This is a genomic window from Tenacibaculum sp. SG-28 (assembly GCF_002954385.1).
GTDB lineage: Bacteria > Bacteroidota > Bacteroidia > Flavobacteriales > Flavobacteriaceae > Polaribacter.
In genome coordinates this window covers 1-223,565 of sequence record NZ_MQVY01000004.1, presented here as the reverse complement: position 1 = coordinate 223,565, position 223,565 = coordinate 1, and the positions used below count along the sequence as shown (strand labels likewise).

The 223,565-nt window shown below is 33.8% G+C and carries 218 protein-coding genes, 5 tRNA genes, 15 pseudogenes and 1 riboswitch; of the genes and pseudogenes, 81 read left to right on the top strand and 157 right to left on the bottom strand.

The window, feature by feature from the left end:
* Positions 1 to 483 precede the first annotated feature (483 nt).
* From BSU00_RS11005 to BSU00_RS10990, 4 genes are all read right to left on the bottom strand, one after another.
* Complete coding sequence (locus BSU00_RS11005) at positions 484 to 1,197, bottom strand: hypothetical protein (protein WP_105004424.1); 714 nt, start codon at positions 1,195 to 1,197, stop codon at positions 484 to 486.
* Positions 1,198 to 1,322: 125 nt separating this feature from the next.
* Entirely contained in the window at positions 1,323 to 1,832 is a 510-nt protein-coding gene (locus BSU00_RS11000) for a hypothetical protein (protein ID WP_105004423.1), read from the bottom strand.
* A gap of 155 nt (positions 1,833 to 1,987) precedes the next feature.
* Complete coding sequence (locus BSU00_RS10995; RefSeq protein ID WP_105004422.1) at positions 1,988 to 2,653, bottom strand: hypothetical protein; 666 nt, start codon at positions 2,651 to 2,653, stop codon at positions 1,988 to 1,990.
* A gap of 159 nt (positions 2,654 to 2,812) precedes the next feature.
* The gene (locus tag BSU00_RS10990) at positions 2,813 to 3,694 is read right to left on the bottom strand and encodes a tyrosine-type recombinase/integrase (RefSeq protein ID WP_105004421.1); all 882 of its coding nucleotides are present in this window, start codon (positions 3,692 to 3,694) and stop codon (positions 2,813 to 2,815) included.
* Positions 3,695 to 4,497: 803 nt separating this feature from the next.
* Between BSU00_RS10990 and BSU00_RS10980 the strand changes: the two genes are divergently transcribed.
* On the top strand, positions 4,498 to 4,902 hold the full coding sequence (locus BSU00_RS10980; protein ID WP_105004419.1) for a hypothetical protein: 405 nt from the start codon (positions 4,498 to 4,500) through the stop codon (positions 4,900 to 4,902).
* A gap of 5 nt (positions 4,903 to 4,907) precedes the next feature.
* Here BSU00_RS10980 and BSU00_RS10975 read toward each other — a convergent pair whose 3' ends face one another.
* The 5 genes and pseudogenes from BSU00_RS10975 to BSU00_RS10955 all read right to left on the bottom strand — a co-directional run bounded on the left by BSU00_RS10975 (position 4,908) and on the right by BSU00_RS10955 (position 9,042).
* Positions 4,908 to 6,383, bottom strand: a complete 1,476-nt coding sequence (locus BSU00_RS10975) for a site-specific integrase (RefSeq protein WP_105004418.1) — start codon at positions 6,381 to 6,383, stop codon at positions 4,908 to 4,910.
* Positions 6,384 to 6,624: 241 nt separating this feature from the next.
* Positions 6,625 to 6,698, bottom strand: a tRNA-Arg gene (locus BSU00_RS10970).
* An 8-nt stretch (positions 6,699 to 6,706) separates the two neighbouring features.
* Positions 6,707 to 6,781 (bottom strand) — tRNA-Pro (locus BSU00_RS10965).
* A 23-nt stretch (positions 6,782 to 6,804) separates the two neighbouring features.
* Positions 6,805 to 6,887, bottom strand: a tRNA-Ser gene (locus tag BSU00_RS10960).
* A gap of 93 nt (positions 6,888 to 6,980) precedes the next feature.
* A pseudogene (locus tag BSU00_RS10955) lies at positions 6,981 to 9,042 on the bottom strand (HD family phosphohydrolase).
* Positions 9,043 to 9,147: 105 nt separating this feature from the next.
* Here BSU00_RS10955 and BSU00_RS10950 point away from each other — a divergent pair.
* Positions 9,148 to 10,323 (top strand): acetyl-CoA C-acyltransferase, encoded by a 1,176-nt coding sequence (locus BSU00_RS10950; RefSeq protein ID WP_105004417.1) that lies wholly within the window; start codon positions 9,148 to 9,150, stop codon positions 10,321 to 10,323.
* Between the two features lie 21 nt (positions 10,324 to 10,344).
* Complete coding sequence (locus tag BSU00_RS10945; protein ID WP_105004416.1) at positions 10,345 to 11,112, top strand: C40 family peptidase; 768 nt, start codon at positions 10,345 to 10,347, stop codon at positions 11,110 to 11,112.
* Between the two features lie 46 nt (positions 11,113 to 11,158).
* Here the strand turns inward: BSU00_RS10945 and BSU00_RS10940 are convergent, their stop codons facing one another.
* Positions 11,159 to 13,711, bottom strand: coding sequence for an ATP-dependent Clp protease ATP-binding subunit (locus BSU00_RS10940; protein WP_105004415.1), 2,553 nt, complete (start codon positions 13,709 to 13,711; stop codon positions 11,159 to 11,161).
* 312 nt (positions 13,712 to 14,023) lie between these two features.
* On the opposite strand from BSU00_RS10940, the gene gyrA reads away from it, so the two are divergent.
* Genes gyrA through BSU00_RS13470 form a run of 3 tightly spaced genes read left to right on the top strand, consistent with a single transcriptional unit; the run spans position 14,024 to position 17,785 of the window.
* Complete coding sequence (gene gyrA, locus BSU00_RS10935; protein WP_105004414.1) at positions 14,024 to 16,525, top strand: DNA gyrase subunit A; 2,502 nt, start codon at positions 14,024 to 14,026, stop codon at positions 16,523 to 16,525.
* A gap of 16 nt (positions 16,526 to 16,541) precedes the next feature.
* Positions 16,542 to 17,534, top strand: coding sequence for a lipopolysaccharide assembly protein LapB (locus tag BSU00_RS10930; RefSeq protein ID WP_233188708.1), 993 nt, complete (start codon positions 16,542 to 16,544; stop codon positions 17,532 to 17,534).
* Between the two features lie 41 nt (positions 17,535 to 17,575).
* Positions 17,576 to 17,785, top strand: a complete 210-nt coding sequence (locus BSU00_RS13470) for a hypothetical protein (RefSeq protein ID WP_233188707.1) — start codon at positions 17,576 to 17,578, stop codon at positions 17,783 to 17,785.
* Between the two features lie 69 nt (positions 17,786 to 17,854).
* Here the strand turns inward: BSU00_RS13470 and folE are convergent, their stop codons facing one another.
* The 6 genes and pseudogenes from folE to nadC form a co-directional block, all read right to left on the bottom strand.
* Positions 17,855 to 18,523 carry a GTP cyclohydrolase I FolE gene (gene folE, locus BSU00_RS10925; protein ID WP_199176790.1) on the bottom strand — a complete coding sequence of 223 codons (669 nt, stop codon included), beginning with the start codon at positions 18,521 to 18,523 and terminating at the stop codon, positions 17,855 to 17,857.
* Between the two features lie 64 nt (positions 18,524 to 18,587).
* A pseudogene (hisS, locus tag BSU00_RS10920) lies at positions 18,588 to 19,953 on the bottom strand (histidine--tRNA ligase).
* 121 nt (positions 19,954 to 20,074) lie between these two features.
* On the bottom strand, positions 20,075 to 21,004 hold the full coding sequence (locus BSU00_RS10915; RefSeq protein WP_105004412.1) for a YihY/virulence factor BrkB family protein: 930 nt from the start codon (positions 21,002 to 21,004) through the stop codon (positions 20,075 to 20,077).
* A 22-nt stretch (positions 21,005 to 21,026) separates the two neighbouring features.
* Complete coding sequence (locus BSU00_RS10910) at positions 21,027 to 21,596, bottom strand: pentapeptide repeat-containing protein (RefSeq protein ID WP_105004411.1); 570 nt, start codon at positions 21,594 to 21,596, stop codon at positions 21,027 to 21,029.
* 14 nt (positions 21,597 to 21,610) lie between these two features.
* Positions 21,611 to 23,712: pseudogene (locus tag BSU00_RS10905) on the bottom strand (M3 family metallopeptidase).
* Between the two features lie 11 nt (positions 23,713 to 23,723).
* Positions 23,724 to 24,584, bottom strand: a complete 861-nt coding sequence (gene nadC / locus BSU00_RS10900; RefSeq protein ID WP_105004410.1) for a carboxylating nicotinate-nucleotide diphosphorylase — start codon at positions 24,582 to 24,584, stop codon at positions 23,724 to 23,726.
* 60 nt (positions 24,585 to 24,644) lie between these two features.
* On the opposite strand from nadC, the gene rlmH reads away from it, so the two are divergent.
* From rlmH to BSU00_RS10875, 5 genes and pseudogenes are all read left to right on the top strand, one after another.
* A complete protein-coding gene (gene rlmH / locus BSU00_RS10895) occupies positions 24,645 to 25,118 on the top strand; it encodes a 23S rRNA (pseudouridine(1915)-N(3))-methyltransferase RlmH (protein ID WP_105004409.1) in 474 nt (157 codons plus the stop codon).
* A gap of 353 nt (positions 25,119 to 25,471) precedes the next feature.
* Positions 25,472 to 26,047 carry a non-canonical purine NTP diphosphatase gene (locus BSU00_RS10890; protein WP_105004408.1) on the top strand — a complete coding sequence of 192 codons (576 nt, stop codon included), beginning with the start codon at positions 25,472 to 25,474 and terminating at the stop codon, positions 26,045 to 26,047.
* Positions 26,048 to 27,078, top strand: a pseudogene (locus tag BSU00_RS10885) (FecCD family ABC transporter permease). It abuts the gene before it with no gap.
* Positions 27,079 to 27,133: 55 nt separating this feature from the next.
* Positions 27,134 to 27,919, top strand: coding sequence for an ABC transporter ATP-binding protein (locus BSU00_RS10880; RefSeq protein ID WP_105004407.1), 786 nt, complete (start codon positions 27,134 to 27,136; stop codon positions 27,917 to 27,919).
* 44 nt (positions 27,920 to 27,963) lie between these two features.
* Positions 27,964 to 29,007, top strand: a complete 1,044-nt coding sequence (locus BSU00_RS10875) for a M28 family metallopeptidase (protein ID WP_105004406.1) — start codon at positions 27,964 to 27,966, stop codon at positions 29,005 to 29,007.
* A gap of 101 nt (positions 29,008 to 29,108) precedes the next feature.
* Here BSU00_RS10875 and BSU00_RS10870 read toward each other — a convergent pair whose 3' ends face one another.
* The 4 genes and pseudogenes from BSU00_RS10870 to holA form a co-directional block, all read right to left on the bottom strand.
* Positions 29,109 to 30,740, bottom strand: coding sequence for an ABC-F family ATP-binding cassette domain-containing protein (locus tag BSU00_RS10870; protein ID WP_105004466.1), 1,632 nt, complete (start codon positions 30,738 to 30,740; stop codon positions 29,109 to 29,111).
* 125 nt (positions 30,741 to 30,865) lie between these two features.
* Positions 30,866 to 33,582 (bottom strand): annotated as a pseudogene (locus tag BSU00_RS10865) (carboxypeptidase-like regulatory domain-containing protein).
* A 35-nt stretch (positions 33,583 to 33,617) separates the two neighbouring features.
* Positions 33,618 to 34,451, bottom strand: a complete 834-nt coding sequence (locus BSU00_RS10860; protein ID WP_105004405.1) for a GLPGLI family protein — start codon at positions 34,449 to 34,451, stop codon at positions 33,618 to 33,620.
* 258 nt (positions 34,452 to 34,709) lie between these two features.
* Complete coding sequence (gene holA / locus BSU00_RS10855; RefSeq protein WP_105004404.1) at positions 34,710 to 35,714, bottom strand: DNA polymerase III subunit delta; 1,005 nt, start codon at positions 35,712 to 35,714, stop codon at positions 34,710 to 34,712.
* Between the two features lie 54 nt (positions 35,715 to 35,768).
* Between holA and BSU00_RS10850 the strand changes: the two genes are divergently transcribed.
* Positions 35,769 to 36,215: a type I restriction enzyme HsdR N-terminal domain-containing protein gene (locus BSU00_RS10850; protein WP_105004403.1), complete on the top strand. Its 447-nt coding sequence runs from the start codon at positions 35,769 to 35,771 to the stop codon at positions 36,213 to 36,215.
* Positions 36,216 to 36,240: 25 nt separating this feature from the next.
* On the opposite strand, the gene BSU00_RS10845 is transcribed toward BSU00_RS10850, so the two are convergent.
* Positions 36,241 to 37,230 (bottom strand): NAD(P)-dependent alcohol dehydrogenase, encoded by a 990-nt coding sequence (locus tag BSU00_RS10845; RefSeq protein WP_105004402.1) that lies wholly within the window; start codon positions 37,228 to 37,230, stop codon positions 36,241 to 36,243.
* A gap of 368 nt (positions 37,231 to 37,598) precedes the next feature.
* Between BSU00_RS10845 and BSU00_RS10840 the strand changes: the two genes are divergently transcribed.
* Complete coding sequence (locus BSU00_RS10840) at positions 37,599 to 38,594, top strand: glycosyltransferase family 2 protein (protein ID WP_105004401.1); 996 nt, start codon at positions 37,599 to 37,601, stop codon at positions 38,592 to 38,594.
* Positions 38,595 to 38,617: 23 nt separating this feature from the next.
* Here BSU00_RS10840 and BSU00_RS10835 read toward each other — a convergent pair whose 3' ends face one another.
* Positions 38,618 to 39,238 carry an L-threonylcarbamoyladenylate synthase gene (locus tag BSU00_RS10835; RefSeq protein ID WP_105004400.1) on the bottom strand — a complete coding sequence of 207 codons (621 nt, stop codon included), beginning with the start codon at positions 39,236 to 39,238 and terminating at the stop codon, positions 38,618 to 38,620.
* 2 nt (positions 39,239 to 39,240) lie between these two features.
* Positions 39,241 to 39,738 carry a hypothetical protein gene (locus BSU00_RS10830; RefSeq protein ID WP_105004399.1) on the bottom strand — a complete coding sequence of 166 codons (498 nt, stop codon included), beginning with the start codon at positions 39,736 to 39,738 and terminating at the stop codon, positions 39,241 to 39,243.
* 55 nt (positions 39,739 to 39,793) lie between these two features.
* On the opposite strand from BSU00_RS10830, the gene BSU00_RS10825 reads away from it, so the two are divergent.
* From BSU00_RS10825 to BSU00_RS10810, 4 genes are all read left to right on the top strand, one after another.
* Positions 39,794 to 40,213 carry a PaaI family thioesterase gene (locus BSU00_RS10825; protein WP_105004398.1) on the top strand — a complete coding sequence of 140 codons (420 nt, stop codon included), beginning with the start codon at positions 39,794 to 39,796 and terminating at the stop codon, positions 40,211 to 40,213.
* A 35-nt stretch (positions 40,214 to 40,248) separates the two neighbouring features.
* Positions 40,249 to 40,704: an alpha/beta fold hydrolase gene (locus BSU00_RS10820; RefSeq protein ID WP_158254428.1), complete on the top strand. Its 456-nt coding sequence runs from the start codon at positions 40,249 to 40,251 to the stop codon at positions 40,702 to 40,704.
* Between the two features lie 122 nt (positions 40,705 to 40,826).
* Positions 40,827 to 41,063 (top strand): S9 family peptidase, encoded by a 237-nt coding sequence (locus tag BSU00_RS10815; RefSeq protein ID WP_105004396.1) that lies wholly within the window; start codon positions 40,827 to 40,829, stop codon positions 41,061 to 41,063.
* Complete coding sequence (locus BSU00_RS10810) at positions 41,060 to 42,097, top strand: isochorismate synthase (protein WP_105004395.1); 1,038 nt, start codon at positions 41,060 to 41,062, stop codon at positions 42,095 to 42,097. Before BSU00_RS10815 ends, BSU00_RS10810 begins: the two co-directional genes overlap by 4 nt.
* A 111-nt stretch (positions 42,098 to 42,208) precedes the next feature.
* On the opposite strand, the pseudogene BSU00_RS10805 reads toward BSU00_RS10810, so the two are convergent.
* Both BSU00_RS10805 and BSU00_RS10800 read right to left on the bottom strand, forming a co-directional pair.
* Positions 42,209 to 42,567 (bottom strand): annotated as a pseudogene (locus BSU00_RS10805) (PUR family DNA/RNA-binding protein).
* Positions 42,568 to 42,644: 77 nt separating this feature from the next.
* On the bottom strand, positions 42,645 to 44,399 hold the full coding sequence (locus tag BSU00_RS10800) for an ABC transporter ATP-binding protein (RefSeq protein ID WP_105004394.1): 1,755 nt from the start codon (positions 44,397 to 44,399) through the stop codon (positions 42,645 to 42,647).
* A 161-nt stretch (positions 44,400 to 44,560) separates the two neighbouring features.
* Between BSU00_RS10800 and BSU00_RS10795 the strand changes: the two genes are divergently transcribed.
* The 12 genes from BSU00_RS10795 (at position 44,561) to uvrB (ending at position 59,974) form a co-directional block, all read left to right on the top strand.
* Positions 44,561 to 45,661 carry a Glu/Leu/Phe/Val dehydrogenase gene (locus BSU00_RS10795; protein ID WP_105004393.1) on the top strand — a complete coding sequence of 367 codons (1,101 nt, stop codon included), beginning with the start codon at positions 44,561 to 44,563 and terminating at the stop codon, positions 45,659 to 45,661.
* 194 nt (positions 45,662 to 45,855) lie between these two features.
* Entirely contained in the window at positions 45,856 to 46,677 is an 822-nt protein-coding gene (gene nusB, locus BSU00_RS10790; RefSeq protein WP_369820323.1) for a transcription antitermination factor NusB, read from the top strand.
* 33 nt (positions 46,678 to 46,710) lie between these two features.
* The gene (locus BSU00_RS10785; RefSeq protein ID WP_105004392.1) at positions 46,711 to 47,178 is read left to right on the top strand and encodes a DUF1573 domain-containing protein; all 468 of its coding nucleotides are present in this window, start codon (positions 46,711 to 46,713) and stop codon (positions 47,176 to 47,178) included.
* A 12-nt stretch (positions 47,179 to 47,190) separates the two neighbouring features.
* Complete coding sequence (yajC, locus tag BSU00_RS10780; RefSeq protein WP_105004391.1) at positions 47,191 to 47,466, top strand: preprotein translocase subunit YajC; 276 nt, start codon at positions 47,191 to 47,193, stop codon at positions 47,464 to 47,466.
* A 94-nt stretch (positions 47,467 to 47,560) separates the two neighbouring features.
* Entirely contained in the window at positions 47,561 to 48,481 is a 921-nt protein-coding gene (locus BSU00_RS10775) for a YbbR-like domain-containing protein (protein ID WP_146104846.1), read from the top strand.
* Positions 48,481 to 49,071: a dephospho-CoA kinase gene (gene coaE / locus BSU00_RS10770; protein WP_105004389.1), complete on the top strand. Its 591-nt coding sequence runs from the start codon at positions 48,481 to 48,483 to the stop codon at positions 49,069 to 49,071. The genes BSU00_RS10775 and coaE overlap by 1 nt, the downstream gene beginning before the upstream one ends.
* A gap of 109 nt (positions 49,072 to 49,180) precedes the next feature.
* Positions 49,181 to 50,749, top strand: coding sequence for a sensor histidine kinase KdpD (locus tag BSU00_RS10765; RefSeq protein ID WP_105004388.1), 1,569 nt, complete (start codon positions 49,181 to 49,183; stop codon positions 50,747 to 50,749).
* A 12-nt stretch (positions 50,750 to 50,761) separates the two neighbouring features.
* On the top strand, positions 50,762 to 51,460 hold the full coding sequence (locus BSU00_RS10760; RefSeq protein ID WP_105004387.1) for a response regulator transcription factor: 699 nt from the start codon (positions 50,762 to 50,764) through the stop codon (positions 51,458 to 51,460).
* 108 nt (positions 51,461 to 51,568) lie between these two features.
* A complete protein-coding gene (locus BSU00_RS10755) occupies positions 51,569 to 52,465 on the top strand; it encodes an ABC transporter ATP-binding protein (protein WP_105004386.1) in 897 nt (298 codons plus the stop codon).
* A 14-nt stretch (positions 52,466 to 52,479) separates the two neighbouring features.
* A complete protein-coding gene (locus tag BSU00_RS10750) occupies positions 52,480 to 53,328 on the top strand; it encodes an ABC transporter permease (protein ID WP_105004385.1) in 849 nt (282 codons plus the stop codon).
* Positions 53,329 to 53,377: 49 nt separating this feature from the next.
* Entirely contained in the window at positions 53,378 to 57,922 is a 4,545-nt protein-coding gene (locus BSU00_RS10745; RefSeq protein WP_105004384.1) for a T9SS type B sorting domain-containing protein, read from the top strand.
* A 63-nt stretch (positions 57,923 to 57,985) separates the two neighbouring features.
* Positions 57,986 to 59,974 (top strand): excinuclease ABC subunit UvrB, encoded by a 1,989-nt coding sequence (uvrB, locus tag BSU00_RS10740; RefSeq protein WP_105004383.1) that lies wholly within the window; start codon positions 57,986 to 57,988, stop codon positions 59,972 to 59,974.
* 57 nt (positions 59,975 to 60,031) lie between these two features.
* On the opposite strand, the gene sucC is transcribed toward uvrB, so the two are convergent.
* On the bottom strand, positions 60,032 to 61,234 hold the full coding sequence (sucC, locus tag BSU00_RS10735) for an ADP-forming succinate--CoA ligase subunit beta (protein ID WP_105004382.1): 1,203 nt from the start codon (positions 61,232 to 61,234) through the stop codon (positions 60,032 to 60,034).
* 213 nt (positions 61,235 to 61,447) lie between these two features.
* On the opposite strand from sucC, the gene BSU00_RS10730 reads away from it, so the two are divergent.
* The 9 genes from BSU00_RS10730 to BSU00_RS10690 all read left to right on the top strand — a co-directional run bounded on the left by BSU00_RS10730 (position 61,448) and on the right by BSU00_RS10690 (position 70,537).
* Entirely contained in the window at positions 61,448 to 64,051 is a 2,604-nt protein-coding gene (locus BSU00_RS10730; protein ID WP_233188706.1) for a DUF5916 domain-containing protein, read from the top strand.
* Complete coding sequence (locus BSU00_RS10725) at positions 64,048 to 64,716, top strand: ABC transporter ATP-binding protein (protein ID WP_105004381.1); 669 nt, start codon at positions 64,048 to 64,050, stop codon at positions 64,714 to 64,716. The genes BSU00_RS10730 and BSU00_RS10725 overlap by 4 nt, the downstream gene beginning before the upstream one ends.
* Before the next feature lie 6 nt (positions 64,717 to 64,722).
* Positions 64,723 to 65,259, top strand: coding sequence for a CPBP family intramembrane glutamic endopeptidase (locus tag BSU00_RS10720; RefSeq protein WP_105004380.1), 537 nt, complete (start codon positions 64,723 to 64,725; stop codon positions 65,257 to 65,259).
* A gap of 10 nt (positions 65,260 to 65,269) precedes the next feature.
* The gene (locus tag BSU00_RS10715) at positions 65,270 to 66,034 is read left to right on the top strand and encodes a TIGR02757 family protein (protein ID WP_105004379.1); all 765 of its coding nucleotides are present in this window, start codon (positions 65,270 to 65,272) and stop codon (positions 66,032 to 66,034) included.
* A 48-nt stretch (positions 66,035 to 66,082) separates the two neighbouring features.
* A complete protein-coding gene (locus BSU00_RS10710) occupies positions 66,083 to 67,567 on the top strand; it encodes a S10 family peptidase (protein WP_105004378.1) in 1,485 nt (494 codons plus the stop codon).
* Positions 67,568 to 67,569: 2 nt separating this feature from the next.
* Positions 67,570 to 68,136, top strand: coding sequence for a PAS domain-containing protein (locus tag BSU00_RS10705; protein ID WP_105004377.1), 567 nt, complete (start codon positions 67,570 to 67,572; stop codon positions 68,134 to 68,136).
* Between the two features lie 147 nt (positions 68,137 to 68,283).
* Positions 68,284 to 69,381, top strand: coding sequence for an FIST signal transduction protein (locus tag BSU00_RS10700; protein ID WP_158254427.1), 1,098 nt, complete (start codon positions 68,284 to 68,286; stop codon positions 69,379 to 69,381).
* 5 nt (positions 69,382 to 69,386) lie between these two features.
* A complete protein-coding gene (locus BSU00_RS10695) occupies positions 69,387 to 69,608 on the top strand; it encodes a hypothetical protein (RefSeq protein WP_105004375.1) in 222 nt (73 codons plus the stop codon).
* A gap of 137 nt (positions 69,609 to 69,745) precedes the next feature.
* Complete coding sequence (locus BSU00_RS10690) at positions 69,746 to 70,537, top strand: ATP-binding protein (RefSeq protein ID WP_105004374.1); 792 nt, start codon at positions 69,746 to 69,748, stop codon at positions 70,535 to 70,537.
* A 24-nt stretch (positions 70,538 to 70,561) separates the two neighbouring features.
* On the opposite strand, the gene rimO is transcribed toward BSU00_RS10690, so the two are convergent.
* The 8 genes and pseudogenes from rimO to BSU00_RS10655 form a co-directional block, all read right to left on the bottom strand.
* The gene (rimO, locus tag BSU00_RS10685) at positions 70,562 to 71,881 is read right to left on the bottom strand and encodes a 30S ribosomal protein S12 methylthiotransferase RimO (protein ID WP_105004373.1); all 1,320 of its coding nucleotides are present in this window, start codon (positions 71,879 to 71,881) and stop codon (positions 70,562 to 70,564) included.
* A gap of 33 nt (positions 71,882 to 71,914) precedes the next feature.
* Positions 71,915 to 72,964, bottom strand: a complete 1,050-nt coding sequence (locus tag BSU00_RS10680) for an amidase family protein (protein ID WP_255402340.1) — start codon at positions 72,962 to 72,964, stop codon at positions 71,915 to 71,917.
* Complete coding sequence (locus BSU00_RS13725; protein WP_255402339.1) at positions 72,931 to 73,527, bottom strand: amidase family protein; 597 nt, start codon at positions 73,525 to 73,527, stop codon at positions 72,931 to 72,933. Before BSU00_RS13725 ends, BSU00_RS10680 begins: the two co-directional genes overlap by 34 nt.
* A gap of 139 nt (positions 73,528 to 73,666) precedes the next feature.
* Positions 73,667 to 74,619: pseudogene (ftsY, locus tag BSU00_RS10675) on the bottom strand (signal recognition particle-docking protein FtsY).
* Between the two features lie 216 nt (positions 74,620 to 74,835).
* Positions 74,836 to 74,988, bottom strand: coding sequence for a DUF4295 domain-containing protein (locus tag BSU00_RS10670; RefSeq protein WP_093868831.1), 153 nt, complete (start codon positions 74,986 to 74,988; stop codon positions 74,836 to 74,838).
* 27 nt (positions 74,989 to 75,015) lie between these two features.
* Positions 75,016 to 75,198: a 50S ribosomal protein L33 gene (rpmG, locus tag BSU00_RS10665; protein ID WP_105004372.1), complete on the bottom strand. Its 183-nt coding sequence runs from the start codon at positions 75,196 to 75,198 to the stop codon at positions 75,016 to 75,018.
* 27 nt (positions 75,199 to 75,225) lie between these two features.
* On the bottom strand, positions 75,226 to 75,465 hold the full coding sequence (gene rpmB, locus BSU00_RS10660) for a 50S ribosomal protein L28 (RefSeq protein ID WP_105004371.1): 240 nt from the start codon (positions 75,463 to 75,465) through the stop codon (positions 75,226 to 75,228).
* A gap of 80 nt (positions 75,466 to 75,545) precedes the next feature.
* Positions 75,546 to 76,792 (bottom strand): annotated as a pseudogene (locus BSU00_RS10655) (competence/damage-inducible protein A).
* A 101-nt stretch (positions 76,793 to 76,893) separates the two neighbouring features.
* Between BSU00_RS10655 and BSU00_RS10650 the strand changes: the two are divergent.
* Entirely contained in the window at positions 76,894 to 77,679 is a 786-nt protein-coding gene (locus BSU00_RS10650; RefSeq protein ID WP_105004370.1) for an SDR family oxidoreductase, read from the top strand.
* A complete protein-coding gene (locus BSU00_RS10645) occupies positions 77,679 to 78,653 on the top strand; it encodes an NAD-dependent epimerase/dehydratase family protein (RefSeq protein WP_105004369.1) in 975 nt (324 codons plus the stop codon). The genes BSU00_RS10650 and BSU00_RS10645 overlap by 1 nt, the downstream gene beginning before the upstream one ends.
* 15 nt (positions 78,654 to 78,668) lie before the next feature.
* Here BSU00_RS10645 and BSU00_RS10640 read toward each other — a convergent pair whose 3' ends face one another.
* Both BSU00_RS10640 and BSU00_RS10635 read right to left on the bottom strand, forming a co-directional pair.
* On the bottom strand, positions 78,669 to 79,277 hold the full coding sequence (locus BSU00_RS10640) for a fumarylacetoacetate hydrolase family protein (protein WP_105004368.1): 609 nt from the start codon (positions 79,275 to 79,277) through the stop codon (positions 78,669 to 78,671).
* A 64-nt stretch (positions 79,278 to 79,341) separates the two neighbouring features.
* On the bottom strand, positions 79,342 to 80,181 hold the full coding sequence (locus tag BSU00_RS10635; RefSeq protein WP_105004367.1) for a 1,4-dihydroxy-2-naphthoyl-CoA synthase: 840 nt from the start codon (positions 80,179 to 80,181) through the stop codon (positions 79,342 to 79,344).
* Between the two features lie 87 nt (positions 80,182 to 80,268).
* Here BSU00_RS10635 and BSU00_RS10630 point away from each other — a divergent pair, with 87 nt between their 5' ends.
* Both BSU00_RS10630 and BSU00_RS10625 read left to right on the top strand, forming a co-directional pair.
* The gene (locus BSU00_RS10630; RefSeq protein WP_105004366.1) at positions 80,269 to 80,862 is read left to right on the top strand and encodes a hypothetical protein; all 594 of its coding nucleotides are present in this window, start codon (positions 80,269 to 80,271) and stop codon (positions 80,860 to 80,862) included.
* A 166-nt stretch (positions 80,863 to 81,028) separates the two neighbouring features.
* Complete coding sequence (locus BSU00_RS10625) at positions 81,029 to 81,505, top strand: hypothetical protein (RefSeq protein WP_146104845.1); 477 nt, start codon at positions 81,029 to 81,031, stop codon at positions 81,503 to 81,505.
* A gap of 7 nt (positions 81,506 to 81,512) precedes the next feature.
* On the opposite strand, the gene BSU00_RS10620 is transcribed toward BSU00_RS10625, so the two are convergent.
* The 4 genes and pseudogenes from BSU00_RS10620 to BSU00_RS10605 all read right to left on the bottom strand — a co-directional run bounded on the left by BSU00_RS10620 (position 81,513) and on the right by BSU00_RS10605 (position 85,240).
* A complete protein-coding gene (locus BSU00_RS10620; RefSeq protein ID WP_105004364.1) occupies positions 81,513 to 81,926 on the bottom strand; it encodes a DNA-binding protein in 414 nt (137 codons plus the stop codon).
* Positions 81,926 to 83,599 (bottom strand): 2-succinyl-5-enolpyruvyl-6-hydroxy-3-cyclohexene-1-carboxylic-acid synthase, encoded by a 1,674-nt coding sequence (gene menD / locus BSU00_RS10615; RefSeq protein WP_105004363.1) that lies wholly within the window; start codon positions 83,597 to 83,599, stop codon positions 81,926 to 81,928. The genes BSU00_RS10620 and menD overlap by 1 nt, the downstream gene beginning before the upstream one ends.
* Positions 83,600 to 83,722: 123 nt before the next feature.
* Positions 83,723 to 84,376 carry a fructose-6-phosphate aldolase gene (gene fsa, locus BSU00_RS10610; RefSeq protein WP_105004362.1) on the bottom strand — a complete coding sequence of 218 codons (654 nt, stop codon included), beginning with the start codon at positions 84,374 to 84,376 and terminating at the stop codon, positions 83,723 to 83,725.
* A 64-nt stretch (positions 84,377 to 84,440) separates the two neighbouring features.
* Positions 84,441 to 85,240, bottom strand: a pseudogene (locus BSU00_RS10605) (SDR family oxidoreductase).
* Positions 85,241 to 85,404: 164 nt separating this feature from the next.
* Here BSU00_RS10605 and BSU00_RS10600 point away from each other — a divergent pair.
* The 8 genes from BSU00_RS10600 to BSU00_RS10565 all read left to right on the top strand — a co-directional run bounded on the left by BSU00_RS10600 (position 85,405) and on the right by BSU00_RS10565 (position 91,916).
* Positions 85,405 to 86,985, top strand: a complete 1,581-nt coding sequence (locus BSU00_RS10600; protein ID WP_369820322.1) for a M1 family metallopeptidase — start codon at positions 85,405 to 85,407, stop codon at positions 86,983 to 86,985.
* 7 nt (positions 86,986 to 86,992) lie between these two features.
* On the top strand, positions 86,993 to 87,511 hold the full coding sequence (locus BSU00_RS10595) for a Gfo/Idh/MocA family protein (protein ID WP_105004360.1): 519 nt from the start codon (positions 86,993 to 86,995) through the stop codon (positions 87,509 to 87,511).
* Positions 87,512 to 87,546: 35 nt separating this feature from the next.
* The gene (locus tag BSU00_RS10590) at positions 87,547 to 87,858 is read left to right on the top strand and encodes a hypothetical protein (protein WP_105004359.1); all 312 of its coding nucleotides are present in this window, start codon (positions 87,547 to 87,549) and stop codon (positions 87,856 to 87,858) included.
* Positions 87,855 to 88,382: a hypothetical protein gene (locus BSU00_RS10585; RefSeq protein ID WP_146104844.1), complete on the top strand. Its 528-nt coding sequence runs from the start codon at positions 87,855 to 87,857 to the stop codon at positions 88,380 to 88,382. Before BSU00_RS10590 ends, BSU00_RS10585 begins: the two co-directional genes overlap by 4 nt.
* A gap of 9 nt (positions 88,383 to 88,391) precedes the next feature.
* On the top strand, positions 88,392 to 89,303 hold the full coding sequence (locus tag BSU00_RS10580; RefSeq protein ID WP_146104843.1) for a sugar phosphate nucleotidyltransferase: 912 nt from the start codon (positions 88,392 to 88,394) through the stop codon (positions 89,301 to 89,303).
* On the top strand, positions 89,285 to 90,382 hold the full coding sequence (locus tag BSU00_RS10575) for a phosphotransferase enzyme family protein (RefSeq protein WP_105004356.1): 1,098 nt from the start codon (positions 89,285 to 89,287) through the stop codon (positions 90,380 to 90,382). Before BSU00_RS10580 ends, BSU00_RS10575 begins: the two co-directional genes overlap by 19 nt.
* 245 nt (positions 90,383 to 90,627) lie before the next feature.
* Positions 90,628 to 91,371: an NYN domain-containing protein gene (locus BSU00_RS10570; protein ID WP_105004355.1), complete on the top strand. Its 744-nt coding sequence runs from the start codon at positions 90,628 to 90,630 to the stop codon at positions 91,369 to 91,371.
* A gap of 101 nt (positions 91,372 to 91,472) precedes the next feature.
* Complete coding sequence (locus tag BSU00_RS10565) at positions 91,473 to 91,916, top strand: hypothetical protein (protein WP_105004354.1); 444 nt, start codon at positions 91,473 to 91,475, stop codon at positions 91,914 to 91,916.
* A 58-nt stretch (positions 91,917 to 91,974) separates the two neighbouring features.
* On the opposite strand, the gene BSU00_RS10560 is transcribed toward BSU00_RS10565, so the two are convergent.
* From BSU00_RS10560 to BSU00_RS10550, 3 genes are all read right to left on the bottom strand, one after another.
* On the bottom strand, positions 91,975 to 92,598 hold the full coding sequence (locus tag BSU00_RS10560) for a hypothetical protein (protein WP_105004353.1): 624 nt from the start codon (positions 92,596 to 92,598) through the stop codon (positions 91,975 to 91,977).
* A gap of 46 nt (positions 92,599 to 92,644) precedes the next feature.
* The gene (locus BSU00_RS10555; protein ID WP_233188704.1) at positions 92,645 to 93,031 is read right to left on the bottom strand and encodes a DUF2141 domain-containing protein; all 387 of its coding nucleotides are present in this window, start codon (positions 93,029 to 93,031) and stop codon (positions 92,645 to 92,647) included.
* 159 nt (positions 93,032 to 93,190) lie between these two features.
* Positions 93,191 to 95,350 carry a TonB-dependent receptor gene (locus tag BSU00_RS10550; protein ID WP_105004352.1) on the bottom strand — a complete coding sequence of 720 codons (2,160 nt, stop codon included), beginning with the start codon at positions 95,348 to 95,350 and terminating at the stop codon, positions 93,191 to 93,193.
* A gap of 213 nt (positions 95,351 to 95,563) precedes the next feature.
* Here BSU00_RS10550 and pdxH point away from each other — a divergent pair, with 213 nt between their 5' ends.
* From pdxH to BSU00_RS10535, 3 genes are read left to right on the top strand one after another with little or no spacing between them, the layout of a single operon-like run.
* On the top strand, positions 95,564 to 96,211 hold the full coding sequence (pdxH, locus tag BSU00_RS10545; RefSeq protein WP_105004351.1) for a pyridoxamine 5'-phosphate oxidase: 648 nt from the start codon (positions 95,564 to 95,566) through the stop codon (positions 96,209 to 96,211).
* A 27-nt stretch (positions 96,212 to 96,238) separates the two neighbouring features.
* Positions 96,239 to 96,727 carry a histidine phosphatase family protein gene (locus BSU00_RS10540; protein ID WP_105004350.1) on the top strand — a complete coding sequence of 163 codons (489 nt, stop codon included), beginning with the start codon at positions 96,239 to 96,241 and terminating at the stop codon, positions 96,725 to 96,727.
* A gap of 12 nt (positions 96,728 to 96,739) precedes the next feature.
* On the top strand, positions 96,740 to 97,633 hold the full coding sequence (locus tag BSU00_RS10535) for a Ppx/GppA phosphatase family protein (protein WP_105004349.1): 894 nt from the start codon (positions 96,740 to 96,742) through the stop codon (positions 97,631 to 97,633).
* 152 nt (positions 97,634 to 97,785) lie between these two features.
* On the opposite strand, the gene BSU00_RS10530 is transcribed toward BSU00_RS10535, so the two are convergent.
* The 6 genes from BSU00_RS10530 to BSU00_RS10505 all read right to left on the bottom strand — a co-directional run bounded on the left by BSU00_RS10530 (position 97,786) and on the right by BSU00_RS10505 (position 103,852).
* Entirely contained in the window at positions 97,786 to 99,240 is a 1,455-nt protein-coding gene (locus tag BSU00_RS10530) for a DUF389 domain-containing protein (protein ID WP_105004348.1), read from the bottom strand.
* Positions 99,241 to 99,412: 172 nt separating this feature from the next.
* On the bottom strand, positions 99,413 to 101,818 hold the full coding sequence (locus BSU00_RS10525; RefSeq protein ID WP_158254426.1) for a TonB-dependent receptor: 2,406 nt from the start codon (positions 101,816 to 101,818) through the stop codon (positions 99,413 to 99,415).
* Positions 101,819 to 102,009: 191 nt separating this feature from the next.
* Positions 102,010 to 102,092 (bottom strand) — tRNA-Tyr (locus tag BSU00_RS10520).
* Positions 102,093 to 102,138: 46 nt separating this feature from the next.
* Positions 102,139 to 102,211 (bottom strand) — tRNA-Lys (locus BSU00_RS10515).
* Positions 102,212 to 102,345: 134 nt separating this feature from the next.
* Positions 102,346 to 103,110, bottom strand: coding sequence for an ABC transporter ATP-binding protein (locus BSU00_RS10510; RefSeq protein ID WP_105004346.1), 765 nt, complete (start codon positions 103,108 to 103,110; stop codon positions 102,346 to 102,348).
* Between the two features lies 1 nt (position 103,111).
* Positions 103,112 to 103,852 (bottom strand): ABC transporter permease, encoded by a 741-nt coding sequence (locus BSU00_RS10505; protein ID WP_105004345.1) that lies wholly within the window; start codon positions 103,850 to 103,852, stop codon positions 103,112 to 103,114.
* Positions 103,853 to 103,969: 117 nt separating this feature from the next.
* Between BSU00_RS10505 and pafA the strand changes: the two genes are divergently transcribed.
* On the top strand, positions 103,970 to 105,610 hold the full coding sequence (gene pafA / locus BSU00_RS10500; RefSeq protein WP_105004344.1) for an alkaline phosphatase PafA: 1,641 nt from the start codon (positions 103,970 to 103,972) through the stop codon (positions 105,608 to 105,610).
* Between the two features lie 75 nt (positions 105,611 to 105,685).
* Here pafA and BSU00_RS10495 read toward each other — a convergent pair whose 3' ends face one another.
* Both BSU00_RS10495 and BSU00_RS10490 read right to left on the bottom strand, forming a co-directional pair.
* The gene (locus tag BSU00_RS10495) at positions 105,686 to 105,841 is read right to left on the bottom strand and encodes a YqaE/Pmp3 family membrane protein (RefSeq protein ID WP_105004343.1); all 156 of its coding nucleotides are present in this window, start codon (positions 105,839 to 105,841) and stop codon (positions 105,686 to 105,688) included.
* Between the two features lie 108 nt (positions 105,842 to 105,949).
* A pseudogene (locus BSU00_RS10490) lies at positions 105,950 to 108,447 on the bottom strand (M14 family metallopeptidase).
* 336 nt (positions 108,448 to 108,783) lie between these two features.
* Here BSU00_RS10490 and BSU00_RS14080 point away from each other — a divergent pair.
* Both BSU00_RS14080 and BSU00_RS10485 read left to right on the top strand, forming a co-directional pair.
* Positions 108,784 to 108,903 carry a bestrophin family ion channel gene (locus tag BSU00_RS14080; RefSeq protein WP_233188703.1) on the top strand — a complete coding sequence of 40 codons (120 nt, stop codon included), beginning with the start codon at positions 108,784 to 108,786 and terminating at the stop codon, positions 108,901 to 108,903.
* A complete protein-coding gene (locus BSU00_RS10485) occupies positions 108,857 to 109,750 on the top strand; it encodes a bestrophin family protein (protein ID WP_233188702.1) in 894 nt (297 codons plus the stop codon). The genes BSU00_RS14080 and BSU00_RS10485 overlap by 47 nt, the downstream gene beginning before the upstream one ends.
* A gap of 71 nt (positions 109,751 to 109,821) precedes the next feature.
* On the opposite strand, the gene BSU00_RS10480 is transcribed toward BSU00_RS10485, so the two are convergent.
* Positions 109,822 to 110,634: a DUF1338 domain-containing protein gene (locus tag BSU00_RS10480; RefSeq protein WP_105004342.1), complete on the bottom strand. Its 813-nt coding sequence runs from the start codon at positions 110,632 to 110,634 to the stop codon at positions 109,822 to 109,824.
* A gap of 154 nt (positions 110,635 to 110,788) precedes the next feature.
* Between BSU00_RS10480 and BSU00_RS10475 the strand changes: the two genes are divergently transcribed.
* From BSU00_RS10475 to BSU00_RS10465, 3 genes are all read left to right on the top strand, one after another.
* Entirely contained in the window at positions 110,789 to 111,247 is a 459-nt protein-coding gene (locus BSU00_RS10475) for an Lrp/AsnC family transcriptional regulator (protein ID WP_105004341.1), read from the top strand.
* Between the two features lie 2 nt (positions 111,248 to 111,249).
* Positions 111,250 to 114,147, top strand: a complete 2,898-nt coding sequence (locus BSU00_RS10470) for an FAD-binding and (Fe-S)-binding domain-containing protein (protein ID WP_105004340.1) — start codon at positions 111,250 to 111,252, stop codon at positions 114,145 to 114,147.
* Between the two features lie 160 nt (positions 114,148 to 114,307).
* Positions 114,308 to 114,760, top strand: coding sequence for a hypothetical protein (locus tag BSU00_RS10465; RefSeq protein ID WP_105004339.1), 453 nt, complete (start codon positions 114,308 to 114,310; stop codon positions 114,758 to 114,760).
* Positions 114,761 to 115,061: 301 nt separating this feature from the next.
* Here the strand turns inward: BSU00_RS10465 and ctlX are convergent, their stop codons facing one another.
* The 48 genes and pseudogenes from ctlX to rpsL form a co-directional block, all read right to left on the bottom strand.
* Entirely contained in the window at positions 115,062 to 116,021 is a 960-nt protein-coding gene (gene ctlX, locus BSU00_RS10460) for a citrulline utilization hydrolase CtlX (RefSeq protein ID WP_105004338.1), read from the bottom strand.
* Between the two features lie 57 nt (positions 116,022 to 116,078).
* Positions 116,079 to 116,297 (bottom strand): rhodanese-like domain-containing protein, encoded by a 219-nt coding sequence (locus tag BSU00_RS14075; protein WP_369820321.1) that lies wholly within the window; start codon positions 116,295 to 116,297, stop codon positions 116,079 to 116,081.
* Positions 116,298 to 116,353: 56 nt separating this feature from the next.
* Positions 116,354 to 117,142: a ThiF family adenylyltransferase gene (locus BSU00_RS10455; protein ID WP_369820320.1), complete on the bottom strand. Its 789-nt coding sequence runs from the start codon at positions 117,140 to 117,142 to the stop codon at positions 116,354 to 116,356.
* Between the two features lie 9 nt (positions 117,143 to 117,151).
* Positions 117,152 to 118,261, bottom strand: a complete 1,110-nt coding sequence (thiH, locus tag BSU00_RS10450; RefSeq protein WP_105004337.1) for a 2-iminoacetate synthase ThiH — start codon at positions 118,259 to 118,261, stop codon at positions 117,152 to 117,154.
* Positions 118,262 to 118,264: 3 nt separating this feature from the next.
* A pseudogene (locus BSU00_RS10445) lies at positions 118,265 to 119,034 on the bottom strand (thiazole synthase).
* Between the two features lie 25 nt (positions 119,035 to 119,059).
* Complete coding sequence (gene thiE / locus BSU00_RS10440) at positions 119,060 to 119,701, bottom strand: thiamine phosphate synthase (protein ID WP_105004336.1); 642 nt, start codon at positions 119,699 to 119,701, stop codon at positions 119,060 to 119,062.
* Positions 119,691 to 120,458 carry a hydroxymethylpyrimidine/phosphomethylpyrimidine kinase gene (locus tag BSU00_RS10435; protein ID WP_105004335.1) on the bottom strand — a complete coding sequence of 256 codons (768 nt, stop codon included), beginning with the start codon at positions 120,456 to 120,458 and terminating at the stop codon, positions 119,691 to 119,693. Before BSU00_RS10435 ends, thiE begins: the two co-directional genes overlap by 11 nt.
* Before the next feature lie 5 nt (positions 120,459 to 120,463).
* A complete protein-coding gene (locus BSU00_RS10430) occupies positions 120,464 to 121,060 on the bottom strand; it encodes a thiamine phosphate synthase (protein ID WP_105004334.1) in 597 nt (198 codons plus the stop codon).
* A 10-nt stretch (positions 121,061 to 121,070) separates the two neighbouring features.
* Positions 121,071 to 122,930 carry a phosphomethylpyrimidine synthase ThiC gene (gene thiC, locus BSU00_RS10425; protein WP_105004333.1) on the bottom strand — a complete coding sequence of 620 codons (1,860 nt, stop codon included), beginning with the start codon at positions 122,928 to 122,930 and terminating at the stop codon, positions 121,071 to 121,073.
* 45 nt (positions 122,931 to 122,975) lie between these two features.
* The gene (gene thiS / locus BSU00_RS10420) at positions 122,976 to 123,179 is read right to left on the bottom strand and encodes a sulfur carrier protein ThiS (RefSeq protein ID WP_105004332.1); all 204 of its coding nucleotides are present in this window, start codon (positions 123,177 to 123,179) and stop codon (positions 122,976 to 122,978) included.
* A gap of 62 nt (positions 123,180 to 123,241) precedes the next feature.
* Positions 123,242 to 123,336, bottom strand: a riboswitch (TPP riboswitch).
* Between the two features lie 547 nt (positions 123,337 to 123,883).
* Positions 123,884 to 124,840: an arginase gene (gene rocF / locus BSU00_RS10410; protein WP_105004330.1), complete on the bottom strand. Its 957-nt coding sequence runs from the start codon at positions 124,838 to 124,840 to the stop codon at positions 123,884 to 123,886.
* Positions 124,841 to 124,896: 56 nt separating this feature from the next.
* On the bottom strand, positions 124,897 to 126,183 hold the full coding sequence (locus tag BSU00_RS10405) for a citrate synthase (protein ID WP_105004329.1): 1,287 nt from the start codon (positions 126,181 to 126,183) through the stop codon (positions 124,897 to 124,899).
* 182 nt (positions 126,184 to 126,365) lie between these two features.
* Positions 126,366 to 127,655, bottom strand: a complete 1,290-nt coding sequence (gene eno, locus BSU00_RS10400; RefSeq protein WP_105004328.1) for a phosphopyruvate hydratase — start codon at positions 127,653 to 127,655, stop codon at positions 126,366 to 126,368.
* A 131-nt stretch (positions 127,656 to 127,786) separates the two neighbouring features.
* Positions 127,787 to 128,896, bottom strand: a complete 1,110-nt coding sequence (carA, locus tag BSU00_RS10395; protein ID WP_105004327.1) for a glutamine-hydrolyzing carbamoyl-phosphate synthase small subunit — start codon at positions 128,894 to 128,896, stop codon at positions 127,787 to 127,789.
* A gap of 93 nt (positions 128,897 to 128,989) precedes the next feature.
* Positions 128,990 to 129,469 carry a 50S ribosomal protein L17 gene (gene rplQ, locus BSU00_RS10390; protein ID WP_105004326.1) on the bottom strand — a complete coding sequence of 160 codons (480 nt, stop codon included), beginning with the start codon at positions 129,467 to 129,469 and terminating at the stop codon, positions 128,990 to 128,992.
* A 61-nt stretch (positions 129,470 to 129,530) separates the two neighbouring features.
* Complete coding sequence (locus tag BSU00_RS10385; protein ID WP_105004325.1) at positions 129,531 to 130,523, bottom strand: DNA-directed RNA polymerase subunit alpha; 993 nt, start codon at positions 130,521 to 130,523, stop codon at positions 129,531 to 129,533.
* A gap of 98 nt (positions 130,524 to 130,621) precedes the next feature.
* Positions 130,622 to 131,228: pseudogene (gene rpsD, locus BSU00_RS10380) on the bottom strand (30S ribosomal protein S4).
* Positions 131,229 to 131,346: 118 nt separating this feature from the next.
* Complete coding sequence (gene rpsK / locus BSU00_RS10375; protein ID WP_105004324.1) at positions 131,347 to 131,733, bottom strand: 30S ribosomal protein S11; 387 nt, start codon at positions 131,731 to 131,733, stop codon at positions 131,347 to 131,349.
* A gap of 32 nt (positions 131,734 to 131,765) precedes the next feature.
* Positions 131,766 to 132,131, bottom strand: coding sequence for a 30S ribosomal protein S13 (gene rpsM, locus BSU00_RS10370; protein ID WP_105004323.1), 366 nt, complete (start codon positions 132,129 to 132,131; stop codon positions 131,766 to 131,768).
* A gap of 2 nt (positions 132,132 to 132,133) precedes the next feature.
* A complete protein-coding gene (ykgO, locus tag BSU00_RS10365) occupies positions 132,134 to 132,250 on the bottom strand; it encodes a type B 50S ribosomal protein L36 (protein WP_010181906.1) in 117 nt (38 codons plus the stop codon).
* Positions 132,251 to 132,262: 12 nt separating this feature from the next.
* Complete coding sequence (gene infA, locus BSU00_RS10360) at positions 132,263 to 132,478, bottom strand: translation initiation factor IF-1 (protein ID WP_024740627.1); 216 nt, start codon at positions 132,476 to 132,478, stop codon at positions 132,263 to 132,265.
* 1 nt (position 132,479) lies between these two features.
* Positions 132,480 to 133,801 (bottom strand): annotated as a pseudogene (gene secY / locus BSU00_RS10355) (preprotein translocase subunit SecY).
* A 14-nt stretch (positions 133,802 to 133,815) separates the two neighbouring features.
* Complete coding sequence (gene rplO, locus BSU00_RS10350) at positions 133,816 to 134,265, bottom strand: 50S ribosomal protein L15 (protein ID WP_105004322.1); 450 nt, start codon at positions 134,263 to 134,265, stop codon at positions 133,816 to 133,818.
* Between the two features lie 11 nt (positions 134,266 to 134,276).
* Positions 134,277 to 134,459, bottom strand: coding sequence for a 50S ribosomal protein L30 (gene rpmD, locus BSU00_RS10345; RefSeq protein ID WP_105004321.1), 183 nt, complete (start codon positions 134,457 to 134,459; stop codon positions 134,277 to 134,279).
* A gap of 11 nt (positions 134,460 to 134,470) precedes the next feature.
* Positions 134,471 to 134,992, bottom strand: coding sequence for a 30S ribosomal protein S5 (gene rpsE / locus BSU00_RS10340; protein ID WP_199176788.1), 522 nt, complete (start codon positions 134,990 to 134,992; stop codon positions 134,471 to 134,473).
* A gap of 11 nt (positions 134,993 to 135,003) precedes the next feature.
* Complete coding sequence (gene rplR, locus BSU00_RS10335; RefSeq protein WP_105004319.1) at positions 135,004 to 135,354, bottom strand: 50S ribosomal protein L18; 351 nt, start codon at positions 135,352 to 135,354, stop codon at positions 135,004 to 135,006.
* Between the two features lie 19 nt (positions 135,355 to 135,373).
* On the bottom strand, positions 135,374 to 135,919 hold the full coding sequence (gene rplF / locus BSU00_RS10330) for a 50S ribosomal protein L6 (protein WP_105004318.1): 546 nt from the start codon (positions 135,917 to 135,919) through the stop codon (positions 135,374 to 135,376).
* Positions 135,920 to 135,934: 15 nt separating this feature from the next.
* Positions 135,935 to 136,333, bottom strand: coding sequence for a 30S ribosomal protein S8 (gene rpsH / locus BSU00_RS10325; protein WP_105004317.1), 399 nt, complete (start codon positions 136,331 to 136,333; stop codon positions 135,935 to 135,937).
* Positions 136,334 to 136,613: 280 nt separating this feature from the next.
* Positions 136,614 to 137,996, bottom strand: a complete 1,383-nt coding sequence (locus BSU00_RS10320) for a TonB-dependent receptor plug domain-containing protein (RefSeq protein WP_105004316.1) — start codon at positions 137,994 to 137,996, stop codon at positions 136,614 to 136,616.
* Between the two features lie 44 nt (positions 137,997 to 138,040).
* Positions 138,041 to 139,624, bottom strand: a complete 1,584-nt coding sequence (locus tag BSU00_RS10315) for a carboxypeptidase-like regulatory domain-containing protein (RefSeq protein ID WP_105004315.1) — start codon at positions 139,622 to 139,624, stop codon at positions 138,041 to 138,043.
* A 304-nt stretch (positions 139,625 to 139,928) separates the two neighbouring features.
* Complete coding sequence (rpsN, locus tag BSU00_RS10310) at positions 139,929 to 140,198, bottom strand: 30S ribosomal protein S14 (protein ID WP_105004314.1); 270 nt, start codon at positions 140,196 to 140,198, stop codon at positions 139,929 to 139,931.
* A 3-nt stretch (positions 140,199 to 140,201) separates the two neighbouring features.
* Positions 140,202 to 140,753 carry a 50S ribosomal protein L5 gene (rplE, locus tag BSU00_RS10305; RefSeq protein ID WP_105004313.1) on the bottom strand — a complete coding sequence of 184 codons (552 nt, stop codon included), beginning with the start codon at positions 140,751 to 140,753 and terminating at the stop codon, positions 140,202 to 140,204.
* A 2-nt stretch (positions 140,754 to 140,755) separates the two neighbouring features.
* Positions 140,756 to 141,064 carry a 50S ribosomal protein L24 gene (gene rplX, locus BSU00_RS10300; protein ID WP_105004312.1) on the bottom strand — a complete coding sequence of 103 codons (309 nt, stop codon included), beginning with the start codon at positions 141,062 to 141,064 and terminating at the stop codon, positions 140,756 to 140,758.
* Positions 141,065 to 141,077: 13 nt separating this feature from the next.
* Positions 141,078 to 141,446, bottom strand: coding sequence for a 50S ribosomal protein L14 (gene rplN / locus BSU00_RS10295; protein ID WP_093868908.1), 369 nt, complete (start codon positions 141,444 to 141,446; stop codon positions 141,078 to 141,080).
* Between the two features lies 1 nt (position 141,447).
* Complete coding sequence (gene rpsQ, locus BSU00_RS10290) at positions 141,448 to 141,705, bottom strand: 30S ribosomal protein S17 (protein WP_105004311.1); 258 nt, start codon at positions 141,703 to 141,705, stop codon at positions 141,448 to 141,450.
* A gap of 18 nt (positions 141,706 to 141,723) precedes the next feature.
* Positions 141,724 to 141,914 (bottom strand): annotated as a pseudogene (gene rpmC, locus BSU00_RS10285) (50S ribosomal protein L29).
* Positions 141,915 to 141,925: 11 nt separating this feature from the next.
* Complete coding sequence (rplP, locus tag BSU00_RS10280) at positions 141,926 to 142,357, bottom strand: 50S ribosomal protein L16 (RefSeq protein ID WP_105004310.1); 432 nt, start codon at positions 142,355 to 142,357, stop codon at positions 141,926 to 141,928.
* A 20-nt stretch (positions 142,358 to 142,377) separates the two neighbouring features.
* Positions 142,378 to 143,091: a 30S ribosomal protein S3 gene (gene rpsC / locus BSU00_RS10275; RefSeq protein ID WP_105004309.1), complete on the bottom strand. Its 714-nt coding sequence runs from the start codon at positions 143,089 to 143,091 to the stop codon at positions 142,378 to 142,380.
* 11 nt (positions 143,092 to 143,102) lie between these two features.
* Positions 143,103 to 143,507: a 50S ribosomal protein L22 gene (gene rplV, locus BSU00_RS10270; protein ID WP_105004308.1), complete on the bottom strand. Its 405-nt coding sequence runs from the start codon at positions 143,505 to 143,507 to the stop codon at positions 143,103 to 143,105.
* A 9-nt stretch (positions 143,508 to 143,516) separates the two neighbouring features.
* Positions 143,517 to 143,795, bottom strand: a complete 279-nt coding sequence (gene rpsS, locus BSU00_RS10265; RefSeq protein WP_105004307.1) for a 30S ribosomal protein S19 — start codon at positions 143,793 to 143,795, stop codon at positions 143,517 to 143,519.
* Between the two features lie 6 nt (positions 143,796 to 143,801).
* A complete protein-coding gene (rplB, locus tag BSU00_RS10260) occupies positions 143,802 to 144,626 on the bottom strand; it encodes a 50S ribosomal protein L2 (RefSeq protein WP_105004306.1) in 825 nt (274 codons plus the stop codon).
* A gap of 11 nt (positions 144,627 to 144,637) precedes the next feature.
* A complete protein-coding gene (gene rplW, locus BSU00_RS10255; protein WP_105004305.1) occupies positions 144,638 to 144,928 on the bottom strand; it encodes a 50S ribosomal protein L23 in 291 nt (96 codons plus the stop codon).
* A gap of 8 nt (positions 144,929 to 144,936) precedes the next feature.
* Positions 144,937 to 145,566, bottom strand: a complete 630-nt coding sequence (rplD, locus tag BSU00_RS10250) for a 50S ribosomal protein L4 (protein WP_105004304.1) — start codon at positions 145,564 to 145,566, stop codon at positions 144,937 to 144,939.
* Positions 145,566 to 146,183, bottom strand: a complete 618-nt coding sequence (rplC, locus tag BSU00_RS10245) for a 50S ribosomal protein L3 (RefSeq protein WP_105004303.1) — start codon at positions 146,181 to 146,183, stop codon at positions 145,566 to 145,568. Before rplC ends, rplD begins: the two co-directional genes overlap by 1 nt.
* Positions 146,184 to 146,475: 292 nt before the next feature.
* Complete coding sequence (gene rpsJ, locus BSU00_RS10240) at positions 146,476 to 146,781, bottom strand: 30S ribosomal protein S10 (RefSeq protein WP_075342599.1); 306 nt, start codon at positions 146,779 to 146,781, stop codon at positions 146,476 to 146,478.
* Between the two features lie 5 nt (positions 146,782 to 146,786).
* On the bottom strand, positions 146,787 to 148,904 hold the full coding sequence (gene fusA / locus BSU00_RS10235) for an elongation factor G (protein WP_105004302.1): 2,118 nt from the start codon (positions 148,902 to 148,904) through the stop codon (positions 146,787 to 146,789).
* Positions 148,905 to 148,909: 5 nt separating this feature from the next.
* Positions 148,910 to 149,386, bottom strand: a complete 477-nt coding sequence (gene rpsG / locus BSU00_RS10230) for a 30S ribosomal protein S7 (protein ID WP_105004301.1) — start codon at positions 149,384 to 149,386, stop codon at positions 148,910 to 148,912.
* Between the two features lie 31 nt (positions 149,387 to 149,417).
* Positions 149,418 to 149,798, bottom strand: coding sequence for a 30S ribosomal protein S12 (gene rpsL / locus BSU00_RS10225; RefSeq protein WP_105004300.1), 381 nt, complete (start codon positions 149,796 to 149,798; stop codon positions 149,418 to 149,420).
* Between the two features lie 184 nt (positions 149,799 to 149,982).
* Here rpsL and BSU00_RS10220 point away from each other — a divergent pair, with 184 nt between their 5' ends.
* From BSU00_RS10220 to BSU00_RS10180, 9 genes are all read left to right on the top strand, one after another.
* Entirely contained in the window at positions 149,983 to 150,267 is a 285-nt protein-coding gene (locus BSU00_RS10220; protein ID WP_146104841.1) for a hypothetical protein, read from the top strand.
* 59 nt (positions 150,268 to 150,326) lie between these two features.
* Complete coding sequence (locus BSU00_RS10215; RefSeq protein WP_105004298.1) at positions 150,327 to 151,601, top strand: hypothetical protein; 1,275 nt, start codon at positions 150,327 to 150,329, stop codon at positions 151,599 to 151,601.
* A 124-nt stretch (positions 151,602 to 151,725) separates the two neighbouring features.
* Complete coding sequence (locus BSU00_RS10210; RefSeq protein WP_105004297.1) at positions 151,726 to 154,983, top strand: SusC/RagA family TonB-linked outer membrane protein; 3,258 nt, start codon at positions 151,726 to 151,728, stop codon at positions 154,981 to 154,983.
* Between the two features lie 10 nt (positions 154,984 to 154,993).
* Positions 154,994 to 156,424, top strand: coding sequence for a SusD/RagB family nutrient-binding outer membrane lipoprotein (locus BSU00_RS10205; protein ID WP_158254425.1), 1,431 nt, complete (start codon positions 154,994 to 154,996; stop codon positions 156,422 to 156,424).
* A gap of 276 nt (positions 156,425 to 156,700) precedes the next feature.
* Complete coding sequence (locus BSU00_RS10200; RefSeq protein WP_105004295.1) at positions 156,701 to 157,162, top strand: DUF898 family protein; 462 nt, start codon at positions 156,701 to 156,703, stop codon at positions 157,160 to 157,162.
* A complete protein-coding gene (locus BSU00_RS10195) occupies positions 157,159 to 157,668 on the top strand; it encodes a DUF898 family protein (RefSeq protein WP_158254424.1) in 510 nt (169 codons plus the stop codon). Before BSU00_RS10200 ends, BSU00_RS10195 begins: the two co-directional genes overlap by 4 nt.
* Before the next feature lie 24 nt (positions 157,669 to 157,692).
* The gene (locus BSU00_RS10190) at positions 157,693 to 158,376 is read left to right on the top strand and encodes an SDR family oxidoreductase (protein WP_105004293.1); all 684 of its coding nucleotides are present in this window, start codon (positions 157,693 to 157,695) and stop codon (positions 158,374 to 158,376) included.
* A 13-nt stretch (positions 158,377 to 158,389) separates the two neighbouring features.
* Positions 158,390 to 158,977, top strand: coding sequence for a SprT-like domain-containing protein (locus tag BSU00_RS10185; RefSeq protein ID WP_233188701.1), 588 nt, complete (start codon positions 158,390 to 158,392; stop codon positions 158,975 to 158,977).
* A complete protein-coding gene (locus BSU00_RS10180; protein ID WP_105004291.1) occupies positions 158,977 to 160,056 on the top strand; it encodes a mannose-1-phosphate guanylyltransferase in 1,080 nt (359 codons plus the stop codon). The genes BSU00_RS10185 and BSU00_RS10180 overlap by 1 nt, the downstream gene beginning before the upstream one ends.
* Before the next feature lie 37 nt (positions 160,057 to 160,093).
* Here BSU00_RS10180 and lpxK read toward each other — a convergent pair whose 3' ends face one another.
* Complete coding sequence (lpxK, locus tag BSU00_RS10175) at positions 160,094 to 161,122, bottom strand: tetraacyldisaccharide 4'-kinase (RefSeq protein WP_105004290.1); 1,029 nt, start codon at positions 161,120 to 161,122, stop codon at positions 160,094 to 160,096.
* 59 nt (positions 161,123 to 161,181) lie between these two features.
* On the opposite strand from lpxK, the gene BSU00_RS10170 reads away from it, so the two are divergent.
* Together BSU00_RS10170 and BSU00_RS10165 are read left to right on the top strand one after the other, a co-directional pair.
* The gene (locus tag BSU00_RS10170) at positions 161,182 to 162,276 is read left to right on the top strand and encodes a Nif3-like dinuclear metal center hexameric protein (RefSeq protein ID WP_105004289.1); all 1,095 of its coding nucleotides are present in this window, start codon (positions 161,182 to 161,184) and stop codon (positions 162,274 to 162,276) included.
* A 3-nt stretch (positions 162,277 to 162,279) separates the two neighbouring features.
* Positions 162,280 to 163,050, top strand: coding sequence for a zinc ribbon domain-containing protein (locus BSU00_RS10165; protein WP_105004288.1), 771 nt, complete (start codon positions 162,280 to 162,282; stop codon positions 163,048 to 163,050).
* Positions 163,051 to 163,123: 73 nt separating this feature from the next.
* Here the strand turns inward: BSU00_RS10165 and BSU00_RS14070 are convergent, their stop codons facing one another.
* The 8 genes and pseudogenes from BSU00_RS14070 to BSU00_RS10125 form a co-directional block, all read right to left on the bottom strand.
* Positions 163,124 to 163,231, bottom strand: coding sequence for a hypothetical protein (locus BSU00_RS14070; protein ID WP_369820324.1), 108 nt, complete (start codon positions 163,229 to 163,231; stop codon positions 163,124 to 163,126).
* Between the two features lie 353 nt (positions 163,232 to 163,584).
* On the bottom strand, positions 163,585 to 164,661 hold the full coding sequence (gene prfA, locus BSU00_RS10155) for a peptide chain release factor 1 (protein ID WP_105004287.1): 1,077 nt from the start codon (positions 164,659 to 164,661) through the stop codon (positions 163,585 to 163,587).
* A gap of 257 nt (positions 164,662 to 164,918) precedes the next feature.
* Positions 164,919 to 165,203, bottom strand: a complete 285-nt coding sequence (locus tag BSU00_RS10150) for a hypothetical protein (RefSeq protein ID WP_105004286.1) — start codon at positions 165,201 to 165,203, stop codon at positions 164,919 to 164,921.
* Between the two features lies 1 nt (position 165,204).
* Positions 165,205 to 165,480, bottom strand: coding sequence for an ATP-dependent Clp protease adaptor ClpS (locus tag BSU00_RS10145; protein WP_105004285.1), 276 nt, complete (start codon positions 165,478 to 165,480; stop codon positions 165,205 to 165,207).
* Positions 165,481 to 165,485: 5 nt separating this feature from the next.
* The gene (gene prmA / locus BSU00_RS10140) at positions 165,486 to 166,322 is read right to left on the bottom strand and encodes a 50S ribosomal protein L11 methyltransferase (protein WP_105004284.1); all 837 of its coding nucleotides are present in this window, start codon (positions 166,320 to 166,322) and stop codon (positions 165,486 to 165,488) included.
* Between the two features lie 25 nt (positions 166,323 to 166,347).
* Entirely contained in the window at positions 166,348 to 167,106 is a 759-nt protein-coding gene (gene tpiA, locus BSU00_RS10135; RefSeq protein ID WP_105004283.1) for a triose-phosphate isomerase, read from the bottom strand.
* A gap of 265 nt (positions 167,107 to 167,371) precedes the next feature.
* Entirely contained in the window at positions 167,372 to 167,866 is a 495-nt protein-coding gene (locus BSU00_RS10130; protein WP_105004282.1) for a thioredoxin-like domain-containing protein, read from the bottom strand.
* A gap of 1 nt (position 167,867) precedes the next feature.
* Positions 167,868 to 168,940 (bottom strand): annotated as a pseudogene (locus BSU00_RS10125) (ABC transporter permease).
* Between the two features lie 63 nt (positions 168,941 to 169,003).
* Between BSU00_RS10125 and pyrF the strand changes: the two are divergent.
* Positions 169,004 to 169,816, top strand: a complete 813-nt coding sequence (pyrF, locus tag BSU00_RS10120) for an orotidine-5'-phosphate decarboxylase (protein ID WP_105004281.1) — start codon at positions 169,004 to 169,006, stop codon at positions 169,814 to 169,816.
* Between the two features lie 31 nt (positions 169,817 to 169,847).
* On the top strand, positions 169,848 to 170,627 hold the full coding sequence (locus BSU00_RS10115) for an ABC transporter substrate-binding protein (protein WP_233188700.1): 780 nt from the start codon (positions 169,848 to 169,850) through the stop codon (positions 170,625 to 170,627).
* Here the strand turns inward: BSU00_RS10115 and BSU00_RS10110 are convergent.
* From BSU00_RS10110 to BSU00_RS12950, 3 genes are all read right to left on the bottom strand, one after another.
* Positions 170,610 to 170,807, bottom strand: coding sequence for a Lacal_2735 family protein (locus BSU00_RS10110; protein ID WP_105004279.1), 198 nt, complete (start codon positions 170,805 to 170,807; stop codon positions 170,610 to 170,612). The two genes, BSU00_RS10115 and BSU00_RS10110, sit on opposite strands and share 18 nt — an antisense overlap.
* Positions 170,808 to 170,947: 140 nt before the next feature.
* Positions 170,948 to 171,655 carry a DUF4197 domain-containing protein gene (locus tag BSU00_RS10105; protein ID WP_105004278.1) on the bottom strand — a complete coding sequence of 236 codons (708 nt, stop codon included), beginning with the start codon at positions 171,653 to 171,655 and terminating at the stop codon, positions 170,948 to 170,950.
* 26 nt (positions 171,656 to 171,681) lie between these two features.
* The gene (locus BSU00_RS12950) at positions 171,682 to 171,846 is read right to left on the bottom strand and encodes a DUF5522 domain-containing protein (protein ID WP_158254423.1); all 165 of its coding nucleotides are present in this window, start codon (positions 171,844 to 171,846) and stop codon (positions 171,682 to 171,684) included.
* Positions 171,847 to 171,989: 143 nt separating this feature from the next.
* On the opposite strand from BSU00_RS12950, the gene BSU00_RS10100 reads away from it, so the two are divergent.
* A complete protein-coding gene (locus BSU00_RS10100; protein WP_146104840.1) occupies positions 171,990 to 173,060 on the top strand; it encodes a hypothetical protein in 1,071 nt (356 codons plus the stop codon).
* Positions 173,050 to 174,120, top strand: coding sequence for a nucleotidyltransferase family protein (locus BSU00_RS10095; RefSeq protein ID WP_105004276.1), 1,071 nt, complete (start codon positions 173,050 to 173,052; stop codon positions 174,118 to 174,120). The genes BSU00_RS10100 and BSU00_RS10095 overlap by 11 nt, the downstream gene beginning before the upstream one ends.
* On the opposite strand, the gene murC is transcribed toward BSU00_RS10095, so the two are convergent.
* A complete protein-coding gene (gene murC, locus BSU00_RS10090; RefSeq protein WP_105004464.1) occupies positions 174,117 to 175,469 on the bottom strand; it encodes a UDP-N-acetylmuramate--L-alanine ligase in 1,353 nt (450 codons plus the stop codon). The two genes, BSU00_RS10095 and murC, sit on opposite strands and share 4 nt — an antisense overlap.
* Before the next feature lie 304 nt (positions 175,470 to 175,773).
* On the opposite strand from murC, the gene BSU00_RS10085 reads away from it, so the two are divergent.
* The 6 genes from BSU00_RS10085 to BSU00_RS10060 all read left to right on the top strand — a co-directional run bounded on the left by BSU00_RS10085 (position 175,774) and on the right by BSU00_RS10060 (position 182,632).
* Positions 175,774 to 177,822 (top strand): MG2 domain-containing protein, encoded by a 2,049-nt coding sequence (locus BSU00_RS10085; RefSeq protein WP_105004275.1) that lies wholly within the window; start codon positions 175,774 to 175,776, stop codon positions 177,820 to 177,822.
* Between the two features lie 401 nt (positions 177,823 to 178,223).
* On the top strand, positions 178,224 to 178,637 hold the full coding sequence (locus BSU00_RS10080) for a hypothetical protein (RefSeq protein ID WP_105004274.1): 414 nt from the start codon (positions 178,224 to 178,226) through the stop codon (positions 178,635 to 178,637).
* A gap of 5 nt (positions 178,638 to 178,642) precedes the next feature.
* Positions 178,643 to 179,179 carry a hypothetical protein gene (locus tag BSU00_RS10075; RefSeq protein WP_105004273.1) on the top strand — a complete coding sequence of 179 codons (537 nt, stop codon included), beginning with the start codon at positions 178,643 to 178,645 and terminating at the stop codon, positions 179,177 to 179,179.
* Positions 179,176 to 180,993, top strand: a complete 1,818-nt coding sequence (locus BSU00_RS10070) for an alpha-2-macroglobulin family protein (protein ID WP_158254421.1) — start codon at positions 179,176 to 179,178, stop codon at positions 180,991 to 180,993. The genes BSU00_RS10075 and BSU00_RS10070 overlap by 4 nt, the downstream gene beginning before the upstream one ends.
* A 26-nt stretch (positions 180,994 to 181,019) precedes the next feature.
* Positions 181,020 to 182,111 carry a hypothetical protein gene (locus tag BSU00_RS10065; RefSeq protein WP_105004271.1) on the top strand — a complete coding sequence of 364 codons (1,092 nt, stop codon included), beginning with the start codon at positions 181,020 to 181,022 and terminating at the stop codon, positions 182,109 to 182,111.
* Between the two features lie 47 nt (positions 182,112 to 182,158).
* Positions 182,159 to 182,632, top strand: a complete 474-nt coding sequence (locus BSU00_RS10060; RefSeq protein ID WP_105004270.1) for a hypothetical protein — start codon at positions 182,159 to 182,161, stop codon at positions 182,630 to 182,632.
* A 76-nt stretch (positions 182,633 to 182,708) separates the two neighbouring features.
* On the opposite strand, the gene BSU00_RS10055 is transcribed toward BSU00_RS10060, so the two are convergent.
* The 3 genes from BSU00_RS10055 to BSU00_RS10045 form a co-directional block, all read right to left on the bottom strand.
* Positions 182,709 to 183,794 (bottom strand): NADH:flavin oxidoreductase, encoded by a 1,086-nt coding sequence (locus BSU00_RS10055; protein ID WP_199176787.1) that lies wholly within the window; start codon positions 183,792 to 183,794, stop codon positions 182,709 to 182,711.
* A 158-nt stretch (positions 183,795 to 183,952) separates the two neighbouring features.
* A complete protein-coding gene (locus BSU00_RS10050; protein ID WP_105004462.1) occupies positions 183,953 to 185,440 on the bottom strand; it encodes a glycosyltransferase family 39 protein in 1,488 nt (495 codons plus the stop codon).
* 102 nt (positions 185,441 to 185,542) lie between these two features.
* On the bottom strand, positions 185,543 to 187,309 hold the full coding sequence (locus BSU00_RS10045) for an alpha/beta hydrolase-fold protein (RefSeq protein WP_233188699.1): 1,767 nt from the start codon (positions 187,307 to 187,309) through the stop codon (positions 185,543 to 185,545).
* A gap of 376 nt (positions 187,310 to 187,685) precedes the next feature.
* Between BSU00_RS10045 and BSU00_RS10040 the strand changes: the two genes are divergently transcribed.
* Positions 187,686 to 188,264, top strand: a complete 579-nt coding sequence (locus tag BSU00_RS10040; protein WP_105004268.1) for a T9SS type A sorting domain-containing protein — start codon at positions 187,686 to 187,688, stop codon at positions 188,262 to 188,264.
* A gap of 209 nt (positions 188,265 to 188,473) precedes the next feature.
* Here the strand turns inward: BSU00_RS10040 and BSU00_RS10035 are convergent, their stop codons facing one another.
* The 41 genes from BSU00_RS10035 to BSU00_RS12935 form a co-directional block, all read right to left on the bottom strand.
* The gene (locus BSU00_RS10035; RefSeq protein WP_233188698.1) at positions 188,474 to 189,484 is read right to left on the bottom strand and encodes a glycosyl hydrolase 53 family protein; all 1,011 of its coding nucleotides are present in this window, start codon (positions 189,482 to 189,484) and stop codon (positions 188,474 to 188,476) included.
* Between the two features lie 165 nt (positions 189,485 to 189,649).
* On the bottom strand, positions 189,650 to 190,297 hold the full coding sequence (locus BSU00_RS10030) for an HAD family hydrolase (RefSeq protein ID WP_369820319.1): 648 nt from the start codon (positions 190,295 to 190,297) through the stop codon (positions 189,650 to 189,652).
* Between the two features lie 443 nt (positions 190,298 to 190,740).
* Entirely contained in the window at positions 190,741 to 191,427 is a 687-nt protein-coding gene (locus BSU00_RS10025; RefSeq protein ID WP_105004460.1) for a DUF6624 domain-containing protein, read from the bottom strand.
* 98 nt (positions 191,428 to 191,525) lie between these two features.
* Positions 191,526 to 191,702, bottom strand: a complete 177-nt coding sequence (locus tag BSU00_RS12945; RefSeq protein WP_158254419.1) for a hypothetical protein — start codon at positions 191,700 to 191,702, stop codon at positions 191,526 to 191,528.
* Between the two features lie 17 nt (positions 191,703 to 191,719).
* On the bottom strand, positions 191,720 to 192,130 hold the full coding sequence (locus BSU00_RS10020; RefSeq protein WP_105004266.1) for a hypothetical protein: 411 nt from the start codon (positions 192,128 to 192,130) through the stop codon (positions 191,720 to 191,722).
* A gap of 106 nt (positions 192,131 to 192,236) precedes the next feature.
* Entirely contained in the window at positions 192,237 to 192,413 is a 177-nt protein-coding gene (locus BSU00_RS12940) for a hypothetical protein (protein WP_158254418.1), read from the bottom strand.
* A 303-nt stretch (positions 192,414 to 192,716) separates the two neighbouring features.
* Positions 192,717 to 193,985 carry a S41 family peptidase gene (locus BSU00_RS10015; protein WP_158254417.1) on the bottom strand — a complete coding sequence of 423 codons (1,269 nt, stop codon included), beginning with the start codon at positions 193,983 to 193,985 and terminating at the stop codon, positions 192,717 to 192,719.
* 589 nt (positions 193,986 to 194,574) lie between these two features.
* A complete protein-coding gene (locus BSU00_RS10010; RefSeq protein WP_105004264.1) occupies positions 194,575 to 195,555 on the bottom strand; it encodes a hypothetical protein in 981 nt (326 codons plus the stop codon).
* Between the two features lie 336 nt (positions 195,556 to 195,891).
* On the bottom strand, positions 195,892 to 196,236 hold the full coding sequence (locus BSU00_RS13020) for a hypothetical protein (RefSeq protein ID WP_199176786.1): 345 nt from the start codon (positions 196,234 to 196,236) through the stop codon (positions 195,892 to 195,894).
* 378 nt (positions 196,237 to 196,614) lie between these two features.
* Positions 196,615 to 197,190 carry a hypothetical protein gene (locus tag BSU00_RS10000; RefSeq protein ID WP_146104839.1) on the bottom strand — a complete coding sequence of 192 codons (576 nt, stop codon included), beginning with the start codon at positions 197,188 to 197,190 and terminating at the stop codon, positions 196,615 to 196,617.
* Positions 197,191 to 197,281: 91 nt separating this feature from the next.
* Positions 197,282 to 197,755 (bottom strand): FAD-dependent oxidoreductase, encoded by a 474-nt coding sequence (locus tag BSU00_RS13460; RefSeq protein ID WP_233188697.1) that lies wholly within the window; start codon positions 197,753 to 197,755, stop codon positions 197,282 to 197,284.
* Positions 197,698 to 198,363: an NAD(P)-binding domain-containing protein gene (locus BSU00_RS13455; protein WP_233188696.1), complete on the bottom strand. Its 666-nt coding sequence runs from the start codon at positions 198,361 to 198,363 to the stop codon at positions 197,698 to 197,700. Before BSU00_RS13455 ends, BSU00_RS13460 begins: the two co-directional genes overlap by 58 nt.
* 485 nt (positions 198,364 to 198,848) lie before the next feature.
* Entirely contained in the window at positions 198,849 to 199,574 is a 726-nt protein-coding gene (locus tag BSU00_RS09990; protein ID WP_105004262.1) for a TlpA disulfide reductase family protein, read from the bottom strand.
* A gap of 178 nt (positions 199,575 to 199,752) precedes the next feature.
* The gene (locus BSU00_RS09985; protein ID WP_105004261.1) at positions 199,753 to 200,037 is read right to left on the bottom strand and encodes a DUF3781 domain-containing protein; all 285 of its coding nucleotides are present in this window, start codon (positions 200,035 to 200,037) and stop codon (positions 199,753 to 199,755) included.
* Between the two features lie 548 nt (positions 200,038 to 200,585).
* Positions 200,586 to 201,107, bottom strand: coding sequence for a hypothetical protein (locus tag BSU00_RS09980; RefSeq protein ID WP_105004260.1), 522 nt, complete (start codon positions 201,105 to 201,107; stop codon positions 200,586 to 200,588).
* A gap of 80 nt (positions 201,108 to 201,187) precedes the next feature.
* Positions 201,188 to 201,820 carry a hypothetical protein gene (locus tag BSU00_RS09975; protein ID WP_105004259.1) on the bottom strand — a complete coding sequence of 211 codons (633 nt, stop codon included), beginning with the start codon at positions 201,818 to 201,820 and terminating at the stop codon, positions 201,188 to 201,190.
* 22 nt (positions 201,821 to 201,842) lie between these two features.
* Positions 201,843 to 202,199, bottom strand: a complete 357-nt coding sequence (locus BSU00_RS13450; RefSeq protein ID WP_233188695.1) for a hypothetical protein — start codon at positions 202,197 to 202,199, stop codon at positions 201,843 to 201,845.
* Positions 202,200 to 202,418: 219 nt separating this feature from the next.
* Entirely contained in the window at positions 202,419 to 202,571 is a 153-nt protein-coding gene (locus BSU00_RS13445; protein WP_255402344.1) for an ABC transporter ATP-binding protein, read from the bottom strand.
* A 451-nt stretch (positions 202,572 to 203,022) separates the two neighbouring features.
* A complete protein-coding gene (locus tag BSU00_RS09965) occupies positions 203,023 to 203,475 on the bottom strand; it encodes a protease complex subunit PrcB family protein (protein ID WP_105004258.1) in 453 nt (150 codons plus the stop codon).
* Positions 203,476 to 204,072: 597 nt separating this feature from the next.
* Positions 204,073 to 204,273 carry a hypothetical protein gene (locus tag BSU00_RS13015; protein WP_199176785.1) on the bottom strand — a complete coding sequence of 67 codons (201 nt, stop codon included), beginning with the start codon at positions 204,271 to 204,273 and terminating at the stop codon, positions 204,073 to 204,075.
* A gap of 110 nt (positions 204,274 to 204,383) precedes the next feature.
* On the bottom strand, positions 204,384 to 205,637 hold the full coding sequence (locus BSU00_RS09955; protein ID WP_105004257.1) for a cadherin repeat domain-containing protein: 1,254 nt from the start codon (positions 205,635 to 205,637) through the stop codon (positions 204,384 to 204,386).
* Positions 205,638 to 205,791: 154 nt separating this feature from the next.
* The gene (locus BSU00_RS09950; protein WP_105004256.1) at positions 205,792 to 206,130 is read right to left on the bottom strand and encodes a hypothetical protein; all 339 of its coding nucleotides are present in this window, start codon (positions 206,128 to 206,130) and stop codon (positions 205,792 to 205,794) included.
* 245 nt (positions 206,131 to 206,375) lie between these two features.
* On the bottom strand, positions 206,376 to 206,627 hold the full coding sequence (locus BSU00_RS09945; protein WP_105004255.1) for a hypothetical protein: 252 nt from the start codon (positions 206,625 to 206,627) through the stop codon (positions 206,376 to 206,378).
* Between the two features lie 120 nt (positions 206,628 to 206,747).
* Positions 206,748 to 206,882 (bottom strand): hypothetical protein, encoded by a 135-nt coding sequence (locus tag BSU00_RS13720; RefSeq protein ID WP_255402330.1) that lies wholly within the window; start codon positions 206,880 to 206,882, stop codon positions 206,748 to 206,750.
* 74 nt (positions 206,883 to 206,956) lie between these two features.
* A complete protein-coding gene (locus tag BSU00_RS09940) occupies positions 206,957 to 207,742 on the bottom strand; it encodes a tetratricopeptide repeat protein (RefSeq protein ID WP_105004254.1) in 786 nt (261 codons plus the stop codon).
* Positions 207,726 to 208,157 carry a hypothetical protein gene (locus tag BSU00_RS09935; RefSeq protein ID WP_105004253.1) on the bottom strand — a complete coding sequence of 144 codons (432 nt, stop codon included), beginning with the start codon at positions 208,155 to 208,157 and terminating at the stop codon, positions 207,726 to 207,728. Before BSU00_RS09935 ends, BSU00_RS09940 begins: the two co-directional genes overlap by 17 nt.
* A 73-nt stretch (positions 208,158 to 208,230) precedes the next feature.
* Complete coding sequence (locus BSU00_RS09930) at positions 208,231 to 209,016, bottom strand: FkbM family methyltransferase (protein ID WP_105004252.1); 786 nt, start codon at positions 209,014 to 209,016, stop codon at positions 208,231 to 208,233.
* A gap of 88 nt (positions 209,017 to 209,104) precedes the next feature.
* A complete protein-coding gene (locus BSU00_RS09925; RefSeq protein ID WP_105004251.1) occupies positions 209,105 to 210,427 on the bottom strand; it encodes a serine hydrolase in 1,323 nt (440 codons plus the stop codon).
* Positions 210,428 to 210,622: 195 nt separating this feature from the next.
* Positions 210,623 to 210,991, bottom strand: a complete 369-nt coding sequence (locus BSU00_RS09920; RefSeq protein WP_105004250.1) for a hypothetical protein — start codon at positions 210,989 to 210,991, stop codon at positions 210,623 to 210,625.
* Positions 210,992 to 211,222: 231 nt separating this feature from the next.
* Entirely contained in the window at positions 211,223 to 211,609 is a 387-nt protein-coding gene (locus tag BSU00_RS09915; RefSeq protein WP_105004249.1) for a hypothetical protein, read from the bottom strand.
* Positions 211,610 to 211,756: 147 nt separating this feature from the next.
* Entirely contained in the window at positions 211,757 to 212,968 is a 1,212-nt protein-coding gene (locus BSU00_RS09910; protein ID WP_158254416.1) for a TlpA disulfide reductase family protein, read from the bottom strand.
* Between the two features lie 569 nt (positions 212,969 to 213,537).
* On the bottom strand, positions 213,538 to 214,581 hold the full coding sequence (locus BSU00_RS09905; protein ID WP_105004247.1) for a serine hydrolase: 1,044 nt from the start codon (positions 214,579 to 214,581) through the stop codon (positions 213,538 to 213,540).
* Positions 214,582 to 214,795: 214 nt separating this feature from the next.
* Positions 214,796 to 215,938 (bottom strand): serine hydrolase, encoded by a 1,143-nt coding sequence (locus tag BSU00_RS09900; protein ID WP_105004246.1) that lies wholly within the window; start codon positions 215,936 to 215,938, stop codon positions 214,796 to 214,798.
* Positions 215,939 to 216,125: 187 nt separating this feature from the next.
* Positions 216,126 to 216,899 (bottom strand): CPBP family intramembrane glutamic endopeptidase, encoded by a 774-nt coding sequence (locus tag BSU00_RS09895; protein ID WP_105004245.1) that lies wholly within the window; start codon positions 216,897 to 216,899, stop codon positions 216,126 to 216,128.
* Positions 216,900 to 217,100: 201 nt separating this feature from the next.
* Positions 217,101 to 217,706, bottom strand: coding sequence for a hypothetical protein (locus BSU00_RS09890; RefSeq protein ID WP_105004244.1), 606 nt, complete (start codon positions 217,704 to 217,706; stop codon positions 217,101 to 217,103).
* An 837-nt stretch (positions 217,707 to 218,543) separates the two neighbouring features.
* A complete protein-coding gene (locus tag BSU00_RS09885) occupies positions 218,544 to 219,119 on the bottom strand; it encodes a hypothetical protein (protein ID WP_105004243.1) in 576 nt (191 codons plus the stop codon).
* A gap of 135 nt (positions 219,120 to 219,254) precedes the next feature.
* Complete coding sequence (locus BSU00_RS09880; protein WP_105004242.1) at positions 219,255 to 219,950, bottom strand: CPBP family intramembrane glutamic endopeptidase; 696 nt, start codon at positions 219,948 to 219,950, stop codon at positions 219,255 to 219,257.
* Between the two features lie 219 nt (positions 219,951 to 220,169).
* Entirely contained in the window at positions 220,170 to 221,024 is an 855-nt protein-coding gene (locus BSU00_RS09875; RefSeq protein WP_105004241.1) for a hypothetical protein, read from the bottom strand.
* Positions 221,025 to 221,206: 182 nt separating this feature from the next.
* Entirely contained in the window at positions 221,207 to 222,517 is a 1,311-nt protein-coding gene (locus BSU00_RS09870) for a hypothetical protein (protein WP_105004240.1), read from the bottom strand.
* Positions 222,445 to 223,269 (bottom strand): hypothetical protein, encoded by an 825-nt coding sequence (locus tag BSU00_RS09865; RefSeq protein ID WP_105004239.1) that lies wholly within the window; start codon positions 223,267 to 223,269, stop codon positions 222,445 to 222,447. Before BSU00_RS09865 ends, BSU00_RS09870 begins: the two co-directional genes overlap by 73 nt.
* A 62-nt stretch (positions 223,270 to 223,331) precedes the next feature.
* Positions 223,332 to 223,565: hypothetical protein (locus BSU00_RS12935; protein ID WP_158254415.1), on the bottom strand; the 234-nt coding region annotated here is incomplete at its 5' end.

Sequence of the window (223,565 nt, the reverse complement as noted above, 5' to 3'; positions counted from 1 at the left end):
ATTTGGCTAAGCTGCGTTTTAATGCAGTTTAGCTTTTGTTAGGTTTGTGTAGCGACACATAATACTGAGCGGCAAGTACAAACATAACTTTTATTAATTTTTATAAATAAGCCTTACATAAATACCAAAGGCGAAACTTGGTAAATGCAAAACTACTCTGACCAAAGATAGAAAATTAGTGTTTTTACACAACCCTGATTTTCGACTACAGTCATTCGTTTTTATATCCTTAAAAGCTTACGAAATCATATTCCTTTTCATATTCGTAGTAAGCAATTTTCTTTCTTCTTTTCCATCCAACTCCGCAATACTTGGAGCAATTTACACGCAAGACCACTCGGAGCTATTAAACCTAACGGTTTGTGTATGAGCAGTAGCTCCTCCACGATCGTTGATTTATTTTTTTGGTTTGTTATCTTCTTTAATTTTCCTTGTGATAACAATCTGAGCTATTGCTTATACACGGTGTTGGGCAAAGTTCGCTTACTCTTTATTTATATACAATCCACTAGTAGGTGTTTGATCTACAAATGAATCTAAATCACTAAAATGACTTATTCCACCATTATCACAGTGAAATGTTCCATTTATTACCGACCCTTCTCCATTCATTACAAAACCTGAAGGAACAATTACTTCAAACTCTCCCCAAATGTTATTTGCTATCTGATAATTGAACTTATTGAGTTTTAACATATACGAATCTAGATCCTCTTGAACTTTACTCTGCCCTTTGAATTGATTTTCAGTTGAAACCTTGAAGAGTTGAACATTTTGAATTATTGAATCTCTAACTAAAAATGTAATGAATCGGTACTGAATGTCATATCCATATTCCGATATAAAAGCGGGTGGCAAACTATTATTTAACTCTCCCTCTTCAAGCTTAGACTTTGGTGGAAAGGAAGTTCTAATTTGAATTTTTAGTGTATTACTTTCTACATTCTTTTCACACCCACAAATACTCACTAATGAGTCCGTTTTTTTTCCCCTCTTGATTTGAATGAAGTCCATTTCCTGTTTTGACAATGAACTATCCAAAACAATGTCGGAATTATAGTTTGATTCTATGAACAATTCCTTTCCTATAGAATCTTTACTAAGAATCATCTTTGTCTTTTCAGGATTAGATGAATCTTTACAAGAGTAAAAAACTAAAATAGATAATACTGTAAATATTATTAATACGAATCTCATTTAATTTTGCCCAACGGTTTGTGTATGAGCAGTAGCTCCTCCACGAGCGTTGATTTATAGTTTTAGTTTATTCTTTCTTTAATTTTCCTTGTGACCACAATCTGAGTTATTGCTTATACACGTTGTTAGGCACTGGCTTTTATTTTTTTCAATATTTTCTTTCCTTTCAGATTTAAATTCAATAATGCAGCACCCGAGTTATGACTCCAAGGATGTTGAATCAAATTCCATTGAATTTTCTTTTTTTTAAATCTTAATATTATCATATCAGAACTGAACATTTTCCCTTTAGAAGAAGCAACAATAAATTTCTGATTATCGTTTTCAATTCTCCAATCGTTTTCTTTAAGTATTTTCCGAGTCAGTTCTCTAAATTCGTCTAATTCTTTAGTCAGGTTAAATGTTTTATATTTCAGTCGCTTGAGTTGTAATATATATGTTATTACACCTAATGATAAAGTAAAGATTGAAACAGTTAAGATATCTGATGCTTTAAAAGAATCCACATTTTGCAAATAGAAATATCCGCTTATTAGCCCGTTTGCAATTAATGCGATTGGAAGTCCGAAAAAAGTAAGCCATTCTAGCGTGCCAACTCTAAATGATATTTTATTTGGTTTAATATGTTCTTTCATTAATTTGTGTTCCGCTTGTGCCTAACGTGTTTGTGTATGGCTCGTTGCGGAAAATCAGCTATGATTTTCCGCCGTAAAACGAAGATAGCAAATTGCAATGAATTCCGATTAGGAATTCAGCCGCAATGAGCTATACACGGTGTTGTAAAACGTTTTTATTCATTCGATTGTTCAGTCAGAGTGTTCAAATCAAATACTTTGTTTTCAATATTATCTGTTGTGAACTTCTTAAAGTCATTCACAAAAAGAGTAATATCATGATTTCTGTCACTTACTATTTCTAAATTATATTTTTCGTTAATTATTAATTTCAAAGGAAGATTACTTTTTTTAACTGCGAACGATGAAAAACTTTCAAACATCGTATTTATGTTTATTAAACTATCCTTTGATTTTATTGTACTTCCAATTCCAATTCCGTCATCGCTTTTAGAATTCACATAAGATTTAAAAGATATTTTAACTTTTATGGAATCAGTTATGTTTTCTGTTTCTTTAATTGAAATACTGTCAATCGAATGTTTTGGTTTAATGAAATTCAATCGAATTTTTTTGTTTTCAATCGAATATTCACCAGAACCAAATTCATTGATTGTAAAATATGGTCCGTCTATATGTCCTTTTATTTGATTTTTATCATTATAGTATGATAATGGCGAATCTCCTTTGTATGAAATAAAACCAAATTTTTGATTTGGCAATAAATGAATAAAAGATAGACTATCAGACGTAAAGAAGATTTTTTCTCTATTATTTCCTTGAGAGTAAATGTTTTTACTGAATAAAAAAATTGTCAAAATTAAAATTGTCTTCAATTTCATAATAGATGTTTATTCAAATTTATTCGTTTTGTGCTTTGAATAAAAATTCAATTTAGTAATCAGTTTTTTCGATTTAGTGAAACAGTCTTTTGGTTTAGGTAAATGTTTTACAACTATTGAATATACGCAATTGCACATATTTACCTTTCAAATATAGTATTATTTTTTAATCAAATCGAACGGACTTTTGATATTCGTTAACATATCCGATGCCACATGGGTATAAATTTCAGTTGTCTTACTCGAATTATGTCCTAGTAGTTTTTGAATATATCGAAGATTCGTGCCATTTTCTAATAAATGTGTTGCAAAAGAATGTCTTAAAGTATGCACTGTTGCTGGCATTGTTATCTTTGCTATGCGCTTCGACTTGTTAAAAACACTTCTAATACTACTGGCACTGTACTGCTTTCCTTTTACACCTTCAAATAACCACTTTTTCGGGGTATAATGTTTGTAATAATTTCGCAATAAAAATAAAGCATCCACCGACAACAGGGTGATCCTATCTTTTTGTCCTTTTCCATTACGAACCCATATTCGCATCGTATCAGAATCGATATCCTTTATTTGTAAATTAACACATTCAGAAATCCGCAAGCCCGCACTGTATATAAGAGTTAAAATAGCTTTATGCTTCAAATTAGTTGTAGCATCAAGTAGGTCTAATATTTGTTTTGTAGACAAAACACTAGGAAGTCGCTTGGGTTTTTTAGGACGCTCAAAATCATAATGTTCGGAAGGTTGCTTTAGAACCTTTTCTAAATAAAACTTAATTGCATTGATACTTTGGTTCTGAAAAGAAATAGACTTGTGGTCTTGTGTGACAAGCTTCGTATGGTACTCTTTAATAATCGAACTATTTATAGTATGCATGGGCTGAGGATACATGTACTTTAAAAACAAAGTAAACATATGCATATAAGACTGCTGAGTATTTAAACTATAGTTTTTACGACGTAAAACATCCTGCATAACTGCGATAGCAAGACGATACTCTTTAGTAGTATAACTATTGTGTTGGTATCTAGATAAATACATACTTCAAATATGTATATTTTTACAACAACAACAATTTTATAAACGCTTAAATACATTTTTCACGTTTATAAACATAAAAAAATGCTTTGCTATGAAAACTAAAAAATGCCTATCCTTTGGTAAAAAACTCACAGATAGAATATATAAGAAATTTTGTGATAACTTTTATAGAAACTAATTTCTCAATAAAAATAAACATGAATATACTTTTAATGACATTAAAAAATAGAGTTATTCTAGCTTATTTTTGCCCTAGTGGCAACACAAAATTAGAAAAGGAGTTTCAGATGAAGTCGGATATGACTTTTCCTATTTTAACAAGCTTATAAAATTTAAATCTTCAAACTATTTCTTTTGTTATGATTATAGCTTTCAACATTTTATGGATAGTTAAGGAGTAAGAACATTTTTGATTGATTAAAAATCAAAATAGATAAAAAATAATTCTCTAATAATATGGCGCTAAAAATCAAGTAATGTACAATCATAAAATTGACCAAAAATCAACATAATATAATGATGTTAATTATCTAAAAAAAACATACGTCAAATTAAAGTATAAATCAAACGAAAATACAACAAACACGAAAAAATCAGAAGAATACAGAAGAATACAGAAGAATACAGAAGAATACAGAAGAATACAGAATATACAGAATATACAGAATATACAGAATATACAGAATATGTAGAATAATTAAGAAAACAAATTCAAAAACCGAAATAATAAATTTAAAATAGAATTCTTCTCTATATTTATGCTTAGATTTCTACATAATTTTCATACTCAAAAACAAATATAAATGAATGATTTTTATAAAGACCTTATGGATTTTAAAAAGAGAAATGATTTAACCTTTAAGGATTTAGGTGAAATTATTAATATTAGTCCTGACGCATTTAGAATGGCCTGTAATAAGAAAAGCCTATCTGATAACAGAAAACGGAGACTTTTAAAAGTAATGAACTCAGATATGAATTCAAATAATGATGAACTTTTTTACTATAAAGATGGCGTTAAATTTTATATCGATGAAATCATATCTTTTATTATACTTAATATAAAGCAGATTAAAAATAAAGGAAAACTTGAAAAACTAATAGAAGCAATTAACCATATAGAGAACATCAAAAGATACAATGAGCTTAATGATGAAATTCAAAAGATTAAAGATCTCTTACTAAAAAATAAAAATAACTTGAAATAACATAACTATAAAATATCTTGCTCTACTAAATGAATAACTTTAAAGTGCTTCGGCTCTTTAAAAATAAGACCTGTAACAGAACATTTAATAAAATTTTCATTTGGTTTATCTTTTAAATACTTGTAATCTATAATTCTCTTATTATTTATTACTTTTTCATGCTTAAAAATAAATAAAGTTACTTCATTAATATTTGATGTATTAATTATTTTATTTAGAAATTTATCTCTTTCCTTTTCAGGATATGTATCTTTATATATGGTGTCTACGTCTGATCTCTCATGCCCCATTAATGTGCGCAACATGTCCGGATCAATATAAAATCTTGAACCAACTGTAGCAAAAGTATGTCTTGCTACTTTTGAGGTTAATCTACCATCTAATGGCTTTACTTCAATTCTATGAAATTTTTTATCAAAAACCTTTTCAATTCGACCCACATGATTATTATATAAAGATTTAACAATATTCAAATTTTTATTGTATCGAGATCTAAAGTTATTGTAACCAACAAAGTCTTTTCTCCAAGGAAATAAAAAATGATCTTTTGAATTATAATTCTTCAAAATATTTTTAGCTTTATCTACTATCTTTAAGTCAAATTCATATCCATTATCTCCTAGTTTACCTCGTCTAAAATAAATTCTGTCATCAATAGAAAATTGATTTTTAGTTAAATAATAAATATCGAATAAATCTTGACCTCCAAAATAAAACTGTAATAAAAACAAACTAATACATTCATTCTGGCCTTTTACAAGTGAATTTAATAGAGATTCTAGAATCTTTATTGTTATAATTGATACATTTCGCTTTTGGGTACGATTAAGTTTTGAGGAAACCCCTCTTAAAATACCATCAAATGGATAAGACTTTGGTGCATAAGAATACCTTTTTAAGGCCTCATTGTAAATAGCTTTTAATGTTCGTAAATATGTACTGACTGTTGTATTTTTATTTCCGATAGATAATTGGTAATTCTTGAAACTTGCAAGCATAGAATAATCGATATCTTCCAAGGCTATATCTCCAACTGTCTTTCTAAATTGCTTTAAAGCATTATCATAAACCTTCGCATTTCCTAATTTCTGTAAATTAAGAGAATTATTATAATTACGTTTTTCATTAGCGTATTTGAAAGCAAAATCAAAAAAATCTTCACATGTATCCACAGTATCTTTTTTGGGAATTAAAACTCCCCCCAATAGGTTGACTTTAATAAAATCAAAATCTATCGAATAATCATCTAGTGAACGAAGAAGCAATTCATTAAGAATACTTTTCTTTTTCCGAATTATAAGTTGACTTCTTTTGCAATTTAATGGCTCATGAATTTCAAAATTCCAATCATCTTTTGAAAAATTCATTTTCATACTAAATGAAATCTGTTTACCATAATTTGTTAAAAAACAAACCACTGGATAATTTCCATTCTTTAATTTTTTACCTTTCCTAGTAGTTAAAACAATTTTACCTCTCATAATTTTTTTTTATAAAAGCCATAAAAAAAACATAAAAAATGATTTAATTTCGCTTTATTTCTTAATATTTCGTTTAACGAATATATACTAATTTTTTTAATAAGACATGAATCAAACAATACATATCTTAAGAAAAAATGTAAAAACAGAAATAATCAGAAAATAAAACCCACTGTAATACAATAAGTTAAAAACAAAATAGAAAACAAAAAAGCCTTACTATTTCTAGTAAGGCTTTATGTGATCGCGACAGGATTCGAACCTGTGACCGTCTGCTTAGAAGGCAGATGCTCTATCCAGCTGAGCTACGCGACCAATGGTTGTCGGGGTGGCAGGATTCGAACCTGCGACCTCCTGCTCCCAAAGCAGGCGCGATGACCGGGCTACGCTACACCCCGATACTATCATCTTCAATTTTTTGCGGAGAGACCGGGATTCGAACCCGGGCATCGAAAAACGATGACAGCTTAGCAGGCTGCTGCATTACCACTCTGCCACCTCTCCATAGTTCATTGTCGTGACGTTGAACTAAAAATTGCGAGTGCAAATCTATGACTAATTAAACGTTCTCACAAATTTTTTTAAATAAAAAAAATACTAATCTGGATACTCCACCCGTAAGTGGTAGATATTCATTAACTTATTCTTGATTATTTTTTTAATTTTCTCAATTTCTCTAAATGTAATATCCGAATTAATAAATTGATTAGAACTTTTTTGCTTTTCTATTATTTTATCTATTAGCTCTTCGATCTGTTTTGCGGTAGGCTGTTTTATACTTTTAGAGGCTGCTTCTGCTGCATCACACATCATTAAAATTGCTGTTTCTCGAGAAAAGGGTATTGGTCCTTGGTACCGGAATTTTTTGACATCTACAACTGAATCCGGATTATTTTCTTGCTCTTTCTTATAAAAGTAATATGTTACATTCGTTCCGTGATGTGTTCGAATAAAATCAATAATTCGATCAGGCAAATTGTTTTTTTAGCAATCTCAATGCCATTGATAACATGATCTAAAATAATTCTTGCGCTATCTTTTGGAGATAGATCGTCATGAGGATTGACTCCGGTAGATTGATTTTCAGTAAAATACATAGGGGCTTTCATTTTACCTATATCATGATATAAAGCTCCTGTTCTAACTAACATAGAGTTTGCTCCTATTTCGTTTGCTGCTGCTTCCGCTAAATTAGCTACTTGCATAGAATGCTGGAAGGTACCCGGTGCTTTTTCATTTAATTCCCGTAATAACTTTGAATTTGTATTGGATAATTCTAATAGAGTAACATCAGACACCAAACCAAATACTTTTTCATAAAAATAAATAAAGAAAACAGATAAAAAGGAAAGTAAACCATTGGCAGCAAACAAACCAAAATACAGCCAATTAATTTCACTTGCATTACCTACCTTTAAAATAGAGAAAGCAAAATAGGTAACCATATAAATCAATGTTATCTGTCCTATGGAAATGAATAAATTGGCTCTTTTATATAATTCGGAAACGGTTAGAATAGTTACTATACCCGCAATGATGTGAAGATAGATAAATTCAAAACTATTGGGTACTATAAAACCTAATAACAATACAGTTAATACGTGGGTAAACAACCCCAATCGAGCATCAAAAAAAGCCTTTAAAACGATTGGTAATATACTCAATGGAACGACGTATAAATAGGCTGCATTAGATTTAACCACTAAAGTTTGCACCAATAGCATCATGAACACATTAAAAAAAATAAACGTAACTTTATTATTGTCTTTATAAATTTCCAAACGATAACGATGTAAAAACAGCAATAACATTAAAAGTGCTAAAGATACAAGTATGGTATATCCAAAAACTATCCAATTGTAATTAGACTTTGACCAAACTGTTGATTGGGAAGCAAGTTCATAGGACGTCAAAACATTTAAACGCTTCCCCTCAATAATATCTCCCTTCTGGATAATCAGTTCTCCCTTGGAAACTTTTCCTTTAGTGTACGATATGTTTTTTAAAACTTCCTCTAATTCTCTATTGGTAAACTTTTCGTCGAAAGTAACATTTGGCTGGACTTCACCTGCTACTAAATCGGTAATTAATTGCTGCGTCTCCCTATCAAAGTTTTGGATGGCACTATTAATGGTTTTCAGAATATCTTTAGATTGTATCAGCTTAAAATAAAGGACATCTTCAACTGCATTTCCCTTAATGAGCTCTACTATTTCATCTTTATCTAAATTGTAATTTCCTGCATCGACATCAGAAATAAAACCGTATTGGTAGATAATGTCTACAATAGTTTGGGCCTTTTTTTGAATCTTTAAACTTTCAGAAGAAGATAAAGACTCCATATTAGACAATACGGTTATTTTCTCTTTAATTAAAGAAATTACTTCTGTTGGTATACTTTCATCTACTAAAAAATATTTTTAGCCGCTTGTGTTAATTGTTCTCTCTCTGCCTGAACTTCCTTTTCTGTCTTGTAAATAGCAAAATCAAATGGCGCATATAGATTGTCATATTGCCAAGGTTTTCCTTGAATAAAATCATATTTAAATTGTCCTTCTTTAGGAAATAAATACACGATAGCTAACGCGGTTATTAAAAATAAAAACACCTTGTATACTACGGTGTTATTTTTGTACAATCTATTTATAATTTTAGCCATTTTTCGATTTTAAAAAGGTAAAGATAACCTTTCTGTATAATTTGAGTACTTGCTTTAAAATAGTTATTTTCGCAAATACAAACAAAAGCAATAAACATTTTACATATGAAAGAAGTAGTAATAGCATCCGTTGCAAGAACACCAATTGGAAGTTTTTTAGGAACGTTATCTAGTATATCAGCGCCTAAATTAGGAGCAATTGCTATAAAGGGAGCAATGGATAAAATTAACTTAAATCCTGAATTAGTGGAAGAAGTTTTTATGGGTAACGTCGTTTCTGCTGGATTAGGCCAAGCTCCTGCAAGGCAAGCAGCAATGTTTGCAGGAATCCCAGAAACTGTTCCATGTACTACCATAAACAAAGTGTGCTCTTCTGGAATGAAGTCTATCATGCTAGCTGCACAAACTATTGCGATGGGAGATGCAGAAATAGTAATTGCTGGTGGAATGGAAAATATGAGTAGCATTCCACATTACCAACACGCAAGGAAAGGCTCGAAATTTGGTGCAATCAAAATGGAAGATGGACTGCAAAAAGACGGGCTAACGGATGTTTATGAAAAGGTAGCAATGGGAGTATGTGCGGATGAATGTGCGGTTACCTATTCGTTTTCGAGAGAAGATCAGGATGCATTTGCAATCGAAAGTTACAATCGTTCAGCGAAAGCCTGGAAAGAAGGTAAATTTGCTGATGAAATCGTACCTGTAGAGATACCGCAACGAAGAGGAGATGCGCTACTATTTAAAGAAGACGAAGAGTATAAAAACGTAAAAATGGAAAAAATTCCTTCTTTACGTCCAGCCTTTACAAAAGAAGGTACTGTAACTGCCGCGAACGCCTCAACCATAAATGACGGAGGTGCTGCATTAGTACTCATGACAGCTGATAAAGCAAAAGAATTAGGAATTACTCCTTTGGCAAAGATTAGAGGTTATGCAGATGCTGCACACGAGCCTAAATGGTTCACTACTGCTCCTGCAAAAGCATTACCGAAAGCATTAGCAAAAGCTGGAATTGGAATGGATGAAGTAGATTACTTTGAGCTAAACGAAGCATTTTCTGTTGTAGGACTTGCCAATATGAAAATATTAGGGCTATCGAGTGAAAAAGTAAATGTTAATGGAGGTGCCGTTTCCTTAGGACATCCTTTAGCAGTTTCAGGAGCTAGAATCATTATCGCATTAACTTCTATTTTGAAGCAAAACAACGCAAAAATTGGTGCTGCTGGTATTTGTAATGGCGGTGGTGGTGCAAGTGCTATGGTAATTGAACGTGTGTAACTTAACTAGCCTTCTACTTTAATGTTTGGAATTTGTAATCTTAGTATTGTACCTCTGCGATTAGAACCAAAGGATAGTTCAGAAATGGTTAACCAACTTCTTTTTGGCGAATACTTCAGGATTCTTGAAAAAGGTAAAAAGTGGAGTAAAATTAAATTAGCTTTCGACGGTTATGAAGGATATATAGACAACAAACAATTCGAAGAAATAACAGCTACAGAATTTGAAACACTGCATACAACAAAGAATTTTTATGCCGGAGAGTTAATCGATTTTATTACCGATCAGCACAATAACCTAACTACAATTCCCTTAGGTGCCAATCTCCCATTTTTGAATAAAACAGAAATTAAGGTTGGCAATGCATTTTACCGCTATGAAGGTAAAACTAAAAGTGAGATATTAGATAAGTCAGCAATTGTTAAAACTGCATTTTTATTTTTAAACACTCCTTATTTATGGGGAGGTAAATCACCTTTTGGCATTGACTGTTCTGGATTTACGCAAATCGTATATAAATTGTGTGGCCATGCCATATTAAGAGACGCAAAAGAACAAGCAACACAAGGGGATGTCCTTAGTTTTATTGAAGAAAGTGAGCCCGGTGATCTGGCGTTTTTTGATAATGAAGAAGGAATAATTACCCATGTTGGTATTATTATGAATGACTACAACATCATTCATGCACACGGTAAAGTAAGAATAGATAAGTTAGACCACAGTGGCATTTACAATGCAGATTTAAAAAGACATACCCACAAACTTAGAGTGATAAAAAGATTTGTATAAAAAAGGGGTTGAAAATTTCAACCCCTTTTTTATGGTATCATAAAATTTAATCTTCATCTACTTCGGAGCGAGTTTCTGCAGGCTTCTCTCCTTTCTTTATCTGAATTTTTAATTCGTTGGTATCCTTGTCCAAGTTCATAAAGATAGAATCGCCTTCGTCTAATTTAGAATTCACAATTTCCTCAGCTAGTGCATCTTCTATGTATTTTTGAATAGCTCTTTTCAGAGGTCTGGCTCCGTATTGCTTATCAAATCCTTTATCTGCAATGTAGTCTTTGGCTTCATCACTTAGTTCAAGGTGATATCCTAAATCAGAAATTCGATCCAATAGTTTTTTAAGCTCTATATCGATAATCTTATGAATATCCTGTCTTTCTAAGGTATTGAATATAATTACATCATCAATTCTATTTAAAAATTCAGGGGCAAATGATTTTTTCAGTGCACCTTCAATAACACCTTTTGCATTGGCATCAGCTTGCTCTTTCTTAGCATTAGTTCCAAAACCAACACCACCACCGAAATCCTTAAGTTTACGAACACCGATATTAGAAGTCATAATAATTATAGTATTTCTAAAATCTATTTTTCGTCCTAAACTATCTGTGATATGACCATCGTCTAAAATCTGTAACAGCATGTTAAATACATCGGGATGCGCCTTTTCTATTTCATCTAATAAAACGACAGAATATGGTTTTCTTCGAACTTTCTCTGTTAATTGCCCACCTTCCTCATAACCGACATAACCCGGAGGTGCTCCGATAAGTCTTGAAATAGCAAACTTCTCCATATATTCACTCATGTCAACACGAATTAACGATTCTTCTGAATCGAATAATTCTCGAGATAAGACTTTTGCTAATTGTGTTTTTCCTACACCAGTAGAACCGAGAAATATAAAAGATCCGATAGGTTTATTAGGGTCTTTTAATCCCACACGATTACGTTGAATAGCCTTCACTACCTTGGTGACAGCATCGTCTTGCCCTATTACCTTCCCTTTAATGAGATTTGGCAATTCGGCTAATCTACTGCTTTCTGCTTCTGCTACTCGGTTTACAGGAATTCCAGTCATCATAGAAACGACCTCGGCCACATTTTCTTCAGTAACTGTTTCTCTGTGTAACTTAGAGTCCTCTTCCCATTGATTTTGCGCAGACTCTAGGGCCATTTCAAGATTCTTTTCATCATCTCTGAGTTTAGCAGCCTCTTCATACTTCTGTCCACTTACTGCTTTTGTCTTGCGTTCTCGAATCTCTTCTAACTTTGCTTCTAATTCCAAAATCTGTTGTGGAACAACTATATTGGTGATATGGATTCTTGAACCTGCCTCATCTAGAGCATCAATTGCTTTGTCGGGAAGATACCTATCGGTCATGTAACGATTCGTAAGTTTAACACAAGCCTCAATTGCTTCATCAGTAAAGTTTACGTAATGATGGGCTTCGTACTTCTTTTTTATATTGTGTAAAATTAGAACCGTTTCCTCTACCGTTGTTGGATCTACAATTATCTTTTGAAAACGACGCTCTAAGGCTCCATCTTTCTCTATATTCGTTCTATACTCATCTAGGGTTGTGGCACCAATACACTGAATTTCTCCTCGTGCTAAGGCAGGCTTTAACATGTTGGAAGCGTCTAGAGAACCTGTTGCTCCCCCTGCGCCGACAATGGTATGAATTTCATCAATGAATAAAATAATATCATCATTTTTCTCCAATTCGTTCATGAGCGCTTTCATTCGTTCTTCGAACTGCCCTCTGTATTTGGTTCCTGCAACCAAACTAGCCAAATCTAAGGATACGATGCGTTTATCGAAAAGAATTCTGGATACTTTTCGATTCACTATTCGCAAGGCAAGACCCTCCGCTATGGCAGATTTACCAACACCAGGCTCTCCTATTAGCATAGGATTATTTTTCTTTCTTCGACTTAAAATTTGAGATACTCGTTCGATTTCTTTGACTCTCCCAACAACAGGATCAAGTTTTCCTGCTTCTGCCAGGGCAGTTAAATCTCTTCCAAAGTTATCGAGTACAGGTGTTTTTGATTTCTTAGTCTGTTTTCCTCGAGTAGATTGTTGTCCGAAAGGATTTGTTTTATCGTCGGCGAACTCGTCATCAGAAGCATTTTCTGCTATCGGATTTGAAAAACCTTCTACGTGTAATTCTTTATACAAGGCTTTTGCTTGATCGTAATCAATGTCGTATCGCTGTAACAATTTAGTAGTTGGGTCATTTTCATTACGTAAAATACACAACAACAAATGTGCCGTATCTATGGCGTTACTTTGGTATAACTTTGCTTCTAAAAAAGTTGTTTTGATCGCCTTTTCGGCTTGTCTTGTTAGATGTAAACTCTGCTTCTCGCTAGCGTTAGTCGAAAAAGATACAGGGTTTAGTTTCTCTAACTTAGTACGAACGAGATTCAAATCTACATCAAACGCAGAGAGAATTTCAATCGCTTTCCCATCACCTTTTCTTATCAAACCTAAAAGCAAGTGCTCTGTTCCAATAAAATCGTGCCCCAAACGAAGGGCCTCCTCTTTACTGAATGTAATCACGTCTCTAACTTGTGGTGAAAAATTATCGTCCATAAATTTTATTTGTGTCTATGTAAAGTTAGTAAGTTTTTCTTATAATACAGCAAAAAAAATGCCATATAGTTGATAACTGCCAATATGCCATTTAAATACGGAAATCCATAAGTGTCTAAAAAGATAAATTCCAATAAATTGTTAATAACTAAACACAAAACAACCCGAAGTATTTTTGTGTAAAATATAGCTATAATGTATCTTGCAATGTTTTAGACAACATATACAGTTTACTGTGTAATTTGAGGGAATTTTAATTTTTTAAAATTCACTCTTTTTTATGGAAAATTACTAAAATTTTAAAAAAAATATATGGCAGATGGTGAAAAGTTGATTCCTATCAACATTGAAGAACAAATGAAATCGGCATACATTGATTATTCCATGTCGGTAATCGTATCTAGAGCTTTACCTGACGTACGAGATGGCTTAAAACCCGTGCACCGAAGAGTATTGTTCGGAATGCATGAACTTGGTATAAAAGCAACTGGAGCCTACAAAAAATCAGCAAGAATTGTAGGAGAGGTTCTCGGTAAGTATCACCCACACGGTGATACCTCAGTATATGACTCAATGGTTAGGATGGCGCAAGACTGGAGCGTTCGATACATGATGGTAGACGGCCAAGGAAACTTTGGCTCTGTAGATGGCGATAGTCCGGCAGCAATGCGTTATACGGAGGTTAGAATGCAGAAAATATCAGAAGAGATGTTATCTGATATTGAAAAAGATACGGTAGACCACAAATTAAATTTTGACGATACGTTAAAAGAACCAACTGTGTTACCAACCCGTATTCCTAATTTACTAGTAAACGGAGCATCAGGAATAGCGGTTGGTATGGCCACAAATATGGCGCCACATAACCTTACGGAGGTCATCAATGGTACTGTTGCATACATTGAAAATCGAGATATTGAAATTGATGAATTGATGCAACACATTAAAGCCCCAGACTTCCCTACAGGAGGTATAATTTACGGGTACGATGGTGTTCGAGACGCTTTTCATACCGGAAGAGGTAGAATTGTGATGCGAGCTAAAGCAACCATTGAAGATATCAAAGGAAGAGAGTGTATCGTGGTTACAGAGATACCATATCAGGTTAATAAAGCTGATATGATTAAGAAAACTGCGGATTTAGTGAACGAAAAGAAACTAGACGGCATTGCTAGTATTCGTGACGAATCTGACCGAAAAGGAATGCGTATCGTTTACGTTTTAAAAAGAGATGCGATTCCTAATATCGTTTTAAATAAACTATTTAAATACACCCAACTACAAACCTCTTTCAGCGTTAATAATATAGCCCTAGTCAATGGAAGACCGGAGCAATTAAACCTGAAGCAGTTAATTCACTATTTCGTAGAACATCGTCATGAAGTTGTTGTTCGAAGAACGCAATACGAACTAAAAAAAGCAGAGGCAAGAGCACATATTTTAGAAGGTTTAATCATCGCTTCAGATAATATTGATGAAGTAATCTCCATTATTAGAGGGTCTTCCAATGCCGATCAAGCCCGTGAAAAATTAATAGAACGCTTCGAGTTGACCGAAATTCAAGCTCGTGCAATCGTTGAGATGCGACTGCGACAATTAACTGGTCTAGAGCAAGACAAGTTACGAAATGAATACGATGAAATCATCAAAACCATTGCAGATTTAAAAGATATTCTTGAAAACGAAGCAAGACGCTACCGAATAATCACAGAGGAACTTATACAAATCCGTGACAAATACGGAGACGAAAGACGCTCTGTAATTGAATATGCAGGTGGAGACATGCGTATTGAGGACATGATTCCGAACACCAAAGTAGTGGTTACCATTTCAAATGCAGGATACCTAAAAAGAACCAATCTAGACGAGTACAAAGTACAAAATAGAGGTGGTAGAGGACAAAAAGGTGCCACAACAAGAAACGAAGACTTTTTAGAACATTTGTTTATTGCAACCAATCACCAATACATGATGTTCTTCACCCAAAAAGGAAAAGTATTTTGGATGCGTGTGTATGAAATTCCTGAGGGTGGAAAAAACACTAAGGGTAGAGCGATTCAAAATCTTATCAATATCGAACAAGACGATAAGGTAAAAGCTTTCTTAGTTACTGCAGACCTAAAGGATGAAGACTACATAAATAACCACTATGTAATCATGGCAACTAAAAAAGGCCGTGTAAAAAAGACGCCACTAGAACAATACTCTCGACCAAGAGCAAATGGTATAAATGCCATCACCATAAAGGAAGGTGATGAACTGCTAGAAGCAAAATTAACCACAGGAGATAGCCAAGTAATGCTGGCATTAAAGTCTGGGAAAACTATTCGTTTTGAAGAAGAAAAAACCAGACCAATGGGAAGAACAGCCTCCGGAGTTAGAGGTATAACATTACAGCACGAAGAAGACGAGGTAATAGGAATGGTATCTGTTAACGATATGGAAAGTAATATTCTGGTAGTTTCTGAAAAAGGATACGGTAAAAGATCCAAACTAGAAGACTACCGTATTACCAACAGAGGTGGTAAAGGAGTCAAAACCTTAAATATTTCTGAAAAAACAGGAGAGCTCGTTGCCATAAAAAATGTAGACGATTCCAACGATTTAATGATTATCAATAAATCAGGACTTACCATACGTATGGCAGTAGAAGATTTACGAGTTATGGGAAGGGCAACACAAGGTGTTCGCTTGATAAATATTAAAAATAGTGATAGTATTGCAGCAGTTGCAAAAGTTATGCACGAAGAAAAAGATGAAAATGGAATAGAAATTGAAGATGTCAATGAAAATAATGAAAACCAAGATCAATAATAAATTTAAATCTACAATGAAAAAACAAATTATAGCACTTTCTTTTGGAGTAATCTCCATCGCATCTTTTGGACAAAAAGCAGAATTAAAAGCTGCAGAGAAAGCAATAAAAAAGCAAGATTTTAATAGCGCAATTTCAACACTATCCTCTGCTGAAGGGCTAATAGCTAATGCAGATGATAAATACAAAACAAAATATTACTTTCTAAAAGGAAAAGCATACGCTTCCAAAAAGGATTATAAAAATGCAGCAAATGCATTTAATACGTTAATGGATATAGAAAAACAATCTGGGAACACTAAATACACAAAAGAAGCACAACCTATATTGGAAAAAATGGTGGTGGATGTTTCTAACGAAGCCGCTTCGCTTTACAACGATAAAAAAGATTACAAAAATGCCGCAGAAAAATTTTACTTAACCTATGTTTTAAGCCCAAAAGACACCTCATTTGTATACAATGCCGCAGTATCTTCAACTCAAGCAGAAGATTATGATAAAGCTTTAGAATATTACAATAAATTACGTGAATTAAACTATTCAGGTGCTGAGGAAATATTTGTAGCAACAGAAAAAGCGACAGGTAAAGTTGAGCAGTTCCCTTCAAAAACCCAAAGAGATCTAATGGTTAAAACAGGAAACTATTTAAAGCCCGAAATACAGTTATCCGATTCAAAAAAAGCCTTAATTGTAAAAAATATTGCTCTTATTTTACAAAAACAAGGAAAAACGGACGAAGCAATCACTGCTATGTCTGAAGCCCGAAAAGCAAATCCAAAAGACTTAAATCTTCTTCTAAATGAAGCTCAATTATATATTGATTTAGACAGAATGGATAAATTTGGAGCTTTAATGCAAGAAGCAATAGCGCTTGATCCAAATAACCCTACGCTTTACTATAACTTAGGAGTTGTAAACTTTAATCAAGGAAGAGCTGAAGAAGCTAAGAAATATTATGAAAAAGCTATTGAAATAAAACCGGATTACGCAGATGCGTATATGACTTAGCAGTTGTTGTTTTAGATAAAGATAAAGCAATAGTAGAAGAGATGAACAAGAATTTATCTAACTTCAAAAAATATGACGAATTGGCTTTACAGCAAAAAGAAGTTTATAAAGAAGCATTACCTTATCTTGAAAAGGCGAATAGTCTTAACCAAAATATAGAAACGGTGAAAACATTAATGAACATCTATGATTTACTTGAAATGACAGAAAAAGCAGATACCTACAGAGCATTATACAAATCAATGCGATAATATGTACAAACAATAAAATAAAAAACCGAAGTTACACTTCGGTTTTTTTATGTTATAAAGATATTTTCATTAATCGAATGGCGTATTCATTTTTAAATACGATAAAAATTCCTTTTTGATTTCTTTATCTTTAAATTTACCACCAAATTCTGCAGTCACCGTACTACTTTCAATATCTTTTATACCTCGTGAATTTACACATAAATGTTTCGCATCGATAACACAGGCCACATCTTCTGTACCTAACGCTTCTTGCATGCATTGCACTACCTGCATCGTTAAACGCTCTTGTACCTGCGGTCTTTTAGCAAAGTACTCTACAATACGATTCATTTTAGACAATCCAATTACTTTACCATTGGAAATATAAGCGACATGTGCTCTACCAACTATAGGAAGTAAGTGGTGTTCACAAGTAGAATATACAACGATATTCTTCTCTACTAACATTTCTCCGTAGTTGTAATTATTATTAAAAGTAGACGCCTTCGGCATATTATCTGGATTCAAGCCCATAAAGAGTTCGTTTACGTAGGCTTTGGCAACTCTTCTTGGAGTACCTTGAAGACTGTCGTCTGTTAAATCCATTCCCAAGGTGTGTAAAATATCTCTTACACTCGCTTCTATTCGCTCTATTTTTTCTTTGTCCGAAATAGCAAAAGCATCTTCTCGCAAAGGAGTAGTCGCCGAAGTACCGATGTGATTTTCACCTATTTCGTCAATTCTATCTTCGTTCATATTAGTATTTAGTTCGAACATTATTTAAAAAATTGATTTTGCAAAGATACGACAATATCATTAGTTAGGTTAAAAAATCCACTAATTCCTGAATAGTAAGCGATATAACCTCTCCAGACATCATGTTTTTTATTTTGTAGGTAGTATTCTCAATATCAGTAACTACATAAGAAATTTGCCTATTATTTACATATTTCCATTGCTTTTTTTGTTGTTTGTTACTAGCTGCTACATCCGGATATATCTCGGCAGATATACCACGACTACGAAGTATTTTTATGGCTTTCAGTTTTGGCAGACTCTCCTCTTCTTTAAAATTTAAAAATAAAACTTTTGGCCTGGGAAGCGCTAAGTCTTCAAACAGCCCAAGTTCTTCCATAACGAGATATATCCTGTCTAGACCAAAAGAAATCCCGACACCGGAAACGTCTTTAAGGCCAAAAATACCGGTTAAGTCATCGTATCTTCCACCGCCTCCAATAGATCCGATCTTTATGTTTTTTGGCGCAGAAACCTCATAGATAGCACCAGTATAATAGTTGAGGCCTCTGGCTAAGGTGACATCTATTTCTAAAGAAGCAGAGCCTAATTCTAATGCCTCAATAGCATCGTTAATAAACCGTAATTCTTGCACTCCTTTTAACCCTTCTTCAGAAGTATACAGCATCGTTTCTAATGAAGATAATTTGGCTTCGTTAGAACCAGTAAAAGAGAATAATGGATCGAGTTTCCCTAAGGCATCGGCAGGAATTCCCTTACTTATCATTTCATCAACTACACCATCTTTACCAATTTTATCCAATTTGTCTAGGGCAACTGTAAAGTCAATAAGCTTATCCGTAGCGCCGATAACCTCAGCAATACCAGACAAAATCTTCCTATTGTTAATTTTTATAGTTGTTCCGAGTAAACCAAGTGCTGTGAAAACAGAATCGTATAATTGTACAAACTCAATCTCTTGCAATAAAGAGTTACTACCAACAACGTCTGCATCACACTGGTAAAACTCTCTAAATCTTCCTTTCTGAGGACGATCTGCTCTCCAAACAGGTTGGATTTGATACCGTTTAAAAGGAAAAGTAATTTCGTTCTGATGTTGCACAACATATCTAGCGAATGGTACAGTTAAATCATATCGAAGTGCTTTTTCAGAAATTTTAGGAATTACTTTTGTACTATTTTTCTCTACTAGTAAAGAATTGTCTACTTTTTTTTAAATAATCCCCAGAGTTTAAAATTTTAAAAATTAAACGATCTCCCTCTTCCCCATATTTTCCCATTAAAGTAGTAGAGTTTTCAAAACTTGGGGTTTCAATAGGTTGAAATCCAAAATTCTCAAAAGCACCTTTTATAGTTTGAAATATATAATTTCTCTTGGCTATTTCAGTGGATGAAAAATCTCTGGTTCCTTTTGGAATGCTCGGTTTCATAATAATTAAAATTGTTTAATTAAAAATTGTATGCTTTGTAAAAATTAAAGAATAGCTAAATACTATTGGATACAACACATACATTATTATTTGTATGCAAATATCATAATAATTAGACAATTTAGGAAGTTTTATTAGGTTGTTTTAACCTGTAAATAGTTGCATTTAATTCAAAGCCCAACAAAAGAATAATAGCATTTAACCATACAAATAACATTAAAATTAACAGTGTACCAATAGATCCATATAATTCGTTATACTTCGCAAATTTCACCACGTAAATACCAAAAGCATAAAAAGAAATCATGGAAACAACCGTAGTTAATATAGCTCCTGGAGAAAAGAATCGAACTTCTTTTCCTTGCTTCGTTCCATATCGGAAAAGCAAGGATACAATGGTAAATATCATCACTAAAAAAAGAAACCCTCTTCCGAAATACAACAAATGTAAATCGTTGGTGTCAAACCAACCTTTTTCATCAATCTTAGAAAGAGCTACCTGATATAAAGTCACAAAAACAACAGTAATAATTAAGAAAAATGACATGAGAAGCGAAACTGCTAAAGATATAAAGTAAGATCTTAACAAGGTACGATATTCCTTTACATGATAGGAATACTCAAATCCACCAAAAATAGCATTTACACCGTTGGCCATGAGAAAAATAGATGCCAAAAATCCAAAAGAAAGTAACCCTCCGTATTGGTTATTTAGAATGTCTTTTAAAACCCCGTCTACGGCATCAAATGTTTTGGGTGGTAAAGCCTCTTGAATGATAGAAAACAATCCTTCCTGAAAACCTTCTATAGGGATGTACGGTATTAGCGTTAAAATAAATAGTAAAAAAGGAAAAATTGCCATAAAAAAGCTAAATGCAATTCCTGCGGCGCGAGTCGTTAAAGCTCCTTTTACAATCCCAATGCCATAAAGCTCCAAAACGTCATACAAAGACAAACCACGTAAACCAGGAATTTTTATAGTTTTCCCGAAGTGAACCAACTTATTTACAATTGGTATTTTACTTAATTTATCTTCAATAGATTTTATCATAAATGCAACTTTCAGTCTACTATCATTCTACATTAAGCTTGTATTTCTGCAATAAATTTAGGACGTTTTCTCTAGAGAAGAAAGCGTTTGTAACCCTGTTTTTATCCATATCTATAACAAAATTTTCTGCAGTTGTAAAATTGGCATTTTCTAAATTTGTCTCTTCAAAGATAGCTTCTTTTAAATTGGTCTTGTGAAAAACACAATACTGTGCATCTGACTCGGTAAAGTCAACCCCTATCATTTGGCAATTATCGAAATGAAAATATTGAATTTTCAATTGGTAAAAAGAGGAAAAGTCAAGCTGACAATTTGAAAATTTCATCTGCAGTAAAAAAGGATCTATTTCGTTAAATTTTACACCGATAAGTTTTGAATCCTCAAAGTAAACTTGCTTAAAACTACACTCTTTAAGCCTTGTATTACTAAAATTACACGCTATAAATTCACAGTCTAAAAACTCCGAATTGCTAATATGTAGATCTGAAAAATCACAATTGGTAAAAGTACAAGAGTCAAAATCTGTTCTGCTTAATTCCTTACTTTTAAAGTTTTTTTTTGAATATTGAATATTATCAACAAATGTGTTCATATAAAATCTCTTACTTATCTCAATCCTCTAGCTTTTAGCATAGGAGCTGCTTCAGGACTGCGTCCGCTAAACACTTTATACATTTCTTCATAATCCATGGTATTTCCCTTTGACAATATTTCCTCCCGAAACTTTTGTCCGTTTTCTCTGGTTAGTAATCCGTTACTTTTAAACCAATCGTAAGCATCATGACTCAACATTTCGGTCCAGAGATAGGAATAGTACCCCGCTGCATACCCTCCACTAAAAATATGAGCGAAATAGGTAGAACGATATCTCGGTGGAATTTCATTGCTGTACAATTGCATCTTTTTTAAGGCCTCCTTTTCAAAATTAGCAACATTTTCAATAGAAGTACCTTCTCAATAGTGTGCCATAACATATCTAAACTAGAAGATGCTAAATTTTCAATAATCGAGTAGCCTTGATTGAAAGTTCCTGCCTTTTTTATTTTTTCTAATAATTCCGATGGAATAACCTTCCCTGTTTTATAATGCAAAGCATAATTACTTAAAATATCAGGATGTGTAGCCCAATTTTCATTGAATTGAGAAGGAAACTCTACAAAGTCTCTAGCAACACTAGTTCCAGAAATAGATTCGTAATTCTGGTTCCCAAAGAAACCGTGCAAGGCATGTCCGAATTCGTGAAAAGCCGTTTCTACGTTATCAAAACTTATAAGTGCTGGGGCACCAGTAGCCGGTTTTGGAAAATTACAAACGTTGTATAGTACTGGTTTCTGCTTTCGTAATTTAGATTGTTTAACAAAGGAACTCATCCAGGCACCTCCGCGTTTACTTTCTCGGGCGTAAAAGTCCCCGTAAAACAAACCTAAAGCGGATCCGTCCTCCTCAAATAATTCATAGACCACAACATCCGGATGGTAGGTTGGAATATCCATTCTTTTCTTAAAAGTAATACCGTAGAGCTTCGTAGCTGCGTAAAAAACCCCTTTTTCTAAAACATTGGTAAGTTCAAAGTATTGCTTTACCTCTTCTTCGCCTAAATTATATTTTGATTTGCGGACTTTCTCTGCATAATGGTTCCAATCGAAAGGAGTTAAAGAGAATGAATTTCCATCCGATTTAATCTCCTCTTGAATTTCTTTTATTTCTGCAGCTGCTTTTTGCAGAGCTCCAGGAACTAAACCTGCAAACATTTTAAATACATTGGTTGGTGTTTTGGCCATAGTACCCTGTAAACTCCAACTAGCATAATTATCGAAACCTAAAATTTTTGCTTTCTCTAACCGTAGTACTGCCATTTTTTCTACCAAAGTACTCGTATTAAAGTTACCTTGATCTGCTCTATGTATTGATTTTCTATAAAGCGCTTTTCGAATATCTCTATTTTCAAGATTTTGTAATGCTGGCTGCTGTGTAGTATTGACCAAGGGCAACTCATATCCATTATTACCTTTTATCGCCGCTATTCTCTCTTCGGAAAGACCTTTTAATAAACTTACATCCTGCACAAGAAGTCCTTCTTTTTTACTAGCATCTAAGATTTTTTTACCAAAGGTATTGGAAAGTTCAGCTAATTGAGCATTAATTGTTTTTAACCTATTCTTTTTCTCTTGCGGTAAATCTGCCCCAGCCTTAACAAAATTCTTGTAGTATTCTTTGGTTAGGTGTTTAGATTCATCGTCTAATGATTGTGTATCAATAGTAGCATACACTTCTTTAATTCTTTGAAATAATTGAGAATTTAGCATAATGTTATCGGTATGCACTGAGAACTTAGGAGCTAATTCCTTTTGTATTTTTTTTATAGTATTATTTGTATTCGCACCTGCAACTGCATAAAAAATCGAACGAACACGATCTAATACTCTATCGCTCTCCTCCAGCGCTAAAATGGTATTTTCAAAGGATGGTAATGCTGAATTATTTGTTATTTCTAGAATTTCATTTTCCTGTAACTGCATAGCTTTGAGAATGGCCGGTAAAAAATGCTGCGGTTGGATGTTATTAAAATCAGGAGCACCATAATCTAGAGTACTTTCAGATAATAAAGGATTCGCAGTTGTAGGCATGTTTGTATTGCGTATTTGTTGATTTTTTTTGCAAGATATTAGTAAGACAAAGAATAGTGCGAAAAATCTTGGTACAGTCATTTTAAGAAATATTAATCTATTGCCTTTAAACTTAAATCTAAATTATATACCGAGTGCGTTAATGCTCCCGAAGAAATAAAATCTACACCACATTCTGCGTATTTTCGAATGGTATCTTCATTTATTCCACCAGAAGATTCGGTAAGGCATCTATTCCCGATCAAGGCAACTGCCTTTTTGGTGTCTTCATAGTTAAAGTTGTCAATTAAAATACGATATACTCCATCGTTCGTTAATATTTCTTTAATTTCTTCCAGATTTCTTGCTTCTACAATTATTTTAATAGTTAACCCTTTGGCTTCTAGATACTTTTTTGTTTTTTGTATGGCCTGCGTTATACCTCCTGCAAAATCGATATGGTTGTCTTTTATCATCACCATATCATAAAGCGCAAATCTATGGTTTTCTCCACCACCAATTTTCACGGCCCATTTTTCGAGTGCTCGTATACCAGGTGTCGTTTTTCTCGTATCTAACACCTTTGTTTTCGTACCTTGCAATAAGCTCGCAAAAAAATTGGTTTTGGTAGCGATAGCACTCATTCGTTGCATGGCATTTAACACCAATCGCTCGGCTTGTAAAATAGATTGTGATTTTCCTGAAACAATAAAAACTACATCTCCGAAAGACACCTTTTCTCCATCCTCTATAAAGGTTTCTATCTGTAAATCTTTATCTACATATGCAAAAACCATTTTCGCAAAGGCAACACCTGCGATGATTCCATCATCTTTAACTAAAAGCTTTGCTTTTCCGATGGCATTTGCTGGTATACAGGATAAAGAGGTATGATCCCCCTCCCCTACATCTTCTCGAATCGCATTGGAAATAATAATATCTAACTCGGTATTAAATTGTTCTTTTGAAATCATAATTTTTTATTCTTGTTGTAAAAATACTAATTCATAATTCATATTTCATAATTTTACACTATGAAAATAAAGTTATTGGTAATAGGAAAGACAGATAGCAAACCACTTACAGCGCTCATTGAGGAATATAAAAATCGATTACAACACTACATAAAGTTTGAATTGGAAGTAATTCCTGATCTTAAAAAAACAAAAAACTTGAGTACCGCTCAACAAAAAGACAAAGAAGGTGCATTACTATTGGCTAAACTACAAAATACAGACCAACTTGTCTTGTTGGATGACAAAGGAAAACAATTTTCATCTCTAGAGTTTTCACAATATCTCCAAAAAAAAATGAATTCTGGACATAAACAACTTGTATTTGCGGTTGGTGGACCATATGGTTTTTCCGATGCAGTGTACAAAAAGGCTAGCGGTAAAGTATCGTTTTCAAAAATGACATTTTCACATCAGATGATTCGTTTATTTGTAGTAGAACAAGTGTATCGTGCATTTACTATTTTACGAAATGAACCCTATCATCACGAGTAATTACAACAGCTTTTACACAGATAAAAAATAAAGCAGAAAAAAGAATCTTATTTACATCATTTACTTTTTGAAACACCTTTTCTTTTAAGGTAATTTTTACAGATTCTGGTTATTGATTGCCTTTTTTTAAATCGCACAATTTATGTCCGACCGATATGTTTTATACACGATTGTGATGGCATGCATATGATGGTGTTTGAGCAACCTAAAACAAGTTATTTTACAACTACATCGCAGTATAACCTATTACATATAGCATGACGTAACAGGTACTACTTTAGATAAATATTATGGTTTGTCTTCTCCTAGAGCGGATAAAAAATAGTACATTTGTTTATGCTAAATTAATTTTAATGCAACTTGTTTTTGCCACCAACAATTTAAATAAACTAGAAGAAGTAAAAAAACTTCTCCCAGATTTCATCGAACTTCTTTCTCTAAAAGATATCGGATGTTTTGAGGATATAGAAGAAACTGCTAACACACTAGAAGGAAATGCCAAAATCAAAGCCAATTATGTTACAAATACATATGGATACAACTGTTTTGCAGACGATACGGGCCTAGAAGTAGCGAGTCTTGATGGTGCACCTGGGGTGTATTCTGCAAGATATGCAGGGGAACCCGCTAATGCAGAAAATAATATGCAAAAACTCTTGCTAGCCTTGGAAAATAATAAAGATCGCAAGGCACAATTCAGAACTTCCATCTGTTTGAATTTAGACAATAAACAATTTTTGTTTGACGGTATTTGTAAAGGAACAATTTTAAAAGACAAACAAGGAGAAAAAGGTTTTGGATATGATCCTATATTCCAACCAGAGGGGCATCCAGGATCTTTTGCGACCATGAAACTCTCGGAAAAAAATCTAATTAGCCACCGAGGCCTTGCCATACAAAAACTAATATCATTTTTAACCTCTGAATAATTGTACGCCTCAAAATCGCATACCCAATATTTTATTTTGCTCGGCGTAATCGTCATCGTATTTTTTTTTGTTAACATTAGTATTGGTTCTGTAGCAATTCCACTGCGAGAAATAGGCGCAATTTTAATAGGTGATATTCCTGCGAAAGATAGCTGGAGAACTATTATTATAAACTATCGCCTTCCAAAAGCAATAACTGCTGTTCTAGTGGGTTCTGGGCTATCCGTTAGTGGTCTTTTAATGCAAACTTTATTCAGAAATGCTCTTGCAGGACCTTTTGTATTGGGTATTTCTTCTGGCGCGAGTTTAGGAGTTGCTTTGTTCTTGTTAGGATCAGGACTGTTTGGTGGAACCTTAGGAACAATCGTCTTCTCGAATTGGTCCTTGGCTGTAGCTGCCTCAGTTGGTGCTTTTATCGTTCTATTAGCAGTTATTACTGCAGCAAACCGAGTTCGAAATACGATGTCTATCTTGATTATTGGGTTAATGTTTGGCTCTTTAACTTCAGCTGTAATTAGTGTTTTATCCTACTTCAGTGAGGCTTCTCAAATTCAACAATATCAATTTTGGAGCTTTGGTACCTTAGGAAATTTAAATTGGGAGGAGTTATTGGTATTTTTTGTACTATATGCCATTAGTATGTTTACTTGTTTTTTTATTACAAAACCACTAAACAGCTTCTTACTCGGAGAAAATTATGCAAAAAGTTTAGGTATAAATATTAAAATGAGTAGAAATATAATTCTACTAGTTACAAGTTTGCTAACCGGGGTAATAACTGCATTTTCTGGACCAATTGCTTTTATTGGCTTAGCCGTTCCACACGTTACTAAAATACTTTTACTACTTCAAACCATAAGGTCTTACTACCGGCCACAGCGATGCTTGGTGCCATTATACTATTGCTATGTGATAGCATTGCGCAATTACCTAATAGCGCATTCGTACTTCCTATAAATGCTATTACTTCATTATTTGGTGCACCGGTAGTAATTTGGTTGTTAATTCGTAAAAAGAAAATTTACCTGTAATACAAAGACCTAAACGTATATTCGTTACATTTGATTATCTTATAAATAACTATTAATGCGTGACATTGTTCTAAAAACAGAAGATTTATCTATTGGCTATTCTAAAAAAAAAGAAAACAGCATTATCGCTTCCGCCATTAATATTTCTGTTAAAAAAGGGAATTTTGTAGCATTATTAGGTAAAAATGGTATCGGAAAATCCACCCTTTTAAGAACCTTATCTAAGGTACAAAAACCATTGGGTGGTAGGATTGCGTTAAACGGGAAGAACCTAGAACATTTCAGCTACAATGAACTTGCCAAATCTTTAAGCTTGGTCTTGACAGAACGGCTTCCTTTGAGTCAATTAACAGTACTTGAAATTGTAGCTCTTGGGAGACAACCGTATACGAATTGGATTGATAAACTTACCAAAGAAAACCTAAAAAAAGTAGTTTGGGCGATGGAACAAACAGCGGTCAACCAACTAAAAAACAAACGCTTCTATGAATTAAGTGATGGGCAATTACAACGCGTTTTAATCGCGAGAGCTTTAGCACAAGATACAGAAATAATCATTTTAGACGAACCTACCGCACATTTAGATATTCATCATACCTTTAAAATTTTCTCACTGTTAAAAAAATTAGTACAAACCACCAACAAAACCATACTTATATCAACACATGAAGTGAATTTAGCAATACAATTAGCAGATGAACTTGTTTTACTTTCTGAAGATAAATTACACACGGGTACGGCAAAAGAATTGATAGAACAACGTGCTTTTGACACCCTTTTTCCTGAGGAATTAATTATTTTTAACAAAACATTAAAACAATTCGTAATTAAGAAAAATTAGTTTCGCATAGGTGACTTTTCAAAAAAATAATCCACACAGAATTTATGAAAAAAACAGCATTAATTATAAGTACATTATTTCTTATCGCATGCGGCTCTTCAGTGCCAAATACGGTAAAAAATAACGATCGAACAGATAAAAATAAAAATGATGCGATGAAGTATGCCAATACTATTACCGCAAAAGATTTGGGTAAACATTTATTCGTATACGCGTCGGATGCCTTTGAGGGAAGAGATACGGGAGAACCAGGCCAGAAAAAAGCAGTTGCTTATCTGAAAAATTTTTACAAAAATGCAAATATTGCGTCACCACTAGGTGGTGATAATTATTTTCAAGAAGTCCCGTCTGCATATTTAAGTAAAAATAGAAGCGGCATAAAGCTTAAAGATTCAGAAAATGTAATTGCTTTTATAAAAGGGGCGGAGAAACCTGAAGAAATAATTGTACTATCTGCACACTTAGATCACGAGGGTATTAAAAATGGAAAAATATACAACGGTGCGGACGATGACGGTTCTGGAACTGTGGCTATTTTAGAAATAGCCGAAGCCTTTAAATTAGCGACAGACGCTGGCGTACGTCCGAAAAGATCGATCCTATTTTTACACGTAACCGGAGAGGAGAAAGGACTGTTGGGTTCAAAATATTACACAGAAAACCCTATATTCCCATTAGAAAATACGGTCACAAATTTAAATATTGATATGATTGGAAGAGTAGACAGTCGTCATAAAGGAAACCCTAATTATGTCTATTTAATTGGTTCGGATAAATTGAGTACAGAACTGCACGAGATTTCGGAAGAAATGAACTCAAAATACACCAATATAGCCTTAGATTACAAGTATAATGACGACAATGATCCCAACCGTTTTTACTATCGATCCGACCATTATAATTTTGCAAAACACAATATCCCTATCATCTTTTATTTTAATGGGACTCATGCAGACTACCATCAACCGACAGATACACCCGATAAAATAAACTATGAAATGTTAGAAACTAGAACACGTCTCGTATTTCATACTGCATGGGAGGTCGCCAATAGACCGAATCGAATTGTAGTAGATAAAGCTAACTAATATAGTTCATTGTATAGAATAAAAAAACCGTCTTTACGACGGTTTTTTATACTTCGATAGACATAAGTGTACAATGGTACAACTAAAGTTTGCCATACAAATTATTCGTTTATAGCTTGTAAAGAAGGAATTCTTTGACGGTCTAGAAACACATCTACGGTTTCAAAATGTTCCACCACTCTTTTTTCTTTAAACTCGAATACTTTTTGGGATAGACCTCTCAAAAAATCACGATCGTGAGATACCAGTATAAGCGTACCGTTAAAATGTAGTAATGCTTCTTTAATTACATCTTTAGAACGCAAGTCTAAATGGTTTGTTGGTTCGTCGAGAACAAGTAAATTTACTGGTTCTAATAAGAGTTTAACCATTGCTAATCTCGTCTTCTCTCCTCCTGATAATACTTTTACTTTTTTATCAATAGCGTCTCCGGAAAACATAAACTGCCCTAGTATATTTTTAATCTTAGTTCGAATCTCTCCAACTGCAATTGTGTCCACTGTTTGAAAAACAGTTAACTCAGGATCTAACAATGAAGCCTGATTTTGGGCAAAATATCCAACCTTAGTATTGTGCCCCAAAACACAATTACCTGCATGCGTTATCTCGTTTAATATGGCTTTTATCATCGTTGATTTACCGGTTCCATTTTTCCCCACAAAAGAAACCTTTTCTCCTCTTGCTATAGAAAAATTCACCCCTTGTAACACCAACTTTTCACCGTATTTTTTAGAAAAGTTCTCCACTCTAACCGGATAATCGCCAGAGCGCGGCGCTGGAGGAAACCTTAATTTTAAAGAAGACGTATCTACCTCATCGATTTCAACGAGTTTTAGCTTCTCTAGCATTCGTTCGCGCGAAGCAACCTGATTTGTTTTAGAATAAGTCCCTTTAAATCTTTCAATAAATACTTTAGTTTCTGCAATAAGCTTTTGTTGCTCTTGATATGCTTTTAATTGATGTTCTCTTCGTTCCTTTCTCAATTCTAAATAGTGAGAATAATTAGCTTTATAATCATAAATTGTTCCCATAGTAACCTCGATAGTTCTATTGGTTATGGTATCGATAAAAGCTTTGTCGTGTGATATAACAACTACAGCTTTAGCTTTATTTATGAGAAAATCTTCCAACCAAATGACAGAAGCAATATCGATATGATTTGTAGGTTCATCCAATAATATTAAATCTGGTTGTTGTAGTAAAATTTTAGCCAATTCAATACGCATGCGCCAACCACCGCTAAATTCTGAAGTGGCTCTTCCAAAATCATCTTGTGTAAATCCCAGCCCCTTGAGCGCTTTCTCTACTTCTGCTTCATAATTTACTTCTTCAAGCGCATAATAACGTTCTCCTAAATCGGATACCCGTTCAATAATTTTCATGTAAGCATCAGATTCGTAATCGGTTCTTGTTTCTAGCTCTTTATTTAAAGCATCTATTTCGGCTTTCATCTGAAATATAGCTGTAAAAGCTTTCGAGGCTTCCTCTTTAACCGTACAGTTGTCTTCCGTTAACAAATGCTGCGGCAAATAAGCAATTTTGGTGTCTTTTGGAGCTCTAACTGTTCCTGTAGTTCCTTTCGAAACCCCTGCTATAATTTTCATCATAGTAGATTTACCCGCCCCATTTTTACCCATAAGTGCAATCTTATCATTTTCATTAATAACAAAGGAAACGTCCTTAAATAATGTTTTACCGCTATACACTACACCTAATTGGTCTACCGAAATCATAAAATAAATTTCTTGCGAAAATAGAGAATAAAAAGGCGTAAAGCCTGTATACCTTATCAATTTTTACAAAAAAACAAGCAGAACAAATAATTTGTTCTGCTCGTAATCAAAATATAAAAATAGTCTTAAAGGGTATAAACAAATCTGAAGGTTATAAAACGTGGTTGTATAAAAGTTTCGGAACTAAATACCGAAAAATAATTAGCGCTATTTCGAACCTGTGCTTTGGTGTTTAAAAGGTTTGTCGCTTTAATTTCATATTCCCATTTTGCATCTCTATTTTTTCGATATGAAAGCGTGGCATCCCAATTTTGGAAAGATTGAGACTCTCCCTCTCCAAGGTCTTGATTTGTATAGGTATAATTAGTTCTGAAAGAAACCGAATTCCAGATATAAGCATCCATTTCAATAGAAGGTGCATTGGTTATAAACTTCGTCTTTCTTTCCCCCTGGTTATTATTGGTAACGCTATACCTGTATCTTAGATTGAAATTAGGAGCCTTGAGGTAATTTGATCGTATACCGGGAGTGTAAGATTGGGTGTAGCCTTCATTTAGCGACTGCTCTCCCTGAATAAATTGAAAAATTTTATTATAGTTAAAGCTGGCATTTAAACTAGCTCTAATTTTACCGAATGTGCGCTGCACCCTTCCAAATACATTTACGTTTTCATCAGCAAAATTAGAATTAAAAAAAGTATTTGTACGGATGACGTTATCGAAGTTAGTTATACTTCTAATTTGGTCAATATTGCTAGTATAAGAAGCTCTTGCGAATACATTGGTGTAATTAAATAAATTAAAACTACTGTAGAACAAACTAAGGTTATGGGACAATGAATTCAATAAATCGGGCTGTCCGAATTGAATACTGTTATAATTGTTCAAGACCAAACCTTCCGCAAGTCGGGTAACGTCGGTAAAGTTATTGCGCATTTCATAGCGAAAGGTTAGAGATTCACTTGTTTTGAACTGAATTCTAGTTTCAAAATCTGGTAAAACTCTAAAGAAATTGTCCTCGTATACCTCCCCAAACTGGATGTTTTTATTTCCGTAGGAGTGCAATGAAAAACCAGGGGTAAGGGTAAACTTACCTTTTTTTACTCGGTAATGAAAACCTAAATATAAATCGTTGAAATTATAAGTAACCGCATTGCTCGCCTTACCTTCATCAATATTTGGTGTAGGATTAAAAGGCTCTCTATTGTCTAAAAATTGAAAAAGATTAGAGTTGAATTTTTGCTGACTAAGAATAGTTCCCAGAGTAACATTAAGATTACTTTTAGCATTGATAATATAATAATAATCTAGTTTAGCATCTAATTGATTAGACTTTACCCGACGATCTTGGGCTATACTATAATAAGGTAAGGTGTTATTTAGACCTAATTCATCAGCAGTAGAATCGTAAGGATCCTCTGTACTGTCTGGATCGTTTTCTAATCTAGCATTGTAGAATGGGTCTTCATTTTTAATGAGATGCTGTGCTTCTAAAGCAAAAATATTTCTATCGTTTAACGTGTAATAATAACTTAAATTTTGATTAATACTGAAGGGAGTTACCTCTTCTATCTGTCCTGTGGCACCAATGACAGAGGAAAAAATATTTTGCCGTTGTTTATCGTTAGATACTCTTCCTAAAATATCGTAATCTAGTTGGTTATTTAAATTTGGTTTATAGGATACACTTAACTTTAAAAGTCCTTGATTGGAATGTTCGTCACTCGATTGTTCGGTTCTTTCATCCGGTATACCGAGACTTGCATCCGTGTACTGCACAAAACTAACTTCTCTGGATAGAATTTGACTGCTATTAAAGATGGCAAAACCACTTAGATCTAAAGATGTTTTTGGAGAATAACTAAAATTTGCCGTCGCTAGTTGATTTTTAATTTGCAGTGCATTATTTTGATTGGTTAAAAAATTTAAACTATTGTCTCCAAGATTAATATTCGTACCACTGCTTCTACTTGGCGCTCTAAATCCGCCACCAAAGCCTCGTATATCTCTTCGACTAAGTGCTAGTTCACCGATGTTATTTAAATCTCCGATAAAGTTTATACTGTATTTTGGGGAATAGTAGAATAATTTTGGTTGCAGAATGTACAATTCATCCTCTGGCGCAGTTCCTGCACCGGCTGTTACATTACCAAACCAAAATTTTCTTTTCCCTTTTTCAGTTGTATGTTTAATGCAACGTTATCTTGATTATTTCTAACGCCGCTTAATTGACCAACCTCTGCATAATTTCGCAAAACCTGAATTTTGTCGATTGCTTTAGAAGGAATATTTTTTGTAGCAAGTTTGGTATCTCCGTCAAAAAAGTCTTTTCCATTTACCATTAATTTATTTACCACTTTACCTTCTACTTCCACTTGACCATCTTCATTTATCTCGACGCCAGGTAATTTTTCTAATACGTCTTCTAGCTTTCTTTCTGTACCATTTTGAAAAGAATCTGCATTGTATACAATAGTATCTCCCTTAATGGTTACTGGCATCTCATAGGTAATTTCTACCTCGTCAAGGTTGGAATCGAGTTGTAAAACAAAATCTTTAGTTAGGTTTTCTTCCTTCGTAGTGAGTATTTGCTCGAAGTTCTTCATCCCAACATAGCTTATTTGAATTTTATAGGTTCTATTTTTTTTTAAAGCTAGTTTGTAGACTCCTTTAGCATCGGAAATGCCGTAGGATTCTAATGTACTTGTGGCTTTGTCTATTGCAATAACGTTTGCCAGTTCTAATGGAGTGTTTAAACTGTCTTTAACTATTCCCTTTAACTGGACCTGACCATAAAAGTGTAGGGATAGAGCAAGGAACAGAAAACTTAAAATTTTCTTCATAATTAAAAGTGTAAATAAAAATAAAAGAAGAGGTATTACCCTCTTCTTCTTCTACCTCTGTTATTTCGCATTTCAATCATTTTACCTTTGATAGTTTTCTGATATTCTGCTTTGGTAATTTCTGTTCCTTTTGATGGAGTTTCTATTTTAATTTCTTCTTTTGGGTTGATGGTAACTTTTGAACACAACATTACTGAATTACCAGCGGAAACCTCTAAAATTAACCCAGGTAAACCCCAGTATTCTGCAGGTCCATGACTCACTGGTATTTGTGGTGTATACCACGCCTCTACTTCTACCATCTCTATTGCTGGTTCTTGATTTGTATTTAAAGAATCTTTAGGAGTTTCTTTTTTTCTTAAATCCGCCCATGAAAAATTATACCAATACAGCTCCTCTTTAGGAATCGACGCTTTTGCATTAAAACATAAATATTGTCCTATTTTTTTAGACTCTTTTCCTATTACCCAATTTATTTTTTGAAGTTTATCTTTTACGAGAAATCGCTTACCATAAAATTCTTGGCTTTGAACAAGTTTGTTATCTTTGATATTTTTATACTGATATCCTTGAGAGAAATTCTTACCCCAAGAATCTGTAGCACCAGACATAGCATCCATCTTTTCTTCTTCTTTGAAATAAGATTCCTTTTGGTTGAAATTAAGTATGTAGGTCTTTTCTAATCTATTTTTCAATCTTGCTTGAATCTGCTTTTTTTGCATTTCGCTCATTCTAGCACCCCAGCTACCTAATTCAAGCTTGGACTTTGAAAAATAAATTGCTTGGCCCTTAAAATCTGCTGGAGCAGGCTTGAAGGAAACAAGTATGAAAAAGCATAATAGACTCGAACGTAATAAAATATGTTTCATAATATGGTTAGTTTTGTTTAACAAATGTATTTAAAAATTAAACAAAAAAATAATATGACAAAACTTTAACTTCATTTTAAGGTTTAGCATACTCGAAAACTTGTGAAACTGCTAATATTAATACCATATATACCTTAACACTAAATCGAAAAAACTCATTACAAATAAATTGATAATGGAAAGTATTGGAATCGTTGACCCTAACCAACCTAAAAAAATGGTTAGAAAAAAATCAAATGTTACTACTGCCCTTTTGTATTAATGAAGAATATTGAAGATAAGTTCTTTTAGAATATCCAGGTGCGGCAAAGAGACTGCACCAACCCCTTTACTCTTAAGATCTGCATCACGCAACAATCCAATTATCATGGAAACCTTCCGCATTGGATAATTTTGTGCTGCTTTCGTGTAGTCATCAACAAAATAAGGATTAACACGCAGCGCTTTTGCAACAGATGCTTTGGACTTGTCTCTTAAACCGTGGTATAAAAGTAATTGTGTAAAAAAACTATTTAATAAAGAAATGGTAACTATTAAGGGATTATTCTTAGGATTTTGTGCGAAATAATTTATTATACGATTTGCCTTTACAATATTTCGATCTCCAATGGCTTTTCGCAATTCAAAATTATTAAAATCTTTAGATATCCCGATGTTCTGCTCAATATGTTGCGAATCAATTATTGTTTTTACCGGTAAAATAGCGGTTAATTTGCCAAGTTCGTTGTTCAATTTACTCAAATCTGTACCCAAGAATTCCACCAACATTTGCGAAGCTTTAGGTTCAATGGTATATCCTCTTCCTCCTAACACCTTTCCAATCCAATCTAGCACTTGATTCTCATAAAGCTTTTTACTCTCGTAAATCAAACCGTTTTTAGCGATTGCCTTGTAAGATTTTTTACGCTTATCTAGCTTTTTATATTTGTAATTGAAAACTAAAACGGTAGAGGGTTGCGGGTTGTTTGCGTAGGCTTCGATTTTATCGATATTTTTACTTAAGTCTTGTGCTTCCTTAACAATAATGACTTGATACTTAGACATCATCGGAAATCGTTTTGCTGAGGACACTATATCTTCTATGGAAACATCTCGACCATACATAACAACTTGGTTAAATCCCTTTTCAGAATCTTCCAAAATTGTGTTTTCAATAAACTCGGAAATTTTATCAATGTAATACGGTTCCTCTCCCATTAAAAAATAAATAGGTTTGATATTTCCTTTTTTTATATCCTGCACAATATGATTTGCTTCATTCATCTATTTCCTGTCATTTTATCAAGGCAAAAATTAAAGTTTTCGTATTTTTGAGATATGCAACAACTAAACTTGCCCAAATTTGAATTTCGAATCAAAAGTAACGAAAATAAGACGCTAATTTTCGATAGATTGCGAAAAAAATACATAGTGCTCACCCCAGAGGAATGGGTACGACAAAATTTTGTGCAGTACCTGATAGATTGTAAAAAATACCCAAGTACCTTAATCGCTATTGAAAAACAACTCCTTGTTAACGGACTAAAAAAAAGAACAGATATTATAATATTTAATCGCGATGGAGCTACCGATATTTTAATAGAATGTAAAGCACCTTCCGTTACACTATCACAAAATACATTCGATCAAATTGCAAGATATAATCTAAAATTAAATGCTAAATTTTTAATTGTCACTAACGGCCTGCAACACGTTTGCTGTATGTTAAATAAAAAAGAAGAAAACTATACTTTTTTAGAGGAAATTCCTGCATACAAAATTTAATTACTCCTGATTAAACAAATTTGCACTAAACAGTTGTAGCATCGTGATGCACAGAAACTGCTATTTTACCCAAATGCTTTCCGGAACCAAAATATTCAATCAAAGCAGGAATTTGTCCAAAAATAAAAGGTCCTTCAATTTTTATTTGCAATTTTTTATCTACATAAAGTTGGGCTATTTTTAAAAGATTTTTATTGGGATGCAAACTTGCGATACGAAAAGATTTGGAAGAAAATAAGTTTAGAAGTATCCCATAAAAATAAAGAAATAACAGATGAAATGTACTTCCGCCAACACTGACATAAGTACCTTTTTTACACAAGATACTTGCATACAAAAATGGTGGCATTGAGGTCTTACAATCTAATATAAAGTCATATTTATTTTTTCCTTTTGTAAAATCAGTACTTCTATAATCGATGACATGATCAGCGCCCAGGCATTGTAAATAGCTGAATTTCTCCGAACTATCGACAGCAGTCACCTCACAACCTCTTTGTCTAGCCAATTGGATTGCAATACTACCTACACCTCCACCTGCACCATTAATTAAAACCTTCTTAATATTAGCTGCTGTTTTTATGGTATCAAAAGCTTGAAATGCCAAACCGGAAGCGTGCGGAATTGAAGCGGCTTCAACATGAGATAATCCCTCAGGTTTTATTTCAAGAGCATCCTCATGTACCGCTATATATTTTGCGTGTGCCCCGTAGGAAAAATCCGAAATATCACCAAATACATTATCTCCTACAACAAAACGATTCACATTTTTACCGACTTCCTCCACCACACCGGATAGTTCTACTCCTGGCACTGCTCGCTTTGGTTTTATAACCCCAAAGAAAAGCCGATACAAACGCGGTTTACCAGTAACCATATTCCAATCATAGTCATTTATAGTTGTGGCAAAAACCTTTACCAATACTTCATTTTTCTTAGGTTTAGGTTTCTTAATAGAGGTTACTTTTAAAACTTCTCTTGGTAAACCATACTTTTTATAAACTATTGCTTTCATCTTCACGTATTCAATAAATTAGAAGTTTTATACAAGAATAGCATAGGATCAATCATAGTTACCAAAGCCATTGCTGTAATTAGGATGTATATTAAATTGCTGTAATAATAAATAATATATTTGGCTTAAATCAAAAATCACCTTGTGGTTTTCCGTCGAAAAAAATGTCTTTTTACGCAATTCATTGCAAAGTTAGATGCGCTTATATTCCGCTCAATACTGAATTAAAGCGATGAACATAACATGTACTCGTTGGTTTAATGTTAGCAAAAAGAAGAGGAAAGTAGCTAAAACATAAATTAAATTTTAGTGGTAAATTAACAACTATCCATAGGTTTAAATGATATTAATACTGTATTTTTGGCGACTTGAAATTAGCACTTGTCATATTAAACTGGAACGGACAATCTCTGTTGGAAAAATATTTACCTTCTGTGGTACGGTTTAGTCCTGAAGCAACTATTTATGTGGCGGATAATGCCTCAACAGACAATTCCATTGCATTTGTAAAACAAAAGTTTCCTTCGGTCAAAATAATCAAAAATGAGACGAATGGAGGATATGCAAAAGGCTATAATGATGCCTTACAAAAAATTAATGCGGATGTGTATGGATTAATTAATTCAGATATCGAGGTCACGGAAAATTGGCTTAAACCAATCACCGAATCGTTTGCAGAGCACCGAAACATGGCTATTGCACAACCAAAAATATTAGATCTCAAAGACAAAGCTTTATTTGAATATGCTGGAGCAGGCGGTGGTTTTATAGATTTTTTCGGATACCCATACTGTAGAGGCCGAATTTTTAACACCTTAGAAAAGGACAAGGGACAATACAATGACTTTTCTGAAATATTTTGGGCTTCTGGAGCTTGTTTGTTTATTCGTGCTGAAGTATTCCATAGACTAAAAGGATTTGATGAAGACTATTTTGCTCATCAAGAGGAAATTGATTTATGTTGGCGAGCTCAAAATAAAGGATATAAAGTTAACTATATTGGCCAATCTACAGTATACCACCTAGGTGGCGGAACTCTAAAAGAGAACAGTCCAAGAAAAACATTTTTAAACTTTAGAAACAGCTTACTATCCAATATAAAAAACACGCCAAGAAAGCATTTGCTAAGTGTCATTTTTACGCGCTTAATTTTGGATGGTATAGCAGGACTAAAATTTACCATAGAACTTCGACCTGTTCATACAATTGCGATTTTAAAAGCGCATTTAAGTTTCTACAAAAACCTACCGAAATTTCTCAAAAAGCGAAAAAAATTAAGCTCGCAAAAAAAACACAATCGCCACTTTAGTATCGTATGGCAATATTTTATATTGCAAAGAACCACATTTAAAAGTTTACGATAGAGTAACTGCTATTCGAGATACCATTAAAGAATATCCAAACTCCCTTTTCCTTCTCTAAGAATTTGCGGTTCGTCTTGGGTAAGGTCGATAACCGTAGATGCATGATTGTCACCATAACCTCCATCAATAACCAAATCGACAAGGTTTTGCCATTTTTCAAAAATCAATTCCGGATCGGTAGTATATTCTATTATTTCATCTTCATCGTGGATGGAAGTAGATACCACCGGATTCCCCAATACTCGCACTATCTCCCTAGCGATATCATTATCAGGAACACGTATCCCTACGGTTTTTCTTTTTTTGTATACTTTGGGCAACGAATTACTTCCTGGCAGAACAAAAGTATAGGGCCCTGGTAAAGCTCTTTTCAGAATTTTGTAGGTTCTGGTATCGATTTGCTTAACATAATCTGACAAATGACTTAAATCATTACATATAAATGAGAAATTAGACTTTTCTAATTTTACCCCTTTGATTTTAGCAATTTTTTCTACAGCTTTTGTATTCGTTATATCGCAGCCCAAACCATACACGGTATCTGTTGGATAAATTATAAGCCCCCCATTTTGCAGAACTTTAACTACCTTATCAATTTCTTTTGGATTAGGGTTTTCATCGTATATTTTTACAAACTGAGCCATCTTTAATAGGTATCAAAATCAATATCATCTAAACTTTCAAAGTTGGAGAAATCATCCGTTTCTGCCTCGTCAAATTCATCTAAAATAACATCTGCTTTAAATTCTTTTTCTGGGACGTCCTTTGGTATTTCTCCAATCGACAAAATTATCTTTTCGTCGGATGCAACAACATTAACTTCAACAACTTCAATATAGAAGGTCCACATGTGCAAAAAGTCATACACGTAAATCAATTTTTCCGATACTTTAGGTAAAGTCTCGCCGATAATACAAGCGCCCATAAACAGGCCCTCTCCTGCTTCCGCCATATTAAAAAGAGGAATTTCTTCTCCTTGTACCCAAGATTCCTCCGTTCGGTAAAAAGAAGCCATTTCTTTAGCATCAAATCCAAAAGATAAAGCAAGAGCCGTATGCAAATCTTCTAAATTTTTTTTAGGATCTATAAGCAGGGTTCTTATGACATCTTCTTTTGTATCTAAAATGGCGCGTACTTTATACATCGTGATATTTTTTGTTCGTACAAAATACGTATTTTTGAGTGAATTAAAGTCATAAATGAACAAGCAAGAAACACTTCAAAAATTAAACAGTTTTACTAAAAATACTTTAATGGAAACGCTAGAAATAGAGTTTTCTGATGTTGGTAATGACTTTCTAACAGCAAAAATGCCAGTGAACAAAACAGTACACCAACCCTATGGAATTTTACATGGTGGTGCATCTGCAGCTTTAGCAGAAACTGTTGGAAGTTGTGCTTCTAGTTATCTTTTTATCGATACCGAAAAAAAGATAGCAAAAGGTCTTGAACTTAGCATTAACCACATAAAAAGTATCGCTTCTGGAACTGTCTATGCAACTGCTAGACCTATTCACACTGGTAGAACCACGCATTTGTGGGAGATTAAGATAAAAGATGAAGAAGACAATTTAATCGCTATTTGTAAACTAACTACTATTGTATTGGATAAAAAATAATGTCTAGACACGTAAACAAAATAAGAATAGTATGTTTGACCCTATTTTTTGTCTTCGCATTAGTATGGTTTGCTTTTAGTTCTCTAACAGCACCAGTTGCTGATGAGGAATTATTAACTCCTTTCGAGAATACTAGTGTAAAACCGGTTATTGGTTATAAAACTTATAGAGGCTATACCTACCGAACTTTAACCTTACAACATAAAGACAGCCTACCAACCTTGGTGTTTGTGCACGGCACCGTTGGTTCTTGTGTTGATTTCGAGAAGTACATGATGGACGAAGGTCTCTTGGAGAAATTCAACATGCTTGCCTACGACAGGGTTGGCTACAATTATAAAGACAAAAATCACGTAAAAGAAAGTATTGCTTTTGAAAGGGATTTATTAGATGACCTAACCAAAGAGATACCGAATGACAACATCGTCTACGTAGGGTATTCCTATGGAGGGCCTATAGCGCTTGCAACCAAAAAAAAGTTAAAAAAATAGTACTTATCGCACCGGCGCTTTTTGGCACTAAAGAGGTCATCCCTTGGGCCCTTAATTTATACAGATGGAAAATTACAAGATGGCTAATTCCTAGGGTATGGAAAGAAGCTTCTAAAGAAAAAATGAGTCATGCCTCAGATCTGGTTACTTTTGAAAATAATTGGCAAAATACCCCCAATAAAATTCTTAGTATTCACGGTACTTCGGATTGGATTGTTCCTTACGAAAATTCAATCCTATTAGCAGAAAAACTACCAAAAAATCAACTTAAATTTGTAACTTTAAATGAAGCAGGACACGCATTGTTATGGACAGAATTCCCTGCCATTAAACAAGAACTTATAAACGAGATAAATTGAGTATTTTTAAACAAATAAAAACTGCATTACACAACCAATTACCCTTTGTAGCGTATCGAAAACCTAATAAGGAAGAAATTATCGGTATTTTTCAAGCAAATAAAAATCTTTATACATCCGAAAAACTTACGGAAGATGGGTTTGTATTCGCTCCATTTGATACTTCCGAAAAAACGATAATTATTCCCTTACAAAAAGCAATACTTCTAAGAGAGACAAATCTAGAATTTGAAGTTGAAGAATCAAAATCCATTTTTGAATCCGCCCCTTCCATTCCAGCCGAGTACAAAGCAACTATTTCCAAGGCTATAGTTGCTATTAATAATGGGGATTTTTCTAAAGTTGTTCTTTCCCGAAAAGAGAATATCCAGCTTAACCATACCAATGCGTTGACAATATTTAAAAAATTACTCAAAAAACACACTGAAGCAATGGTCTATCTTTGGTTCCATCCAAGTGTTGGTTTGTGGATAGGGGCAACACCGGAAACTCTGGTTACTTTAAAGGACTCTTTTTTTGAAACTATGGCATTGGCCGGAACACAGGTCTTCCAAAAAAACACCGAGGTCGAATGGAAAAATAAAGAAATAGAAGAGCAAAAATTTGTAACCGATTATTTGATAGAACAACTACAACCAATCACCACTAATATCTCAAAAACCCCCACTAAAACTATAAAAGCAGGAAATCTTCTCCATCTTCAAACTAAAATTACAGGAGTACTAAATACACCTCTATATTCCTTTGTTCAAAAAATACACCCAACCCCTGCGGTATGCGGTTTACCAAAAGAGGTTACCAAAGCATTTATCTTAGACAATGAAAACTATAAAAGAAAATTCTATACTGGTTTTTTGGGAGAGGTTAACGTGACCAAAAAGCAATCGGAGTTGTTTGTAAATTTACGCTGCATGGAACTTGATAATGGAGTTGTTAGCGTATATGTAGGAGGAGGAATAACAAAAGACAGTGATCCTAACAAGGAGTGGGAGGAAACAATCGCAAAATCAAAAACTATGAAGAGCGTATTGTAAAAACCACCATAAACAGCTAGTTAATGATGGTTTTTGTGTAAATTGAATTTGAATCGAATTCGTGTGATTTACTAGAAAAGTTAAGTTTTACTAGTAAAATATATATAGATTTTAGATGTCTTCAAAAGACACATCTGTAAAACTTCCCGTAGAGGAAGATTCAGAAACTGTTTCTTCTTTTTGAAATCTTTTTGGTGACGTTCACTAATAACCTCTACTCCTTTTTCCTTTACAATATAATCTGTTGCTTTTTCTAACATTTCTTGAAAATCAGAAAAGTCTTCTTTGTAAAGATAAATTTTGTGCTTTTGGTAGTGGAAAGAACCATCATCGTGTGTAAATTTTTTACTTTCGGTAATGGTTAAATAATAATCGTCTGCCTTCGTTGCTCTAACGTCAAAAAAGTACGTTCTCCTGCCAGCTCTTAAAACTTGGGAAAATATTTCTTCTTGTTCTACTCTCTCGCTCATAATTCTTGATCTAAAGTATAGTTGTTTTTAATTGTTCAACAAATCTAACAAAATATTTGACTTAACAACACGTTAACTTATATTTCTTTTTCCAAAAGTTGTTCCGTGTATATTTTTTTATAATAACCATCCATATTTATTAACTGATTATGAGTCCCTTGCTGTACGATAACACCTTCGTCGAGCACTAGTATTTTATCGGCATTTTTTGCAGAAGATACTCTATGACTAATAATGAAAGTTGTTTTCCCTCTAGAAACCCTGTCTAAATTGGTTAAAATTTTCTCCTCTGTTTCAGTATCCACTGCGGAAAGACAATCGTCAAAAATGAGAATACTTGGATCCTTCAGTATTGCCCTTGCAATAGATACTCGTTGCTTTTGTCCTCCAGACAACGTAACCCCTCGCTCTCCTAAAACCGTTTGGTATCCATCTGGAAAATCAACTATATTATCGTGTACAACAGCATTTTTAGCGGCATCAATAATACGATCTTGTTCTGTATTATCTTTTCCAAACTTAATATTATTTTCAATGGTATCTGAAAATAAAAATGGCTCTTGTGGAACAAAACCTATTTGATTTCTTACATCATATAAATTGCAATCTTTGATATTGATATCGTCTAATAAAACTTCTCCAGTAGTAACATCATACAATCTTGAAATTAAATTAATAACCGTAGACTTACCACTACCTGTTTTACCTAAAAGAGCTATTGTTTCGCCAGGATTTACAGTAAAACTAACACTTTTTAGTGCCGTAATATTAGTATCATCATACACCAAAGAAACATCTTTAAAGACAACTTTCCCTTTTAATTCCGTATTACTTTTTGCTGTATTCTGAATTTCAGGAATCTGCTCTAAAAACTCATTAATTCGTTGTTGAGAAGCTTCCGCCTGCTGAATTATACTCGTAACCCAACCCACAATTGCAACGGGCCATGTAAGAATATTTACGTACAAGAAAAACTCAGCAATAACTCCTATTTTTATCTCTCCGGCAATGTACTGCTGTCCTCCTACATACAATACAATGATGTTACTAATACCAATTAACAAAACCATTAACGGAAAAAACAGCGCTTGTACTTGGTACAAATGAATATTCTTTTCTTTACTTACATCTACTAACGTATCAAAGTTTGCGATAACCGCTTTTTCGATTCCGTAAGATTTCACCACATTAATCCCGGAGAAGAATTCCTGGGTATAGGTCGTGAGTTTTGATAAATACTGCTGCACTATAGTACTTCTCTTGTTTATCTGCTTACTCAAAATAAATATAGAAATAGATAAAATTGGAAACGGCAATAATGTATACATTGTAAGTTTAGGGTCAATTTGTAACATTTGTGTAAATCCAACGATAAAAAGAACTATCATATTCAAAGAATACATAATTGCAGGACCAAAATACATACGAACCTTGGAAACATCCTCACTTATTCTGTTCATTAAATCACCTGTTCGGTTCTTTTTATAAAAGTTAAGAGACAAGCGTTGGTATTGTTGGTAAATTTCATTTTTAAGATCGAATTCTATCAAACGAGACATTACGATGATGGTTTGTCGCATCAAAAAAGTGAGAAACCCAGCGACTAAAGTTATCCCTATAATAACCATTACATTGTAGAGTAATTCTTCTTTTACTTCATGAATATCTGTTACCGTTCCTTCCGTATACTTCTCGACTACATTTATGGAGTTTCGTATAATTACAGGAATTTTCAATGCTAACAACTTAGATAGAACTGTTATAATAATTCCAAAAAACAGTCTCCACTTATACTTTATAAAATATTTATTTACGTATTGTAATGCTTTCAAACTAAATTCTTATTTTTTTAAAACTTCTTATAAATCACTTGCTCTTGTTAAAAATAATATAATTATGATGTCTTTTTTTGATTATGTTTTAATAATTACATATTTTTACGGCGCAATTTTTGGAGATAATACAAAAACACTCCAAAGTAAACTAATTAGAAATGACATCAGAAATCATTGAAACTAAAGACCTAAAAAATGACCCTGTGTTTGGTCAACTATCTTTCGACAATCATGAACAAATTGTTTTTTGTAATGACGAAGATACAGGTTTAAAAGCAATAATTGGTATTCACAATACAACTTTAGGACCTGCATTAGGAGGAACTAGAATGTGGCAATACAAAAGTGAATGGGAAGCGGTAAACGACGTATTACGTTTATCTCGTGGAATGACGTATAAATCAGCCATCACAGGACTAAATTTAGGAGGAGGTAAAGCCGTTATTATTGGAGATGCCAAAACCCAAAAGAACGACAAATTAATGCGTAGGTTTGGAGAATTTGTTAATTCTCTAAGCGGCAAATACATTACTGCGGAAGATGTAGGAATGGAAACGAGAGATATGGATATAATCCGTGAGGTAACGCCGCACGTAACTGGTATCTCAGAAGCAAATGGTGGAGCAGGTAATCCATCGCCAATTACAGCTTACGGGGTATACATGGGTATGAAGGCTGCTGCTAAATATAAATTCGGAACAGATAATCTAGATGGTAAAAAAGTTTTGGTGCAGGGGGTTGGTCATGTAGGAGAAACGTTAGTAAAGCATATTTCCGATGAGGGTGCTCAAGTAATTCTAAATGATATCAATGAAGAAAGGTTACAAGAATTGAGTAAAAAATACAATGCTAATGTGGTCCTTGGAAATGATATTTACGGATTAGACATCGATATTTATGCGCCTTGTGCTTTGGGAGCAACTTTGAATGATGAAACCATAAAACAATTACAAGCTAAAGTTGTTGCTGGTGCCGCCAATAACCAATTAGCTAATGAAATAAAACACGGGAAATTACTCCAAGAAAAGGGAATTGCCTATGCTCCTGATTTTTTAATTAATGCAGGAGGAATTATAAATGTATACGCGGAGTTAGTAGGATACGATAAAAAAGAGTGTATTAAAAGAACGGAAAACATCTACAATACTACTTTAGACATCTTCACTATGGCTGAAAAAGAAAATATTACAACCCATAGAGCTGCCTTTAATATCGCACAATCTAGAATTGACAAACGCAAAAAAGAGCAAAATAATTAGGCTAAAAATTAATAAAAGTTTTACTTTTGCAGAGCGTTAGAATTAATTTCTATCGCTCTTTTTTTTAAAGTTCTTTCCTATGATAAACAGAAGACATATTCGCGTAAAAGTAATGCAATCGCTTTATGCCATGCAACAATCACTAAGTGATGACATTACTAAAGAAGAAAAGTTTTGAAGCATAGCATTCAAAAATGTACGACCTATACGTTTTAAATCTGCAGCTATTAATTGAAACTCAAAAATTAGCAAAGAAGAAAATTGAACTTTCTAAAAAGAAAATGCTCGCTACTAAGGAAGACCTGAACCCCAACACAAAATTTATATCCAATAGACTATTACATATCTTATCCGAAAGTGTGAGCTTGGAAAGCTACATTGCACTACACCATCTTAATTATTGGGAATTAGACGATAAGTACATCCAAATTATTTACGACGAATTATTAGACAGCGAACTCTACGCTAAATATATGAATACAGTAGAGGACTCTTATAATGTAGACAGAAGCTTCGTAATAAATTTTTTCCGTGAAATCATCGCACCTAACGAAAAATTAGCAGATTATTTTGAAGATAAAATGATTTCTTGGGTAGACGATATGCCTTTTGTAAACACATGGGTTCTAAAAACCCTTAACAAACAAAGTGTTAAAAACCCATTTATACTTGGCACCTTATACAAGGATGATGACGATAAAAAGTTTGTTACCGAGTTGTTTCAAAAAACAGTATTAAACCAGCACAAATACGATATCGACATAAAAAACAAGACCCCAAATTGGGAAAGCGATCGAATTGCAGATGTAGACATGATTTTAATCAAAATGGCTATTACTGAATTTTTACATTTCCCATCCATTCCAAGTCGTGTGACGATCAACGAATACATAGAATTAGCCAAAGACTATTCTACCAATAAGAGTGGATATTTTATAAATGGCGTTTTAGATAAACTCGCAAAAGAATACCTCGCATCCAATACAATGGTGAAAATTGGAAGAGGTCTATTATAATTTATTATTACATTTACACAAATTACACGAATCATGAAAAGAACAATAATCATTGCGATACTAGCAGGGGGTTTTTTAACACTACCTGTTTCTTGTAAAGAGGGTAATGCTGCTTCAAAAGTAAAAAAAGAGAATCTAATTCAAGCCGAAAAAAGAGATAGTCAAATAAATATTGGTTCTCCAATCGCAAAATTTGACAAAGAAGTTTTTGATTTCGGTAAGGTTCCAGAAGGAGAAATTGTAAAAACTACTTTTACCATAACCAATGACGGGAAATCAGATCTTATAATATCAGATGCTACATCAACTTGTGGCTGTACCGTACCAGAGTGGCCTAAAGAGGCTATAGCTCCGGGAGAAACCAAAGAAATAAAAGTTAGTTTTAACACCAATGGAAAACCTAATAAACAATCGAAAGCGGTAACACTCACAACAAATACGGAGAAAGGCAGAGAAATTTTAAAAATAACGGGAATGGTAACTCCAAAAACCATCCAATAAATTCATTAACTAATGCAAACTATTTTTTTACAAGCTGGCGGTATTTTAGATTTTGCACCATTTATTTTAATGCTTGGTGTTCTCTATTTTTTTATGATACGTCCGCAAATGAAGCGTCAAAAAAAAGAAAAAGAATTTCAATCTTCCATAAAGAAAGGCACAAAAGTGATAACTTCAAGTGGTATTCATGGAAAAATTGTGGAAATAAATGATAACGATAATACCATAACCCTAGAAACTGGTGCTGGAAAAATCAAATTTGAACGTTCTGCTATTTCGTTAGATTGAGTAAAAAATACAACACCGAAAAAAAATAACAACCCAAAAAGTGAGCTTTGCCTCACTTTTTTATTCTGAAAATTAAAGTTTTCTTTTGGCAACAATGATAAAAATACCACAGTCTTTCTTTGGCTTTTTGTTAGCCGCTTTATTATTTTGGTTACTCATTAATCTTTCCAAAGAATACACCACTACAGTAAATGTAGCTGTGGCATATAATAATATTGCTGCTAATAAAGTAATCATAAATACACCTCCGGAGGAATTAACATTGAATGTTACCGGAACTGGATTCAAATTAATTATTGCCAATTTTTCAAGAGAAAAAATTTCCTTTGATTTAAAAGACTTAAAAAAAAGATCGGAAAACTATTATTTCCTGCTGTGTAACAACTATAAATCAAACATACAAAAAGAATTACTATCCGGATTGCAATTAGTTTCTATTACTAAAGACTCTATTATTTTCAACATTCAAGAGTTACAAAGTAAAAAGTTGCCAATAGAAGCAAAAATCACTACTACCTTTACAAAAGGATTTGATTTAACAAAACCCGTACAGGTATCCCCAGACTCTATAACAGTATCCGGAACGGACATGGCACTGAGAGATTTAAAAGCCATACCTACAAAAAAAATAGAAATTAAAAACATTGCCTCAAATACAACGAAAAATATCCCATTAGACATTCCAGAAAATATTCGAACATCTATAGAATCCGTTACAATGGATTTATATGTGGATCGATATACAGAAGGAACTTTAGAGTTACCGGTTACCATTATAAACCTACCAAAAGAAGAAAAGATTAATATTTACCCAAACACAGTGAAGGTAACTTTCAAGGTTGGACTCCAAAACTTCGGTAAAATAAACAGCGAATCCTTTTATGTATTTTGCGATTATCAGGAAATTAAAAAAGAACAAGTTCCTTATTTGATTCCTAAAGTTGAAAGTAAATCTACATTGGTATCCTCAGTACGAATTCTACCGGAGAAAATAGACTTTTTAATTCATAGATAATGGTTATAGGGTTAACAGGTGGAATCGGTACCGGAAAATCGACAGTAGCAAAATTATTTTCTAAAAATAAAAATGTAGCTATTTACATCGCCGATTTGGAAGCAAAAAAATTGATGCACTCCTCAGAAATTATCAAAACTAAATTAATTGCAGAATTTGGAGAGGCTTGTTTTCAAAACAACGAACTACAACGAAAACACCTCGCAAAAATCGTTTTTAATAATAAGCAAAGACTAGCGAAATTAAATGCTATTGTACATCCCGAAGTACATAACCATTTTCAGCGTTTTGTAACAATGAATAGTTCCAAAACATACATAATATATGAAAATGCAATATTGTTTGAAAACAACAGCCAAGCACTATGCGATAAAATAATTACCGTAACTGCTCCTTTAGAAGATAGGATACTGCGCGTTATGAAAAGAGATGACAGCACCCGAAAAGAAGTTTTACAGAGAATGCACAACCAATGGAGTGAGAAAAAAAAGACCCTACAATCTAACTACATTATCTCCAACATAAACATAAATGAAACAGCGGATTCAGTTTTAAAAATTCATAATATTTTAACGAAAAACAAAAAGTAATTTGCGATTATTCTATGTTTTTTCTTAAAAAATACTTAATTTTGAAACAAAATTGTTAATCTACGTTAAAACAAAAATATAGTTCGTTTTAATAATTTACTTTTGAGAAATGGCTAAAAGAATATTTATAACCATAGTTGTTTTGATGAGTATTTCACTGATTGGTATTATATCAGTGCAACTGTATTGGATTAAAGATGCAATTAAAACTAAACAACAACAGTTTGACAACGATGTTACCATCGCCTTAGCAAAAACTTCAGAACGTATAAAAGAACGAGAATACAAAGAATTTTTGTTAAATCATGAATCTTTTCTAAAAGACAATAAACTAAGATCCACCGCAGAAATAAAAAACTACTTATTTCAACGTATAGACACTACGAACAAAGAAAAGTTCACGTTTGGCAGTACAATTTTAGAGGAAAACTTTAAAATTCCGACAGATTTTATAAACAATGACACCATTTTAATTAAAAAGTTTTCTGGTAAAGAAGATGTTTATTTTTCTAAAGTAATTTCATCCAAAAACAAAGATTTCAAAAGTTTTATCGAAGAAAATAGTTTTTCTACTTACAAAACTTTTGACAAACTGTTTCAACAACAATTGGAAGAGGTTTTCAGGCAGAGTAAAATTCACACACCAATATACCAAAGAATCAGTAACAATGAATTAAACAAAACCCTAAAAGAAGAACTTTCTAAAAGAAATATTACTCAAGAATTCAAATATGGAGTATACGAAGACGGTCTTGCAACTCCTTTAAAATCAGGATACTTTAATATCCAACCCAACGACAACTATTACTATCCACTATTGGAAAACGACGAAGGAAATAGCAAATATAAATTGTATTTGAAATTCCCTAACAAGAGTGAAAGTTTACTTTCTGGGATGTGGAAGATCTTATTATTGTCTTTGTTATTTATTGGAATAATTATTGCTGCATTTTCTATTTCTCTGTACCAATTAGTAAGACAGAAAAAAATATCCGAAATAAAAACAGATTTTATCAATAACATGACCCATGAGTTTAAAACACCAATCGCAACAATCAATCTTGCTCTTGACGCCATAAAAAATCCAAAAATAATTAGCGACCAAGAAAAAATAATAAGATATGTTAAAATGATTCGTGACGAAAACAAACGCATGCATGGGCAAGTGGAAAATGTTTTGCGAATTTCAAAACTAGAGAAAAATCAAATTGATATCAGTAAAAGCCCTGAGGATGGTCATGAGATTATTGAAGAGGCTATCGAGCACGTCGAGCTTCTTATTAAGAATGTCGACGGAACCATTACGACAAATTTAAACGCAAATTCCGCTGCCATATTAGGCAATCAATTTCACCTTACCAACGTCATGGTTAACATGTTAGAAAATGCCATAAAATACTCAGAAGGCAAACCTAAAATAGAGGTTACAACAGAAAACACTAATAAATATTTAATTATCAAGATTAAAGACAACGGAATCGGAATGAGTAGAAATGCTCAAAAGTATGTTTTTGATAAATTTTATCGAGAACATAAAGGGAATATTCATAATGTAAAGGGACATGGTTTAGGGCTTGCCTATGTAAAAGAAATCATAGACAATCATCATGGAACTGTGCACGTTGAAAGTGAAAAAAGTAAAGGAAGTACATTTACTATAAAATTACCATTAATTTAAAATTACAATACAATGGGAAGCAAAAAAATTCTATTAGTTGAGGACGACCCAAATTTCGGAACAGTACTTAAAGATTATTTAGCATTAAATGACTATAATGTCACGCATGCTAAAGATGGTATTGACGGACTAATCATGTTCAAAAACTCAGACTATGACTTGTGTATTCTTGATGTAATGATGCCTCGTAAAGATGGCTTTTCTCTTGCAGAAGATATTCGAACTACCAACAAAGAAATACCCATCATTTTCTTAACTGCTAAAACCTTAAAAGAAGACGTTTTAAGAGGATACCAAGTAGGTGCTGACGACTATTTAAACAAACCCTTTGACTCTGAAGTTTTACTTCATAAAATAAAGGCTATTTTACAAAGAAAAGAAGGAGAAAAATCTACAGAAAGTAAAGAATTTGAATTTAAAATTGGTGCTTTTGATTTTAACTCTAAATTGCGCCATTTGTCGTATAAAGGACAAGAACCACAAAAATTATCTCCCAAAGAGAGTAAACTACTGCGAATGCTTGCTATTCACAAAAACGACTTGATGCCAAGAGAACTAGCGCTAACAAAAATTTGGCGAGATGATAATTATTTTACCTCAAGAAGCATGGATGTTTATATTGCTAAATTGAGAAAGTACCTAAAGAGTGACGAAAATGTTGAAATCCTTAACATTCACGGAGAAGGATTTAGATTAATCGACAAAAACTAAAACAATCTCTAAGCAAAATCAAAAAACTTCCAGTATCTTCCGGGAGTTTTTTTGTAACAAAAATAACTTTAAAGCGTCTTAATTGCATAATCAACTAAAAGGAAAAACTTGGAAACAATTTTAACCATACAAAACTTACATAAAAATTACGGCAAAATACAAGCGATAAAGGACTTAACTTTCACTATTGAAAAGGGTAATATCTATGGAATTTTAGGACCTAATGGAAGCGGAAAATCTACAACTCTGGGAATCATATTAAATGTTGTTAATAAAACTTCAGGCTCATTTAGCTGGTTTAATGGTAATTTATCAACCCACGAAGCATTGAAGAAAGTAGGTGCAATTATCGAACGCCCTAATTTCTATCCGTACATGTCTGCCCACCAAAATTTGGAATTAATTTGTCATATTAAAGGAGTAGACACAAATAATATCGAAAAAAAATTAGCAGTCGTAAATTTGTTGGATAGGAAAAACGATAAATTCAAAACCTACTCTTTAGGTATGAAGCAACGCTTAGCTATAGCTTCTGCACTTTTAAACGACCCTGAAATCTTAATACTAGATGAACCCACGAATGGATTAGATCCTCAGGGAATACATGAAATAAGAGAAATTATTAAAAAAATCGCAAAAAATGGCACAACGATTCTCTTAGCTTCGCATTTATTAGACGAAGTTGAAAAAGTGTGTTCTCATGTAATTGTTCTTAGAAAAGGAGAAAAATTATACAGTGGAAAGGTAGAGACAATGGTTGCCTCGAATGGAATAATAGAAGTAAAGACAGATGGAAATAAAGAACGTCTGATAAAGGCTTTAAAAAATTATCCCGAGACAGCAAGTATTAGCACAGAAGAGGATTTAATAATTGTCCATCTGGAAAATGATACGCCTGCATCTGCATTGAATACCTATTTATTTGAAAACGAAATTACGATTTCCCATTTGGTAAAACGAAAACCAAGTCTTGAGCAACAGTTTTTAGATCTCACCAAAAATTAACACTTCTCTTTACTATGATTAGACTATTAAACATTGAGCTTTATAAATTAAAACACAACAAAGCTAGCAAAGCACTTATTATAATCTATTTTGCGCTATTAGCCTCGATAGCTTTAATTGCCGCCATCAAATTTGATATTGGACCGATTAAGTTTCATTTGGCCGACCAAGGAATATTTAACTTCCCCTACATTTGGCACTTCAATACCTATGTAGCCGCTATTTTTAAATTCTTTTTACTTCTCGTAATTGTCTCGATGATGGCAAACGAATATAGCTACAAAACCTTAAAACAGAACCTAATCGATGGCCTTAGTAAAAGGGAATTTATCCTATCTAAGTTTTATGCAGTGGTGGTACTAGCATTTTTATCTACTGTTTTTGTATTTGTTGTATCCTTAATTTTGGGTTTAATTTATTCCGATTTTAATGAATTAACCATCATCTTTTCAGATTTAGAATATTTGGTAGCCTTTTTTTTAAAACTAGTTTGCTTCTTCTCTTTTGGCTTATTTTTTGGAATTTTAATTAAAAGATCTGCTTTTGCAGTTGCGGCGATGGTTGTATGGTTATTCATAGAAAGTATTTTTAAAGGATATCTTTTTTGGAAGTTTAGGGATCTTCAATCCGGAACCCAAGAAGCTGTGGATAAAATTATGCAATTTCTACCCTTAGAAGCCATGTCTAATTTAATTAAAGAGCCTATTTCAAGACTAGGCGCCGTAAAATCTGTTGCGAATCAAATTGGGGAGGAAATCACAAAAGATTATTCTGTTGGATTTTTAAATATAATAATCGTTTTAATTTGGACGAGTATTTTTATTTATTTTTCATTTTTTCTGTTAAAAAAGAGAGATTTATAAAGGGTTTTAATTAGTTTAGCTGTTCTAAATATTTGGAAACATTATTCAAATGAGAACTCTACTACTATTAGTTACTGCGTTAGCAACATTATCTTTTTATGGTCAAAAACAAGCAAATTATTGGTATTTTGGTGAAAATGCGGGTATAGACTTTAGTACCTCACCCCCAACCGCATTATCAGATGGTGCGTTAAACACCCTAGAAGGTTGCTCGTCGTTTTCAGACCCAAATGGTAATTTACTTTTTTATTCAGACGGTATTACTGTTTGGGATAAAAATCACGCTGTAATGACCTATACCAATGGAGTTCCTGCAAACGACCTTAAAGGAAATCCTTCGAGTACACAGTCTGGAATGATTATCCCAAAACCGAAATCTGACAACATTTTTTATTTGTTTACCGTTGACCATGTAATTTTCAATGGAGATGGAGATGTTGTTGATGGGGGGCAAGGACTTAACATGTACACTATTGATATGTCATTAAATTCTGGTCTAGGTCAACTCATCGACGAAGACAATAATGGTAGTTTTTTTGATAATTTGTCCGACGGAAAAGAAAGAGACTGGAAAGAAAAAGTAGCCGCAGTTCGAGGCAGTGAATGCGATACGTACTGGATAGTATCGTGCACCAATAGAGAATTTTATTCGTATAAAATTGACCAAAACGGATTAGATCCTGTCCCTGTAATATCGAATGTAGGAAATGTTCTTACAAGGCGTGGTTATTTAAAATTATCGCCGGATGGAACAAAGCTTGCAGTAGCCAATCAAGGGAACAATCAAGTACTACTGTACAGTTTTAATAACACCACTGGAGAGGTAACAAACGACGTACAACCTTTACTTGATGGTTTTTTTGACTTTCAAGCATATGGCGTTGAGTTTTCTGTGACCTCAGAAAAGCTCTATGTTTCTACAACAGAATTTTTTACAGATGATCTTTTTAACCCATCTAACTATAAACTTTTTCAGTTTGATGTAACGCAAACAGATGTTGCAAGCACCAAACAACTAATACACCAACAACAAGGTTTTCGTGGTGCCTTACAATTAGGTCCCGATAGTAAAATTTATGCGACCATACCGCAAACTTATTCAAATCCAGCTGGTTTTGCTTCCTTCTTGAGTGTTATTGAAAATCCGGATGCCGATGCAAATGATGTAGTCTTTACGGTGAATGCTATCGATCTAAACGGAAGAATGGCAACGCAAGGTCTTCCACCTTTTATTTCTTCTTTATTACTTCCTATCGAAATAAAAGATCAAGAAACAGGGGATGTTGTAAATAATGAAACCTTGCAATTTTGTGTTGGAGATTCATTTATTATAGCACCAGAACCAGATACAGGAACAAATGTGACCTATGAATGGACTTTAAATAATGGCTCCACAACGTCAGTAATCTCAAATAACATTGCTTTAAATATAACCAACCTGAGTACAGCTGATGCTGGCGAATACAAACTAACTGTCATATCGGTTGATGAATGTAACAATACTTTAAAAAAAGAAGGACTGTTTAAGGTTGAGGTATATCCATTACCCATAGCCACAAAACCGAATGACATCAATTTTTGTGATGTAGACAATGACGGCTTCAACACGTTTGACCTTCAAGCAGAAAAATCTGCTGAAATACTTAATGGACAAGACCCAAGTATTTTTGAAGTTATCTACTACACCACAGAACAAGATGCAGACAATAATACCCTTGCTAATGCTATCATAGGACCGTATACTAATCCAACAGCATTTGGGTCCGTTACCATTTTTGCAAGAATACACAATATCCTTGCTCCTGCAGCTTGTTTCGATAAAGTTACATTTACCATCAATGTTACCGGAAAACCTTTAGTACAAACCCCAAGTAACTATGAGGAATGTGACGATATCACAAATGGTGGAGACACCGATGGCTTTTACAATAGTTTTATCCTAAGCACTAAAGACAGTGAAGTATTAGGTACCTTAAACGCTGCCGAATATGAGGTTTCCTATCACAGTACACTACTAGGAGCGGAAACTGACAGATTCACCGATGTGATCGATAAAAATGCAGCATACAGAAATACTGTTGCGACTAAACAAACCATTTATGTTCGTGTCGAAAATCGCAGTAATTCAGCTTGCTCAACAACTGATATTGCATTCGATTTAGTGGTTAATACACTTCCAACAGTAAATGCTGTTGCAGAATTAAAACAATGTGACAACGACACGGATGCATTCGCTAATTTTAACCTTGAAGAGGTAAGAAGCGATGTCTCTAGTAATTTTTTAAACGAAACATTTGTTTTCTATGAATCTTTAACCGATGCACAAAACGAAACAGCTCCAATTGTAGACCCAACAGTATATCAAAACAAAACAGCAACTTCAGATACTGTATGGACAGTGGTTACCAATACATCTGGTTGTAGCAGAATCTCAGAGGTCAATTTAACTGTATCGACAACCGGTATACCACTCGGATTTATGCGAAACTTCACTAATTGCGATGACCTTCTGGATATCGATGGTAACAATACAGTTAACAATGACGATACGGATGGAGTAAGCTCGTTTGACTTTAGTAGTGTAGATGCAGAAATCCGAAATTTGTTCTCAGCTGTAGGCCAAAAGATTCTAGTGAGCTATTACCGAAATGAAGACGATGCTGCTGCAGAGCGAAATGCTATTGCCGACATCACTAATTTCAGGAATATAGGATATCCAAACACCCAAAATATTTACATTAGAGTAGACAGTGAATTGGATAACGATTGCTTAGGTTTTGGACATCATATTACACTCAATGTAACTCCCGTACCGATAGCAAATCCAGTGAATGATATCGTGTTGTGTGATGATTTTACAAGTGGAGCTTTTGATGATGGTATTAATCAAAACATTGATCTATCTAATCAAATAAGCACTATTTTAGGAGGGCAATCACCTTTAGATTATACGGTAACCTTCCACAACTCTGCCTCCGATGCGAGCACTGGCAGCAATCCAATCCCAAATCCAAGCAACTATGAAAATCAAACTCCAAATAAAGAAAAAATCTACGTTAGAGTAAGTAGCAACGCGGGAGGATGTTTCAATGCCAATTTAAGTTTCGACATCCTAATAAATCCGCTGCCGACCATTTCAAATCCCATCCCTGATATAGAAGTATGTGACGTCCCAACCACTACGGATAGTGATTCGAGAAATAGAATTGCACAAAATATCGTCCTAGGTGATAGAGATGTAGATGTATTAGATGGTAGAGATCCTGCTGAATTTGAGGTTAGCTATCATCGAACACGACAAGATGCAACAGATGGAATTAATCCGTTATCCAAAACGAATTATTCTAACGACCCAGCAACCACGAATTTTCCAGTAAACCTTTCTGGAGATGACCCTGCCACAGAAATTTTATTTATAAGTATCGTCAACAATTCCACAGGATGTAGATATGGAATATCCACCCTGCAGCTAGTGATACATCCAGAACCAAACATTCCACTTCTTATCAATAACTACGTAGACTGTGATAATAAGAGTGATAGTAATGTTGATGATAGAAATGGCATCAATGGCGATATTACCCTAAAAAATAAAACCATCGAAATATTAGCGAACTATCCTTTGGCAGACCATAATAGATTTGAGGTAACTTTTCACGAAACAGCAACAGATGCTCAAACTGGAGATGCAGCTTTAGATGAAGACCAATACCAAAATACAAGTAACAACCAAACGATTTTTGTTCGTGTCCTAAACAACCAAACCGGTTGTATAAACACGAATTTAACTTTTAATATTATTATAAATTCATTACCTGAATTTGAAGTAGATTCACCAGTAATTGTGTGCTTAAATAACCCACAAACACGACTAGAACCTATAAATCCAGAGGCAACATACGACTATGTTTGGAACATTAAAGGAGACACTACAATACTGAGTACAGCAGAATTTTTAGACGTTAGTGAAGGAGGAACTTATGAAATAACTGCTACTACTAAAGATGGCACAAATTGCTCAAGAACGAGAGAAATTACAGTTGTCGAGTCGATAAACCCAACCCTTACTAGAGAGGATATCATTATTGTAGACGACACAAATAACAATAGGCTAGATACCTACTCTATTAAAATTATTACGGAAAATAACAACCTAGGTATTGGAGATTACCAATATGCCCTGGTTGGAGAAAGTGGAAATCAAGGAGGTTTTCAAGACGAACCGTTGTTTGAAAATATAACAGGAGGAATATATACAATAGTAGTTAGTGACAAGAATGGATGCGCTCCAGATGCAACTTTAGATGTTTCGGTTATCCAGTACCCAAAATTTCTTACGCCGAATAATGATGGATACAATGATACCTGGAAAGTAAGAGGCGCTAATTCTAGTTTTTATCCAAAAAGCTCCATCTATATTTTTGACAGACAGGGAAAACCCATTGCGACAATTCCAATTGACGGTGAAGGTTGGGACGGAACTTACAACGGAAAACCTTTACCTTCGAACGACTATTGGTTCAATATTCAAATGGAGGATAAAGACGGAAATGTGTTCCAGCACAATGGACATTTTTCGCTTTTGAGAAGATAGAATCCACTACATTAAAACCAAATACGGATAGTTTCTAAATAAAACTATCCGTATTTTTGTAGTATGAATTTTGACTTACTTTCTGATTTTAATCCAACAGGTGACCAACCAGAAGCCATAAAACAGCTTGTAAACGGAATTGAAACCAATGAAAAATACCAAACACTACTAGGTGTTACAGGTTCCGGTAAAACATTTTCTATTGCCAATGTCGTTGCTACAGTAAACAAACCTACCTTAGTACTAGCACACAATAAAACATTAGCAGCACAGTTATATGCAGAATTCAAACAATTTTTCCCGAATAATGCTGTAGAATACTTTGTTTCCTATTACGATTATTACCAACCCGAAGCCTATATTCCGGTTACTGGCACCTACATCGAAAAGGATCTTTCCATAAATGATGAAATTGAACGCCTTCGAATTAGTACCTCCTCTTCCTTACTCTCAGGAAGACGTGATGTATTGGTAGTAGCTTCCGTATCTTGTTTATACGGTATTGGAAACCCAACGGAATTTAAAAAAAATGTAATTCCAATTGCAGTTGACCAACAAATTTCACGAACTAAATTTCTCCATCAGCTCGTTACTAGTTTATACGCAAGAACAGAAGTTGAAATTAAAAGTGGAACTTTTAAAGTAAAGGGGGATGTGGTAACAATATATCCATCATATGGAGATTGTGGTTATAAAATTCATTTTTTTGGAGATGAAATTGAAGAAATTGAAACCTTTGCTATTGAGACCAACCAAACAATTAGTCGCTTGGAGCAACTAACTATATACCCTGCAAATCTCTTTGTGACCTCTCCGGATGTATTACAAGATGCCATACATAAAATTCAGGATGATTTGGTGAAGCAATATGACTATTTTAAAGAAATTGGAAAACACCTAGAGGCCAAACGATTGAAAGAAAGAACAGAATTTGATTTAGAAATGATACGTGAGCTAGGGTATTGCTCTGGAATAGAAAATTATTCTCGGTATCTAGATGGAAGGGAAGCTGGTACAAGGCCCTTTTGTCTACTGGATTACTTTCCGGAGGATTATTTAATGGTTATCGACGAAAGTCATGTTACCGTCCCGCAAGTTCACGCGATGTACGGTGGCGATAGAAGCAGAAAGGTTAACTTGGTCGAGTACGGTTTTAGATTGCCTGCAGCGATGGACAATCGTCCCTTGAAATTCGAAGAATTTGAAGCCCTTCAGAATCAAGTAATATACGTATCTGCAACACCTGCAGATTATGAGCTACAGAAAACAGAGGGGATATTTGTAGAGCAAGTAATACGACCAACAGGACTCTTGGATCCAATTATTGAAGTAAGGCCCAGTGAAAATCAAATCGATGATTTGATTGAAGAAATCCAAAAACGAGTTGAAATTGATGAGCGAACACTGGTTACCACACTAACCAAAAGAATGGCGGAAGAGCTTGCCAAGTACCTAACTAGAATTCAAATTCGCTGTCGTTATATTCACTCGGATGTAGATACGCTTGAACGAGTTCAAATTATGCAAGACCTCCGCAAAGGCATCTTCGATGTGCTTATTGGGGTGAATTTATTACGAGAAGGTTTAGACTTGCCAGAAGTCTCTTTGGTTGCTATTTTAGACGCAGATAAAGAAGGGTTTCTAAGAAGTCATCGCTCACTAACCCAAACCGTAGGTAGGGCTGCAAGAAATGTACATGGAAAGGCGATTATGTATGCCGATAAAATCACCAAAAGCATGCAAAGAACTATAGATGAAACCACGAGAAGAAGAGAAAAGCAGATTTCTTACAATAGCAAAAATAACATCACTCCAACACAAATAAATAAAAAACTTGACAATACTTTATCTAAAGATACCACCGCTACATATCAATACGATAATGCCAAACAGAAAGCAGCAGAACAAGATTTAGAATTTCTACCAAAGGAAGAAATCGAAAAACGTATCCGTGAAAAACGAAAAGCGATGGAAGCTGCAGCTAAAAATCTGGACTTTTTGGTAGCTGCCGCACTACGAGATGAAATTGCACTACTCAAAGAGAAAATATGATATAAAAAACCTCACGCTTGTGAGGTTTTTTATTTTAACTAGAATTATAAAAGGTAATTAAGCTTTTACTTGTAATACCTCTTGTACTTTATCAGCAGCTTCTTGAAACTCTGTTGCAGAAATAATTTCCATTCCACTGTTATCAATTAATTCTTTAGCTTCTTTAGCATTGGTTCCCTGCAAACGACAAATAATTGGTACGTTAATTTTATCTCCCATGTTTTTGTAAGCATCCACTACCCCTTGAGCAACGCGATCACAACGAACTATTCCACCGAAAATATTCACTAAAATTGCCTTCACGTTAGGATCTTTAAGAATAATTCCAAAAGCGGTTTCTACTCTTTGTGCATCGGCTGTTCCTCCTACATCTAAAAAGTTAGCTGGATCACCACCTGCCTGTTTGATTAGGTCCATAGTACCCATAGCCAAACCTGCTCCGTTAACCATACAACCAACATTACCATCTAAATCTACATAGTTTAAACCGGCAGCTTTCGCCTCTACTTCAATAGGGTTCTCCTCACGAAGATCGCGCATTGCTGCGTAATCTTTGTGTCTGTATAATGCATTTTCATCTAAAGTAACTTTAGCGTCTACTGCCATTATTTTATCGTCTGATGTTTTTAATACTGGATTAATTTCAAACATAGAAGAGTCTGACTTGATATATGCTGTATAAAGCGCCGTAACAAACTTTACCATCTCTTTTAATGCAGCACCAGATAAGCCTAGATTAAATGCTATCTTTCGTGCTTGAAAAGGCATTAAACCAAGACCTGGATCTACCTCTTCTGTGAAAATTAAATGTGGTGTTTCTTCCGCTACAGTTTCAATATCCATACCGCCTTCTGTAGAATACATGATCATGTTTCTACCCGTAGCACGATTTAACAATACAGACATATAAAATTCGCTTGGCTCGCTATCTCCTGGATAGTACACGTCTTCAGCTATTAATACTTGATTCACTAATTTACCTTCCGCAGAGGTTTGTGGTGTTATTAACATCATTCCTAAAATATCATTAGAAATATTTTTTACGTCTTCTAAGTTTTTTGCTAACTTAACTCCTCCACCTTTTCCACGTCCTCCTGCGTGAACTTGAGCTTTAATTACGTGCCAACCAGTTCCGGTTTCTTCCGTTAATTTTTTTGCTGCCGCAACAGCTTCTTCTGGTGTATTTGCAACAATTCCACGTTGTATACGCACGCCGAAACTGTTTAGAATTTCTTTACCTTGATATTCGTGTAAGTTCATTAGATAAGAATGTTTTTAAGTGGTACAAAAATACAAATTCCATTGATATTAAAATATAAATTGCAGGTTATTTTGAAACATTCCATTTTTCTTTCGAAGTTGGGTAAACATTCAAAACAATTTCTACAAAACAAAGACATAAATTTGGGCTATTTCATTTTTTTTTCGCTTGGCAATTTATTAACACTTATTTATGATTATTTGAAAAATTTCATGAATAATTTTGTTTTTTATTATTTCATAAAAAGCATGCTCTCTAAAAAAGGATTTCTGTATTTAATATTGCTATTAACTTCTGTTCTTGTAAAAAGTCAAACTTTAAATAAAGACAGAAAAAAGATAGACGCCAAAAGGACTACTACCCCTCCAAAGATTGATGGAATTGTGGACGAATCTGTTTGGAAAGAGGCTGACATTGCGAATAACTTTATAATGCGCAGACCTGATAACGGACAAAAAGAACCAAGTTCACACAAAACAGAGGTGAGACTTCTTTACGACGATAGCGCCCTTTACATAAGCGCAATAATGTATGACCCTGCACCAAAGAAAATTCCTGCAGAATTTAACAATCGAGATAATATTGGAAATGCGGACTTCTTTTTAGTTACCATAAACCCCAATGACGATGGACAAAATCCATTTCAGTTTATGGTAACAAGCTCAGGTGTACAAGCAGACGCAAAAGTATCTAATGGCGATGGAGATTTTAACTGGAATGCTGTTTGGGAAAGTAGTATAAAAATGAATTCGGATTCTTGGAGCGTAGAAATGAAAATACCCTACAGAGCACTTCGCTTTGCAAACCAACCTGTACAAGAATGGGGTGTTAATTTTCAGAGAAGTATTCGAAACCTGAATGCTCGTTATAGTTGGAATCATATCGACAATCAGCAAGGTTACTGGACACAATATGATGGCTTGGTGCAAAATATAAGAAATATAAAACCGCCCACGCGTTTGTTATTTTATCCGTATGCTTCTGCGACTTTAATTTCAAATCCTAACGAGACTACTGCAGATTGGAGCGTTGGAATGGATGTTAAATACGGAATAACAGAAAATTTCACATTAGATGCAACATTAATTCCAGATTTTGGTCAAATTGGTTTTGATGATGTCCAATTAAATTTGGGTCCTTTTGAACAACAGTTTGCAGAACAACGCCAATTTTTCACCGAGGGAACGGAACTTTTTACCAAAGGGAATTTGTTTTACTCAAGACGAATTGGAGGGAGTCCTATCGACCAATTTGATGTAGAAAGTCAACTTAATGATAATGAAGAATTGACAGACTACCCAGATAAAGTAGACATGTTGAATGCCATAAAAATATCGGGAAGAACTAAAAATGGTTTGGGGATTGGATTTTTCAATGCGATAACAGCAAAGACAGAAGCTACAGCAATCGATAATGTTACGCAAGAGGAACGAAAACTAGTAACCAATCCTTTTGCTAATTATAATATTTTAGTTTTCGACCAACAATTTAATCAGAACTCCTCTGTAACACTAATAAATACAAACGTAACTAGAGACGGAAGTTTCCGTGATGCTAACGTAACAGGATTGCTCTGGCATGTAGAGGATAGACAAAGTAATTACAATATTGATGGTTCTTTTAAAATGAGTGCCATATCGGATGATCCGAATGCCACAAATACCGGATATGCATTCGATACTAGTATTGGAAAACAATCTGGAAATTGGATAGGTGAAATTGGGTACACTTTTGAAAATAAAGATTACGATCCAAACGATTTAGGAATACTATTTAGCAACAACCAACAAAGTATTTATGGTTTTGTTGGGTATAGATTATTGCAACCAAAAGGTATCTTCAACAACTACAGATTTAACCTCAATTACAATGTGAATTTTTTGCACAATCCCGGAACCTATACCGGCACAAACGTTGGTATACAATTTAGAGCACAAACCAGAGAGCGTTTTGCTTTTGGGGGAAATATAAACTACAACTCGGAAAATAAAGATTTTTTTGAGCCAAGACAAGGTACCACTAGCGGTATCTATTTTTTAGCACCAATGCGTCTTGGTATTAACCATTGGGGATCTACCGATTACCGAAAAAAGTTAGCTGTAGATTACAGTTGGTTTTATTCCTTTTTTAATACGCCTCGCCAAGGGTACGGATTTAGAGTTTCGCCTCGATATCGATTTAATAATAAGTTTTCTCTTGTGTACGGGTTACGTTATAATAAAAGAATAAAAGAACAAGGATATGTTACCGAAATTGATGCCTCAGACGCTATCGATGACCCTGATTTACTGCCTTTCGTTGATGAAATAATTTTTGGGCAAAGAGATTGGAGTACCTACAATAATTCTATTACTGGAAAATATAGTTTTAGTACGAAAGCCTCTTTATCTTTAACCTTCAGACACAACTGGAGTAAAGTTCTTTACTATGATCAATATTACCAATTGGATACTACAGATGGAACACTTATCCCAAACAACTATACCGGAGAAAATGACAAAAACTTCAACAGCTGGAATTTAGATTTAAATTATGTTTGGCAATTTGCTCCTGGAAGCCAGTTGATAGCTTTCTATAGAAACTCTATAAACCCGGATAACGATTTTGCACCTGCTGATATTTCATTTTCAGATAACTTGAACAGACTTTTTCAAGAAGACTTGCAACATACTTTTTCCATACGGTTGGTCTATTTCATAGACTACAACAACATAAAAAATATTTTTAAAGCAAATAACTACGGTAAACTAACGAAGTTATGTGACGCCGTCTGCTTTCTTTTTTATAAATTCGTTTTTCTAAGTTTGGGAATATGATTATAGCGGAAAATATACATAAAAGGTATGGAAATGTAGAAGTTTTAAAAGGGGTTAATCTTCACATAAAAAAAGGAGAAATAATTGCAATTGTCGGCCCTTCAGGAGCAGGAAAAACGACACTTTTACAAATATTGGGAACCTTGGATAAAGCGGAGCAAACAGTACCATCTCGAATGGAACTCAACAAAACATCCGTTAGTGAATTAACGGATCAGGAAATATCTAGATTTAGAAATCAAAACATTGGATTTATATTTCAATTTCACCAATTACTTCCTGAATTTTCAGCCATTGAAAACATTTGTATTCCTGCCTATATCGCAAAAAAAGGAAAAGCTGAAACAGAGAAAAAAGCCAGAGAACTTCTTACTTTTTTAGGTCTATCCCATCGAGAACATCACAAACCTAACGAACTATCTGGCGGAGAACAACAGCGCGTAGCTATAGCGAGAGCGCTTATCAACAATCCTGCCATAATATTAGCGGATGAACCAAGTGGTAATCTAGACTCTAATGCGGCAAATAATCTGCATGAATTATTTTTTAAATTACGAGACACTTATGGGCAAACCTTTGTTTTAGTTACTCATAACGAACAATTGGCCAATATGGCAGATCGAAAATTAACTATGAAGGACGGTGTTATAGTATCTAAAATTTGATTTTCTATGAAACGTACACTACAAGAATTAGCAACCTATTTAAAAAGTCCTGTTCTAGAAAAAGACCCAAACAAGGAACTGAAGTATCGTTTTACAAAGTTTCTGCATTTACTAGTATTAAGCATTGGTACAGGTATTATATTAACTCCTATATTTTATTTATTGGATGCGATGAAAATTGTAAACATGCAAGAACATGCCGTGGAAGATCTCATTGAAAATTTTTCAAAACCAATGGTTTTTATTCTTGCGGGTGTAATAGCACCAATAGCGGAAGAAATCTTTTTTAGAGCACCACTTACTGCCTTTAAAAACACGAAACACTTTTTCTATGTGTTCTATGCATTTGCACTATTTTTTGGATTTGTTCATATTTCCAACTTTGAAATTTCAACAACTGTTATACTCTTAGCTCCCCTTCTCGTTGCTCCACAAATTATTTTAGGATGCTACCTCGGATTTATACGAATTCGTTTTGGTTTACTTTGGAGTATACTACTCCACGCTAGTTATAATGCTTTTTTTATTGTGAACACTTTTTAGAAACATTGCTATGAAAAAAAAAGAACTTCAAGCGTTTTTGGAAGTAAAAGCTGCCCAATACAACAACTATGAGTTCATTGACAGTGACCCCATTCAAATACCGCATCGTTTCTCTAAAAAAGAAGACATAGAAATTGCAGGCTTTCTAGCAGCAACTATTGCTTGGGGAAATCGAAAAATGATCATTAAAAATGGCATGAGAATGATGGATCTTTTAGGAAACTCGCCTCACGATTTTGTTCTGCATCACCAGGGAAAGGATTTGGACAATTTTCATAGTTTTGTGCATCGAACGTTTAATGGCAATGATTTTACTTACTTTATTCAGTCTTTAAAAAACATTTACACGAATCATGGCGGTTTAGAACAAGCACTTCGACCAAAATCTACCGAAACAAATTACCGAAAAGCTATTCATGATTTCAAAAATTTATTTTTTGAACTACCACATAAAATCAGAACGCAAAAACACGTTTCTGACCCGATGAAAAACTCTGCCTCTAAACGAATAAACATGTTCTTGCGATGGATGGTTCGAAAGGATACAACTGGAGTAGATTTGGGGATATGGCAAACTCATTCTCCGAATAAACTACACTGCCCTTTAGATGTTCATTCTGGAAACGTAGCAAGAAAACTAAATATTTTACAACGTAAACAAAACGATTGGAAAGCGGTAATGGAATTAGACAGCATTCTAAGACGTTTTGACCCAATAGACCCTGTTAAATTCGATTTTGCACTATTTGGATTAGGTGTTTTTGAGAAGTTTTAATAATTTTATAGATTTAATATTATTTTTTTAACCCTAAACAAAAGATTGATGAAAAGAATTTTCTCAATACTAGTCCTTATTTTTACTATTTCAGCTATCGCACAAGATCGAAGAATTCCACAAGATACCGCTATAGTTACTACGAACTCTGTAACGGTAAAAGGAATTGAAATAAAATACAAAGCGAAAACAGGAATGCAACCTGTTTTTGATGCGAACGGAAATATTAAAGCAACTTTATACTACACGTATTATTACAGAACTAATGTAAAAAATGATACCAATAGACCCTTAGTGATGTCTTTCAATGGTGGCCCAGGATCTGCTTCTGTTTGGATGCATATCGCGTACACCGGTCCTAAGATTCTGCAAATTGATGTGGAAGGAAACCCAATACAACCGTATGGAATTAAAGACAACCCCTACTCTATTTTAGACGAAGCAGATATTGTATTTGTAAATCCGGTAAATACTGGCTATTCCAGACCAATGGTAAACAAAGAAGGCGCTGTGGATAAAAAATACTTCTTTGGTGTAAACGCAGATGCAAAATATCTTGCAGATTGGTTACATACATTTGTCACTAGAAACAATAGATGGCAATCTCCAAAATATATTATTGGTGAAAGTTATGGTGGCACGCGAGTAATGCAATTAGCCCACGAACTTCAGAGTAGACAATGGATGTATTTAAATGGGGTAATCATGGTATCTCCAGCAGATTACGCACTGTTGAGAACGAAAAACTCGGAAGATTTCGCCATTAACTTCCCTTACTTTACCGCTGCAGCTTGGTACCATAAAATGCTTCCAAAAGCTCTACAAAATAAAGATTTACTAGAAATACTCCCAGAAGCCGAAAACTTTGCCATTCAGGAGCTGTTACCCGCATTAGCAAAAGGTGGATTTATAAGCGCTGCCGAAAAAGAGCGAATTGCGGAAAGAATGTCCTATTTTTCAGGATTAACCAAAGAGGTTATTCTACAAAACAACCTAGAAGTTCAAAATTCCTTTTTTTGGAAGGAATTACTACGAAATTCTAAAGGTAAAACAATCGGAAGGTTAGATAGTAGATATCTGGGTTTAGACCTTAAAGAAACTGGAGATAGACCAGACTATAGCCCTGAACTTGTTTCTTGGCTACACTCGTTTACACCTGCGATTAACTATTATACACAGAATGTTTTACAATTTAAAACAGATGTAAAATACAATATGTTTGGTCCGGTGCAACCCTGGGATTTTCGCAATAATAACGCTAGAGAAAATTTGCGAAAAGCAATGGCACAAAATCCATATTTAAAAGTTCTTGTACAATCGGGATATTATGATGGTGCAACTACCTATTCAGCTGCTAAATACACCATGGGAAAAATAGACCCAAGTGGTAAGTTACAAGATCGTTTTCAATTTAAAGGCTACAGAAGTGGTCATATGATGTATTTGAGAGAAGAAGATTTAGAAAAAGCTAACGACGATTTGAGGAATTTTATAAAGGAAAGTTCTAAAAATATCGGTGCTGCAAAATATTAATTATGAAAAATAACATGAAAAACATGATGAGTTTAGATGTCTTTATGGCATCCTTATCAGAAAGGGAACAAAATGCAATTAAAAATCATCTAAAAGGCGCAGATTTTACTGTCGCAAACTTAATGTGTTGGGATATTTACTTAAATTATTACCATAAAATTGGTATGAACCTAACATTAGAACAGGATTTGTCGGCGGTGAAAAAATTAGCCAAACAATTTCATTGGAAAAATAATTTAGACGAAATCATCAAAAATAATCCTTTTGAGGCGCTTGTTATAACGGATAAAGCTCGAAATATTATTTGGGTTAACAAGGGCTTCAGTAAGATGACTGGATATTCTAAAAAATTTGCGGTTAACAAAACACCTTCTTTTTTACAAGCTAGGGATACAACGTGTTCATCTAGAAAAAGAATTGCTGAAAAATTATCCTTGGATGAACCTTTTAGAGAAGTGATCACAAATTATAAAAAAGACAAAACACCTTACAAATGTGAATTGCATATTTTTCCGCTGTACAATAGGAGCACAACACATTTTTTAGCCCTAGAACGACGAGCAATATAGACGTTTTCAATTTAAAAAAGAATCTGTTTTAAAAGACTACCTAACTCTGATAAAAAAGCATTTCTATTTCCGATAAGACTTTGTATTGCTTCTTCTTCAAAAAAAACATAATTTTTAGTATATTACAAATGCTAAATTTCTATGGATATGTATATACAATCAAAGGATATAAGGGAAATAACACGTACTGTTAAAAACGTAGTTAAAAATCATACCGCACTACTTTTCGTTGGGGAACACTCCGATATTGATATAGCAATGCTAATATCCTCCTTAAAGGAAAATAACATTTCATTTATAGGAGGTGTATTCCCAAAAGTGATTCATCAAAATACTACTTATGAAAAAGGATTGGTGGTTAGCGTTTTAAAAAATGTTTTTGAAATTTCTACAATTTTAGATATTAGCACAAAAAAATACGACATCCCTCCTGTTTCTTTTTCTAATCATAAAAAGTACAGTTTAATCACATTTGTTGATGGGCTTACCTCTAATATTTCTGCGTTTTTAGGTAAACTCTACGAAAAATATGGTATGAAAACAAACTACTTTGGCGGTGGTGCAGGAAGTCTGTCACTTAAACAGGCACCCTGCGTTTTCTCCAAAGAAGGCATATTTCAAGATGCCGCTGTTTTCGTTATCATGGAGATGGAATCAAGTATTGGGGTAAAGCATGGTTGGAAAAAATTAGAGGGCCCGTACATCGTGACAAAAGCAGACAAGAATACAGTGGAAGAAATAAACTGGAAGAATCCTTTTAAAACCTACCAACTTATCGTTGAGGAAGATGCAAAGAAAAAATTTACTGCGACTAATTTCTTTGAAATAGCCAAAGGATATCCTTTAGGTATCATAAAACAGGGGTTCGACCACATTATTAGAGACCCGTTATCTATCAATGAAAAAAAAGAACTTGTTTGTGTAGGCGAAGTAGAAGAAAATACCTTAATCAATATCATGCAAGGAGATGCATCTTCTTTAATTAAGGCATCCTTAGAAGCCGCCAAAGAAAGTATTTCAAAAGCAAAAACACCAAGTACTGCAATCGTCATAGACTGTATCTCAAGAATCTTATACCTAGAAGAGGACTTTAAGCATGAACTAAATAATGTATCGCAGGCTATCGTGAAGAAATATCCTGAAATACCTGTAAACGGAGCATTAACTTTGGGAGAAATATCTTCATACGGTAACGGATATATCGAGTTTTACAACAAAACAATAGTAGTTGGATTATTTGAATAAATTTCATGGATAGAGATAATCAAATACTAGATATATTAAGACTATACGAATATTCCATGAGTATCGGAAAGAATTTAAGTTACCATGAAAATTGTGATTCCTTTTTAAAATTATTATTAAAACGTGAAAATCTGAATGCTTGTTGGATTATTGGCCAAGAAAAAGGAGAGTTTAACAAAAAATTTGCCATTCCTAATGGTAAAACTATTAAAAAAAAATACCACTAAGACTACAACAATTTCTTCAAGAAATAGACGATTTTAAAATTATTAAATATCGTGAAGAGTACAAAGAGCTGGTTACACTAACTATTGAAAAGGGCTATATTGTAATATTTAAACTGCAAGATCACGGGTATTTATTTTTGTATTCAAAAGTACGAAATGAGCACTCTAAAAAACTTAAACAAATTTTACCGGTTATCAACAAATTTGCCAATACTCTTGAAGCCTGCATCGCTTATGAAAACCAAAAAGCTTTACTTAAAACCTTAGAAGAGAGGAATAAAGAATTGAATAATTACGCGCATATTGTATCGCACGATTTAAAATCTCCATTGCGAAATATCGACGCACTTAGCTCTTGGCTTAAAGAAGATCATAGAGAACATTTAAATGATGATGCAAAGCAGTATTTAGACCTTATCAATGAAAATATTTCAAGAATGGAAGATCTCATTACTGGAATTTTAGAATATTCTACCATAGGAGCCAAAAGCTATCGAAAAGAACCTGTTGCTATTTCAAAAATTATAAATGATATCGTAACACATCATGTATATATACCGGAGCATATTGCCATAAAAATACACCCTGATTTCCCTGTTGTACAAGGAGACAAACACAGGTTACAACAAGTATTTCAAAATTTAATTCACAATGCGATAAAGTACAACGATAAGGAAAAAGGCCTAATCGAAGTAGGCTTTACTATTGTAAATAACAAACCCGAATACTTTGTTAAAGATAACGGTATTGGAATTGCAAAAAAATACCATAAAAAGATATTTAATATCTTTCAAAAATTAGAAAACAATAAAGACTCTACCGGAATAGGGCTATCTATCGTGGAAAAGATTGTCACGAATTACGGAGGATATGTTAAAGTATTTTCTGAAAAAGGAAAAGGTAGTTCTTTCGTATTTACACTCGATTAGAAAAGGAGTTTGTACAAGAATACATTACTTCGATTTTACAGGAATTCCGTACAAATCAAAATCGCCTGCTTCGTATATTTCAACATCTACAAACTCTCCTAATTTCACGTAGTGTTCTTTAGCATCTATAATTACGTCATTATCTACATCGGGAGAATCAAATTCTGTTCTTCCATAAAAATACTCCCCGTCTTTTCGATCAAATAAACAACGAAAGGTTTTTCCTACTTTCTGTTGATTGAGTTCCCAAGAAATTTGCGATTGTACCTCCATAATTTCATTTACTCTTCTAAACTTTACATCAGCAGGAACATTATCTTCCAAGCTATAGGCACCAGTGTTTTCTTCGTGGGAATATTCGAATGCCCCTAATCGTTCAAAACGCATTTCCTCAACCCAATCTTTCAATTCTTGAAATTGTTCTTCCGTTTCTCCCGGATACCCTACAATAAGCGTTGTACGAATTGCCATTTTCGGAACAAATTCGCGGAATTTTTTTATCAAGCTTGTCGTCTTTTCGTGGGTAGTTCCACGTTTCATCGATTTTAATATCTCGGTATTGATATGTTGTAAAGGAATGTCTAAATAGTTACAAACCTTTGGTTCGTTTCGCATTACTTCTAGAACATCTAATGGAAAACCAGTAGGAAATGCATAATGTAGTCGTATCCACTCTATGCCTTCTACTTCTACCAATTTTAATAATAAATCTGCAAGAGCACGCTTTTTATAGAGATCTAATCCGTAATAGGTTAAATCCTGCGCAATCAACATAATTTCTTTGATACCGTTTTCGGCTAATTTAGTTGCTTCAACAACAAGATCCTCCATGGGCGTAGATTTGTGTTTCCCGCGCATTAAAGGAATGGCACAAAAAGAGCAAGGTCGATCGCATCCCTCGGCTATTTTTAGATAGGCATAATGCTTTGGAGTGGTCGTTAATCGTTCCCCTATTAATTCATGCTTGTAATCCGCCTCCAGAACTTTTAATAGATTTGGTAAATCATGCGTTCCAAAATATTGATCTACATTGGTAATTTCTTTTTCTAAATCTGGCTTGTAGCGCTCACTCAAACAACCAGTTACAAAAACTTTATCTACATTTCCCGCCTGTTTCTTTTGCGCATAATGTAAAATAGTGTCAATACTTTCCTCTTTTGCCTTACCGATAAATCCGCAAGTATTAATCACGACAATATTACCATCATCATTTTCATCTTCATGAACAACATTTTTTCCATTGGCCTTTAATTGCCCCATTAAAACCTCACTGTCATATATATTTTTAGAACAGCCAAGCGTTACCACATTAATCTTATTTTGCTTTGTTGTTTTTGTACGCATTACATAAAAATTCAGATTGCAAAAATAAGATTTTTAAATGAGGATTTTACACACTATTTGGTTATAGTTTTTGGGAGACCTTCTTATTTTTATTTGTTTCTCGAAGGTGAATCCCATCGTTAACAATTCTTGCTCAGAATCTGGCAGACCAATTAACGTAAGACTTACGGGTTCTACACTAGAACGATATCCCATTGGAATTGTGAGTGTTGGATAACCTGCTAACGCTGCAACACCAGAATGGTAATTATTTATAGACAAAATAACAGATACCGATTTTTTTGATAAAGCACCTAAATATTTTTGTGCATTCTTCTTCAAGGTATTTTTTAGCTTGTGTAAGGAGGCCTCTGTGGTGGTATCTTTTACGATGCCATACAATAGTTTTTGCCCATATGGCATTCTCTTTACTGAGTCTTTTTTATTAAAAGCGACAATTTGTTCTGTATTTTGAATCGATGTAGTATCTGCAGACATAGTCTTCAAGTATTTTGACAAATCATTACGCATATCGGTAGTAAGAAGATTTAAAAAGCCAGTATACGACATTTCTTCAGGCTTGAGATTTAGTACGTTTGCACCAAAAGAAGTAATTTTATCAATGGTCTGTTTGTATATGGTATCTGAATATAAATATGAAAAAACACCAACCTTTCTTTTGCTAAAAGCATTAACGATACTGTCGAAAGCTATAGTATTGAAGGTACTGCTTTTATAAACCGTATTTTGCACATCTTTTGGGTCTTGGCCTATCATTCCATCCAATAAAATTAAATTGTCTACAACAAATTTAGTCATAGGACCAGGAGTATCTAAAGTACTCGATATAGGAACAATTCCAGACCTACTTAATACCCCAGGACCTGGCTTTAGCCCTACCACTGAATTTTGGCTAGACGGCGATGTAATAGATCCTGAAGTTTCCGTACCAACTGCAGCTACGGCATAATTAGCCGCTACAGCGGCACCACTGCCTGAACTTGAGCCGCCAGTTTCAAATTTTTTTCTCCCATACGGATTTAATGTTTGCCCACCTATAGCACTGTAACCTAACGGACAACCTTCACAAAAAAATAGGCCCATTCACTCAGGTTGGTCTTCCCCAATATAAGAGCTCCTTTTGAGAGAAGCTTGTCTACAATAAAGGCATTCTCAGATGGATAATGAGAAGCTAAAACAGCTGCTCCTGCGGTTGTTGGCATTCCGATAAAATCAATATTATCTTTTAACAGAATAGGCATCCCATATAGCGGAGATTGCTTCTTGGAATGCTTCCTGTTTTTATCTCTCTGCTTTGCCTCTTGTATGACATTTGAATTCAATGCAATAATTGCCTGTAAGGATTTGGTGCTGTCCTTTTCAAAGTTCCATATTCGATATAAATAAAATTTAACTAAACTTTCGTAGGTGAGTTCATTAGCAGCAATATACGCTTGCAATTCGGGGATACTTTTCTCTAGAATATAGGGTTTTAAACGCTCGTACTCTGCATTTGAAAAAGAAGATAAATCATCTTGAAATGGCAAAAATATGGTATTCAAATCTGTATACTTAGACTGGATACTAGTAAACCTCATTCTAGGGTTTTGATGCTTCTGCTGTTCCGCAATAACAGCAGTTTCATCATATTTTGCAACATTAGGCAAAGTTTTATGTTCGTTACATGAAGCTAAAAACAGAACACAAAGAAGGGTGAAATAGGTAAATTTCACGGTGTAAAATATTTCTTTAAAAATAACATTTTAAAAGAATATATGCACACCTTAAATAAGCGGATACAGGAAATTACTTAAAAAAACTATCTACAAACTCATACTTGTTAAACACCTGCAAGTCGTCTATTCCTTCCCCTACACCAATATACTTTACCGGAATTTTAAATTGATCAGAAATACCAATAACTACACCTCCTTTGGCAGTACCATCAAGTTTGGTTACCGCTAGTGATGTCACCTCAGTAGCTTTGGTAAACTGCTTTGCTTGCTCAAACGCATTTTGCCCTGTAGATCCATCCAACACCAATAAAACGTCATGAGGAGCATCTGCAACCACTTTTTGCATTACTCTTTTAATTTTGGAGAGCTCATTCATTAAATTTACTTTGTTATGCAAACGACCAGCGGTATCGATAATAATAACATCTGCATCTTGGTGTATCCCGGAGGTTAGCGTATCAAAGGCTACTGAGGCAGGATCAGAACCCATTTCTTGTCGTACAATCGGTACCTCAGTTCTGTCTGCCCAAACTTGTAATTGGTCAATAGCAGCTGCACGAAATGTATCGGCTGCACCAAGAACAACTTTTAAGCCTTTCTTTTTAAATTGAGATGCGAGTTTTCCGATGGTTGTTGTTTTACCAACTCCGTTTACTCCAACCACCATTAATACATATGGTTTGGAAGTTGTTGGAATGGCGAAATCCACAGCATTTCCTGTATTGGTCTCTGCTAATAAGTCTGCTATTTCTTCTCGTAGAATTTTGTTTAGTTCGTCTGTTCCTAAATACTTATCCTTAGCGACTCTATCTTCAATTCGATCAATAATTTTTAAAGTCGTATCTACCCAACATCGGAAGAAACGAGAACTTCCTCTAAATTATCCAAAACATCCTCATCAACTTTAGATTTACCAGCCACTGCCTTTGATAATTTATTAAAAAAACTAGATTTTGATTTTTCTAATCCTTTGTCAAGTGTTTCTTTTTTTTCTTTGGAAAATATTTTTTTGAAAAAGCTCATCGTTGTAATTAATAATATACTTTGAAGGTTAAAAACTATACCAATCTAAATTAGATGTCAAACTGTCAGAATTTTAGAACGAATACAGCATTCTTTTGAAAAAAACTAACTTCCTGATTTGTGGAATATGCATGTCAAAAATACAGATTTTTTATACATAAAAAAAAGCTACTTCCAAAAATGAAAGTAGCCTGTTCTTTAAACCGTGTACAAGACTTATTTCTTAGCGATAAAGTCGTTAACTTGTGTAGGATCCATAATTGCTTCAACAAATGTGTAAGCACCTGTTTTTGGTGACTTTACCATTTTGATCGCTTTGGTTAATCTCTTAGAACCTGTCTGTAAAGTTGCTACTGATTTCTTTGCCATTTTATATAAGATTTACGCCGTAGCTTATTATTTAATTTCCTTGTGAACTGTCATCTTCTTTAAGATTGGATTAAATTTCTTTAATTCCATTCTATCCGGAGTGTTCTTTTTATTTTTAGTGGTAATATAACGTGAAGTTCCTGGTTGACCAGAACTCTTGTGTTCAGTACATTCTAATATAACTTGAACTCTGTTTCCTTTTTTTGCCATCTTAATATAGTTTTATCTAGTAAGGAATTATTTCGTTAAGAAACCTTTTTCTCTTGCTTCTTTGATGACCGCAGAGATTCCTTTTTTATTAATATTTTTCAACGCAGAAGCAGATACTTTTAAGGTGATCCATTTATCTTCTTCTGGAATGTAAAAACGCTTAGTCATTAAATTAGCGTTAAACTTTCTTTTAGTTCTATTTAAAGCGTGAGATACGTTGTTTCCAACCATCGCTTTCTTTCCTGTTAATTCACAAACTCTAGACATCTTCTTGACAGTTTTAAGTGTTATTTCTAAACGAGGTGCAAATATACAAACTTTAAAAAGAATTAAAAAAATATTCTTCGTTAATTTTCAAGAATCTTTTTCTGTAATAACTCAAAAGCTTTAGTTACGGTTCTGTTTATTACTTTCTCTCTCGGCTGGCCAAAATTAAACTCCTGCACCTCAACAGTATTTTTAGAGGCTACAGCGATATAAACCAAACCAGGGTCCTTATCGTTATGGTCGGCGGTTGGTCCGGCATTTCCAGTTACTGCTACTGCGTAGTCAGTTTGTAATCGCTCCATAACACCTGTTGCCATTTGCTTGGCTACTTGTTCACTAACTGTAGAGTTTTTCTCAATAATATCCCTCGATACACCAAGTAAATCTTCTTTGAGAGTTGCATTGTAGGCAACAATACTTCCGGAGTAATACTCGGAGGAACCTGGATTTGCTACTAATGCAGAGGCTATTTTCCCTCCCGTTAAACTCTCTGCCGTACTCAGGGTTTGTTTTTTACCCTTCAAAAGTGCTCCTACTTTTTTTCTATGGAATCTCCATCCTCAACACCTACGATTATATCAGGTAATAAGTTATGTAGTTCTCGTACCTTTTGATCCATTTGAGCTTTCAAAAGAACTTCTTCATTGCCTTTGGCAGAAAGACGCAAACGCACCCTTCCAAAAGATGGTAAATATGCAAGCTTAATATGACTAGGAAGATTGTTTTCCCAATCCTCTATTCGCTCTGCAATCACACTTTCTCCGGTACCATAAGTCATTATTGTCTTATGGATTATAAAAGGCAACTCAAACTTACTTTGAATCGCGGGGATGACGGCATTTTGCATCAAGCCTTTCATTTCATAGGGCACTCCTGGTAACGATACAAATACGGTATCGTTTTCATAAAACCACATACCGGGAGCTGTTCCAAAATGATTCATCAGTAAGGTAGCCTTGGAAGGAAGTTGTGCCTGGTATTTCTGCACTGCATTGAAGGGATGCTTTACCTTATTCAGTATTCTTTTTATATTGGCAATCACCTCAGGGTATTCTACTAGTGTGTCGTCCTTAAAATAAGTAGCTATTGTTTTTTTGGTAATGTCATCCTTTGTAGGCCCAAGTCCACCTGTTATAATTACGATATCTGCGCGAGACTGTGCTTCTTTTAACGCTTTTAAGATATGTTCTTTCTGGTCTTGGATAGACGATATTTGGTATACGGAAACACCAATTTTATTCAACTCCTTTCCAATCCATTGCGAATTTGTGTCTACAATTTGACCAATGAGTATTTCGTCTCCTATTGTAATAACTTCTGCCTTCAAAAAATACTTTTTAACTTTATATTAACAAAGATATGATTATAATTCAACTATTATGCGGTGTCTTATAATTTAAATACTATTTTCTATAAATCTTGTCCCATATGCTATCTAACTATGCTTTGATTACCGGTTCGAGCACCGGATTAGGCTTAGCTTTATCGGAAGAATTAGCCTCGAGAGGGTATAATTTACTACTGGTCTCTTTACCTGATGAAAACTTAAAAGAAACTGCAAATACCATTCGAAAAAAATCGAGTGTAGCAGTAGAATATTTCGAAACCAATTTAACCAAAATAGAGAATATTGTTGCCATGTGTGCTTGGGCTAACGAATTCCCAATATCAGTTTTGGTAAACAACGCGGGTTGTGGAGGTTCAAAAAAAATAACCGAGGCATCCGTAGAATACATTCACAATATTATCGAATTGAATATTGTTTCTACAGCATTGATTACAAAATTAATACTCCCTACCCTAGTAGCGCAAGCAGAGAGTTATATTTTAAATATTTCTAGCATGGCTGCTTTTAGCCCAATTGGATATAAAACTGTGTACCCAGCTTCCAAAAAATTTATTGAGCATTTCTCTTTTGGTTTGGCGGAGGAACTTAAAAATAAAAATACATCTGTTACCGTATTGTATCCAGGACCGATGAAAACTAACAAAGAAGTATCTTCAAGGATTGAAAAGCAAAGCGCCTTTGTAAGATCGGGAGTTGTAGACACTAAAGACATGGCTTATAAGGGTATTGAGAGTATGTTTAGAAGAAAAAAGAAAGTAATTCCCGGAAAGTTAAATAAATTAAGTAAATGGATTTTGTTTTTGTTACCGTTAAATGCGAAACTGCGAATTCTCAGTAAAGCTGTTAAAAAAGAAATAGAGGTTTAATGAAAGTTTTAGTTACAGGAGCTAATGGTTTGTTAGCAACAAATATTATAAAATTACTTCTAGAATCGGACGAAGAGGTAATTGGCTTTTTAAGAAATAAAAATAATTTTGCATTACCAGATCACAGAAGTTTGCGATTGGTAGAAGGAGATATTACCAAACCATCTACCTATAGACATCTTTTAAGTAGTGTAGACTGTATTATTCACGTGGCAGCACTCACTGGGCAAAATATTATTGATTATGCCAAATATGATGCTGTAAACAATATAGCAACCAAAGAAATTTATGAAGGTGCCATCGAAAACAAGGTAGAACAATTTATCTATGTAAGCACTGCAAATTGTTTTGGTTATGGATCCTTAGCGGAACCAGGAGATGAAAGCATAGCCATAAGAGCTCCGTTTAGCAAATCTCTATATGCCAAAAGTAAATTAGCAGGACAGAATAATCTTTTAGAAATTGCCAAAAACGAAGAAACTACCAAACTAGTTATACTCAATCCAACCTTTATGATAGGAGCTTACGATACCAAACCTAGCTCGGGAAGATTGGTGTTAAGTGCCTATAAAAAACGTGTTATTTTTTACCCTCCTGGAGGAAAAAGTTTTATCAATGTTAAAGATGCCGCAGTTGCGGTAATAAATGCTATTCGTTTGGGGAAGCACAGGCAGTATTACATTCTATCGGGTGAGAACTTATCGTATTTGGATTTTTATAAAAAAGTAACCTTACAATTACATCAGAAATCTTTTTTTATTCCAATACCGAAATATGTTTTATACGCTGTTGGATGTTTTGGCAATATGCTACGGTTTTTCAAAATACAAACAGATATTTCAATTACAAATGTAAAAACATTGTGCGTCAATAATTATTACTCTAATCGAAAAGCAGTAGACCAACTAAAGCTTCCGAAAAATCCAATTGAACATGGAATAGATGAAGCCATAGAGTGGTTTAAACTAAAGTGATTTGGTACTATCGTTTTATTTGATCTTTATTTGAAAAGCCTGTTTCCCGTTAATAGTACCAGTAAGAACGTCATTTTCCTCTACCTTCCCGACACCGGCAGGAGTTCCGGTAAAGATGATATCGCCTTTCTTTAAGGTAAAAAATTGCGAAACATAACTAATAAGTTCATCTACTTTCCAAAGCATAGATTGGGTATTTCCATCCTGAACGATATCTCCATTTTTATGCAACTGAAAAGTAGTATTATTTATATCAAAGTCTTCTTTCGGAAAGAAATCACCTACTACGGCACTACCGTCAAACGCTTTTGCTTTTTCCCATGGAAGCCCCTTTTCTTTGCATTTTGCCTGCAGGTCACGTGCTGTAAAATCAATTCCTAAACCAACAGTTTCATAATATTTGTGAGCAAACTTTGGAGCTATATATTTCCCAACCTTATTAATTTTAACGAGTACTTCAACCTCATAATGAATATTAGAAGAAAAAGGGGGAATAAAAAAAGGCATTTTTTTAGGCAAAATTGCAGAATCGGGCTTTAAAAACACCACTGGGTTTTCTGGTTTTTCATTTTCTAATTCCTCTATATGTTTGGCATAGTTTCTACCAATACAAATTATTTTCATATCGACTTATTAATCTCTATTATAATTAAAACGACTTTTTATAGCTGTGCTTAAAAGACTACCGTTACGGTATCCATTTTTTCTCAAAATTAGGCTTTCTTTTCTCCAGAAAAGCATCGCGTCCTTCCTTTGCCTCGTCTGTCATATATGCCAATCGTGTTACTTCACCTGCAAATACTTGTTGCCCTACTAAACCATCGTCGGTAAGATTCATTGCGAACTTTAACATTTTGATTGAGGTTGGAGATTTCTCTAGTATCTCCTGTGCCCAGGAGTAGGCTGTACCTTCAAGTTCCTCGTGAGGAATAACAGCATTTACCATTCCCATTTCGTAGGCCTCTTGGGCGGAATAATTTCTTCCTAAAAAGAAAATTTCTCGTGCTTTCTTCTGTCCTACCATTTTTGCTAAATAAGCAGATCCATAACCTGCATCGAATGAGGTTACATCGGCATCTGTTTGTTTAAATATCGCATGTTCTTTACTGGCAAGTGTTAAATCACAAACTACATGTAAACTATGACCTCCTCCTACTGCCCAACCAGGCACCACACATATTACTGCTTTTGGCATAAACCTAATAAGACGTTGAACTTCTAAAATATTTAGCCTGTGATAGCCATCATCACCTACATATCCTTGTTTTCCTCTTGCTCTCTGATCACCTCCTGAACAAAAACTCCATACACCATCTTTTGTAGAAGGCCCCTCTCCAGAAAGTAAGACTACCCCGATTGCGGTATCTTCTGTCGCGTCTTGAAAGGCGTCTAATAACTCGCTTGTCGTTCTAGGTCTAAACGCATTTCTAACGTTAGGCCTATTAAAAGCTATTCTAGCTACGCCATTACACTTTTTATACGTTATATCTTCGTATTCCTTGGCCGTTTTCCACTGAGGTTGTATCATATTTTAAAACTATTAACGTTATAATAAGCAAAAATAACACAATAACTTTATTTTATTTTTATATTTGAATATTATAATTAATTCCCCATGAAATTTCTAATTTTTACACTCGTATTAACGATTTCTATAAGTTCATATTCTCAAGAAATTCTTACCAAGACAATTGATTCAAAAGAACTAAAAAGAAAACAAGCAATTAAAGTATACGTTCCTAAAGACTATAAAAAAAATACTGAAGTTCAATATCCGGTTGCTATTGTTTTGGGAGATCAATACTTGTTTGACCTGTACGTAGGAAATGCTAAATTATATGCCGATGCAGACATGGCACCGCAGCAAATAGTGATTGGAATAGACATGACTACAACGTATGATAAAGACACCTCTATAATACCCGCTACAAATGCATTGACAAACAGTGCAATAAATTTTTATAATTTCATAAAATATGAATTGTTGCAGTATACAGAATCTACTTTTAGAACCTCTCCTTTTTTAGCCATATCGGCAGAGGGTAAAGCCGCTAACTTTATAAGCCATTTTTTAAAAGAATCAGAACCTATATTTAACGCTTACATATGTGCTACTCCAGAGTTCTCAGAATTCTCCTCGGAACTAATCCGATCGTATGCACTACAGAGAATTTCAGAGATAGACAATACTTTTTTTTGTTTTTGCTAGCAATTCAGAAAAACATACCAAAAAGGCTCTTTTCAATAGATTTAATGAGATTGGTATTCTATTAACTTCTTATGAGCTAGAAAACCTACAAGTAAAATTCGATACCTTCAATGGCTCTCCAAGTTTTCTCTCTACGGTAAGTGAAAGTATCCCGAGGGCTTTTGATTTGATGTTTTCTCTGTATGGCAAAATTACTAAAAGTGAATTTGAACAACACCTGCAGGAATTAGAACCTCTTGAAGCCATAAAATATGTGGAGAAAAAATATTTAGACATCGAGTATCTTTATGGTACAAACTTAAAAGTGCGCCTAGAAGACATCTATGCCATTGAAGGAATTGTCATCGACAAACAAAATGGAGATTACCTAAGAGTACTAGGTGACTTTGTTTCCATTCAGTACCCAGATCTTCACCTCGGAGACTATTACATTGGAAAATATTACGAAATTGGAGAAGATTATGAAAAAGCTGATTTCTATTACAAGGCAGCCTATGGAAAAATGAACATGTCTGATCCTAATGCTAACGCTTTTTACGAAAATATTAAAAGAGTTAATGACTTACTAGAAAGCCAAGAGAAACAAAATACTAACAACGAAATAGAAGAAAATACAGAAATTGATATGGAAGATAAAAAGTAGAAATACGCTATTTTACCAATTCAATTCTATCTTCTTTAATTAGTATCTTTTTTTTCTTGTACAGACTACCAACAGCTCTTTTAAAAGCTTTCTTGCTCATTTGTAGTTGAAACTTCACAGATTCAGGAGAACTTTTATCAGTGAGCAATAAAAATCCTTTTTCATTTAGTTTGGTTAGAATTGTCTCCATATCACGGTCAATTACGTTTTCAAATCCTTGTGGACGTAAAGAAACATCAATTCTTTCATCATCTCTAATTTTTTTAATGTATCCTGTTGTCTTCAACCCTTCCTCCAACTCCGTAAAAATTTCATTTTTGTACAATAATCCTTCATACGCCTCATTGATCAGTACTGTGTAGCCTAATGGGGTTTGAACTCCTATAACTAAAGCTACTTTTTCTCCTTCTTTTAAATCCATTATAAATTTTTAAAATATTTTTTTAATACGAGATCGTTTACATCAGATGGTGTAAAAATCTCCAAAATTTTTGGTTTGTCTGAGATTTTATAAAAATCACCTAAACACTGCATCAATTGCGTACTAGTCTTCGCAGATTCATAGGCAAAACCATAGGTTTTTGCCAAGTGATCTGCTGTTAAATTATGCGGCGTCTCAAAATACTCTAATGCATTCGTAGATTTTGGCCCCGGGATAATCTTAAATATATTTCCTCCTGAATTATTTACGATAATAATTCTAAAACTAGCTGGAACATAAGAATTCCAAAGTGCATTAGAATCGTAATAAAAACTGATGTCACCTGTAATAAAAACTACTTGTTGCTCAGAAACTACGGCAGCTCCAATTGCAGTTGAAGTACTACCATCAATACCACTAGTACCTCTATTGCAAAAAACAGCATACGAGGATGGTATCGAAAATAATTGGGTATATCTTACTACAGCACTATTTCCTAGTTGTAGGGCAGCATCTTTTGGTAAGCTAGATAAAAGTATTTCAAATACCTTTAAATCCGAAAATACCGATGCGTATATACTTTCCTTGTGTTTTTCTTGCCGCTGCTTTCTTATCTTTAGCCAATAAGACTTATAGGTACTATCGTTATTTTGTTTTAAAGAAAATAATTTTTGAAGAAAATACACAGGCTCTAATGCAACGTGTTCACTTAAACAAAAATACGTATCCATCTTCGTTAAAGCATCAATATGCCAGTGGTGTTTTGGTTGGTATTTTCGAAAAAACTGTTTTATTCTTTTGGAAATAACCATACCTCCCAATGAAATTAATACCTCGGGTTGCAAATTGAGAAACTCGGCCTCAGAGAGCGGAGTTATCAACTGATCGATAGCATTAAAAAACTCGGAATGGTACACATTAGAAGTTGATTCTGTCATTATAATTACATCTTCGTCTTTAACAAACTCATGTAATATCTTTTGTAATTCGCTCGAGGGATAGTTTACTCCTATTAGGATAATTTTTCGTTTGGAGGCATTCCAAGTTTGGGCAAACTTTCTCCAGTCTACTACCTCCTTTTTAGATGCTTTTATTGGTGCATCCTTGTAATTTATAACCGCTGTAATTAAGGTCGAATTCATTTGAGAATCTGTTTCATACAGTGGTTCGTCGAATGGAACGTTAATGTGTACAGGCCCCTTTTGCTCTATCGCAGTACGAAGTACGCGCACAGTAGCAACGATGTTACTTTGCCAATTTTCAACGGCATCCATTAGATTCGCTTCATCCAAGATGTGATTGTGAAAAACGTTCTCCTGTCGAATGGTTTGTCCGTCGCCTATATCGATTAAGTGTTTTGGTCTATCCGCCGAAATTACGACGAGTGGTATTTTACTGTAAAAAGACTCCGCTATTGCCGGATAGTAATTTAATAACGCCGAGCCCGAGGTACAAACAATTGCAACAGGCTTCTTGGTTTGTTGGGCTATCCCTAACGCAAAAAAAGCAGCACATCGCTCGTCTACAACACTAAATGTATCAATAGCAGGATGATTGGAAAAACCAATAGTTAAGGGGGCATTTCTAGAACCTGGTGACACGACAACTTTATCAATACCAAATTCGCTACATGCGGCAATTACTACTTGTGCTAATTCTTTTTTTGGATACATTTCTCTAGGAGACAAAGGTACTAATTAAGCGCTTCTTTTCCATAAAAAAAGTCAGAAGTTTACCCCTGTAATCTTGGTGTACACTAGCTGACTTCTAATACAGTTTTAGAATAAAAAAGAAAATTAATTTCCTTTTTTATAATCTGCTAAAAATTTTTCTAAACCAATATCGGTTAGAGGATGTTTTAACAATCCTGCAATAGCATTTAAAGGACCTGTCATTACATCCGCCCCTATTTTAGCACAATCGATAACATGCATCGTATGACGAACAGAGGCTGCTAATATTTCTGTATCAAACATATAGTTGTCGTAAATTTGGCGAATCTCAGCAATTAAGTTTAATCCATCAGTTGAAATATCGTCTAAACGACCAATAAATGGCGAAACATAAGTTGCACCTGCTTTTGCTGCTAGTAGCGCTTGCCCAGCTGAAAACACTAAGGTTACATTGGTTTTAATTCCTTTATCTGAAAAGTACTTACAAGCTTTAACACCATCAGCAATCATAGGTAATTTTACAACTATTTGCGGATTTAAAGCAGCTAAAATCTCTCCCTCTTTCACCATGCCTTCAAAGTCTGTTGCGATAACCTCAGCAGAGACATCCCCATCTACAAGATCGCAAATAGCTTTGTAGTGATTGATAATATTTTCTTCCCCAGTAATTCCTTCTTTTGCCATTAAAGACGGATTAGTGGTTACACCATCTAAAACACCCAAAGATTGTGCTTCTTTAATTTGGGCAAGATTGGCTGTATCGATAAAAAATTTCATGTGTTTTTATGTATTAAAGTTGTGTTATATAATTTGTTGCACTAAAATTTAATTGGAGGCAAATTTACAATTTATAATGATTCATAAGCAGTTTTTCGTAAACTTTATCCGGTAAAATACGCTTTAAAACAATGGAGAATTTTTCCATAAAACCTCCTACTTTATAGTGGATTTTAGCAGGCTTAGTTTCTATTATTTTATGAATCTTCTTTGCCATAAGTATCGGGTCTGCTCCGGCATCTACATGTGCATCCATAAGTGCCAAATTATTACCGTAATTAACTCTGTAAGCTGAGTTTTCAAAAACTGGCGTATGGTATCTTCCAGAAGCGATATTCGTTGCAAAATCTCCAGGAGCAACAGTAACTGCATGTAAACCAAACTCTCTTAACTCCATACTTAAAGACTCTGTCACGAGGCTAAAGCGCCTTTACTTGCAGAATACACGCCTCTGTAGGGAAGTCCCATATATCCGGCAATAGAAGTGACATTGATAAGTAAACCATCTTTTTGACTTCGCATTCCCGGGAGCACCTCTTTAATGACCGCAATTGTGCCAAAAAAATTAGTTTCAAAATTATTTTTTATTTCCTCTATTGGAGTATCCTCTAAAGGTCCTGTAATTCCTTTTCCTGCATTATTGACTAGCACGTCTATCCTACCCTCTTTTTCTATGACCTCTTGTACTGCGTTCTTTATAGAATTTGCATCTGTTACGTCAAGTGCAACCATTGAAAAAGGAACCGAAACTTTATCTGGTTTTCTACTCGTACCATACACTTTATATTTTTTATCGTGTAAATAGAGTGCTATTGACTTCCCTATTCCCGATGAAGCTCCAGTAATAAAAACAACCTTTGGCATTTATTTGTATTTTTAAACAAATATCCAAAAGATATAGTCAATAAAAAAATTCAGTAATAACTTATATTAGCATTTCTATTCTAGATATAATATCATATGTTGCCAATAAAAATAAATACACGACTGCTGTATACTATCCTTTGTATTACTTTTACTTGCACCTTTTGTCTTGGACAAAAAAAACACAGTTCACCAAACAAGACACACTTAGAGGGAGTGTAACACCAGAACGAATTTGGTGGGATCTCACCTATTATCACCTAGACATTTCCGTAGTACCGGATAAAAAGTTTATCGAAGGAAAAAACACCATATATTATAGAGTACTTCAAAATGCGAAACGCATGCAAATTGACCTGCAACCGCCATTGCAGATTACTAAAATTACCCAAAACAACAAAAAAATAAAGTTTACTTCTGATGGTAATGCCCACTATGTAATTTTAGAAGCACCCCAAAAACCCGGCTCAATAAACAGTATTACTGTGTACTACCAAGGACAACCAAAGGAAGCTGTTAATGCTCCGTGGGATGGTGGATTCTCTTGGAAAAAAGACGCTAACGGAAAACCATTTATTGCAACTTCTTGCCAAGGGCTTGGCGCCAGCGTCTGGTGGCCAAATAAAGATCATATGTACGATGAAGTAGACAGCATGGCGATAAGCGTTAGGATTCCTAAAACACTTGTTAATGTTTCCAATGGAAGGCTGCGAAAAGTAGAAGAGCACCAAGACAATACGAAAACATACCATTGGTTTGTAAGCAATCCTATAAACAATTATGGTGTAAATCTAAACATTGGAGATTATGTGAGTTTTTCAGAAAAATATCTAGGGGAAGCAGGAGAACTAGATATGACCTATTTTGTACTTCGTGACCATTTGAACAAGGCAAAAAAACAATTTAAAGATGCTCCAAAAATGATGAAAGCTTTTGAGCATTGGTTTGGCAAATATCCATTTTATGAAGATAGTTATAAAATTGTAGAGGTCCCTTATTTAGGCATGGAGCACCAGAGCTCCGTTACGTACGGCAACCAATTTAAAAATGGATATTTAGGCAGTGATCTTTCGGGAACAGGCTGGGGATTAAAATTTGATTTTATTATTATTCATGAGTCTGGGCACGAATGGTTTGCAAATAACATTACTAATAAAGACATTGCAGATATGTGGATTCATGAAAGTTTCACGGCATACTCCGAAAGTTTATTCCTAGACTATTACTATGGAAAAAATGCTGCTGCCGAATACGTTATTGGAACCCGAAGAAATATTAGAAACGACAAACCTGTAATAGGAGTTTACAATGTAAATAAAGAAGGTTCAGGAGACATGTACTACAAAGGTGCAAATATGCTGCATACCATCCGGCAAATCATACAAGACGATGAGAAATGGAGGGCTATTTTACGCGGTTTAAACACCGACTTCTATCATCAAACAGTGACAACGAAAGCAATAGAAACATATATTTCAAACAAAGCAGGGACAAACTTCACAAAAGTATTTGACCAATACCTTAGAACCACAAAAATCCCTGTTTTTGAGTATAAAATTGGTACAAATGCGACTTTCTATCGTTGGAACAATGTTGTTAAAGGCTTTGACATGCCGCTTGACGTAACTGTAAACGGGCAAAACAAAAGACTAAATCCGAGTAGAGCATGGCAAACTTTAGAGCTAACAACAAATACCCTTAACGTAGATAAAAATTATTTTGTAACAGTTAAAAAACTATACTAAGACAACCATGAATAGACAAAACTTTATCCGATCCATACTTGGTGCATCTGCCTTTATTTCGCTCCCATTTTCGACACATGCAAAGGAAGACAATGCTGTTCTTGAGGCAATAGCTAACACCAAAAAACCAACAAAAGGAAATTTATTTGGTTTTAAAGCATCCCCTATAGAAAAAGTTAAAGTTGGTATTATAGGCTTGGGAAATAGAGGAACAACACTGTTACAAATGTTTTCGTGGTTACATACACAGAGTTATTGCGAAATTGTAGCTTTAGCCGACCTACATGAAACAAAAGTTACTAAAGCCACTTCGCAGCTAGAACAATGGCAAAAGAGAAAACCCAAAACTTACTTTGGAAATAAAAAAGAATGGCAGAAACTAGTAGCACAAGACGACATAGATTTGCTACTAATTGCTACCCCTTGGGAATTGCATGCAAAAATGTGCATCTATGGAATGAATCATGGCAAACACGTGGCTTGTGAAGTTCCAATAGCATATACCTTAGCGAATGTTGGGAATTAGTCGCAACTGCAGAAAAAAATCAAAAGCACTGCATCATGATTGAAAATTGCTGCTACAATGAGGAAGAACTTTTTGTGCTTAATATGATAGAGAATGGAGTCTTTGGAAACATATCTCACACAGAAGGAGCTTACCTGCATGATTTGCGAGCGCATATGTTAAGTAAAGACTACTACCAAGACCAATGGCGCCTAAAACACCATGTAGAAAGAGATGGTAATTTCTATACCACTCATGGTCTTGGACCAATTAGTTTTTATTTAGGCATAGGACGTGGTGACACCTTTGATCATTTAACATCCATGAGCTCTCGGGAATTAAACCTGAGTGAAACTGCCAAAAAATGAATTCACCCTATACAAATTTTCGATGCGGCGATATGAATTCTACTTTGATAAAAACCGCAAAAGAAAAAACCATATTACTTCAATTTGACGTTCATACCGGCAGACCATATTCTCGAATCAATAAAGTTGTTGGTACCAAGGCTACACATGATGGCTATCCAAGTAGACTGTACATTGATAAAGAAGACCTAGTATATTGGGGGCACCAATGGTTATCACCATCGGAATACACCTCTTACGCTAAAAAATACCAACACCCCATGATTAAAAAATTAAAAAAAATTAGTCAGAATTTCAAGCAAGGGCATGGAGGCATGGATTTCGTCATGATATATCGCTTAATACGTTGCTTAAATTTAGGTTTACCACTAGATATTAATACCTATGACAGTGTAATGTGGAGCGCTATAACGCCCTTGTCTGAAATTTCAGTTGCTAGCAAAAGTTTATCGATTCCTATTCCTGACTTTACAAATGGCCAATGGAAAACCAAAAATAAACTGGAGATAATGAGAACTATTTAATTCTAACAGATGCAGACAACATTGGTAATTTTGGCTGCCGGAATGGGAAGTCGTTTTGGAGGTCTCAAACAGCTAAGTGCCATTAACAAAAATGGAGAAACAATCATGGATTACGCTGTTTTCGATGCAGTGAGAGTCGGTTTTACAAAAATCGTTTTTGTCATTCGCAAAACCTTTGAAACAGAGTTTACAACCATCGTAACCGACAAATTCAAAAAGTATATCGACATAGAATTAGTTTTTCAAGACATTGCTGATCTTCCTGGCAAATTTACTGTCAACAACAGAATCAAACCCTGGGGAACAGGCCACGCTATTTGGTCTGCTAGAAAGGTGGTAACTAGTAATTTTGCTGTTATAAATGCCGATGATTTTTACGGTTTTGAATCGTTAAAACAAATACACGAGCAATTGATAGCTATGAAAGAAACCTCTATTCAAGAATTATGTATGATAGGGTTTCGATTAAAAAATACCCTATCTGCAAATGGTGGAGTTTCCAGAGGAATTTGCGAGATTGATAAAAGTGCGAACCTGTTATCAATTATCGAAAAAACAAATATAATTAGCAAAAACAACACAATTTACAATATAGAAGATACTGCCGTAATACCACTAAATGAAAATAGCATTGTATCAATGAATATGTTCGGACTTACACCGCGCATATTTCGCTATTTTGGAATAGAATTTGAAAATTTCTTAGAAGAATACGCAAATGATGAAAAAAGAGAGTTTTATCTTCCAGAAGTTATTAATACACTTGTTACTATCGGAAATAGTAAAGTTAAGGTTATCCCGACGAATGCTAAATGGTTCGGAATGACCTATAAAGAAGATGAAGAAATAGTGAAATTAACGATTAGAAAGCTTACACAATCCGGATCCTACCCATCCTTATTATGGCCTCAAAGCAACTAGACATTATTCGAATTTTGAATGCATTTGCCATACAGGGCGATATCACTAATATCGAACCCATTGCATCTGGTTATATCAACACGACCTATAAAATCAGTACTACCAGTAATACATTCATATTACAGAAAATAAATCATACTATTTTCAAGAATGTTCCCCAACTAACAGTAAATATTATTCGAATTACCGAACACCTTTCCTCGAAAGCAAACACTTACTCTAATGGTAAAAATTTAAGAGTTATACCAACTAAAGAAAACAAAGGATATTACAGAGAGGAAAAACATGGGTATTGGCGTATGTTTAACTATTTAGAAAACACCAAAACATTTCCGATTCTTGAAAATAAAATCCAAGCAGAATTTTTGGGAAAAGCATTCGGTGAGTATCAAAAAATGCTTTTGGATCTTCCAAAACCAGACCTCTATGAAACTATTCCTAATTTTCACAACACAGAGGTTCGCATACAACAATTTGAAAAAGCAATTAGTATAGACCTTGTAAACCGCATAAGTACTGCTAAAGAAGAAATAGACTATTTACTTTCCTCGGCAAAAGGAATGAACGTAATACAAGAATTAGGGAAACAAGGAAAGCTCCCAAAGAGAAATATTCATCAAGATACAAAGATTAGTAATATTCTCTTTGATAAAGATAACAAAACAACTTTCATAATCGACCTAGACACTACAATGTTGGGATATCTTGCTTATGATTTTGGAGACGCAGTTAGAACAGGAATGAATACCGCTAATGAAAATGAAAAAAACCTCAATAAAGTTAGCTTGAATCTTTCCTTTTTTGAGGCTTTTACACAAGGATATACAAAACACACAAAAGATTTTATCACCCCGGACGAGATAGCATCCTTGGTAGTAGGGGTAAAAGTTATCACCTTTGAACAAGCAATTCGATTTTTAAGCGATTATCTTAACGGTGACACCTACTACAAAACAAGTTATACCACAGAGAATTTAACGCGAGCCAAGGTACAAATTAAACTCTTGAAAGATATCGAATTTAAGTATCGAAGAATGGAAGCTATTGTACACACTAATTTTCATAAAAAAATGGCATAAAAAAAACAAAAAGGCAAAACCATTAAACACTTTTATATAGAAAACCGAAGAAGATCTGAGTATTTCCTGAAATAGACTCTTTACAAGTGCCCTTTTTACTCACCATAAATTACCAGTAGGAGTAATTCACTTTATATTCGAAAATACAGATAATAAAAAATAACATAAAGCAACCGTGAATAATTCTCTTTAAGAAACTGAAAATCAAAAGACTTTATTTATATTTAACCAAGCAAATAAAAACTATGAGTAATCTGAAAATGGCCGTTCTAATTGATGGCGACAACATACCTTCAGGATATGTAAAAGAGATGATGGAGGAAATAGCGAAATACGGCAACCCTACTATAAAAAGAATATATGGCGATTGGACCAGGCCCGGTTTATCAAAATGGAAAAACTTACTATTGGAAAACGCGATAACTCCGATACAGCAATACGGATACACTACGGGTAAAAATGCTACCGATTCCGCAATGATTATTGATGCGATGGATATATTATACAGTCAAAAGGTTACTGGATTTTGTATCGTTTCAAGTGATAGTGATTTTACAAGATTAGCCACGAGACTAAGAGAAGCTGGCATGCAAGTCATTGGCATCGGAGAAAAGAAAACACCAAACCCTTTTATTGTTGCTTGTGATCGATTTATCTACATAGAAATTTTAAAACAACAAACCGAAGAAAAAATTGAAAACAAAGAGAAAAATACCACGGAAGTGGATAAAATTACAAGAAAAGAAATAAAACTGATATCTAGCACCATAAATGCTGTCTCCGATGATGAAGGATGGGCTTTTCTTGGAGATGTTGGTAGTTTATTACAAAAAAAGCAACCGAATTTCGATTCTCGAAATTATGGATTTGACAAGCTAACACCACTAATAAAATCTATAGGAAAATTTGAAGTAGAACAAAGAGAAAACTTCAAAAGCAAACACAAACTCATTTTTGTTCGGATTAAAACGGCAAATAAAAAAAATTAAAATTAGCTAATACTTCCTACTATACAGGTTAAAATTTGTAATTTAGAGGCGCAGTAATAAGTCAGTTTAATTAAAAAAAATAAAAGTTAAAACTATTAGAAATGAAAAATTTAGGTATATTAATGTTAAGTGTTTTTATGATGGTATCCTGCAACACGAATGGAAAAAAAGATTCAGAAATTAAAGTATCTGAAGAAACCACTCCTACCGAAAAAAGCATAGTAGGAAATGACAAAGACGAGCATGGATGTATTGGATCTGCAGGATATACCTGGAGCGAATTACGCCAAGAGTGCATTAGAACATTTGAGGTTGGCGTACGATTAAACCCGGTAGAAAGTAACGAAGACTCAACTATTATAAGTGCTTTTGTAGTATTTAATGATGCTAAATCTAAAGCAGAATTATTTTTACCGGAAGCAAAGGGAACGATGATAATGGAACAGTCGGAAGGTAAAACTTTTATCAAAGACCAATACACCTTTAACCCAGAGGATGCAACACTCTCTGTGAATGGTGAAGTTACGTATAAAGGAGCTGAATAATTACTCCTCTGCACAACAAATTATTTATCGATAAAAAAGAGGCATTGCCTCTTTTTTATTATTGCATCTTGCATTTTTTTAAAATTGTTTGCGCTCTTTCCTCCCCCCAACTTGGATGAAATTTTGCAGGAGAATCGTCTGCAAAGAGCACTACTGCTCTGTTCACCTTTTCACAAGATTTTGCTATTGACTGTTGAAAAAACTCTGCAGTACCCATTTCCCATTCGGCACTTCCCAGAACTACCCTAGGATTGTTTGGTGCCAATCGTAAAGCTTTTTCATATAGTCTATTATTCTTTGCCGATAACGTCATACCATATTTTTGACCATCAAAAGCGATGTAGGCTGTATTCAGCATGGCTTGGGTTATTAAAATCTCCGGATTATTCTCCGATAAAGTTTTTGCTTCGTCTAAAAAAGTTTGTGCTTTGGTCAGTTTTGCTTTCAATTTTGCTTCTTCTTTAATTCCAAAACTACCTATTATTTCAATAGTAGCTACATAAAAAGAAGGTAACCAGTTTTCCTTTTCAACTCGAGAGATCCGCTCAAACAATTGCGATGCTGCAATAGTTTCATTGGCTTCCCATAGATCAAAAGCCTTTTGCATTCCGGTCTCATAGGCATCCTGCGCAGTAAGTGTAGCACAAAACAAAAAAGTGATAGTCCATACTAAATTTCTCATCGTACTATAAAGTTTTAATTGACATTAATTTGAATCGTTTCATCTTTTAACAAAGCAAACTTTGCTTCTGAAAATTTGGAGGCCCCATAAATCCTACCGCATCATTGGAAATTCCGATAGGTTCTTTGGGAATTCCAAAAATTTTAGTGTCCATTTTTCGGTTATCGTTTTCATCGTGAAAAGAAGAAACCGCATAGTATCCTGAGGCTATATTTGCAAAAGTGACAATTGCCTTGTTGTTTTCTACTTTGACAATTTTAGTTTTAAATGGCTTTTTTAAAAAATTTTCTTTAGTGTCGTACACTGCAACAAATAGATCTCCTTTATTGGTTTTCATTCCAGAGAATTCCACGGTGAGCGTATGCTTATCTTGTGCTAAGACCTCAGATAATGCGATTACGAGTAGAAGAACAGTTAGAATTATTTTTCGCATAGTTTCGTTAATTTTAAATTTTAATTTTACAATTTATTCAAAGATGATACATTTAGCATTAGTTCTCAAACTAAAAGTGATGACTCGTCAAATGTAACGACTGAATTGTTGTTTTTGGTATAGTTTGTTATTTTTATTGCGATACAGAGCTGTAAAACTTTAAAGATTGCGCAATTGATTGTCTTTTTTATTTTTACTAATGGTCCAGAAGAATCCAACAAAGAAAAATCTATCCGCAGCCGGTAATATCGCCTGTCTATCGAATATTCCATCTGTGTTTGGCACATTTTTATACCTGTAACCATAGACATTATTTGTTCCTAGAACATTATTTACGGAGAAATATAAAATTTTCTGTTGGCTGATTAAATAAGCCCAATTAAAACTGAGGGAATTATAGTTTTTAGTTTTTTCATTTAAAAAACCGGAGACATTCGGATTCGTATAGGTTCTTCCCGAGCTAAAGGTATAGCTCAATCCCAATTGACTTCGCCAACGATTCACAAAGTACTTCGTTACTGCTGAAAAATTATGTGTTGCTGCAAAACTTGGTGTTGCATTCGTTGGAAAATTGTTGTAGTTTCTATGCGAATCTAAATAGGAATAAGAAGTCCAATACTCTAAATTTTTAATTGATTTTCCGTCTCTCCAAAAAATATCTATCCCCCTAGCATAACCATCACCTTTATTGGTATACTCAGAGGTTGGTAAAGGCATATTGGTGTTGTATTTTACCAAATTTTGATACGTTTTCAAATACCCTTCCACTCTAAAAATTTGTCGCTTTTTTACATACTGGTAATTCAATATCCAATGCGAAGCCTCGCTAGCTTTTAATGCTGTTGAAAACTTTAAATATTCCTTATCTGGGTTTTGGTAATAATCTCCATATGCTAAAGCTACCTGACTATTGACTCCTGTTTTATAGGCCAAAGACAATCTTGGTGCCATAGTGAATTGTTCTAAAAGATTTGAATTTTCAACGCGTACCCCCAATTTAGCTCCAAGTTTTTCTGAGAATAGAACATCCATTTCCGCATAGGCACTAGCAATATCACTTGTAAAATCATAACGAAAATTAGCGGTGTTATTCCTCTCAAAATTTTCCTTGAAAAAGGTTAAAAAATACTCTGCTCCAAAATGAAGTTTTAAACTATTAGTAAACCTTTTTGATAATTTAACTTTTGCATGCATTCCGTTTTCTTTATCTCGAATTTTATTTTCCATAGCCTTTATGTTCGAAACATCGTTTGTATAACTAATTCCCCCAAATAATTTCCAATTCGCCCCAAATCGCTGTTGGTAAGTGCCATTAAAATACAGGTTGCTATTTTGAAGCCCCAATCGATAGCCATCTGTAAAGTTTATGTGGTCCTGAACCATCTCAAAATCGGTGTAACTAAATGCGCCATATAATTTCAACAAACCGTCATTTTTAGCCCTGTAGCGATATACCATTTCTCCATTAGCACTTTGTATTGGCTTTTTCCATTCGTTTCTATCGGGAAACAACTCTTGGTATGGTGCCAAATTGATATAAGAAGTATTGATACTAAAAGAATTTCTTCCCCATATTTGGGTATTTCCTATTCCAGCTCCAACAGTCATAAGAGAAATATCTGTTTTTTCTTCCAAAGATTCATCGATGGTGTTCATTGTTAAGACACTAGATAATGCTTGTCCGTATTCAGCAGAGTACCCTCCTGTTGAAAAAGCAAAGCCTTTAAATAAAAAGGGAGAAAATCGACCACGCGAAGGAATATTTGGAGCTGCTGTTGTGTACGGCGTAAACACTCGAAGTCCGTCGACAAATATTTGCGTTTCGTTTGCATCACCACCACGCACAAATAATCTACCATCCTCCTCTACCGTCGTAGTTCCAGGTAAGGTTTGAATGGCGCCGATAAAATCTCCAAGCGCACTAGCCGTAGTGACAACATCTAAGGGAGTTAAAGCAGTAACTTTAGCATTATCCCCTGCTTCAAAAGTACCCGCATTTATCGTGACAGCATCTAAAGTATTTGGATCTTCATGGAGTACCAATGCTACATCTTTAAGTGCTTTTACTTCTGAAGAAAAGAACAATGTGGTCATAGAGATAAACGAGGCAACTAAGGTTTGGGTTCCATTTTCAGTAGTAGAAAATTTAAATTTACCGTTTTCATCCGAAGAAGTGCCATCATAAGTACCCTCCAAATATATATTAGCTCCAGGAACTGGATTCCCTTTAGTGTCGGTAACTGTTCCTGAGATAGTATGTTGGGCTTTTGTAGAAAAAGTAAAAACAAGTAGGGCCAAAAATATAAAATTTTGTTTCATTGTGTGTTGGTTATGGGTATTGATTATTAGACCTCAAAATTGAAAAGATTATAAGTTGTATCAGAAAAATACCTACCGAACTGTAACTATTTGTGGATGAAGTGCTAGTTTTAAAATCAAAAATTAATGGCGTTTAAAAAGATAATTTTACCAGATCTAGTAACAAATAGGCCTTAAAAATCGTACCTTTACTGCAACAATTTAATACTTCCGATGGAACACGATTTAAGTGATTTTAGAAAATCTTATGACAAGAAAGAATTGTTGGAAAGCAATTGCCCCAATAACCCCATTGAATTATTTAGAGATTGGTTTGCACGCGCGACAAATTCAGAAAGTATAGAAGAAGCAAATGCAATGACCGTTTCCGCTATTGGTATGGATGGATTTCCAAAAAGCAGGGTTGTTTTGTTAAAAAAATACACGCATGAGGGCTTTATATTTTATACGAATTATAATTCTGAAAAAGGAAAGGCAATAGAACATAACAACAAAGTTTGCATCTCCTTTTTTTGGCCTAGTTTAGAACAACAAATTATCATAAAAGGAACTGCAGAAAAAATTGCAGATAACCTATCTGATGGTTATTTTGAATCGAGACCTACCGGTAGTAAATTAGGTGCATGGGCCTCTAACCAAAGCGATGTGGTAGCTTCAAGACAAACTCTTGAGAAACGTTTACAGGAATTGGAGTTACAGTATAAAGGTAAAAAAATACCGCGACCCCCGCACTGGGGAGGCTTTATTGTAAAACCAAGTTCGATGGAGTTTTGGCAGGGACGACCAAATAGATTACACGACCGCATACGCTATTGTTTAAAAGATGATTTTTCCTGGAAACTCGACCGACTAGCTCCATAGCAATATTTTTATGTATCTTTAACCGTGATGAAAACACTATATATCGTTCGCCATGCAAAATCTTCTTGGAAATACCAGAACGTAAAAGATATTGACAGGCCATTAAAAGAACGTGGTATCACAGACGCTCACATGCTTGCTGAGATTCTAGCGAAACGAATACAGAAACCAGATGTATTTATTTCTAGTAGTGCCAATAGGGCGTTGCACACTGGGGTTATTTTCTGTGAAAACTTTGATTATCCCTTATCGAACCTACAAATAAAAAGGCAATTGTATAGTTTTAGTGATGGCTATTTAGTAAAAACAGTCAAAGCTTTAGATGACAGCTTTAACAGTGCTATTATTTTTAGCCATGACCATGGTATCAATACCTTTGTAAATAAATTTGGAAGTAAACCAATCGCCCATGTTCCAACATGCGGTGTTATTGGAATTCAGTTTAGTGATAAACATTGGAAAAATATAAAAAAAGGAAATACGATTTTAATTGAATTCCCGAAGCATCATCGATAAAAGTAATTTGTTTTGAAAATATCCAAATATGGAGCCATTGATATTGGCTCAAATGCTGTTAGATTATTAGTTGCGAATGTTATTGAGGAAAAAGACAGTGACCCGCAATTTAAAAAATCGTCCTTAGTACGAGTTCCTATTCGCTTGGGAGCTGATGCTTTTGTAAGCGGAAAAATTTCGGAAGAAAACACCAATAGAATGGTTGCAGCTATGGAAGCCTTTAAACTACTAATGCAGGTTCATGGTGTAGAAAAATATAAAGCTTGTGCAACGTCCGCCATGCGAGAAGCAAGTAATGGAGAGGCAGTGGTAAAAAAAATCCTAGAAAAAACCGCTATTGAAATCGATATTATTGGAGGAAAAAAAGAAGCGGCTATCATATCCTATACCGATTTAAATAAATTAATTGAGAGTGACGGTACCTATCTCTATGTAGATGTTGGAGGAGGAAGCACCGAAATGACGCTTTTTTCTAGGGGAAAGATCATCACCTCAAAATCCTTTAAAATTGGAACGGTTCGATTACTCAACAATAAAAAAGCCGATAATAAAATAATTTTTAAAAAAGTACAAAACTGGGTCGAAGAAAACACGAAAGGATATAAAAGAATCGCTTTAATTGGCTCGGGTGGAAACATTAATAAACTTTTTAAAATGTCGGGTAGAGAACCTGGCAAACCAATTTCCTACATTTATTTAAACGCACAATACCAATTTTTAAAGCGCATGTCGTATAAGGATAGGGTAACAGAATTAGGATTAAACCCCGATAGAGCAGACGTAATTGTACCAGCTACCAAAATATACCTTTCGGCTATGAAATGGAGTGGTGCACGAAAAATTTATGTCCCAAAAATTGGATTGTCGGATGGAATTATCAAAAGTTTATACTTCGATAAATTATAAGAAAAACATACCGTAAACTGTAGTTAGGTATATAAAAAAACGGTTACTTTTTTAACTACTTTAAATGCAGAAGTGCATTCCTTTACTTCATAGTTATCGGTTGTTGTATTAGTTGTAAAACACACAAGATTATCATCCTAAAAAGGAAGTTATTAGTTTTTCAAAACAAGATTATCTTTTTTCAATTGTTTTTTCAACCATACTTTAAGTTCTTTTTCTTTATTTACAACAATAGAATCGGGAAGTTTTCCGCTCCAAGTAACCGTAATTTCGAGAACCGTATCTACTTTTATAAAATCCTTAGAAATTAATTTACTAGCATAGCTCATTGAGGTAATGTCATTGTACCTAATCTTTGCTTCTCGAACCAAAGCGCTATAAGGAACGCTGTTTTTATCTTGTAATGAGGCAGACTTTTCTATGCGGTCGTTTAAATTGGTAATGGTTAGTTTTAATTCTTCAATCTCTCGTTGTAAACCGTTTATAATATTGTCTTTTTCATCCAAATCTGCATAAGCTCTTTGCAGAGAAACGGACAAATCATCTAGCGATCGTACATTATTCTCGTTAAAAACTAGTTTAAAATCTTTAATTTTTTTAAATCCATTCAATTCATTTCGCAAACTTGATTTGGTTGCAGCAGAAACTTCTCCATTAAAAAACAACTTTATTTTTTTCGCCTTAGGGTTAATTTTATGGCGTTGTAACCACAAATTTTCATTGGCTTCTACTTTAGATTTGATAAAAGATTCATAATTTGCTTTAATAACAGTTTCTCTATAAACATTAATAAACGTAAATACTGCAGGAATCATTACTAAAATAGCAATAAAAGATGCGATTCGCGCAATGCGCTTTCGCTTTGCGGAATTCACATAACGAATCATGGTAAAGCCTAATAATTTTAGCACTACAAAAGTAGCTAACGCAATAAAAATAGTGTTAATGGTAAACAGATACATGGCACCTATAAAGTAATCATAGTTCCCAATCGCCAATCCATATCCTGCAGTACACAGGGGAGGCATTAAAGCTGTTGCGATTGCAACTCCAAAAATTACAGAGGCAATGGTCCCCTTTTTGGTACGTGCTATAATCAAAGCCAATCCACCAAAAAAAGCAATTAAAACATCCCGAATGTCTGGCTTGACTCTTCCAAGAAGTTCATTTGTTTCCTCTTTTAAAGGAAAAATTGCAAAAAACAAAAAGGCAGTTAGCAAACTCAAAACAATCATGGTAGCTAGGTTCACTAAAGATTTTCTGAGGGTATCAATATCGTTAATAGCAATAGACATTCCTATTCCTAAAATGGGACCCATTAATGGAGAAATTAACATGGCTCCAATTACAACCGCAGTTGAATTTGCATTTAAACCAATGGAGGCGACAAATATGGAACATATGAGAATCCAAGCAGTTGCCCCTTTGAAGGGAATATCCCCTTTTATGGCTTCAATGGTTGCTTCTTGATCAGTCTCGTGTCTGAAATCGAGTAACTCGACTAAAAACTTTTTGGTACTTTTTAGTAAACCTTTGGCATCTTCTTGTACCACTTTCTTAGACTGCTCGACAGATTCGTCATTATTTTGAATTTGTCCTTCTTCCATATTTTTTCTTTTTTAATTCAATGGGAAGATACAAAAAACTAAACACACTAAAACCTTTCGATAAAATGAAACAAAAGCGCTGAACAGCTGCTGTATTTCTTCATCAAAATAAGAAAAACTCCCACCTGCATACAATAACAAAAGCGTTAGCAGATTTTGGGGTACATCAAAATTAAAAATCTACTACAACTCCTATTCTAGGAAGGATACTTCCTGAAGAGTTTTCGATTTCTTCTAAGACATAGCGAGAAGGATCATTAGGATCTATAACTCTGTTTCCGTTTGCATCCTCCTCTGGCAGTAAAAAGGCTTGTTCGTCTGCAGAGCTGGCATAAACATTTTGAATATCTAGGTAAAAGTTTATGGAGTATCGCTTTAAATACCAAGTCTTATCTACGCGAAGATCTAATTGCGTATAGGTATCTAAACGTTCTTCGTTTAGTCTGTCATAATCTACAATACCGCCATTACTTATATCGTAATTTTCAATCAAGGAAGAGGCTTCATAATCGTATGGAGTATACGGTCTTCCTCCTACCAATCTAAATTTCGCACCAATCTCCCAATTTTTTGGTAGTTTTTTCCCAGCTGTTACGGTTAGTAAATGTCGATTATCCCAAGACGATGGAATATATACTTGGTCGGCATTTTGAAATTCACTGCGAACAAAAGTATAAGCAGCGATTCCATAAAGACCATTAATAGATTTCTTCTGTGCCAAAACTTCAAAACCATAGGCTTTTCCCAAGGAATTAGAAATTACTTCTTCGTTTCCTACCACGCCAAAATCAGCTCCAAGGTTGGCCAAACTAATTTGGTTGCGCACAGAAAACGGATAATCTTTATATTTTTTATAAAATCCTTCAAGGGTAACTTTTGTATTGGAGTCCGGACGAAATTCAAATCCAGAAACTGCGTGCTGTGCTTCAATGTACTTTAACCCTTTTTTATTTACCAACACATCGTTGTCATCTCTATATCCTAAAACGGTATACGATGGTAACTGCTTGTAAACGCCAAGCGAGGAATTCCATGACCATTTTTCATTCAGACTATAGGTAGTGGCTATTCTTGGCGAAAACTGGTTGAATAAATTCTCCATAGTACTATTATAATTGATGCCATCAAATCGAAAACCAAAAGAAACGCCAAGTTTTTCACTTAAAAAGGAAGTAGAAAAATTCCCGAACAGTCCGTACTTAAAAAAATCTACCTCGGAAGAAAAGTTTCTCACTGCAATATTTTCCGTATTTACTATTTTTTGAAAAGTTGTATTGGTGTACTTCGCTAACTCTAAATTAAATCCTAGGTTAAAAACATAGGACTCTTTCTTCACGGTATTCTCAAATCTAAATTTATTTTCAACTTCCTTAGAGTTATAATCCAAGAGTAAATTTTCTGGGTTTTCTTGCGGATCGTTTAGAAAGTATTTAACAGCTTTATTCTTCCATTCATTTCTACTAAAAACAAATTGCTGGGTAGCATTCTCTCCATATCGTTTATAGTTTACTCCAACCGTGTAGTTCCACTGACTATTTACAGGAACTGTATTCAGAATAACTTGATTTCTTTTTAGGGTTTCCGGATCGGTAACCCCATCATTTACTTCTTCGTTAATTTTAAAATTATCTATCGCTCCTAAACCGATAAAAGACAGCTCACTAGTTTCACTAAGTTTCGTTTTTACATTAAACTGAAAATCATTGTAGGTAGGTAAAAAAGGCAACTTAATAACTTTAAATAGAAACTGTAAATACGATTGACGTACGGAAAACATATAGGTGGTGTTTTTTCCTATCGGACCATCCAAGGTAATCCCAGCATCAGAGGTACCCAATGTTGCTCTTACGTTTAAACGATCTGGATTTCCTGTCTTTTGGGTAAACGCTATAACAGAACTCAAAGCATTTCCTCTATTCGCGGGAAAGGCACTAGCATAAAAATCTACCTTTCGGATAAGATCTGTATTTATGATACCAACAGGCCCACCCGTAGCTCCTTGGGTTTGAAAGTGATTTATTACCGGTACCTCAATACCATCTACATAAAACTTATTTTCTGCTGTCGAACCACCCCTGATTATAATGTCATTTCTAAAACCTGGATTTGATGCCACCCCAGGAAATGATTGAATCACTCGCAAAACATCGCGATTTCCGCCTGGATTTCGTTCAATTTCAGCAACGCCAAGTGACTGCAAAGACAAAGGGCTCTCCAAGGTTTTTTTAAATAATTTACTCGTAACTTCTACTTCCGCTAACTGCGTTGTATCTTCTATCATTTCGAGAACTACAAAAGGAACTTTTTCTTTGGTGACCAAGTAATCTTCAGAAACGATTGTTTGGAACCCTAGAAAAGAAGCTTGAACTTTCTGATACCCTAATGGAGCTTCTTGTATGGAGAATTCACCATTTTCATTCGTGGTACTTCCTTTTTGAGTCCCGACGATAAATACGTTAACATATGGAATACTTTCTCTTGTAATTGCGTCAATTACTTTTCCTTTGATAATTCCTACCTCCTGTGCATGTAATGCAAGAGTATTAAGACATATAAATATATATAGTATTCGCTTCATTTGCATATGGTTATTCGACAAAGATACATTTTTGTTTATCTACTTAGTAAAAAGATTAAACAATATATATATGTTATCCTATTTTTCAAAAAAACCTAAGGAAAAAGGTTGCTTACAATGCAGGTTTGATCATTTCAAAAAGCGTAAGAATCTAAAATACAAAATCCTTAATCTTTTGATTAAGGATTTTGTGGGGAGAGCAGGATTCGAACCTGCGAAGTCGAAAGACAACGGAGTTACAGTCCATCCCATTTGGCCGCTCTGGAATCTCCCCAAATGTTACTGAAAAAAAAACTTCTACTAGTTAAGAAGTCTTTTTGTGACCGGGCTGGGGCTCGAACCCAGGACCCTCTCCTTAAAAGGGAGATGCTCTACCAACTGAGCTACCCGGTCATTTTTTGCTTCCGCATTTCTGCGTTTGCGGGTGCAAATATAGTCGCTTTTATTAATTCAACAAACTTTTTTACTTATTATTTCAAGAAAAAAAATAACGATTTTTGTAGTTCTTTAAAAGACAGAACTTTAAATTATTTTTCATTTAAATATGCTGTTCTAACCTTCTTAAACAAATTTGAGGAATAAACAAAATTCACTACTGCTTCGTTATCTGTTTTAAAAATTTCTTGGTTGCTCCCCTCCCATTCTTTGGTACCATTTTTTAGAAAAACAATTTTCTCTCCAATTTCCATTACAGAATTCATATCGTGGGTATTGATGACAGTGGTAATTTTATACTCGTCGGTAATTTCTTGAATTAAATTATCTATCACAATAGCAGTATTTGGATCTAAACCAGAGTTTGGCTCATCACAAAATAAGTATTTCGGATTCATTACGATAGCTCTAGCAATAGCAACCCTTTTTTGCATACCTCCAGATAGTTCGGCTGGAAACTTTAGATTGGAATTCTCTAAATTTACCCTATTTAAGACAAAGTTGACCCGTTCTATCATTTCTTCGTAGGATTGTTTGGTAAACATTTTTAAAGGAAACATAACGTTCTCCTCTACGGTTTGTGAGTCAAATAAAGCACTTCCCTGAAACACCATGCCAATTTCTTGACGGAATTGTCTTTTGTCTTCAATGGTCATTTCTGTATTTACACGACCATCATACACGATAGTTCCTTTCTCTGGAGAATGCAAACCCACCAGAGATTTTAAAAATACTGTTTTTCCAGATCCACTCTGCCCAATAATTAAACTCGTTTCACCAGGGTGAAACGAAGCGGATATTCCTTTCAATATTTGCGAATCTCCAAAACCCTTATAAATATTTTTTACTTCAATCATATTACGTCAACAACATTTGGGTTAAGAAATAATTGGCAATAACAATAACAACAATAGTCCACACTACAGATTGTGTACTAGCCTTACCCACTTCTAAAGAACCACCTTTAACGTAATATCCATGGTAAGACGGAACAGTGGCGATGAGAAAAGCGAACACTACAGTTTTAATAAGCGCATAGGTAATCAGAAACGGATTAAAATCTAGTTGTAAGCCGTTTATGTATTCATCTACAGAGAAAAGCCCGGAGAAAACTCCTGCAGCCCATCCTCCAAATATTCCTAAAAACATTCCCATGATAATTAAAAAAGGGTAAAACAATACAGTTGCTATTATTTTTGGCAATACTAAATAATTCAAGGAGTTAATACCCATCACCTCCAACGCATCTATTTGTTCCGTAACTCGCATCGTACCGATACTTGAGGTAATATAAGACCCTACTTTACCTGCTAGAATGATAGAACAAAAAGTAGGAGAAAACTCAAGAATCACAGATCGTTTTGCTGCAAATCCAATCAGGGAATCGGGTATAAAAGGGCTGTCTAAGTTTAAGGCTGTTTGCAATGCAATAACCCCCCCTATAAAAAAGGAAATAAAAGCAATAATCCCCAAAGATTTTAGCCCTAACTCTTCTACTTCTCTAAACAATGCTTCAATAAAAACTCTTTTTCGTTGGGGTTTGGTAAAAACCTCTTTTAGCATTATAAAGTATTTTCCAATATGCTCAATATAATTCATTAATTCCAATACTTTTTTCTATTGCTAAAGTATAAAAAACTACCAAGACTATCTAAATAATACCTAGCAAGCTTTCACAATATTTAAGTACCTTTGAAATTAAATAATATTTTATACATGAAAACTTATTTTTCACTTCTTATTACCGTTTTACTGTTATGCGCATCCTGCAAAAAGCAACAGAATAGTACCTCCAAAAAACCCAAATTAGTAGTTGGTATTATCGTAGATCAGATGCGATACGATTACCTTACACGTTTCGACAAGAAATACGGAAATAATGGATTTAAACGAATTATTAATGGTGGATTTTCTTTAGAGAACGCACACTTTAACTATATCCCAACGTATACAGCTGTCGGACATGCTTCTGTATATACCGGAACCACCCCTGTAAACCATGGAATTATTGGAAATAATTGGTTTGATAAATATCTAGAGAAATCTATATATTGTGTTGATGACACAAATTACTCCACCGTAGGTAATACATCCGAAGCAGGAAAAAAATCTCCATATCGTATGGTAACTACTACAGTAACGGATCAATTGCGATTAGGACAAAACATGCGGAATAAAACCATTGGAATTGCAATTAAAGATAGGTCGGCCATACTTCCTGCCGGACACACCGCAAACGGCGCATACTGGTTTGATGGTGGGGAAGAAGGAAAGTTTATTACCTCATCCTACTACATGAAAGAACTGCCGAGTTGGGTACAAGAGTTCAATGCCTCTGGTAAAGTAGATGCGTATTTAAGTACCCCATGGGAAACGCTATATGATATTGCAACCTATACAGAAAGTATTGCAGATGACAATAACTACGAAGCGACCTTTAAAGGAGAAGAAAAGCCCGTTTTCCCACATAATATCCCTGCCTTGAGAGCAAAAAACAACAACTACAGTATCCTGAAAGGTGTTCCTGCTGGAAATACCTTGACTACTGATTTTGCAAAGGCAGCCATTATCGGAGAGAACCTAGGAAAATCGGAACACACCGATTTTCTGGCCATCAGTTATTCCTCTACTGATTACGTTGGACATCAATTTGGTGTAGCCTCCAAAGAAATCGAAGATACTTACTTGCGATTAGACCAAGATTTAGCTTCTTTATTTACGTTTTTAGATACAAATATTGGCAAAAACAATTACACATTATTTTTAACCGCAGACCACGCTGCCACAGAGGTCCCTTCGTACTTACAATCGCTTAAGGTTCCTGCTAGTTATTTTACATCGCGTAAATTTCTAAACTTTTTAAATGCAACTACCCTAGAAAAATTCCAATCTGAAGAGTTAATTTTAAATATTTCTAATTTTCAAATATTTCTCAACAAAGAAAAAATTAAAGAACTAAAACTTAACGAAAATACGGTGGCACAAACTATTGCGGATGAAGCTGTAAAGTTTAAAGGGATATACAAAGCAGTTACTGCTAGAACCATGCAAACTACAACCTTTACCAATGGCATCTTAAATTCATTACAAAATGGATATAACCAAAAAATTTCAGGAGATGTGCTTCTAGTTCCAAATCCTTCAACTATAAGTTATCCCAAAAAAGGAACTACACATGGTTCTGGATATTCCTACGACACCCATGTTCCTATTATTTTTTACGGAAATGGTATTAAACACGGAAGTTCTAAGAAAAAATATGAAATCATCGATATTGCCCCGACAATTTCAAACTTATTAGAAATAGAATTTCCAAATGGAAATACCGGAAAAATAATAGAGGAGGCATTGCATTAAATGACACTCTTGAGTGAGAAGGTACAGTAAAATAGTGTCAGAAAAAATAAAATCTCTTTAGAGATGTACTGTGAGTTAATTGGAGTTGTTTACAATAACCAAGGCTCCGATAACACCTGGCACCCAACCACAAAGAGTTAATAAAAAAACAATGACAAACGAACCGCATCCTTTTCCTAGTACTGCTAGTGGAGGGAACAAAATTGCCAACAAAACGCGCAATAAACTCATAGTATAATTCTTTTATTTACAAGACGAGAATACGTTTAATTTGTTACAAAAAAAGTCAAATTGATTTCTCAATTTGACTTTTTTACTAGTGTTTAAGCACCTAATATCTTACATCATTTTACCAAAAAATACAGCATTCATCAGAAGCTTATTAGTACCATACCAAAAAGCCCTAAAGTTAGTATTGTCTGTAAATACAATTACGCGTCCTCGACCATATCGTTGTACTTTAAATGGAACTGTATTTTTTAATAAATCCATATTTTCGTTAGAAATATAACCACTTAACAAAGGAGAATTAGTATACTGAATTGGATTATTAAAACTCTTTGCATCTGGTTGCATAAATACGGTCGTATTTCTAAATAAAGCAATTTTTTCATTTTTATACCCAAAATTAATAGGATGCGACCTGTCTATAGCTGCCTCAAAAATTGCTCCTCCAATTACTTGTGCCCCTGATTGCAAATTTCTATTTTCAAAGGTGACTCCTTGTACGGTATCTTGTTTATTCTGTTTAAAATCTACCTCTAAATAGTTTTGATTTGCAAACCACTGTACGGCGTTTCTGTAGCTATTAATACGCCACCATTTCGGACCCAATCGTTTATTTTTTTTAATAAAGAAGCAGATAATGTTCTTGAATTCGGTACCAGAATTGTCGTGTATTTACTTAAATCTGTTCTACTAGCATATTCGGTATCTAATTTTGTTAATTGCATTGCAAATCGTTGGTCAAACAAATGCCATATTTCCCCTGCATCATAACTAGTGATACCATTTCCGACTAGCATTGCTACCTTTGGTTTTTTAACAAGTTTAAAATTTCTACTTCCTAAATCAGGACCATCGTTTAATCCTGTGGAAACCCCGGTAATGGTTAAATGACTATTTTTTGCGACTTGCTCTAAAAAAGAATACATTTCTCCCTCGGATAGCACTTGATTTTGAACAGGAATAAAAATAGTTCCATACTCATAAGCAATATCATCGTTACGGAAATTTTTCATTGCCACTTTAGCACGTATACCTTTACTTACAATTTGGTGTAAGGCTTTTGGCGCATAGTATTCATTCCAAGGCATCAAATATCCCACACTACTTTTGGTTACAACTTTTCCTGTAGGTTTTTGAAGCGTGACAACTTCCTCCCCTAATACAGCAGCAGACTCCTCCTTAGAAATATCCAAACCAAAGGCATGGTTGAAAGTCCAGGCAGAAACGTCATAAAACAAACTGTCTTTAAACGTTTTTCTTACATCAAACATCGCTTCTATTAAACGATTGTTTTTTTGCTGCATAGGTACCGCATAACTATATCCTTTTTTAAAATTTTTACCCTTGCGTGTGAAATTCGATTTCAATTGATGAATTTTAATCTGATGTCTTTGTAATACCTCCGCAAGGTGATATGTTTTTGCGGCGTCTTTCTCATCGCCAAAAACCAATACATTCTTCTTTTTTGAAGCCCTTACTTTTTGGAAAAAATCTCTTTGGTAAGTTAAGATTTTAGTGCGCATATTTTTCCCTGCCTCTAGTGTAGACAAGGCGGCAGTAAACTGATTTCGAATTGTAAATGGAAACGTTAAAATACCATTATCACTCTCCTGTGCATGCCCTCGCGAACTTCCTTGTTCGAATAATATACCAATCCCTCCATTGATATCCGGAAATGTAGAACCTTTTCCGTAATAAAAATCATCAAAATCCTCCTCTGAATAATAAGTAGAGGCAATCTTATCGAATGCCTTAGCATGATAAGTACCTATTTCTTTGGTTAATTGCTGGTTCAAATCTGGAGTGAGCGGGTTGGTTCTCTCTGGTATTCCTGGTTGAAAAAAGAAGGTAGAGTTCGTTCCCATTTCATGATGATCTGTCAAAATATTTGGCATCCATTCGTGAAAAGTTTTGATTCGTGCCTGACTTTCGGGCAACTGTACCGGTAGCCAATCTCTGTTCATATCAAACCAATAGTGATTTGTTCTTCCACCAGGCCAAACTTCATGATACTCTCTGTCGTTAGGGTCGGGAGTTATGGTATTAGCCTTATTGGTATTCGCCCAATACGCAAAACGCTGCAAACCATCAGGATTTAAAGAAGGATCTAATAAAATGACAGATGTGGCTAGTAATTTTTCAATTTCCGCTCCCTCTGCAGCTGCCAAGTGATAAGCTACCGCAAGCGCAGCATTAGACCCACTAGCTTCATTTCCATGAATTGAAAAACCTTGGTAAACGACAATAGGCTGCTCTGCAATTGGAGTTGCACTATTTTCGGTTATTGCCATGTGCTGTTTTTTTAGTACGGCTAGATTTTGCTGATTCTCCGGAGAGGTTATCGTTAGTAAGACAAGTGGTCTTCCTTCATAAGTAGTGCCTCTTTCGGTAAGTGTAATCCTATCGGAGGAGTTCGCAAGCACCTTCATGTATTGCACTAACTTATCATGCGTTACATGCCATTCTCCAACCTCATGTCCTATAACAGATTTCGGTGTTGGGATAGAGGGGTTATACGAGATATTTCTGGGTAAATAATACGATAAATCTACATCCTGAGCTTGCGCACATATTCCTAGAAGAAGGATGCATAAAAATATTTTTTTCATTTTGATTTGTTTGATTGCTTTCAAAGATAACCATTAGATTACTCTTGTTAAAAGCGTGTGTTTTTTTAACTAAAATTTAAGGAATTTAAAATCCTGTAAAAACGATACTCATGCCTATGCTAGAATCAAAAAAATCTAAGGTTGTTTGTTTTTACAAAACACCAAAGTTTCTTTTCATTTGCGTATTTTCGTGTTAATACTGAAAAACTATGTACACACAAAGAACCTTTCCTTTAAAAGGATTATTAATTTGGACGAGAAGATATATCTATATATTCATACTTTTAAGTACAATTCCTGTTGTACTTTTTGACCTTTTGAGTTGGAAATGGCTCTATGTTCTGGTTACCACTGGGAGTGCTCGGAACTGCAGTGTCATTTATTGTAAGTTTTAAAAATAATGCCTCTTATGACCGAATGTGGGAAGGAAGAAAAATTTGGGGGTGGTATTGTTAATAGCTCTCGTTCGTTTACCATTATGGTAAAAGACTTTATAGTTGCCAGTGGTGCTGATTCAGAAAATCAATTACACGAAATACACAGAACTTTAGTACATCGTCACGTTGCATGGCTTACAGCTTTGCGATATCAATTACGTGCCGAGAGAACATGGGAAAATCATTTAAAACTAAACAAATCTAACATCGAATACCGAGCGAAGAATCTCTACGTTTTGGAAGACAACATCCCACTGGAGGAGGCCATCTCAAGCTATCTTTCAGAAGAAGAACAAAAGAAAATATTCTCTAAAGGAAACAGAGCTTCCCAAATACTTGGTGTACAATCTGAAGAAATTAAAAAACTTCATCAAAAGGGGTATATCGATGATTTTCGCCATATGGAAATTGAAAAAATAATTGTAGAATTATATACCCTTCAAGGAAAATCGGAACGTATTAAAAATTTTCCATATCCGAGACAATTTGCTACATTAAACTTCGTTTTTGTGTGGATCTTTATCATTTTATTGCCGTTTGGGATGATGCAAGAATTTGAAGTGGTTGGGCATAAAATTTTAGTTAGCCTTTCAGATCATGAAGTAAAATCAGCGATTTTACACCAGTTACAAGTATTTGTTGCACAACATTTTGTGTGGCTTTCAATTCCATTTAGCACCTTAGTCTCTTGGGTATTTTTCACCATGGAAGCCGTTGGAGAAAACTCGGAAAATCCTTTTGAAGGAGGACCAAATGACGTTCCTATTACAGACCTTTCTAGGGGCATAGAAATTGACATTCGAGAACTTATCAACGATACGGAAATACCAGAAGCGTATACTTGGAAAAATAATGTGATTTTATAATTACAAACCGATAATTTACCGCAAATAAAAAGCCCTTCTAAAAAGGGCTTTTTATACTTTATAAATTGCGCTTATGCTCCTTGAAGCTTCATATCTGTACTCTCAAAAATCTTGTCTGCAGAACCTGCAATAAAACCAGAAAAAAGCACGCCGTTCTCCATTGGATGTCGGAATGCAAATTCGTAATAACACGAAGTAATTTCTTGAGTACTTTCTTTAAAAGCAACTGGTATTTTATCTGCTAAAACACTAGATTGTTCCAAGAATTGTGCAGGAGTTCCTTTAATTTCACCACCAGAAGTATTCATTTTAAATCCATTTGCTTTTAAAAAGGAATTTACTTCTTTAAGCGAATCAAACGTCTGTAGCTTATTAACATCTACGGTAAAGTGATTGGAACAAAATCCGTTCACATACAACCAAGCAGCATATTCACTCTCTTCCTGAAGCTTTTGGTACAAGCTAAAACTCGGTTGTTCCCACAAACGCCCTTTAAATATTAGTTCGGATGGATCTAAATCTTTTTCCGCAATAGAGTCAATCATATGCTTTACTTCCATTTGTAAAGCCTCAGAAAACTCCTGTGTTTTTAACTGACTAATAAATACACGAGGTGCGTCTTTATCAGTTGCATGCTCGTAATGTTTTGCGTATAACTTTTTAGCCTCAAAAATATAGTCTCCCTTTTCTTCATATCCAGCTTCTACAAAAGGAACTGCTAAAACATCAATATTTACCGTTGGATCATCAAAAGTTCTAATTGCGATATGATCGTTTAAAACCGTATTTCCTTTCGCGATAAATAAATCTTTTATCTTCTGTGCAGATGGAGTGCGTTCTGTGTACTCCTTCCATAACTTTTCAAAAATTTGTGCTGTGCTCATACTATCAAATAATTTGCTACAAATTTACCCTGAATTTCTTTTGGTTCGGGTATAATTTGAGTAATTTTACATTATAACAACACCTTTTAAATCAAAAAAATATAATTTAGCTTTAAAAAAACCAATTTGACTAAATAAAACCCCTTTCCTATTTATGAATGACCAATTTGACTATATTGATAAGAAGATTCTATCCAAATTAAGAATAGACGCTCGAAAACCATATTCCAAAATTGCAGAGGAGTTAAAAGTTTCAAATTCTTTAATTCACCAAAGAATCAAAAAACTAACCAAAGAGGGGATTATTAAGAACGCAGAATTTATTTTAGACGAAAACAGTCTCGGTTATAAAACAAAATCATACACGGGGATAAGGCTTAAAGAAGCACGATTTGCAAAGAGTGTAATGCAGGAGTTAGAAAAAATAGAAGAAATTGTAGAATGTAACTTTGTTTCTGGTAATTATGCTATTTTTATTCTGATATTTGCAAGAGATAATGGGCACTTGCAAAAAATTATTTACGACAAAGTGCACTTTATAAATGGTGTCGCCGGAACAGACACCTTTATTTGTTTTGACACTTGTTTTAAACGTAACATACCTATAGAATAGCAATGAGCACTACAAAGCTTCAAGAACTAAAAAACACCTTAGATGGCGAGTTACTCTTCGATGACTTGCATAAAAACATTTATGCAACAGATGCCTCTGTATATCGAAAAATACCACTAGCAGTAGCATATCCTAAAGACAAAGTAGATCTAAAAAAACTCATTGCTTTCGCCGAAGTAAACGAAATTACCTTAATTCCAAGAACTGCAGGAACCTCTCTTGCAGGGCAATGTGTAGGTGATGGTATTGTAGTAGATGTCTCAAAACATTTCACTAACATATTGGATTTTGATGAAAAAAATAAAACCATTACCGTAGAACCAGGTATAATTCGAGACGATTTAAACCGTTTTTTACACCAATTTGGATTATTCTTTGGTCCAAACACTTCTACTTCTAACCGCTGTATGATTGGAGGAATGGTAGGTAACAATTCCTCTGGAAGCACCTCTATTCGATACGGAGTAACAAGAGACAAAACTATTGCAATTGCAGGAGTTTTGAGCGACGGGTCGGAGGCTTATTTTTCAAAAATAACATCGGAAGAATTTAAATTAAAACGATCAGAGAACTCTCTAGAAGGAACCATTTACAAAACTATTTACAGAGAACTTTCTCAGGAGAGCATTCAAAGAGAAATAAAACAAGAATTTCCAAAAGCAAGTATCCATAGAAGAAATACCGGATATGCTGTAGATGAATTTTTAAGTTCGGATTTATTTGGAGGAACCGAACCCACCGTAAATCTTGCTAAATTTTTATCTGGGAGCGAGGGAACTTTGGTATTTTCTACTGCGATTACAATACAACTAGATGCCTTACCTCCTTCACACAGTATTATGGTTTGCCCACATTTTACCAATGTAAATGAAAGTTTAAAGGCAACTGTTACTGCCATGAAACACAATTTATTTACATGTGAACTCATGGATAAAGTAATCCTAGACTGTACCAAAAATAATAGGGAGCAAGTAAAGAACAGATTTTTCTTACAAGGAGACCCAGAGGCAGTATTAATGCTAGAAGTTAGTGCACATTCTCTAGAAGAAGCAGAAATACTTGCGGATGCATTAATTACAGATTTAAAAGCTCATAATTTTGGATACCACCATCCTAAGGTTTATGGCACGGATATACCAAAAGTACATCATTTAAGAAAAGCAGGTTTAGGCTTGCTTGGAAATATGGTAGGCGATAAAAAAGCAGTAGCTTGTATTGAAGACACTGCTGTTGCCTTGGAGGATTTACCCAGCTATATAGAAGAATTCACAAAAATCATGACAAAGTATGCGCAAGAGGCTGTCTATTATGCACATGCAGGAGCAGGAGAACTTCACCTTCGTCCGATATTGAATTTAAAGAAAAAAGAAGATGTTGTACTCTTCAGAAAAATAACGACAGAAACTGCAGAATTGGTAAAGCGATACCAAGGATCTTTTAGTGGTGAGCACGGAGACGGAATTGTTCGTGCAGAGTTTATTCCATTGATGATTGGTGATAAAAACTATGAATTATTGAGAAGAATTAAGCAAGCATTTGATCCAAAAAACATCTTCAACAAGGGAAAAATTACGGATGCTTTTGCCATGGACAAAAATCTTCGTTATGCAAGTGATAGAGAAGAACCTGAAATTCAAACGCTTCAAGATTTTTCGGATAGCGAGGGTATTTTAAAGCTTGCTGAAAAATGTAATGGTTCTGGAGATTGCAGAAAATCACCAGAAGCTGGTGGAACCTTATGCCCGAGTTACCGAGCGACACGAAACGAAAAAGACACCACTAGAGCTAGAGCAAATACACTTCGAGAAGTATTGACAAATAACTCGGCCAAAAATAAGTTTAACTCACAAGAGCTAAAAGATGTGCTAGACCTCTGCTTAAGTTGTAAAGCCTGTGCCACAGAATGCCCAAGTAATGTAGATATCGCTTCTATGAAAGCGGAATTTTTATACCAGTTTCAAGAAGAAAATGGTTATTCTCTCCGAAGTAAATTATTTGCTAATAATGCGAAATACAACAAACTTGGGAGTATCGTACCAAGTGTTACTAATTTTTTTACGAATACCACCCTGGCAAAGAAAATATTAGGGGTTGCCGCTGCGCGAACAGTTCCAAATTTAGCCAACCAAACCCTTAGCGCATGGTTAAAAAAACACCCTAAAAAGAAAGCCAATAAAAAACTATATCTATTTAACGATGAATTTACCAATTATTACGATACAGGTATTGGAAAAGACACCGTTTTTGTTTTGGAGAAATTAGGATACGAGGTGAATACTGTTGCACATGAAGAAAGTGGTCGAAGTTATATTTCTAAAGGATTTTTAAAAGAAGCGAAAATAATCGCTAATAAGAACATTGCTATTTTTAAAAATTTGATTTCCGAAGAAACTCCTCTTGTTGGAATAGAACCCTCTGCCATTTTATCGTTTAGAGATGAATACATTCGTTTAGCCGATTCAAAGGAAGATGCCGAAGCCATCGCTAAAAACACTTATACTATAGAAGAATTTTTAGCAGCTGCACATAAAAATGGAAAAATAGACACTTCTGTGTTTACCTCAGATAGTAAAGAATTAAAAATTCATGGCCATTGCCACCAAAAAGCATTATCAAGTACGCATGCCACATTTAGTGTCTTAAATATTCCAGAGCATTACAAGGTCACCATTATGAATACAGGATGCTGTGGTATGGCTGGATCTTTTGGCTACGAAAAAGAACACTATAAAGTTAGCATGCAAGTTGGAGAAGACACTTTATTTCCGAAGATAAGAAACTGCAAGGATACGACAGAAATTGCAGCAGCAGGAACCAGTTGTAGGCACCAAATTTACGATGGCACCAAACGAGTAGCAAAACATCCAATTACTATTTTGAAGGAGGCTATTATTTGCTAATATTAGAGTACCGTATTGAAAACAAAACAACTTTAGCAGTAAAATTTAAGTGCTTAATCCTAAAAAAGCATGTTAAAAAAACTATTTTACTAACTGTCAGTTGCTTACAGATTAATTATTTTGTATTTTTAAGGGATTGTGTAACCTAAAACTCTTGATTATGTCAAAAAGTAAAATTATTGTTAGCAATGCGTTGTTAACCTTTCTTGGAATAAGTGGGTATTTTCTATTCATGAAAATATTAGGTCTTGAACAAATTTCGGAATTGCGTTTTTTCAATTTCTTTATTGTTTTATGGGGAATTAATAGGGCTATTAAAACCAATATTACAGAAAATAAAGAGCTTCTGTACACCCAGAACTTCATTATAGGTGCCGGAACTTCTATGTTGGCGGTATTTTTAACTATTGTGGGCTTAATCGTTTATGTTACCTTTGCTAATGCGGAATTTATGACGGTTTTGGAGGATTCGTCATTTTGGGGACAAAATCTAAGCTTGCAACTTGTGGTATTCGCGTTAGCTATTGAGGGAATTGCATCCTCTGTAATATGTTCGTTTGTATTAATGCAGTACTACAAGAATTATAAAATACCCAAAGCGGTAATTTCTTAAAATCAATACCTATAATTATAGAAACTAGGTATTTATTTGTAAAGTACGCAACTTGTAAAGGCAAAACCAAGCACGCCTCCATTTTTCGTAACTGTTACAGATACATATTTTTATGTTGCCCAATTTTTAACATTTCAAAAGGGTGTAAATGGGTATTCATTATTTAGGTCATGCACAAAATATATAGATTTTCTCATAAATAATAGAAACAGAAAGACGTGTATGACACCCTAAACTATATAAAGTAAAATGAAACCACAGGCACGGATTACGAACTGCTATTGGAGAGATTATTTACTTTTTAACAAATCACGACCGAACCTAGTTCGCTTTTGGTAAAAAACACCTCTGCTAACATACATCGAACACTTCCACCACCATACTTTTCTATCGTGCTTATGTCTGCATGTATAACGGTACAATGCTTTTCAATAACAGCTAATTGTGCTTCGGTAAGCACCTTGTAGGCGCTAGTACTCATTACTAAGTAAAGTGTTTCATTTTCTCCGCAAAGTTGCAACATATTTCCTGCAAAGTGCTGCATCTGTTTTTCGGTAATTGCAACGATCTCTTTTGCGTTAGATTTTAAATGCTTTAGTACATTCTTTCTTTCCTTTTTATCTATTATAGTTTCTAAAGCGACAATAGCAAAAGTTTCCGCAATACACAGCATGACATTGGTGTGATAGATCAATTCTTTTTTGTTCATGCTACTTTGATACGCCGAAAAAATTACCGGTGTATACTCAAAATCTTCACAAAACTCTATAAACAAATCTTCATCTGTACGCGGAGATACTGCAGCATAAGCCTTGCGATGTACTCTATCCAACACCATACTACCCGTTCCTTCTAAGAATACACCTTCCTCTTCTGCTTCAGCATAATCTACAATATGCTCTATTACAAAATTATTATCTTCGAGAACTTGCAAAACATCTTCTCTTCTCTCCAACCTTCTGTTTTCTGCAAACATCGGATACATTGCTACATCTCCATTTTCATGAAAGGAAATCCAATTATTAGGAAAAACCGCATCTGGCTTCAATGGTGTAGGAGTATCCTCGAGTACAATTACTCCTATTCCCTCGACTTGTAAAAGTGCCACTAAAGCATCAAATTCTTGCTGTGCTTTTACCTGAACTGTCGCAGGCAATACGCCCGTATTTTCTCTTTGAAAATAATTATTTACAGCAGTTTGCTCGTTGGGTCCAAAGCGAGCAGGACGAACCATTAAAACGGTATTAGTACATTGTTTCATCTTACGAAAATAATCAAATTATAATGCTTGGAAGAAACAAAAAACAATTGCTAAAAATTAAGGAGAACTACCTATTCCATCTTTTAGTTGCAATACGATTGCATTTTTTGATGCTTGTTTTATAATTTGGGCAGCACGTCTACTTCTCACGCCTGATTTACAATAAACTACTAGAGGTTTACTTAAATCTAATTCCTCTAAACGTTCCGATAGTGCTGGCATAGGAATATGCATCCCTCCGATATGAAATGCTTCTCGCTCCCAATTTTCGCGCACATCTAATAGGTTATAATCATCTGAATGCTGCTCTAATGTTGTTAATGGTATCTCCTCTACGGAAGTCGATATCCCACAAAAAAAGCATAATCTTTATCTAAAGAAGTAACTGTATACGCATCTGACTTTTCATATTTTAATAGTACTTGACGCATACTTAATGTATCATAAATCAGCAGTTTATTTGCTAAAACTTCTCCTATATTACAAATAATCTTAATTACTTCGTTAGCTTGAAAACTACCTATAATACCTGGTAAAACTCCAAGAACACCTATCTCAGAGCAATTGGGAGAGGTCTCAGGTTTAGGTGGTGTTGGATACAAACATCGGTAGGTAGCACTACCGTTATAATTGAAAACACTTACTTGTCCTTCAAATTTGAAAATCGCTCCATAAACAAGGGGTTTATCAGTAAGTATGGCCGCATCATTTGTTAAATAGCGCGTCTCAAAATTATCACTCCCATCTACTATGATATCATATATTTCAAATAAAGAAATAGCATTTTTAGTCGTTAATTTTTCTTGATAAACAGTAAACTGAACAAAGGGATTCAATTTTGAAAGTCGTTTAGAGGCAGTAACTGCCTTTGAAGCCCCTATATCGTCTATGGTATATAAAATTTGACGCTGTAAATTACTTTGATCTACAACATCAGGATCGATAATCCCTATGGTTCCAACACCCGCAGCAGTTAGATATTGTAACACCGGACACCCTAAACCACCAGCACCGATAACTAATACCTTCGCTTGTTTTAATTTTAGTTGTCCTTTTTCTCCAATTTTATCTAAAATTAGATGCCTGTCGTAGTGTTTTCTTTCTCGTGTCGATAAATTCATAAGAAATATTTAACTAAAATGCTCCCAATCTTTCCAAACTACTTCCAATCCTTTACTTTTCAACATTGCAACAAAGTCTTCCGTACTTCGCTCATCTGAAATTTCAAACTGCTCCAAAGATTGTGGTTCTACCGAATAACCTCCCGGGTTTGTTTTAGATGCAGCACTTATGGATGTTGCCCCTAAAGTAACGATATTATTTCTAAAAACTTCACTCTCTCTAGTAGACATGGATAATTCTACGTCTTCATCAAACAATCGAAAAGCACAAATTAATTGCACCAAATCTGCATCTGTCATTTCTACCTTTGGTTGTAATCCTCCGGAATGCGGACGTAACCTTGGAAAGGAAATGGAATACTTTGTTTTCCAGTACGTTCGTTGTAAATATTTTAAATGCAAAGCAGTAAAAAAACTATCTGCTCTCCAGTCTTCGAGCCCAAAAAGTGCGCCAATTCCTATTTTGTGAATCCCTGCTCTTCCAAGCCTATCAGGAGTATCTAAACGATAGTCAAAATTTGATTTCCTTCCTTTTGGATGGTGCTTTTTATACTCATCGCGGTGGTAAGTCTCTTGGTATACCAAAACAGCATACAAACCATGATGTATGAGTAATTCATACTCGTCTTGATCTAGCGGTTGCACCTCAATAGTGATATTAGAAAAATGAGCGCGTATTAAAGATATTGCATTCTTCAAATACGCTACCCCAACAGTTTTATTCGCCTCTCCAGTTACCAACAAAATGTGATCGTATCCTTTTCTCTTAAGAAAAGCTACCTCCTCTAATATTTCCGTATCGGTTAGCGTTCTTCTAGGGATTTTGTTCGTCATGCTAAACCCGCAATAGGTACAGATATTTTGGCATTCATTACTCAAATACATAGGGGCGTACATCTGAATGGTATTTCCAAATCTTTTTTTCGTTATCTCCTGACTTTTTTGCGCCATTTGCTCTAAAAAAGGCTTGGCTGCAGGGGATATGAGCGCTTTGAAATCCTCAATACTCAGTTTCTCCTTTTGCAACGCACTTTCCACATGACTAGCAGTTTTAGCATAAATACTTTCTAGTGTTGCCTCCCAATTATAGGTGTTAAATAAATCTTTAAAATATTGCATTATCTACTCTAAAAAACTCGTTAAAGGACTTGAGGCTTCCGCTTTTGCAGTAACAATAGGTGCTAATTTTGCCTCGTAAGCTATTCTTCCTGCCGCAACAGCCAGTTTAAATGCCTTTGCCATTTGAACAGGATTTTCTGAAACCGCAATCGCTGTATTTACCAAAACAGCATCTGCACCTAATTCCATGGCTTGTGCCGCGTGAGAAGGTGATCCAATTCCCGCATCAACCACCACTGGTACATTAGACTGTTCAATAATTATCTCCAAAAACTCTAGTGTTTTCAATCCTTTATTAGTTCCTATCGGAGCTCCTAAAGGCATAACACATTGTACTCCTACTTCTTCTAGCCTTTTACAAAGTACCGGATCGGCGTGTATGTATGGCATTACTACAAATCCTCTCTTTACCAACTCCTCTGCGGCCTGCAATGTTTCAATAGGATCTGGAAGTAAATACCTAGGATCTGGGTGAATTTCTAGTTTTATCCAATTAGTTTCCAATGCTTCTCTAGACAATTCAGCAGCAAAAACAGCCTCTTTAGCAGTTCGAACCCCAGAGGTATTGGGTAATAAATTTATTCTTGGATGGTCTAAATAGGATACAATAGCATCTTCTTCATTTTTTACATCTACCCGTTTAAGGCCACCGTAATTAATTCACTTTCTGAGGCCAATAATGCCTCTTGCATTAGTAAGGAAGAACTAAATTTTCCTGTTCCTGTGAACAATCTTGAGGTGAATATTTTATCACTAATTTGTAAAGTTTTCATAATTCTAATTTTAAAGTCTATAAGCTTACTTCATTTTGAATTGTTGTTCTTGGGTACTTCCCATTTGCAAAAGACGACTCAATTCTTGTATTCTATTAAAGTCATTTGTTATTTCTTGAGAGAGCGCTATTCCATGTACTCCTGTTTTAATAAGCTCTGGCACATCTTCTATAGTAATTCCTCCTATCGCTATGATTGGAATTTCCGTTGCTAACTCCTCTGTAATTACTTTATACCCTGCCAAACCTAAAACAGGACTCAAATTCTTTTTAGTCTTGGTGAATTTATAGGGGCCTAAACCGATGTAATCGACTTTTTTCGCTATCAAATTTACGCAATCTTGTAGGGTATTTGCAGTACCTCCAATGGTAAAAAGATTTCCGAGAAAGTTACGAGCCTCTAAAGGACATGCATCAGTTTTCCCTAAATGAACACCATCTGCTTCTACCGCTTTTGCAACTTTATAATAATCGTTTATAAGTAATCGTGTTTGAAAATGAGCTGTTATTGCTCTTGCTTTGATAGCAGTTTGTAATACCACCGCCTCTTCAAAACCTTTTAGTCGTAATTGTATCCAGTCTGCACCAGATGCACATGCTTTTTGAACACACGTTAAATGCTGTTCCGGGGTAGCTCCCTGGGTTATATAATGAAGTTTACTTATCATTGGGATATTTGTGATTTCCTAAAAGAGAAGAGTTTGAGTTTAGAAAGGTTTCAATATATCTTTTAGCATTCGCACAAGCTACTTCTACAGATAGCCCTTTGCTTAAATTAGCTGCTAAAGCAGAAGACAAAACACATCCACTTCCATGCTTATCATATACTTTAGAAACATTCGGGGGTAATGTAAAATGTTTGGCTTTCTCGAAATAAATTTCATCCCAACCTACCCTATCTTCTCGATGTCCGCCTTTCAAAAATAAATTTGTATGGGCAGTAGTTATTGCAATAGCTTGCTCTAAAGTTTTATTGGGAAAAAGCATTTTAATTTCATTAAAATTCGGTGTAACAAAAAAACAAGACGCCAACACCTCCTCAATACTAGCAGGCGAGGTTTCCTCATGGAAATCAAAACCCGTACTACTTCGTAATACTGGATCTAGTACAATTTTAATATTTTCATTGTATTTTTTGAGTTTTTTAATGACTCGCAATAAAAAATTCCACGAGGAAACAATTCCTATTTTAACCACGGGAATGCTAAACCTTTCCAAAAGTATGTCAAGCTGCGCCATTACTATTGATTCTTCTATCCATTGGCAATATTTAAAGGAAATATCACTTTGAACAGTTACAGCCGTACAAACAGACAAACCATATAGCTGATGGGCTTCAAATGTTTTTACATCGGCAATAATTCCCGCACCGCCGCTTGGATCAAACCCTGCAATACTTGCTATGTATGTATTCGAATCCTTCATAAATTTTATTCTAAAGATTGCCACGTATTGGTTAATATCCGAAAGTTTTCTTGCGGGCAAGAAGCGTTCCAAACAGCCCCTAAAATACCAATACCCGCATAGCCCAATTGCTTTGTTTCCGCAAGATTCGCCTCTTTAATTCCTCCTACACCTATTATTTTTTTAGCACTGTGCCTTACATCAAAGTTTCGTCCGGAATACCCTTTCTTAGTTATCGAATTAAAGACAGGACTTAAAAAATAATAATCAAAATTGAATGTAGCACTTTCTACATCCAGAAGTTCATGAAAAGAACTACTAATAGAACATCCTTCTGCTCTATAGGCATCACAATAATCTTGTAAAGAGTCTTGCAGGAGCTTTCTTTTGTATTCCTTTATGTGTATCCCTCTCAAGCCGAAATCTTTTTGTAATTCATGGTATTCATGCAATACTATTTTTGCATGGTATTGGCTATCAATTTTGTTTAAGTAATTTCTGTAATATGTGATATTCTTACCTGGCTTTCTCAAATGAAAATACTGCAATCCGTTTTCGAAAAGCTGCTGCAAGATGTAATGTTCCTCTGTTACGTTTTGCTCTGGCGAAATCAAAACAATCATACACTCTTTTCTATAAGTAAACTTCAGAACCTTTATCTTTAAACTCCTCTGATTTTTCTTGCATCCCTTTCGCAAAAACCTCCTCACCTTCAACGTTATTTGCAGCTGCAAAATCACGTACCTCTTGTGAGATTTTCATAGAACAAAATTTAGGTCCACACATCGAGCAGAAATGCGCAATTTTTGCTCCCTCTGCTGGTAGTGTTTCATCGTGATATTCTCGTGCTAATTCTGGATCTAAACCAAGATTGAATTGATCTTCCCATCGGAATTCAAAACGCGCTTTACTAAGTGCATCATCTCGATGCTGTGCTCCTGGATGTCCTTTTGCCAAATCTGCCGCATGTGCTGCTAATTTGTAGGTAACTACTCCTGTTCGTACATCCTCTTTGTTAGGTAGACCTAAATGTTCTTTTGGTGTTACATAACACAACATAGCACAACCAAACCATCCAATCATGGCAGCACCTATTCCTGAGGTGATGTGGTCGTACCCAGGAGCAATATCTGTGGTTAATGGACCTAACGTGTAAAATGGAGCTTCATCGCAAGCTTCTAACTGTTTGTCCATATTTGCTTTAATCATATGCATTGGAACGTGACCAGGCCCCTCAATAAAACACTGTACCTCGTGTTTTCTCGCAATTTTAGTAAGTTCTCCAAGGGTTTCTAACTCGGCAAACTGCGCCTCATCGTTCGCATCTGCTATAGACCCAGGACGTAAGCCATCTCCCAATGAAAAAGCAACATCGTATGCTTTCATTATCTCACAAATTTCCTCAAAATGTGTGTAGAGGAAACTTTCTTTATGATGGGCTAAACACCATTTAGCCATAATAGAACCCCCTCTTGAGACGATACCGGTAACTCTTTTTGCTGTCATGGGAACATAACGTAAAAGAACACCAGCGTGAATGGTAAAGTAATCTACACCCTGTTCGGCTTGTTCAATTAAAGTATCTCTAAAAATCTCCCAAGTTAAGTCTTCTGCTACACCATTCACTTTTTCGAGTGCTTGGTATATTGGAACTGTTCCTACTGGTACCGGAGAATTCCTAATAATCCATTCTCGTGTTTCATGAATATTTTTACCCGTAGATAAATCCATAATGTTATCCGCACCCCAACGACAGGCCCAGACCGCTTTTTCTACCTCTTCTTCAATAGACGAAGTCGTTGCAGAATTTCCAATATTAGCGTTTATTTTCACCAAGAAATTTCGTCCTAAAATCATGGGTTCTGCTTCCGGATGGTTTATGTTAGAAGGAATAACAGCTCTTCCGCGAGCTACCTCTTCTCTAACAAATTCTGGGGTGATTTTTTTTGGAATACTAGCACCGAAATCTTGCCCAGGATGTTGCTTGGTCAAACGTGTCATTTCGTCAATTCGTTGGTTCTCACGAATTGCGATATACTCCATCTCTGGAGTTATTATTCCTTGTTTAGCGTAATGCAATTGCGTTACGTTTTTTCCTTTTTTAGCTCGCAGCGGTTTGTTTAAATGATTAAATCGTAAGTGATCTAAAGAAGGATCATTTAATCTTTTATTACAATATTGAGAAGAAAATTCTGGTAATTCTTCAACGTCACCTCTACTTCTTATCCAAGATTCCCTGATGCGTTCTAGACCATCATGAATGTTAATAGACTTCTCCGGATCGGTATATGGCCCTGAAGTATCATATACGGTAACAGGTTCGTTTGGAGTTCTCTTTTTAGTCATAGAATCTACGGTATCACTTAAAGTTATCTCTCGCATTGCAACTTGAATTTCAGGATGTATTTCCCCTTTTACATAAATTTTTTTTGAATTTGGAAATGGATTTCTGGTGATTCCATTTTGCTTTGGAGCTGTATCTTTTTTCTTCATGGTAAGAATATATTGTTTTGTTAGTGTTTGTTGTTTCGAAAAGTACTATCCGCCCTGGGTGGAAGTTATAATTAATACCGTATCGTTGTTCTTTACAATTTTGGAGGACCAATCTTCTTTTTTTACTACAGAGCTGTTTACTGCAACAGCAATTCCGCTTGAGGAAATTTGCATTTTCGCTACTAATTCTTGAATACTTAGTTCTGCATCAAATTTTTTTTGTAGGTCGTTTACTTGTATAGATATCATAAAAAATCATTAATTAAGTAAACCAAAGGAAGGAATAATAGAAATAAAAACTTAGTGCCAAAAGACATAAGCCAACTTTTCCCTACGCTGGTATTAACCATATCAGGTTCCAAGGATATTTCTCAAACTGAATGATCAGTTACTCCTAAAGTTTACAAATTCAAAGATACTAGTTTCTTTTAAAGCAGAAAAAAAAATTATTTTTAGAAAAAACACTCCTACTTGTTTGGGGTACGCTTAAGACAATATTTACCTCTTTAATACCTCTTACTCAAACATCTCATTTGTAGAAAAAGTGAAAGTAATAACAGCCAAAGATTTCCTTAGGCTACTCAAAAAAACTCAGTTGCGAAATTTAGCAGTATTAATCCTGAATAAAAGGACATCAAGGACAAAATACTGGTATTGTATTTACGCAGGTATACAATAATGCATAAAGAAGCATGGAACCGAAAAAAATCGAATGTGAAAAGTACCTACAAACTACATCCGAAAGAAAAATTTTACCTCAAAAAAAGCAGTACTAAAAACAAAAAAGAGAAGGGATACAACATCACGACCAAACTACGAATTACGCCTCAAGGAATAAGTTATAAAATTAGAATGTGTACTATCGTTTATTTCGAAAAAATCCACCCTTAGGAATTATACTTTAAAAGGGCCTATACATCGCATATAGCCCCTTGTTTTTTAATCGATATTAATCAAGCGAAAGTCTTCCAAATCTCGGTTACCGATTCAAGAATATCAAAAGCCGTTTCGGCCATCTTATTACCTTTTAAATCTAACAATGGATTTATCTCTACAATCTCCAAACAAGCAACCTTTTTACTTTCCATAAGCTTCTCTATAATAGTGATTACTTCGTCTGGATCAAAGCCTTTTGGAACAGGAGTTCCTGTACCGTAGGAAATCATATCACAATCCATGCCGTCTACATCAAAAGAAACGTAAAGGATATCACAATCACTTAGTCTTTGTAACGACTCGGTAACACATACTTCAAGGCCTCGATATCGAACTTCAGCAACTTTGTAGTTCTTTATGCCCAATTTTTCAATTTGCTTATCTTCCGGTTCTTCTGTATCTCTTACACCAAAATAAACAATGTGCTCTGGCAATACCTTTTGACCATGAACACCAATATTTTTCATTCTTTCCCATAACTCTGCGGTTTCCCTATCAACATCGTTTATAAGACAGTCCAAATTATCGTCTGCTATTGCAGCAGCTAAGGGCATCCCATGAATATTTCCTGAGGGTGAAGTATACGGTGAATGCAAATCAGCATGCGCATCTATCCAAATAACCCCAACCGTTTTATTTGGGTTAGCGGCCTTAACACCACTAATAGTACCAAGGGCAGAAGAATGATCACCTGATAAAACAACCGGGAAGTTATTTTCCTGTAAGTTTACTTTTACATGGTTAGAAAGTCTTTTACACTGGTTAAAAACACTTTCAATTCTTTTTGCAAAGGAATTATTAACCTTGTTGTAAATAGACTCATTCTCTGTAATTACATCTTCAAAATTATATTGTTCGAAATAATTACTTCCTTTATTTATGGCTGCGATTTCTAAAGCATCAATTCCCATATCAGAGCCTCGTGTTCCTGCTCCAATATCCGATCGATTCTTGATGATTTTTACTTCTTTCATTTGATTTTTATGTGCTAAATAAAAATGTCATTTAACTATAAATGACATTTTTATTTTTATCTTTTGTCTAAAGGTACAAATGGACGATAATTTTCACCAGAATATATCTGACGTGGTCTTCCAATTGGTTCTTTGCGTAAACGCATTTCTTTCCATTGTGCAATCCAACCTGGCAGGCGGCCTAAGGCAAACATTACCGTAAACATTTCGACCGGAATTCCCATAGCTCTGTAGATGATTCCTGAATAAAAATCTACGTTAGGATACAGCTTTCTATCTACAAAATAGGCATCATTTAAAGCTTCTTGCTCTAAACCTTTGGCTATATCTAATACCGGATCTTGTACTCCAAGATCACCTAATACTTCATCTGCAGCTACTTTAATAATTTTTGCCCTTGGATCAAAATTCTTATACACTCTGTGTCCGAAGCCCATCAATCGGAAAGGATCTTCCTTGTCTTTCGCTTTACCCATGTACTTTTTGGTATCGCCACCATCCTTCTTAATAGCTTCTAACATTTCTAATACTGCCTGGTTTGCTCCCCCATGAAGAGGCCCCCATAATGCAGATATTCCTGCAGAAATAGAAGCAAAAAGACCAGCATGAGATGACCCCACAATACGAACCGTAGAAGTAGAACAATTTTGCTCGTGATCTGCGTGTAATATTAATAATTTATCTAGTGCATTTTTTACAATAGGATTGATGTCGTACTCCTCGTTAGGCTTCTCGAACATCATTTTCATCACATTCTCAACATATCCTAATTTACGAGATCCGTAGTGTAATGGCAACCCGTTTAATTTGCGCATTGTCCAAGCAACTAAAACAGGGAATTTCCCCATTATTTTTACAATTGCATTGTACATATCTTCTTCTGAATCTACATTTACAGAAGAAGGATTGAAAGCTGTTAACGAAGATGTTAATGACGATAACACACCCATTGGATGCGCATTTTTAGGGAATGCATCAATTATTTTTTTAATATCATCATCCACAATCGCATTATCTAGTATGTCATTGTAAAATTTATCTAACTGGGCTTTTGTCGGTAAATCACCGAATATTAAAAGATAGGCTACCTCTAAAAAATCCGCTTTCTCTGCTAACTCTTCAATAGAATATCCTCTATATCTCAAAATTCCCTTTTCTCCATCTAAAAATGTTATAGCACTTTGACAAGAACCTGTGTTTTTGAAACCTGGGTCAATGGTAACAACACCATTGGAAACTGCTCTTAATGTTTTTATATCGATAGCTGTTTCATTTTCAGTTCCTTGTATTAGGGGGAATTCATAGGTGTTTTCGCCAATTTGTAGTTTTGCTATATCTGACATTATATATTTATATTTTTTTAATTGAAGTGAGTTGCGAAGATACCATTTTTTTGTAAATTTTGAAAAAGGGAACCCAATACTTTTTAGTCCTAAAAAATAAATGGTATTATTTTATAGATATGATAAAAAACAATCCCTAAGACCAGAAGCCTTAGGGATTTTAAGAATAAAATATGTGTTGATTATTGTATTTTAAAAGCCTTTTTTTGTGGGTAAAAAGCGATGTCTGCCAGGTTTTCTTCAATACGTAATAACTGATTGTATTTGGCCATGCGATCAGAACGAGATGCAGATCCTGTTTTTATTTGCCCGGTATTAAGTGCTACCGCTAAATCTGCTATGGTATTATCCTCAGTTTCCCCTGATCTATGACTCATGACAGAGGTGTATCCGGCATTATGAGCCATGTTTACCGCAGCGATGGTTTCTGTTAATGTTCCGATTTGATTAACTTTAATAAGAATAGAATTTGCGATTCCATTTTCTATTCCTCTTGCGAGTCTCTCTACGTTGGTTACGAACAAGTCATCTCCTACAAGTTGTACTTTATCCCCTATCTTCTCCGTAAGGTATTTCCAACCATCCCAATCATTTTCATCCATTCCATCTTCAATAGATATAATAGGATACTTTTCAGTTAATTCCGCTAAGTAGTTTGCTTGTTCCTCACTGCTGCGAATTTGTCCTTTGTCTCCTTCAAATTTTGTATAATCGTAGGTACTATTTACATAAAACTCTGCCGCCGCACAGTCTAAAGCTATCATAATTTCGTCTCCAAAAGAATACCCAGCGTTTTTAGTAGCTAGTGCTATAGTTTCTATGGCGTCCTCTGTTCCATTTAAGGTAGGTGCAAAACCACCTTCATCACCTACTGCAGTAGAAAGACCTCTATCGTGCAATACCTTTTTTAAATGATGAAAAATTTCAGATCCAATTTGCATCGCTTGTGAAAAGGTAGCTGCTTTAACCGGCATGATCATGAATTCCTGAAAAGCAATCGGTGCATCGGAATGCGAACCGCCGTTGATAATATTCATCATTGGAACTGGCATAGTATTGGCAGAAACACCACCTACATAGCGATACAAAGGCAATCCTAACTCGTTTGCAGCAGCTTTTGCGACCGCTAGCGATACCCCTAAAATAGCATTAGCCCCTAATTTTGATTTATTTGGAGTTCCGTCTAAATCGATCATAATTTTATCGACTAGATTTTGCTCAAAAACAGATACTCCTAATAACTCTTCGGCGATTAGCGTATTTACATTTTCAACTGCTTTTAATACTCCTTTTCCCATATAGGTATTACCTCCATCACGTAACTCGACTGCTTCGTGCTCACCAGTAGATGCTCCCGATGGTACTGCAGCTCGACCCTGAATCCCATTTTCGGTTGTTACGTCTACCTCTACCGTAGGATTTCCTCTTGAATCAAAAATTTGACGTGCGTGGATGTTTATAATAATACTCATAATTATATATTTATTTTTCTAGAATTGACGGTAGCAATTTACAAAATACTACACGTTTCTCTGTGAATTAATAGGTGATTTTGCGAAAACGTTATCAAAGACAAATTCCCGTTAGAAAAACGGGAATTTTATTATGCTTTTGATTTTTTTATATTTTCAATGAATTGATCGAACAAATATTCTGCGTCGTTTGGTCCCGGGCTTGCCTCGGGATGGTATTGCACAGAAAATACGTTTTTACTTTTCATTTTTATGCCTGCAACAGTATGATCATTTAGATGTACATGTGTTATTTCGACATCTCCATGCGCTTCGGTCTCTTCTCTATTAATAGCAAAACCGTGATTTTGAGAAGTAATTTCGCCTTTACCAGTTACTAAGTTTTTAACTGGATGGTTAATCCCTCTATGTCCATTGTGCATTTTATAGGTAGAAATACCATTTGCTAAGGCAATAACTTGATGCCCTAGACATATACCAAACAAAGGAAGGTCTCTGGCGATAATTTCTCTTGCTAGGTTTTGCGCATCTACTAGCGGCTCAGGATCCCCAGGGCCATTAGAAATAAAATATCCATCTGGAGAGAAATTTTGCATCTCTTCAAAAGAGGCATTGTATGGATATACCTTAATATAAGCTCCTCTCTTGGCTAAGTTTCTTAAAATATTTTTCTTAATTCCGATATCTAAAGCAGATATCTTTAATGGAGCATTTTCGTCACCAACAAAATAAGGCTCTGTGGTAGAAACCTTTGAAGCCAACTCTAGTCCTTCCATTTTTGGAGTTCTCGCTAATTGCTCTTTTAGAGCATCTATATTTTCTATATCGGTAGAAATAATCGCATTCATCGCACCATTCTCTCTAATGTAGGAAACTAATGCTCTGGTATCGACATCCGAAATAGCTACTAAATTGTGTTTAACAAACCAATCCTTTAAGCTTCCATTGGAATCAGGACGGGAATGAATGAAACTAAAATTTCTACATACTAAACCGGATATCTTAATTCCTTCCGATTCAACTTCTCTATCGTTTACACCATAATTTCCGATGTGTGCATTGGTGGTTACCATTATCTGTCCGTAATACGACGGATCAGTAAAAATTTCCTGGTACCCAGTCATACCGGTATTAAAACAGATTTCTGCGGTAGCAGTTCCTTCTATTCCGATAGATTTTCCATAAAAAATAGTTCCATCTGCTAATAAAACTAATGCTTTGTTACGTGGCTGGTATTTCATTTAGTGTGTTGTATAATTTGTTTGCAAAAATATAAAAAAGGGATAAACATAAAATGTTCATCCCTTTAATATGATTGCTAAAAATTTTCATTTTTATTCTTCTTCTTGGCTTGCTTGTGTTTCGACAGCAGCTGGAGTTTCAGCCTTTTTACCACCTCCACGACGGCTTCGACGTGTAGACTTTTTAGCCTTATTTCCTTTTGGATTGTATAACTCGTTGTAATCTACTAGTTCTACCATTGCCATAGGAGCGTTATCTCCTTGACGGTTTCCTAATTTGATGATACGAACATATCCTCCTGGTCTATCCGCTACCTTAACAGAAATCTCTTTGAAAAGTTCTGTCACTGCAAATTTGTTACGCAAATAACTAAAAACAACTCGACGGTTGTGTGTAGTGTCTGCTTTTGATTTGGTAATTAGAGGCTCTACGAATTTACGCAAAGCTTTGGCTTTTGCTTCTGTAGTGTTAATTCGTTTATGCTCTATTAAAGAACAAGCCATATTAGACAACATTGCTTTTCTATGTGCTGTCTTTCTACCTAAATGATTAAATTTCTTTCCGTGTCTCATGACATTTGGGTTTAGCTTTCATCTTGCTTCTACTTCCTATAAAGGAGCAAAATATGAAAGGTTAATCTCTATCTAATTTATATTTACTTAAATCCATTCCAAAATTAAGGCCTTTATTATGCACTAACTCTTCTAACTCAGTTAATGATTTTTTACCAAAGTTTCTAAACTTCATTAAGTCACTTTTATTGAATGATACTAAATCTCCTAAAGTATCTACTTCTGCCGCTTTTAAACAGTTTAACGCACGTACTGAAAGATCCATATCTACTAATTTGGTCTTTAACAATTGACGCATGTGTAATGATTCCTCATCGTATGTCTCGGTTTGGGCTATTTCATCAGCTTCCAGAGTAATACGCTCATCAGAGAATAACATAAAATGGTGAATTAAAATTTTTGCTGCCTCGGTTAAAGCATCCTTAGGATTTATAGATCCATCGGTATCTATGTCAAAAATTAATTTTTCATAATCTGTTTTCTGCTCTACACGAAAGTTTTCTATCGCGTATTTTACATTCTTAATTGGTGTGTAAATAGAATCTGTAAAGATAGTTCCCATAGGACTACCCGTACGTTTATTCTCTTCAGCAGGTACAAAACCTCTACCTTTTTCGATAGTAATTTCAGCACCTAAGCTAACAGACTTATCCATGTTACATATCACTAACTCTGGATTTAAAACTTGAAAACCTGAGATAAACTTTTGCAAGTCTCCTGCGGTTAATTGTTCTTGTCCTGAAACAGAAATAGATACAGTTTCTCTATCAGTATCTTCAATCTGCTTTTTGAAACGAACTTGTTTTAAGTTCAAAATTATTTCAGTAACATCTTCAACAACACCTTGAATAGTTGAAAATTCATGATCGACTCCGTCGACACGCAATGACGTAATAGCGAAACCTTCTAAAGAAGATAACAAAACTCTACGCAGTGCATTACCTACTGTTAAGCCGAAACCAGGTTCTAAAGGTCTGAACTCAAATCTACCAGAAAAATCTGTAGATTCAATCATGATAACTTTATCTGGTTTTTGAAAATTTAAAATTGCCATATATTAGTTCTTCGTTTTAATTGTTATTTAGTTGCGCGGTTTGAAAGTGTGAAGAATGTCTAACAAACCCTTTGGCTAAATACCAATATTGTTAATTATTATTTAGAGTATAATTCTACAATTAATTGCTCTTTGATGTTCTCAGGAATCTGTAATCTCTCTGGAGCTTTGATAAAAGTACCAGATTTTTGGTCTGCATTCCACGATAACCATTCGTATACATTACTATTAGCAGCTAATGCATTTTCAATAGCCTCTAATGATTTAGATTTTTCTCTTACGGCTACTACATCTCCAGCTTTTAATCGGTAAGAAGGAATGTTAACGATTTCACCATTCACAGTAATATGACGGTGAGAAACCAATTGACGACCTGCTCTTCTTGAATTAGCAATACCTAAACGGAACACTACATTGTCTAAACGAGACTCACATAACTGCAATAAAACTTCACCAGTAATACCCTTAGAGGCTGATGCTTTTTTAAATAAGTTACTGAATTGACGCTCTAAAATACCGTAGGTATATTTCGCTTTTTGCTTTTCCATTAATTGAATCGCATATTCTGATTTCTTTCCTCTTCTCTTACCAACTCCATGTTGTCCTGGAGGATAGTTTCTTTTTTCGAAGTTCTTATCGTCTCCGAAAAATTGCTTCGCCAAATTTACGAGCAATCTTTGTTTTTGGTCCTGTATATCTTGCCATTTCTATTAAATTGAGTAGGGATTATGAATTAAGGCGTACTCCTTCGATAATCGTATATCCTACTTAGGTTAAAATTATTAATAATTAAAATTAAGCATATAAGCTGCGATAAATCAGCTTATACTCTTCTTCTTTTAGGTGGACGACATCCATTGTGAGGAATTGGTGTAACATCGATAATTTCTGTTACTTCGATTCCAGCATTATGGATAGATCTGATTGCAGATTCTCTTCCGTTACCTGGTCCTTTTACATATACTTTAACTTTACGTAAACCAGCTTCTTTTGCAACTGATGCACAATCTTCAGCAGCTAATTGAGCTGCGTAAGGAGTATTCTTTTTAGAACCTCTAAAGCCCATTTTTCCAGCTGAAGACCAAGAGATAACATCTCCTTTTTTATTTGTTAAAGATATAATGATATTGTTGAATGATGCAGTTACGTGTGCTTCACCTACTGACTCAATTACAACTTTACGTTTCTTTGTTACTTTAGACTTTGCCATAATTCTTTACAATTGTAAAAAATAATCAAGGATTATTTTTTCTTGTTAGCTACAGTTTTTCTCTTACCTTTTCTTGTACGAGAGTTATTCTTAGTTCTTTGCCCTCTTAGTGGTAATCCAAGTCTGTGACGAATACCCCTTTGACATCCGATGTCCATTAAACGCTTAATGCTTAATTGAACTTCAGAACGTAACTCACCCTCTATAGTGTAAGTTCCAACTTGCTCACGAATTGCTGCAATTTGATCATCAGTCCAATCTTGAACTTTGATACTCTCATCAATATTTGCAGTAGCTAAAATCTCTTTAGCTCTACTGTTTCCTATACCAAAGATATAAGTTAAAGCTATAACTCCTCTTTTATTCTTTGGAATATCTATACCTGCGATTCTTGCCATAACTAACCTTGTCTTTGTTTAAATCTAGGATTCTTTTTGTTTATTACATATAATCTGCCCTTTCTGCGAACAATTTTGCAGTCGGCACTTCTTTTTTTCAATGATGCTCTTACTTTCATCAGTTTTGTGTTTTAATATCTGTAAGTAATTCTTGCTTTAGATAAATCATAAGGACTCATTTCTAATTTTACCTTATCTCCTGGTAATAATTTGATGTAATGCATACGCATTTTACCCGAAATGTGAGCCGTAACAATATGTCCGTTCTCTAATTCTACACGAAACATAGCATTTGATAATGCTTCTGTAATCGTTCCGTCTTGTTGAATAGCTGGTTGTTTAGCCATATTACTTTAATGATTTTCTGTTACTATTACCCGTTTTCATTAAACCGTCATAACGACTGTTTAATAGATACGAATTAATTTGCTGAATAGTGTCAATCGCCACTCCTACCATAATTATCAAGGAAGTTCCACCATAAAACATCGCCCAGTTTTGCGTTACGCCAAACTTAACGATAATTGCCGGCAATATAGAAAGTGCTGCTAAGAATAAAGAACCTGGAAAGGTAATTTTTGATAGAACTGAATCTAAAAAATTAGCCGTTTCTTCTCCTGGTTTATATCCTGGCACGAATCCATTACTCCTCTTTAAATCTTCTGCCATTTTATTCGTTGGAATTGTAATAGCCGTGTAAAAATAACTAAAGATAATAATTAGGATAGCGAATATAACGTTATACCATAAACCGAAATTATCAGCTAAACTATTTAAAGCAGGGTATTTCTGACCCAATGCTACCGGTAAAAACATAATTGCTTGGGCAAATATGATCGGCATTACACCTGCGGCGTTTAACTTTAAAGGAATATACTGTCTTGCGCCATCTACATCCTTGATGTTTGTAACAGCTGTACGTCGAGCATATTGCACTGCAACTTTACGAACTGCAGTTACTAATAAAACGGTTAATAAAATTACGACAAACCAAACGATTAATTCGATTAAGATCATCATGACACCACCTCCTCCGGCATTTTCTGTTTTCGAAACTACCTCCTGAAGGAAAGCTACTGGGAAGTTAGCAATAATACCTACTGTAATTAGTAACGATATCCCGTTACCAACACCTTTATCAGTAATTCGCTCACCTAACCACATAGCAAATATGGTTCCTGCGGTTAATAAAATCATAGAAGAAACCCAGAAAGTTGCACCACCTACTAAAAAAGCAGAATCTGGCAAACCGAATTGCGTCTGAATTAATCCAATATACCTGGTCCTTGGAACATGGTAATTAAAATTGTTAACCAACGAGTGATTTGTGTAATCTTTTTTCTTCCACTCTCTCCATCTTTTTGAAGTTTTTGTAAATAAGGTACCGCGATACCCATTAATTGCACAACAATAGATGCAGAAATGTATGGCATTATACCAAGGGCCATGACTGACGCTCTAGCAAATGCACCACCTGTAAATGCGTTTAATAAACCTAAAAGACCGCCTCCAGCTTGATCTTTTAATGCTGTTAGTTGGGTTGGATCTATTCCAGGTAAAGGAACAGCTGCCATAAACCTATAAACAGCAATTAAACCAATGGTTAAAAGAATTTTTTCCTTTAACTCCTCAATCTTGAAAATGTCTTTTAAAGTATTTATAAAATTCATCATTTACAGTTTTCTTATAAGGTAACCGCCTCTCCACCAGCAGCTTCAATAGCTGACTTAGCAGATGCAGTAAATTTGTGTACAGTGATATTTAATTTAGCTTTTAACTCGCCACGACCTAGAACTTTAACTAAATCATTTTTACGAGCTAAACGGTTTTCAACCAACACCTCTAAAGAAACAGTGTCAGTGATTTTACCACTATCTACTAAATTTTGTAATGTATCTAGATTTACACCAACATACTCTTTGCGATTGATGTTTGTAAATCCAAATTTAGGAACACGTCTTTGTAGTGGCATTTGACCACCTTCGAATCCTATTTTACGAGAATATCCTGAACGAGATTTAGCTCCTTTATGACCTCTTGTAGAGGTACCTCCGTGACCAGACCCTTCACCACGAGCGATTCTTTTACCGCTTTTTGTAGATCCCGATGCTGGTTTTAAGTTATGTAAACTCATCTTATATTATCTTATTTAATTTCTTCTACAGAAACTAAGTGTTTAACTTTATTTACCATTCCCAAAATTGTAGCCGACGCATCGTGTTCTACAGTTTGGTTAATTTTACGTAAACCTAACGCCTCTAGGGTTCTTTTTTGATTTTTAAGGCGACCAATTTTACTCTTAACTTGTGTAACTTTAATTTTACTCATCGTCTTAAATTTTAACCGTTAAAAACTTTCTCTAAAGAAATCCCTCTTTGCTGTGCAATCGTGTGAGCACTTCTCAATTGTAAAAGTGCGTCAAAAGTTGCTTTAACAACGTTATGCGGATTTGATGATCCTTGAGACTTAGATAATACATCTTTTACTCCTACTGATTCTAATACGGCACGAACTGCTCCACCGGCAATAACTCCCGTACCATGAGATGCAGGCTTGATGAATACTTTTGCACCACCAAATTTACCTTTTTGTTCATGTGGCAAAGTTCCGTCTAAGATAGGTATGCGTACTAAATTCTTTTTCGCATCTTCTACTGCTTTCGCAATGGCAGAAGCAACGTCTTTAGACTTCCCTAATCCATGTCCAACTACACCGTTACCATCTCCTACAACAACAATTGCAGAAAAACCAAAAGCTCTACCACCTTTAGTTACTTTGGTAACACGTTGAACGCCTACTAATTTATCAACAAGCTCTAATCCGCTTGGTTTTACTCTTTCTACGTTTTTATATCCTAACATAATATAATTTCTTAAAATTTTAAACCAGCTTCTCTAGCAGCATCTGCTAATACTTTAACTCTTCCGTGGTATAAATATCCATTACGATCAAAGGATACAGTTTCTACACCAGCTTTTACAGCTTTTTCGGCGATAGACTTACCTACAGCGGTTGCAGCTTCTGCTTTAGAACCAGATGTAATTTCTTTATCTCTCGATGAAACAGAAGCTAAAGTTACTCCAGCCACGTCATCGATTAATTGTGCATAAATCTCTTTGTTACTTCTGAAAACAGACAACCTTGGTTTCTCAGCTGTTCCAGTAACTATCTTTCTTATTCTATGCTTAATACGTTGTCTTCTTTCAAGCTTTGATAATGCCATAATAATTTCTCTTAATTTATTATGCAGATTTACCTGCTTTTCTTCTTAATACTTCTCCTACAAACTTAATTCCTTTTCCTTTGTAAGGCTCTGGCTTACGGAAAGAACGGATTTTTGCAGCTACTTGACCAACTAGTTGCTTGTCGTGCGAAGTTAACTTAATGATTGGGTTTTTTCCCTTTTCAGAAATAGTTTCTACTTTAACTTCAGGAGCTAAATTTAGAACGATATTGTGCGAAAAACCTAAAGCTAAATCTAACTTTTGGCCTTGATTAGACGCTCTATATCCTACACCTACTAATTCTAATTCTTTAGTATAGCCCTTGCTAACACCTTCTACCATATTCACAATTAGTGATCGGTATAATCCGTGTGCTGCTTTGTGCTCTTTACTATCTGATGGCCTTTTTACTAAAACAGTACCATCTTCAATTGTTACAGTAATATCAGAAGTAAGCTTTTGTGAAAGCTCTCCTAATTTACCTTTTACTGTTACCACGTTATCGTTTACTTTAACTTCAACACCTTGTGGCAATGCGATTGGATTATTTCCTATTCTACTCATTTCTACAAAATGTTTTTAGTAAACGTAACACAATACTTCTCCACCTACGTTTTCAAGACGTGCTTTCTTATTGGTCATCACACCTTTCGATGTAGACACAATAGCAATACCAAGGCCATTTAAAACTCTTGGCATTTCTTTAGCAGCAACGTACTTTCGTAAACCAGGTGTAGATACTCTTTGAATTTTCCTAATAACCGACTCTTTCGTGGTTCTGTCGTACTTTAAAGCTATCTTGATAGACCCTTGAACAGAATCGTCATTGAATTGATAACTTAAAACGTACCCTTGATCGAACAAAATTTTGGTCATTTCCTTCTTCAGTTTAGAAGCAGGAATCTCTACTACTCTATGCCCAGCTGCAATAGCATTTCTGACACGAGTAAGATAATCCGCGATTGGATCTGTGTACATAATTAATTAAATTGTGGTTTTGGTTTTTAATAACTTCTATTGTTCCTACGAAAGTCGTAGCTATTAAACCTGAAACCAGTTAATACTTGATTTACTGTTGTTTATGTATTTCATTGCGTTTGTGATTGCCAAAGCAAATTTTGTAAGGTTCTCGACAAGACACAATTACCCCATAAAAAACAGAGTGCAAATATACATAAAGTTTTTGAAATTCAAACCATTTTTACAATTATCGTTTTGAGTATTAATTTATTGTAAAAATCATACCACAAAAGAAATATTAGTAAACTATTTTATCGATTGTAATTTTTTCTTTTTGATTATTAAGATTTACTATTTTAATTTCTTTTGTCTGATGAGGCAAGCCGTAATTTTGATAGATTGTATACTTTAAAAAAACGGGATTAATATCAGATTCTTTCGATAAAGAGGTTATATTTATAATCCATTCTCCTTCAGGTGCGGAAGCTTTATCAATTATAAATTCCTCCATATATATTCCCGATGAAACCTCTTGTAATAGTTTTTCTCGATTCTCTAAGAAACTATGATTCCAGGTGAAATATTTCTTATTTGGATCTACAAATTGTACTTCAAATTCAATATTTTTATCATTCCATTCAAATACTATTCGAAAATCATTATCTAGTTTTTTATCAAAAATATCATCCGGTAAATTCTGAAAATTCACCTCGGATTTATGACTCATTAATAAATGACGAACCTCATTTTTAATTGCTCTTTGAAATTCAATCATCCCTGAATCCAAAGATGTGTTGGAAAGTAACTTTTTATATAAAACCATTGCTTGTTCATGAGCACCAGTCAAATCATAAAGTACAGCTAAATCTCGATAAGATTGTAGCTCATTAGGAAGTAACTCTAATATTCTTTCATAGATATGTGTTGCTTCTTTTAACTTTCCTATTTCCTCTAACTTAAAAGCTAATGTTTTTAATGCCTTTGGATTATCATAAGCAATTTCTGCAATATTAGACAATACTTGATATGCCGTATCTTTATTCCATTGCATAAAATGATTCGCTACATCTAGATAAAAAGGAACAGAAAAAGAACGATTATCCTCCTTTGCCCTTAGATATAAAGAATGAGCTACATCGAAATTCTCTGTATCCAAAAGACCGTTTATATATACAGATTGCTGAAAAACATCCTCTAAAAGAGGAACCGTTTCTTCATATTCGTTTCCAGATACTAAAGCTGAATTTCCATTTTTGGTTTTATTAGCGAAACCTGATTTTGTTCTCACAACAATTACACCATTAGCTCCTGCTGAACCGTATCTTATCGAAGCAGACAATCCCTTTAAAACATATACAGCCTTAATTCGTTGTGGACTTAAAAAGTTTAAATCACTTATTATACCTCCATCGAGTATAAATAATGGATCAGAGGCCGGAGAGGAAATACTAGAATTTAAACTTCTAACTAATCGAAAACTAGCATTAACTCTTGAACCCGATACAAAGATCCCAGGTATACGTCGCATCAAATCACTAAAGAAAATATCTGATGGACGAATATCTTTATCTAAAAGATAAGACCCTTGCAGAGATGCATGATTAAACCCTTCTAATGCCATAAGAGCGTTTTCTTCATTTCTTTCTTCCCTTCTCTTTTTGTTTAATTCATCTTCATCCAATGCAACTTCGTCCAGTAATTCTCCATCTATCTCTAATTTAACATCTATGTTTTTTTTGCTGCAACTAGCATCTCTTTTGATTTCATTCCTAAACGTGTTACCTGGAGCGTATCATTGTATTTTGCAGGAATTGAATAAGAACCATCTTCTTTAGACAGAACTTCAACAAAAGTATTTTTAATCCGTATAGATGCATTATAAACGGGGCCATTAAAGTCGTATACTTTACCATAAATATTTCCTGAAGTTGAAGAGGAATTGTATACTTGCGTATCCTCAATATTTTGGGTCATAAAATTAAGTCCTGCTTTTACAGGAGTATTACTTAAATTTACAAAATATCCTTCCGACAAAAATGCCAGCTCTTGTAAGAAAACAGAATCCGAATCTAAATTAGAGTTTATACAAAAAATAGGAATAGAGGTATCTAATTCGGGGTGGCTTAATGTTGCATATCCATCAGAGAACAATAAAGCAGCATCGTATTTAGAATCTAAATCCTTAGGTAAAAGTGAATAACTAGTAGCACCATCATATTTTAAACTTCTCAGGTAGGATACTATTGTTGAAGATTTCCCTCTGTTTAAAGTAAATGATTTATGATTTGTGATTATAGAATTAAAAGCAATTACATCAATATCCGCATTGTTCACCCATTTAAAATATTCTTCCAATAGTTCGAACTCTCTTTCTTTGTTATCTTTTGAAGACATAGACAATGAGGTATCCCATAAAAGTAATAATCTTGATGGAGTATCTCGTTTAACAAACTTTTTTTGTTTTTTATCTGGATAGGATGTAAGCATACTAAAATTCATGAATACATTAGGAATTTTAACCCACTTATCCTGACTTATATACTTGGTAAAAGTTGGTCCTTTACCTGAATTTCCACCAATAACAAATCCAAGAGTATCACCGTAAACTTCAACTAACTCAATACTAACGATAATATCGTCATTAACAATTATGTTATATGGCCATAAATCAATTTTTTCAATTCCTTCTTTGATAGAGACAGTATGATATATTTCGGAATTTAAAATATTTTTTCTAGGATATCCTTTATTGAATTCATAAAGATTAATCCTAAGCTTAATACTATCGGAGACATTTTCAAGAATACGAATTCGCAAATCTTTTAATTTAGAGTTTTTTTCATAAATCTTAATACGAGAGGCAATCTCGCCACCAAGCGCCATATCACCCTTCCAATATCCAATTGTTTTAGGGTCAGGAACTAAACTTCCTACATTCTTGTCTTTTGTAACGGATGAAGTCAGACTCACCTCGTTTAATTCAATTTCCTTAGATGATAAATACAATTTGTTAGTTGTATCTAAGGCACGAAATAGATCTTTAGCTTTGATTTTTAGAGATTCATAACCTAAATGTGAAAACTGAAGAATTTCACCTTCCCATACTTTATCCTCATCGTACTTTAATGTAAAAAAACCTTTTTCGTTAGTAACAGTACCAATGCCTTTTCCTAAAAATCCGACATTTACATATGGAATAGGAACCTTAGTAGTTTCATCAAGAACATACGCTTCAATAGTAATTTCATATTGGGCATGAACTGGTAATAGTGTGATAATAAAAAATAGAGTAGTAATAAATGATTTCATAGAAAATTTGTTTGTTTTTAGAATTGTTATTTTATTAAATAAAACACAATATGATCTTTTTATAGCTTTTAATAAAATTATAAAAAAATCAATAAAAATCCAATAAAATCATAAAAAAAACAAAGAATTAACAAAAAAACAGTAATAATTATATAAAAAGACTACAATTTGCAACACTATTTTCATTAATAAAATATAAAACTGCTAAAAATATTCTCAAAATAAATAATATATAAGAAATTTAGATTTGTTTTAAAAAAAGTCATGCTTATATAAGCATGACTTTTTTTTTATAGGTCGGTTCTTACCAACTAGCTTTTTTAACCCCAGGAATTAATCCTTGGTTTGCCATTTCACGGAAAGTAACACGTGAAATACCGAATTGACGCATATACCCTTTAGGACGACCCGTTAATTTACAACGATTGTGCTGTCTTATCGGAGATGCGTTCTTTGGTAACTTTTGTAACGCTTCATAGTCTCCAGCTTCTTTTAAAGCTTTTCTCTTTTCCGCATACTTTGCTACCATTTTAGCTCTTTTGCGCTCGCGCGCTTTCATTGATTCTTTAGCCATCTTTTAGTTCTTTTTAAATGGTAAACCTAATTCTCCTAATAATGATTTAGCTTCTTTATCAGTAGTTGCAGAAGTTACAAACGTAATATCCATACCACTAATTTTTTTAACTTGATCAATATTGATTTCTGGGTAAATGATTTGCTCAGTAATTCCTAAATTGTAATTACCTCTACCATCAAAACCATTAGCTTTTATTCCGTTGAAGTCTCTTACTCGTGGTAAAGAGGCTGTAATTAAACGGTCTAAAAACTCATACATTTTAACACCTCGTAACGTAACTTTAGCACCGATTGGCATACCTTTACGTAATTTGAAGTTGGCAATGTCTTTTTTCGAAATTGTAGAAACTGCTTTTTGACCAGTAATCGTTGTTAACTCCTCAACAGCGTATTCTATTAATTTCTTATCTGCTATAGCTGCTCCAACACCTTTACTAACTACGATTTTCTGTAGCTTAGGTACTTGCATTACATTGCTATAACCGAACTCATCAGTAAGAGCTTTGATAACTCTGCTCTGGTACTCTTCCTTTAATCTTGGTACGTAACTCATGGTTATATTGCTTTATCTGATTTTTTCGAAAATCTAACTTTTTTATCACCTTCCATTTTATAACCAACTCTTACTGCCTCACCGTTTTCCACTAAAGCAACGTTAGATATATGTAAAGGTGCCTCCTTTTTTACAATTCCTCCTTGTGGATTTGCAGCACTTGGCTTTGTGTGTTTAGATATCATATTGACACCTTCCACTAAAACTCTGTCCTTATCTTTAAGAATTTGTAAAACTTTACCTTCAGATCCTTTGTGATCTCCTGCTAGAACTTTAACAGTATCTCCTGATTTAATTTTGAACTTCTTCATCTTAAATACATTATTAAAGCACCTCTGGTGCAAGTGATACGATCTTCATAAATTGTTTCTCGCGTAATTCACGAGCAACAGGTCCAAATACACGTGTACCTCTCATTTCCTCGGTTGGATTTAATAGTACACAAGCATTATCATCAAAACGGATATATGATCCGTCTTTACGTCTAACTTCTTTCTTAGTACGAACAACAACTGCACGAGAAACTTGACCTTTCTTCACAGTTCCGTTTGGAGTTGCAGATTTAACCGTAACAACGATTTTGTCTCCAACGCTAGCGTAACGCTTTTTTGTTCCTCCTAAAACTCTAATCACTAAAACTTCTTTTGCTCCAGTGTTATCTGCTACTTTTAATCTTGATTCTGTCTGTAACATATTATTTAGCTCTTTCTAGGATTTCTACTAATCTCCAACGTTTAGATTTACTTAATGGACGAGTTTCCATTATTTTTACAGTATCACCTTCGTTGCAATCGTTATTCTCGTCATGTGCAACATACTTTTTCGTCTTTAAAACGAACTTTCCGTACATTGGGTGTTTAACTCTTTTTACCTCGCTAACAACGATAGATTTCTCCATCTTGCTGCTTGATACAACACCTATTCTCTCTTTTCTAAGATTTCTTTTTTCCATCTTTAAAACTGACTAGAATTATTGTAATTCTCTTTTAGTTAATTCTGTAGCAATTCTTGCTACAGTTCTTCTTAAGCTACGTAACTCTAAAGGATTCTCCAATGGAGTTAGGGCGTGAGCATCTTAAGATCATTATAATTCTTTTTTAACGCCGCGAACTTTTCTTGTAAGTCAGCGATTGATAATTCTTTAATTTCTGATTGTTTCATGTTCTATAGAATTAAGCGTTAAAATCAAAATCTCTTGCAACTACAAACTTCGTTTTTACTGGAAGTTTTTGTGCTGCTAAACGTAAGGCTTCTTTTGCAACTTCCATTGGCACACCACCAACTTCAAACAAAATTCGACCTGGTTTTACTACTGCAACGAAATGATCAGGTGCACCTTTACCTTTACCCATACGTACTTCTAATGGTTTTTTGGTAATAGGCTTGTCTGGAAAAATTTTAATCCATAGTTGCCCTTCTCTTTTCATATAACGAGTTGCCGCGATACGAGCTGCTTCTATTTGGCGCGAGGTAAGTAAGTTCTGGTCTAGAGATTTGATACCAAACATTCCATTAGAAAGCTGAGTACCTCTACCTGAGTTACCACTCATATTACCCTTGCCCTTTTGAACTCTACGGAACTTTACTCTTTTTGGCTGTAACATGTGTAATTTCTTTTAAAAAATTATTTTCTTCTACGAGGTTGACGTTTTCCTCCTTTGTTAGAATTACCTTTTTGCTTTGATAATCCAACTAATGGAGATAACTCACGCTTTCCATAAACCTCACCTTTCATTATCCATACTTTTACACCGATTCTTCCGTATGTAGTATGTGATTCAACAAGTGCATAATCGATATCTGCTCTAAAAGTAGAAAGTGGAATTCTTCCTTCTTTGTAGTGCTCAGAACGTGCCATTTCAGCACCGTTTAAACGACCAGACAACTGAACTTTGATACCTTCTGCGTTCATGCGCATAGCAGCAGCAATTGCCATTTTAGTAGCTCTTTTGTAAGAAATTCTATTCTCAATCTGACGTGCAATACTAGATGCTACTAATTTTGCATCTAATTCTGGACGCTTGATTTCAAATATATTAATTTGAACTTCCTTACCAGTAATTTTCTTAAGCTCTTCTTTTAACTTGTCTACCTCTTGTCCACCTTTTCCGATAATGATACCAGGTCTAGCGGTAGTGATAGTAACGGTTACAAGTTTAAGCGTACGCTCAATAATTACACGAGAAACACTTGCCTTAGATAATCTAGCGTAAATATACTTTCTTATCTTGTCATCTTCAGCAATTTTATCGCCGTAGTCATTTCCACCATACCAGTTAGATTCCCATCCTCTGATGATTCCTAAACGATTTCCTATTGGATTTGTTTTTTGTCCCATTTCTACTTTGATTAATTACTGTTATTTTTAGCACCTAACTCTAAGGTTACGTGGTTAGAACGTTTTCTAATTCTGTGTGCACGTCCTTGCGGAGCTGGTCTTAACCTTTTTAACATTCCAGCGCTATCTACGTATATAGATTTAACGAATAGTCCTGCGTCTTCGATACTTGCGTCTTCGTTTTTAGCTTGCCAGTTGGCGATAGCTGATAACAATAACTTTTCTAAGTTACGAGATGCTTCTTTCGGGCTGAATTTTAAGATTTGTAGAGCTTTTTCCACTTCTACTCCTCTAACTAAATCTGCTACCAAGCGCATTTTTCTTGGTGATGTAGGACAGTTAGTAAGCTTAGCAAAAGCTTTTTGCTTTCTAGCTTCCTTTAACTGCGTTGCCATGTTGTGTTTACGACTTCCCATAATTTCCTACTATTTTTTACCTTTATTTTTTGCACCTGCATGTCCTCTAAAAGAACGAGTTGGTGAAAATTCTCCTAATTTATGACCTACCATGTTTTCTGTTACGTAAACAGGTACAAACTGACGTCCGTTATGCACAGCGATAGTTTGTCCAACGAAATCAGGAGTAATCATACTTGCTCTAGACCAAGTTTTAATTACTGATTTACTTCCAGATTCAACGTTAGCTAACACTTTCTTCTCTAACTTATAGTGAACGTAAGGTCCTTTTTTTAATGATCTTGCCATGACTTATTATTTCTTTCTACGTTCTATAATATACTTATTACTAGCTTTGGTTTTTGATCTAGTCTTAAATCCTTTTGCAGGAATACCATTTCTAGATCTTGGGTGACCTCCTGAAGAACGTCCTTCACCACCACCCATTGGGTGATCAACAGGGTTCATTCTTACTGCGTTGGTTCTAGGTCTTCTTCCTAACCATCTACTTCTACCAGCTTTACCAGAAACTAACAATTGGTGGTCTGAATTAGACACTACCCCAATAGTAGCTTTACAAGTTAACAAGATTAATCTTGTCTCTCCTGAAGGTAGTTTAACAGTTGCATATTTTCCGTCTCTTGCCATTAATTGTGCAAAAGACCCAGCAGAACGAGCCATTACAGCGCCTTGTCCTGGATGTAATTCAATACAAGATATTGTAGTACCTAAAGGAATATCGCTTAAATACATAGCATTTCCAACCTCTGGCATTACTTCTTTACCGGAAACTATAGTCTGACCTACTTTTAATCCGTTTTGAGCAATTACATAACGTTTTTCTCCATCAGCATAAACCACTAAGGCAATAAATGCAGTACGATTTGGATCGTACTCAATAGTTTTTACTGTAGCAGGAATACCTTCCTTGTTTCTTTTGAAATCAATGATACGATATTTTTGTTTATGACCACCACCAATATTACGGGTAGTCATTCTTCCCTGATTGTTTCGACCTCCAGATCGTTTTTTCGGAGCTAATAAAGATTTCTCCGGCTTATCAGTAGTTATGGTGTCGAACCCATTTACTACTCTAAAACGCTGACCTGGTGTTATTGGTTTTAATTTTCTAACTGACATTCTGTCTTTTCTTAAAGATTGTTATAAAAATCAATAGATTCTCCATCTGCTAACTGTACTACTGCTTTTTTGTAACCACTAGTTAAACCAGAAACTAAACCTTTTTTAGTATATTTAGTTTTTCGTAAAGCTGGGTGATTCATTGTTTTTACAGCAGTAACGGCAACACCATAGGCAGCTTCTACAGCTCCCTTGATCTCAATTTTGTTAGCTTTCTTATTTACAACAAATGTATAACGATTATATAATTCGCTATCATTTGTAGCTTTTTCTGTAATAATAGGTTTAATTAAAATACTCATTTCCTTCCCTATTTACTTAAATTAGATTGTATTCCTTCTAATGAGCTTTCAGCAATAACAACTCTGTTTGCATTTAAAACATTGTAGGTATTGATACCTGAAGCATTAACTACTTTAGATTTTTCAAGATTACGTGAAGATAAATACACGTTTTTACTTTCTTCTCCTAAAACGAACAATGTCTTTTTAGTATCTAATTCTAAAGCTTTTAAGACATTAACAAATTCTTTAGTTTTAGGAGTCTCAAAATTAAAGTCTTCTATTACTACTAAATTGTTATCTTTTGCTTGAATACTTAAAGCAGACTTTCTAGCCAAACGCTTTAAATTTTTGTTTAGTTTGAAAGAATAACTTCTTGGTCTTGGACCAAAAACACGTCCTCCACCTCTAAAGATAGGAGACTTGATACTTCCCGCACGAGCAGTACCTGTACCTTTTTGTTTTTTAATCTTTCGTGTACTTCCTTTAATATCTGCTCTTTCTTTTGACTTGTGTGTACCTTGTCTTTGATTAGCCAGGTACTGCTTAACATCTAAGTAAATTGCATGATCATTAGGCTCTATTCCGAATACTTCGCTAGAAAGTTCAACTTTTCTACCAGTATCTTTTCCTGTAATATCTAATACTGCTACTTTCATTATTTCTCGATAGTTACATAAGAGTTCTTGTGACCAGGAATCGCTCCTTTTACAACGATAAGGTTCTTTTCTGCAACAACCTTAAGTACTCTTAAATTTTGAACTTTTACATTATCACCACCCATACGACCTGCCATACGCATTCCTTTGAATACACGTGCAGGATATGATGCAGCACCAATAGAACCTGGCGCTCTTAAACGGTTATGTTGACCGTGTGTAGCTTGTCCAACTCCGGCAAAACCATGACGTTTAACAACTCCCTGAAAACCTTTACCTTTAGAAACCCCTGACACGTCAACGAATTCTCCTTCTGTAAAGTGCTCCACAGTAATAGAATCACCTAATTTGTACTCGCCATCAAATCCTTGAAATTCAACAACTTTTCTCTTAGCAGATGTACCAGCTTTTTTAAAGTGTCCATCTAAAGCTTTATTCGAGCTTTTAGCTTTTTTGTCATCGAAACCAAGTTGTAAAGCATTGTAGCCATCCACCTCTTCGGTTCTGACTTGGGTAACTACGCATGGCCCTGCTTCGATAACTGTACAAGGAATGTTTTTCCCGTTCTCATCGAATAAGCTGGTCATACCTACTTTTTTTCCTATTAACCCAGACATATTTGTTTGTTTTTAGACGATTAGATTATAAAATTAGCATCCAGCGCGTCTATTAATAAATATAAATTTGAAACAAAAGTTTCGTTAAACACCCGAACAGAATCCAAAAAAAAAGAGCGTAAACACCTTTCGCTCTGACTTAAGTGTTTACCATTTTTCCTTCGCGAAACCCTCCGGACATGTTTAAGGAACTAAATATCAGATAGTATAAAACTAAACGATGTTTAATTCGGTGTGCAAAAGTAAAAAAAACTTTCGGTTTAACAAAATAAACCGAAAGTTAATACAATACTTATACTTTAATCTCAACTTCAACACCGCTTGGCAACTCTAATTTCATTAGAGCATCAATAGTCTTAGAAGAAGAACTATAAATATCCAATAAACGTTTGTAAGCTGATAATTGAAATTGCTCTCTTGATTTTTTGTTTACGTGTGGAGAACGTAATACTGTAAAAATCTTCTTATGAGTTGGTAAAGGAATCGGTCCGTTAACAACCGCTCCAGTACTTTTTACTGTCTTTACAATTTTTTCAGCAGATTTGTCTACTAAGTTATAATCGTAAGATTTTAATTTTATTCTAATTTTTTGACTCATCTTAATTAACCTTTAGCGTTTGCAATTACCTCTTCTGAAATATTACTTGGAGTTTCCGCGTAGTGCGAGAATTCCATAGTAGAAGTAGCTCTACCAGAAGACATTGTTCTTAATGCTGTTACATATCCAAACATTTCTGATAATGGTACTTGCGCTTTTACAACTTTTGAACCGGCACGGTCGCTCATGTCTGAGACTTGACCACGTCTTCTGTTTAAATCTCCTACGATGTCTCCCATGTTTTCTTCAGGAGTTAACACCTCTAGTTTCATTAATGGCTCCATGATTACAGCTCTGGCAGCTTTTGCAGCAGCCTTATATCCCATTTTTGCAGCTAATTCGAAAGATAACTGATCCGAATCCACTGGGTGGAAAGACCCATCTGTAAGCGTAATTTTCATCGAATCCATCTCATAACCAGCTAAAGGACCATTCTTCATTGCTTCCTTGAATCCTTTCTCTACAGAAGGTACAAATTCCTTAGGAACGTTACCACCTTTAATAACAGACTCAAATTGTAATCCTTGGGTTCCTTCATCTGCAGGCTCCATTGTAAATACGATATCTGCAAACTTACCACGTCCACCAGACTGCTTTTTATACACTTCTCTGTGATCTGCTTTAGCAGTAATCGCTTCTTTGTACTCTACTTGTGGCTGTCCTACATTAACTTCCACCTTAAACTCACGTTTTAAACGATCAACAATAATATCAAGGTGTAACTCTCCCATTCCTGAAATAATAGTCTGCCCAGAAGCTTCGTCTGTACGAACTGTAAATGTTGGATCTTCTTCCGCTAGTTTCGCTAAAGAAACTCCTAATTTATCTACGTCGGCTTTAGTCTTAGGCTCAACAGCGATACCAATTACAGGATCTGGGAAATCCATAGATTCTAAAACTATTGGATTTTTCTCATCTGATAATGTATCTCCTGTCTTAATGGATTTAAATCCAACAGCAGCTCCAATATCTCCTGCCTCGATAAAATCGATAGCATTTTGCTTATTAGAGTGCATCTGATAGATACGTGAGATACGCTCTTTTTTACCTGAACGATTGTTCAATACATAAGAACCCGCATCTAAACGACCTGAATACGCACGGAAGAAAGCTAAACGTCCTACGAAAGGATCTGTTGCAATTTTAAATGCTAAAGCTGAAAAAGGCTCTTTTGCATCTGGCTTACGAGAAACCTCTTCACCAGTATTAGGATCTGTTCCTACGATAGCATCCTTATCTACCGGTGAAGGTAAATAACGACAAACAGCGTCTAGTAAGAACTGTACCCCTTTGTTTTTGAAGGCAGAACCACAAACCATTGGAATAATTGACATATCCATTACAGCAGCACGCAAAGCAGCATGTACTTCGTCTTCTGTAATTGAATCTTCATCTTCCATGTATTTTTCTAACAAGTTTTCGTCATAAGCAGCAACTTCTTCAATAAGTTTACCACGTAACTCTCTTGCTTCTTCTTTTAAATCTTCTGGTATCTCGATAACATCAAACGTTGCCCCTTGTGTTTCATCATGCCAAACAATAGCACGGTTTTTCACTAAGTCAACTATACCTTTGAAATCTGCTTCATCACCAATATTCAATACGATAGGCACAGCGTTTGAACCTAACATGTCTTTTACTTGCTGACAAACTGCTAAAAAGTTAGACCCTTGACGGTCCATCTTATTAACAAACCCCATTCTTGGCACTTTGTAGTTATCTGCTAATCTCCAGTTAGTCTCCGACTGAGGCTCAACACCATCTACAGCAGAAAATAAGAATACTAAACCGTCTAATACACGTAAAGAACGATTTACCTCTACAGTAAAATCAACGTGACCAGGAGTATCGATAATATTAAAGTGATATCCCTTAGCATCTGCTGTTGGTTTTCCGTTTTCCGTTGGAAAATTCCATGTACAAGTAGTTGCAGCAGAAGTAATTGTAATACCTCTTTCCTGCTCTTGCTCCATCCAGTCCATCGTAGCAGCTCCATCATGTACTTCCCCTATTTTATGAGAAACACCTGTGTAATATAAGATACGCTCTGTTGTAGTGGTTTTACCAGCATCAATGTGCGCAGCAATACCAATATTTCTTGTATATTTTAAATCTCTACCCATGGTTATTAAAATCTAAAGTGTGAGAAAGCTTTATTTGCTTCAGCCATTTTATGAGTATCTACTCTTTTCTTAACAGCAGCACCTTCTTCTTTAGCAGCAGCTAATACCTCTGCAGCCAAACGTTGTGCCATTGTTTTTTCATTACGCTTACGAGCGTAAGTAATCATCCATTTAATCGCCATTGATACTTTGCGATCTGGACGAATTTGCATTGGAATTTGGAATGTTGCTCCACCTACACGACGAGAACGCACCTCTACGTGTGGCATAACATTTGACAAACCGTCTTTCCAGATTTCTAAAGCCGACTTTTCCTCGTCAGTTTTCTTTTCGTTTACGATATCAATTGCATCGTAAAACACTTTGAATGCTACAGATTTTTTACCGTCCCACATTAGGTTGTTCACAAAACGTGTTACTAATTGATCATTAAATTTAGGATCCGGTAACAAAACTCTTTTTTTAGCTCTTCTTTTCCTCATGTCTTTACATTAAAAAAGTTACTAATTATTTTTACTTCTTGTCTTTTGGGCGTTTTGCTCCGTACTTAGATCTTCGTTGAGTTCTTCCCTCAACACCTGCAGTATCTAATGCACCACGAACAATGTGATATTTAACCCCTGGTAAATCTTTTACCCTTCCACCTCTAACTAATACTATCGAGTGCTCCTGAAGATTATGTCCTTCCCCTGGAATGTACGCATTGATTTCATTACCATTTGTTAATCTAACACGCGCTACTTTACGCATCGCTGAGTTAGGTTTTTTCGGTGTGGTAGTGTAAACACGCGTACAAACTCCACGTCTTTGAGGACATGATGTCAAAGCAGCCGATTTACTCTTCTTAGTTATTTTGGTTCTTCCTTTACGAACTAATTGTTGAATAGTTGGCATACTAATTAATTACTATTTTTCGTTTGTACTAATATGATTTCTCTAATTTTAAAGAGTGCGCAAATGTACGACAATTTTCTAATTATTCAAATGTCAGTGAGTTATTTTTGTTTACTACATAAAAAACATAGCATTTAAGTTAATAAAAATGTACTTTCGCTGTAAACGTAATAAATTAATGAGATTGTTTAAAAACATTGGTATCACCACCTTATTATTTCTCATCTCTTCCTTACTTTCAGCGCAAGAATACAACTTGAAACTTTCTGCAAAGGACAATCTTGATCGGCAAGTCCTCAAAAGCATTACGCATAAAAATAAATTTAAAACAGAAACCGCCCTATTACTTGAGTTTGAAAAAATCGAAGCGATTTTAAAAAGAAAAGGATACTTCAATTATCAGTATACAACTACAAAAAACAGAAACACCTTTACATACAAATTTACTTTACAAAAAAAACAAACATAGTTCTTCTTACCGACTCCATAAATACCGTCGTACTACCTATAGAAAATCTAGAGAAATATTTGCTAAAAAAGTCTGAAGAACTAGAGAACAAAGGAAATTCATTTTCAGAGATTCGATTACAAAATATTACCACCAAAAACGATACGCTATCGGCTGAACTTACCACCTCAAAAACAAAATCGAGAACCGTTGACCAAACAATAATTAAGGGATATACAAAATTTCCGCAATCACACGTTAAAAATTATTTGCGCGTTGATAGTAAAACTATCCCTAGCAACAACACATTAAACAAAATCAGTTCTGCAATAGAAACCTTACCTTTTGTAAATCAAACCAGAGCTCCAAGTTTTCTATTTAGTAAAGACTCTACCCTGCTTTACCTATATTTGAAAAGAAAAAAAAGCAGCTATTTTGATGGCCTGATAAACATATCATCTAATGAAACCTCAAAAAAAATAGAGGTTATTGGTTATCTCGACCTTAAACTAGAAAACACTTTAAATGGTGGTGAAGTATTTACCTTAAAATGGGAAAAGTTAAAAAACAGAAGTGAAAACTTCAATTTATACACCAAAGTACCATACCTATTTAACACAAAGTTTACCACAGACGCACACTTTGAAATTTTTAAACAAGACACCAGTTTTGTTACCACTAGCTTCCAGAGCTCTATACAATACGCGATGGGCAACAAAACAATACTTGGAGTCACTTTTGAAAGCAACAACTCTACCAACACCTTAAGTAATTCCGAGGAAACCATAGATAATTTTAACAGTTATTTTCTCGGAACATATTACCAATATGAGGTTTTTAAGCAAACAAATTTCTTTTCCAATACTAAATTTTCAGCTACGATCAAACCCTCTTTTGGTTCGCGCATTAGTGCCGGGGATAAAAACGAACAACTCAAATTAGAAACAGTGATACACTATTTATGGGAAATAAATTCACGTAACGGACTTTTTATATCCGGAAAATTCAAACATTTAGTATCGGAAAATACACTTACCAATGAGCTGTTTAGAATCGGTGGAACAGGCACAATTAGAGGAATTAACCCACAAAGTGTTTTCACCCCTTCCTTTGGTGTTCTTAATTCAGAATATCACTATAAAATTACCGGAAAAACTAGTATTTATGCAATATTGGACCTGGGTAGGTATAAAATCGATAAAAGCTACAAGACAGCTCAGGGTATCGGAATTGGCTATAAACAAAACACTAGCAATAATTTAGTTACTATTACCTATACTATCGGTAAATCAGAGAGTTCAACCTGGAATTTTAACAATTCATTTTTAGCAATAAAAGTTATAAGTTTCCTTTAATTCAGAAATCTTTTCTCGCCTTTTTAACATTAAATTCGCACCCATTAACATTTTTTTAAAATATATGTTGTTTTATTAACATAAAATTAAGACTTTTGGATGAAATAATTCAAACTAATACGCAATGAAAACAAAATTTAATGGAATTTTGACGCTATTCCTAGCGTTTATTGTGCAAGTTTCTTTTGCACAAGAAAAAATAATTTCAGGAAATGTTTCGGATGAATCTGGACCACTACCTGGGGTTACTATTTTACTAAAAGGTACATCAAAAGGTACGGAAACTGATTTTGATGGAAATTATAGTATCAAAGCTAAAACTGGAGATGTTTTAGTGTACAGCTTTGTTGGTATGACCTCTGTTGAAAAAACTGTAGGTTCGACCTCTAAAATAGATATTGAAATGCAAAGCGACAATATGCTTGAAGAAGTTGTTGTAACAGCTCTTGGTATCTCAAAAAAAGAAAAAGCAATTGGTTATGCTGTACAACAAGTAGATGGAGAGCAACTAAATCAAACAAAAGAAACAAATATTGTAAATGCCCTACAAGGACAAGTTGCTGGGGTCCAAATCCAAGGGTCACCTTCTGCATTAGGAGGTTCGTCAAGAATAACAATCAGAGGATCCAATTCATTTTTAGGAAATAATCAACCTTTATTCGTTGTCGACGGGGTACCAATTGACAATGCAAATTATGCTTCAAATAGCCAGCAGAGAGGATTTGGTGGCGGTTCATATGACTATGGTAATGGGGCAAGTGACATCGACCCTTCAAACATTGAAACAATGTCTGTTCTTAAAGGAGCCGCAGCATCCGCATTATATGGATCAAGAGGAGCAAATGGTGTAATTTTAATAACTACCAAATCCGGAAGAGGAGTAAAAGGTATTGGCGTATCGTTCGATACTGCTGTTACCTTTGATAATGTTGCTAACCTTATACCAATACAACAAATGTATGGAGGAGGTTCTATTTATAGCGACGTTGACGCTCAAGGTTTTACAGTTGGTAGGAATGGATTCAAATTATTCACACAAGATGGAGTAGAGTATTTAGCTCCGAATTATGGAAAAGATGGTTCTTGGGGTCCAAAATACAATCCAAACATTTTAGTTAGACATTGGGATTCTTGGGACGAAAATTCATCAAATTACAAAGAAGTAAGACCTTGGGTCGCTCCAAAAAACTCATATGAAGACTTTTTTGATACAGGGTTAACACTTACAAACTCAATAGCGTTTACAGGATCTAATGAAAAAGGTAACTTCAGAGCATCTTACACAAATCTATCTCAAAAAGGAACTACTCCAAACGCAAAACTAGAAAGAAATACAATAAATCTAAATAGTGGATATAATTTTACAGATAAACTAAAAGCAAATTTTGTTGTAAACTATGTAAGAACGGATGCCGAAAACAGAAATGCAACTGGTTATGATAATACGAATCCAATGCAAGCATTCACACAATGGTGGCAATCGCAATTAGATGTTGAAAGATTAAAAGAAAGACAAAATCTTTTAAGCGGAGGACAATATACTTGGAATCTAACTGGGATATCAACCGATAGAACAAACAACAATCAGCTAACAGGAATAGATTTCGATCCTAATTACTTTGATAACCCATACTGGGTAAGAAATAATTATCTACAAGAAGATTTTAAAAACAGATTATACGGTAATGTAAATTTATCATACGCGTTAACCGAAGAACTAAGCATAACAACACAATTTGGAACCGACTGGTACCAATTTAGCTTAAGAGAAGGAATTCCTGATGGATCAGTTGCAGGATCTAACTATACAGAGACAGAAAGACAATTCCAAGAGACCAATATGGAAGTTAGATTAAACTACAATACTAATTTTTCAGAAGATTGGACATTTAATGCAGGAATTGGGGCTAATAGTATGGTAAATAGAAGTAAAAGATTTACATCTACAACAAATGGAGGATTAGTAATTGATAGGTTTTTTAATATTGCAAATTCTGCTCAAGACCCAACCACTGACACGTATGAACGAAAAAAAGGAATTAATAGTATTTTTGGATTGGCATCATTTGGTTGGAAGGATATGTTATTTCTTGATCTTACTGCTAGAAATGATTGGTCGTCAATTTTACCAGAAGATAATAATAGCTATTTTTATCCATCAGCCTCTATGAGTTTTGTATTGACAGAACTAAATGGTCTTAATCAAAGTAACTTTTTGAATTTTGCCAAAATTAGAGCTAGTATAGCCCAAGTTGGTAATGATGGAGATCCATACAGCTTGTATGATGTATACAATCCTATAAATCCTAATTTTGATGGGAATCCGTTATACAGTGTACCTAACCAAAGACAGAATCCAAATTTAACTAACGAATTAACTACAGAATACGAATTTGGTGTTTTTGCTAAATTTTTCGGTGGAAGGTTATCGGTTGATGCCGCATATTATAACAGACTGACTGAGGATCAAATTTTCCCGGTAGACGCATCTGCTACAACAGGATATTCAGCTGTATACTTAAATGCAGGATCAATGAGAAATTCTGGTGTTGAATTACAATTAAATGGAACACCAATTAGAACAGAAAATTTCAGTTGGAATTTAGGACTAAATTTAACAAGCCAAAATAATGAGGTTGTTGAATTATTAAAGGACGAAAACGGAGAGTCAATTACAGAAAGTTTAATTCAAGGAGGTACATGGGCAGCAGATTTAAGAGTTCAAGAAGGAAAACCTTATATGGCCCTATATGGACAGGATTATATTTACGATGACAACGGTAATAAAGTTATCGGTGATAATGGTTATTATAAATTTACAGAAGATCGTGTATATCTTGGTTCTGCAATAGCAGATTGGATAGGAGGTTTTAACACTTCTTTTAACTACAAAAACTTAACCCTGTCAGCTTTATTTGACTTTCAAGTTGGAGGTATTATTCACTCAACATCACTACAATGGTCAAAATATTCAGGAATGCATCCTGAGACTGTTTCTTTTAATGGAGAAGCAGATACTCGTGAAAATGGAATGGTATTACCAGGTGTTCTTGAAAATGGCTCTACGAACGATATTCGTATTGACCCACAAACATATTACCAAACTACTTGGAGGGTAGCAGCGCCTAACGTGTATGATGCAAGCTACTTAAAATTTAGAGAAATTAGACTTAACTATAGCTTACCTCAGAGATTTTTAGGAAGATCAGCTATATCCAATGTTGACTTTAGTGTATTTGGTAGAAATTTAGCTATATTATCAGCAGATTTACCATACCTAGACCCTCAAGTTGTTACAGGTTCTGGTAATGTTCAAGGATTAGAAAATGCTCAGGTTCCATCAACCAGATCATTTGGTTTAAATGTTTCGGTTAAATTCTAAATTAAAAACAATGAAAAAAATAAAATTATTCGCAATTAGCGCATTGTCGTTATTAAATATAATTGGCTGTAGTAATTTTGGCGATATGAATGTAGACCCAAATTCAGCTGTATCAGTTCCAGCCTACACTCTATTATCAACAGCTCAATATAACTTTTATAATGCATTAAACGGAACAGGACTAAATGCGGATTTAGGACTTCTAATGGTGCAGCAATGGGCGCAGAATGAGTACACGGAAGACTCAAGATACAATTATGACATAACATCATTTAATGGAACATTTGTTTCAATGTATACAGATATTGCTAAGGAATTAGTATCCGCTAAAGAATTAGTGGCAGAACAAGATATTCCTGATGCTATAAAAAATAATAAAACCGCTATTATTGACGTAATGCTTGTTCAAGTATTTGGTGCACTAACCGATGCTTTCGGAGATGTACCTTACAGTGAGGCTATAAGTGGTGTTACCTTCCCAAAGTATGATGCACAAGAAGATATTTACAAGGGATTGTTAAGTACACTTGATTCTTCTGGTAGCAGATTAAATGTAAATACAAATTCATTCGACTCTGGTGAATTATTATATAATGGAGACGTCGCAAAATGGAAAATATTCACATATTCTTTAATGTTGAAGTATGCGGTAAGAATATTAGATGCTGATCCTGCAACTGCAAATACTTACATCAATAAAGCAATCTCAGCTGGGGTAATGACTAATAATGACAATAACGCATATTTTAATTACCCAAATGTAGATGCAAGAGCGAATCCTTTATACAGAAATTACAGTCCACAAATTGGTAACCGTGATGATTATTGTGTCTCAGAATTGTTAGTAACTACGCTAACTGATATCGGAGATCCTAGATTGGATAAATTTGCAAAACCAACTTCTACCGGTGAAATTATCGGTATGCCTTATGGTTTAACAGATAACGAAGCGACTGAATTAAAAGCAACGACTTCAAGACCGAATGATGCAGTAAGAGATGCAACTACACCTTTTAATGTACTTACACATGCAGAAGTGTCATTTTTATTAGCTGAGGTATATCAAAGAGGAATTTCTCCTGGTAATGCGTCAACAGCATACAGTAATGGTGTTACATCATCTATGAACCAATGGGGAATTAATGATACTTCGGCAATTTCAGATTATATAGCTGCTAATCCTTACGATAGCTCAGATTGGAAATCATCAATTGGTCTACAAAAATGGATTGCACTTTACATGAATGGATTTGAAGCATGGAATGAGTGGAGAAGATTAGATCAACCTTCATTAACCCCTACGACAAATGGAGTCATAAATTCAATCCCAGTAAGAATACCATATCCATTATCTGAGACTCAAAATAACTCAGCGCAATTGGAAAAAGTTACAACCACACCAGGAAATATGACTGAAAAAGTTTGGTGGGATAAAAACTAGTTTTATTAAATATAAAAACACTGTTTAATTAAATAAACAGTGTTTTTTAACATAAACAATTTGATAAAATAAAATTATGCACTAATCAAAATTTACAAATTTTATTATTTAGGTTTTTCTACAATAAAACTAGTAATCAATAAAAGTATAAATTGGTGTTTAAATGCAAAAAAGGGAATCTGTACAGATTCCCTTTTTGTTAGGAATGTTAAAATAATCGTTAAAGTCTTGTAGGAAATAAATTAAAACAGCATTTTTGAGTCATAAAAATAACGCATGAACCAAATTTCTACACCTAAAGAAAAAACTGCAACTTTTAATTACCAAGGAAACGCAGGAGCGTATACTTTGCTATATTTTAAAGTCATAATTTTCAGTATAATAAGTTTCGGATTATATTATCCATGGGCTAAAGTCGCTATTTTAAAATATCATTATAAAGCTACTTCTTTTGGAGATACTAATTTCACCTTTCACGGAACAGGCAAAGAGGTTTTCAGAGGGTTTCTAAAAATATACTTCCCTACGCTAGTACTGTATGCTTTTTTAATTTATGCTTCCGTAAACAAAAATAGTTGGGAGCTCAGTATAGCTCTAGCCCTACTTTATGCATTCTTCATTTTTATTTTGCCATTTGCAATTCATGGTGCTGTTCGTTACAGAAGCTCAAAGAGCTCTTGGAAAGGAATTCGCTTCTCCTATTTAGGAAATCGCACCGAATTTTTTGGGTTTTCTTGAGAGGACTAATCTTTACCATTTTTACCCTTGGAATTTACGGAGCATGGTTCCAAGTTAGTCTAAGAAAATATGTTATGAGCCATCTTCGCTTGGGTAATGTATCTTTTAATTTTAAAGGACAAGGTAAAACATTGTTTTGGTTGAATTTTAAATTCTTTTTATTTTTTTATCCAACATTAGGAATCTATACTTTTTGGTATGTAAAAAATCTTTGGACATACTATGCCTCCAATACAGAGGTAACACTTAACGAAGAAAAACAGAACTTTTCGTTTACTGCACAAACTGGAGATATCTTTGAATTATTACTTGTAAATAGTTTGCTTTTAATTTGTACTTTAGGCCTTGCACTACCTTGGGTGGTAATAAGAACAAACACTTTTATTTTCAAATTCTTAGCTTTGGAAAATTTTGATAGTAAAAAAATACAGAAAGCATCCTACGATAATTATGACGATGCAACAGGAGAGGCCGCACTAGACATGTTAGATTTCAACCTTATTTAATGCAATTTTTAAAAGACAAAATTAATGGGTAAAAATATAATTATTACAGGAACAAGCAGAGGCATTGGTTTTGCGCTTGCACAAAAGTTTGCTGCAGAGGGGCACCGCGTTCTAGCGCTTTCGCGAAACACAACACCAATAGAGAACCTAAACCATAAAAATATTACTGCCATATCGGTTGATTTATCGAAAGACGAAGCAATAAACTCGGCTGTTTCCTTTATTAAAAAAGAATGGAAACGTGTCGATATTTTAATTAATAATGCAGGTCTTTTAATTAACAAACCATTTGAAGAGTTGACTACAGAAGATTTTGAAAATGTGTATCGAGTTAATGTTTTTGCGGTTGCTTCTCTTACGAGAAATGTGTTACCATATATGGAAAAAGGGAGTCATGTAGTAACAATAAGCAGTATGGGGGGTATTCAGGGAAGTATGAAGTTCCCTGGCCTTGCCGCATATAGTTCTGCGAAAGGTGCTGTGATAACTTTATCGGAATTATTAGCAGAAGAATATAAAAACGAAGCAATAGCCTTTAATGTGCTCGCCATTGGAGCCGTACAAACGGAAATGCTGGAAGAGGCTTTTCCGGGATATAAAGCACCTTTATTACCGAATGAAATGGCAGACTATATGTTTGATTTTGCACTTACCGGAAATAAATTTTACAATGGTAAGGTGCTACAAGTATCTAGTTCCACGCCATAATAAACACTATCTTTTGCAACTCGATCCATATATACCGAAAAAAGCAATAACTATAGTAGAATATTTAATTTATAAATATCATGTAAACCTAAAAATTGTTTCCGAAAGACAAACCAAACATGGCGACTACCGAAGAATGTCTGATGGAAAAACACAAATTACCATTAATAATAACTTAAACCAACATCAGTTTTTACTTACGTTAATTCATGAAATCGCACACCAAGTGACCTTTCAAAAATTTGGTCGTGTGCAACCCCATGGAAAAGAATGGAAAACCGTATTCCAACACTTAATGCTCCCTTTTTTACAACCAGATATATTTCCTCTTTCTATACTTCCATATTTAGCAAACTACCTAAAAAACCCAAAAGCGAGTACCGACAGTGATGTTAAATTATCTCTTGCTTTACGCGGTGGTATGGCTAAATCGGGAAAGAGTTTTATCTTTGAAGTTCCGAAGGGAAGTACTTTTAAATTTAAACAAAACTTCTACAAAAAAGGAAATAAAAGGAGAACACGTTATGAATGCTTAAACATTGCAAACCAGCGTATTTATCTTTTTAATCAAAACGCAGAGGTACAAATACTTGAAGAGTAATGAAAGCTACCAGTAATACGAATAATTATTTTGCAGTCATCATGGCAGGAGGAATTGGCTCTAGATTCTGGCCAATTAGTACAGAGGATTACCCAAAACAATTCCATGATATGTTAGGAACAGGACAATCCTTAATACAAAAAACATTTTCAAGAATACAAAATTTAATTCCCTCGGAAAATATATTAATTGCAACTAATGCGCGTTATGAAACGCTAATTTTGGAACAAATTCCCGAAATAAAGAAAGCGCAATTACTATTAGAGCCAGCCATGCGAAATACTGCGCCTTGTATTTTATATGCTGCCCTGAAAATTTACCAACAAAATCCAGAAGGGGTAATGCTTATTGCACCTTCTGACCATTGGATAGAAAACGAAACAGCTTTTTTAACAAGTATACAAACAGCATTTACTGCCTGCTCTGAGAGAGAAATTCTCATGACCCTTGGCATCCAACCTACATCCCCAAATACCGGTTACGGTTACATTCAATATGAAAACGCAAACTCATCGATAAAGAAAGTAAAAAACTTTACAGAAAAACCAAACTTACAGAAAGCAAAAGAGTTCATTTTGAACGGAGATTATCTTTGGAATGCAGGAATTTTTGTTTGGTCGGCACAAAGTATCCTGAATGCATTTGCGCGTTATTTACCAGAAATGTTTGCTTTATTGAACGAAGCTGAAGTTTACAACACAGAAAAAGAAGGAGAGTTTATCCAAAAACAATATCCTGCTTGCGAAAATATTTCTATTGATTTTGGCATTATGGAACACGCCAAAAACGTATACACTTTACCCGTTGATTTTGGGTGGAATGACCTTGGAACCTGGGGCTCCCTTTATCATAAACTTTCAAAAGACACCCAAGAAAACGCAGTTGTTGGTTCTAGAGCGATCTTTAGAGATGCCACAGGTAATATGGTTCGCACCCAAAAAGGTAAAAAAATTATCATTCAAGGCCTACAAAATTTTATTGTAGTAGAAAAAGAAGATACTATTTTAATTTGTCCAAGAGAAGATGAACAGGATATAAAAAATATTGCTGCTGCTGCAAAAAGTATCGATGGAGAATAGGGACATAAAATCTAAAAATAACACCAATTAATGTTTACTAAAAGGTTTGCAAATGCTCTAAAACACATGTGTCAAAACCGTCTTTATTATCTATAAATTCTGTTTGAATAGAGACATAATACAAATTAGTAAGTTTACTTTCTAAACGAACATAATCTTTTTCGGTAGTTAAAATAATACTATTAGTTTCCTTCAGAATACCTTCATGTTTTTGAAGAAGTACTATATCTTTATGGGTAAAATTATGATGGTCGGGAAAAGCAATATGTTCTACACTGATGTTTCTTTTTTCTAAGTATTGTACTAACGGAATTGGATTCGCTATGCCTGTGACCAATAGTATTTTTTTATTGGTAAAATCCGATAGTGTTTTAGATTCTGGTCCTATTAGATCTTCCTGATAAGTTATCGTAGAGAAAAATAATTTTTGTGTATTCTCGATTTGAAGTGTTTTTGCAATTAGTCTTTGTTTTTCTGCATTTAAATCCGCTGGACATTTGGTCACCACAATAACATCTGCCCGCTTCGCACCTGCTCTACGCTCTCTAAGGTTACCGGTTGGTAGTAGAAAATCATTGGTGTAAAGATCGTTATACTTTGTGAGAAGTATGTAGAAACTAGCTTTAACCTTTCGATGCTGAAAAGCATCGTCAAGGAGAATTAGTTCGGGTTTGCTTGTAAAATGTAACAACGAGGAAATTCCATGTACACGATCTGCATCTACCGCAATAGTAACATTGTTTGAAAACTTTCTAAAGAATTGCATAGGCTCATCGCCAACCTCCTCTGCACTGTGTTCTGCGTTTACCAATTGAAAGCCTTTTAGTTTCCTTTTATAACCCCTGCTGAGCACTGCAATAGCGTACTGCTTGTATAACAAGCGAATCAAATATTCAATTTGGGGAGATTTTCCGGTACCGCCAACGCTTAAATTACCAACCGCAATAACCGGAATATTGAATACGCTTTGTTTAAGCATATTGGTATCGTAAAGAAAATTTCTAATTGAGGTAATAAGGTTATACACAATCGAAATAGGGAACAGCAAAAAACGTAGTAATTTCATTACCACGAATATAAAAAATCTTAACTTTGACTATACAGTAATCTTTATTAAATTTCAAAATGAAAATTAAAGACATTACCAATTACCTCGAACAATTAGCTCCATTGCCATTTGCAGAAGACTTCGACAATGTTGGTCTTCTAATTGGTAGCCCTAACACTACCGTAAATGGAATATTAGTCACTTTAGACACGCTTGAAAAAACAGTAGATGAGGCAATTCAAAAAGGATGTAATTTAATTTTGAGCTTTCATCCCATTATATTTTCTGGCTTAAAAAAGTTAAACGGTAATAGCTACGTAGAAAAGGTGGTCTTAAAAGCAATTAAAAACGACATCGCCATCTATGCAACTCATACTGCACTAGATAATGTAAACCGAGGAGTTTCTGCAAAAATGTGCGAAATCCTATCGCTAAAAAACACCAAAACATTACTTCCTAAAAAAGGAATGCTAAAAAAACTTACCACCTATGTTCCTTCCAAAGAGGCAGGTCCTTTACGGAAAAAATTATTTGAAGCCGGTGCGGGAAATATAGGAAATTATGATAATTGTTCCTTTAATACCACCGGAACAGGGACCTTTCACGCTAACGAAAATGCTAATCCGGTACTTGGAAAAAGGGGCGAATTGGTACATGAAGAAGAAACCTGTATTACGGTTACTTTTATTGCCTATTTAGAAACCGCGATTATCAAATGTCTTCTGGAGAATCATCCGTATGAGGAAGTTGCATATGAGGTAATTACTCTAGATAATTCGTATCAAGATATAGGTATGGGTATGCAAGGAGAATTAGAACAAGAAATGGATGCAAAGACTTTTCTGAAAGAGGTAAAAACGAAATTTAAGACCAAATGTATTCGACATTCTGCCATAGCAAATACCCCGATAAAAAAAGTAGCTGTTTTGGGAGGGTCGGGCGCCTTTGCAATTGGACAAGCAAAAAAACAAAAAGCAGATGCCTACATAAGTGCAGACTTTAAATACCACGATTTTTTCAAAGCAGAAAACGAAATTTTATTAGTAGATGTTGGGCATTATGAAAGTGAACAGTTTACAAAAAATTTGTTAGTTGATTATCTTCGAAAAAAATTTAGTACTTTTGCAATTATTTTAAGTGAAGAAAGTACAAATCCAATATACTATATTTAAAAGATGGCAAAAAAAGAAGTAACGGTAGAAGAGAAATTAAGAGCGTTATACGATTTACAATTAATTGACTCGAGAATTGACGAAATAAGAAACGTTCGAGGTGAATTACCTCTAGAAGTGGAAGATTTAGAAGATGAAGTTGCCGGACTAAATACGAGACTTTCTAACTTGGCCACTGATTTAGCAAATCTAGAAACTGAAATCAGCAATAAAAAACTTGCTATAACAGAGTCTAAAGGATTAATCGCTAAGTACGAAGAACAACAAAAAAATGTTCGAAATAATCGTGAATTTGATTCTTTAAGTAAAGAGGTAGAATACCAAGAGTTAGAAATACAGCTTTCTGAAAAAAGAATCAAAGAGTACAAAGCGAAAATAACGCAAAAAAATGAGGTTATTGAAAACACCAAAGAAAAATTAGCCAGACAAGAGCAGCATTTGTCGCACAAGAAAAACGAATTGGATGCCATACTTAAAGAAACCGAAAAAGAAGAAAAACTATTGAAAGAAAAATCAATAGAATATGCTGCATCTATAGACGCGCACTTACTTAGCGCCTATAAAAGAATCAGAAATAAAGTTAAAAATGGTTTAGCTGTTGTTTCCATAGAGCGTGGTGCTGCCGGTGGTTCTTTCTTTACTATTCCACCTCAAATTCAATTGGAAATTGCCAATCGTAAAAAAATAACCATAGACGAGCATAGCGGTCGTATCTTAGTTGATGCAGCTTTAGCTAGTGAAGAAAAACAAAAAATTGAAGAGTTATTTTCATAAAAATTTAAAAAGTCACATAAAAAACTCAATCTTACAGATTGAGTTTTTTTATTTTCTAAAAAGTGTGATAGTATTAATCTTCTTTAAACAATTGCTCTTTATAGGCAGCCTTTTTAACCTCTGCTCTTCTTGAGACAGATGGTTTAGTATATTGTTTTCTATCTCTTAATTGTTGTAAAATTTTAACATCCCTGTACTTGCGTTTGTAACGTTTCAGGCTCTATCGATGTTTTCTCCCTCCTTGACTACTATTTTTAACATAAATTATATACTATTAATTATACTTCAACCTAATTTACCCAGAAAATTCATCGCTGGGAAACAGCAAAAAATCTGGAAATCATCTATTTGAATAAGAAAAACTCTAAAAAGCTATCGCGAAGATTTAATTATAAATTTCAAATAATAGATAGTTAAAATTCGAAGAAAGTCTTTATTCCAAAGACAAAATAAATGAAGCATAAAGATACAGATTATTTGCGTAGGAAACAAACCTATACAGCTTGAAATAAGCACAAACAAACGCAGAACTTATTATATTGTCTCCCCTAGCTCTTTTAGTTTAGAGGTATTTTCTGCTAACATTAGTTCATCGATTATCTTCTGAATATCCCCATTTACGATATTCTGTAAATCATACAATGTCAATCCAATTCTGTGATCGGTAACGCGACCTTGTGGATAGTTGTACGTACGAATTTTAGCAGAACGATCACCAGAAGTTACCATGGTACCTCTTCTCGCGGCGTCCTCTGCCTGCTTTTTGGCCAATTCTAAATCATACAAGCGTGAGCGCAAGACGCGAAATGCCTTTTCTTTGTTTTTATGTTGCGACTTTTGATCCTGACATTGCGCTACCAAACCAGTTGGTATGTGCGTCAATCGAACAGCGGAATACGTAGTGTTCACCGATTGTCCCCCTGGCCCTGAAGAGCAAAAGAAGTCGATACGAACGTCTTTAGGGTTAATCTCTACATCAAACTCCTCTGCTTCTGGAAAAACCATACAAGTTGCAGCAGAGGTATGCACACGTCCTTGTGTTTCTGTTTGCGGAACGCGCTGTACACGGTGCACTCCAGCTTCAAATTTCAGAGTTCCATATACATCCTCTCCTGAAACTTCAAACTGAATTTCTTTAAAACCACCATTCGTTCCTTCACTGTAATCTACAATAGATACGTTCCATCCTTTACTTTCGCAATATTTGGAATACATTCTATATAAATCTCCTGCAAAAATACTAGCTTCATCTCCACCTGTACCTGCTCGTAATTCTACCACAGCATTTTTAGCATCTTCTGGATCTTTCGGAATTAATAAAAACTTTATTTCATCTTCCAAAACTGGAATTCTATTCTTTGCCTCTTCCATCTCCATTTTAGCCATGTCTACCATCTCCGCATCGCTACCATCTGAAATAATCTCCTTTGCCTCTTCTATAGTATTTAAAAGACTTTTATATTCGTCTGCTTTTTTAACAACCTTCCCTAAGTCTTTGTATTCTTTATTTAACTGCACATAACGTTTCTGGTCCATTATTACGTCTGGCTGAATAATAAGATCAGAGACTTCGTCAAAACGTTGTTTTACTATTTGTAATTTATCTAGCATGATATTATTTCTTGGAGTGCGAATTTACGATTTTTCTTTAAAATATAGGAACAATGCCAGAAAAGTAATAAGGACGGAATCAGAAAACACTCTTCCCTAAAGAAGTAAATTAATTTAACCTCACCATGTAATCAACAAGTAAGTACTCGCAGTAACTTTTATTATTTTTAAGCATCTATAAAATACTACTAAACTTGCCTTCAGGAAACATAAAGAACTTCGAAAAATTCACAAAGACCTCAGAATAAAGACTATAGCTAATAGGCTTTATATTTTCTGAGAAGTATGCGGTGTTCCGGGTTAGACTCGTCGTATTGTTCTACTAATAATTCTAGTATTAATGGCTGCTGTTTCCCGATGTCTTTTTCAGCGGTATACTTAGCGACAAAAAGTGTGTAGATTTCTTTGTTTTCTTGTGTTTTTTGGAAAACCAAAAAATGCTCTTCATTTAACACAGAATAGCTAATAGAATTTCCGGAAAAGGTTCCCGAGGTATCCTCAAAAAAATCGGAGAATTCAAAATACTTTAAAACATTCTCCATACTAAATTATTTCTGCAGAAAGGCCTAGATTCAAGAGCTTAGTACATTTAGGTTCTAACTCTTTGTACGCACCAGTTTTAACGGCACATTTACCTTTGTAATGCACTAATACGGTGCATTGCTCGGCTTGTTCTGGAGTATGTTCACAAACCTGTATAAGACTATCAATAACATAATCAAATGTATTCACATCATCGTTATATAATATAATCTCGTGCTTGTTTGTTGCTTGTGTCAAAAGGTCTAACTCCTCCTGAATTTTTTCAATTGTACTCATAATTACTAGAGTTTTTGATACTGTAACGCTACCCAATTATTTCTTTCTAAAGTTTTCTGTAAAACCATTCCGTGGGGAACCACATTATCTTCTAATATTGGAATGTCTTCTTTGTAAAATCCACTCAAAAGTAAAATTCCATCTTGAGAGAGGGATTTTATGTAAACTTCCATGTCTTTAATTAAGATATTTCTATTAATATTGGCTATAATTAGGTCGTATTCTTTATCTTTTAGTAAAGAAGCATCTCCCTGAAATACCGATATGGCTTTACACTTATTTCTGGAACAGTTTTCTATAGTGTTTTCGTAACACCAAGGATCAATATCTATGGCATCTACAACGGCTGCACCTTTCATTTCTGCAAAAATAGCTAAAATTCCGGTACCACAACCCATATCTAGAACTCTCTTGTTATTTATATGCAATTCTAATAAGTGCTGAAGCATCATATGCGTAGTTTCATGATGTCCGGTTCCAAAGCTCATTTTTGGTTCAATGACGATATCAAAATCCAAATTTGGATTTTCGTGAAATGGCGCTCTAACACTCACCTTTTCATCTACTTGAATGGGATGGAAGTTTTTTTCCCACTCCGCATTCCAATTGGTTTGTGCTATTTCTGAAAAATCGAAATTAATTTGAAAATCTGGAGAATTTAAGATAAAAACTTCTTGTAATATATCTGCATTCCAATCCTTTTTTTGAATATAGGCAGTAACTCCTGTTTCATTCTCTACAAAACTCTCAAACCCCAAAGCTCCTAATTCTGCCACTAAAATTTCAGTGGCAGGATCTCTTGGAACAACAACAAATTCGTACGCTACGTATATATTATCCATTGCCTAAAATTTACATTAGTATTATTTAGAAGGAGTTTGCTATTGCCACAAAATCTTCTGCTTGTAGAGAAGCTCCTCCGATTAAACCTCCATCAACATCTGGTTTAGAAAATATTTCTTTCGCATTATTTGGCTTTACACTACCCCCATACAATATAGATATGGTATTTGCGACTTCCTCGCCGTATTTCTTAGCTAAGACATTTCTAATAAAGGCATGCATTTCTTGCGCTTGCTCTGGTGTAGCAGTTTCACCAGTTCCTATTGCCCAAACAGGTTCATAGGCGAGAACTATGTTTCCAAAATCTTGAGCAGACAAATTAAACAATCCTTCCTTTAGCTGTTCTTCTACAATCGAAAAATGTTTGTTTTCTTTTCTGTGCTCTAAAAGTTCTCCAAAACAAAAAATAACCTCCAAATCATTTGCAAGGGCTTGCTTCACCTTTTTTGAAAGTAATGCATTAGACTCTCCGAAATACGTTCTTCGTTCTGAATGTCCTAAAATTACGACACCAACACCGGAACTTTTAACCATGGAAGCAGCGACCTCTCCTGTAAATGCACCAGCATTTTCCTGGTGAATGTTCTGCGCAGCTACTTCAATAATCGATTCCTTAATTGCATCTACTGCAGTAGTTAAACTAACAAAACTCGTTGCTACAATTACTCGAGATGTTCCCTTTTCTGAATTATTTAAACCTTTTTTAATTCCTTCAATAAGTTCTTTTGTTTCTTTAAGATCCTTATGCATTTTCCAGTTTCCCGCAACGATATTATTCCTCACTTTTATATGTTTATATGGTTTATATTCTAAAAATTACTTCAAAAAAATAAAGAGCTAAAATACACCATTTTTTTAAGTTTGCTTTCATTTGTTCGCTACTTAACGACCTAGTACTGCAGACAACCTTTTATTTTCGTTTTTCAACCAAAAAGTCGTATGCAATAAATAACTCATTACAAAGTAAGCAAATAAGCCACCTTTGTTTTAGATATGTAAAGTAAAGTATGCAACGGTAGCATTTTAAAAGAAGAAGTTCCGTTTTACTTTAAGGCAATAACCACCGCTCTAGCTTTTCAACTTCAGAAGTTTTAAAAACCTCTATGCTTCCATCTTCACGAAGTAGTAAAAACCGTGGTATGCTTTGTAATTTTAAAAATTCTCCTAAGTTACCTTTCCCTTTTTCAACAAGGTAATAATGTGCTCCGGAAACCTTTTCCTTTAAGCTGCTTAAACCTCTTTTCCAATCGTAAAAGGAATGATCAACAGACAAAAAGACATAGGATATACCGTTGGATTTTTCTTGTAATTTTTTAATTTTTGAAAAACTTTTCTGACTGTACGGGCAATAACTTGCATATACCTCAATAACTGTTTTGTTAGCAGAAGAAGCACTTAAAATTTCTCTTAGTGAAATAGTATCTTTGGTTGTGCTAACTAGAGTAGCATCAAGGGCAGCTTGAGAAAAACTCTTTGGTTGAAAAACTTTACAGCCAACTGAAGTGATAAGAAAACTTAAAAATATTAGTACTGTAATTCGCATGCTATAATCTAACTCTAGGATCTAACCAACTGTAAAAAATATCTACCATTATATTTATGACAATAAATAGGCTTGCAATTACTAAGACACTTCCCATAATTACTGGTAAATCGAGGGTGTTTAATGCATTTACAATCTCTTTTCCCAATCCATTCCAATTAAAAATATACTCTACAAAAACAGCCCCAGCAAGCATAGAAGCGAACCATCCAGAAATTGCAGTAATGACAGGATTCAATGAGTTTTTTAAGGCATGTGTTTTCAAAACCTGAAAAGTGGTTAACCCCTTGGCTTTCGCAGTTCTGATATAATCTTTATTAAAGGTTTCCAAGAGCGTATTCCGCATTAGCTGAATAATAACCGCTAAAGGTCTAATTCCCAATACAATTGCAGGTAAAATTAAATTTTTCCATTGTATGTACACCTGTTCTCCAAAATCATCTACAACATATAAACTACCAGTCATTTCCAAATTGGTATAAGTATGCAAAATAAAACCAAAAAACCATGCAAATAAGATAGCAGAAAAAAACGAGGGTATGCTCATTCCTAAGGTACTAAAAACGGCAATACTTCTGTCTAAAAAACTATCCTTAAAAACTGCAGATACAATACCTAAAAATACGCCTATTACGATGCAATTACTATAGCAGATATTGCCAGAACCGCTGTATTTGGAATGGTTTCGGCTATTATTTCGGAAACCTTTTTACCATTTTTCTGAAAAGATTCTCGCAGATAAGGGTATTTTATAGCCATGCAATAATCCCCAAAAGATAAAAGTTTGCGATAGGTGTATTTATCGGTGTCTAAAAAAGTGTAATCTGAGGAAATGATACTGTGAAACGAAATAGGTGACACATCATTTACATAATACAAATACTGCATTTCCAATGGTTTATCGAAACCATATTTTTTCTTTATATTTTGTAATTGTTCTGAGTCCTCCCGCTGGTCTAACATCATTCTAGCAGGATCTCCTGGAAGTACAGCAAACAATAGAAATATGATGGTAACTACACCAAAAAGTGTAAGAAACCCGTAAAAAACCTTATGCAATATGAATTGTAACATTAAAAACAAATATACTAGAAACTAGCAAAATTGCTTACTTTTGTCTAACTTTTAAATTAACCCATGACTACACAACAACTCGTATCTGAAATCAAAAGAAAAAAATCATTTTTATGTATTGGTTTAGATGTAGATATCGATAAAATACCCGACTATTTACGCAAAGAGGAAGACCCTATTTTTGCCTTCAACAAAGCAATTATTGATGCTACACATCATTTATGTGTTGCCTATAAACCCAATACGGCATTTTATGAAGCATATGGATTAAAAGGATGGAAATCTCTTGAAAAAACAATACAATACCTCAACGAAAACTACCCTGAAATATTTACAATTGCAGATGCTAAACGAGGAGATATTGGCAATACTTCCTCGATGTATGCAAAAGCCTTTTTTGAAGATTTAGATTTTGACAGTGTTACTGTAGCGCCTTATATGGGAAAAGACTCCGTAGAACCATTTTTAGCATTTGAAAATAAACATACTATTTTACTAGCATTAACCTCTAATCTAGGAGCTTTTGATTTTCAAACGAAACTTGCGGAAGAAAAAGAAGTGTACAAACACGTTTTAGAGACTTCAAAAACATGGGAAAATGCTGAAAATTTAATGTATGTAATCGGTGCAACAAAAGCAACTTACTTGAAAGAAATTCGAAAGATTATCCCGGATAGCTTTCTTCTAGTGCCTGGTGTAGGCGCTCAAGGTGGAAGTTTATCTGAAGTTTGTTCTTACGGAATGAATACTAATATTGGTTTACTTATCAACTCTTCTAGAGGAATTATCTATGCAAGTAAAGGAACAGATTTTGCAGAAGCAGCTGCAAAAAAAGCTCTAGCCTTACAATTGCAAATGCAAGAAATGTTACAGTAATACAAAAAATCGCAAAACCTATCGAAATATAGTGTTTCAGTTTTACCATCATAAAGCTCCATTAAAAACTCCAAAGCGGATTATTTCCTTAGTTCCGAGTCAAACGGAATTACTCGTAGATTTAGGCTTAGAGGAGCATATTGTTGGAATTACTAAATTCTGCATACATCCTTCTTCTCTAAAGAATGAAAAAAAAATTGTAGGAGGAACCAAAAACATCAAGCTAGAGAGTATTTCAGCACTGCGTCCTGATGTGATATTGTGTAATAAAGAAGAAAATACAAAAGAGATTGTTGCAGCTTGTACAAAAATTGCACCGACACACGTTTCCAATATCACTACAACAGGGGATGTACTAAAACTCATCAATGCATATGGAGAAATATTTTCCTGTAAAGAGAAAGCAATTCAGTTACGTGACACTTTGTGTTTTGCACTGAAAAACTTTAGCGAAAATTTAAAAAATACAAAGCGCCTAAATACTGCCTACTTCATTTGGAAAAACCCATGGATGGTAGCAGGCAACAATACTTTTATAAACAGTATGTTGGAACTAAACTATTTTGAGAATAGCTTTAAGAGCCAGGAACGGTATCCGGAGATAGACCTTCAAAAACTCGAAACAAAAAATATAGACCTAATTTTACTATCCTCTGAACCGTATCCGTTTGAAGAAAAACACAAATCAGAATTGCAAAAATACGCACCAAGCACAAAAATAATTATGGTTGACGGTGAAATGTTTTCTTGGTATGGATCTAGGTTATTAAAAGCTTTTGACTATTTTGAACGCTTACACAAGAGTATTTGAAATCTCTTTGTCCAAATACTTAATTCTGTTTAATTTTTCTAAGACCTTCATTGCTTTAAAAGCAGACCTATCACTCTTGCACTCATCAATATGTTTGTAGTCATTGGCACTTTCTACTAATCGAATATATCGTTCTTCCAAATGTTTTTTGTACTTGTGTAATTGATTAACTCGTAACATTTTTTTATATTAAAACCCCCACCTAAATATACACAATAATTTCATTTACAGGTATTTAATAAACTATTTTTTGAAAAAAAAAACAAAAAAAAACTCCATCTTTCGATGAAGTGTAGATATGTGTCGTTCAATGGTATTCTTTAGCGTTTATCTTGCAAAGAAAATACATTTTTCAACAATTCTGTATTTCGCAGGCCAGATTTCTTACGTATTCCTTTTTCTTCCTCTGCAATCATGGTAAAAACACCGTCCAGCGCTTCTTGAGTAACATAATCTGTAAGATCTGGATTTACTTTCTTTACAAAAGGCATTCCGTTGTACTTTGAGATTAAGGTACTCCAAATCTGATCTGCTCCTACTTTTGCGAAAGAATTTTTAATCACAGGATTAAATTCTTTATATAAAGAGGTGTTTGTTTTTTCTTTTAAATAAGTAGTTGCGGCATTTTCATTGCCTAGTAAAATGTTTTTTGCATCGGTAAAGGTTATTCCTTTTACCGCATCCACAAATATAGGAGTGGCAGTCTTAACAGCATCTTCTGCTGCCCTATTCATGGCCATTATCCCTTGGTCTGCCAAAGATCCTAATCCTATTCTTCGTAGGGTTTTATCTACTTTCTGAAGCTCCTTTGGCAATAAGATTTTTACCAAATCATTTTTATAAAAACCATCTACTGCAGTTAGTTTCGATACCTGATTTGCAATACCGTGGTCTAAGGCTTCTCGTAAACCGTTTCCAATTTGATCTTGCGATAAAATACCTCCACCAGAAAGTTGGGCGACAACAGCATTGTTCCCTGCTGTTCCTAAAAATGAAATACATACTAAAAATACCAATACTCTTTTCATGTGATACCTATATTTAAATTTATAATTTATCGAAAACTATCTGTTTTTTTATCGTAACCAAACGGACAATGCTTACATCCACTTTTACAGCAATACCCTCGTTTCAAATGGTACTTTTCAGTAAAAACTTTATACCCCTGCTCATTTAGGTAATAATCTTCTTCTGTTAACTCAATTCTCTGTTTAAACATTACTTGTACAATACAATTAAGAAACTAAAAATTTTATGACAATATAAAATCGTGGTGCAAATATAGTTCTTAAAAATTACTTTTAGTATATTCGTAACGCTATGATACTTTCCAAAAGAATAAATTCCAAAACAATTGTTTGGTTGGAAAACCAAAACCAATACCTCATCGTTTCGCCTATTTTTGCTAAAATCTTACAGATGGTAGCAGAAAAAAAATCAACGGAAGAAATTACATCTTGTATAACTTCGGCAGTTGATATCACGGATGAACACAGAAGAGTCCTACTACTACATTGTAAAAACCTCCTTTTCACTCCAAAAAAAATACAAGCTAAAATTACAAACGAGCATCCAAGAATACAGTCTTATACTACAAGTAAATATTATAAAATAAACGATACAATTTTATTGGTAGCGTTTTGTAGTGCTTATGAAACAGCGCTAATTCACCCTAAGTTTGCTCATTTAGAAGTCGAACCTACTTCCAAAACCGATTTTCAGTATCAAATATTTACGAGCAATGACATTATACATTTGTACAACAATACTGAATTAATTGATGTTTGGCATCAAAAAGACAGTCATGTTTTTCAGGGAAAATTCTCCATGAAAATTATCGAGCATATGCACGATTATAAAGAAGACAAATGGATGGGAATATTGCATGCCTCTGCCGTAAGCAATCATCGGGAATGCATTTTATTTTTGGGGGCGTCAGGAAATGGGAAAAGCACCTCTTTGGCATTATTACAAGCACACGGTTATACTTGTTTAGCGGATGATTTTGTACCTATTTTAGCAAAAAACAAGGAGGTATACAGCTATCCATCTGCTATTTCCATTAAAAAAAACAGTCTTCTCGTATTACTCCCTTACTATCCAGAATTGCAAAATTCTGCAGAGTACAAATACGAAAAACTAGGGAAAACAGTACGATACCTTCCTCCAAGAAACAGAGACTACAAACAGCATGCACCTTGTAACAAGCTTGTCTTTATTAAATATAGTAAAAACACCGATGCGCGGATAAAAGAAATCTCTCTATTCGATGCATTGGAGCAGCTAGTTCCTGATTCTTGGCTTTCACCAAAGGCAAGTAATGCCGCTGCGTTTTTAGATTGGTTTACAGGGCTAACTTGTTACCAATTAACCTACTCCAACAACCAAAAAATGATTGCTATTGTAGAAAATATATTTACTTATGAACTATAAAGAAACCATATATTTTGTTGGAAAATGCCTTACTATTAGTCAGGAAAAAAACAACAAAATTCAACTAAAAAAACAAATCATCTCTGGCAATGTAGATTGGGATAATGTGATAAAAATCAGTACCAAACATTATGTATTTCCGGCGCTGTATTGTAATTTAAAACGAGCTAATCTCCTCAGCTATTTGCCAAAGGATTTGGTCGCATACATGAAGCATATTACCGAGCTAAACCGAAAACGAAATAAACACATTATAGAACAAGCAAAGGAAATTAACAGGCTTCTATTAGATAATAACATCACCCCTGTTTTTTTAAAAGGCACTGGAAATCTATTAAACGGATTATACGAAGATATCGCCGAGAGAATGGTTGGCGATATCGATTGTATACTAACCTTGCGTAATTGTAACAGAGCCTACGAAGTATTGCATACACATGGCTATACCACCAATAAAAGATTATTTGCCGATCATAGACATTTACCAAGACTCGTTCACCCCAATCGCATAGCCGCAGTAGAATTGCACAAAGAGATGTTGCTAAAAAGTAAATCCTCGTTTTTTAATTTCAACACTGTAGCAGCAGGAATAGTTCAAAAAGACAATATTTCGCATTTGTCACTTGCCGATCAAATAAAACTAACCGTTTTTTCAAAAATGATCAATGATCGTGAATATATTCACAAAACCATCAACCTTCGTGCAGCTTATGATTATTATTTGTTAAGCAAAAAATTACCGGAAGAAACTGATATAATACACAAAGAATTAGGAAAGGAATTAAATGCTGGAATTCATTTGTATGCGCATTTTTTAGCCAAATCGAAAAATATAACTTTTAAAAACACTTCCAAAAGTAAAAAGCACACGCATAAAGTAATACGGCACATGGATCATCCTGTAAGGGCCAAAATAGAGAGAAGTATCCGACTCTTTTACCTAAAAACCAATACCCGAATAGCAATTTTAACAAAAGCCTTGTATAATGATGGGTACAGACAATACGTAAAAGAAAAATTTAGCGATAAAGAATGGCTTCGCAGTAAGTTTAGCGGTTAAACTAAGGCTGTAACTTTTTCAAAATCTAAACCACCATAATTTCCGGAGCTCATTAGTAAAACAACCGAATTCACCAAAGGCTCCTTCCATAAAAACTCTTGAAATTCCTTTGGGTCTGTATAAATTAATAAATCATCTCGTTGAAAAGCAGTAGCTATTTCCTCCTTAGTTACTTCTTCTAATTGTTTAATCTTAACTGCATCTGGCGAATAGAAAACTACAGCCTTATCTGCCTTATCCAATGCACCTCGATACTCACGTAAGAATTCTGTATTTAAACTACTATAGGTATGTAGTTCCAAACAAGCTAGCACATCTCTGTCTTGGTATTGTTCTTTTACTGCTGCGGTAGTTGCGGCTACTTTGCTTGGGCTGTGGGCAAAATCTTTATAAATTACCGTTGCATCGTTTTCTGCGATTTTTTCTAATCGTTTACTTGCTCCGTGAAAACTCGTGATAGCTTCGTAAAAATCATCTTCATCAATTCCCATATGTTGGCATATCCATTTGGCACCTGCAACATTTTGTAAATTGTGTTTTCCGAAAATTTCTAAAGGTAATTCTCCATCCGGTGAATCTATGTAGGTAATTCCATTTCGAATGGTGAAATCAGGAGTGGTATATGGATACTTCTTTATAGCGTGCTCTGCCGATTCTACAATTTCTTTTACTGCAGTGTCTTCTGCGTTGTAAACCATTATACCTCCATGGGTTAAAGAATTAGTGAAGATAGAAAACTGCTCTTTATAATTCTCGAAAGACGGAAATACATTAATATGGTCCCAAGCAATACCACTAATCAAAGCGATATTTGGTTTGTATAAATGAAACTTTGGTCTTCTGTCTATGGGCGAACTTAAATATTCATCTCCCTCTAGGACGATAAAATCATTATCCTCGGTTAGGTGAACCATCGTTTCAAACCCATCTAACTGCGCACCTACCATGTAATCTACCTCCCGATCGTGGTAATTTAAAACATGTAAAATCATAGAGGTAATAGTAGTTTTCCCATGCGAACCTCCTATAACTACTCTAGTTTTATACTTACTTTGTTCGTATAAGAACTCAGGATACGAATAAATTTTCAATCCTAAGTTTTGTGCCTTAAGCAGCTCTGGGTTATCTGCTTTTGCATGCATTCCTAAGATCACCACATCTATCGCGTCCGTAATAGCATCCGGAAACCAACCAAAACGTTCGGGCAATAAATTATATTTTGCTAATCTTGATTTAGAAGGATCGTGAATAACATCATCACTTCCGGTTACTTGATATCCTTTTTGGTACAGCGCAATGGCTAAATTATGCATAGCACTTCCTCCTATAGCTATAAAATGTATTTTCATGGTAGAAAAAATTTGTGTAAATATAATCAAGTAAAATAGTAATGTACGCACGTTTTAAATGGAAAAAAATCTGTCACATTCATTTTTCTGTATTTATGTCTTTGCAGTGTGCCGTGTATCGTTTATCTCTCTATTAACGTATTGTGCTCCCAAATTTTTTTTGGCCCATTTGTTGTTAGGTAAATTACATACCCATTAAAAGCAATAAAAATTGGTTGTAATTTGAAGAATGCAACTATATTTTCTTTTGTTAAACTTTTACGGTATATTATAAGCTAATAGCTGTTGAATAAATTCACAAAGCATGTACAAAATACTATCTGTAATTTTAATTGTAACACTTACGCCACTAGCGATAGGTCAAGAAGACTACCCTGAATTATGGGAACAGGTCTATAGGTATGAATTAAAAGATCAACTTAAAACCGCTTTGGTAAAGGTAGATGGTATTTATGCCAAAGCAAAAAAAGAAAATAACGATTCGCAATTAATTAAAGCCTTGGTATATCAGAGTAAATTTTCGTTAACGCTAGAGGAAGATGCTCAGTTCTCTGTTGTAAAGCGGTTTGAGCAACACATCGCCACTAGTACTGCACCTGCCAAAAATATCTTACAGAGCATGTTGGCTAATCTCTATTGGGAGTACTTTAAAGCGAATAGATGGAAGCTATACAATAGAACGCAATCTATTGTAAAAAATGACAAAACGGATTTTAGAACTTGGGACTTAACTACATTATTTTCTGAAATTAACCACTATTATAAAGCATCAACAACAGATGAATCCGTACTTCAAAAAAGTAAAATAAAAGATTTTTATGAAATCTTGCAACTACACAAAGACAGTAAAAAATTGCACCCTACTCTTTATGACTTTTTACTGCAAAATTCTTTAGAATTTTTTAAAAATACCGAAACTAGCATCCTCAAACCTTCTTACAAATTTACCGTATCTAATAGTGCTTTACTAACAAATGCTAACAGCTTTATGGAAATTCCTCTAGTAACCAAAGATACCTTATCGCAATCGTTTAACGCGCTTGTTGCTTATCAAAAATTATTAAAGCATCAATATCAAAACAGATACCAAGATGCCTTTGTTAATACTGATATAGAACGCATTCGATTTATAGAAAAGCACGCTACTTTTCCCAATAAAGAACAGCAATTTTTAGAAACATTACATACTTCAAGTAAAGAATTTAAAACCTATACTGCAGTGGGGTATTACACGCTTGAAATTGCGAGACGAAAAAACCAACAAGCACAAACATACCGACGAGGAAGCAAAGAAATATATCGTTACAAAAATAACGAAGCCATAGAATTATGCGATGAGATCCTAACAAAATTCCCTAGAAATACCGTTGCTACAAAAGCATTAGCCCTAAAAGAAAACATCCAAGCAAGCACACTTGATATTACCAGTGAAAAGCACATTCCTGTGGGTATGTATAGCAAGATTTTAGTAAACTATAAAAACATCAAAAATCTCCGGTTTTCCATCTACAAAATGGGAAGCAGTGCTATAGAAGCACTGCAGAAAAAATATAAAAAAGAAGCACAAATTACCGGTATTACGAAGCAACCAAAAATTACTTCATGGAGTTGCAGCTTACCCGATACCAAAGACTTCCAGAAACACAGTACAGAAGTTGGCATACCGAAGTTGGAACAAGGATATTACATAATACTTGCAGAATCCACTCCAGATGATTCCAAAAAAGCCATTACTGCGTTTTCTGCTATTCAGGTTACCGACATTGCTCTTATCGCCAATGTTTCCAATACTAATAGCTATCAGGTGGTAAACAGAACTTCCGGCAAACCTCTTGCAAAAGCTTATGTAACATTCAGCAGTGACCCAAAAAATAAAAATAATAAGTCTCTTTATAAAAGTTTTACAACAGATAAAAACGGAGAATTTAGCTTCAAAGGAACAATGCAGTATTACTACGATATTACAGCAAAAATACAGCACAAAAGAGATACTGCTACATTCTCCCAATTATACATTAATCCTAGAAGAAATATTGCAAGCAAATTGGGAGAAGCGAGGCATAAAAGAAGAACTTTTCTCTTCACAGATAGAAGTATCTACAGGCCAGGACAAATTGTTTACTGCAAAGGTATTTTACTACAAAACTCCAAAGATAACAACACGGTATTAGCAAATAAAACCCTGACTGTAAGACTTAAAGACAGTAATTACCAAACGGTGCAAGAACTTTCGGTAACCACAAATACCTTTGGCTCTTTTAGCACCGAATTCCTACTTCCAAATACAGGACTAACCGGTTCCTATACAATAGAAGCTTCGGTTGAGGATCAAAAAATTACACTAAAATTTTAGTAGAGGAATACAAAATACAAAAATTTAAAGTAGCTTTTACACCAAGTGCGACTACTTTTAAGGTAAAAGATACGATTACGAGGAAAGGTACTGCCATATCCTATGCAAATACTCCTATTAGTAATGCCACAGTAGCATATCGTATTTACAGAAACGTAGAATACCCAAGATGGTGGTATTGGAACCACCCTAACTTCTACAGTACTTCGGAAGAAATTAGCTTTGGAACGACACAAACAGATGCCACAGGAAATTTTGAAATTGCGTTCATTGCACAACCAGATGAAAGTATTTCTACTGAAAATCTACCTATATTTACCTATGCTATAAGTGCCGATGTAACGGATATTAATGGGGAAACAAGAAGTATTAAAGAGCATCTTAAAATTGGCTATCACTCCTTGCAAGCAAGTATTACTATAGACGAAATTCTGGATAAAAATACAGACACCCATCAAATAGCTATAGCTACTAAAAACATAAACGGAACACCAATATTTAACAAAGGAACTATTTCTGTGTTTAAACTAAAAGCTCCTGGTAGACCCTTACGAAATCGTCCTTGGGCATTTCCAGACTATCCTATTATAAACCAAAAAGAGTACCTCACAAAGTTTCCTTATGAAGCTTACAAAAAAGAGAGTAATGTACAAGAATGGGAAAAAGAAAAACTAGTTTTTACAAGTTCTTATGACACTGAAAAAGGTACCAAAGTACCATTAAATTCTATTTCAAAATGGAGCTCTGGTAAATACATGGTGGTTTTACATACTAAGGATTCGACGGGAAAATCCATTAAGGATGTAAAATTATAACTGTAATGTCATCAAAAGACAAAATTCCCTCCGATGCTAGTATTGTCGCGATTACCTCGGATAAAGAGACCTACAAACCCGGGGAAGAGGCCATACTAAAGGTAAAATCGGGCGCAAAATCCATTTATGTAATGGTAGAAATTTCACGTCAAGACAGTTCGGTTAGCAAACACTACCTTCATTTAAACCGCAATCACAAACAAATTAACATACCAATATCGGCTCAAGATATGGGAGGTATTCACGTAAATTGGTATTATGTTGCCTATAACTCTTTTGCGAAAGGAAGTCACACTATTTCGGTACCTTTCCCTAAAAAAGATTTGGAGATTACAACCAACACCTTTCGAGACAAGTTAGTTCCGGGTTCTCAAGAAACTTGGCGATTTACCATTAAAGGTTCTCAAAAAGAACCGGTATCTGCAGAAGTTTTGGCAAGCATGTACGATGCTTCTTTAGATGCATTTGAGCCACATCAATGGCGTTTTTCCCCCATATCCAAACCACAATTCAGAGGTATAACCGAGCATACGCTAATATGAGTTTTGGAAATACTGTGTTTACTGTACATATACCTGAAGTTCCAAGAACTTTTTTTAACGACTATCCAAATAATGCACATTACAAATGGTTTGGCTTTAGTTTCACGAATAATCGATGGCTAAACCAACAATACCTTAGAAATCTTGCTTACCAAAAAAAGAAATTTGACGGTACCATAAGCGGAATTGTCTCGGATGAAAGTAGTTATTTACTAGGTGTTTCCGTTCGGATCAAAGGAACAAACTTCGGAACAGAAACCAATTTTGATGGAGCGTATTCCATCCGTGTCAATAAAGGAGATACGCTTGTATTTTCATATGTAGGAATGCAATCTGTTGAAAAAGTAGTAACTAATTTTTCTGACATAAACGTTCTCATGGAATCTGACAATAGTACAGAAAATATAATTACCATGGGATATGCTAGTGTGGATACTTCAAGAAAATTACAAGAAGCAACTAATGGTATCGAAATGGCGGCAGAAACAAGTCCGGAAAGTGCCGAGGAAGACCAAGACAACCTCATCGAAAACTCAGAAGAGAAAAAGACTTTTAAAGAAATGAACTTTCGAAAAAACCTTAAAGAAACAGCCTTCTTTTTTCCGCAGTTGAAAACGGACAAAGATGGAAGTGTATCCTTTGAATTCACTACTCCGGAGGCACTTACTTCTTGGAAATTACAAGTACTAGCACATACTAAAAATTTGTATTCTGGTATAAAAACCGAGGAAATAATTACACAAAAACAAGTGATGGTTACTCCTAGCCTCCCGAGATTTCTAAGAAAAGGAGATTCCATTGTAATACCTGCTAAAATTACCAATACCACCACAAAAATTCTCGAGGGTACTGCAAATATAAGCTTCCATAATCCTTTAACGGGAGAAAGATGTGCTTGGATACCAGACAACACCAGTAAAAGAGAGTACCGTATTGATGCTGCTGGAAACACACAGGTTTACTGGAAACTCAAAGTTCCGGATACTTTAGATCTTGTTCAAATTAAAATCGCAGCCCAAGCGGGCAACTTCTCCGATGGAGAACAGACAACTATACCTGTACTTTCTAATAGAACACTCGTTACAGAGGCACTTCCGTTATGGACTTCAGAAGGAAAGAGTAAAACCTTTACACTGGAGAAATTAATAAACAACACTTCTAAAACACTGTTAAACCACAAACTAACTTTAGAGATAACATCCAATCCCGTTTGGTATGCCATACAAGCACTACCCTATCTTTTAGAAAGTAATGCTGCAGGAAGCGAACAAATATTTTCTAGGTATTATGCCAATAGTATTGCACAATACATCACGAGTTCCAACCCAAAGATTGAGGAAGTTTTTACCCAGTGGGCCTCGGCAGATCTACTCATAAGTAATCTAGAAAAAAACCAGGAATTAAAAAGCATACTACTGGAGGAAACTCCATGGATACGAGAGGCGCAATCGGAAGAAGAGCAGAGAAAGCGAATTGCCCTATTGTTTGAAATTCACAAAATCAAGGGTGAAAAACAACGCATCGCTTCCAAACTAAAGCAGATGCAATTGCCCAACGGCGGATTCCCCTGGTTTAAGGGTAATCCGCAGGCGAACAGAAGTATTACCCAGCACATCGTTACTGGATTCGGGCATTTACAACAGCTCAGTATTTCTGAATTGGATGCACTTACCACAGAAATCATCGAAAAAGCATTGCTGTATTTAGACAACGAAATAGCTTACCACTATCAAAAATTACAAGACAAAGCATTGCGCATAAAGAAAACAGAGGGCATTGCAAAATCAGTAGAATTTTTGCAAAAAATCACCTAAGTGATTTTAACATCCGTTACCTATACTTGCGTCAATTTTTCAAACAAAAAGCGATACCAGAAAACTCTGTAGAAGCAGTGAAATACTTTCAGCAACAAACTGAAAAATACTGGATGGACGTAAACCTACAGCAGAAAGCTTTGATAGCCTTACAATTATTTCGAAATAATCGTAAAGATAAAGCACGAATAATAGTTAAATCTTTGAAAGAAACAAGTATCTTATCGGAAGAAAAAGGAATGTATTGGAAAGCCAATAAAGCAGGATGGTTGTGGAGCGAAGCTCCTACAGAAACACAAGCGCTACTTATCGAAACCTTTAGCGAAATAGAACCAACTCCAAAAATCATAGAAAAACTAAAACTCTGGCTGCTAAAAAATAAACAAGTAAATCGATGGAACACCACGAAAGCTACAGCCGCTGCAATACATGCGCTAGTGCACTATGGAATTGATTTACACGACATAACCAATACGCCTACAGTTTCCGTTGGAACACAAAAAATTATTCCTGAAAAATCAGAAGACACTAAAATAATGGCAGGAACAGGATATTTCAAAACTTCTTGGACTGCCAATGAAATATCCAATGATATGAGTACTGTAGAAATTAAACCTACTAGTAAAACTGCCTTATGGGGAGGCTTATATTGGCAATATTTTGAAAATTTAAATGCGGTTTCAGCAACGGAATCTTCTTTAAAAATAGAGAAAAAACTATTTAAAAAAGTAACTACCGAAAATGGCTTGAAATTGGTTCCAATATCGGAGGCAGGTGCGGTAAAGATTGGAGATATAGTAACCACCAAAATAGTACTGTATTCCGATCGAGACATGCAATATTTGCATATAAAAGACAATAGAGCTAGTGGATTAGAACCCCTAGATAACATTTCGAAGTACAAATGGCAAGATGGAATTTCTTTTTACCAAAGTATACGCGATACAGCTACAAATTTCTTTTTTGACTACCTACCGAAAGGTATTTACGTTTTTGAATACGATACAAGAGCAAGCCATACTGGTATTTTTAGCACTGGTATTGCAATGATTGAAAACTTCTATGCGCCAGAATTAAGGAGTAACTCTAAAGGGAGTACAATTACTATTAAGAACTAATATAATTTGCGTATTTTAGCCGAAATTAATTAAATAAGGAAAAAATTATGAAAAAATTTTATGTATTACTTATTGCATTTAGTGCATTTGCACTAACCACAAATGCGCAGCAAATTGCCGATAATACTATCGGGATTCGTTTTGGGGCCAATGATGGTTTTGGTACAGAATTTTCATACCAGCGAAAGCTTTCAAGCAATAACCGTTTGGAGGTAGATCTTGGTATTAGAGGAAATAAAGATTATAATGCATTTAAAGTTACTGGCTTATACCAATGGGTATGGCAATTAGAAAATAAGTTTAATTGGTATGCAGGTTTTGGTGGAGGACTTGGAAATTGGAAGGACAAAGTTTTAGATAATTCTAACACTTCTATTTTTGCCTCTGGTGTAATTGGTGTGGAATACAACTTTGATATTCCATTATTAATATCCTTAGATTTTAGACCAGAAGTAGGATTTAGCAACTATTACGATGGATTCCAATCGGATATCGGTATCGCATTACGCTACCAATTCTAAGGTACAATACTTTAAAGAAACACCCGTAAATATATTTTGCGGGTGTTTTTTTATACTAGTATAGGTTTTGAAAAAGCTACACTTCTTCTTTAACAAAATTATCCCAACGTTTCATATAGGTAATAAACTTTTCACCAAGCCCTTCTTGTGCCAGATATGCTTCAGTAACTGGAGTTTCTACAGGAGTAAAATCACTATTTTGTAATACCCTATAAGGAAAATCATGATGTAAAATAGCAGCTCTACCAATACTTACAAAATCAACCTTTGCGGCTAATACCTTTTCTACATCTTGCCCTGTTCTTATATGTCCGGCAACTGTAAGCAAAACATCCTTTCGATCTATAGACGTAAAGTGTTCTAATAAGGTTAATTGTTGCTGGCTTTCCTCCTCTGGAAGTTTCCAGACATCCCATAAAGAAATATCTAAAAAATCAATATTTCCGGCAGCAATAAGTTGTTGCGAAACCTGTTTTACCTCCTCTAATTTCATACCAAATCTCTCGGGAGATAAACGTACTCCTACCAAAAATTCTGTACCGCATTTTTCTCGAATAGTATCTACTATTTCAAACAATAAACGAGAGCGATTTTCCAACCCTCCCCCATACAAATCTGTTCGCTTATTGAACTCATCACTTAAAAATTGCGTTAAAATATAACCATGTGCTCCGTGTACTTCCACCCCATCGTATCCACTTTTTTTGGCACGAACTGCCGCAGCAACAAAATCATCCCGTAACTGAATAACCTCTTCCAATGACATTTCCCGAGCACCGTATTTTTCATTTGCAGAAGGGCATAGTGGGCTTTCGCCTACAAGTTCTTTGGGAGAACGCATGCCGGCGTGATGCAATTGAATAACTGCCAAGCTTCCATGCGCTTTAATTCCTCTGGATAGTTTTTCATGTCCTTCTATTTGGGCATCCGAGAAAATACCGAGTTGTCCTGGAAAACCTTTTCCAACCTCTTGTACATGGGCGGCACAAGTCATTGTAATACCAAAACCACCTTCTGCACGTTTCGTTAACCAATGGTATTCCGCTTCCGATAGCATGCCATTTTCATGACTTTGTGAATTTGTCATAGGGGCTAACATAAACCTGTTAATACTTTTTTTACCACATTTAAATCGCAAATTGTCGTCGGAAGATAGTTTCATCGTAATTTAATTTTAATAATCTTTAAATAATTCTCGAGATAGTTAACTTCCTATAATTCTAATATTAGAAGCATTGCAACTACCTTTTTCAGAGTTTTGGTCGAGGAAAAATAATATCATTACAAAAAAATATCCCTTGAAAATCTGCAGTATTTTCACTATTCAAAAACGCTATCCTCCCAGCTTGACCATAATTTAGGAATAGCTACCTTAGGGCTTCTGCAAACATAAATCGGTACGTGATTCTCTTCTTCCACGGCATAGGTATTAGTAAGTACAGACACTAATTCTATTTCTTCGAATACATTTTCAACATCTTGCTTATTATATCCTATTACAATCCAAACCTTTGTATCTATTGCTCCTGGACCCCATAACCAAAAACTTCCACTTTTAGAGATAGCTTGTGGTAATTTATATTTTTTACCAAGGATTTCAGCTGCTCCAGCTTCTCCATAGTTACTAGCCCAAATCAAACAAGCTTCTTGTTCTTCTCCAGACAATGACGTATATGCACTATGTAAAGCACGCACTTGCTCTTCCCAACCGAACATATCTGCATAATCACTCGTTAATTGTATTCTTCCATTCTTTTTCTGTAATCCTCGATATGCAACGTAGGTATCGATTGGTAAAATAGGAGTACCCATTGGAATAAAAAATATGGATGGTAGAAATGTAATAGCTCCTATGGTGTAGATCCATACAGGATTTTCTTGAAATTTTTCTTCAATTTTTACCGCAGCACTAGCAAACAAAAGTGGATATACAGGAAAAACGTAATACACCTTTGCTCGTACTATCCATAAAGTAATAAATATAAAACTAACAGCAATTCCAAGGGGTTTATACTTTTTAAGAGAACCATCAACAAAGAAAAAAAATAACCCTATTACTACCATACAAAAAGTAAAAGGAGATTCGAATTGACCGAGTAAAAAATCAAAAGGACTTAAACTATCTAATTGCTGTTCTTTTAAGGCTTTAAAATGCTTTAAAAAAGGTATATCATGCTTTAATTGCCAAATTAAGTTAGGAAGAAATAAAAGTAGCGTTAGAACTATTGACATATAAAACCATAGATTCTTGTATATTGCTGCCTTTTTATACCAGAGCAATCCTAATAAAACACCAAATATCCATACTGCAATAGTATATTTTGTTAACAGACCTAACCCTGTAGATATTCCTAGTAGCAAAAGAAGCTTTTTATTTTCAGAATTGATAAATCGAATAAGAATATAAAAACCCAATGTCCAGAATAATTGGTCAAACACTACCGGCTGTAGTAATGTATGATTTCTGTAGAAAGGAATAAATGCTAGTGTAAAGATTCCTGAAAGTAATATTGCTTTGTTTTTCCCCCCTAATGCTTTCGCCATCAGGCAACATAGTATCAATATCGCAACACCAGCCAAGGTAGAGAAAAGTCTTACACCAGGTAAAGAAATCCCGAAAAAAGTGATTGCTATTTTCGCTACACCTGCTATAAGAGGAGGGAATTCTATAAATCCCCAATCCATATGTTCTGCAGCAGACAGATGCAGTAATTCATCTCGTTGAAATCCGTAATTTCTATTTCCAATACATTGAATTAGTATTTTAAAAAAAGCTAATACTCCAATAATTGAAATATACTTTTTCATTTTCATTTTTGTTTAAATATATTTTGTGAATTGTTATATGTCTCTAATTGATTTTCTATTGAAAATATCGCTAGAAGCATATTTTTGCAAGGTTGCTGAAACTTAATACCTCCAACTTTTTAAATCGGCATTTTCAGGAGCCACAGCAGCTACTTTATTTACATATTTGGTAATGAACATGCGGTGGTATCGCAACCTACTGATGTGATTTTCGTTCTTCTGATCACCATTCCAACAATGCTCTGCTCTATCACCATAATCGACTTCTCCATTGTAATATGGCGCTGTTGTTTCTGCTAAAATTTCTTCCGCGAGATATACAGCATTATTCAAATAATAGTTATCCATGTCCCCACAGTACAAATGTATTTTATTTTTCCAATCTTGACCATGCTTCGCCCAATCTCGTTTCAAAATATAAGCAAGGTCATAATTTTCCTTCCAATACGCCGCTACTTCTTTATCTATTTCTCCGGTCATACGGTTCCAAATCCGTTTTGGATACCCCTCAGCATCGATTGGTGAATAGGTTGCTTCCCATATGTCCCACTGTTGTCCGGAACGTCCTTTACTCCCTAAAACTAACTCTCGATAATTCATATCTCGCAAAGTAGCATCAACATTTCCTAAATAATCTCGATGACCAGGTACTAGTGTCTTTCGAAATTTCCCTTCCTTAAAGTAGGCATTTTTATCGTTGTAAATATCCACCAAGCAATACGCCCTAAAATCAATTGGATCCGGACAGGCTGCAAAGCACATCCCATATTCCTTAGGATACTTAACTTGTACGGCAAGAGACTCCCAACCACCAGTACTACCACCATATACAAATCTAGACCATCCCTCTCCAATACCTCTAAATTGTTTTTCTATATACGGAATCAATTCATAAGTAATAGCGTCACCGTATGGTCCTTGTGCACTACTATTTACGGCATACGAATCGTCATAATAAGGTGTTGGATGTTGAATTTTTACAGCTAGTACTCGTGGAAAATCAGGGCCAGTCCAGGCTTTGTAAAAATCATAAGCCTCTTGCTGAACGATGATATTATACCCGTCTACCTTAAAACGTTCGCTATACTCCGGAGTAAGATTAGGATCTGGAGGTGTCGATCGAAACCCATTGAAATCACTAGGGAAATGCCCGTGCATTATTGCTAGTGGATATTTTACATCAGGGTGTGTATCCCATCCTTCTGGTAACAATACATGTGCCCCTAAATACATGTCTCTTCCCCAAAAATCGCTTAACAATTTACTTCTAATTTTAATGTGTTTTACATATTTAGAATCTTTTGGAGGGGTAATAGCCGGAATTTTTTGATCGAGTGCTAAGTTTAATTTCGGAAATTCTCCGTTTTCTATAGTGATTTTTTTAGGTATTGAATAAAAATTACCAGGTGCCTTGTTCCATTGTTGCCCCTCTCCTCTATCCATCGGCAGCTTCACAACATGACCATCGGAACGTGTTAAAGTTTCGTATTTATGAAATACAACTTGCACATAGAAATCTCCCGACGGAAGGTCTTTAAAACTAGATATTGGATATCCGAAAGCATTCGTGTCAAAGGCTATTGGAGCATTTGCGTTCCAATCCTCTACATCCATGCCAAAAGCCTGGCATGTTTTAGCATCATCTCTTAGTTGAAAACGCGGTTCTGTAGTATTATTTTCTGCTATAAGCAAAATAAGTCGCCCATCCAAAGTGTCTTCTTCCGAAGAAATCGGATGTGCTACCTGAATAGTGTTGGAAGTTGTTACACTAGCAATTTTAGTTTCTTCTTTTGTTTTAGAACAAGAACAAACGCTTAGCATTAAAGCAAGAAGAGACGGAAGAAAAGTTGTAATAGTCCTATTTTTCATTTCGATATCAGTTAATGTGTTTGCACTTCCTATGGGCACTGTAAAAGCACTCGTATGAAGTATTGATTTAAATTTGGTTAGTTTTCGCAGAGAACAAAATGAACCTTACAAATATAGCTCCGCAAAAACTACTTGTAATTTACCCAATAAATATAAGTGTAATTTTACTAATGGGCAGTTTTGCTACTATTTTCATTTATATCTAACAAAAAAAGAACCTAAGAAGCAGAAAGTCTTTTTATGCTTTTCAAACACAAGCACCAACTAATCAACTACAAAACAACACCTTACACAGATATTTATTTTTAATAAAAGATTATTTTTTGTAATTTAAACCTTATCTATTTAAAATGTATAATGACTTTAAATCTTAACCATGAAAACAACATTACTTTTAATTTTTATGCTACTCACCAACTATCTATACAGCCAAACTACCCATGATTTAACTTGGAAAAATGATGGCTCGAGTGCAGGACAAGAAATAACAATAGAACAGGGTGATACTGTTAGATGGACCTGGGGTTCTGGCACCCATAATCTAAGAGCTACTTCAGGAGCTGAATCTTTTAACAGTGGTTTTGCGAATGGTCCTGGTCATGTATTTTCGCATACCTTTACTAAATTAGGAAGCACGAACTATGTATGCGATCCGCATGCGGGGAATATGTTCGGAACAGTAACCGTAAGTGCAACAGCCGGAGTTGCAGAGAGTGATTTATTGCGTTTTACCATGTATCCCAATCCTGCATCAGATTTTATCAATTTGCAAGTAGCAGATGATTTTAGAAATGCTACCGTTACTATTTACGATGCTATCGGAAGAAATATGTACCATGCTACATTAGTTGCTGAAGAGGACAGAATTCCTATTGGTAATTTATCAGCCGGTATGTACATTCTTAAAGTAAATTCAGGGGATAAAATAGGAACCAAACAAATGGTAAAATATTAAACAGGAATACCGCTTTGTCAGAAAATAAAAGTTGGGTATAAGAATATCGTAGACTGAATTTGTAGTCATTTCTCAAGTATATTTAGGCGAAATACACTCGCGTGCAATGAAAGTAACTTTATAGTTATATAGGGTCTTTAATTAGGCTATAAACACTATTTAATGTTGCTGTACATATTAAAAGTCATCGGTACACAAGGGGAACCTTTCTATTCCTCGTTAAACACCTCTAACACCGGCAATGCCTTGGAATTAAAATCAAACAGTGCTTGATTTTCCCAGGGAGAAGCATCTCTAGCTTGCTCGCCTTTCCAAGCTACCAATTCGCCACCCCAATAACAAAAGCCAAGCCCATTATCTGTGTTCTTCGTAATCGTTTTGATTTGACGAATAAAGTTCTTTTGCCCATTAGGCGTTGCTGGGTAAACTGGCAGAATTAATTGGTCTTCTAAACCAACTATATTTGTGGTCCAATCGTTCCAATCTAAGGTAAAAGGGTAAGCAGTTTCTGCCACTACTATTTTCTTTTCAAAGCTACTACTGAGGTTTTGCATTTCGGTTTGTAACGCTAAAGTTGATTTACCATGCCAAATTGGATAATACGATAAACCTATAATATCATAATCAATGCTGCGTACTTTTTCAAAAAACCAACTAGCACCTTCTACTCCTGCATAATGTACAATTATTTTTGTGGTACTTGAATTTTCTCTAACGACAGCAGTTGCGGCATTCATAAGGGCTATAAATTGGGAATACTGCGCAGAAATATGGCCATATGGGTGTAAAAAACCAGAATTTATTTCATTCCCTATTTGCATGTAATCCGGGTGCAGTGCAGTAACTATTTTTTGGGTGTACAAACGAACGCTATCTTTTACCTGTTCAAAACTTCCTTGATTCCATGAGGCAGGTGTTTCTTGTTGGCCCGGATCTGCCCAAGTATCGGAATAATGCACAGACAACCAAGTTTTAAAACCGCGACTTTTCACAAACTTAGAAAATTCCCGCACCTCATCGAATCCAGAATGTGCATTCTTAGGATGTACCCAAAGACGCAACCTGATCGTATTTACACCATGTTCATTAAGTATTTGTAATACCTCTTTTTGGTTCCCAGAACGATCGTAAAAAGGTACACCAGTTGCTGCAATTTCCGGGTAGCTAGAGATATCTACGGCCCTAATAAAAGCATCGGTATCTGCAAGATCTTCTGGCACCTCTTCTGTATTCTTAGTACAAGCAGTGGAAAAGCATAAGAATAGTATGCCTATAAAAAAATTAAACACACTGTGAAAAAACGTATATATGGGTAGTTGTTTTGGTATACTTTTGTACATATCGAATTACAACATTAAAAAAACAATGTACTCTTATTATTCGTTTTAAATATATTTTTTTAATTCACTGAACTCTGCAATTACGCTATTTGCATTTTTTAAAGTTTGATCCTTTGACATTGGATTGGAATATCCAAAAACAAAAATACCAGCACTATTGGCAGCCTGTACGCCATTGTCTGAATCTTCAATTACAACACATTGTTCCTTGGGTATGTTTGCCATTTTTGCCGCTTTTTCAAATATTTCAGGATGTGGTTTAGATTGTTGTAAATCGGCACCGCTAATTTTTCCTAGAAAATATTGATTCAAGTTAAAGCGATCAAATACACGATTAATATTGGGCATAGACGAAGAAGAAGCAAGAATTAAGGCTATTCCTTTGTCGAAAAAATATTTGATTATTCCCTCCACACCATCTACGAGTTTTAAGGATGGATCCTTTTCAAAATACCCAGTATAATAGCCTCGTTTTTGCAACACTAATTCACTTGGGTCATGCTCTAAATTAAAGTGTGCAACTAATTTTTGAAAAACATTTAGTGTAGAAGAGCCTGTAATTGTTTTGTACAATTTTTCAGACACTTCTATGCCTAGTGAAAGGAAGGTTTCGTAATAGGCTTTTTTGTGAAGATATTCAGAATCTATAATCACTCCGTCCATGTCAAATATGACACATTTTATACTCTTCAATACCTCGATTTTGTCTTGCATACCTATTACTCTTAATTTTAATTATACACAACGCCAAGAATAAAATACATGGCATTCGTAGGAAACGAATGTAGGAAATAAAAACTATATAGGAAATATACAAGAACTTTCATCCTTATACACTGCTACTTAATATCAAATTACGAATATGCCTTTTAAAAATCCTAATACAAAACGCATTATAAATGGTTTAGCGCTAAGGTTCGCGAAGTCTGTTTTATTTACATTAGTAGCATAAACCTTAATTAAACTTCATTTTCTTTTGGAGTTGGCTTTTCAATATGCTCTATTTTAAGTTGCTTCGGTAAGCAATAGTTTCTTTTTACATATACTTTCATTTTTTCATTTTTCATATTCTTACATAGTGTAAAAATTTTGCTACACAAACTCCCAGTGTTGATCCGGGAGAATTAACTCATCACTTACTCTTTAATCTCGTATAACTTAGGTTTACTTATCCCTAATTCTTTTAAATAACCATTCTTATTCATTTCAAAGTGCATTTCTGTCATTTCATTGAGGTATTTTTCCAAAGGCTCTAGTCCTATTGATTTTCTCCTTTCATTAACTGATGTACTATCTTTTAAAGGCTGTGGATAGGCTTGCCCTGTTTTAAAATTATAAGTTACTTGCGTTCCATAAATTTGTTTCTTATTGGTATTTATGAGCACTCTATCCAAAAGCAAACCATAATTACTCGGTTGCGCATTTCCTTTAGTAACTGCTATCTCCATTTTTTCCAAAACCGCTATTTGGAAATCTTTGTTATGGTCGCAATGCTGAACCATAAGCCAAAAATTTTGAGAACCTTCTTGTCCGACCAAATCAAAACCTACAAATCCGAACGTATCAAATATCTGATTCAGCCGTTTTTGATGGGTTGTAAAAACACTGTCTTTAAAAGAAGTCCATTCTGCAGAGGTCATATCTTTGTATATACCCTCAGGAATAAAGGCAGCAATTTGATCGATTTCTACCATTTTTTTCAGTTCATCGGCCAGTTTTTGATTGTACGCTACCTTTTCTTGATTCTCTACTTTTTCGGGAATTTTAGCTTTGCATCCAAACAAGACGGAACCAATAATTATAAGTGCTATTATTTTATTCATTTGGTTTGATATTTTAGCCACAGATGGAGTTTTGTTTATAATGCATGGGAAAGCTATCTTAATAGTATTTGTGTTTCATTATTGTAAAAGCAACAATACTATTTGCTCTGTAAAGTATTTACTCTCTCGTTTGTAAGTTTAAAATCTTCACGACCATGGATGTGATTTAAGACCATTTTAAATTGACCTTCATTCATTCTTCCTGCCTTATATTCTTTCGTAATTAAGGGTTCTAGTTCTTCCCAATATTGCTCTGGTGCATGTCTTAAAGTCATCCCAGGAAATTGAGGCCCTACACAATTGGAAGATCATTTGGAAATCCTCTTTTTGTAATAATGTCAATTAATAATTTTGTATTTTTTATATCCAATACTTTTTGCAATTGCATTAGAGAATCTTCTTGCTTTTTGGTATACTTCTTCTCCCGTTTATTCGCAATTGCTCTTGCAATTTCCCCATATGCTAATTGTTTTTTTTCACTAAAACTTCTGTATTCTTTGTTAGAAATTCCTTCTGCTTTTTGAATAGAATCTAGGATATCGAAAAAAGGATCATCCATCATCTGTCTGTACTTTTGGTCATCCTTGTAAATTTTTAAGATTAATTGGCATAATGTATCTTCATCCTTGTATCCCTGTGCTTTCTTTTTACAGGAAGTTAATATGCAACTTAGTGCTATTGCTACTAGTATACTTCTTTTCATGTTTTTTTAGGTTTGTGTTTTAAATTTTTAAAAATATATAAAATACTAATAAGAACAATCTAACATAAACTATCATAACACCTTGTAATGCGACAGAGTCACATAATTAGCATTGGTATAATTGATTCATTCTTTCGAATGCACATATTTCTAACAATGTTTGCTGCATGTAGTCGGTAATATTTGTAATTCTACCAGAAATTACACTTTCTTTAGTGTAGTAAAATGCCTCCTTTTCTTGGGATACCAACTCCTGCTTGTAGCTAGATTGTATTTCTAACATTATGGAAATTAAAATTTCAAAATATTTAATATTAATTTGGTTTGTGAAATATGAGTAATTTCGTGAAGAAAAAATATGGTTAACTATGAAGCATTTTTAGCCTTAGTTATGCTATTTTATCTATGCAAATAGTCTCTAGCTAGATTCTTCATATATTATTTATAATATTTATTGTAAAGTCTTTTTTCGTGTTTTTTCCTGTCACATAATCTTCCCACTTTTGTCGTACGGTGTAATTAGGTATAATACCTCGACCTTTAGTTTTTGGAGCAACATTAATTTGAAAATGCACCGTCGGAATTTTTATCTCAATTTTTGAATTTGGTAATGTAATATATTCCGAGTATCCACTAACATTTCCCTCATAAGTACACCTGTTTCCTCACCGATAAATATACCCCTATCACTCATTTTTATTAGGCTAGCAAATTCTGCACCTCCTGAGAATGTTTTACCACTTATCAAAACATATAATTTGCCGTGATAAATCAAATTATTTTGTGGGTTTTTATATCCTAAATCTGAATAGTAGTCGCTGTATAGGGTAAATTCTCCTCTCTTAGCAATATTGTTTTGCAAGGTCCATTGGTCGTTAATATAACCTTGTTTAGTTTTATTATTTTGATATGATTTTGGACACATGGTTACTTGTTTATATTTTTTAACAACTTTGTTAGAGAGGTAACTGAAAAGGAGATTTTCATTACCTTCTGTTCCTCCACCATTTGCCTGAACATCTATTATCAAATGCTTAATATTCAGAGAATCGATTTTTTTGAAGTTTTCTTGATAAAATTTTTCATAATCCAAGTTATCCTTACCAAAACTTGGAATGCTTACATAGGCAATCGAATCATTAATTTGCTCAAATGTAAAGCTATTAAAGTCAAAACCTCTTGCTGGTAACTTTGCATTTTTAGTTTTAAATTTTGTAAACCGAACAGCTGGAATATCTATAGTTTGTACCTTTTCATTTCCAAAATTTTGTATCTGAAGTTCGAAATTCTTCTCTTTACCGCAAACTAATCTATACAGTAAAGAGAAATTCAAACCACCAATCCATTCTTTCTTCGAGGTTGTATTAAAGCCGTCTGTAGGAATTAACGGAAATAAACTTTGTAATACTTCGTCTACTTTTTTATTATTAATAGCAATAATTTTTGCCCCTCTTTTTAGTTCTTCAAAATCTTTACCATAGTTTTGTGCAATAATTAGGTTTTCATCACAAAACTTTACAGAAAGTGGTAAAAAAGATTTCGAAAGCCCTAATTTAATCATTGTCCATTTTGGTAGCTCGATAGCAGTGTGTCCCTCGTTTGTCAATCCTATTAAATATCTTAATTTTTCATAGAATTCTACTTTAGTTTGCCGTGTTTCTAGGGTACTCTGAATACTGTCTATTTTGCGATTCGTTTGATTCTCTGAAAGGTACTGGTAAAGTCCTTGATGTTGCGATTTCAATTCTCCGATTAGGTATTCAAAATCTTCCTTTAATTCAGAGGGCTTTATCGAATTTTGGGCAACTCCATTTGTAATAAATAAAATACAAATGACTAGTAAAAATATTCTCATTGTATAATAGTATGTGCTTTTCGTTGTATAACCCATAATAACCTTTTGGTTACAACAAATTATAATCTAATTTAAATATTGCTATCGTAAAAAAGTAATCCCAATACTAGGTAGTTTTCGAACATGGCTTATACTATTTTTAAAAAAGTAATACCGTACACCTTAGACTCAAACTAGCTAGCACTAAACTTCTTTTACCAAGATACAAAACAGTATTGTACATAACCCCAAACTGTTACCTTGGATATTCTTTACAAATCATTAAATGCTTACGAAATCATAGTTCTTTTCCGTATTCGAAGTAAGCAATTTTTTCTTTTCCTCTTTCATTCCTCTCTGCATAGCTTAGAGAAGATAACTGTAAAAACCAACGTACACTCCTTCTAACAAAGATTTGTATATGCTAATTTTTAAATCTTTACGAATATAGAAAACAAAAATGAAACAGGGAAATTAACGCTAAACTTTGGTTCGTATACCCGGTTAGTATTGCAATATTTGTTATGGTTTATTGCGCCCAGTGGCAGAAAAAACACTTTATGTTAGGAAAAACTAGGTTTTTATGCCATTTAGACGTTATTAATAAACGTCAATTTTCAATACCAAATTTATTATTCTTTGTATCTAATACAACAACCTTCCCTGTAAATAGCTTATTTCCAGTCATGCCAAACAAATACCAACTGGGTAAATAATCTACTGCATTGAGAACTTCACAACCATAAATAGATAGATTGTCGTATGTTGTGTTGCCAATTTTTATAGCATTGTTTAGTTTTTTTCTGTAAACTGGTAGTTGTTTTCCCCAATTATTTATACAACATAGACTATCTATTTTATTAGCATTGCTATTCCTTAACCTTTTGTTACTTGTTAATACAGGAAACATGCTTGAACCTGTATCGTAAAAAAGTTTCGTTTTTTTATCTCCAATTTTTGCAGGGAGTAGTAATGGAAACTTATCAATACTTGCTCCCTCTATATATTCTAAATTATAAGTTAAATCATCCGCACTTTTATGAGTGACTGCAAGTTTATCATTTTTAAAATCTAAAATTAATGTTCTATTTATAAACAGATCAAATCCAATGGTTCCGATTACTATTTTAGAAGTATCGATTCTGCTACTTCCCAAAGATTTTGAAATTCTAATTTTTTTTGCCTTAAATTGATTTTCTGCTATGTTTATTATTGGGTTCTTGATAAACTTAAGACTATCTTTATCATAAAAAATATTCAGGTTATGATTCGCATCTAAAAGCTTATTTAGTGTTTTTCCGTACAATAAAGTAGTTTGTTGCCCACTATCGAATTGCATGAATAATTTGTTTTGGAGTCCATCAATTTTCACAGGAATATAAAAAGCTATTTTCTCTATTTTTTCATCACCTAAAAAATCACTATCCCATCTTATATCACAGTACGAAACTTTACTTGGTTCTTGAAACGTGTGAAAAGTATTTACTGTCGAAATACTTCTCCAATAGGCTATGTAAATGGGAATTGAGATTACTATCAATAGAATTACGAAAACAATCGAAAACAGTATTCTCTTGTAAAGTTTTTTCATACGTTGTGCAAATTTTCAGGAACGATTAGTGATATTTTCACTACCAAATGTAAATAAAAATTATCGATTTTGTGTTTTGAAAGAAGTTTTAAGTAAGGCTTTAATTAGCCAACAATTTTACACGGATATTTACCAATCAGACGTATTTTATTTTATTTTTTTATACACCTCTGTACCGCAATCTATGCACAAGCCTTCGCTTTTTGCTAAAGATAGTAGACCATTTTTCCTGATCAAAATTGTGTAAATTCCTTTTTTACTAAATTTTATATGATGTGCAAATGAATTTTTTCTTAAAAGTTCATATTTTTCTTCTGAAATTAATTTTCTGTTTTGCTAAAAACGAACATTAGAATTTTTGTCAAATTCTATTTGTTTATGCATTTGTTCTTTAATAGCTACTAAAGTATTTGTTGTTAGTTCCCATTTCCATTTCCCAACAACTTGATTGATTTTTAATCTTCTTTGCTTTTCAGCAATAAGGTAAATTCTATCGATTGCATACATAGAAAAATAGGATTCAGGGAATTCTTTTGCAAAATTCAAATATTTTTGAGTGAGAAGAGAGTCTGAAGTTTTTAATTCATTTTGCTGTACTTGGTAATATATATTCCTTCGTAGCTTTGATTCGCAAAGAGTCCACTGAAATATCTTTTGAAATAATACACTCAAATCTAACACTTGGAAGATTTGTTACGGAATCTAGTGCAGATTAAAGTGAATCTATTTGGATCCTGAAGCTCCTATTTTCCGATTTTAACCTATCCGATTCTTTCGAACAAGAACACAAAGAAACCAATAATACAATTGCGATAATATTTTTCATAGGAATACCAAACGTGGTAAAAAAAGTCTTAATTTCATAGCTTATTCTTTTTTCAAATTTTCGACTGCACCACAGGTACTATCTAGTTGTGATGTATGATCTCAAACATGGTAAATAATTCTCCTGCGAGAAAGCTCTTTACCATAAAAATAGATGAAAATTTTGTACTCGAGTTTATTCGATACCAGAGGACCTAATTTTTTTAAACAGGGATAGAAATTTAAGGTGCTCCCTTAGGTAATTTTATCGATATAACCTTTTCCAAATTGCTTGTTATACAAACGCATTTCTTTCATTGTAATAGGAATACACTTTACAGAACTTTGCTTTACAAGCATCATTCCAATAGGCTCGGTATTTGGTATTCGCACAGTGACTAGTGTGATCCATTCCTCGTTTTCTTCTAGTATATATGCAGGAAAATAGTGGTCTTCTTTTAAAACTAAAACAGGCTTCCAATTTAAATCTATGTTATCGGCATGCAATCGATCTGCAGCCATGAGCTCTAAATAGTTTAGGGAAGGTATAAATTTCAGAACCAATGCTTCCACTTCCCTTCTTATATTAGCGATCGATTTAATTCGCATTAATAACCCCAGCAAAAAGGCAATACCAAGCATGGCTAATACTGCAAAAAAAGTAAGTGTAATTTCTCCAAAAATATGTTCTATTTGGAATTTTTTGGCGATAGGTCCAATAAGACTTTCAAAAATCTTCATGAACTTATACAATACATAAAGGACTACTGATAGTGGTAATGCTAAGGCAACCCCACGGATGATGGTTGTCTTTAGTGAAAATTTTGTCATTTTATTTCATTTATATTAGAAGCTTGTTCATTCTTAGTTTTTTAGTTATGTCTTACCTTCTGTGCGAACATCCTAACCAAAGGAATATATATTACACACCATTTTGTGTAGATTTGTTATGGAAATAAATAGCGATTTCTTCTACCGTTTGTTTGGCAGTTTTACCAATCCCGTAAATTGTAGCTGACGCAAAACCTGTCCAATTCCCGTACCCAACTAACCAAAGTCTAGGCTCCTTGATTGCGTGGGTGTTTTGTGTTTTAATCGTATTGTCTTTTGTGATACCTAACTTTTGTAAATGCTTTAAATTTGGTCTGAAACCAGTACACCAAAGTACCACATCAAATGCTTCTTTAGAATTATCACTCCAAATAACACCATGCTCATAGAATTCTTTAAATGGTCTGTAATCCTTGTATACACCATTTCTTATCCCCTCTTTAACACTTTTAACCTGAACGATATTACGGAGAGATATTTCTTTAGGATATTTCTGAGATTCTCTTTTTAGATACCTATCAGTAGCTTGTATGAATAAGTAACGGCCATCAATTTCTTCTGGCAAAAATACAGGTGCTCAGAAGCCACCCATTTTGTAGTTGCCACTTTTGATACTTCCGCTAAAATTTGTGCTCCAGAATTACCTGCTCCAACTACAAGCACTTTTTTATTTTTTAAAGCATCCGTATTTCTATAGGCAACAGAATGTATTTGTCTTCCTTTAAACTTATGACAGTTTGGGTATGAGGGAATATAAGGATTCATGGCAGTCCCTGTTGCACTTACTAAACTTTTACAGTAATATTTACCGTTGTTAGTGGCTAACTCAAAAACACCTTTTTGATTTGAAACTTGGAGTACATTCGTATTTCTTATCACAGGAAAAGCATATCTTTTTTCATATTCGGATAAGTAAGATATAAATTCATTTTTTGTAGGGTATTCATTTTGACTTGCTGGCATTTGCCAACCAGAAAGAGAGCTATACATCGAAGGTGAGAACAATCGTAAACTATCCCAAGTATGAAGCCAAGCACCTCCTGATTTTGATTGGTTGTCTAAAATTACATAATCCAATTTGGTTCGTTTCATAAAATACGCAACAGAAAGCCCTGCTTGGCCACCTCCGATTATAATCGTATCATAAACCCTGTATTCTGATTTTAAAACCATAATAACAAATATACCTATTTATGCATATTATGCCCAATGGTTTTGGTAAGTTACCTTGAATACTTATGGATTTACTCTGTATAATTCTATTTATTTTTTATACTTTAATGCTCTTTTTTAAATTCTCAAAACTATTTAACACCAATTATATTGGGTATTTCATTCGCATTTTTTAAGTTTTCGGTGGTTTTTCTTAACCCTTATTTATACGATATATTTAGTTTTTGTTCTTTGCATGTTCGGTTTGAAATATTAAAGTAATATCCTAATTGCATCCCATATGATTGCATAGTTCATTTGATAAAATTTACTTTAAAAGTATTTCATCAAAAGTAATCGCCACGAGATTTCCTCATTTTTCAGCTATTCATAGCTTGTTAGCCTTTTTAAGTTTAAAATTCAATAACTAAAAAACATATAAAAATAATAAATAACCTTTGTGCATACCTTAACTAGCGATTACACACCTCTACTTATAGCCACAATTATATTAATTTTTCAATAATTGCAACAATTTCAGTTCCATCGCCTATTTTCAATGCTCCTCCTTCTTTACTTTCATATGGAATTCCATTATTTACATACTTCAAAATTCCATTTCGGTCTAAAAACAGGTTTAATGGATAGGCAGTAATACCAAGATCATCGGTAAAATCTTTGGCATCTACAAGATGTTGAAATTCAAAAGGATGTTTTTCAAGAAATTTTAAGACAGCATCTTTTTTCTCGTAGGTTATGGAAATAAAATTAATATCCTCTTTATACTTTTCCTTTATTTTATTTAGTATTGGCATTTCGTCGATACAAGGTTTACATTTTGTAAACCAAAAATTTATTACGGTGGGCTTGTCCTTTAACTGTTGTGTATCAAATTTTTCACCTGCTAATGTCTTTAAGTTAAAATTTGGAAATTGTTTGTCTTTATACCTAGCAAATGGTCCAGTAGAGAATAATTCGTCTTGTTTTTTATCACTAATTTTAAAAGTAACATTAGAAATAATCGAGTCTTTTTTGGATACTGTGCCTTGGACTACCAAACTAGCATAAACCTTTTTCCCTAGAGCTTTATTCATTTTACTTTCCATTTCTGAAAGTTGCTCTTTTATTTCAGTTTCCGTCATTCTATTTTTTCCATTGGTTGAATAATAATGTGTTTGTGAGAAACTAGTAATTGTAATTAAAAGCAGTAGTAGTGTAACTAATTTATTCATTTTTTAAATTTTTATGCAATTTAATAAAAGGTAAGTATTTTGCATGTTAAGAAAAGTTAAGGAAAGTTAATTCTGGTAAACGTGCTTGTATAAAATTTCCAGTGTGTTTAATTGTTCTGGAATATGTTAGCACCACCTAATTCTTGTTACTTTGCATAAATATTTTATGGTTAGCAAATCATTTTTGTCTTGGTTGATTCTTCTTTTCGCTTAAATTATCCGCTGTAATTATTCTATTTGTATTGTAATTAATGGTTAATCTAATATTTTCTGTAGTGTTAATTACATAAATATTTTTCCCTTTTTTACAAAACCCAGACTCGTCTGTTTCTAGTAGAATTTTGGAAACTAGGAATTCAATTTTCTGCTTAGAAAGTTGCAAATTCAATTTCTTATTAATTCTGCCATACACGAGTTCGGTGTAACAAATGTTATTTATGATCTTTTCTTTATAGGCATGCATCTGTTCTTTTTTATTCTGTTTGTGTATTCAATGTAGGTTTTCTATACCTAAAGCCATCGACTTTTACCAATGCAATACTCACTATGCTTTAGGATATATTTTGACCTTTATTTTCAATCAAATAACCGTTCATGTAATTGTTATTTTTTCGTTTCGTCCAAAAAAATCATATCGCAGTTTATGCATTTTGACTTTAAACGCTTGGTTAATTATAACCTTTATAATTTTGGAATTTCCACCACTATTTTATAAATGGATTCGTTCTAATAAGTTTTTGATCTTTAAAAAAATAAGTTCCAAGATTTGGTTATGTACCACTTATTCTAGTAAGGCAACATTCCGTTATGTTACTATTGATTTCTTTACGTTTTACACAATGTTTAACATGATTATCAAATATTTTTGGCTAGCCTATATTTTACTTTTAAAGTTACTTACGAGGTCTTGTTTAAGAAAGCAGTTGATCAAAATGTACTAACTCTAAACCAAATAATTACTTTCCATTTAGTAATTAAACCAATATTACTTTTGTACTTTGTATAGTATGTTTAATATTTACTAATTAATTCCGCAATGTTTTTGTTAGTAGCCTCTGACATTATTTTTAAAAGAATATCGATAGTTAAATTATTAATTGTCTTTATTTGTTTTAGAATCTCGATTAACTGACCTTCATCATTTTCAAATAAATCTTTAAAAAATTTAAAAGCTCTCCCATATTGACCTAATTCATTACTGTAAATGAATTTTGAGCCATAGAGTTTTCCTTTATCCACGCTTTTAATAGGTCCGTTTGCTCTCCAATCTAAGAGATTCCCCTCCATAGAGAACTTAGCGGCTAATAATAATCTATTATCTATAAAATAACTTTTAGCTTCATTTGGTGCAATTATCTTACAGAACTTATAAGCAATGTATTCAGATAAGCCATCTCGAAACCACCTATATTCATAACCTTTTAGATTATATTTTTGCACCAAAGTTCCTTCAACTATTTCGTGCGAAAATGTATTTCCAATTGTATTGGTTAGTTTGACAAAATTGGAACTATCAGATTCATACAAAACCATTGTCCATGGAATGTTTCGGCTTTTTCCTATAGTTATAGTATTATTTGAATTTATTGATGTTAAATAAAGGTTTTCTCTCTCTATTTCGTTAATTGAAAATTGCTTACTGAGTAGCTATCTAAACGGCCAAAAAGTGATAAAGAAAATTCACTTTCTCGTTTTAATCTTTTATCAAAATATATTTTGTAATTGAATTTAGTTATTGAATCGGATAAAGATTTGTCTAAAACATTTAAGTTCTTAATATTATTAACACGATCATTTCCAAATATTTCCTCATTCCTATATGAGGCCCTTGTCGTAAGTGGAAATTTATGTGGTTTTATGCTACTTATTACTAGAATTTTTGCTCCTTTATCAGTAAGTTTATATGTTAGCTCAAGCCCTTCTGAGTTATAATTTTCATAGAATTTAGTACCTTTTATTGAGAATATCGAATCATTAATTTCCTTCACATAATCAACTTCTATTTTCGTAATTTCTTCTGATGCCTTGAAGTTTAAATAAGCATATAAAGAGGTAAAAGATGTATTAATATCACTACCTCTAAAATGAAATTTCTGAGATAGGAAAGGTTTTATTAAATCGTAATTTCTCTCATTATTAGCTTGCTTAATACTTTCAACAATATGTATTTCAATATCATTAGGTTTACGTCTATTACAACTTATTAGTATTATCAATAATGACAAAAATATAAGTTCTCTTTTCATAATGTCTAATTGGCTAAAACGATTAGTGTAAAATTAATTGCATAATTTTAGGTTTAAATTTAGTAAATAAATTATGGATAGAAAATGGTAAAAAACTTTTACCGTGTATGTTCCAGTGATTAATTTTATGACTTGTTAGGCTTAGTAATATTAAAAAATTTGAACTCAAATATTCGTATTTCACTGGATCTTCTTCGCAGAATACTTCAATATTTTTATCTTTTTTAATGACAAAGTTTTTATCTGTTATTTCAAGAACATCATTATAATAATCATCTGTCAAAATTATACCTTTTGATTTTTTACGTTCTAATAATAAATCTTTGATTACTTCTTTATAAATCGGTTCAATCATTGAAAATAGTTCATCCAGCATCAAAAAATTTATGATTAAGATTACCGATAATCAGTAACTCAAGATAGCGTAATTGACCTAGAGATAATTTTCCAACTTTTATTTTGTCAAAACTTGAAACTTTTGGCGAATAAAATATATTATTTTGATCATCTCCATTTGGAAAAAACAAAGGAATTATTTCTCTTACTTTTCTTTCTTTAGGTAAAAAGTATGCTGTGGTAAATAGCCAATTCTCTTAGATTAAATAATATTTTTTTGAGAAATAGTTTCTGAATTTATTTTTAGAACAATTGAATCAGCTTTCAATGTAACAAATATTAGTTTTAATAAAGTAGATTTTCCAGCTCCGTTTCGGCCAAAACCCCCTATCATCTCTCCAACCTTACCTTTAATATTAAAATTCTATAAAATGGCTTTCTTTCCGAAAGATTTATTAAGAGCTACCACGTTTAATACATCCATTTATCTAAATATCAGATGAGTTATGATTAATAAAAAAGAAATAAATATATAATTAGCCACACTATTGTTAAAAGGTTTGCTTTTGTATATCCAAGATTATAATATGCATAATATTCATTTTTTTTAAAAGTCTGATAACCTAAATAACCTATAAAAATCCCAAATGATGAAAAAACAACAACACTTCATAAAATACCTAAGGTGAATGAAAAAACTAACGAAAAAGGTACATTGAACATGTTTACATCCAAAAAATATTTAGAAATGGATTTAATATTTATCTTTTGTGATAGATTTTATTTTTATATACAAATTTGATTCTTACTTAACGGTGCAGCTAAACTGAGTTTTAATAAAGTTTAAGTACTATTTAAGTAGGCTTTTATTCGAATATTATTGCTAAGTTAGAATTTTTAATTTTCACAATATAATATGGTTGTGTAATAACGGTGGGGGCAACTTCTTCAGGAACTAAACTTGTAATATTTACAATGATATTCTCTGAATTTGCCGTTATATTTAATTCTAAATCATAACCTCCGTTTCTTTTTATCTCGTCAAATACTGCAATAATTGTATACTCCGAAAAATCTATAGTAGTTTCGGTAAAGTTATCAGAAACATTAGAAGCAGAGTCCATTTGGGAAATTAAATTATTCCAGACGGTTTGGTTAGATATAACAAAATTCTGTTTAGAAATTCCTTCTATTCCATTTCCGTGTAGATTACCTTTTGAAATTAAGGTAGAATCGACGTTCCTACTATTCAGGTTTTCATTGTCTGAACTGCAGCTAGAAATTAAAATTGAAAATAAGATGACTACTAAATTTTTCATAATAGATTATATTTTTTGTTAGACTATTTTCTATTAGATGGTTAAAAGTATAAATGGTTGCGTCATATTTGCTACAACGGTTTCGTATATGTTTACAATATGATTTGTTAAATCAATTTTTAAATCTTAATATTTAATAATGATAGATTTCATTCAACTATATATAAGGTTGTTTATCCACATGTTGATTTTAAAATATCTTTCCCATTTTCCTTTACCATTTTAAATCCATTATCAAGCATTGGCTGAAAGGTTTTACGCCCTGTAAAATGCCAAAGCAAATACCCACATTGACATTGATCAATTACACCATTTTGATATTCGTTCAGCATCAGTTTCTTTAACTTTTCCCAATAGTTTTTTTGGGGAATGGATAAATATTAAGATTGGGTTAAATTCTGGATCAGTAAATTCTTTAGAGTAGTTTTTTTAATCCGTTTTACACTTGGAAAACCATATTTATTAGTTATTTCTATCATCCTTTCAGTATGTTCAGCATCCATTGGGTTGATATATTTTTTCCAAATAAATTTTCTTAAAGTATCCGATGCAAATTTTCTGTTTTTTAATGCTTCTTCTTAAACTATTAGATAGGCTTTAAATTCTATTTGTTGCTGATTTATCAAAGGTTTTAAAAATGGTATATTCACGCACCGTTTGATCATATCCGTACATAAATTCCATTTCTTCAACTAGAACGTTAATATTCTTTTTAAAAAGGGAGTTCTTTACAGTTTGTGCATAAATAATATTACTTAATAATGTAAAATAAATTAAAAGTCTTAATTTTATTTTCATATTTTTAATATTAGACAAAGTTTTGTCTATACCAAGTAGTTTGGTTTATGAATCAAATTTAACGAATAGACCTCAAATACAAAGTCCGACAAATGTTTCGTAAATAAGTTTTATTCTGTTTTGTCTAAAATTATTAAGTTTTGACTCACACTCGTTGAGTTTATTTCAACAATAGAGTTTTCATTTGTCCCAAAATTTGACTTTAAAATACCTAAATATAAATTCAGACTATTTGAACTTACTAAATTCAAATAAATTCCATTTTCATAGATAGTATTGCCAAAAACAGTCATTAGACTATAAGTTTCTCCTTTTGATTTGTCAGAAATCAACATTGTAGTTAAATCAATTATTCCCGGTTTCGCACCATATGTAGAGCCAGAAACTGATTGCATTACTGCTAATTCAGAATTGTTTATCGAAGCTAGTCTACTACCGTTAATAGAGTTTATATTATTTACGGAATTATCAACTAAGTCAACTTCTAAAAAACCTTCTCGCCATGTTGAAATATATAATTTTGAATTAATTTTAACCACAGAGGTAACCACATCTTCATTAAAGGTAATGCCCAATTCTGTAATAGAATTGTCTTGAAGATTAATATTGACAAGGTGTTTTGTTGAATTACTTCTTAAAACATTTTCAGCTAAGACACCAATTAAATTATTCTCGTCTTTAGTAAGAGCTATAATCCCCCTTTCATCTCCATTTATTGTTGAAGGAATTGTTAGAGGTATTATTTGACTCGTTCTATTTTTTCTATCAAATATTAATAGGTTATTTGTAGGTGACGGATTATATACGTATTCGATAGAATAAATTTTATCCGATGAAGATATTAGGTTATTAGTTGAAAGAATAGAACCATTATTTTCTCGATTAATCTGACCTATGTTTTCTATGTTACCTGTATTATTTCCAATTTCATAAACCTCTCCGAGCTCAGAAACAGCTAATAATTTGTAGTCATCATCAATTTCATTAATATCATTTAGATTAATTGTTATACTTGCCGTTTCAGAGATTCCTGAATTTTCAGCTCTTACAATCCCCGTTACTATGGGATTTGTTTCGTAATCAAATAAACTTTCAGTTAGTACAGTAATTTCCCCTGTACTAGCATTGATTTGAATTGCTTGCTTAGGAGTTTGTTCTGTAATGGAAAAGGTAATATCCCCTTGATTAGTTGTAGCTTGAACAATCCCAAGAGATGAATTGGCAGTTGGATTTTCATCAATACTAATTGAAAAGTCCGATATCGAAATCGATATGGTATCATTTACATCATCATTGGAATCCTCACAAGATATAATAAAGAAAGTAAGTATTACTAGTAAATAGAATAGTTTATGATTTTTCATTTATTTATAATTTTAATTATTTAAAATGGCCTCGAATATGAATAATTACATGGGTTAGCGCTTGACTTAACTTGTATACATTAAATCAAAAATCAGCAAGTATTTTTAGAATTTGGCAAGAACGTAAATATACCTTTATATTACGAAGCCAGTCTTAATTCATTCCATAAATTTTTACATCATTATTTTCAACATTCAAAACGACCGTATTCCATTCAACAATTAAATTTCCGTATTTACTATTAACATTGATTTTGAGTTCTTGATCGTTATTTTTTGATTTGAAAATAAAATCACCTTTTCTTTCAGAAAATATAAATTCATATGGTGTTTTTATACCTTTAGTTATAACTCCATTTTGAACCATATCAAACTCATTTTGACTTTCGGAAGTAATTTTTATAATTCTTTGGGTACTAAAGTTTGAACTACAAAATGAAAAAACAATCAATATTGTCAGAATTCCTATCACTGATAACAATGCTTTTTTCATAATTTTAGTTTTTTATGTTATTTTTAAATTTATAACGGGCTTGTATAACCGTATTTCATGGGTGTGCATATACTGATTTCCGATTAAACACCAAAGCTTATAATTTCGTGTAGATTCGAATGTAATCGAATCATTCGAAACTGCTATGATAATTGTAACCTGGTTTTTGAAAAAGTCAACTCATATCAGTAAATTTAGATTTCACCATCTCGTTGTTTTCATTTAGTTGTTAGTTACTTTTTGTGCTATTTTTCAAAGTATAATTCTTTAAAATACGCAAACCGTTTTCCAGGAATTATCATTTTCCAAATATCTTTTTTTGGGATTATATTTTTATCTGATAGTCTTTTTCCGTCTACATAAGTTCTGAATATTAAAGCATAAAAAAATAACAGTAATACAAATAGTGTTGGATTCACTAAGTCTGTTCTACTTAGCCATATTAGTGCTACAATAGGTGATAAGATTGTTAAGTAGTAAAAGAATAAATTTTTCATATTTTACATTTGGTATTTGAGTAAACGTATTAAACTTTTTAATTGACAAAATTTTAAATTCCGATAGCCACGATAGCATATCAAAAGAGCCAAAAATTCTGTTATATATATAATATTAGATTAAAAATTTGGACTTAGTCCAAATAATCCGGCTTTAAATTTTTCCCAATCCGAAAATATCGCTGAAGCAACAATATATGTTACTACAAATAAAACTATTTTCAGTTTTTCTTTTTCCGTTAGTTTATTAATCATTTTTTTATTTTTAGTTTTTAACTGTTAACGGTTTAGCTTAACTTCTTTTCGATAAAGTATAGCTGTTGTTGTGATTAGTTAAGTATTATAATTTTATTTTTAAATTCTAATATTTCAGAAAGGTAAATTTCATTCAAAAATTCATTATACGAATCCTCCCTCTTATATTCAATATTCTGTAACGCTTTTATAATATTCTCTTTAGCCTTTTCAAATTTCTCGAGTTTATAATAAGATTTAGCGATGCCAAAATAAGCCTCAGGAGTATATTCAGATTGTTTTAAAGCTCGCTGAAATTCGGTGATTGCTTTTTCATAATTACCTGTTTCATATTCGCATAATCCAAGATATATAAACGTATGAATATCTACCAAATTTTCTTTATTGTATTTTACATTTAAATTGAAAGATTGAATGGCCTTTTTGTATTCTTCTTTTCCAAAATAGCACTCACCTCTTAAAAAATCGATATCTTCTCCCCAAGGGGCATCTACGAAATTTGGTGTTAAACTGTCAAATCGATTAAAATCTTCAAGAGCTTTATCAAAGTCTCGCATTTTTCTTAACCTTATCCATCCTCTATAACCTAAATGTAATTTTGGATCAATTTCAACAGCTTTATTTAGATATTCAAAACCTTTCTCAAAATCTCCTGCTTTATTAAAAGCAACCGAACGTTCCATCCATGCATCGCTATTTTCCCGATCATATTCAATGGCTTTTTCATACTGTCGAGATTCTACCATTAATCTTGATTTTTCTTTATCGGATTTTGTTTTCCACCAAATACTAAAAAATATGATTACTGTAAGAATTATGGAGCCTAATCCAATAAATAAATATTTAAAAAATTTCTTCAATTCGTCCGTTTTTTATTTTGAGTCTAATTAGGTTGTATGTTTTATAGCCTTTATCTCGCTTCCAGTCTGTAAGTTCAATTGCAATTTCTTGTAATTCCTTGATTAACATACCATTATTAAATTCAGTGCTTTTATAATTTTGATCGATTTGGAATGTCTCGACATTACAAAGTTTTCCTGTTTTAGTGATATTTAATCTCAATGTTATAAAGCCATTTTGTGGTTTAATTCCGGTTTCGGAACGTTGGATTTTCTCAAAAGCTTTCCTTACAGCGGGATTTTCACCTTCAACTCGACTGTTAATTCCACTTGCAAAATATGGAAAAATAGGTTCATCACAATCATTGTTTTCTTGTGAAAAAGATTGAATGGAGAATGATAAAAATAATATTGATAGGACAAGATTTTGTTTCATTGGTTGGATTGTAATTTACGTTTAATAAACTTATACAAAGCTTTGAATAAACCCTAATTTAGTAGAATTTATTTTATCTTCTAGGTAACTTTTTATTATTTATGAAAACTAAGTTTTCACCTTGATGCATAAATGAAAAATCATGTTTACTAATTGCACTAAAGAAACTTGAAGAACACCCGTTTTTCATCCTATCATGTAATTCTATTATAAGACATTTGGTATTCTTTAACCAATTATCTGTATTGTTCTCAAACAATTCTTTTTCATATCCTTCAATATCAATTTTAATAATATCAATAAATTCATAGTTATATTGATGCATGATATCATCTACAGTTACTGCTTTAACAGAAGATTCGGAATCTTTATTACCAGATTTTTCAATAGACTCAGTCATAAATCCTGAATTTCCATACCCTCTGTCAACAACATATAATTCTTGATTACTTATGTTAGATAATGCTTTATTTAAAGGGGTAATATTGTCATAATGTTTGGTGTTTTCCTCTAATAAAAGAAAATTAGAGGCTTCGGGTTCAATAGAAATGATTTTAGCATTGGGATACTTATTCGAGAAAAATATTGCTGCCAAACCTATATTGGCTCCAGCATCAATAATATTTTTTGGTTCAAAATCTAGTGGAATATTATATTCTCCATTAAAAAATACCTGTTGAAAAATTGGAATATCACTAGTTTTACTTCTAATTTTAAAGGAGTGTTCAATGTTATTTAAAGAGATAGATATTATTCCTGATGTTTTAGTTTTAATATTATAATATATTTTAAATCCTTTATTTAACCCGAATTTTTTAATATAACTTCCAATTCGTATTCCTATTCTAAATATTCTCAAATTCTCTAATTTTAATTACGTCAAACGTATAATGCATGTCGCGTATTCTAAATGACATAAACTATACCCGAGGATGGGTGCTGTTTTTTTATTCTCTCGTAAATTCAATTCGTCCACCTCCTTGATATAATAGCATCTTCTTGTTTGATGTGCTAAATTCAAATTTTGCACCTGCTTGATCAAACTTAAATTTATCTTTGCCGGTTGCATCAAGAGGAAATGCTGGCTGTCCTGTACCTTGTGCAATTAAGGTATTTCCGTCTTTAGTTATTGTAATTTTCAACGCAATTTGTTTTGAAGAATACACCCCTAAATACTTGTCTAAGTCTTCAGAAGTTACGTTGTATGTTGTGAAAACAGGAATATCGTATGGCCTATCGTAAACCGCACTTAAAACTGCAATAGAAATATCATTATTATTCATATTAGTTCCGTTAGAAACCAAAGCATATGAAATATTGTCGTCTGGAAAATGTGAATAAACTGAACTAAAACCATCTATTCCGCCTGTGTGTCCGAAACCAACACTTCTGTAGAAAGGAATTTCAAATAAACCAATTCCGAAACCATCTTTAATGGTTTTCATCATTTTAAGACTTTCACTTTTCAAAAGTTTACCGTCAAATAAAGCATCTGAAAATTTTGTCAAGTCAATTGAAGTAGAAATTATCGCACCTGCACCTAATGGAACAGTAAAATCGGTTTCAGGCTCTACTTTCCAAGTCCCTGCAAATCTGTATGATTTAGATTCATTATTATTCGTATTGATTTTGCCAAAAACATATGTGTTTGACAACCCAATTGGGTTCGAAATATATTTTTCGAGTATGGTAGGGTAGGGATTTCCATATATTTTTTCAAGAATATAGGTTAATAACACAAAATTTGAGTTGCTGTATTCTGCTTTACTATTGGGGTTGAAGTCACTTCCTCCTTTTGCAATAATTTCAACCATTTTTTCTTCTGTCTTTGGTGTTGTGTTCCAAGTCAGGTAATCTTTATCGTTGGTGAAGTTATGTATACCACTTCTGTGTCTTAGCAAATGTTCTATGGTTATCTTTTTGGAATTTTTAAATGTCGGAAACCATTTGTCAATAGTTTGGCTTAGGTTTATTTTTTTTTCCTCAACTGCTTTTAGTATTAAAACTGCAGTAAATGTTTTAGAAATTGAGCCAATCCTATATTTAGAGATATCGGTAGCTTTAACATTGTTTTCGACATCTGCAAATCCAACTGATTTTGTGTATATAACCTCTCCGTTATTGGATACTGCAACACTTCCCATAAACTTATTGTTTTGTTCGAGAGCATTGAAATAGTTGTCTAACTTAGTGTTGTCAAAGCTACTTTGAGCACTTCCGATTTGACTTATTGAAAAGGTCAAAAAGATTATTAAGATTGTTTTAATCATTTTGTTATTTCTTTATTTCTAAGGTCTAAATATTTCCAAATGGTCTCATAAAAATATCAAATTCCACACTATTTTGAGAATAACTCAATTTGGAAATTAACATTTGCAATATGTTTAGAGTTTGTTTAACCCTATTAAACACAATCACAAAGCTAGGTTATTATATAGTTCTAGGTTGATGAAGCAGTTTTTTTTTTACAGAGAACCAATACTCCATGGAATTTCAGCATCCTCGTTGTAGTCTCTTTCAAAACCACAATTATTTATACTGAAAGTAGTACCGAAATTTTTTGCAAAACCTTTATAACCATCATTGCAATCAACTTCTAAATTCAAGTTTTTCACTTTACCGTTTTTATAAAATGTGGTTTCAGAAAAATCAATATCAATGTTTCTCAAAAGTTTAAATTCAGCTGCTATTTTGATAAGCTCGTCTTTTGTTGTGTTTTCAGTGATTATTAAAAATGCTTTTTCAGAACTTGTTGAATAAGTGGTTTTACCCGCCTCGGTTTTTACACAACTTAAAGTTGTAATACTTAGCAAAACTAAAATTAAATTTTTCATTATTTATTTTTATTAATTAGAAATAGTTTTTCTATTTGTATCTTATTGCTTCTTTTTGTTACAATTTTTCACAAATTACATCTAATAGTTTTGTGCAAGATTGGTTGCTTAATTTTAAAGTCGAATTTAGAAAATAGAAACCAAGCAAAAAAGAAGGCAAATTTTAGTTCATAAACTTTACATTAGCAATTTTTAAACGGTTTTCTAAAAGAATTTTTTAAAAGCGTTATATTATCCATTCCAACTTGTTAAGATCCCTTTCATATTTTCCATTTTGACTAGGTAAAATATTGTCCAAAAAAGTTCCCAAAATATCGCTACTAAAAAGAAGAACATAAAATTCAGTTCGCTGTATTTTATGTCAAAGTACACCAATAAAAAGGTCGTAATTAAAACAGCAATAAAATTGATAAGAGTAGCACTTTTTAAACTCATTTCGATAAGTCCTGTCAAGAAATTCCAGCCGACTAGTCTGTCCGTTATTTTTATTTTTTTTGGATCAGAAAAGTCAATTATTATTCTCTGAGCAAAATCCAATTTGACTATTATTTTATTATTTTTCTTTTCAAATTTATAATCAAACTTATTTAGTAATAGTTCTGTATTTTCAATTCCCATAATATTTGGTCCAATGTTTTACATCATTTTGTATAAATATCGCAGTATATAAATTAAAAAATTATTTTCGGTTTATTCACAAGTCTCATTTTTAAATTTCACTGTTTATCTTTTGTTTACACACCAAAACTTCTATTTTATATTTTGTTATATGCTGCCCTTTATTAGTTCTGTCAGTTCTATTTGACTTGGTCTTGGTGCATTTGCATCAATGATTTTGCCATCTCGGCCAAAAAGTAAATATCTTGGAATAGTTTTGATGTTATAGTTTTTATAAAGACTGGATTTTTCCCAATTTGTAATGATGTAACTATCTTCTTCATTGGAAAGATTTTCTAATTTTGAAGCGCTAACCCAAGAAGCGTATTCTTTGTCAATTGATATTTCTATAACTTGAAGGTCCTTCTCGCTAAACTTTGATTTTAAGTTTTTTAAAAGAGGTAGTTCTTGTCGGCAAGGTAGACACCAACTTGCCCAAAAATCCACCAAGACAATTTTACCTTTATTTTTTGAAAGTACGTCTTCGAACTTCAATTGATTATCATTAACCAGATTGGTTAAAATCCCAATAGTTCTGTTACTTGCATTTAACTTTTCTCGATTCACTTTATACTCAGCAATAAATAATGACCATTTGTTTCTTAACGAATCATTGTTAGTTATATCGTTAAACTTTATTGCGTATTTTTCAAATTTAAATTTTTCTTTCGTATATATTTCCCTCAGATATGCATTCAATAAAAACTGTTTTGAAGCATCACTTAAAAACGTTTCTTCCTCATTAATAAAATCAAATTTAATGGAAGGCTTAACTCTTTTATTTTTTCTAAAATATTTATATCGAACAAGGTTTTTTAAAAAGAGTATATAGGTTTCATTACGTAATAATTCTTCGTCATTTATTGTAATATCTAAACTATCAATATCTAATTCTGTATTTTGATTTTTAGCTACTCTTAATGTATAGTTTGCAAACCCCAGTTTTTGGTTAATTTTTTTAGTATGGTAGAATTCATTTGAAATGCTATTAACGGCTTTTAGACTATCTAATAGTGTAATAGAATTGAAATAAATTTTTTCCCAATCTAAGGTACTACCTCTAATATAATCTGATTCATCAATTACTATTGCTGCGGTACGAATATTTTTTTTGTATAAAATATAATCCCAGTTTATTTCACTCCAAGTTCTAGTACTGTTCGGAATATTGAAAATTGGATATTTAGCTTTTTTCGATTTGTTAACAGATAAATTTCTCGTATTTATTAAAAGACTATCTCCTTTTTCTAGTTTTAAGCTATAAAATATCATGTTTTTTAAGTCACCTCCTTTAATACCAATTGAATTTTCTGTTGGCACGGTTATGGAGGTTCTAGCTTCTTTTTGTCCGAGATATACCATATCAGGCATAGCCTGCATTTCGTTTAACCAAAGATTTGTAAAAAAAGAGCTTATGGTGTCATATACGCTAATATAGACTTCGTTTCTCTTTTCACTTTTCTTTTTTTTGAGGACTGCAATTTTAGTACTATTTTCCTCGGTTTTTTTTTGATGACAACTAAAAAGAGAAATAAATGATAGTATAAGTAGAAAGTTTTTCATAATCTTGATTTTAGCGTTTTTGTATACGATTTGTTGCGATATTATATGTCAAATTTAAGTGTCAATAATTTTAATATCATTAAAAATTTCAAAGCTAAATAATGGTTTTTTTAGACCATCTTTAATTGCAATCACCTTTTTTCTATTTCATTATATTAATATCCATTCCTTGTTTTTTAAAACGTTGCATAACGGTTTATCTATACTTTCCTGCGCGGTTTACCAATCTAATTTAGAAAAAATAAATTGAATAAAAAATACGAGAGAACTCTCTTAAGTAGGCAAGTAAAAACCATAAATTATGTAAGATTTGGTATGCAATTTTATTATTCAAGTTTCGAATTCAATCGATCTTCAGGTTTTAAATCCAATACTATCTCTTTTAATTCACGTGTCATTTTTCGTATTGGAAAAGTTCTCATGTTACCCAATATGATCACCGTTAAATTATCGTCAGAATACCTATGTAGATTAGACATAAATCCATCCATAGTTCCTCCGTGCCGCATTAAAGTACCATTACGATTACCTTTTCCTCTTTGATATTCTGTAATACGAAAACCATAACTGTAATTCCCTAATTTAGAATTTTCTCCATCAAAAAGTAGAGCGATACTTTTATCAGATAATAAAGTATTAGTATACAAGGCTTGGTCCCACTTATATAAATCTTCAACAGTGGAGAATATATCTCCAGAACCTAATGCGTAAGAGACAATATTTTCATCATTTGTAATTCCAAAGCTTGTTTTTCGATAGCCTTTTGCTCGGTTCTTAGGTTTGTTATGTTTTCTTTCAACTCCAGAATGATTCATTTCTAGTGGCGTGAAGGATCTTTCTTGAAGAACTTGGGCATATGATTTACCTGTAACCTTCTCGATGGCTATTGCAGATAGTGTATAATTTAGATTAGAATACTGATATTTAGTTGTAGGCTTAAATAAAAGCGAAGAAGTATTTATGATTTCAATGATTTCCTGAGAACATACATCTTTGTCCTCGAAGTTGGTAATTCTCTCTAAATGAGGCGCAAAACCAGATTGATGTTTTAGAAGAATATGAAGTGTTAAATCTTTTCCTAGGTCTTCTTTGAGTTCAGGAATATAGGTTCGAATTGGTTCGTTTAAATCTAACAACCCATCTTCTACTAATTGCAATACAGAGACTGCTACGAAAGATTTTGTTAGAGAACCAATTAAGAATTGAGTTTTCGTAGTATTTTTTATTTTATTTTCTCTATTTGCAAAACCATATGCTTTGTTAAAAAGTATCTTCCCATCTTTTGCGACAAGAACAGCTCCTTGATAATCATCTTCTTCAATATGATTTTTAAGAATTTCATCCATTTTTTCAGATAGGCTATCATCCATAGGATAATTTTTAGCTTTTTTTAAGCTGAAAAGAACAGATACACTAATCAGTAGCACAATTGGAAATATTTTTTTTATTCATAGTATTTTGATTTTGAATTAAAAAAAAGCATCAAGAACTGTTCCGGTTTTTCAAATTAGTTACGATGATTTGTGTATGTGGCGAACCAACCAAATAAAAGGCATAAACATCATATTAGGGTAACGCATGTTTTTATTCTGTAAGACTTAATTTTCGGAGTAATGAATTTGATCTCAAATCTAAGTTCGTATTACCAAAATTGTAATTTCTCATAATTATCACACCATATTTACTATCTTTTTCATACTCAAAATGTGCGGAATATCCTGCGTTAGATCCCCCATGCCCAACAGTGTTTATTCCTTGGTCTGAATATAAACTAAAACCAAAACTGTAATTAGATCTTAATCTATTTGTTGGTGTTTGTGTTGTTTGTAAGATTTCAATACTATTATTATTTAAGAGGGTTGTATATCCCATACAAGCTCTCATAAATTTAGCCATATCACTTGATGTCGCGTATATCCCTCCATTAGGTATTCGGTATCCAACTTCATCGTGTTCACGCTTCGGTCTCTCATAGTTAAGTTCGGCAGTGGGTCCTCCAGCCATTCCTGTTGCCAGATTTTCTTTTTGACCTTCCGGAACTTTAAAAAACGTATTCTTCATTTCTAAAGGTTTAAAAATTTTATCTTGCACTAAATCAATATATGGTTTGTCGGCTATTCTTGAAAGCGTTAATCCTAAAATTGCAAATCCAATATTAGAATATCTAAATCTCTCCCCAGGTTTTGAACGAAATGAAGTTTCTGGAATTGCTTTGATAAGATTATTTTCCCATTCACTAATTTTTCCGAAGCGTACATTTTTATCGCTACTTCTTGATTCTCTATCCAGTCCTGCAGTATGAGTGGCCAATTGTTTTAGCGTAATTGGCGTATATTTATTATAACCCTTTAAAAACCTAATTTCTGGCAGATATTTTTCAACAGGGTCATTAACATCGAGTTTACCCTCTTGCTGAAGTTGCAGCATTAAAAATCCAGCAAATGATTTTGAAATGGAACCAATTCGATAAATAGTCTTTGCATCTGCATTCCCGTAAAATTCAGATACTAATACGGTATCTTTACAAACGATAACGAGTGATAAACTTCCATCTATATTATCGTCTTGAACATCACTTTTCAGTAGTTTACTGAAATCCGCAATGATTTTGTTTTTTGTTTGTTTTTCATTTTCATTTTCATTTTTTTCTTGCGTATTACAACTAATAAATAGTAGTAACGCAAATACGAGTGACACACCTCTTTTCAGTCTTTTTAGCAATATCATATTTTTCTTTTTTATTGATTTTTGGTATGATTTTTAAATTGCGCTACAGTTTGCGTAATATTAGTTGTTTGCTTTACAAATTTCATGTAATAAATAAGGACCAAATAGAAAAGGCCTGAAGATTTTAGTAAATTTTACGCTAATAAAAAAAATTTATATGGTGTTGTACTCAGTGCATCTCGATTTGTTAAGTCAGTTTGTAACTTTTCATCAAGAAAACTCCATAAATCAAACATGGTATGGCAAGTAATACGATATATACACTATTTTCGACCGACATAGATTGTCTTATTTTTTCTTTAATCGGTATTCCTGCTGCATCAAGTTTAGCAACAAAGTCAACTATTGCATGAATAATAATTAGCGGGTAAATTCTTTTAGTGATTACTAACAAAAATCCGAACATTATACCGACAAACGTTGCAAAACAAACTTGCGACAATTCACCATATATACCTTTGTCAAAATTCAATAAGTGTAATACTCCAAAAAATAATGCAGAAGCTAATACTGATAAAATGATATTATTTTTTGTTTTTCCAAAATGGTGTATTAGGTGTGATTGCAAAAATCCTCGAATACTCAATTCTTCTGCAAACCCGATTGAAATAGAAAAAATTATAAGAACTAAAATATTGGGAATTAGAAAATCAGTATTTATATCGTCCATTAAAAAGACGTTTAGTAAAACCAAAAAAAACAGTGGAAATATTAATAGATGCACTTTTTCTAGTTTTGTCCCTTTTAATCCAGCAATTTTTGTTAGTCCATTTTTCTTAATTAAAAAATAGGAGAGTAAGATTAAAAATAGATTTGCCCCAATACTTAAAAATGTATGAATTTGATATGAGTCAATACCCTTTTCAATTAGTTGGTAAGAAAAATATTCTCTCACTGTTACTATTGCTAATAATGAAATTACGAATATTACGAGTTGATTCCAGAATTTGTTTTTATTCATTTTTCGGTTTACTTATGATCTCTCTATATTAGACGTAAATTCTAGTAAAATGGTTGCTTGAACTTTTTTCAGCATTGAGAACAAAGTTAAGCATAAAATTGGCCAAGTATTAAAAGTAGCAAATTTTAGATTAAGCAACTAATTAGCTATGAACTCTTTATTAACTTTGTTGGCATTTCGTTATTTTGATCCTTCAGAGTATTATTGACTACTTAGCTTGTTTACTTTTTCTTTTGTAAGTTTAAAATCTTCGCGCCCATTAATGTGATTTAAGACCATTTTAAATTGACCTTCGTCCATTCTTCCTGCTTTGTATTCTTTAGTAATTAAGGGCTCTATTTCTTCCCAATACTGTTCTGGAGCATGTCTTAAAGTCATCGCTGGAAATTGGGGTCCTACACAATTAGTTAGGTCACTTGGAAATCCTCTTTTTTTTATTATATCAATTAAGAATTCTGTATTTTCTATATCTAATAATTTTTGCAATTGCATTAGCGAATCCTCTTGCTTTTCCGTAAAATTCCTTTCACGTTTATTAGCAATGGATCGTGCAATTCTCCCATATGCTAATTGTTTTTCTTCAGGAAAAGCAGCGTATTTTTTATTGGAAAGACCTTCTGCTGTTATAATAGAATCTAGGATTTCAAAAAAAGGATCATCTAACATTTGTCTGTATTTTTGGTCATCCTCGTAACTTTGTAAGATTAGCTGACATAATTTGTCTTTATCCTTGTAATCTTCTTCTTTCGTTTTACAATTAATCAAAATACAACTTAGAGCTATCAGTACTATTTTACTTTTTATCATGATTATTTCTTTAATGAATGCCAACGTTGTTGTAAAAGCTTTGTTGCGTTATTTAAACATTGAACTTACTAAATAAAACACGAACGGTGAAATTCCGAAGGAATTTCCCAAGCGAACTATAACTAGCAATAAAGTTTATACGGTGTTGGCATTTCGTAGTTTTTTCCAGTTTATAATTCCGTTTTATTTTCTTTCCATTTTTTTAAAATTCAGTTTTTGAGTGATTAATCAGCCAAGAATTTAATTCAGAGCTTGAGTAAATTCCGCAATTCAGATTTTTCACATTTTGCTCAATTCCGCAAACTTTTTAAATTCAGAGTTTTACTATATTCACATATTTTAAATTCAGATTAAGTCAGTAATTTTGGAGTAAATTAAATTCAATATATAATTCGTTTTTTTTCTAATTTAAGTGTTTGTAATAAATTTGACCATTTAAGACCGTATTTGAATAATAAGAAAATTATATAAAAATATCCTCCGTTAAACACTATCAAAACTATAGTATATGTTCCAAAATATCCGCTAAAAAGTTTTTTAATTGTTAACCATAAATGTGGATTGATGAAAAGTTTATAAAGAGAATATGTTCCTAAATAGAACGCTGTTATTAAAAAAATAATTCCTAATCCTTTTTTCAACATATTATTTTTTTATTTTCCATTTTTCACTTTCAGAGTTTGAGTGAGCTATGAATGCCAACGTTTTGTGTATAAGCTTTGTTGGTTTGTTTAAGCAAATAATTTAGTAAATAAAACACTAACGGTGAATTTACGGAGGAATTTCCTAAGTGAGCTAATACCAGCAATAAAGTTTATACGGTGTTGCCAGTAGTTTTTACTCATTTCCATAATTCAATTTAATAAAAGTGTTTGATTCATAGTCTATTCCAATAACTTTAAAAAAATATGAATATATAAAATTCAATTCATGTTTTTTGTTATCATGAATTAACATATAATTCAAAAAATAGTAATCTCGTTTTTCAAGGTTGAAATTTTGTAAATCGTTAATTGATTTAACGTGAAATTTTTCCAATTCATCTTCAAATCCGTCTCCGGATTTCCGCCAACTTTGAAATATAGATTTCATTTTCAATTCATATTCTTCATAATTTAATTTTTCAAAATCATTTGAATTTATTTTAGATTTAATAATTGGACCATAAGATTCAATTATTTCAGATTTAGGTTCAGTTTCTTTTCTTTCATTTTGGATAAAAGATTTCCAACTTTCTCCCATTTCTTTTAATTTTTTTTCAGTATTGAAGTATTTCTCATTAAGTAAGTCAAATTTAAATATATCATTAAATTCAATTTTTCCGTTTTCAATTCTAAATATATTGCAGATATAGAATGAACAGTCTTTGCTGTTATTCCTAATGTGTTTTATATGCTCTATGCTTTTTTTCAAATGTCTAGTCCTGAAATATGGCTACAGGTTAAAAATTGATTTAGGCTGTTAATTTGTATACCATATTTGGTGTTTTATAGTCTGTCGAATCCGCCGTAATTGCGGTTATACATCTTAAGTTAGTTTTTTATTTAATTATACTTTCCCAACCATAGACATAGTATTAAGTATACAATGTGCAATAATTAAAGGCCATAAATTCCTTCCAAATTTCACATATGCTATTCCCATTACTAAACCTATAATTCCTACTGTAATTGACCTTTCTGATATATCGTAAGAGTGTCTAAATCCAAAAATAATTGCTTGCAAAAGAACGGCAATAGAAGTAGCAAACGAGGTTTTAGAAAATAATCGTTCAAACCAATTGATTAAAAAGCCTCTATCTAACAGTTCTTCTAATGCCGATTGAAGCAATATAAATGGAATAATTGTAAAAAAGTGAATCCAATTTTCCTTTAAATCTCCAAATTTAGAAACTGCATCTTGCGAGGAAGTATCTGGCGATAAATTGATAGGTAATAAGTTTTGAATCTGCTGAAAAACAATAATTAATATTGGAATAGCTATTAATATTCCAATAGTTACCAATGAGGTTATTAATAGATTTTCTGGTTTTCGTAACCCTAAACCTTTCCACGTTATATTTCGAGCATTCATTCTCCACAAGGCAATTATCAAAGTCGAGAATGACCACATTAATCCATTTGCAATAAAAGGTAGTTGAGAAAAATAAACTTCCCTTATCAAAAACATTACAGCTATGTAAAGCATAATGTCAAAAAGAAATCCTTTATAGTTTATTTGTTCGGAAGTTAGTGCTGTATTCATTCCATTCGTTTAATCTATAGTAGGACTATAGGATGTTGTATTAAGTTACATTTATCTATAATTTTTTTCAAATGCACGCCAACGGTTTGTGTAATGTTAGCTGCGTGATTTAAGAATCGAATTTAGCAAAAGCAAACCGAATATAAAAGCAGGCAAGATTTTAGGTAATAAGATCTGCAATAGCAATTAATTTTACACAGTGTTGTAGGTAGTTTTCTTTTAATGCCTATAAGTTCCGTCTGGCAAAATAGTTGGCATTTTATAATTAGGATTTGTTAATAATGAAAATATTGCCGTATCTGTATCCTCAATTTTTTGCCTTGTGTTTAATCTCCATTCATTATCAATTTCATTTAGTCTGTTTTCCTGTGCTCCCAACATTGAGGTTATCGCCCAATACAAATATTCAATAGTTTGACAACTTGCGTAGTCACAGGTTTGGTCGTCATAGGTATACCAAGCATTGGCTGGATAAGAATTAGGGATTGTCATAAACTGCCCGCCTCTTGCAATATCCATAGCATTTGCTAAATCTGAACCAACATTCTGTCCAAAGGCACTTGGGTAAGCTGCTGAGTGTCCTGCATTGTTAATGATATGAAGTACCTCTTCCAATGAAGCGTCAAATTCACCCGTTCTTCCATTGGAAACAAAGTTTGGATGTGTTTCATCATTTCCTAAATCTTGTCCTTCTCTACCACTTGGTGGTTCGATATTGTTTAGGTCGTTTTCGTTTTTCCACATTACGATAAATGCTCTTTTCTCAAGCATTTTATCCAATACTAATTGGTCATCTACAGTTCCGTCTTCATCATTATCAAGATACTGTGCCATTACATTAGCAGCGTGTAAGAGTTTGGCATCTTCTACTGCTGCGACTGCATAAATATCTATTCCAAAAACAACTACTTTTCGGTTAAAACTTGAAAATCCATCGTCTGAATGAGCGACTATGGTGAAATTTGGGTCGTTACCTGTATCAATTGGTCCAACAGGTGTGTCATCTTTTTTGCAAGACGATGTCAGCAATAAGCCCAAAAAAAAGATACTGAAAAATGAAATTTTATTTGTCATAATTTATTTCTAAACGTTTTTTTGTTTCTCAAATTGCCTACAACGGTTCGGCTATGAGTAGTTACTTAAGGTTTTAAAGATAGCAAAAATGCACAGAGTGATGAATATTCGGAGAATATTCCGATTGGCACTTACCACTCCCAAGCAATTACTTATAGCCATTGTTGTACACAATTATTTTATTAATTCAACATTTTTCCATTCTCATCAAATATTTTAAAGCTATTATATGATGTTGATAGAAATGATTTTTCTTCTTTCGTCATTAAGTCTTCGAATTTATAACCTGGTAACTCAAAGTCTTTAGGTATTCCTAACATCAATAAGTTTCGATTATTCAATAAAACAAAGCGTACATATTTTCTTTTCGGAAATGACACATATAGAGAAATTGCATTTTCAAAGTCTAATTCGTCTACTAATTCCTTTGGCATATCTTCGGTCACTCTGTTTCTGTGATTAACAAATGACTTGTCGGTTGTGAATTTTATGTAAACCTTATTTTCTTTATTATCGTTGATGACTTTTTGTAAGAATGAATGTTCCTCAACACGAGATTTCAATTCGCTTTTTTTGTCAATAAAATTTTGAAGTGGCGTTATTTCTTCTCCAATTGCCATTGTCAAGTCGTAAATAATCTTTCCGTCAGATTTTTTGTCAATAAGTTCAGCTTGCCAGCAATCGCCATCAAAACTGTAAGAGCCAATGTGTGCTATAATTGATGATTTAACATCAAAATTATCTAGCTCTTTTTTTTCACGATAAAGCAAATCGTAAAGTTGTTTGTTTGGGTTTTCAATTCGAGATTTTAATTCTTTTGGAAGGAATGGGACTAGATTCTGAATATCTTTTTCCAACTCTGTTTTTTTGATACTATCTTTTATAAAGTATTGATAGTTTTTGAGTGTATTATAAAAATGTAGCTTGTTAAAAGCATCAATTCCTTCATCTTTAATTATTTCGAAAGTTTTATTCTCAAAATATTCTTGTTTGTCAGAATTTAAGTTAGCATATGCTTTTGCGATTTTGCTACCATCTGAAAAATAGTGGGTACGGGTTGTATCATCAATTCTTATGTTAGAACCCAATAATATTTTATCAATATCTATATCCAGTTTCGCAAGTTCTTCTATATATGTTTTTCTTGCATTTGAAGCAATATTGCTATTAGCATTTCTAGAAACATTATCATTCATTATGTTTAAGAATGACTTTACAAAAACATTCCAATTTTGAGTTTTGGAAGCCAAACTAGCAATCCTTTTTTGTTGCACTATTGGTCCGTTATCAAAACTACAAGTTCCAACTTGTCTATTTTGTCTCATTAATTCCAAAGCTCTTTTTTTGGAAATTAATTGTGCGGTAAAATCCTCTAAATCCCCATTTGAGACTTTGTTTTTTTCTGCGTAATCTAAAGCTTCTAATAAAAGGTTTTTAAAATTACTATCATTGGTATAAAGCTGTCTGCAAATTTCTCTTTTTTTGATTGCCATTCGTTTAATTCGTATCTACGAGTTATATAATCTTGTTCTTTTCTATAAGGTGGTTTTTCGGTTTTTAGTTCATAGTAATTTACTAATGAGTCAATAATAGTTCTTTGATATGGTTTAAATTCATTTGACTTGTCGTCATTATCATAAAAAATAGATGTTTCTGGCTTTACTATTAAGTCTGTATAGTTTATCCAATCTGAAAGTTTTTTTGGAATAGCGACTGATTTGAATTCTTGATTTAAGTAGAAACCTTTTATTATAGTTGACTCTTTATGTTTACTCCATTTTTCTTGGTAAGAAGAGAAATATATTCTACTATTTTGTTTTTTATTTGAAAAGATTTCAATCTCATAATTTTGGCTATCAATAATGTGTCTTTGACTTTTACCAATTTCAAATGACTTTATCTGTAGTTTCTTTTCCTTTTTATAATTTAAATATGCGTTTTTTATAATTAATAAATCTTTGTCAACCTGTAACCCTTTAAATTTATTTTGTAATTGTTTAATATTCTCTGATTTCTTTAATTCAGACAGAAAATTTTTTGGTTCTTTTGTTATTATTTCAAAATAGGTAGCTAATGCTTGTGGAAGAGAATAAAAATTAGGTGTTTCACTTTGACTATAATTCACTTCCAAGTAATTTATAATGGAATCAAGTTCTGGAATATCACTTTCGCTAATTATTGAATTTTGACAGAAAATATTTCCTGAAATTAGTAATGATAGTAATATGTAGATTGATTTTGTCATAATTGTGTACAACGTTTTGGCTAAGCTGCGTTTTAATGCAGTTTAGGTGGTGTTGGCAATAGTTATTTTTTTTCTAAAGTAAATTCCATAATATTTGACTCGGAACAATTCATAGGTACTGCTTTTCCTACAATAATTACATTTCCTTCATTTTTGATTTTACCATAAATATCCCACCTACAACTATAAGAATCAAAACTAGCCATATTCTCCTCAGTTTCCTTTGTTACGGTTTGATATTTTACAACAGATGGAGTTAAATTTCCATTAAATCCATTTTCATCTCCATTAATATT

What these genes read in the sequence shown, in the direction of transcription:
- BSU00_RS11005 (WP_105004424.1), bottom strand. Translation starts at nt 1,197, where the DNA reads ATGAGATTCGTATTAATAATATTTACAGTATTATCTATTTTAGTTTTT.
- BSU00_RS11000 (WP_105004423.1), bottom strand. Translation starts at nt 1,832, where the DNA reads ATGAAAGAACATATTAAACCAAATAAAATATCATTTAGAGTTGGCACG.
- BSU00_RS10995 (WP_105004422.1), bottom strand. Translation starts at nt 2,653, where the DNA reads ATGAAATTGAAGACAATTTTAATTTTGACAATTTTTTTATTCAGTAAA.
- BSU00_RS10990 (WP_105004421.1), bottom strand. Translation starts at nt 3,694, where the DNA reads ATGTATTTATCTAGATACCAACACAATAGTTATACTACTAAAGAGTAT.
- BSU00_RS10980 (WP_105004419.1), top strand. Translation starts at nt 4,498, where the DNA reads ATGAATGATTTTTATAAAGACCTTATGGATTTTAAAAAGAGAAATGAT.
- BSU00_RS10975 (WP_105004418.1), bottom strand. Translation starts at nt 6,383, where the DNA reads ATGAGAGGTAAAATTGTTTTAACTACTAGGAAAGGTAAAAAATTAAAG.
- BSU00_RS10950 (WP_105004417.1), top strand. Translation starts at nt 9,148, where the DNA reads ATGAAAGAAGTAGTAATAGCATCCGTTGCAAGAACACCAATTGGAAGT.
- BSU00_RS10945 (WP_105004416.1), top strand. Translation starts at nt 10,345, where the DNA reads ATGTTTGGAATTTGTAATCTTAGTATTGTACCTCTGCGATTAGAACCA.
- BSU00_RS10940 (WP_105004415.1), bottom strand. Translation starts at nt 13,711, where the DNA reads ATGGACGATAATTTTTCACCACAAGTTAGAGACGTGATTACATTCAGT.
- gyrA (WP_105004414.1), top strand. Translation starts at nt 14,024, where the DNA reads ATGGCAGATGGTGAAAAGTTGATTCCTATCAACATTGAAGAACAAATG.
- BSU00_RS10930 (WP_233188708.1), top strand. Translation starts at nt 16,542, where the DNA reads ATGAAAAAACAAATTATAGCACTTTCTTTTGGAGTAATCTCCATCGCA.
- BSU00_RS13470 (WP_233188707.1), top strand. Translation starts at nt 17,576, where the DNA reads ATGAACAAGAATTTATCTAACTTCAAAAAATATGACGAATTGGCTTTA.
- folE (WP_199176790.1), bottom strand. Translation starts at nt 18,523, where the DNA reads ATGAACGAAGATAGAATTGACGAAATAGGTGAAAATCACATCGGTACT.
- BSU00_RS10915 (WP_105004412.1), bottom strand. Translation starts at nt 21,004, where the DNA reads ATGATAAAATCTATTGAAGATAAATTAAGTAAAATACCAATTGTAAAT.
- BSU00_RS10910 (WP_105004411.1), bottom strand. Translation starts at nt 21,596, where the DNA reads ATGAACACATTTGTTGATAATATTCAATATTCAAAAAAAAACTTTAAA.
- nadC (WP_105004410.1), bottom strand. Translation starts at nt 24,584, where the DNA reads ATGATTTCAAAAGAACAATTTAATACCGAGTTAGATATTATTATTTCC.
- rlmH (WP_105004409.1), top strand. Translation starts at nt 24,645, where the DNA reads ATGAAAATAAAGTTATTGGTAATAGGAAAGACAGATAGCAAACCACTT.
- BSU00_RS10890 (WP_105004408.1), top strand. Translation starts at nt 25,472, where the DNA reads ATGCAACTTGTTTTTGCCACCAACAATTTAAATAAACTAGAAGAAGTA.
- BSU00_RS10880 (WP_105004407.1), top strand. Translation starts at nt 27,134, where the DNA reads ATGCGTGACATTGTTCTAAAAACAGAAGATTTATCTATTGGCTATTCT.
- BSU00_RS10875 (WP_105004406.1), top strand. Translation starts at nt 27,964, where the DNA reads ATGAAAAAAACAGCATTAATTATAAGTACATTATTTCTTATCGCATGC.
- BSU00_RS10870 (WP_105004466.1), bottom strand. Translation starts at nt 30,740, where the DNA reads ATGATTTCGGTAGACCAATTAGGTGTAGTGTATAGCGGTAAAACATTA.
- BSU00_RS10860 (WP_105004405.1), bottom strand. Translation starts at nt 34,451, where the DNA reads ATGAAACATATTTTATTACGTTCGAGTCTATTATGCTTTTTCATACTT.
- holA (WP_105004404.1), bottom strand. Translation starts at nt 35,714, where the DNA reads ATGAATGAAGCAAATCATATTGTGCAGGATATAAAAAAAGGAAATATC.
- BSU00_RS10850 (WP_105004403.1), top strand. Translation starts at nt 35,769, where the DNA reads ATGCAACAACTAAACTTGCCCAAATTTGAATTTCGAATCAAAAGTAAC.
- BSU00_RS10845 (WP_105004402.1), bottom strand. Translation starts at nt 37,230, where the DNA reads ATGAAAGCAATAGTTTATAAAAAGTATGGTTTACCAAGAGAAGTTTTA.
- BSU00_RS10835 (WP_105004400.1), bottom strand. Translation starts at nt 39,238, where the DNA reads ATGGCTCAGTTTGTAAAAATATACGATGAAAACCCTAATCCAAAAGAA.
- BSU00_RS10830 (WP_105004399.1), bottom strand. Translation starts at nt 39,738, where the DNA reads ATGTATAAAGTACGCGCCATTTTAGATACAAAAGAAGATGTCATAAGA.
- BSU00_RS10825 (WP_105004398.1), top strand. Translation starts at nt 39,794, where the DNA reads ATGAACAAGCAAGAAACACTTCAAAAATTAAACAGTTTTACTAAAAAT.
- BSU00_RS10815 (WP_105004396.1), top strand. Translation starts at nt 40,827, where the DNA reads ATGAGTCATGCCTCAGATCTGGTTACTTTTGAAAATAATTGGCAAAAT.
- BSU00_RS10795 (WP_105004393.1), top strand. Translation starts at nt 44,561, where the DNA reads ATGACATCAGAAATCATTGAAACTAAAGACCTAAAAAATGACCCTGTG.
- nusB (WP_369820323.1), top strand. Translation starts at nt 45,856, where the DNA reads ATGTACGACCTATACGTTTTAAATCTGCAGCTATTAATTGAAACTCAA.
- BSU00_RS10785 (WP_105004392.1), top strand. Translation starts at nt 46,711, where the DNA reads ATGAAAAGAACAATAATCATTGCGATACTAGCAGGGGGTTTTTTAACA.
- yajC (WP_105004391.1), top strand. Translation starts at nt 47,191, where the DNA reads ATGCAAACTATTTTTTTACAAGCTGGCGGTATTTTAGATTTTGCACCA.
- BSU00_RS10775 (WP_146104846.1), top strand. Translation starts at nt 47,561, where the DNA reads ATGATAAAAATACCACAGTCTTTCTTTGGCTTTTTGTTAGCCGCTTTA.
- coaE (WP_105004389.1), top strand. Translation starts at nt 48,481, where the DNA reads ATGGTTATAGGGTTAACAGGTGGAATCGGTACCGGAAAATCGACAGTA.
- BSU00_RS10765 (WP_105004388.1), top strand. Translation starts at nt 49,181, where the DNA reads ATGGCTAAAAGAATATTTATAACCATAGTTGTTTTGATGAGTATTTCA.
- BSU00_RS10760 (WP_105004387.1), top strand. Translation starts at nt 50,762, where the DNA reads ATGGGAAGCAAAAAAATTCTATTAGTTGAGGACGACCCAAATTTCGGA.
- BSU00_RS10750 (WP_105004385.1), top strand. Translation starts at nt 52,480, where the DNA reads ATGATTAGACTATTAAACATTGAGCTTTATAAATTAAAACACAACAAA.
- BSU00_RS10745 (WP_105004384.1), top strand. Translation starts at nt 53,378, where the DNA reads ATGAGAACTCTACTACTATTAGTTACTGCGTTAGCAACATTATCTTTT.
- uvrB (WP_105004383.1), top strand. Translation starts at nt 57,986, where the DNA reads ATGAATTTTGACTTACTTTCTGATTTTAATCCAACAGGTGACCAACCA.
- sucC (WP_105004382.1), bottom strand. Translation starts at nt 61,234, where the DNA reads ATGAACTTACACGAATATCAAGGTAAAGAAATTCTAAACAGTTTCGGC.
- BSU00_RS10730 (WP_233188706.1), top strand. Translation starts at nt 61,448, where the DNA reads ATGAATAATTTTGTTTTTTATTATTTCATAAAAAGCATGCTCTCTAAA.
- BSU00_RS10725 (WP_105004381.1), top strand. Translation starts at nt 64,048, where the DNA reads ATGATTATAGCGGAAAATATACATAAAAGGTATGGAAATGTAGAAGTT.
- BSU00_RS10720 (WP_105004380.1), top strand. Translation starts at nt 64,723, where the DNA reads ATGAAACGTACACTACAAGAATTAGCAACCTATTTAAAAAGTCCTGTT.
- BSU00_RS10715 (WP_105004379.1), top strand. Translation starts at nt 65,270, where the DNA reads ATGAAAAAAAAAGAACTTCAAGCGTTTTTGGAAGTAAAAGCTGCCCAA.
- BSU00_RS10710 (WP_105004378.1), top strand. Translation starts at nt 66,083, where the DNA reads ATGAAAAGAATTTTCTCAATACTAGTCCTTATTTTTACTATTTCAGCT.
- BSU00_RS10705 (WP_105004377.1), top strand. Translation starts at nt 67,570, where the DNA reads ATGAAAAATAACATGAAAAACATGATGAGTTTAGATGTCTTTATGGCA.
- BSU00_RS10700 (WP_158254427.1), top strand. Translation starts at nt 68,284, where the DNA reads ATGTATATACAATCAAAGGATATAAGGGAAATAACACGTACTGTTAAA.
- BSU00_RS10695 (WP_105004375.1), top strand. Translation starts at nt 69,387, where the DNA reads ATGGATAGAGATAATCAAATACTAGATATATTAAGACTATACGAATAT.
- rimO (WP_105004373.1), bottom strand. Translation starts at nt 71,881, where the DNA reads ATGCGTACAAAAACAACAAAGCAAAATAAGATTAATGTGGTAACGCTT.
- BSU00_RS10680 (WP_255402340.1), bottom strand. Translation starts at nt 72,964, where the DNA reads ATGGGCCTATTTTTTTGTGAAGGTTGTCCGTTAGGTTACAGTGCTATA.
- BSU00_RS10670 (WP_093868831.1), bottom strand. Translation starts at nt 74,988, where the DNA reads ATGGCAAAGAAATCAGTAGCAACTTTACAGACAGGTTCTAAGAGATTA.
- rpmG (WP_105004372.1), bottom strand. Translation starts at nt 75,198, where the DNA reads ATGGCAAAAAAAGGAAACAGAGTTCAAGTTATATTAGAATGTACTGAA.
- rpmB (WP_105004371.1), bottom strand. Translation starts at nt 75,465, where the DNA reads ATGTCTAGAGTTTGTGAATTAACAGGAAAGAAAGCGATGGTTGGAAAC.
- BSU00_RS10650 (WP_105004370.1), top strand. Translation starts at nt 76,894, where the DNA reads ATGCTATCTAACTATGCTTTGATTACCGGTTCGAGCACCGGATTAGGC.
- BSU00_RS10645 (WP_105004369.1), top strand. Translation starts at nt 77,679, where the DNA reads ATGAAAGTTTTAGTTACAGGAGCTAATGGTTTGTTAGCAACAAATATT.
- BSU00_RS10640 (WP_105004368.1), bottom strand. Translation starts at nt 79,277, where the DNA reads ATGAAAATAATTTGTATTGGTAGAAACTATGCCAAACATATAGAGGAA.
- BSU00_RS10635 (WP_105004367.1), bottom strand. Translation starts at nt 80,181, where the DNA reads ATGATACAACCTCAGTGGAAAACGGCCAAGGAATACGAAGATATAACG.
- BSU00_RS10630 (WP_105004366.1), top strand. Translation starts at nt 80,269, where the DNA reads ATGAAATTTCTAATTTTTACACTCGTATTAACGATTTCTATAAGTTCA.
- BSU00_RS10620 (WP_105004364.1), bottom strand. Translation starts at nt 81,926, where the DNA reads ATGGATTTAAAAGAAGGAGAAAAAGTAGCTTTAGTTATAGGAGTTCAA.
- menD (WP_105004363.1), bottom strand. Translation starts at nt 83,599, where the DNA reads ATGTATCCAAAAAAAGAATTAGCACAAGTAGTAATTGCCGCATGTAGC.
- fsa (WP_105004362.1), bottom strand. Translation starts at nt 84,376, where the DNA reads ATGAAATTTTTTATCGATACAGCCAATCTTGCCCAAATTAAAGAAGCA.
- BSU00_RS10595 (WP_105004360.1), top strand. Translation starts at nt 86,993, where the DNA reads ATGAATAGACAAAACTTTATCCGATCCATACTTGGTGCATCTGCCTTT.
- BSU00_RS10590 (WP_105004359.1), top strand. Translation starts at nt 87,547, where the DNA reads ATGATTGAAAATTGCTGCTACAATGAGGAAGAACTTTTTGTGCTTAAT.
- BSU00_RS10585 (WP_146104844.1), top strand. Translation starts at nt 87,855, where the DNA reads ATGAATTCACCCTATACAAATTTTCGATGCGGCGATATGAATTCTACT.
- BSU00_RS10580 (WP_146104843.1), top strand. Translation starts at nt 88,392, where the DNA reads ATGCAGACAACATTGGTAATTTTGGCTGCCGGAATGGGAAGTCGTTTT.
- BSU00_RS10575 (WP_105004356.1), top strand. Translation starts at nt 89,285, where the DNA reads ATGGCCTCAAAGCAACTAGACATTATTCGAATTTTGAATGCATTTGCC.
- BSU00_RS10570 (WP_105004355.1), top strand. Translation starts at nt 90,628, where the DNA reads ATGAGTAATCTGAAAATGGCCGTTCTAATTGATGGCGACAACATACCT.
- BSU00_RS10565 (WP_105004354.1), top strand. Translation starts at nt 91,473, where the DNA reads ATGAAAAATTTAGGTATATTAATGTTAAGTGTTTTTATGATGGTATCC.
- BSU00_RS10560 (WP_105004353.1), bottom strand. Translation starts at nt 92,598, where the DNA reads ATGAGAAATTTAGTATGGACTATCACTTTTTTGTTTTGTGCTACACTT.
- BSU00_RS10555 (WP_233188704.1), bottom strand. Translation starts at nt 93,031, where the DNA reads ATGCGAAAAATAATTCTAACTGTTCTTCTACTCGTAATCGCATTATCT.
- BSU00_RS10550 (WP_105004352.1), bottom strand. Translation starts at nt 95,350, where the DNA reads ATGAAACAAAATTTTATATTTTTGGCCCTACTTGTTTTTACTTTTTCT.
- pdxH (WP_105004351.1), top strand. Translation starts at nt 95,564, where the DNA reads ATGGAACACGATTTAAGTGATTTTAGAAAATCTTATGACAAGAAAGAA.
- BSU00_RS10540 (WP_105004350.1), top strand. Translation starts at nt 96,239, where the DNA reads ATGAAAACACTATATATCGTTCGCCATGCAAAATCTTCTTGGAAATAC.
- BSU00_RS10530 (WP_105004348.1), bottom strand. Translation starts at nt 99,240, where the DNA reads ATGGAAGAAGGACAAATTCAAAATAATGACGAATCTGTCGAGCAGTCT.
- BSU00_RS10525 (WP_158254426.1), bottom strand. Translation starts at nt 101,818, where the DNA reads ATGAAGCGAATACTATATATATTTATATGTCTTAATACTCTTGCATTA.
- BSU00_RS10510 (WP_105004346.1), bottom strand. Translation starts at nt 103,110, where the DNA reads ATGATTGAAGTAAAAAATATTTATAAGGGTTTTGGAGATTCGCAAATA.
- BSU00_RS10505 (WP_105004345.1), bottom strand. Translation starts at nt 103,852, where the DNA reads ATGAATTATATTGAGCATATTGGAAAATACTTTATAATGCTAAAAGAG.
- pafA (WP_105004344.1), top strand. Translation starts at nt 103,970, where the DNA reads ATGAAAACTTATTTTTCACTTCTTATTACCGTTTTACTGTTATGCGCA.
- BSU00_RS10495 (WP_105004343.1), bottom strand. Translation starts at nt 105,841, where the DNA reads ATGAGTTTATTGCGCGTTTTGTTGGCAATTTTGTTCCCTCCACTAGCA.
- BSU00_RS14080 (WP_233188703.1), top strand. Translation starts at nt 108,784, where the DNA reads ATGTTCTGGTTACCACTGGGAGTGCTCGGAACTGCAGTGTCATTTATT.
- BSU00_RS10485 (WP_233188702.1), top strand. Translation starts at nt 108,857, where the DNA reads ATGACCGAATGTGGGAAGGAAGAAAAATTTGGGGGTGGTATTGTTAAT.
- BSU00_RS10480 (WP_105004342.1), bottom strand. Translation starts at nt 110,634, where the DNA reads ATGAGCACAGCACAAATTTTTGAAAAGTTATGGAAGGAGTACACAGAA.
- BSU00_RS10475 (WP_105004341.1), top strand. Translation starts at nt 110,789, where the DNA reads ATGAATGACCAATTTGACTATATTGATAAGAAGATTCTATCCAAATTA.
- BSU00_RS10470 (WP_105004340.1), top strand. Translation starts at nt 111,250, where the DNA reads ATGAGCACTACAAAGCTTCAAGAACTAAAAAACACCTTAGATGGCGAG.
- BSU00_RS10465 (WP_105004339.1), top strand. Translation starts at nt 114,308, where the DNA reads ATGTCAAAAAGTAAAATTATTGTTAGCAATGCGTTGTTAACCTTTCTT.
- ctlX (WP_105004338.1), bottom strand. Translation starts at nt 116,021, where the DNA reads ATGAAACAATGTACTAATACCGTTTTAATGGTTCGTCCTGCTCGCTTT.
- BSU00_RS10455 (WP_369820320.1), bottom strand. Translation starts at nt 117,142, where the DNA reads ATGAATTTATCGACACGAGAAAGAAAACACTACGACAGGCATCTAATT.
- thiH (WP_105004337.1), bottom strand. Translation starts at nt 118,261, where the DNA reads ATGCAATATTTTAAAGATTTATTTAACACCTATAATTGGGAGGCAACA.
- thiE (WP_105004336.1), bottom strand. Translation starts at nt 119,701, where the DNA reads ATGATAAGTAAACTTCATTATATAACCCAGGGAGCTACCCCGGAACAG.
- BSU00_RS10435 (WP_105004335.1), bottom strand. Translation starts at nt 120,458, where the DNA reads ATGAAGGATTCGAATACATACATAGCAAGTATTGCAGGGTTTGATCCA.
- BSU00_RS10430 (WP_105004334.1), bottom strand. Translation starts at nt 121,060, where the DNA reads ATGATTGTTTTGATTTCGCCAGAGCAAAACGTAACAGAGGAACATTAC.
- thiC (WP_105004333.1), bottom strand. Translation starts at nt 122,930, where the DNA reads ATGAAGAAAAAAGATACAGCTCCAAAGCAAAATGGAATCACCAGAAAT.
- thiS (WP_105004332.1), bottom strand. Translation starts at nt 123,179, where the DNA reads ATGATATCTATACAAGTAAACGACCTACAAAAAAAATTTGATGCAGAA.
- rocF (WP_105004330.1), bottom strand. Translation starts at nt 124,840, where the DNA reads ATGAAAGAAGTAAAAATCATCAAGAATCGATCGGATATTGGAGCAGGA.
- BSU00_RS10405 (WP_105004329.1), bottom strand. Translation starts at nt 126,183, where the DNA reads ATGTCAGATATAGCAAAACTACAAATTGGCGAAAACACCTATGAATTC.
- eno (WP_105004328.1), bottom strand. Translation starts at nt 127,655, where the DNA reads ATGAGTATTATTATAAACATCCACGCACGTCAAATTTTTGATTCAAGA.
- carA (WP_105004327.1), bottom strand. Translation starts at nt 128,896, where the DNA reads ATGAAATACCAGCCACGTAACAAAGCATTAGTTTTATTAGCAGATGGA.
- rplQ (WP_105004326.1), bottom strand. Translation starts at nt 129,469, where the DNA reads ATGAGACACGGAAAGAAATTTAATCATTTAGGTAGAAAGACAGCACAT.
- BSU00_RS10385 (WP_105004325.1), bottom strand. Translation starts at nt 130,523, where the DNA reads ATGGCAATTTTAAATTTTCAAAAACCAGATAAAGTTATCATGATTGAA.
- rpsK (WP_105004324.1), bottom strand. Translation starts at nt 131,733, where the DNA reads ATGGCAAAGTCTAAAGTAACAAAGAAACGTAAAGTTGTAATTGAGTCA.
- rpsM (WP_105004323.1), bottom strand. Translation starts at nt 132,131, where the DNA reads ATGGCAAGAATCGCAGGTATAGATATTCCAAAGAATAAAAGAGGAGTT.
- ykgO (WP_010181906.1), bottom strand. Translation starts at nt 132,250, where the DNA reads ATGAAAGTAAGAGCATCATTGAAAAAAAGAAGTGCCGACTGCAAAATT.
- infA (WP_024740627.1), bottom strand. Translation starts at nt 132,478, where the DNA reads ATGGCTAAACAACCAGCTATTCAACAAGACGGAACGATTACAGAAGCA.
- rplO (WP_105004322.1), bottom strand. Translation starts at nt 134,265, where the DNA reads ATGAGTTTACATAACTTAAAACCAGCATCGGGATCTACAAAAAGCGGT.
- rpmD (WP_105004321.1), bottom strand. Translation starts at nt 134,459, where the DNA reads ATGAGTAAAATTAAAGTTACACAAGTTAAGAGTAAAATTGGTCGCCTT.
- rpsE (WP_199176788.1), bottom strand. Translation starts at nt 134,992, where the DNA reads ATGTTAGGATATAAAAACGTAGAAAGAGTAAAACCAAGCGGATTAGAG.
- rplR (WP_105004319.1), bottom strand. Translation starts at nt 135,354, where the DNA reads ATGGCATTATCAAAGCTTGAAAGAAGACAACGTATTAAGCATAGAATA.
- rplF (WP_105004318.1), bottom strand. Translation starts at nt 135,919, where the DNA reads ATGAGTAGAATAGGAAATAATCCAATCGCATTGCCACAAGGTGTTGAA.
- rpsH (WP_105004317.1), bottom strand. Translation starts at nt 136,333, where the DNA reads ATGTACACAGATCCAATCGCGGATTATCTTACTCGTGTCAGAAATGCT.
- BSU00_RS10315 (WP_105004315.1), bottom strand. Translation starts at nt 139,624, where the DNA reads ATGAAATCATTTATTACTACTCTATTTTTTATTATCACACTATTACCA.
- rpsN (WP_105004314.1), bottom strand. Translation starts at nt 140,198, where the DNA reads ATGGCTAAAGAATCAATGAAAGCGCGCGAGCGCAAAAGAGCTAAAATG.
- rplE (WP_105004313.1), bottom strand. Translation starts at nt 140,753, where the DNA reads ATGAGTTACGTACCAAGATTAAAGGAAGAGTACCAGAGCAGAGTTATC.
- rplX (WP_105004312.1), bottom strand. Translation starts at nt 141,064, where the DNA reads ATGAAGAAGTTCAAAATTAAATCAGGAGATACTGTTAAAGTTCTAGCA.
- rplN (WP_093868908.1), bottom strand. Translation starts at nt 141,446, where the DNA reads ATGTTACAGACAGAATCAAGATTAAAAGTAGCAGATAACACTGGAGCA.
- rpsQ (WP_105004311.1), bottom strand. Translation starts at nt 141,705, where the DNA reads ATGGAAAAAAGAAATCTTAGAAAAGAGAGAATAGGTGTTGTATCAAGC.
- rplP (WP_105004310.1), bottom strand. Translation starts at nt 142,357, where the DNA reads ATGTTACAGCCAAAAAGAGTAAAGTTCCGTAGAGTTCAAAAGGGCAAG.
- rpsC (WP_105004309.1), bottom strand. Translation starts at nt 143,091, where the DNA reads ATGGGACAAAAAACAAATCCAATAGGAAATCGTTTAGGAATCATCAGA.
- rplV (WP_105004308.1), bottom strand. Translation starts at nt 143,507, where the DNA reads ATGGGAAGTCGTAAACACAACATGGCAACGCAGTTAAAGGAAGCTAGA.
- rpsS (WP_105004307.1), bottom strand. Translation starts at nt 143,795, where the DNA reads ATGGCAAGATCATTAAAAAAAGGACCTTACGTTCACTATAAGTTAGAG.
- rplB (WP_105004306.1), bottom strand. Translation starts at nt 144,626, where the DNA reads ATGTCAGTTAGAAAATTAAAACCAATAACACCAGGTCAGCGTTTTAGA.
- rplW (WP_105004305.1), bottom strand. Translation starts at nt 144,928, where the DNA reads ATGAGTATTTTAATTAAACCTATTATTACAGAAAAAGCTACAAATGAT.
- rplD (WP_105004304.1), bottom strand. Translation starts at nt 145,566, where the DNA reads ATGAAAGTAGCAGTATTAGATATTACAGGAAAAGATACTGGTAGAAAA.
- rplC (WP_105004303.1), bottom strand. Translation starts at nt 146,183, where the DNA reads ATGTCTGGGTTAATAGGAAAAAAAGTAGGTATGACCAGCTTATTCGAT.
- rpsJ (WP_075342599.1), bottom strand. Translation starts at nt 146,781, where the DNA reads ATGAGTCAAAAAATTAGAATAAAATTAAAATCTTACGATTATAACTTA.
- fusA (WP_105004302.1), bottom strand. Translation starts at nt 148,904, where the DNA reads ATGGGTAGAGATTTAAAATATACAAGAAATATTGGTATTGCTGCGCAC.
- rpsG (WP_105004301.1), bottom strand. Translation starts at nt 149,386, where the DNA reads ATGAGGAAAAGAAGAGCTAAAAAAAGAGTTTTGTTACCGGATCCTAAA.
- rpsL (WP_105004300.1), bottom strand. Translation starts at nt 149,798, where the DNA reads ATGCCAACTATTCAACAATTAGTTCGTAAAGGAAGAACCAAAATAACT.
- BSU00_RS10210 (WP_105004297.1), top strand. Translation starts at nt 151,726, where the DNA reads ATGAAAACAAAATTTAATGGAATTTTGACGCTATTCCTAGCGTTTATT.
- BSU00_RS10205 (WP_158254425.1), top strand. Translation starts at nt 154,994, where the DNA reads ATGAAAAAAATAAAATTATTCGCAATTAGCGCATTGTCGTTATTAAAT.
- BSU00_RS10200 (WP_105004295.1), top strand. Translation starts at nt 156,701, where the DNA reads ATGAACCAAATTTCTACACCTAAAGAAAAAACTGCAACTTTTAATTAC.
- BSU00_RS10190 (WP_105004293.1), top strand. Translation starts at nt 157,693, where the DNA reads ATGGGTAAAAATATAATTATTACAGGAACAAGCAGAGGCATTGGTTTT.
- BSU00_RS10180 (WP_105004291.1), top strand. Translation starts at nt 158,977, where the DNA reads ATGAAAGCTACCAGTAATACGAATAATTATTTTGCAGTCATCATGGCA.
- lpxK (WP_105004290.1), bottom strand. Translation starts at nt 161,122, where the DNA reads ATGAAATTACTACGTTTTTTGCTGTTCCCTATTTCGATTGTGTATAAC.
- BSU00_RS10170 (WP_105004289.1), top strand. Translation starts at nt 161,182, where the DNA reads ATGAAAATTAAAGACATTACCAATTACCTCGAACAATTAGCTCCATTG.
- BSU00_RS10165 (WP_105004288.1), top strand. Translation starts at nt 162,280, where the DNA reads ATGGCAAAAAAAGAAGTAACGGTAGAAGAGAAATTAAGAGCGTTATAC.
- prfA (WP_105004287.1), bottom strand. Translation starts at nt 164,661, where the DNA reads ATGCTAGATAAATTACAAATAGTAAAACAACGTTTTGACGAAGTCTCT.
- BSU00_RS10150 (WP_105004286.1), bottom strand. Translation starts at nt 165,203, where the DNA reads ATGGAGAATGTTTTAAAGTATTTTGAATTCTCCGATTTTTTTGAGGAT.
- BSU00_RS10145 (WP_105004285.1), bottom strand. Translation starts at nt 165,480, where the DNA reads ATGAGTACAATTGAAAAAATTCAGGAGGAGTTAGACCTTTTGACACAA.
- prmA (WP_105004284.1), bottom strand. Translation starts at nt 166,322, where the DNA reads ATGGATAATATATACGTAGCGTACGAATTTGTTGTTGTTCCAAGAGAT.
- BSU00_RS10130 (WP_105004282.1), bottom strand. Translation starts at nt 167,866, where the DNA reads ATGCGAATTACAGTACTAATATTTTTAAGTTTTCTTATCACTTCAGTT.
- pyrF (WP_105004281.1), top strand. Translation starts at nt 169,004, where the DNA reads ATGACTACACAACAACTCGTATCTGAAATCAAAAGAAAAAAATCATTT.
- BSU00_RS10110 (WP_105004279.1), bottom strand. Translation starts at nt 170,807, where the DNA reads ATGTTACGAGTTAATCAATTACACAAGTACAAAAAACATTTGGAAGAA.
- BSU00_RS10105 (WP_105004278.1), bottom strand. Translation starts at nt 171,655, where the DNA reads ATGAAAAGAGTATTGGTATTTTTAGTATGTATTTCATTTTTAGGAACA.
- BSU00_RS12950 (WP_158254423.1), bottom strand. Translation starts at nt 171,846, where the DNA reads ATGTTTAAACAGAGAATTGAGTTAACAGAAGAAGATTATTACCTAAAT.
- BSU00_RS10095 (WP_105004276.1), top strand. Translation starts at nt 173,050, where the DNA reads ATGAACTATAAAGAAACCATATATTTTGTTGGAAAATGCCTTACTATT.
- murC (WP_105004464.1), bottom strand. Translation starts at nt 175,469, where the DNA reads ATGAAAATACATTTTATAGCTATAGGAGGAAGTGCTATGCATAATTTA.
- BSU00_RS10085 (WP_105004275.1), top strand. Translation starts at nt 175,774, where the DNA reads ATGTACAAAATACTATCTGTAATTTTAATTGTAACACTTACGCCACTA.
- BSU00_RS10075 (WP_105004273.1), top strand. Translation starts at nt 178,643, where the DNA reads ATGTCATCAAAAGACAAAATTCCCTCCGATGCTAGTATTGTCGCGATT.
- BSU00_RS10070 (WP_158254421.1), top strand. Translation starts at nt 179,176, where the DNA reads ATGAGTTTTGGAAATACTGTGTTTACTGTACATATACCTGAAGTTCCA.
- BSU00_RS10060 (WP_105004270.1), top strand. Translation starts at nt 182,159, where the DNA reads ATGAAAAAATTTTATGTATTACTTATTGCATTTAGTGCATTTGCACTA.
- BSU00_RS10055 (WP_199176787.1), bottom strand. Translation starts at nt 183,794, where the DNA reads ATGAAACTATCTTCCGACGACAATTTGCGATTTAAATGTGGTAAAAAA.
- BSU00_RS10050 (WP_105004462.1), bottom strand. Translation starts at nt 185,440, where the DNA reads ATGAAAAAGTATATTTCAATTATTGGAGTATTAGCTTTTTTTAAAATA.
- BSU00_RS10045 (WP_233188699.1), bottom strand. Translation starts at nt 187,309, where the DNA reads ATGAAAAATAGGACTATTACAACTTTTCTTCCGTCTCTTCTTGCTTTA.
- BSU00_RS10040 (WP_105004268.1), top strand. Translation starts at nt 187,686, where the DNA reads ATGAAAACAACATTACTTTTAATTTTTATGCTACTCACCAACTATCTA.
- BSU00_RS10025 (WP_105004460.1), bottom strand. Translation starts at nt 191,427, where the DNA reads ATGAATAAAATAATAGCACTTATAATTATTGGTTCCGTCTTGTTTGGA.
- BSU00_RS12945 (WP_158254419.1), bottom strand. Translation starts at nt 191,702, where the DNA reads ATGACTTTAAGACATGCACCAGAGCAATATTGGGAAGAACTAGAACCC.
- BSU00_RS10020 (WP_105004266.1), bottom strand. Translation starts at nt 192,130, where the DNA reads ATGAAAAGAAGTATACTAGTAGCAATAGCACTAAGTTGCATATTAACT.
- BSU00_RS12940 (WP_158254418.1), bottom strand. Translation starts at nt 192,413, where the DNA reads ATGTTAGAAATACAATCTAGCTACAAGCAGGAGTTGGTATCCCAAGAA.
- BSU00_RS10015 (WP_158254417.1), bottom strand. Translation starts at nt 193,985, where the DNA reads ATGAGAATATTTTTACTAGTCATTTGTATTTTATTTATTACAAATGGA.
- BSU00_RS10010 (WP_105004264.1), bottom strand. Translation starts at nt 195,555, where the DNA reads ATGAAAAAACTTTACAAGAGAATACTGTTTTCGATTGTTTTCGTAATT.
- BSU00_RS10000 (WP_146104839.1), bottom strand. Translation starts at nt 197,190, where the DNA reads ATGACAAAATTTTCACTAAAGACAACCATCATCCGTGGGGTTGCCTTA.
- BSU00_RS13455 (WP_233188696.1), bottom strand. Translation starts at nt 198,363, where the DNA reads ATGGTTTTAAAATCAGAATACAGGGTTTATGATACGATTATAATCGGA.
- BSU00_RS09990 (WP_105004262.1), bottom strand. Translation starts at nt 199,574, where the DNA reads ATGAATAAATTAGTTACACTACTACTGCTTTTAATTACAATTACTAGT.
- BSU00_RS09985 (WP_105004261.1), bottom strand. Translation starts at nt 200,037, where the DNA reads ATGCATGCCTATAAAGAAAAGATCATAAATAACATTTGTTACACCGAA.
- BSU00_RS09980 (WP_105004260.1), bottom strand. Translation starts at nt 201,107, where the DNA reads ATGGTTTTGTATGAATCTGATAGTTCCAATTTTGTCAAACTAACCAAT.
- BSU00_RS09975 (WP_105004259.1), bottom strand. Translation starts at nt 201,820, where the DNA reads ATGAAAAGAGAACTTATATTTTTGTCATTATTGATAATACTAATAAGT.
- BSU00_RS09965 (WP_105004258.1), bottom strand. Translation starts at nt 203,475, where the DNA reads ATGAAAAATTTAGTAGTCATCTTATTTTCAATTTTAATTTCTAGCTGC.
- BSU00_RS13015 (WP_199176785.1), bottom strand. Translation starts at nt 204,273, where the DNA reads ATGAAAATAAAATTAAGACTTTTAATTTATTTTACATTATTAAGTAAT.
- BSU00_RS09955 (WP_105004257.1), bottom strand. Translation starts at nt 205,637, where the DNA reads ATGAAAAATCATAAACTATTCTATTTACTAGTAATACTTACTTTCTTT.
- BSU00_RS09950 (WP_105004256.1), bottom strand. Translation starts at nt 206,130, where the DNA reads ATGAAAAAAGCATTGTTATCAGTGATAGGAATTCTGACAATATTGATT.
- BSU00_RS09945 (WP_105004255.1), bottom strand. Translation starts at nt 206,627, where the DNA reads ATGAAAAATTTATTCTTTTACTACTTAACAATCTTATCACCTATTGTA.
- BSU00_RS13720 (WP_255402330.1), bottom strand. Translation starts at nt 206,882, where the DNA reads ATGATTAATAAACTAACGGAAAAAGAAAAACTGAAAATAGTTTTATTT.
- BSU00_RS09935 (WP_105004253.1), bottom strand. Translation starts at nt 208,157, where the DNA reads ATGAAACAAAATCTTGTCCTATCAATATTATTTTTATCATTCTCCATT.
- BSU00_RS09925 (WP_105004251.1), bottom strand. Translation starts at nt 210,427, where the DNA reads ATGATTAAAACAATCTTAATAATCTTTTTGACCTTTTCAATAAGTCAA.
- BSU00_RS09920 (WP_105004250.1), bottom strand. Translation starts at nt 210,991, where the DNA reads ATGAAAAATTTAATTTTAGTTTTGCTAAGTATTACAACTTTAAGTTGT.
- BSU00_RS09915 (WP_105004249.1), bottom strand. Translation starts at nt 211,609, where the DNA reads ATGGGAATTGAAAATACAGAACTATTACTAAATAAGTTTGATTATAAA.
- BSU00_RS09905 (WP_105004247.1), bottom strand. Translation starts at nt 214,581, where the DNA reads ATGGATGATAGCCTATCTGAAAAAATGGATGAAATTCTTAAAAATCAT.
- BSU00_RS09900 (WP_105004246.1), bottom strand. Translation starts at nt 215,938, where the DNA reads ATGATATTGCTAAAAAGACTGAAAAGAGGTGTGTCACTCGTATTTGCG.
- BSU00_RS09895 (WP_105004245.1), bottom strand. Translation starts at nt 216,899, where the DNA reads ATGAATAAAAACAAATTCTGGAATCAACTCGTAATATTCGTAATTTCA.
- BSU00_RS09890 (WP_105004244.1), bottom strand. Translation starts at nt 217,706, where the DNA reads ATGATAAAAAGTAAAATAGTACTGATAGCTCTAAGTTGTATTTTGATT.
- BSU00_RS09880 (WP_105004242.1), bottom strand. Translation starts at nt 219,950, where the DNA reads ATGAATACAGCACTAACTTCCGAACAAATAAACTATAAAGGATTTCTT.
- BSU00_RS09875 (WP_105004241.1), bottom strand. Translation starts at nt 221,024, where the DNA reads ATGACAAATAAAATTTCATTTTTCAGTATCTTTTTTTTGGGCTTATTG.
- BSU00_RS09870 (WP_105004240.1), bottom strand. Translation starts at nt 222,517, where the DNA reads ATGGCAATCAAAAAAAGAGAAATTTGCAGACAGCTTTATACCAATGAT.
- BSU00_RS09865 (WP_105004239.1), bottom strand. Translation starts at nt 223,269, where the DNA reads ATGACAAAATCAATCTACATATTACTATCATTACTAATTTCAGGAAAT.